The 230,686-nt window shown below is 66.2% G+C and carries 205 protein-coding genes, 3 tRNA genes, 1 other RNA gene and 12 pseudogenes (2 of these 221 cut by a window edge); 123 read left to right on the top strand and 98 right to left on the bottom strand.

All coding sequences use genetic code 11. The features are described from left to right. Both G6N68_RS31920 and G6N68_RS26905 read right to left on the bottom strand, forming a co-directional pair. Window positions 1–2,188 carry the 5' portion of a PE family protein gene (locus G6N68_RS31920; RefSeq protein WP_240355931.1) on the bottom strand. The gene continues 380 nt to the left of window position 1, outside the view, so only the first 2,188 of its 2,568 coding nucleotides appear in the window; the start codon lies at window positions 2,186–2,188; the stop codon falls past the left edge of the window. Between the two features lie 198 nt (window positions 2,189–2,386). Further along, a complete protein-coding gene (locus G6N68_RS26905) occupies window positions 2,387–3,220 on the bottom strand; it encodes a hypothetical protein (protein ID WP_205351528.1) in 834 nt (277 codons plus the stop codon). Window positions 3,221–3,341: 121 nt separating this feature from the next. On the opposite strand from G6N68_RS26905, the gene G6N68_RS26900 reads away from it, so the two are divergent. The 4 genes from G6N68_RS26900 (at window position 3,342) to G6N68_RS26880 (ending at window position 6,566) form a co-directional block, all read left to right on the top strand. Next, complete coding sequence (locus G6N68_RS26900) at window positions 3,342–3,713, top strand: MmcQ/YjbR family DNA-binding protein (RefSeq protein ID WP_163719975.1); 372 nt, start codon at window positions 3,342–3,344, stop codon at window positions 3,711–3,713. Window positions 3,714–3,832: 119 nt separating this feature from the next. Further along, on the top strand, window positions 3,833–4,045 hold the full coding sequence (locus tag G6N68_RS31225) for a hypothetical protein (RefSeq protein ID WP_163719226.1): 213 nt from the start codon (window positions 3,833–3,835) through the stop codon (window positions 4,043–4,045). Window positions 4,046–4,387: 342 nt separating this feature from the next. After that, entirely contained in the window at window positions 4,388–5,092 is a 705-nt protein-coding gene (gene tcrX / locus G6N68_RS26885; RefSeq protein WP_163719974.1) for a two-component system response regulator TcrX, read from the top strand. Beyond that, window positions 5,070–6,566, top strand: a complete 1,497-nt coding sequence (locus tag G6N68_RS26880; protein ID WP_163719224.1) for a sensor histidine kinase — start codon at window positions 5,070–5,072, stop codon at window positions 6,564–6,566. The genes tcrX and G6N68_RS26880 overlap by 23 nt, the downstream gene beginning before the upstream one ends. Window positions 6,567–6,570: 4 nt before the next feature. Here the strand turns inward: G6N68_RS26880 and G6N68_RS26875 are convergent, their stop codons facing one another. Next, window positions 6,571–7,029 (bottom strand): lipoprotein LpqH, encoded by a 459-nt coding sequence (locus G6N68_RS26875; RefSeq protein WP_163719223.1) that lies wholly within the window; start codon window positions 7,027–7,029, stop codon window positions 6,571–6,573. Window positions 7,030–7,191: 162 nt separating this feature from the next. On the opposite strand from G6N68_RS26875, the gene G6N68_RS26870 reads away from it, so the two are divergent. After that, the gene (locus tag G6N68_RS26870; protein WP_163719972.1) at window positions 7,192–9,072 is read left to right on the top strand and encodes an alkyl/aryl-sulfatase; all 1,881 of its coding nucleotides are present in this window, start codon (window positions 7,192–7,194) and stop codon (window positions 9,070–9,072) included. A gap of 227 nt (window positions 9,073–9,299) precedes the next feature. Here G6N68_RS26870 and G6N68_RS26865 read toward each other — a convergent pair whose 3' ends face one another. Genes G6N68_RS26865 through G6N68_RS26845 form a run of 5 tightly spaced genes read right to left on the bottom strand, consistent with a single transcriptional unit; the run spans window position 9,300 to window position 13,979 of the window. Further along, window positions 9,300–10,265 carry an NADPH:quinone oxidoreductase family protein gene (locus G6N68_RS26865; protein ID WP_163719222.1) on the bottom strand — a complete coding sequence of 322 codons (966 nt, stop codon included), beginning with the start codon at window positions 10,263–10,265 and terminating at the stop codon, window positions 9,300–9,302. Beyond that, window positions 10,265–10,876 carry a TetR/AcrR family transcriptional regulator gene (locus tag G6N68_RS26860; protein WP_163719221.1) on the bottom strand — a complete coding sequence of 204 codons (612 nt, stop codon included), beginning with the start codon at window positions 10,874–10,876 and terminating at the stop codon, window positions 10,265–10,267. Before G6N68_RS26860 ends, G6N68_RS26865 begins: the two co-directional genes overlap by 1 nt. A gap of 2 nt (window positions 10,877–10,878) precedes the next feature. Further along, on the bottom strand, window positions 10,879–12,180 hold the full coding sequence (locus tag G6N68_RS26855; protein ID WP_163719220.1) for an acyl-CoA dehydrogenase family protein: 1,302 nt from the start codon (window positions 12,178–12,180) through the stop codon (window positions 10,879–10,881). A gap of 16 nt (window positions 12,181–12,196) precedes the next feature. Further along, entirely contained in the window at window positions 12,197–12,961 is a 765-nt protein-coding gene (locus G6N68_RS26850) for an SDR family NAD(P)-dependent oxidoreductase (protein WP_163719219.1), read from the bottom strand. A 1-nt stretch (window position 12,962) separates the two neighbouring features. Next, a complete protein-coding gene (locus G6N68_RS26845) occupies window positions 12,963–13,979 on the bottom strand; it encodes a phosphotransferase family protein (RefSeq protein WP_163719218.1) in 1,017 nt (338 codons plus the stop codon). 83 nt (window positions 13,980–14,062) lie between these two features. On the opposite strand from G6N68_RS26845, the gene G6N68_RS26840 reads away from it, so the two are divergent. Next, window positions 14,063–14,671: a histidine phosphatase family protein gene (locus G6N68_RS26840; RefSeq protein ID WP_163719217.1), complete on the top strand. Its 609-nt coding sequence runs from the start codon at window positions 14,063–14,065 to the stop codon at window positions 14,669–14,671. A 25-nt stretch (window positions 14,672–14,696) separates the two neighbouring features. Continuing rightward, window positions 14,697–15,749: a phosphotransferase family protein gene (locus G6N68_RS26835; protein ID WP_163719216.1), complete on the top strand. Its 1,053-nt coding sequence runs from the start codon at window positions 14,697–14,699 to the stop codon at window positions 15,747–15,749. Window positions 15,750–15,787: 38 nt separating this feature from the next. Here the strand turns inward: G6N68_RS26835 and G6N68_RS31685 are convergent, their stop codons facing one another. Then, a complete protein-coding gene (locus G6N68_RS31685) occupies window positions 15,788–24,385 on the bottom strand; it encodes a PE family protein (protein WP_163719215.1) in 8,598 nt (2,865 codons plus the stop codon). Between the two features lie 639 nt (window positions 24,386–25,024). Between G6N68_RS31685 and G6N68_RS26825 the strand changes: the two genes are divergently transcribed. Then, a complete protein-coding gene (locus tag G6N68_RS26825) occupies window positions 25,025–31,705 on the top strand; it encodes a PPE family protein (RefSeq protein WP_163719214.1) in 6,681 nt (2,226 codons plus the stop codon). Window positions 31,706–31,738: 33 nt separating this feature from the next. Here the strand turns inward: G6N68_RS26825 and G6N68_RS26820 are convergent, their stop codons facing one another. Continuing rightward, window positions 31,739–32,140, bottom strand: a complete 402-nt coding sequence (locus G6N68_RS26820) for a lipopolysaccharide assembly protein LapA domain-containing protein (protein WP_163719213.1) — start codon at window positions 32,138–32,140, stop codon at window positions 31,739–31,741. Between the two features lie 107 nt (window positions 32,141–32,247). On the opposite strand from G6N68_RS26820, the gene G6N68_RS26815 reads away from it, so the two are divergent. From G6N68_RS26815 to G6N68_RS26795, 5 genes are read left to right on the top strand one after another with little or no spacing between them, the layout of a single operon-like run. Continuing rightward, the gene (locus G6N68_RS26815) at window positions 32,248–33,195 is read left to right on the top strand and encodes an ABC transporter substrate-binding protein (protein ID WP_163719212.1); all 948 of its coding nucleotides are present in this window, start codon (window positions 32,248–32,250) and stop codon (window positions 33,193–33,195) included. A 1-nt stretch (window position 33,196) separates the two neighbouring features. Further along, window positions 33,197–34,330 (top strand): ABC transporter ATP-binding protein, encoded by a 1,134-nt coding sequence (locus tag G6N68_RS26810; protein ID WP_163719970.1) that lies wholly within the window; start codon window positions 33,197–33,199, stop codon window positions 34,328–34,330. Beyond that, window positions 34,318–34,995, top strand: a complete 678-nt coding sequence (locus G6N68_RS26805; protein ID WP_163719211.1) for an ABC transporter permease — start codon at window positions 34,318–34,320, stop codon at window positions 34,993–34,995. The genes G6N68_RS26810 and G6N68_RS26805 overlap by 13 nt, the downstream gene beginning before the upstream one ends. Beyond that, window positions 34,992–35,738 (top strand): ABC transporter permease, encoded by a 747-nt coding sequence (locus tag G6N68_RS26800; protein ID WP_163719210.1) that lies wholly within the window; start codon window positions 34,992–34,994, stop codon window positions 35,736–35,738. Before G6N68_RS26805 ends, G6N68_RS26800 begins: the two co-directional genes overlap by 4 nt. Window positions 35,739–35,787: 49 nt before the next feature. After that, window positions 35,788–36,342, top strand: coding sequence for a putative glycolipid-binding domain-containing protein (locus G6N68_RS26795; RefSeq protein ID WP_276068323.1), 555 nt, complete (start codon window positions 35,788–35,790; stop codon window positions 36,340–36,342). Here G6N68_RS26795 and G6N68_RS26790 read toward each other — a convergent pair. Next, window positions 36,305–37,249 (bottom strand): prephenate dehydrogenase, encoded by a 945-nt coding sequence (locus G6N68_RS26790; RefSeq protein ID WP_240356012.1) that lies wholly within the window; start codon window positions 37,247–37,249, stop codon window positions 36,305–36,307. The two genes, G6N68_RS26795 and G6N68_RS26790, sit on opposite strands and share 38 nt — an antisense overlap. A gap of 119 nt (window positions 37,250–37,368) precedes the next feature. On the opposite strand from G6N68_RS26790, the gene G6N68_RS26785 reads away from it, so the two are divergent. The 3 genes from G6N68_RS26785 (at window position 37,369) to G6N68_RS26775 (ending at window position 38,505) form a co-directional block, all read left to right on the top strand. Beyond that, window positions 37,369–37,890, top strand: a complete 522-nt coding sequence (locus tag G6N68_RS26785; protein ID WP_163719207.1) for a tRNA adenosine deaminase-associated protein — start codon at window positions 37,369–37,371, stop codon at window positions 37,888–37,890. A 37-nt stretch (window positions 37,891–37,927) separates the two neighbouring features. Then, the gene (locus G6N68_RS26780) at window positions 37,928–38,386 is read left to right on the top strand and encodes a nucleoside deaminase (RefSeq protein ID WP_163719968.1); all 459 of its coding nucleotides are present in this window, start codon (window positions 37,928–37,930) and stop codon (window positions 38,384–38,386) included. A 29-nt stretch (window positions 38,387–38,415) separates the two neighbouring features. Continuing rightward, window positions 38,416–38,505 (top strand) — tRNA-Ser (locus G6N68_RS26775). A gap of 86 nt (window positions 38,506–38,591) precedes the next feature. Here the strand turns inward: G6N68_RS26775 and G6N68_RS26770 are convergent. Together G6N68_RS26770 and G6N68_RS26765 are read right to left on the bottom strand one after the other, a co-directional pair. After that, complete coding sequence (locus tag G6N68_RS26770) at window positions 38,592–40,031, bottom strand: ADP-ribosylglycohydrolase family protein (RefSeq protein ID WP_163719206.1); 1,440 nt, start codon at window positions 40,029–40,031, stop codon at window positions 38,592–38,594. 75 nt (window positions 40,032–40,106) lie between these two features. Next, complete coding sequence (locus G6N68_RS26765; RefSeq protein ID WP_163719205.1) at window positions 40,107–41,045, bottom strand: ARPP-1 family domain-containing protein; 939 nt, start codon at window positions 41,043–41,045, stop codon at window positions 40,107–40,109. A 141-nt stretch (window positions 41,046–41,186) separates the two neighbouring features. Between G6N68_RS26765 and G6N68_RS26760 the strand changes: the two genes are divergently transcribed. After that, window positions 41,187–41,954, top strand: coding sequence for an NUDIX hydrolase (locus tag G6N68_RS26760; protein WP_163719204.1), 768 nt, complete (start codon window positions 41,187–41,189; stop codon window positions 41,952–41,954). A 119-nt stretch (window positions 41,955–42,073) separates the two neighbouring features. On the opposite strand, the gene G6N68_RS26755 is transcribed toward G6N68_RS26760, so the two are convergent. After that, on the bottom strand, window positions 42,074–43,567 hold the full coding sequence (locus tag G6N68_RS26755) for a PPE family protein (RefSeq protein WP_240355929.1): 1,494 nt from the start codon (window positions 43,565–43,567) through the stop codon (window positions 42,074–42,076). 204 nt (window positions 43,568–43,771) lie between these two features. On the opposite strand from G6N68_RS26755, the gene G6N68_RS26750 reads away from it, so the two are divergent. Further along, window positions 43,772–45,067, top strand: coding sequence for an HNH endonuclease signature motif containing protein (locus G6N68_RS26750; protein WP_163719202.1), 1,296 nt, complete (start codon window positions 43,772–43,774; stop codon window positions 45,065–45,067). Between the two features lie 786 nt (window positions 45,068–45,853). Further along, a pseudogene (locus G6N68_RS26745) lies at window positions 45,854–47,207 on the top strand (IS256 family transposase). Window positions 47,208–47,305: 98 nt separating this feature from the next. On the opposite strand, the gene G6N68_RS26740 reads toward G6N68_RS26745, so the two are convergent. Beyond that, window positions 47,306–48,460: a phosphotransferase gene (locus G6N68_RS26740; RefSeq protein WP_240355927.1), complete on the bottom strand. Its 1,155-nt coding sequence runs from the start codon at window positions 48,458–48,460 to the stop codon at window positions 47,306–47,308. A gap of 52 nt (window positions 48,461–48,512) precedes the next feature. Here G6N68_RS26740 and G6N68_RS26735 point away from each other — a divergent pair, with 52 nt between their 5' ends. Continuing rightward, window positions 48,513–49,130 (top strand): TetR/AcrR family transcriptional regulator, encoded by a 618-nt coding sequence (locus G6N68_RS26735; RefSeq protein ID WP_163719201.1) that lies wholly within the window; start codon window positions 48,513–48,515, stop codon window positions 49,128–49,130. A 5-nt stretch (window positions 49,131–49,135) separates the two neighbouring features. Here the strand turns inward: G6N68_RS26735 and G6N68_RS26730 are convergent, their stop codons facing one another. From G6N68_RS26730 to G6N68_RS26720, 3 genes are all read right to left on the bottom strand, one after another. Further along, window positions 49,136–50,308, bottom strand: a complete 1,173-nt coding sequence (locus tag G6N68_RS26730) for a cytochrome P450 (RefSeq protein WP_163719963.1) — start codon at window positions 50,306–50,308, stop codon at window positions 49,136–49,138. Between the two features lie 109 nt (window positions 50,309–50,417). Further along, complete coding sequence (locus tag G6N68_RS26725) at window positions 50,418–51,704, bottom strand: FAS1-like dehydratase domain-containing protein (RefSeq protein WP_163719200.1); 1,287 nt, start codon at window positions 51,702–51,704, stop codon at window positions 50,418–50,420. A gap of 9 nt (window positions 51,705–51,713) precedes the next feature. Beyond that, window positions 51,714–53,972, bottom strand: a complete 2,259-nt coding sequence (locus G6N68_RS26720; RefSeq protein WP_163719199.1) for an acyl-CoA dehydrogenase family protein — start codon at window positions 53,970–53,972, stop codon at window positions 51,714–51,716. Between the two features lie 263 nt (window positions 53,973–54,235). Between G6N68_RS26720 and G6N68_RS26715 the strand changes: the two genes are divergently transcribed. Next, a complete protein-coding gene (locus G6N68_RS26715) occupies window positions 54,236–55,087 on the top strand; it encodes a PE-PPE domain-containing protein (protein WP_163719198.1) in 852 nt (283 codons plus the stop codon). A gap of 17 nt (window positions 55,088–55,104) precedes the next feature. Here G6N68_RS26715 and G6N68_RS26710 read toward each other — a convergent pair whose 3' ends face one another. The 3 genes from G6N68_RS26710 to G6N68_RS26700 form a co-directional block, all read right to left on the bottom strand. Further along, window positions 55,105–55,410 carry a hypothetical protein gene (locus G6N68_RS26710; protein WP_240355926.1) on the bottom strand — a complete coding sequence of 102 codons (306 nt, stop codon included), beginning with the start codon at window positions 55,408–55,410 and terminating at the stop codon, window positions 55,105–55,107. Window positions 55,411–55,489: 79 nt separating this feature from the next. After that, the gene (locus G6N68_RS26705; RefSeq protein WP_163719196.1) at window positions 55,490–55,852 is read right to left on the bottom strand and encodes a hypothetical protein; all 363 of its coding nucleotides are present in this window, start codon (window positions 55,850–55,852) and stop codon (window positions 55,490–55,492) included. Between the two features lie 34 nt (window positions 55,853–55,886). Continuing rightward, window positions 55,887–56,354: a YbjQ family protein gene (locus G6N68_RS26700; protein ID WP_163719195.1), complete on the bottom strand. Its 468-nt coding sequence runs from the start codon at window positions 56,352–56,354 to the stop codon at window positions 55,887–55,889. Between the two features lie 161 nt (window positions 56,355–56,515). On the opposite strand from G6N68_RS26700, the gene G6N68_RS26695 reads away from it, so the two are divergent. The 4 genes from G6N68_RS26695 to G6N68_RS26680 are packed head-to-tail and all read left to right on the top strand — an operon-like array spanning window position 56,516 to window position 60,470. Then, the gene (locus G6N68_RS26695; protein WP_163719961.1) at window positions 56,516–57,784 is read left to right on the top strand and encodes a sulfotransferase family protein; all 1,269 of its coding nucleotides are present in this window, start codon (window positions 56,516–56,518) and stop codon (window positions 57,782–57,784) included. Window positions 57,785–57,798: 14 nt separating this feature from the next. Beyond that, window positions 57,799–59,037 carry an MBL fold metallo-hydrolase gene (locus G6N68_RS26690; RefSeq protein ID WP_163719194.1) on the top strand — a complete coding sequence of 413 codons (1,239 nt, stop codon included), beginning with the start codon at window positions 57,799–57,801 and terminating at the stop codon, window positions 59,035–59,037. Next, window positions 59,034–59,513: a VOC family protein gene (locus G6N68_RS26685; RefSeq protein WP_163719193.1), complete on the top strand. Its 480-nt coding sequence runs from the start codon at window positions 59,034–59,036 to the stop codon at window positions 59,511–59,513. Before G6N68_RS26690 ends, G6N68_RS26685 begins: the two co-directional genes overlap by 4 nt. A 6-nt stretch (window positions 59,514–59,519) precedes the next feature. Then, window positions 59,520–60,470 carry an LLM class flavin-dependent oxidoreductase gene (locus G6N68_RS26680; RefSeq protein WP_163719192.1) on the top strand — a complete coding sequence of 317 codons (951 nt, stop codon included), beginning with the start codon at window positions 59,520–59,522 and terminating at the stop codon, window positions 60,468–60,470. Window positions 60,471–60,489: 19 nt separating this feature from the next. On the opposite strand, the gene G6N68_RS26675 is transcribed toward G6N68_RS26680, so the two are convergent. After that, window positions 60,490–60,876: a hypothetical protein gene (locus tag G6N68_RS26675; RefSeq protein ID WP_163719191.1), complete on the bottom strand. Its 387-nt coding sequence runs from the start codon at window positions 60,874–60,876 to the stop codon at window positions 60,490–60,492. A 143-nt stretch (window positions 60,877–61,019) separates the two neighbouring features. On the opposite strand from G6N68_RS26675, the pseudogene G6N68_RS26670 reads away from it, so the two are divergent. Beyond that, window positions 61,020–64,297: pseudogene (locus tag G6N68_RS26670) on the top strand (helix-turn-helix transcriptional regulator). Between the two features lie 44 nt (window positions 64,298–64,341). Next, window positions 64,342–64,746, top strand: coding sequence for a DUF2237 family protein (locus G6N68_RS26665; RefSeq protein ID WP_163719190.1), 405 nt, complete (start codon window positions 64,342–64,344; stop codon window positions 64,744–64,746). On the opposite strand, the gene G6N68_RS26660 is transcribed toward G6N68_RS26665, so the two are convergent. Then, entirely contained in the window at window positions 64,743–66,068 is a 1,326-nt protein-coding gene (locus G6N68_RS26660) for a M1 family metallopeptidase (protein WP_163719189.1), read from the bottom strand. The two genes, G6N68_RS26665 and G6N68_RS26660, sit on opposite strands and share 4 nt — an antisense overlap. After that, window positions 66,065–69,964: a Pls/PosA family non-ribosomal peptide synthetase gene (locus G6N68_RS26655; protein WP_163719188.1), complete on the bottom strand. Its 3,900-nt coding sequence runs from the start codon at window positions 69,962–69,964 to the stop codon at window positions 66,065–66,067. Before G6N68_RS26655 ends, G6N68_RS26660 begins: the two co-directional genes overlap by 4 nt. Before the next feature lie 56 nt (window positions 69,965–70,020). Between G6N68_RS26655 and G6N68_RS26650 the strand changes: the two genes are divergently transcribed. Next, window positions 70,021–71,388, top strand: coding sequence for a flavin monoamine oxidase family protein (locus tag G6N68_RS26650; protein WP_163719187.1), 1,368 nt, complete (start codon window positions 70,021–70,023; stop codon window positions 71,386–71,388). Between the two features lie 9 nt (window positions 71,389–71,397). Then, a complete protein-coding gene (locus G6N68_RS26645; protein WP_163719186.1) occupies window positions 71,398–72,384 on the top strand; it encodes a D-2-hydroxyacid dehydrogenase family protein in 987 nt (328 codons plus the stop codon). A 3-nt stretch (window positions 72,385–72,387) separates the two neighbouring features. Here G6N68_RS26645 and G6N68_RS26640 read toward each other — a convergent pair whose 3' ends face one another. From G6N68_RS26640 to G6N68_RS26630, 3 genes are read right to left on the bottom strand one after another with little or no spacing between them, the layout of a single operon-like run. Further along, window positions 72,388–72,690 (bottom strand): toxin, encoded by a 303-nt coding sequence (locus tag G6N68_RS26640; RefSeq protein WP_163719185.1) that lies wholly within the window; start codon window positions 72,688–72,690, stop codon window positions 72,388–72,390. Next, window positions 72,687–72,914 (bottom strand): ribbon-helix-helix protein, CopG family, encoded by a 228-nt coding sequence (locus G6N68_RS26635; protein ID WP_163719184.1) that lies wholly within the window; start codon window positions 72,912–72,914, stop codon window positions 72,687–72,689. The genes G6N68_RS26640 and G6N68_RS26635 overlap by 4 nt, the downstream gene beginning before the upstream one ends. Window positions 72,915–72,952: 38 nt before the next feature. Next, window positions 72,953–73,555 carry a TetR/AcrR family transcriptional regulator gene (locus tag G6N68_RS26630; protein WP_163719183.1) on the bottom strand — a complete coding sequence of 201 codons (603 nt, stop codon included), beginning with the start codon at window positions 73,553–73,555 and terminating at the stop codon, window positions 72,953–72,955. A 216-nt stretch (window positions 73,556–73,771) separates the two neighbouring features. On the opposite strand from G6N68_RS26630, the pseudogene G6N68_RS26625 reads away from it, so the two are divergent. Next, a pseudogene (locus tag G6N68_RS26625) lies at window positions 73,772–75,500 on the top strand (IS1634 family transposase). Here G6N68_RS26625 and G6N68_RS26620 read toward each other — a convergent pair. Further along, window positions 75,501–76,634, bottom strand: coding sequence for an NAD(P)H-dependent amine dehydrogenase family protein (locus tag G6N68_RS26620; protein WP_163719182.1), 1,134 nt, complete (start codon window positions 76,632–76,634; stop codon window positions 75,501–75,503). A 120-nt stretch (window positions 76,635–76,754) separates the two neighbouring features. Between G6N68_RS26620 and G6N68_RS26615 the strand changes: the two genes are divergently transcribed. Continuing rightward, window positions 76,755–77,210 (top strand): hypothetical protein, encoded by a 456-nt coding sequence (locus tag G6N68_RS26615; RefSeq protein ID WP_240355925.1) that lies wholly within the window; start codon window positions 76,755–76,757, stop codon window positions 77,208–77,210. 233 nt (window positions 77,211–77,443) lie between these two features. Then, on the top strand, window positions 77,444–78,793 hold the full coding sequence (locus tag G6N68_RS26610; protein ID WP_163719958.1) for a WS/DGAT/MGAT family O-acyltransferase: 1,350 nt from the start codon (window positions 77,444–77,446) through the stop codon (window positions 78,791–78,793). Here the strand turns inward: G6N68_RS26610 and G6N68_RS26605 are convergent. After that, entirely contained in the window at window positions 78,745–79,797 is a 1,053-nt protein-coding gene (locus tag G6N68_RS26605; RefSeq protein ID WP_163719181.1) for an AraC family transcriptional regulator, read from the bottom strand. The genes G6N68_RS26610 and G6N68_RS26605 overlap by 49 nt on opposite strands. Before the next feature lie 102 nt (window positions 79,798–79,899). Between G6N68_RS26605 and G6N68_RS26600 the strand changes: the two genes are divergently transcribed. Both G6N68_RS26600 and G6N68_RS26595 read left to right on the top strand, forming a co-directional pair. Then, window positions 79,900–81,276, top strand: a complete 1,377-nt coding sequence (locus G6N68_RS26600) for a WS/DGAT/MGAT family O-acyltransferase (RefSeq protein ID WP_163719180.1) — start codon at window positions 79,900–79,902, stop codon at window positions 81,274–81,276. Window positions 81,277–81,284: 8 nt separating this feature from the next. Further along, the gene (locus tag G6N68_RS26595; RefSeq protein ID WP_163719179.1) at window positions 81,285–81,767 is read left to right on the top strand and encodes an NUDIX hydrolase; all 483 of its coding nucleotides are present in this window, start codon (window positions 81,285–81,287) and stop codon (window positions 81,765–81,767) included. On the opposite strand, the gene G6N68_RS26590 is transcribed toward G6N68_RS26595, so the two are convergent. Then, window positions 81,764–82,813 (bottom strand): DUF2330 domain-containing protein, encoded by a 1,050-nt coding sequence (locus G6N68_RS26590; RefSeq protein WP_240355924.1) that lies wholly within the window; start codon window positions 82,811–82,813, stop codon window positions 81,764–81,766. The genes G6N68_RS26595 and G6N68_RS26590 overlap by 4 nt on opposite strands. Window positions 82,814–82,853: 40 nt before the next feature. On the opposite strand from G6N68_RS26590, the gene G6N68_RS26585 reads away from it, so the two are divergent. Beyond that, a complete protein-coding gene (locus G6N68_RS26585; protein ID WP_163719178.1) occupies window positions 82,854–84,104 on the top strand; it encodes a cytochrome P450 in 1,251 nt (416 codons plus the stop codon). Between the two features lie 4 nt (window positions 84,105–84,108). On the opposite strand, the gene G6N68_RS26580 is transcribed toward G6N68_RS26585, so the two are convergent. Together G6N68_RS26580 and G6N68_RS26575 are read right to left on the bottom strand one after the other, a co-directional pair. Beyond that, window positions 84,109–84,546: a hypothetical protein gene (locus G6N68_RS26580; RefSeq protein ID WP_163719177.1), complete on the bottom strand. Its 438-nt coding sequence runs from the start codon at window positions 84,544–84,546 to the stop codon at window positions 84,109–84,111. A 48-nt stretch (window positions 84,547–84,594) separates the two neighbouring features. Continuing rightward, window positions 84,595–85,674, bottom strand: coding sequence for an ATP-dependent DNA ligase (locus G6N68_RS26575; protein WP_163719176.1), 1,080 nt, complete (start codon window positions 85,672–85,674; stop codon window positions 84,595–84,597). Window positions 85,675–85,711: 37 nt separating this feature from the next. On the opposite strand from G6N68_RS26575, the gene G6N68_RS26570 reads away from it, so the two are divergent. Both G6N68_RS26570 and G6N68_RS26565 read left to right on the top strand, forming a co-directional pair. Beyond that, window positions 85,712–86,767, top strand: a complete 1,056-nt coding sequence (locus G6N68_RS26570; protein ID WP_163719175.1) for a DNA polymerase domain-containing protein — start codon at window positions 85,712–85,714, stop codon at window positions 86,765–86,767. A gap of 180 nt (window positions 86,768–86,947) precedes the next feature. Further along, window positions 86,948–87,208 (top strand): hypothetical protein, encoded by a 261-nt coding sequence (locus G6N68_RS26565; RefSeq protein ID WP_163719174.1) that lies wholly within the window; start codon window positions 86,948–86,950, stop codon window positions 87,206–87,208. A 99-nt stretch (window positions 87,209–87,307) separates the two neighbouring features. Here the strand turns inward: G6N68_RS26565 and G6N68_RS26560 are convergent, their stop codons facing one another. Together G6N68_RS26560 and G6N68_RS26555 are read right to left on the bottom strand one after the other, a co-directional pair. Next, the gene (locus G6N68_RS26560) at window positions 87,308–87,541 is read right to left on the bottom strand and encodes a hypothetical protein (protein ID WP_163719173.1); all 234 of its coding nucleotides are present in this window, start codon (window positions 87,539–87,541) and stop codon (window positions 87,308–87,310) included. Between the two features lie 170 nt (window positions 87,542–87,711). Then, on the bottom strand, window positions 87,712–88,347 hold the full coding sequence (locus tag G6N68_RS26555) for a cutinase family protein (RefSeq protein ID WP_163719172.1): 636 nt from the start codon (window positions 88,345–88,347) through the stop codon (window positions 87,712–87,714). A 192-nt stretch (window positions 88,348–88,539) separates the two neighbouring features. On the opposite strand from G6N68_RS26555, the gene lipL reads away from it, so the two are divergent. Both lipL and G6N68_RS26545 read left to right on the top strand, forming a co-directional pair. Beyond that, complete coding sequence (gene lipL, locus G6N68_RS26550; protein WP_163719171.1) at window positions 88,540–89,811, top strand: esterase/beta-lactamase LipL; 1,272 nt, start codon at window positions 88,540–88,542, stop codon at window positions 89,809–89,811. An 87-nt stretch (window positions 89,812–89,898) separates the two neighbouring features. Continuing rightward, window positions 89,899–91,203: pseudogene (locus G6N68_RS26545) on the top strand (AAA family ATPase); the annotation flags it as partial. 395 nt (window positions 91,204–91,598) lie between these two features. Here the strand turns inward: G6N68_RS26545 and G6N68_RS26540 are convergent. Further along, window positions 91,599–92,825 (bottom strand): annotated as a pseudogene (locus tag G6N68_RS26540) (IS110 family RNA-guided transposase). Window positions 92,826–93,172: 347 nt separating this feature from the next. Beyond that, window positions 93,173–93,784: an NmrA family NAD(P)-binding protein gene (locus tag G6N68_RS26535; RefSeq protein ID WP_163719169.1), complete on the bottom strand. Its 612-nt coding sequence runs from the start codon at window positions 93,782–93,784 to the stop codon at window positions 93,173–93,175. A gap of 97 nt (window positions 93,785–93,881) precedes the next feature. On the opposite strand from G6N68_RS26535, the gene G6N68_RS26530 reads away from it, so the two are divergent. The 4 genes from G6N68_RS26530 (at window position 93,882) to G6N68_RS26515 (ending at window position 96,669) form a co-directional block, all read left to right on the top strand. Further along, complete coding sequence (locus G6N68_RS26530) at window positions 93,882–94,463, top strand: TetR/AcrR family transcriptional regulator (RefSeq protein WP_163719168.1); 582 nt, start codon at window positions 93,882–93,884, stop codon at window positions 94,461–94,463. Window positions 94,464–94,526: 63 nt separating this feature from the next. Continuing rightward, window positions 94,527–94,916 carry a PPOX class F420-dependent oxidoreductase gene (locus G6N68_RS26525; protein ID WP_240355923.1) on the top strand — a complete coding sequence of 130 codons (390 nt, stop codon included), beginning with the start codon at window positions 94,527–94,529 and terminating at the stop codon, window positions 94,914–94,916. Window positions 94,917–94,957: 41 nt separating this feature from the next. Beyond that, window positions 94,958–95,107: a hypothetical protein gene (locus G6N68_RS26520; RefSeq protein WP_163718933.1), complete on the top strand. Its 150-nt coding sequence runs from the start codon at window positions 94,958–94,960 to the stop codon at window positions 95,105–95,107. A gap of 251 nt (window positions 95,108–95,358) precedes the next feature. Beyond that, window positions 95,359–96,669, top strand: coding sequence for an ISL3 family transposase (locus G6N68_RS26515; RefSeq protein WP_163719166.1), 1,311 nt, complete (start codon window positions 95,359–95,361; stop codon window positions 96,667–96,669). 7 nt (window positions 96,670–96,676) lie between these two features. Here G6N68_RS26515 and G6N68_RS26510 read toward each other — a convergent pair whose 3' ends face one another. Then, entirely contained in the window at window positions 96,677–97,294 is a 618-nt protein-coding gene (locus G6N68_RS26510; RefSeq protein ID WP_240355921.1) for a plasmid pRiA4b ORF-3 family protein, read from the bottom strand. 202 nt (window positions 97,295–97,496) lie between these two features. On the opposite strand from G6N68_RS26510, the gene G6N68_RS26505 reads away from it, so the two are divergent. Further along, the gene (locus G6N68_RS26505) at window positions 97,497–98,645 is read left to right on the top strand and encodes a zinc-dependent alcohol dehydrogenase (RefSeq protein ID WP_163719165.1); all 1,149 of its coding nucleotides are present in this window, start codon (window positions 97,497–97,499) and stop codon (window positions 98,643–98,645) included. A gap of 13 nt (window positions 98,646–98,658) precedes the next feature. Beyond that, window positions 98,659–99,246, top strand: a complete 588-nt coding sequence (locus G6N68_RS26500) for a hypothetical protein (protein WP_163719164.1) — start codon at window positions 98,659–98,661, stop codon at window positions 99,244–99,246. On the opposite strand, the pseudogene G6N68_RS26495 reads toward G6N68_RS26500, so the two are convergent. The 6 genes and pseudogenes from G6N68_RS26495 to G6N68_RS26470 form a co-directional block, all read right to left on the bottom strand. After that, window positions 99,243–100,228 (bottom strand): annotated as a pseudogene (locus G6N68_RS26495) (SDR family NAD(P)-dependent oxidoreductase). The gene G6N68_RS26500 and the pseudogene G6N68_RS26495 overlap by 4 nt on opposite strands. Window positions 100,229–100,337: 109 nt before the next feature. Next, window positions 100,338–100,511, bottom strand: coding sequence for a CsbD family protein (locus G6N68_RS26490; RefSeq protein ID WP_163719163.1), 174 nt, complete (start codon window positions 100,509–100,511; stop codon window positions 100,338–100,340). Between the two features lie 257 nt (window positions 100,512–100,768). Further along, window positions 100,769–101,194 carry a hypothetical protein gene (locus tag G6N68_RS26485; RefSeq protein ID WP_240355919.1) on the bottom strand — a complete coding sequence of 142 codons (426 nt, stop codon included), beginning with the start codon at window positions 101,192–101,194 and terminating at the stop codon, window positions 100,769–100,771. 86 nt (window positions 101,195–101,280) lie between these two features. Beyond that, entirely contained in the window at window positions 101,281–102,351 is a 1,071-nt protein-coding gene (locus tag G6N68_RS26480; protein WP_163719162.1) for an NAD(P)H-dependent amine dehydrogenase family protein, read from the bottom strand. Between the two features lie 33 nt (window positions 102,352–102,384). Further along, entirely contained in the window at window positions 102,385–103,536 is a 1,152-nt protein-coding gene (locus G6N68_RS26475) for a hypothetical protein (protein ID WP_163719161.1), read from the bottom strand. Beyond that, window positions 103,533–104,855 carry a hypothetical protein gene (locus G6N68_RS26470; protein WP_163719160.1) on the bottom strand — a complete coding sequence of 441 codons (1,323 nt, stop codon included), beginning with the start codon at window positions 104,853–104,855 and terminating at the stop codon, window positions 103,533–103,535. Before G6N68_RS26470 ends, G6N68_RS26475 begins: the two co-directional genes overlap by 4 nt. Window positions 104,856–104,939: 84 nt before the next feature. Here G6N68_RS26470 and G6N68_RS26465 point away from each other — a divergent pair, with 84 nt between their 5' ends. Further along, the gene (locus G6N68_RS26465; RefSeq protein ID WP_163719159.1) at window positions 104,940–105,386 is read left to right on the top strand and encodes a hypothetical protein; all 447 of its coding nucleotides are present in this window, start codon (window positions 104,940–104,942) and stop codon (window positions 105,384–105,386) included. Between the two features lie 3 nt (window positions 105,387–105,389). On the opposite strand, the gene G6N68_RS26460 is transcribed toward G6N68_RS26465, so the two are convergent. From G6N68_RS26460 to G6N68_RS30365, 3 genes are all read right to left on the bottom strand, one after another. Further along, window positions 105,390–106,751 carry a CHAT domain-containing protein gene (locus tag G6N68_RS26460; RefSeq protein WP_163719158.1) on the bottom strand — a complete coding sequence of 454 codons (1,362 nt, stop codon included), beginning with the start codon at window positions 106,749–106,751 and terminating at the stop codon, window positions 105,390–105,392. Beyond that, on the bottom strand, window positions 106,748–108,478 hold the full coding sequence (locus tag G6N68_RS26455) for a hypothetical protein (RefSeq protein ID WP_240355917.1): 1,731 nt from the start codon (window positions 108,476–108,478) through the stop codon (window positions 106,748–106,750). The genes G6N68_RS26460 and G6N68_RS26455 overlap by 4 nt, the downstream gene beginning before the upstream one ends. 97 nt (window positions 108,479–108,575) lie before the next feature. Continuing rightward, entirely contained in the window at window positions 108,576–109,010 is a 435-nt protein-coding gene (locus tag G6N68_RS30365; RefSeq protein WP_240356011.1) for a lipoprotein LpqH, read from the bottom strand. Between the two features lie 144 nt (window positions 109,011–109,154). Between G6N68_RS30365 and G6N68_RS26445 the strand changes: the two genes are divergently transcribed. After that, the gene (locus tag G6N68_RS26445) at window positions 109,155–109,895 is read left to right on the top strand and encodes an enoyl-CoA hydratase/isomerase family protein (protein WP_205351526.1); all 741 of its coding nucleotides are present in this window, start codon (window positions 109,155–109,157) and stop codon (window positions 109,893–109,895) included. A gap of 2 nt (window positions 109,896–109,897) precedes the next feature. Here the strand turns inward: G6N68_RS26445 and lucA are convergent, their stop codons facing one another. Next, complete coding sequence (lucA, locus tag G6N68_RS26440; RefSeq protein WP_163719156.1) at window positions 109,898–110,779, bottom strand: lipid uptake coordinator LucA; 882 nt, start codon at window positions 110,777–110,779, stop codon at window positions 109,898–109,900. Window positions 110,780–110,884: 105 nt separating this feature from the next. Next, window positions 110,885–110,970, bottom strand: a tRNA-Ser gene (locus G6N68_RS26435). A gap of 57 nt (window positions 110,971–111,027) precedes the next feature. Between G6N68_RS26435 and ffs the strand changes: the two genes are divergently transcribed. The 3 genes from ffs (at window position 111,028) to G6N68_RS26420 (ending at window position 114,389) form a co-directional block, all read left to right on the top strand. Next, window positions 111,028–111,124: signal recognition particle sRNA small type (ffs, locus tag G6N68_RS26430), an RNA gene on the top strand. 49 nt (window positions 111,125–111,173) lie between these two features. Next, the gene (locus tag G6N68_RS26425; RefSeq protein ID WP_163719155.1) at window positions 111,174–112,463 is read left to right on the top strand and encodes an aspartate aminotransferase type Ic; all 1,290 of its coding nucleotides are present in this window, start codon (window positions 111,174–111,176) and stop codon (window positions 112,461–112,463) included. Between the two features lie 117 nt (window positions 112,464–112,580). Next, a complete protein-coding gene (locus G6N68_RS26420; protein ID WP_163719154.1) occupies window positions 112,581–114,389 on the top strand; it encodes a DNA polymerase III subunits gamma/tau in 1,809 nt (602 codons plus the stop codon). Here G6N68_RS26420 and G6N68_RS26415 read toward each other — a convergent pair. Then, the gene (locus tag G6N68_RS26415) at window positions 114,386–115,693 is read right to left on the bottom strand and encodes a class I SAM-dependent methyltransferase (protein ID WP_205351525.1); all 1,308 of its coding nucleotides are present in this window, start codon (window positions 115,691–115,693) and stop codon (window positions 114,386–114,388) included. The two genes, G6N68_RS26420 and G6N68_RS26415, sit on opposite strands and share 4 nt — an antisense overlap. Beyond that, window positions 115,690–117,069 (bottom strand): FAD-binding oxidoreductase, encoded by a 1,380-nt coding sequence (locus G6N68_RS26410; RefSeq protein ID WP_205351524.1) that lies wholly within the window; start codon window positions 117,067–117,069, stop codon window positions 115,690–115,692. Before G6N68_RS26410 ends, G6N68_RS26415 begins: the two co-directional genes overlap by 4 nt. Before the next feature lie 81 nt (window positions 117,070–117,150). Here G6N68_RS26410 and G6N68_RS26405 point away from each other — a divergent pair, with 81 nt between their 5' ends. Beyond that, entirely contained in the window at window positions 117,151–117,597 is a 447-nt protein-coding gene (locus G6N68_RS26405) for an SRPBCC family protein (protein ID WP_163719153.1), read from the top strand. Here G6N68_RS26405 and G6N68_RS26400 read toward each other — a convergent pair. Then, a complete protein-coding gene (locus G6N68_RS26400) occupies window positions 117,594–118,355 on the bottom strand; it encodes an Rv3717 family N-acetylmuramoyl-L-alanine amidase (RefSeq protein ID WP_205351523.1) in 762 nt (253 codons plus the stop codon). The two genes, G6N68_RS26405 and G6N68_RS26400, sit on opposite strands and share 4 nt — an antisense overlap. A gap of 97 nt (window positions 118,356–118,452) precedes the next feature. On the opposite strand from G6N68_RS26400, the gene G6N68_RS26395 reads away from it, so the two are divergent. From G6N68_RS26395 to G6N68_RS26385, 3 genes are all read left to right on the top strand, one after another. Then, entirely contained in the window at window positions 118,453–118,875 is a 423-nt protein-coding gene (locus G6N68_RS26395; RefSeq protein WP_163719152.1) for a YbaB/EbfC family nucleoid-associated protein, read from the top strand. A 23-nt stretch (window positions 118,876–118,898) separates the two neighbouring features. Further along, window positions 118,899–119,510 (top strand): recombination mediator RecR, encoded by a 612-nt coding sequence (gene recR, locus G6N68_RS26390; protein ID WP_163719151.1) that lies wholly within the window; start codon window positions 118,899–118,901, stop codon window positions 119,508–119,510. 482 nt (window positions 119,511–119,992) lie between these two features. Next, a complete protein-coding gene (locus tag G6N68_RS26385) occupies window positions 119,993–120,856 on the top strand; it encodes an endonuclease domain-containing protein (RefSeq protein ID WP_163719150.1) in 864 nt (287 codons plus the stop codon). A 3-nt stretch (window positions 120,857–120,859) separates the two neighbouring features. Here the strand turns inward: G6N68_RS26385 and G6N68_RS26380 are convergent, their stop codons facing one another. Continuing rightward, window positions 120,860–121,555, bottom strand: coding sequence for a type 1 glutamine amidotransferase (locus G6N68_RS26380; protein WP_163719945.1), 696 nt, complete (start codon window positions 121,553–121,555; stop codon window positions 120,860–120,862). Between the two features lie 4 nt (window positions 121,556–121,559). Beyond that, window positions 121,560–122,789, bottom strand: a complete 1,230-nt coding sequence (locus tag G6N68_RS26375) for a Mur ligase family protein (RefSeq protein WP_163719149.1) — start codon at window positions 122,787–122,789, stop codon at window positions 121,560–121,562. Between the two features lie 309 nt (window positions 122,790–123,098). Between G6N68_RS26375 and G6N68_RS26370 the strand changes: the two genes are divergently transcribed. Next, window positions 123,099–124,091 carry a DEDDh family exonuclease gene (locus G6N68_RS26370; protein WP_163719148.1) on the top strand — a complete coding sequence of 331 codons (993 nt, stop codon included), beginning with the start codon at window positions 123,099–123,101 and terminating at the stop codon, window positions 124,089–124,091. A 545-nt stretch (window positions 124,092–124,636) separates the two neighbouring features. Next, window positions 124,637–124,846 carry a hypothetical protein gene (locus G6N68_RS26365; protein WP_163719147.1) on the top strand — a complete coding sequence of 70 codons (210 nt, stop codon included), beginning with the start codon at window positions 124,637–124,639 and terminating at the stop codon, window positions 124,844–124,846. Here G6N68_RS26365 and leuA read toward each other — a convergent pair. After that, window positions 124,843–126,645, bottom strand: coding sequence for a 2-isopropylmalate synthase (gene leuA / locus G6N68_RS26360; protein ID WP_163719146.1), 1,803 nt, complete (start codon window positions 126,643–126,645; stop codon window positions 124,843–124,845). The genes G6N68_RS26365 and leuA overlap by 4 nt on opposite strands. A gap of 239 nt (window positions 126,646–126,884) precedes the next feature. Next, complete coding sequence (locus G6N68_RS26355) at window positions 126,885–127,028, bottom strand: hypothetical protein (RefSeq protein WP_163719145.1); 144 nt, start codon at window positions 127,026–127,028, stop codon at window positions 126,885–126,887. Between the two features lie 115 nt (window positions 127,029–127,143). Between G6N68_RS26355 and G6N68_RS26350 the strand changes: the two genes are divergently transcribed. Next, window positions 127,144–127,395, top strand: coding sequence for a hypothetical protein (locus G6N68_RS26350; RefSeq protein WP_163719144.1), 252 nt, complete (start codon window positions 127,144–127,146; stop codon window positions 127,393–127,395). A gap of 55 nt (window positions 127,396–127,450) precedes the next feature. Here the strand turns inward: G6N68_RS26350 and G6N68_RS26345 are convergent, their stop codons facing one another. Then, a complete protein-coding gene (locus G6N68_RS26345; RefSeq protein ID WP_163719143.1) occupies window positions 127,451–127,891 on the bottom strand; it encodes a TIGR02611 family protein in 441 nt (146 codons plus the stop codon). A gap of 93 nt (window positions 127,892–127,984) precedes the next feature. Between G6N68_RS26345 and G6N68_RS26340 the strand changes: the two genes are divergently transcribed. The 11 genes from G6N68_RS26340 to egtE all read left to right on the top strand — a co-directional run bounded on the left by G6N68_RS26340 (window position 127,985) and on the right by egtE (window position 139,048). Further along, entirely contained in the window at window positions 127,985–129,250 is a 1,266-nt protein-coding gene (locus G6N68_RS26340) for an aspartate kinase (RefSeq protein ID WP_163719942.1), read from the top strand. Continuing rightward, window positions 129,251–130,288 carry an aspartate-semialdehyde dehydrogenase gene (locus G6N68_RS26335; RefSeq protein ID WP_163719142.1) on the top strand — a complete coding sequence of 346 codons (1,038 nt, stop codon included), beginning with the start codon at window positions 129,251–129,253 and terminating at the stop codon, window positions 130,286–130,288. It abuts the gene before it with no gap. A 91-nt stretch (window positions 130,289–130,379) separates the two neighbouring features. Beyond that, on the top strand, window positions 130,380–130,745 hold the full coding sequence (locus G6N68_RS26330) for a hypothetical protein (protein ID WP_163719141.1): 366 nt from the start codon (window positions 130,380–130,382) through the stop codon (window positions 130,743–130,745). 131 nt (window positions 130,746–130,876) lie between these two features. Further along, window positions 130,877–131,296, top strand: coding sequence for a hypothetical protein (locus G6N68_RS26325; protein ID WP_163719140.1), 420 nt, complete (start codon window positions 130,877–130,879; stop codon window positions 131,294–131,296). Window positions 131,297–131,528: 232 nt separating this feature from the next. Continuing rightward, a complete protein-coding gene (locus tag G6N68_RS26320; RefSeq protein WP_163719139.1) occupies window positions 131,529–132,971 on the top strand; it encodes a catalase in 1,443 nt (480 codons plus the stop codon). A 36-nt stretch (window positions 132,972–133,007) separates the two neighbouring features. Then, on the top strand, window positions 133,008–133,436 hold the full coding sequence (locus G6N68_RS26315; RefSeq protein ID WP_163719138.1) for an organic hydroperoxide resistance protein: 429 nt from the start codon (window positions 133,008–133,010) through the stop codon (window positions 133,434–133,436). A 207-nt stretch (window positions 133,437–133,643) separates the two neighbouring features. Further along, window positions 133,644–134,906, top strand: a complete 1,263-nt coding sequence (gene egtA, locus G6N68_RS26310; protein WP_163719137.1) for an ergothioneine biosynthesis glutamate--cysteine ligase EgtA — start codon at window positions 133,644–133,646, stop codon at window positions 134,904–134,906. Continuing rightward, window positions 134,903–136,180 (top strand): ergothioneine biosynthesis protein EgtB, encoded by a 1,278-nt coding sequence (gene egtB, locus G6N68_RS26305; protein ID WP_163719136.1) that lies wholly within the window; start codon window positions 134,903–134,905, stop codon window positions 136,178–136,180. The genes egtA and egtB overlap by 4 nt, the downstream gene beginning before the upstream one ends. Then, on the top strand, window positions 136,180–136,887 hold the full coding sequence (gene egtC / locus G6N68_RS26300) for an ergothioneine biosynthesis protein EgtC (protein ID WP_163719135.1): 708 nt from the start codon (window positions 136,180–136,182) through the stop codon (window positions 136,885–136,887). The genes egtB and egtC overlap by 1 nt, the downstream gene beginning before the upstream one ends. Window positions 136,888–136,898: 11 nt before the next feature. After that, the gene (gene egtD, locus G6N68_RS26295) at window positions 136,899–137,864 is read left to right on the top strand and encodes an L-histidine N(alpha)-methyltransferase (RefSeq protein ID WP_163719134.1); all 966 of its coding nucleotides are present in this window, start codon (window positions 136,899–136,901) and stop codon (window positions 137,862–137,864) included. A 29-nt stretch (window positions 137,865–137,893) separates the two neighbouring features. After that, the gene (gene egtE / locus G6N68_RS26290) at window positions 137,894–139,048 is read left to right on the top strand and encodes an ergothioneine biosynthesis PLP-dependent enzyme EgtE (protein ID WP_163719133.1); all 1,155 of its coding nucleotides are present in this window, start codon (window positions 137,894–137,896) and stop codon (window positions 139,046–139,048) included. Window positions 139,049–140,510: 1,462 nt separating this feature from the next. Here egtE and G6N68_RS31910 read toward each other — a convergent pair. Further along, window positions 140,511–143,135 (bottom strand): annotated as a pseudogene (locus tag G6N68_RS31910) (PE family protein); the annotation flags it as partial. A 696-nt stretch (window positions 143,136–143,831) separates the two neighbouring features. Here G6N68_RS31910 and G6N68_RS31200 point away from each other — a divergent pair. After that, window positions 143,832–144,167 (top strand): hypothetical protein, encoded by a 336-nt coding sequence (locus G6N68_RS31200; protein WP_240355912.1) that lies wholly within the window; start codon window positions 143,832–143,834, stop codon window positions 144,165–144,167. A 265-nt stretch (window positions 144,168–144,432) separates the two neighbouring features. Here G6N68_RS31200 and G6N68_RS26270 read toward each other — a convergent pair whose 3' ends face one another. Together G6N68_RS26270 and G6N68_RS26265 are read right to left on the bottom strand one after the other, a co-directional pair. Beyond that, a complete protein-coding gene (locus tag G6N68_RS26270; protein WP_163719132.1) occupies window positions 144,433–145,131 on the bottom strand; it encodes a class I SAM-dependent methyltransferase in 699 nt (232 codons plus the stop codon). 27 nt (window positions 145,132–145,158) lie between these two features. Beyond that, window positions 145,159–146,628, bottom strand: a complete 1,470-nt coding sequence (locus G6N68_RS26265; RefSeq protein ID WP_163719131.1) for a glutamate-cysteine ligase family protein — start codon at window positions 146,626–146,628, stop codon at window positions 145,159–145,161. Window positions 146,629–146,692: 64 nt separating this feature from the next. Here G6N68_RS26265 and glpK point away from each other — a divergent pair, with 64 nt between their 5' ends. After that, complete coding sequence (gene glpK, locus G6N68_RS26260) at window positions 146,693–148,258, top strand: glycerol kinase GlpK (protein WP_163719130.1); 1,566 nt, start codon at window positions 146,693–146,695, stop codon at window positions 148,256–148,258. Between the two features lie 75 nt (window positions 148,259–148,333). On the opposite strand, the gene G6N68_RS26255 is transcribed toward glpK, so the two are convergent. Then, window positions 148,334–149,044 carry a PadR family transcriptional regulator gene (locus G6N68_RS26255; protein ID WP_163719129.1) on the bottom strand — a complete coding sequence of 237 codons (711 nt, stop codon included), beginning with the start codon at window positions 149,042–149,044 and terminating at the stop codon, window positions 148,334–148,336. A 118-nt stretch (window positions 149,045–149,162) separates the two neighbouring features. On the opposite strand from G6N68_RS26255, the gene G6N68_RS26250 reads away from it, so the two are divergent. Then, window positions 149,163–149,585, top strand: coding sequence for a hypothetical protein (locus G6N68_RS26250; RefSeq protein WP_240355910.1), 423 nt, complete (start codon window positions 149,163–149,165; stop codon window positions 149,583–149,585). A gap of 3 nt (window positions 149,586–149,588) precedes the next feature. On the opposite strand, the gene G6N68_RS26245 is transcribed toward G6N68_RS26250, so the two are convergent. Continuing rightward, window positions 149,589–150,566 (bottom strand): RDD family protein, encoded by a 978-nt coding sequence (locus G6N68_RS26245; RefSeq protein ID WP_163719128.1) that lies wholly within the window; start codon window positions 150,564–150,566, stop codon window positions 149,589–149,591. Window positions 150,567–150,623: 57 nt separating this feature from the next. Between G6N68_RS26245 and G6N68_RS26240 the strand changes: the two genes are divergently transcribed. Then, window positions 150,624–151,616, top strand: a complete 993-nt coding sequence (locus G6N68_RS26240) for a stage II sporulation protein M (protein WP_163719127.1) — start codon at window positions 150,624–150,626, stop codon at window positions 151,614–151,616. Window positions 151,617–151,622: 6 nt separating this feature from the next. On the opposite strand, the gene G6N68_RS26235 is transcribed toward G6N68_RS26240, so the two are convergent. The 5 genes from G6N68_RS26235 to G6N68_RS26215 are packed head-to-tail and all read right to left on the bottom strand — an operon-like array spanning window position 151,623 to window position 157,251. Beyond that, window positions 151,623–152,945, bottom strand: a complete 1,323-nt coding sequence (locus tag G6N68_RS26235; RefSeq protein ID WP_163719126.1) for a DUF58 domain-containing protein — start codon at window positions 152,943–152,945, stop codon at window positions 151,623–151,625. Next, the gene (locus G6N68_RS26230) at window positions 152,945–153,952 is read right to left on the bottom strand and encodes an AAA family ATPase (RefSeq protein ID WP_163719125.1); all 1,008 of its coding nucleotides are present in this window, start codon (window positions 153,950–153,952) and stop codon (window positions 152,945–152,947) included. Before G6N68_RS26230 ends, G6N68_RS26235 begins: the two co-directional genes overlap by 1 nt. Continuing rightward, the gene (locus tag G6N68_RS26225) at window positions 153,949–155,103 is read right to left on the bottom strand and encodes a DUF4350 domain-containing protein (protein WP_276068314.1); all 1,155 of its coding nucleotides are present in this window, start codon (window positions 155,101–155,103) and stop codon (window positions 153,949–153,951) included. Before G6N68_RS26225 ends, G6N68_RS26230 begins: the two co-directional genes overlap by 4 nt. Next, the gene (locus G6N68_RS26220) at window positions 155,085–155,735 is read right to left on the bottom strand and encodes a DUF4129 domain-containing protein (RefSeq protein WP_163719123.1); all 651 of its coding nucleotides are present in this window, start codon (window positions 155,733–155,735) and stop codon (window positions 155,085–155,087) included. The genes G6N68_RS26225 and G6N68_RS26220 overlap by 19 nt, the downstream gene beginning before the upstream one ends. Before the next feature lie 13 nt (window positions 155,736–155,748). After that, window positions 155,749–157,251 (bottom strand): DUF7847 domain-containing protein, encoded by a 1,503-nt coding sequence (locus G6N68_RS26215; protein ID WP_240355908.1) that lies wholly within the window; start codon window positions 157,249–157,251, stop codon window positions 155,749–155,751. 595 nt (window positions 157,252–157,846) lie between these two features. Here G6N68_RS26215 and G6N68_RS31680 point away from each other — a divergent pair. The 9 genes from G6N68_RS31680 to G6N68_RS26175 all read left to right on the top strand — a co-directional run bounded on the left by G6N68_RS31680 (window position 157,847) and on the right by G6N68_RS26175 (window position 164,507). Next, window positions 157,847–158,578: a reverse transcriptase domain-containing protein gene (locus G6N68_RS31680; protein WP_205351522.1), complete on the top strand. Its 732-nt coding sequence runs from the start codon at window positions 157,847–157,849 to the stop codon at window positions 158,576–158,578. After that, window positions 158,575–159,219, top strand: a complete 645-nt coding sequence (locus G6N68_RS31675) for a group II intron maturase-specific domain-containing protein (RefSeq protein WP_205351521.1) — start codon at window positions 158,575–158,577, stop codon at window positions 159,217–159,219. The genes G6N68_RS31680 and G6N68_RS31675 overlap by 4 nt, the downstream gene beginning before the upstream one ends. A gap of 110 nt (window positions 159,220–159,329) precedes the next feature. Next, the gene (locus G6N68_RS26205) at window positions 159,330–159,794 is read left to right on the top strand and encodes a GatB/YqeY domain-containing protein (protein WP_163719122.1); all 465 of its coding nucleotides are present in this window, start codon (window positions 159,330–159,332) and stop codon (window positions 159,792–159,794) included. 50 nt (window positions 159,795–159,844) lie between these two features. Beyond that, window positions 159,845–160,831, top strand: coding sequence for an LLM class F420-dependent oxidoreductase (locus G6N68_RS26200; protein WP_163719121.1), 987 nt, complete (start codon window positions 159,845–159,847; stop codon window positions 160,829–160,831). Window positions 160,832–160,920: 89 nt separating this feature from the next. After that, window positions 160,921–161,820: an SRPBCC family protein gene (locus tag G6N68_RS26195; protein ID WP_240355906.1), complete on the top strand. Its 900-nt coding sequence runs from the start codon at window positions 160,921–160,923 to the stop codon at window positions 161,818–161,820. Next, a complete protein-coding gene (locus tag G6N68_RS26190; RefSeq protein WP_163719119.1) occupies window positions 161,817–162,986 on the top strand; it encodes a zinc-dependent alcohol dehydrogenase in 1,170 nt (389 codons plus the stop codon). The genes G6N68_RS26195 and G6N68_RS26190 overlap by 4 nt, the downstream gene beginning before the upstream one ends. 11 nt (window positions 162,987–162,997) lie before the next feature. Beyond that, window positions 162,998–163,552: a type 1 glutamine amidotransferase domain-containing protein gene (locus G6N68_RS26185; RefSeq protein ID WP_163719118.1), complete on the top strand. Its 555-nt coding sequence runs from the start codon at window positions 162,998–163,000 to the stop codon at window positions 163,550–163,552. A gap of 65 nt (window positions 163,553–163,617) precedes the next feature. Then, window positions 163,618–164,310 carry a HemK2/MTQ2 family protein methyltransferase gene (locus tag G6N68_RS26180; protein WP_163719938.1) on the top strand — a complete coding sequence of 231 codons (693 nt, stop codon included), beginning with the start codon at window positions 163,618–163,620 and terminating at the stop codon, window positions 164,308–164,310. Next, the gene (locus G6N68_RS26175; RefSeq protein ID WP_163719117.1) at window positions 164,307–164,507 is read left to right on the top strand and encodes a CDGSH iron-sulfur domain-containing protein; all 201 of its coding nucleotides are present in this window, start codon (window positions 164,307–164,309) and stop codon (window positions 164,505–164,507) included. Before G6N68_RS26180 ends, G6N68_RS26175 begins: the two co-directional genes overlap by 4 nt. Before the next feature lie 85 nt (window positions 164,508–164,592). Here the strand turns inward: G6N68_RS26175 and G6N68_RS26170 are convergent, their stop codons facing one another. From G6N68_RS26170 to G6N68_RS26145, 6 genes are all read right to left on the bottom strand, one after another. Beyond that, a complete protein-coding gene (locus G6N68_RS26170) occupies window positions 164,593–165,624 on the bottom strand; it encodes an iron-containing redox enzyme family protein (RefSeq protein WP_163719116.1) in 1,032 nt (343 codons plus the stop codon). A gap of 72 nt (window positions 165,625–165,696) precedes the next feature. Further along, window positions 165,697–167,907, bottom strand: coding sequence for a SpoIIE family protein phosphatase (locus tag G6N68_RS26165; RefSeq protein WP_163719115.1), 2,211 nt, complete (start codon window positions 167,905–167,907; stop codon window positions 165,697–165,699). Next, window positions 167,904–168,530: a SpoIIE family protein phosphatase gene (locus tag G6N68_RS26160; protein WP_163719936.1), complete on the bottom strand. Its 627-nt coding sequence runs from the start codon at window positions 168,528–168,530 to the stop codon at window positions 167,904–167,906. Before G6N68_RS26160 ends, G6N68_RS26165 begins: the two co-directional genes overlap by 4 nt. Window positions 168,531–168,532: 2 nt before the next feature. Further along, a complete protein-coding gene (locus tag G6N68_RS26155; RefSeq protein WP_069417977.1) occupies window positions 168,533–168,943 on the bottom strand; it encodes an anti-sigma regulatory factor in 411 nt (136 codons plus the stop codon). Further along, on the bottom strand, window positions 168,933–169,322 hold the full coding sequence (locus tag G6N68_RS26150; protein ID WP_163719114.1) for an STAS domain-containing protein: 390 nt from the start codon (window positions 169,320–169,322) through the stop codon (window positions 168,933–168,935). The genes G6N68_RS26155 and G6N68_RS26150 overlap by 11 nt, the downstream gene beginning before the upstream one ends. A 30-nt stretch (window positions 169,323–169,352) precedes the next feature. Beyond that, complete coding sequence (locus G6N68_RS26145) at window positions 169,353–170,237, bottom strand: STAS domain-containing protein (RefSeq protein WP_163719113.1); 885 nt, start codon at window positions 170,235–170,237, stop codon at window positions 169,353–169,355. Between the two features lie 182 nt (window positions 170,238–170,419). On the opposite strand from G6N68_RS26145, the gene G6N68_RS26140 reads away from it, so the two are divergent. From G6N68_RS26140 to G6N68_RS26105, 8 genes and pseudogenes are all read left to right on the top strand, one after another. Beyond that, complete coding sequence (locus G6N68_RS26140) at window positions 170,420–170,788, top strand: STAS domain-containing protein (protein WP_163719112.1); 369 nt, start codon at window positions 170,420–170,422, stop codon at window positions 170,786–170,788. A 360-nt stretch (window positions 170,789–171,148) separates the two neighbouring features. After that, complete coding sequence (locus G6N68_RS26135; RefSeq protein ID WP_163719111.1) at window positions 171,149–171,547, top strand: heme-binding protein; 399 nt, start codon at window positions 171,149–171,151, stop codon at window positions 171,545–171,547. A gap of 98 nt (window positions 171,548–171,645) precedes the next feature. Next, window positions 171,646–171,972 (top strand): annotated as a pseudogene (locus G6N68_RS26130) (DUF6328 family protein); the annotation flags it as partial. A 75-nt stretch (window positions 171,973–172,047) separates the two neighbouring features. Further along, a pseudogene (locus G6N68_RS26125) lies at window positions 172,048–173,185 on the top strand (IS3 family transposase). Beyond that, entirely contained in the window at window positions 173,152–173,424 is a 273-nt protein-coding gene (locus G6N68_RS26120) for a DUF6328 family protein (protein ID WP_371871732.1), read from the top strand. Before G6N68_RS26125 ends, G6N68_RS26120 begins: the two are co-directional and overlap by 34 nt. An 80-nt stretch (window positions 173,425–173,504) precedes the next feature. Next, window positions 173,505–174,527: a DNA topoisomerase IB gene (locus G6N68_RS26115; protein ID WP_163719109.1), complete on the top strand. Its 1,023-nt coding sequence runs from the start codon at window positions 173,505–173,507 to the stop codon at window positions 174,525–174,527. 149 nt (window positions 174,528–174,676) lie between these two features. Further along, window positions 174,677–176,407: pseudogene (locus tag G6N68_RS26110) on the top strand (IS1634 family transposase). 232 nt (window positions 176,408–176,639) lie between these two features. After that, window positions 176,640–177,233, top strand: coding sequence for a PAS and ANTAR domain-containing protein (locus G6N68_RS26105; protein ID WP_163719108.1), 594 nt, complete (start codon window positions 176,640–176,642; stop codon window positions 177,231–177,233). 3 nt (window positions 177,234–177,236) lie between these two features. Here G6N68_RS26105 and G6N68_RS26100 read toward each other — a convergent pair whose 3' ends face one another. The 3 genes from G6N68_RS26100 to G6N68_RS26090 form a co-directional block, all read right to left on the bottom strand. Further along, window positions 177,237–178,181, bottom strand: a complete 945-nt coding sequence (locus G6N68_RS26100; RefSeq protein ID WP_240355904.1) for a helix-turn-helix transcriptional regulator — start codon at window positions 178,179–178,181, stop codon at window positions 177,237–177,239. 76 nt (window positions 178,182–178,257) lie between these two features. Further along, a complete protein-coding gene (locus tag G6N68_RS26095; RefSeq protein ID WP_240355902.1) occupies window positions 178,258–179,379 on the bottom strand; it encodes a glycosyltransferase in 1,122 nt (373 codons plus the stop codon). 203 nt (window positions 179,380–179,582) lie between these two features. Beyond that, window positions 179,583–180,353 carry an STAS domain-containing protein gene (locus tag G6N68_RS26090; RefSeq protein ID WP_163719107.1) on the bottom strand — a complete coding sequence of 257 codons (771 nt, stop codon included), beginning with the start codon at window positions 180,351–180,353 and terminating at the stop codon, window positions 179,583–179,585. Between the two features lie 394 nt (window positions 180,354–180,747). Here G6N68_RS26090 and G6N68_RS26085 point away from each other — a divergent pair, with 394 nt between their 5' ends. Further along, window positions 180,748–181,023: an SDR family NAD(P)-dependent oxidoreductase gene (locus G6N68_RS26085; RefSeq protein ID WP_163719106.1), complete on the top strand. Its 276-nt coding sequence runs from the start codon at window positions 180,748–180,750 to the stop codon at window positions 181,021–181,023. Between the two features lie 26 nt (window positions 181,024–181,049). Here G6N68_RS26085 and G6N68_RS26080 read toward each other — a convergent pair. Continuing rightward, window positions 181,050–182,182 (bottom strand): annotated as a pseudogene (locus tag G6N68_RS26080) (IS3 family transposase). A gap of 217 nt (window positions 182,183–182,399) precedes the next feature. Here G6N68_RS26080 and G6N68_RS26075 point away from each other — a divergent pair. The 5 genes and pseudogenes from G6N68_RS26075 to G6N68_RS26055 all read left to right on the top strand — a co-directional run bounded on the left by G6N68_RS26075 (window position 182,400) and on the right by G6N68_RS26055 (window position 185,408). Beyond that, a pseudogene (locus G6N68_RS26075) lies at window positions 182,400–183,804 on the top strand (IS256 family transposase). Next, window positions 183,801–184,247 (top strand): SDR family NAD(P)-dependent oxidoreductase, encoded by a 447-nt coding sequence (locus G6N68_RS26070; RefSeq protein WP_163719105.1) that lies wholly within the window; start codon window positions 183,801–183,803, stop codon window positions 184,245–184,247. Before G6N68_RS26075 ends, G6N68_RS26070 begins: the two are co-directional and overlap by 4 nt. 75 nt (window positions 184,248–184,322) lie before the next feature. Further along, window positions 184,323–184,580 carry a DUF7218 family protein gene (locus G6N68_RS26065; protein WP_163719104.1) on the top strand — a complete coding sequence of 86 codons (258 nt, stop codon included), beginning with the start codon at window positions 184,323–184,325 and terminating at the stop codon, window positions 184,578–184,580. A gap of 3 nt (window positions 184,581–184,583) precedes the next feature. Next, window positions 184,584–184,946, top strand: a complete 363-nt coding sequence (locus G6N68_RS26060) for a hypothetical protein (protein WP_163719103.1) — start codon at window positions 184,584–184,586, stop codon at window positions 184,944–184,946. Between the two features lie 183 nt (window positions 184,947–185,129). Next, window positions 185,130–185,408, top strand: coding sequence for a WGxxGxxG family protein (locus tag G6N68_RS26055; RefSeq protein WP_163719102.1), 279 nt, complete (start codon window positions 185,130–185,132; stop codon window positions 185,406–185,408). Window positions 185,409–185,466: 58 nt separating this feature from the next. On the opposite strand, the gene G6N68_RS26050 is transcribed toward G6N68_RS26055, so the two are convergent. Then, window positions 185,467–186,027, bottom strand: a complete 561-nt coding sequence (locus G6N68_RS26050) for a nucleotidyltransferase (protein ID WP_163719101.1) — start codon at window positions 186,025–186,027, stop codon at window positions 185,467–185,469. 102 nt (window positions 186,028–186,129) lie between these two features. Here G6N68_RS26050 and G6N68_RS26045 point away from each other — a divergent pair, with 102 nt between their 5' ends. Genes G6N68_RS26045 through G6N68_RS26035 form a run of 3 tightly spaced genes read left to right on the top strand, consistent with a single transcriptional unit; the run spans window position 186,130 to window position 188,604 of the window. Then, window positions 186,130–186,879 carry a glycosyltransferase family 2 protein gene (locus G6N68_RS26045; protein WP_163719100.1) on the top strand — a complete coding sequence of 250 codons (750 nt, stop codon included), beginning with the start codon at window positions 186,130–186,132 and terminating at the stop codon, window positions 186,877–186,879. Beyond that, window positions 186,876–187,826 carry an acyl-CoA dehydrogenase family protein gene (locus tag G6N68_RS26040; protein ID WP_163719099.1) on the top strand — a complete coding sequence of 317 codons (951 nt, stop codon included), beginning with the start codon at window positions 186,876–186,878 and terminating at the stop codon, window positions 187,824–187,826. Before G6N68_RS26045 ends, G6N68_RS26040 begins: the two co-directional genes overlap by 4 nt. A gap of 16 nt (window positions 187,827–187,842) precedes the next feature. Beyond that, window positions 187,843–188,604, top strand: coding sequence for an endonuclease/exonuclease/phosphatase family protein (locus tag G6N68_RS26035; RefSeq protein ID WP_163719098.1), 762 nt, complete (start codon window positions 187,843–187,845; stop codon window positions 188,602–188,604). A gap of 27 nt (window positions 188,605–188,631) precedes the next feature. On the opposite strand, the gene G6N68_RS26030 is transcribed toward G6N68_RS26035, so the two are convergent. Further along, window positions 188,632–189,171, bottom strand: coding sequence for a cysteine hydrolase family protein (locus G6N68_RS26030; protein WP_163719097.1), 540 nt, complete (start codon window positions 189,169–189,171; stop codon window positions 188,632–188,634). Window positions 189,172–189,379: 208 nt separating this feature from the next. On the opposite strand from G6N68_RS26030, the gene G6N68_RS26025 reads away from it, so the two are divergent. From G6N68_RS26025 to G6N68_RS30350, 4 genes are all read left to right on the top strand, one after another. Next, window positions 189,380–189,640: a hypothetical protein gene (locus G6N68_RS26025; RefSeq protein ID WP_163719096.1), complete on the top strand. Its 261-nt coding sequence runs from the start codon at window positions 189,380–189,382 to the stop codon at window positions 189,638–189,640. A 187-nt stretch (window positions 189,641–189,827) separates the two neighbouring features. Beyond that, window positions 189,828–190,130 carry a DUF4193 family protein gene (locus G6N68_RS26020; protein WP_163719095.1) on the top strand — a complete coding sequence of 101 codons (303 nt, stop codon included), beginning with the start codon at window positions 189,828–189,830 and terminating at the stop codon, window positions 190,128–190,130. Window positions 190,131–190,294: 164 nt separating this feature from the next. Continuing rightward, window positions 190,295–191,632: a cytochrome P450 gene (locus G6N68_RS26015; RefSeq protein WP_163719094.1), complete on the top strand. Its 1,338-nt coding sequence runs from the start codon at window positions 190,295–190,297 to the stop codon at window positions 191,630–191,632. Between the two features lie 214 nt (window positions 191,633–191,846). Next, window positions 191,847–192,002, top strand: a complete 156-nt coding sequence (locus G6N68_RS30350) for a hypothetical protein (RefSeq protein ID WP_205351520.1) — start codon at window positions 191,847–191,849, stop codon at window positions 192,000–192,002. Here the strand turns inward: G6N68_RS30350 and G6N68_RS26010 are convergent. Beyond that, window positions 191,999–194,197: a molybdopterin-containing oxidoreductase family protein gene (locus G6N68_RS26010; protein ID WP_163719093.1), complete on the bottom strand. Its 2,199-nt coding sequence runs from the start codon at window positions 194,195–194,197 to the stop codon at window positions 191,999–192,001. The two genes, G6N68_RS30350 and G6N68_RS26010, sit on opposite strands and share 4 nt — an antisense overlap. A 120-nt stretch (window positions 194,198–194,317) precedes the next feature. Here G6N68_RS26010 and G6N68_RS26005 point away from each other — a divergent pair, with 120 nt between their 5' ends. Further along, window positions 194,318–194,530 carry a hypothetical protein gene (locus tag G6N68_RS26005; RefSeq protein ID WP_163719092.1) on the top strand — a complete coding sequence of 71 codons (213 nt, stop codon included), beginning with the start codon at window positions 194,318–194,320 and terminating at the stop codon, window positions 194,528–194,530. Window positions 194,531–194,560: 30 nt separating this feature from the next. On the opposite strand, the gene G6N68_RS26000 is transcribed toward G6N68_RS26005, so the two are convergent. Next, a complete protein-coding gene (locus G6N68_RS26000; RefSeq protein WP_163719091.1) occupies window positions 194,561–195,319 on the bottom strand; it encodes a hypothetical protein in 759 nt (252 codons plus the stop codon). 189 nt (window positions 195,320–195,508) lie between these two features. Here G6N68_RS26000 and G6N68_RS25995 point away from each other — a divergent pair, with 189 nt between their 5' ends. Beyond that, window positions 195,509–196,111 (top strand): TetR/AcrR family transcriptional regulator, encoded by a 603-nt coding sequence (locus G6N68_RS25995; protein WP_240355900.1) that lies wholly within the window; start codon window positions 195,509–195,511, stop codon window positions 196,109–196,111. A 90-nt stretch (window positions 196,112–196,201) separates the two neighbouring features. Here G6N68_RS25995 and G6N68_RS25990 read toward each other — a convergent pair. The 4 genes from G6N68_RS25990 to ponA2 form a co-directional block, all read right to left on the bottom strand. After that, window positions 196,202–196,278 (bottom strand) — tRNA-Pro (locus G6N68_RS25990). Between the two features lie 61 nt (window positions 196,279–196,339). Further along, window positions 196,340–197,446 carry an L-cysteine desulfhydrase Cds1 gene (gene cds1 / locus G6N68_RS25985; protein ID WP_205351519.1) on the bottom strand — a complete coding sequence of 369 codons (1,107 nt, stop codon included), beginning with the start codon at window positions 197,444–197,446 and terminating at the stop codon, window positions 196,340–196,342. Then, window positions 197,443–198,402 (bottom strand): metallophosphoesterase, encoded by a 960-nt coding sequence (locus G6N68_RS25980; protein WP_163719089.1) that lies wholly within the window; start codon window positions 198,400–198,402, stop codon window positions 197,443–197,445. The genes cds1 and G6N68_RS25980 overlap by 4 nt, the downstream gene beginning before the upstream one ends. Window positions 198,403–198,490: 88 nt before the next feature. Beyond that, entirely contained in the window at window positions 198,491–200,917 is a 2,427-nt protein-coding gene (ponA2, locus tag G6N68_RS25975) for a transglycosylase/D,D-transpeptidase PonA2 (protein ID WP_163719088.1), read from the bottom strand. Between the two features lie 359 nt (window positions 200,918–201,276). On the opposite strand from ponA2, the gene G6N68_RS25970 reads away from it, so the two are divergent. Next, complete coding sequence (locus G6N68_RS25970) at window positions 201,277–201,630, top strand: WhiB family transcriptional regulator (RefSeq protein WP_163719087.1); 354 nt, start codon at window positions 201,277–201,279, stop codon at window positions 201,628–201,630. Window positions 201,631–202,248: 618 nt separating this feature from the next. Here the strand turns inward: G6N68_RS25970 and bagB are convergent. Together bagB and bagA are read right to left on the bottom strand one after the other, a co-directional pair. Then, the gene (gene bagB / locus G6N68_RS25965; RefSeq protein WP_163719086.1) at window positions 202,249–203,409 is read right to left on the bottom strand and encodes an ATPase BagB; all 1,161 of its coding nucleotides are present in this window, start codon (window positions 203,407–203,409) and stop codon (window positions 202,249–202,251) included. Next, entirely contained in the window at window positions 203,406–204,428 is a 1,023-nt protein-coding gene (gene bagA / locus G6N68_RS25960; protein WP_163719085.1) for an ATPase BagA, read from the bottom strand. The genes bagB and bagA overlap by 4 nt, the downstream gene beginning before the upstream one ends. A gap of 87 nt (window positions 204,429–204,515) precedes the next feature. On the opposite strand from bagA, the gene sp36 reads away from it, so the two are divergent. Genes sp36 through G6N68_RS25945 form a run of 3 tightly spaced genes read left to right on the top strand, consistent with a single transcriptional unit; the run spans window position 204,516 to window position 205,941 of the window. Beyond that, window positions 204,516–204,677, top strand: a complete 162-nt coding sequence (sp36, locus tag G6N68_RS25955) for a Sp36 family protein (protein ID WP_163719084.1) — start codon at window positions 204,516–204,518, stop codon at window positions 204,675–204,677. 10 nt (window positions 204,678–204,687) lie between these two features. Continuing rightward, the gene (locus G6N68_RS25950) at window positions 204,688–205,143 is read left to right on the top strand and encodes a RidA family protein (protein ID WP_163719083.1); all 456 of its coding nucleotides are present in this window, start codon (window positions 204,688–204,690) and stop codon (window positions 205,141–205,143) included. A gap of 9 nt (window positions 205,144–205,152) precedes the next feature. After that, the gene (locus G6N68_RS25945) at window positions 205,153–205,941 is read left to right on the top strand and encodes an MBL fold metallo-hydrolase (protein WP_163719082.1); all 789 of its coding nucleotides are present in this window, start codon (window positions 205,153–205,155) and stop codon (window positions 205,939–205,941) included. Window positions 205,942–205,954: 13 nt separating this feature from the next. Here G6N68_RS25945 and G6N68_RS25940 read toward each other — a convergent pair whose 3' ends face one another. From G6N68_RS25940 to G6N68_RS25915, 6 genes are all read right to left on the bottom strand, one after another. Further along, on the bottom strand, window positions 205,955–206,434 hold the full coding sequence (locus G6N68_RS25940) for a GreA/GreB family elongation factor (RefSeq protein ID WP_163719928.1): 480 nt from the start codon (window positions 206,432–206,434) through the stop codon (window positions 205,955–205,957). Then, complete coding sequence (locus G6N68_RS25935; RefSeq protein WP_240355897.1) at window positions 206,434–206,841, bottom strand: GreA/GreB family elongation factor; 408 nt, start codon at window positions 206,839–206,841, stop codon at window positions 206,434–206,436. The genes G6N68_RS25940 and G6N68_RS25935 overlap by 1 nt, the downstream gene beginning before the upstream one ends. Before the next feature lie 253 nt (window positions 206,842–207,094). Further along, window positions 207,095–207,721 (bottom strand): DedA family protein, encoded by a 627-nt coding sequence (locus G6N68_RS25930; RefSeq protein WP_163719080.1) that lies wholly within the window; start codon window positions 207,719–207,721, stop codon window positions 207,095–207,097. 24 nt (window positions 207,722–207,745) lie between these two features. Next, window positions 207,746–208,975, bottom strand: coding sequence for a TerC family protein (locus G6N68_RS25925; RefSeq protein ID WP_163719926.1), 1,230 nt, complete (start codon window positions 208,973–208,975; stop codon window positions 207,746–207,748). A 274-nt stretch (window positions 208,976–209,249) separates the two neighbouring features. After that, window positions 209,250–209,924 carry a cAMP-activated global transcriptional regulator CRP gene (gene crp, locus G6N68_RS25920; protein ID WP_069418008.1) on the bottom strand — a complete coding sequence of 225 codons (675 nt, stop codon included), beginning with the start codon at window positions 209,922–209,924 and terminating at the stop codon, window positions 209,250–209,252. A gap of 104 nt (window positions 209,925–210,028) precedes the next feature. Continuing rightward, window positions 210,029–210,418, bottom strand: coding sequence for a hypothetical protein (locus G6N68_RS25915; protein ID WP_163719079.1), 390 nt, complete (start codon window positions 210,416–210,418; stop codon window positions 210,029–210,031). A 173-nt stretch (window positions 210,419–210,591) separates the two neighbouring features. On the opposite strand from G6N68_RS25915, the gene nth reads away from it, so the two are divergent. From nth to marP, 4 genes are read left to right on the top strand one after another with little or no spacing between them, the layout of a single operon-like run. Then, window positions 210,592–211,272 (top strand): endonuclease III, encoded by a 681-nt coding sequence (nth, locus tag G6N68_RS25910; protein ID WP_163719924.1) that lies wholly within the window; start codon window positions 210,592–210,594, stop codon window positions 211,270–211,272. Further along, a complete protein-coding gene (locus G6N68_RS25905) occupies window positions 211,272–211,907 on the top strand; it encodes a TlpA family protein disulfide reductase (protein WP_163719922.1) in 636 nt (211 codons plus the stop codon). Before nth ends, G6N68_RS25905 begins: the two co-directional genes overlap by 1 nt. Before the next feature lie 19 nt (window positions 211,908–211,926). Continuing rightward, window positions 211,927–212,691: an NUDIX hydrolase gene (locus tag G6N68_RS25900; RefSeq protein ID WP_163719078.1), complete on the top strand. Its 765-nt coding sequence runs from the start codon at window positions 211,927–211,929 to the stop codon at window positions 212,689–212,691. A gap of 5 nt (window positions 212,692–212,696) precedes the next feature. Next, complete coding sequence (marP, locus tag G6N68_RS25895) at window positions 212,697–213,890, top strand: acid resistance serine protease MarP (protein WP_163719920.1); 1,194 nt, start codon at window positions 212,697–212,699, stop codon at window positions 213,888–213,890. Here marP and G6N68_RS25890 read toward each other — a convergent pair. Both G6N68_RS25890 and G6N68_RS25885 read right to left on the bottom strand, forming a co-directional pair. After that, window positions 213,883–214,842 carry an alpha/beta fold hydrolase gene (locus tag G6N68_RS25890; protein WP_163719077.1) on the bottom strand — a complete coding sequence of 320 codons (960 nt, stop codon included), beginning with the start codon at window positions 214,840–214,842 and terminating at the stop codon, window positions 213,883–213,885. The two genes, marP and G6N68_RS25890, sit on opposite strands and share 8 nt — an antisense overlap. Continuing rightward, window positions 214,843–215,373, bottom strand: a complete 531-nt coding sequence (locus G6N68_RS25885) for a phage holin family protein (RefSeq protein WP_163719076.1) — start codon at window positions 215,371–215,373, stop codon at window positions 214,843–214,845. A 228-nt stretch (window positions 215,374–215,601) separates the two neighbouring features. On the opposite strand from G6N68_RS25885, the gene G6N68_RS25880 reads away from it, so the two are divergent. Next, window positions 215,602–216,294 (top strand): S1 family peptidase, encoded by a 693-nt coding sequence (locus G6N68_RS25880; RefSeq protein ID WP_371871731.1) that lies wholly within the window; start codon window positions 215,602–215,604, stop codon window positions 216,292–216,294. Between the two features lie 140 nt (window positions 216,295–216,434). Here G6N68_RS25880 and acs read toward each other — a convergent pair whose 3' ends face one another. The 3 genes from acs to G6N68_RS25865 all read right to left on the bottom strand — a co-directional run bounded on the left by acs (window position 216,435) and on the right by G6N68_RS25865 (window position 219,273). After that, a complete protein-coding gene (gene acs / locus G6N68_RS25875; protein ID WP_163719075.1) occupies window positions 216,435–218,399 on the bottom strand; it encodes an acetate--CoA ligase in 1,965 nt (654 codons plus the stop codon). A gap of 10 nt (window positions 218,400–218,409) precedes the next feature. Continuing rightward, the gene (locus G6N68_RS25870; protein ID WP_263991844.1) at window positions 218,410–218,919 is read right to left on the bottom strand and encodes a DUF4232 domain-containing protein; all 510 of its coding nucleotides are present in this window, start codon (window positions 218,917–218,919) and stop codon (window positions 218,410–218,412) included. Between the two features lie 84 nt (window positions 218,920–219,003). After that, window positions 219,004–219,273 carry a hypothetical protein gene (locus G6N68_RS25865; protein ID WP_163719074.1) on the bottom strand — a complete coding sequence of 90 codons (270 nt, stop codon included), beginning with the start codon at window positions 219,271–219,273 and terminating at the stop codon, window positions 219,004–219,006. 129 nt (window positions 219,274–219,402) lie between these two features. Between G6N68_RS25865 and G6N68_RS25860 the strand changes: the two genes are divergently transcribed. From G6N68_RS25860 to G6N68_RS25840, 5 genes are read left to right on the top strand one after another with little or no spacing between them, the layout of a single operon-like run. Continuing rightward, window positions 219,403–221,055 carry a peptide ABC transporter substrate-binding protein gene (locus G6N68_RS25860; protein WP_163719073.1) on the top strand — a complete coding sequence of 551 codons (1,653 nt, stop codon included), beginning with the start codon at window positions 219,403–219,405 and terminating at the stop codon, window positions 221,053–221,055. Window position 221,056: 1 nt separating this feature from the next. After that, window positions 221,057–221,983 carry an ABC transporter permease gene (locus G6N68_RS25855; RefSeq protein ID WP_163719072.1) on the top strand — a complete coding sequence of 309 codons (927 nt, stop codon included), beginning with the start codon at window positions 221,057–221,059 and terminating at the stop codon, window positions 221,981–221,983. Next, window positions 221,976–222,851, top strand: coding sequence for an ABC transporter permease (locus tag G6N68_RS25850; RefSeq protein ID WP_163719071.1), 876 nt, complete (start codon window positions 221,976–221,978; stop codon window positions 222,849–222,851). The genes G6N68_RS25855 and G6N68_RS25850 overlap by 8 nt, the downstream gene beginning before the upstream one ends. Beyond that, complete coding sequence (locus G6N68_RS25845) at window positions 222,848–224,530, top strand: dipeptide ABC transporter ATP-binding protein (protein WP_163719070.1); 1,683 nt, start codon at window positions 222,848–222,850, stop codon at window positions 224,528–224,530. Before G6N68_RS25850 ends, G6N68_RS25845 begins: the two co-directional genes overlap by 4 nt. A gap of 11 nt (window positions 224,531–224,541) precedes the next feature. After that, a complete protein-coding gene (locus G6N68_RS25840; RefSeq protein ID WP_163719069.1) occupies window positions 224,542–225,309 on the top strand; it encodes an oxidoreductase in 768 nt (255 codons plus the stop codon). A gap of 435 nt (window positions 225,310–225,744) precedes the next feature. On the opposite strand, the gene G6N68_RS25835 is transcribed toward G6N68_RS25840, so the two are convergent. Then, window positions 225,745–226,602 carry an HAD-IB family hydrolase gene (locus G6N68_RS25835; protein WP_163719068.1) on the bottom strand — a complete coding sequence of 286 codons (858 nt, stop codon included), beginning with the start codon at window positions 226,600–226,602 and terminating at the stop codon, window positions 225,745–225,747. Window positions 226,603–227,072: 470 nt separating this feature from the next. Between G6N68_RS25835 and ssd the strand changes: the two genes are divergently transcribed. The 5 genes in view from ssd to G6N68_RS25810 are tightly spaced (at most 36 nt apart) and all read left to right on the top strand, a layout consistent with a single transcriptional unit that may run on beyond the window. Next, a complete protein-coding gene (gene ssd, locus G6N68_RS25830; RefSeq protein WP_240356006.1) occupies window positions 227,073–228,116 on the top strand; it encodes a septum site-determining protein Ssd in 1,044 nt (347 codons plus the stop codon). Then, window positions 228,113–229,279 (top strand): TadA family conjugal transfer-associated ATPase, encoded by a 1,167-nt coding sequence (locus G6N68_RS25825; RefSeq protein ID WP_163719067.1) that lies wholly within the window; start codon window positions 228,113–228,115, stop codon window positions 229,277–229,279. Before ssd ends, G6N68_RS25825 begins: the two co-directional genes overlap by 4 nt. After that, a complete protein-coding gene (locus G6N68_RS25820) occupies window positions 229,276–230,061 on the top strand; it encodes a type II secretion system F family protein (protein ID WP_163719066.1) in 786 nt (261 codons plus the stop codon). The genes G6N68_RS25825 and G6N68_RS25820 overlap by 4 nt, the downstream gene beginning before the upstream one ends. Further along, a complete protein-coding gene (locus G6N68_RS25815) occupies window positions 230,058–230,639 on the top strand; it encodes a type II secretion system F family protein (RefSeq protein WP_205351518.1) in 582 nt (193 codons plus the stop codon). Before G6N68_RS25820 ends, G6N68_RS25815 begins: the two co-directional genes overlap by 4 nt. 36 nt (window positions 230,640–230,675) lie before the next feature. Continuing rightward, on the top strand, window positions 230,676–230,686 hold the 5' portion of the coding sequence (locus G6N68_RS25810) for a DUF4244 domain-containing protein (RefSeq protein WP_276068339.1). The gene runs 190 nt beyond the window's last position; only the first 11 of its 201 coding nucleotides appear in the window; the start codon lies at window positions 230,676–230,678; its stop codon lies off the right edge, out of view.

Genomic DNA, 230,686 nt, shown 5'->3' with positions numbered 1-230,686 from the left:
CGTCGCCCGAGCCCTCGCCTTCCGCAAAGCCGCCGTTGCCACCATTGCCTCCCGCGCCCTGGAAGCCGCTACCACCGCCCCCACCATCGCCCGCTGTCGCAGTCCAGGTGGAAGCACCTAGTCGGACGGCGTCTCCGCCCATGCCGCCGTGGCCGCCGCTGCCGCCGTCCCCGCCGTTGCCGCCCTTGCCGCCAATTGCGTCGCCCGCGCCGTCTCGGTACGCGCTCCCGCCGTTGCCGCCGTTGCCGCCAGCGGTGGTTCCGGTGCCGCCGGCGGCGCCGTCAGCGCCCACCAAGGTGAACGCCGAGCCGAAGTTGAAACTGGTGGCCCCGCCCCCGTTACCGCCGTTGCCGCCACCCCCGGCGGTGCCGTTGCCGCCGACCCCGGCGGTACCGGCAATGACTTGTCCGCTCCCGGCGGTCGCGCTGCCGCCGTTACCGCCGTCCCCGCCGGTCGCGCCGCTGGTACCGGCGGCACCGTTTCCGCCGATCGCGTCGCCGCCGCCGCTGGTCGCGTTGCCGCCGTGACCGCCGTTGCCGCCGCCGGTGGTTCCGGTGCCGCCGGCGGCACCGTTTCTGCCGATCGCGTTCCCCGCGCCGTTGGCTGTCGCGTTGCCGCCGTTGCCGCCGTTGCCGCCGCGTCCGGCGGTGCCGTCACCACCGATCCCGGCAGTACCGCCGACGGCGTGCCCGGAACCCCCGTTGACCGCGCTGCCGCCGCTACCGCCGTCCCCGCCGGTCGCACCGCTGGCACCCGCCCCGCCAGCGCCCCCGATCGCGTCCCCGCTACCTTCGCTGAGTGCATTGCCGCCAGCCCCGCCCTTACCGCCGTTGCCGGAGTTGCCACCGGTGCCAGGCTCGCCACCGTGCCCGCCTTGGCCGCCGGTGGCGGTACCGGCGCCATCGCTGAACCCCTGCCCGCCGGCGCCTCCTGCGCCGCCGTCACCGCCGTTGCCAGCCGAGCCGGCGCTGCCCCCCACCCCGCCGGTACCGGCCGTCCCGCCGGCACCTGCGTTGCCGCCTCGACCTCCGGCGCCGCCGTCGCCACCCGTCAAGTCCATGTTGGAGCCATCAGCACCGCGCCCGCCGTTCCCGCCGGAGCCACCGTGCCCGCCGGTGCCGTTGGTGCCGCCAATACCGCTGCTGCCCCCCGCGCCACCGGCGCCACCCGCGCCACCGGCAAAGCCGTTGGTGCCGTTGCCGTTACCGAGCACGGCGGTGGTGTCGGCGCCGACGGCACCGTCGCCGCCGTTGCCGCCCTGTCCACCGTTGCCCGACGCGCCCGCCAGGCCGCCCCCAGTTCCCGCCGCCCCACCGACTCCGCCCGCCCCGCCGGCCCCGCCGGCGGCACCAGCCCCGCCCGCTGCATTGGGGGCGGAGGCGCCGTTGCCACCGTTGCCGCCTTGACCGCCGTCACCGCCCGTCCCACCATGACCGCCGTGGCCGAAAAACAAGCCCTGGGCGCCGCCGGTGCCACCGCGCCCTCCCGCCCCACCGGCGCCGCCGGCAACACCGGCCGCGCCCGTACCCACGGCAGCCGACGCGCCAGCCCCGCCCGCGCCACCCGCGCCACCGGCCCCGCCCGCTCCGCCCTGACCGAAGAAGAACCCCCCGGCGCCGCCCGCGCCGCCATTACCGCCAGCCATCCCGGGCGCCCCGGCTGCACCGGCCAGTCCGGCGCCGCCGGCCCCGCCGTTGCCGCCGGTGCCGAACAACCCTGCTGACCCTCCCGCGCCCCCGTCTTGTCCCGGCGCACCTGTGGCGCCGTGCCCGCCATTGCCCCACAGCAGACCGCCGTCACCGCCGCGGCCGCCCGGTGTGGTGGCATCGGCGCCGTGACCGATCAACTGGCGCCCAAACAAGATTTGAGTCGGTGCGTTGATCACATCGAGCAGCAATTGATCGATGCTGGCGGTTTCGGCCGTCGCATACGCATTGGCGGCACCGGCCACGCTGCGCATCAACTGGTCGTGAAACGCGGCTGCCTGCGTGCTGATGAGCCGATATTGCTGGCCGTGCGCCCCGAACAGAGCCGCGACTGCCGCTGACACCTCATCGCCGGCCGCCGCGATCAGCTGGGTTGTCGCGGCCTCGGCCGTTTGGTTGGCGGCGTTGACTGCCGCCCCGATTCCGGCCATGTCAACGGCGGCGGCTGCAACCAGTTCCGGTGCTGTGATCACGTAGGACATCCGAATTCCCCTAACCATGTCGCACACGCCAAGCCCTTTGCATGGTCCCGCTCAATCAGCCGGTCGAAGGGCAACGGAGACTTACCACGGCAGGGGTTGCTGGAAACGGTAAGAGAAAACATCCCTGGACGCGAGGGTTATGGCGGCGACAGGCTCAACACGTTCGATCTCTTTGCGACAACAAAGACCAGCGGCCCGTCAGACGCCATCCGGCCGGCTGGACTTCTCCAAGTCCTTCTTTATCGCAGCGATCGCATCGACCGGCGTCAGATTCTGGCCATCGCTGCTCTGGCCGAGTTGCGGCCACCCGGCGCCGTCCGGTCCGCGTAGTTGATCCCAGATCTCGCGGACCTTGGTCAGCAGCTCCCTTTGCTCGTCATCGGTGAGCGCCATCAGCGGTCCTCCGTTCGTGGTGATGCCGCAGGCGGCGGCGAACTGTTCCGGGGTAAGCCCGTCGGACGAATTCATGTCGCACCGCCCGAACGGTGGACAGCCCTGCGGCAGATTCGGGCTGTAGCCCGAGCCGTCGGTGTATTGGTGTGCGACCTGACCGGGCAGGTTCGGGTTGGACCCATAGCCCGCTGCGATGACGCGAAGTCCTTCCGGGCGCACCCGCCACATGGTATGGAAGTCGTAGGCGTTGGCGTAACCGATGATCCGTGCCCGCGAACCCGCGTAATCCGCCAAATTCCAATACAACTGGTTGATCCAACTCGAACCGTCGCCCGGTGGATTGCCGCCTGATTCGACATCGAGCATCAACGCGACCCGCGGGTGCAAGCCGCCGTTGGCGTCGATCATGGACCGCACGGTATTGGCATTGGCCAACCAATTCGGGCGCACGTAGGTGTACACGATTCCGAATGTCAGTCGTCCACTGTCCAATGCCGCACGCATCCACGCGTAATTGCGCGCGAAATTATGATCCCGATAAGTCCCGTCGCAAACGCGGATGGACAGCACCCGGTATGGATACGAATTATCCACTGGCACTTGGTATTCCGAGACATCGGCGAACAATGTGTCGGGCACGGCGCCCATGCTACAGGCGCAGCCGCCCCTGGGTATCGTCCCCAGTGTGGCGAAGCAGGGGCCCAACCGGAACGCCGATCGTCCCGCCCGGGTCGACGATGTGCACCGGATCGCCGCGTCGATGCCGCACGTCAAGCGCTTGGAAGGGCCTAAGGGGAACCCCATCTACCAGGTGGGCGGCAAGTCGTTCGTGTTCTTCCGAACGCCGCAGCCCGACGCCGCCGATCCCTCGACCGGCGAACGCTATCCCGACGTGATCATGCTGTGGGTGGAGTCCGAGGGCGACAAGCTGGCGCTGATCCAGGACGACTCATCGCCGTTTTTCACCACCCCGCACTTTGACGGTCATCTATCGGTGCTGGTGCGGGGCAGCCGGCTGGGCGAGATCGGTCTCGCCGAATTGACCGAGCTGATCCAGGACGCCTGGCTGGCCCGCGCCTCGAAGACGCGCGCCGCAGCGTGGCTGGCTGCGCACCACGTCGAGGGCGCTTGACCCGCGGCGCCTGACCCCGGAAAAGCCGATTAGGAATTTTGGCCTGGCGCGTTTAGACGTGCGTGCAATGGGCAAAACTAGCCGCACGGGAGTCTTTCTCGGACACAACGGAGGTCACGATGCGCGGGCGTGGAATTATTGGCGCAATTGTTCTGGTGTGGTTGTTGATCGGAGTGTTTGCAGCCTGGCAGCGTGGCTACTTCGAGAGTGGTCCGTCCAACTGCAGTACAACGGCATCAATCGCTACCACAGTGATAGCGGGTCCGTTGAATTACGGGCTTAACCCGGCGGTCACTTGCAATCAGCCGAATGTGCCGCAACCCAAGCAATAAAAGTGAACTCCCACCGTAAAAGAAAAGGAAACAAACCATGATTATCGTCGGGGCGCTCTTGCTCATCCTCGGGCTTGTGTTCGGCATTAGCTTGTTGTCCACACTCGGTATCGTTTTGCTTGTGATCGGTGTCGTCATGTGGGCCTTGGGGTCCATGGGACGGCCGGTCGCCGGCAGGCGGAACTGGTACTAACGCCAGACACACCCGAGATGTGGGGCCGCGTGACTAAACCAGTCACGCGGCTTCACAGGTTGCACATAGGTTTGGCATAGCTTTGCCTTAGCGATCTACGGATACTGGAAGCCGTGACCGCTCCCAGAACCTCAGTCGAGCGCGTCGTCATGTGCCGTTCCGACGGCCAACCTATCACCGTGCTGGTTGTCGACGACGAGCCCGTTCTCGCCGAAATGGTGTCGATGGCACTGCGCTACGAAGGGTGGAACATCGCCACTGCGGGCGACGGCGCATCGGCCATCTCGGCGGCCCGGTCCGAGCGTCCCGACGTCGTCGTGCTCGACGTGATGCTGCCCGACATGAGCGGCCTGGACGTGCTGCATAAATTGCGCAAGGAGAATCCGGGCCTGCCCGTCCTGCTGTTGACGGCCAAGGACGCGGTCGAAGATCGCATCGCGGGATTGACTGCCGGCGGCGACGACTACGTCACCAAGCCGTTCAGCATCGAAGAAGTGGTGCTGCGGCTGCGGGCGTTGTTGCGGCGCACCGGGGTGGCGACCGTCGACAGCGGGGCCCAGCTGGTGGTGGGGGACCTGGTGCTCGACGAAGACAGCCACGAGGTGACCCGCGCCGGCGAACCGATCTCTTTGACGTCCACCGAATTCGAGTTGCTGCGGTTCATGATGCGCAACGCCAAGCGAGTGCTGAGCAAGGCTCAGATCCTCGACCGGGTGTGGAGCTACGACTTCGGCGGCCGGTCCAACATTGTCGAGCTTTACATCTCGTACCTGCGCAAGAAGATCGACAACGGTCGCGAACCCATGATCCACACGCTGCGCGGCGCGGGCTATGTCCTCAAGCCGGCCCGCTAAAACCAAGCGCAGCTGGTCGCTTCGTCGCCGCCTTCTCGTCGGGCAGCTCATCGTCGTCACCGCAGTGTGTCTCGGCATCACCGCGGTGACCGAATTGGCGCTCTACCGCCAGCTGCTGGCACATCTGGACGGACATGTCATGGGCACCGGCAGCCGCTCCGCATTGATGTACCCGGAGCGGCCCAACCGTCCGCCGCGGTACGAACCGAGGCCGGGTCCGGGGCCACGCTTTGTCGATGCGCCGGGTCAACCGGCCCTGGTGGTCGGCGCGGTGGTCAGTGACGGGAAGACCGTTGACGCCGGATACCTGACCACCACCGGCGCGCGAGCCGCATTGACCGAGAAGGCCCAGGAACAGTTGGCGGCGGTCGCGGGTAGCCGTTCGCCGGTCACCGTGGATTTGGATGGTATTGGCCGGTACCGCGTCGTTGGCACTCCGAGCCGAAGCGGCGACGACATCATCGTCACGGGACTGCCGATGTCCGGTGTGGACACCGGCATGTTCCGGATGCTGATCATCTTCGTGATCGTGCTGCTGGTGGCGATCACCGGCGCGATCCTGGCCAGTGCCGTGGTCATCCGGCGGGCGTTGGCGCCGTTGCGGCGTGTCACGCAGACTGCGACCAAGGTCGTCGACCTTCCGCTGCACCGCGGCGAGGTCGAGCTGCCGCTGCGCGTGCCCGACGAGAATCCGTCCACCGAGGTGGGCCAACTCGGTTCGGCATTGAACCGCATGCTCGACCACATCGCCGCGGCCCTGTCGACACGGCAGGAGAGCGAGACCCGCGTTCGCCAGTTCGTTGCCGATGCCAGCCATGAGTTGCGCACCCCGCTGGCCGCGATCCGCGGCTACACCGAACTCGCGCAGAAGATGGGCGACGACCGGGAGGCGGTGGCGCATGCCATGAGTCGGGTGGCGTCCGAGACCGCCCGGATCACCCACCTGGTCGAAGATCTGCTGCTGCTGGCGCGTCTGGACTCGGGGCGCCCGCTGGAGCGAGAAGACGTCGACATGTCCCGACTGGCGGTCGACGCCGTGAGCGACGCGCACGTCGCCGGGCCCGATCACGAATGGGAGTTGGACTTGCCGCCGGAACCGGTGACGGTCACCGGGGATGCCGCGCGGTTGCATCAGGTGGTGACGAATCTGCTGGCCAACGCCCGCGTGCACACCGCCGCCGGCACCGTCGTGACGACGCGCCTGTCCACCGAGCCGGAAAACGTCGTACTTCAGGTCATCGACAACGGGCCCGGCATTCCCAAAGAAAAACAATCAGAAGTGTTCGAGCGGTTCGCCCGCGGCGATACTTCACGATCCCGCAAGGGCGGCAGCACGGGCCTGGGCCTGGCGATCGTGTCCGCCGTGGTGAAGGCACACCACGGAACGATCACGCTGAACAGCTCACCCGGTCATACCGAGTTCGCGGTGCGGTTGCCGCGCAATGGCAGCCAACCGTCCGCCGCCAGTTCCTAAGCGGTTACGGGCAGTTCACGTCGATTTCGAAGGGCTTCTTCACCACACCCTCCGTCGGGTTGGACGCGTCCACTCCGACCGCCGTCCCGGTGATCTTGTACTGGCTGCCATTCCTGGTTGCCGAGGCGTCTCCTTCGCCGGTTCCGGCGATGAAGTTCAAGGCGACGCCCTCGACGGTGCCGAGTCCCACTGACTTGACTTCAGGAGGAGTGGTGTCGGTGAGCACCGCGGCAACTCCGGCCTCTCGTGCGCCGATAGAGATGTTGACGTTGCCCGCCGCTGAGGAGCAGGTAACCGCGCCCGAGACGGTCTGCTCTTTTCCGTCGACGAGGACCTTCGTGACGCCGCCGCCGGAACCTACCGAGGTGGCACCGCCGTCGCTCGACTCGTTGCCCGAACAACCGGAAAGACCCGCGGCCAAGATCGCTGCCGCGGCAACCGAAACCGTCAGTCCACGCTTCACCTCTGCTCCTTTGCCCGTTAGAGCGATCCGCGGCTTTGCAGACCGCTTCGGCAGTATGCGACCTGTTCGACCGAAGATCTAGGTACAAAAAGGCCGAATTTTGCTTCGGCAATTCACGTCGTGTCGGAATCATTCCGCCGCGGCGCTTGGAATGGCAAAGTATTGCCGGTGAACCAGAAACCTCCCACTGCGGCCATCGAGTCGGCACATGGCCAGTACGCGCTACCTTTCGATGACACAAGGGATTTCGACGACGCCGATCGTGGATTCATCGCGTCCTTGTCGCCGTGCGTCATCAAGGCGGCCGACGGGCGCGTGGTGTGGGACAACGACGTGTATTCATTCCTGGACGGTCCCGCGCCGACCTCGGTGCATCCCAGCCTGTGGCGGCAATCGACGCTGGCCGCCAAACAAGGTCTCTACGAAGTGGTGCCCGGCATTTACCAGGTTCGCGGCTTCGACCTTTCCAACATCACCTTCATCGAAGGTGACACCGGGATCATCGTGATTGACCCGCTGGTTTCGACTGAGGTAGCCGCCGCGGCGTTGGCCCTCTATCGCGAGCACCGGGGTGCGGACCGGCCCGTCGTCGCGGTGATCTACACCCACAGTCACGTCGACCATTTCGGTGGCGTACTGGGCGTGACCACCCAGGCGGATGTGGATGCCGGCAAGGTGAGCGTGCTGGCGCCGGAAGGCTTTACCGCGCACGCCATCCAGGAGAACGTGTACGCGGGTCCGGCGATGGCGCGACGCGCCACCTACATGTACGGCACGGTGCTCGACCGGGGGCCGCAGGGGCAGGTGGGTTGCGGGCTCGGCCAGACCCCGTCCACCGGCGAGGTGGGGATCATCGTGCCGACCATCGACATCCGGACCACCGGCGAGACGCACACGATCGACGGCGTGGAGATCGAATTCCAGATGGCGCCGGGCACCGAGGCGCCCGCCGAGATGCACTTCTACTTCCCGCGCTTCCGCGCGTTGTGCATGGCCGAGAACGCCACCCACAATCTGCACAACCTGCTGACGCTGCGCGGTGCGTTGGTGCGTGACCCGCATGCGTGGTCGGGCTACCTCACCGAGGCGATCGACACCTTCGCCGACCGTGCCGATGTGGTCTTTGCGTCCCATCACTGGCCGACGTGGGGGCGGGAGCGCATCGTCGAATTCCTGTCGCTGCAGCGCGATCTCTATGCGTACCTGCATGACCAGACACTGCGGTTGCTCAATCAGGGTTACACGGGGGTGGAGATCGCCGAGCAGTTCCAGATGCCCCCGGCGTTGGAACGGGCCTGGCACACCCGGGGTTACTACGGTTCGGTCAGCCACAACGTGAAGGCGGTCTATCAGCGCTACATGGGTTGGTTCGACGGCAACCCGGGTCGGCTGTGGCCGCATCCGCCGGAGGCGCTGGGCCCGCGTTACGTCGAGGCGCTGGGTGGTCTCGACCGGGTCGTCGAGCTCGCGCAAGCGGCCTTCGACTCGGGCGACTTCCGTTGGGCGGCAACCCTTCTCGACCACGCGATGTTCACCGACGCCGAGCATTCCGCCGCCCGGACGTTGTATGCGGACACCTTGGAGCAGCTCGCGTACGGCGCCGAGAACGCGACGTGGCGCAATTTCTTCCTCAGCGGTGCAACCGAACTGCGCGAGGGTAACTTTGGCACGGCGACGCAGGCCACCTCGCCAAGCATGCTTATGCAGCTGACCCCGGATCAGATCTTCGACAGCCTCGCGATCCGGATCAACGGCCCCCGCGCCTGGGACCTCGACATCGCCATCGACATCACGTTCGCCGATCTCGACGCCAACTACCGTTTGGCTTTGCGTAACGGTGTGCTGGTCCACCGGAAGGTGGCCGCGGATGCGGCGACCGCGACGGTTACGGTCAAGCTGGCCAGCAAGTTTCGGCTGCTCGGCGTGGTATTCGGCGACTTGGATTCGCCCGGACTCGAGATCACCGGCGACCAGTCCGCGCTGCAGTCGCTGATTGGTGTGCTCGATGCGCCGGACCCCAACTTCAACATCGTGACGCCGTAGGCTGAGGCTTTGCCGCTGTCGCCGAGGTCGCCGCTGTCGCCGAGTGTGTGGCCTGTGGCCCCGGAATCGCGGAAGTTGGTGCGTAGGGCGCACGTTCGGCGCGCATCGACCGCCGCGGCCTTCGCCCAGCGTGTGGCCTATGGCCCTGGAATCGCGGAAGATGGTGCGCAGGCCACACATTCGACGCGCATCGACCGCGCATCTAACGCGCGGTGACGCGCACACACCTAGACGTCGATGACTACCTTGCCGAGCACTTTGCGCTCGGCTACATAGCGCAGCGCCGCGGGTGTTTCCGCCAGCGGAAAGCGGGCGCCGATGTACGGGCGCACCTTGCCGGCGGTGAACAGGTGCGACAACTCTTCGATGTCACGCGCGTACTCGTCCGGATGCTCGGCCATGAACGTGCGAATCTCCATGCCGCGCACCGTAAGGTCCTTGAGCAGAACAAGATTGAGGGGAATCGCCGGGATGCTGCCGGCCGCATAGCCAAGGGTGACGAACGTCCCGCCGCGTGCCAGACCGCGCAACGCCGGCTCCGCATACTTACCGCCGACCGGGTCGATGACCACCCGGGCGCTGTCTCCGGTGAGCTCCCGAATGCGTGACTTCAGATCCTCGCGGTCGTAGTCGACGGTCGCTTCGGCCCCACGCTGCCGGCACAACTCGAGTTTTTCCGGGCTGGAAGCCGCCGCCAGCACACGCGCGCCAAGGGCCACCGCAAGATCGACGGCCGCCAGACCCACCCCGCCCGCCGCGCCCAGAACGACGACCCAATCCCCGGCCGCCACACCGGCGGTGGAGCGCAGCGCGTGGTAGGCGGTGCGGTAGGTGACGCCGAACGCCGCCCCCGAGGCGAAGTCGGCGTCGTCGGGCAGCGGCGTCGCCACGCTCGACTCGAGCAGCGCCAATTCGGCGAACGCACCGAACGTGGTGCCGAACACCCGCTGGCCCGGCTGGAACGATGCACCCTCGCCCGCGGCGATCACTTCACCGGCGATCTCATTGCCAGGTATGAACGGCGGCGGAATCTTGACCTGGTACTTGCCCGCGATGAAAAGAACGTCGGGAAAATTGACCGCCGCCGCGTGCACCCGGACCAGCACCTGGCCGGGACCGGCCACGGGGTCGTCAACCTCGTCGAGGACCAGGTCCTCTGGCGGCCCGTAGGCACGGCAGACGATCGCATGCATCAATCAACTCCCAACCCGCGTAAGCAGAATCGCACCAGATGCTCGATATCCGCCGGCGCAGGACGGTCGGTCGAGCCCACGTATCGTCGCATGGTTGCCGTCGTGCAGCCGAAGACGGCCTCGACATCGCGATCGACGTCGTCGCTGCCCAACTCCGTGATCGGCTCGACAAGCAGATCCCGCAGCGGCCGCATCATCTCCTGGGAGGCGGTGCCCCCTCCGGTGGCGCCGGTCAGTTGTCCCGCGGCCGCCCGGCTCATGCTCAGCAGGTGCGGGTCGGCAACCTGGGCCAGGGTGCCTTCGATCCAGCGCGCCACCTTGTCCTGTGGCCGGGACTCCTTGGCCATTTGGTGCTCGAGGTACGACACGACGATCGCCACCCCGCGTTCCATGACGGCCAGGATGAGGTCGTCCTTGCCCGCAAAATACCGGTAGAACGCCTTGTTCGACGAGCCCGCTTCGGCGACGATGTCGCTCACCCGCGGCGGCTCGGGCGCCACCCGTTCCATTACCCGTACCGCCGCCGCCAGGATGCGTTCCACCTCCTCGGTGGCGCCGCGGTGACGGTCGTCGAGTGCGCGTTCGACGGCCGCAATGACCCTGCTGTTCATGGCTAATCAGGCAGTGCCGGCACACGATCGACGAGGTCGCCGTACTTCTTGCGGGCGGCCTCGCGACGGACATCGCGCAGTTCGCTTGGCCATTCCGCGTCCTCGGCGTCATAACCCCTGAGCAGCATCTTGGCCAGGTTGACCTTGTGTGCCTCGGTCGGCCCGTCGGCCAGGCCGAGCGCGATGCCGCCGAGCAGCGCATTGACCAGGGGCAGTTGATCGGTGAGCCCGAGCGCACCGTGGACTTGGATGGCGCGCAATGCGATCGACTTGAGCACTTGCGACGCCAGGATCTTGCACGCCGCGATCTCGGTGCGCGCGGCCTGTTCGTGGCCGTTGTCGATCAGCCAGGCGGCGTGCAGCACGGTGAGTCGGAACGGGATCAACTCGGTGTACGAGTCGGCGATGAACTCCTGCACCAACTGCTTGTCGGCCAGCGGACTGCCCTGGGTGAACCGGCTTTTCGCGCGCCGCGACATCATCTCGACGGCCCGCTGCGCGACCCCGATCGACCGCATCGCGTGATGTAGTCGCCCGCCGGCCAGTCGGGTCTGCAGGATCAGGAAGCCCTGGCCCGGCTCGCCGAGCAGCGCGTCCGGACCCACCCGCACGCCGTCGTAGCGCACCAGGGAGTGGCCGGGTTCGTGCGCGTCCGCTCCGACGAGGTGGTAGTCGGCTTCGATGGTCAGTCCCTCGGCACCGGCCGGGACCAGGAACGTCGAGGCGCCGCGATGGACGGGCACGTCGGGATCGGTGATGGCGACCACGATGAAGAACGACGCGACGGAAGCGTTGGACGAGAAGAACTTTCGCCCGGTGATCACCCAGTCGTCACCGTCCCGCACGGCTTGGGTCTTGAAAACCCTTGGGTCGGAACCACCTTGGGGTTCGGTCATCGAGAAACAGGAGAAGATCTCCCCGGACAACAGTCCTGCCAGATAGCGGTCCTTCTGCTCCTGGGTGCCGAACCGGGCCAGGATCTCCGCGTTGCCGGTGTCGGGGGCCTGGGTACCGAAAACGATGGACGCCCACGGGCTACGGCCCAGGATCTCGTTGATCAGCGTCAGCTTGACCGCACCAAAACCCTGCCCGCCCAACTCGGGTCCCAGATGTGGCGCCCACAAACCCTGGTCGCGCACCTGCTGCTTGAGCGGATCGACGATGCGGCGTCGTTCCTCGTTGAGCGGCAGGAATTCGCATCCCGGGAACAGCACTTCCAGTGGCTCCACCTCTTCCCGCACGAATTCGCGGACCCATTCGAGTTTCTTCTCGAACTCCGGTTCGGTGGAAAAGTCCCAAGGCATTTCGTTACTCCTGTCGTTACGGGATTCCGCCGTCGGCCCGCACGATGGAGCCGGTGGTGAAGCTGGACGCGTCGGACGCCAAAAACAACGCGGCGCCGACGATTTCGGCCGGGTTGCCGGCGCGCTGCAGCGAGAGGTGCGCGAACCTGTTGGTGGTGTCCTGCTCGAGGTTCCAGGCTTTGCTGACGTCGGTCAGGAAGGGGCCGGCCATCAAGGTGTTGACCCGGACGGTAGGTCCGAATGCTCGGGCCATCCCCTCGGTCATCGCATTGAGTGCAGCCTTTGCCGACGCATAGGGGACGATGTCGGGACTTGGGCGCAACGACCCCGCCGAACTCACGTTGATGATGGATCCGCGCCCAGCCGCCACCATCCGTTCGCCCACCAGCGCCGAAAGTCGAAACGGGCCCTTGAAGTTGAGATTGAGGATCGCGTCGAACAGTTTCTCGCTGACGTTGCTCAGCTTGTCGTAGAGCGGTTGCATGCCGGCGTTGTTGATCAAAGTGTCGACCTTGCCGAACTTTTCGTAGACCGCGTCGACCAGGCCGTCGAGTTGCTCCCAGCGGCCCACGTGCACCTGGTAGGGCATGGCGGTGCGTCCGGTCTCGGCCTCGATCTCCTTGGCCGTGGCCACGCAGTTGTCCATCTTGCGGCTGGCGATCACCACGTCGGCCCCGCACCGGGCCGCCGCGAACGCCATCTCCCGGCCCAACCCGCGGCTGCCGCCGGTGATCAGCACCACCCGATCGGTGAGGTCGAAAAGCTGGTCGGCATAACCCATTTCAGCGCCCCTTGGTCGATCGAGCGAGTTCGGCGGCAGTGGCGATGAGCTGCAGGATCATCGGCCCGAATGCGTCGGTGATCTTGGGATCCACTTTTCCGGTGCGCACACCGGCTGCGTACGTTTTCTCCAACACGATCCCCAGCTTCCAGTTCGCCAGCACCAGGTAGTAGTCGATGTTCTCGGTGGATAAACCGCTGATGCTCTCGTAGTGCTGCAGCAATTCACTGCGCGTCGGCATACCGCGCATGTCCAGATAGAACCCGTCGGCGCGGGGCTCCTCACCGTCGTAACCCAACAGCGCCCAGGCCAGATCCAGCAGCGGGTCACCGACCGTGGTCATCTCCCAATCGACGATCGCGGCCAGCCGCGCCGGTTCCCCGTGCGCGAACATGACATTGGCGAACTGGTAGTCGCCGTGCATGATGCCCGGCGTGTAGTGGTCGGGACGGTTGCGGCGCAGCCACTCCGACGCCTCGTCCAGACCTGGGAGATCGCGCACCCGGTAGGCGTCGAGGAACTTCAGCCAGCGGTCGACCTGGCGCTCGTGGAATCCGTCCGGACGGCCGAAGCCTTCGAGGCCTTGGGCGCGCCAGTCCACCCGGCCCAACTTGGCCGCGCCGCCGACGAGTTCGAAAGCCAGCCCGCGCCGTGCGGCTAGGTCGGTATCGAACGGGGCCCGCCATCCGCCGTCCATCGGGCTCCATCCGTCGATCGCCCGCATCACGTAGAACGGCATGCCCAGCACCGAGCCGGACTCGTCGGCCGCGATCAGCTCGGCGTGCGGCACATCGGTGCCTGACAATGCCCGCACCAAGCGGATCTCGCGCAGCAACCCGTCGATTCGCGCGGCGTCAGCGCGGGGTCCGGGCATTCGCAGCACCATGCGCTCGTCGCCGCGAGTGATCAGGTAGAGGGTGTTTTGCGATCCGCCACTCAGTTGCTCGAGCACCGGCTGTTCGCCACTGCCCGGGGCCTTTTCGGCGTCCAGCCAACGTCCGAGCGCTACCGCGTCCATTGCGCACACCCCAATCTCCGTACGGAGAATAACATTCTCCCGTCTGGTGCGACGCCGTCCACCGGTCATGCGACGCTTAGCCCATGCAACTTCTTCTGGTCCGCCATGCGCTTCCCTTGCGCAGCGATCACGGCGAAGGTTCCGACCCCCATCTGTCCGATGCCGGACTGGAGCAGATCGCACGGTTACCCGAGGCGCTCGCGCGGTTTCCCATCTCTCGCGTGGTGAGCAGCCCGCAGCGGCGCGCCGTCCAGACCGCCGAACCGGTGGCGGCCGCGCGGGGGTTGACCATCGACATCGACGACCGGTTGGCCGAATACGACCGCAACCTGCCGGCCTACATCCCGGTGGAACAGATCCGTCAGGAGTTCCCCGAGGAGTGGGCAAGGATGGCCCAGGGGCACCTGCCCAGCGCGGTCGACGAGGACGCCTTTCGGGCGCGGGTGCGCGCGGCGATCGACGACCTGGTGGCGTCCGCCGGCGCCGACGAGACGGTTGCCGCGTTCAGCCACGGCGGGGTGATTAACGTGATTCTGCACGAGATTCTCGGTACGGCGCGGCTGTTGTCGTTTCCCATCGACTACGCCTCGGTGACCCGCTTGTTGTTCTCCCGTTCCGGGCAGGCGACGGTGGCGACGGTGAACTCGACCGAACATGTTTGGGATTTGCTGCCAAGGAATCAAAGGTGGTAGCTGTCAACGGTGATAGGAATATGCGGTGACCTCGACTGACCGCCTCGACGGCCTCGATCTGGCCGCACTGGACGGGTACTTGGCTTCCCTCGGCATCGAGCGCGCGGGCGAGCTTCGCGGCGAGCTGATCTCGGGTGGACGCTCCAATCTGACGTTCCGTGTTCATGACGATGCGACGAGTTGGCTGGTGCGCCGTCCGCCGCTGCACGGGCTGACGCCGTCCGCGCACGACATGGCCCGCGAGTACAAAGTCGTTGCCGCGCTACAGGACACGCCCGTCCCGGTGGCGCGCACGATCGCCCTGTGTGACGACGACGCGGTGCTGGGTGCGCCGTTTCAGATCGTCGAGTTCGTCGACGGGCAGGTGGTGCGGCGACGCGGCCAACTCGAGGCGTTCAGCCGCTCCGCCATCCACGGTTGCGTCGATGCGCTGATCCGCGTGCTGGTCGATCTGCACACCATTGATCCAAATGCCGTCGGGCTGAGCGACTTCGGTAAACCCAACGGCTATCTGGAGCGGCAGGTGCGTCGCTGGGGCTCGCAGTGGGACCTGGTGCGGTTGCCCGACGACCATCGCGACAACGACGTCGCGCGACTGCGTTCGGCACTGCAGGAAGCGATTCCGCAGCAGAGCCGGTCGGCAATCGTGCACGGGGACTACCGGATCGACAACACCATCCTGGACAAGGACGACCCGACGCTGGTTCGTGCGGTGGTCGACTGGGAGCTTTCGACGCTGGGCGACCCGCTCAGTGACGCCGCCCTGATGTGCGTGTACCGCGACCCCGCGTTGGACCTGATCGTCAACGCGCAGGCCGCCTGGACCTCGCCCCTGTTGCCGACGCCCGACGAACTCGCGGACCGCTACTCGCTGGTGTCCGGGCACTCGCTGGGCTACTGGGAATTCTACATGGCGCTGGCGTATTTCAAGCTCGCCATCATCGCCGCGGGTATCGAGTTCCGGCACCGCATGGCGGAGCAGGCGGCCGGGAGGGACGCGGAGTACGACATGGCGGCGGAAGTGGTGGCGCCACTGATCTCCCGCGGCCTCGCCGAGATGGCCAAGCCGCGCAGCTAGCCGCTCTCGCTAGCCGCTGTAGGCCCGGGCCGGCCGCTTCAGCCCGGCAGGCCGGCCGTGCCCTTGCCGCCGGTGGCGCCGAGGCTGCCCGTGGCGCCGTCGGGTGCACCGTCGGCTCCGGAACCGCCCTGGCCGCCCTGGCCGCCGCTGCCGCCGCCGCCGGCAGCGCCGCCCGCACCGGCGGTGCCATCGGTACCCGAACCCAGAGCAACGCCGGCCGCCCCGCCGTTGCCGCCGTCGCCGCCGGTACCGCCGGTGCCGCCCTGGCCACCCGTGCCCCCAGCGCCGCCTAGGCCGTTCTGGTTCACCGTCGCGTCGTATCCGACCCCGGCGGCGCCACCGTCGCCGCCGTCGCCGCCCGTAGCGCCGACTCCGCCCTTGCCGCCGGCGCCGCCCATGCCGCCGGCTCCGCCGTCGCCCGAAATCGAACCGCCGGCGCCGCCCGCGCCGCCGGCGCCGCCGCTGCCACCGGTGCCGCCGGTCGCGCCGATCCCACCGGTGCCGCCGTCGCCGCCATTGCCGCCCACCGCCGTGCCGGAGACCGCATGACCGTTCGCCCAGCCGCCGTCGCCGCCGTCGCCACCCTTGCCGCCGATGCCGCCGGTGCCGCCCTTACCACCGTCGCCACCCCTCAGCGGGCTGCCCGTGACTGGACCAAGGCTGTTGGCGGAACCGCCGTTGCCGCCGTTGCCGCCAGCGGCCCCGGCCCCGCCTTGACCGCCGTCGCCGCCGTCGCCGCCGGTGGCCGCACTGTTGCTGTTGTCCACGTGAGCCGCACCGCCGAGGCCGCCGTCACCACCGACCGCGCCGGTGCCGCCCGTGCCGCCGTCGCCGCCGTCACCGCCGAACGCCGGGGCGTTCTCGTTAGTGGTGTTGCCGAGGCCGCCCTGGCCGCCGGTGCCGCCAGGCTGGGAGGGTTGACCGTTGCTGCCGGTGCCGCCGTTGCCGCCAAAACCAGGCATGACGTTGTCGCCACCGTAGGCGCCGGGGGCCGCTGGGGGTTGGGTCTGGTTCGGGCCGGGATTGACACCGGCGGCACCCAAGGAGCCGGCTCCGCCCTTGCCGCCGGCCCCGCCGTTGCCGACGTTGCCGCCGTTCCCGCCTGCGCCCCCGGCCCCGCCGTCGCCGCCGGGTGCGGTGGCGTTGGCGCCGTCTCCACCGTTGCCGCCGTTGCCGCCACTGGTGGGGGTCTTGCCATCCGATCCGCTGATACCGGCTAGGCCGCTCGGTCCGCCGGCCGCCCCGGCCGTACCGGCGGCGCCGCCGACGCCGCGGTCCCCGCCGTTGCCGCCATTGCCGCCGTCACCGGCGGGGTTGACGCCGACCACCAGGCCGTCGCCGCCGTTGCCGCCGTTGCCACCCTTGCCGCCGTCACCGCCGTTGCCAGCGGCGCCGCCGTTGCCGTCAAAGCCCACCTTGCCGAACGTCGAGGCGCCGCCGGCGCCGCCAGCCCCGCCGTTGCCGCCCTTGCCGCCGTTGGCGCCACTGCCGCCGTTGGTGCCGTGCGAGCCATCTCCCGCGCCGAGGCCGCCGTCGATCCCGTCGCCGCCCTTGCCGCCGTCGCCGCCGTCGCCGCCGTCACCTCCGGCCCCGCCGCGCCCACCGTTGCCGCCGTCGCCGGCGAGGGATCCGGCGGCGCCGCCAGCGCCACCGGCGCCGCCGTTGCCGGCGTTCTGGCCGACGGTGCCGTTGCCGCCGGGCAAGACCGCAGTGCCTGCGGTGCCGTCGGTGCCGTCCGGGCCGTCTCCGCCGCGGCCACCGTTGCCGCCGTTGCCGCCGTTGCCGACCAGACCTCCGTCGCCGCCCTTGCCGCCGTTGCCGCCTTGCGACTGGATGGCGAAGACGCCGTTGGCGCCGTTGCCGCCGTTGCCGCCATTGCCACCGGTAATGGGGGTCGCGCCGTCCGCTCCGTTGAGCCCGTTGAGCCCGCCGGGTCCACCAGCCAGGCCGGCGATCCCCGCCGCCCCGCCGATGCCGACGTCGCCGCCCTTGCCGCCGTTGCCGCCGCCGCCTTGGCCGTTCGACGGGGTGTGGGTGATAACGCCGTCGGCGCCGTGGCCGCCGTTGCCCGCTTTGCCGCCGTTACCGCCGCTACCGGCGAAGCCGCCGTTACCCGCGAGGCCCACGGTGCCGTTGGTCGCTGTGCCGCCGGCACCGCCGTTGCCGCCGTTGCCGCCGGCCCCGCCAGCTCCGCCGTGACCGCCCTGGCCGCCGTCCCCGACGTTGATGCCGGTGACCACGCCGTCGGCGCCGTTGACGCCGTCACCGCCCTTGCCGCCGTTGGCGCCATGGCCGCCGGCGCCGCCGGCGCCACCATTGCCGGAAGTGCTACCGCCCGCTCCACCGGCGCCGCCGGTGCCGCCGTGACCTCCGGCCATGCCGGCTCCGCCGTTTTCGCCCGGGTCGACGCCATCCGCGCCGGCCGCGCCCGCGGCGCCGTGGCCGCCGCGACCGCCAGCGCCGCCGTTGCCGACGGCCCCGGCGTTGCCGCCGGCACCGCCGTTGCCGCCACTGCCGCCGGGCGTCGTGGCGTCCGCACCGTCGCCGCCTCTACCGCCGTCGCCACCGATGACAGGAGTGTTGCCGGCCTTGCCGTTGGCGCCGTCCGACCCGCTGGCTCCGCCGGCGAGCCCACCCTTGCCGGCCGCACCGCCGGCGCCGGGGTCGCCGCCGATCCCTCCGGCCCCGCCGCTGCCGGCAACACCGGCGACCACCGCGCCGTTGCCACCGGCGCCACCGTCGCCGGCTACCCCGCCGGCGCCACCGTTGCCTGCCTGACCACCGTTGCCGTCCTTGCCCGCAGCGCCATGTGTTGACGTGCCGCCGGCACCACCCTGACCGCCGTTGCCGGCAGCCCCGCCGGCCCCGCCGTGGCCGCCGGCCTGGCCGGCGGTTCCGTTGCCGTTGCCGTCGGTCACGCCCGCGTTTCCGTTGGCGCCCGCCCCGCCGGCGCCACCGTCGGCGCCCTTGCCGCCCTGGCCGCCGGCTCCGCCGTCGCCGGCCTTCGATCCGCCGGCGCCGCCGGCGCCACCGGCCCCGCCATTGCCGCCGGTCTGGCCGGCTGTACCGCTATCGCCGGGGTTCGTCGCGTCGATGCCGGCCTTTCCGATGAACCCGTTGCCACCGGACCCGCCGGCGCCGCCGTTGCCGACGTTGCCGCCATTGCCGCCGGCCCCGCCGTTACCGCCGCTTGCGCCGAAGCTGTCGCCGCTGGCCCCGTCGCCGCCGATGCCGCCGTCGCCGCCGCTGGTGGGCGTGAAGCCGGCCTTCCCGTCGGCGCCCGCGGCTCCGCTGGGACCACCTGCGAGCCCGCCGGTTCCGGCCGCACCGCCATCGCCCACGTCGCCGCCGTTGCCGCCGGCACCGCCGTTGCCCGCCACGCCGCCGACCACCGCGCCATTGCCACCGGCACCGCCGTCGCCGGCCGCGCCACCGGCGCCGCCGCTACCGGCCTTGCCGCCGTCGCCGTCTTCGCCGACCAGGCCGTGCGCCGAGGCGCCGCCGAGCCCGCCGGCCCCACCATTGCCGCCGGCGCCGCCCGCGCCGCCATTGCCGCCCGCCTGCCCGGCTGTGCCGTTACCGGCGCCGTCGGTGACGCCGGCGTCGCCGTTGGCCCCGGCCCCGCCGGCGCCGCCGTCGCCACCCAGGCCGCCCTTGCCGCCGGCACCGCCATGACCGGCGTCCTTACCGCCGGCGCCGCCCGCGCCGCCCACGCCGCCGTGACCGCCGGCCTGGCCCGCGGTACCGGACGCCCCGGGTGTGGTGGCGTCAATGCCGGCGGTTCCGGCCGCGCCGTTGCCGCCGTTCCCGCCCGCTCCACCGTTGCCGACGGATCCGCCGGCACCACCCAAGCCGCCATCGCCGCCGTTGGTTCCCGCCACGATGGCGTCACCGCCGTTGCCGCCGGCACCGCCGTTGCCGCCGCTGGTGGGCGCTTTGCCGGCCGCGCCGTTAAGACCGTCGTTTGCACCGGTCCCGCCCGCTTGGCCGCCGACTCCTGCCGCTCCGCCCGCACCTGCGTCGCCGCCGGCGCCGCCCCAGCCGCCGTGGAACCCTTGAGTGGGACCTGCCAGTCCGTTGCTCCCGGCTCCGCCGTCGCCGCCGACCCCGCCGGCACCTCCGTTACCCGCGTTGCCACCGTTGGCGTCGGCGCCCACGATGCCGTTCGTCGACGCACCACCGGCTCCGCCGGCGCCACCATTGCCGCCGGCTCCACCGGCCCCGCCGTGGCCGCCTGACCCGCCGTTGGTGCCAATGCCGCCCCCGGTGGTGCTGCCCTGGCCGCCGTTGCCGCCGTCCCCGCCGTCGCCGCCGTCCCCGCCGCGACCGCCGATCCCACCGGCGCCGCCATTGCCGGACTTGGACCCACCGGCTCCACCGGCGCCGCCGGCACCGCCGTGACCGCCGGCCTGACCCGCCTCGCCGTTACCGCCCGAGCCACCGGCGGTAAACGGGGTAACGGTGCCTCCGGCGCCGTCGGCACCCGCAGCGCCCGCCGCACCGTCGCCGCCGGCCCCGCCGGCACCGCCGTTGCCCACCGACCCGCCGTTGCCGCCCGCCCCGCCGGCGCCGCCGCTGACACCGGCGGTGACACCGTGCGCACCATCGCCGCCGTCGCCACCATTGCCGCCACTGTCGGGCGTGAAGCCGACCTTCCCGTTGGCGCCATCGGTTCCGCTGGCCCCGCCGGCGAGGCCGCCGATCCCGGCCGCTCCGCCGTTGCCCGGGTTGCCGCCGTTGCCACCGGCCCCGCCGAAGCCGGCGATTCCGAGGACCTCGGCACCGTTGCCGCCCGCCCCGCCGTCGCCGGGCGCCCCGCCGGCACCGCCGCTACCGGCGTTCCCGCCGTTGCCGTCCGTGCCCACCGTGCCGTGCGTTGAGTCGCCACCGGCGCCACCGGCACCGCCGTGGCCGCCGGCCCCACCATCGCCGCCCTGTCCGCCGGCCTGGCCGACGGTGCCGTTGCCGTTGACATCGGTGACACCTGCGGCGCCGTGCGCACCGGCACCGCCGGCGCCACCGTCGGCGCCCAAACCGCCGGCGCCGCCGGCGCCGCCGTCACCGGCCTTCGATCCGCCTGCTCCGCCTGCTCCGCCGGCCCCGCCGTGCCCGCCGGCCTGGCCGGCCTTGCCGTCTTCGCCGGGGTCGACGCCGCTGGCGCCGACCTTGCCGACCGCGCCGTTACCGCCGTTGCCCCCATTGCCGCCGTTGCCGACCGATCCGCCATTGCCTCCGGCGCCGCCGGCCCCGCCGCTGACACCTGCGGTGACGGCGTGCGCGCCGTGGCCGCCCTGGCCACCGTTGCCGCCGCTGGTAGGCGTGTAGCCGACCACTCCGTTGGCGCCATCGGTTCCGGTGGCCCCACCGGCGAGACCGCCGACCCCGGCCGCGCCGCCGTTGCCCGGGTTGCCACCGTTGCCGCCGAATCCGCCGAAGCCGGCCAGCCCGCCGACCTCGGCACCGTTACCGCCGGCACCGCCGTCGCCCGGAGCGCCACCGGCGCCGCCGTTACCGGCGTTGCCGCCGTTGCCGTCGAGGCCCACCGCGCCGTGGGTCGACGCACCTCCCGTGCCGCCGGCCCCGCCGTGACCCCCGGCTCCGCCGTCGCCGCCGTTGCCGCCCTTCTGGCCGCCGGTGCCGTTGCCGTCGACGTCGGTGATCCCCGCCTCGCCGTGGGCACCGGCCCCGCCCGCGCCGCCGTCGGCTCCCGTGCCGCCGTGCCCGCCGGCCCCGCCGTCACCGGCCTCCGACCCGCCCGCGCCGCCGGCCCCGCCGGCACCACCGGAACCACCGACTTGGCCTATCTTGCCGTCTTCGCCGGGGTCGACACCGCTGGCGCCGGCCGCGCCGGCGGCGCCGTTGCCGCCGTTGCCGCCCGCGCCGCCGTTACCGACCGCACCGCCGTTGCCGCCGGCGCCGCCGGCGCCACCGCTGACGCCGGGGCTGACGCCGCTGGCGCCGTGGCCGCCCTGGCCGCCGTTACCGCCGCTGGTGACGGTGTTGCCGACGGCTCCGTTGGCGCCGTCAATGCCAGTGGGTCCACCCGCGATGCCGCCCATTCCACCGGCGCCACCAGCACCGGGGTCACCGCCCTTACCGCCGGCCCCGCCGTACCCGGCCACCCCATTGACCTCAGCGCCAGTACCGCCGGCCCCGCCGTCGGCGGGAGTTCCGCCGTCGCCACCGGCGCCCCCGCTGCCGCCGTTACCGACCTTGCCCGCGCCGCCGAACTGCCCGCCGGTGCCAGCCGCCCCGCCGTGCCCGCCTGCCCCGCCGATTCCGCCGGCTCCGCCGCTACCACCGGCCTGGCCGGGAGTGCCGTTGCCGTTGACGTCGGTCACCCCGGCTTCGCCGTGCGCACCCGCGCCACCGGCTCCACCGGCCCCGCCCAAGCCGCCGGCCCCACCGGATCCGCCCGTGCCGAACCACGGCGATGCGGCTCCGCCGCGACCGCCGTTGCCGCCGGCGCCGCCGGCCCCGCCTGCCTCGCCGTCGCCGCCGGACACCGTCGCGTCGGCGCCTATCGAGCCGGCCGCGCCGTTGCCGCCGACCCCACCGAAGCCGCCGTTGCCGTAGATGAGTCCGCCGTTGCCGCCGGCCCCGCCGTGACCGCCAGCGTCGCCGGGTTCGACGCCGAACCCGCCCGCGCCGCCGGCGCCGCCGAAGCCGATCACCCCGGCATGGCCGCCTTGACCACCGTTGCCGCCGAACTCACCGTTGCCGCCGGCGCCACCCATGCCCAGGAAGCCCGAGTTGCCACCGGCGCCGCCGTCGGCACCGTTGCCGCCGTTGCCGCCGCTGCCCAAGAAGAACCCGGAGTCGCCACCACGACCGCCGGCCCCGCCGGCCTCTCCCGTGCCGCCCGCGCCGCCGTTGCCGATGAACCACGTGTGGCCGCCGGCGCCGCCGCCGTTGCCGCGGCCGCCCGCGCCGCCGAGGCCGGCGAGCCAGCCGCCGGTACCGCCGTCGCCGCCGGATCCGATGGCGCTGCCGTTGCCGCCCGCTCCGCCGTTGCCGAACAACCCGGCATCGCCACCGGCCCCGCCGCCGACGGCGGCGCTGCCGCCGTTACCGGCGTTTCCGATCACGAAGCCGCCGTTGCCGCCGCGCCCGCCGGGCCCGCCGGTCCCGCCGTCGCCGCCGGCCCCGCCGAAGCCGAACAGCCCGGTGTCGCCGCCGCGACCGCCACCGCCGTCGCCGCTGCCACCCCAGCCACCGATGCCGCCCAGCAGCCCGCCCTTGCCGCCGTTGCCGCCGACGCCGCTGCCCACGCTGTTGCCGCCGTGTCCGCCGTTGCCCACCAAACCGGCGTTGCCGCCGTGACCGCCGCCGTTGCCGGTGCCGCCGAAGCCGGGGCCGCCGTAGATCAGCCCGGCGTTGCCGCCATTGCCGCCAGGACCGCCGAGCCCGCCGTTGCCGCCGTTGCCGCCGAAGCCGATCAGCCAGGCGGTGCCGCCATGGCCGCCGCCGACGGCGCTACTGCCGCCCGCGCCGCCGTTGCCGGCCAGGAACCCTCCGACGCCGCCGTTAGCGCCGGGTCCGGTCGTTCCGCCGTTGCCCCCGGCCCCGCCGTTGCCCAGCAACCAGGCGTTGCCACCGGCGCCGCCGCCGGCGTCGGCACTGCCGCCGTTGCCGGCGAAACCGCCCAAAAATCCTGCGTTGCCGCCCGCACCGCCGGGCCCGCTGGTGCCGCCGTTTCCGCCGAAGCCGCCATTGCCAAACAGGTAACCGCCGTTGGCGCCGGCGCCGCCGCCGAGGTCGCCGCTGCCGCCGCTGCCGCCGCTGCCGATCAGGTATCCGGCGTCGCCGCCGCGGCCGCCGGGCCCGTTACCGCCGTTACCGCCGGCGCCGCCGTCCCCGAACAGCCAGGCCCTGCCGCCGGTCCCGCCGCCGCCGTCACCGCTACCGCCCGCGCCGCCATTGCCAAACAGGAATCCACCGTTGCCGCCGGCATTGCCAACTCCACCGCCCGCGCCGCCCGCGCCCCCGGCTCCGCCGAAGCCGAACAGCCCCGTGCCGGCGCCCAATCCACCTGTAGCGCCCGCTCCACCAGGGCCGCCCGCCCCGCCGTTGCCCAAAATCCAGCCGCCCCGGCCGCCGTTCCCACCGACCTGTCCAGCGGCGCCGGCGCCGCCGGCTCCACCGTTGCCGAACAACCCCGCGTCCCCACCCGCCCCACCAGGAGCGTTGACCGAAGCCCCGCTGCCCCCGGCGCCGCCGTTGCCTAGCAGAAAACCGCCAGGTCCGCCACTCTGACCAGGTGCGCCGTCGGCACCATTGCCGATGAGGGGGCGCCCGAACAGGATCTGGGTTGGCGCGTTGATCAGGTCGAGCAGGGGCTGCAGAGGACCGACGTTGATGGCCTCGGCGGTGGCGTAGGACGCCGCCCCTGCGTTCAGTACCTGCAGGAACCGGACATGGTAGGCGGCGGCCTCAGCGCTGACGGCCTGGTAGCTCTGGGCATGTGCGCCGAAAAGTGCTGCGATGCTTGCGGATACCTCGTCCGCAGCCGCTGCCGCCAAGCTCGTCGTAGGTCCCACCGCGGCCGCATTTGCCGCCGTGAGAGCCGAAGCGAGGCTCGTCAGATCCGAGGCTGCCGACACGAGTGCCTCAGGAGCTGCGATCACAAATGACATGGCTCTACCCCGCTTCTTGTCGTCGACTCGTCGTGTCGGGAGAGACCTAGATGCTATTGAGCACGTGTGGCACACCACAGAAGCGAGACCTAGACGAAATGCAACCGTTATCGAATAGTTATCTCATCCGGACATCATCACGGGTCGCGTCAAATGCGTGGGCTTTTTTGCGGGTTTGATCAATATTTGAACATCGGGAAAAGACCGGGCCGGCTGGTGTAGTCGACGGGCCTGGGCGATGCCGACCAGGCAGTCGCCGCGGCGCAGCTTTAGGCCGTTGACCAGCGACTATGCTGTCCGCACGTCACCACGGCGCCACCATCGGTGCTCAAGCTGGGCTGGACCAACACGCATTTTGTGAACCCCACGGTTTCGTTTCCGGTAGAAACAAAATTGCACAGCTGGACGCGTAACTTTACTGGACATCGAGGGCGGAATCGTCTGCGTGTTAGACACGAATATGGCTTCGCAAATAACGTTTCGATAACGATCACCTAACGATTTGGTAGAAGCCCAAGCTCGTCTCGTCATCTCCGTATCCTGAGTCTTCCGTTGGGCCAGTCTTGTCGACTATTGGTTGGATCTCGGCTCTGCCGACGGTCCGCGGGTTTGATCCGAGTCAACCTGAGAGAGGGTGCGATGAATTTTTCAGTGTTGCCACCCGAGATCAACTCGGCGCGGATCTTTGCGGGTGAGGGGCCTGCGCCAATGTTGGCGGCGGCCGCGGCGTGGGACGGTCTAGCAGCCGAATTAGCTGCGGCCGCAGAGTCATTTGGTTCCGTGACGGCGGGACTCGCGGGCGGCCCATGGCAGGGCCCCGCTTCGTCGGCGATGGCAGCAGCGGCCGCTCCGTACGCGGGTTGGTTGAGCGCCGCGGGGACGCAAGCGGCCGAGGCCGGCGCTCAAGCGCGGGTGCTGGCGGCCGCCTTCGAAGCGACCATGGCGGCGATCGTGCATCCGGCAGCCGTCGCGGCCAACCGGTCCGAGCTGGTATCGCTCGTGCTGTCGAACCTGTTCGGATTCAACGCGCCGGCAATCGCGGCGACCGAGGCCAGCTACGAGGCGATGTGGGCACAGGATGTGGCCGCGATGATCGGCTACCACGTCGAGGCTTCCACCGCCGCCGCCGCGCTGAAACCATTTACGCAACTGCTGCAAAATCCTTCGGCATTGCTAAGTCAGGTGATCAGCGCGAGCCTGAGCAATTCTGTGGCCAGTGGTGTAGCGGCCGCGGCGACGGAAACGAAAACGCTCGCCGTCAACCTGGGATTAGGAAACTTAGGTAGCTTAAATATCGGCAATGGAAACGTCGGTAGCCTCAATGTCGGCAGCGGCAATTTCGGTAGCTTCAACATCCTGGGCTTCGGCAACCTGGGTGACAGCAACTTCGGCTTCGGAAACGTCGGCAACAACAACTTCGGCTTCGGCAACGTCGGCAACAACAACTTCGGTTTCGGCAACATCGGCGCCGGCTTGACGCCGGGCAACTTCAACATCGGCTGGGGCAACACCGGCAACAACAACATCGGGATCGGCAACACCGGCGACAACAACTTCGGCTTCGGCAACACCGGCAATGGCAACCAGGGTTTCGGCCTCACCGGTGACAACAACTTCGGCTTCGGCAGCCTCAACTCCGGCACCGGCAATGTCGGCCTGTTCAACTCCGGCACCGGCAACTGGGGCATCGGCAATTCGGGCACCAACAACACCGGCATCGGCAACACCGGTACCGCAAATACCGGTATCGGCAACTCCGGCATCGCCAACACCGGCTTCGCCAACTACGGCAATTACAACTCGGGCAGCTTCAACGTCGGCAACCTGAACACCGGCGACTTCAACATCGGCAACTCCAACACCGGTTGGACCAATACCGGCGACTCAAACACCGGTATTGGCAACACCGGCGATCTCAACACTGGCGCGTACCTCCAAGGCAACTACAGCACCGGGGTGTTCTGGCAGGCGGACTATCAGAGCCTGGCGCTCAATTACACCTCAGGCATTCCCCCCGTACCGCTGAACATCGGTGGCACCGTCGGCCCAATCGTCGTGTCGCCCATTAACATTTCCCCATTCCCGCTGGGTCTCGACGGCATTGTTGGTCCGATCGTTGTTCAGCCGATCACCATTCCGTCATTCCCGCTGGGCATCGACGGCGCCATCGGCCCGATCGTGATCGCGCCGATCGAGATTCTGCCGTTCCCGCTGGACCTCACCGGCGCCATCGGTCCGATCGTCGTTTCGCCGATCACGATTCCCACCTTCCCGCTGTCGCTGACCGGCATCATTGGTCCGCTGCGCATCCCGCCGATCGAAATCATCCCATTCCCTTTGACGTTGGGCGGCGCCGTCGGCCCGATCGTGATCGCGCCGATCGAGATTCTGCCGTTCCCGCTGGACCTAACCGGCGCCGTCGGACCGATCGTTGTTCCGCCGATCCACATCCCCGCAATCCCGTTGGGCATCAACGGCGATATCGGGCCCATTGGCATTGCGCCGATCGAGATCATCCCGTTCCCGTTGGAATTGGGCGGTACCGTCGGTCCGCTGGTCATCGCACCAATCAGCCTGCTGCCGTTCCCGCTGGAACTGGGTGGCACGATCGGCGGCATTACCATCCCGCCGATCAATATCACCGAATTCCCCTTGGGTATCGGCGGCACCGTAGGCGGATTCACCATTCCGTCCATCCATATCCAGGAAATCCCGCTGAGCATCAATGGCGCCATCGGCCCCTTCACGATTCCGCAGATCGACATTCCGGGATTCACCATTGGGCCCATCAATGCCACCATCGGCGACATCGATGTCCCGGGAATTCATATCAACGGCTTTGACATCACCGCCGGTCCCATCGTGGTGAATCCGATCGGTGTGAACATCAATATTGTTGGCAGCATCGGCCAACTTGGGCTGAGGGGGCAGATTCCCCGATTCGACATCATGTTGGGCGACATACTCTACGTCGTCGACATAGAGCATGGGTACCTCGGCCCAATCAACCTCGGCAATATCGATATTCGCCAAATGGTGCCATTGGAGCTCAGTATCACTGGCTCCACTCAGGCTATCAACATGCCGTTGTTCACCATTGGCGTTCCTAATATCAGCATCGATCCGTTCACCATTGAAGCCTTCAACCTGAGCAACCTTGAAGGCAGCATCGGACCGATTCATATCGATCCGATCAATTTCCCGGTGTTGACCCTGAATCTGACGGGATCTGTTGGTCCCATAGTCACCCCGCCCATCCACATTCCAGTCATCCCACTGAATCTCGGCGGCGCCATCGGCCCGATCATCACCCCGCCCATCAGTATTGCGCCGATAGACCTAGGAATCGGCGGCAGCATCGGGCCGATTGTGACGCCCCCCATCACCATCGGCGGCTTCCCATTGGGAATCAGCGGCACGATCGGGCCGATTGTGACGCCGCCCATCAATATTCTTCCGTTGCCGTTGAGTCTGGGCGGCACGCTTGGCCCGATTGTCACCCCGGAGATCACCATCGGTGCGCTCCCCTTGGGGGTAGGCGCCACGATCGGCCCGATCGTCACTCCGCCCATCACCATTGGCGCGCTTCCCTTAGAGGTCGGCGCAACCATCGGGCCGATCGTGACCCCGCCGATCGATATCATCCCGTTCGGCATTGAGGTCGGCGGCGACATCGGCCCGATCGTCACCCCGACGATCACCCTTAACCCGATCCCATTGGGCCTGCTCGGCAGCATCGGACCGATCAGCACCCCGGAAATCCGTATTGGCCCGTTCCCGTTGTCGCTGAACGGCCTTGTTGGTCCGATATCCACACCGGAGATCACCATCGGCGGCTTCCCGCTGACCCTTGGGGGCCTGGTCGGTCCGATCGTCACCTCGGAGATCGTCATTCCGATATTGCCGTTGGACCTCACCGGCAGTGTCGGCCCGATCGTCATCCCGCTCAACTTCCCGATGGCACCGGGCGTGGGCAACACCACGGTGGCGCCGTCGTCCGGCTTCTTCAACACCGGGGCCGGCGGCGGTTCGGGCTTCGGAAACACCGGTGCAGGCAGTTCGGGCTTCTGGAACGTCTCGGTGGGCGAGGGGCTCTCCGGCTTCAGGAACTTCGGTCAGCTGGTGTCGGGTGCGCTCAACCTCGGCAACACCATCTCCGGCTGGGGCAACATGAGCGCGCTCGGCCCCGCTCTGCCGGCGCTCACCTCGGGCTTCAACAACATCGGCAGCGAACTGTCGGGCTTGCTCTACCTGGGCACCGGATCTGCGGACCCGACGCTGCGGATCAACTTGGGCCTGGGCAACTTGGGTGGCCTCAATATCGGCAACGGCAACGTCGGCGGCGGCAATATCGGCAGCGGAAATCTCGGCAACTTCAACATCCTGGGCTTTGGCAACCTGGGTGACAGCAACTTCGGCTTCGGCAACGTCGGCGACAACAACTTCGGCTTCGGCAACTTCGGCAGCAACAACTTCGGTTTTGGCAATGTCGGCGCCGATTTCACGCCGGGCAACTTCAACATCGGCTGGGGCAACACCGGCAACAACAACATCGGCATCGGCAACACCGGCGACAACAACTTCGGCTTCGGCAACACCGGCAATGGCAACCAGGGATTCGGACTCACCGGCGACAACAACTTCGGATTCGGCAGCCTGAATTCCGGCACCGGCAATGTCGGCCTGTTCAACTCCGGCACCGGTAACTGGGGCATCGGCAACTCGGGCAATTACAACACCGGCATCGGCAACACCGGCACCGCAAATACCGGTATCGGGAACTCTGGTATCGCCAACACCGGCTTCGCCAACTTCGGCAACTACAACTCGGGCAGTTTCAATGTCGGCAACCTGAACACCGGCGACTTCAACATCGGCAACTCCAACACCGGTTGGTCCAACACCGGCGACTCAAACACCGGTATCGCCAACACCGGCGATGTCAACACCGGCGCCTTCATCCAGGGCAACTTCAGCACCGGGATGTTCTGGTCGGGCGATTACCAGACCCTGTCGCTGAATTACACCTCAGGCCTGCCTGCAATCCCGCTGGAATTGGGCGGCGGGTTGGGCCCCATCGTGGTTCCGCCCATCACCGTTGCCGGTATCTCCTTGGACCTCAGCGGCCTCATCGGTCCGATCGTGGTGCCGCCGATCACCATTCCGTCGATCCCGCTGGGGCTCGACGGTGGTATCGGCCCGATCGTGGTGCCGCCGATCGAGATTCTGCCGTTCCCGCTGGACCTCACCGGTGCGGTCGGGCCGATCGTGGTTCCGCCGATCAATATCCCCGCCTTGCCGCTGTCCCTGTTCGGCAGAATCGGTCCGTTGGTCGTCGCCCCCATCGAAATTCTGCCGTTCCAATTGGGTTTGGGCGGCGGTATCGGCCCGATCGTGGTGCCGCCTATCGAAATTCTTCCGTTCCCGTTGGACATCACCGGCGGGATCGGGCCGATTGTGGTGGCGCCGATTCACATTCCCGCATTCCCGCTGGGCATCAACGGCACCGTCGGGCCCATCGGCATCCCGCCGATCGAGATCGTCCCGTTCCCGTTGGCCCTCAACGGAACTGTCGGCCCGCTGGTTATCGCACCAATCAACATCCTGCCGTTCCCGCTGGAACTGGGTGGCACCGTCGGCGGCATCAACATCGCACCGATCAATATCACCGAGTTCCCGTTAGGGGTGGGTGGCACCGTAGGCGGGTTCACCATTGCGCCCATCAAGATTCCCGACTTCCCGCTGACCCTCAGCGCCGCCCTCGCTCCCTTCACGATTCCGTCGATCAACATTCCCGCGTTCACGATCGGCCCCATCGATGCCAGCATCGGCCCCATCGAAATTCCGGCGCTCGAGATCAACGGCTTCGACATCAGCGTGGGTCCCATCAATATCGATCAGATCGGACTCGCCCTCCTGGTGCAAGGTGGCATCGGCCAAATCGGACTGGCCGGGTCAATTCCCCGGTTCCCCTTGAACTTGGGCGTGGTAGAAATTGATTTGGGGCTGTTCAGCATACCCATCATCGATTTTGGTGAGGGCTATGTGGACCCCATCAATCTGAACAATATTTCTATTGTTCAAGAATCGCCGATAAGCCTCACCGTCCTCGGCAATTTATTGCCGGCGGGTATCCAAGAATTCGGCCTCAGCGTCCCGCCTATCAGGACTCAGGCGTTCACCATCCCCGCGTTCGGCCTGAACGACCTGCAGGGCACCATCGGTCCGATTCACACCGAGCCGATCAACGTGCCGCCAATCCCGCTAAACCTGGTGGGCTTCGTCGGCCCGGTCGTCACCCCGCCGATCCACATTCCGGTCATCCCGCTGGATCTCGGCGGCGCCGTCGGCCCGATCATCACCCCGCCCATCAATATTCCGGCGTTCCCGTTGGGCATCGGCGGCACGATCGGCCCGATTGTCACCCCGCCGATCACCATTGGCGCTTTCCCGTTGGGGATCAGCGGAACTATTGGCCCGATCGTCACGTCGCCCATCAGCCTTCTGCCGTTCCCCTTGGCCCTGGGCGGCACTGTCGGGCCGATCGTCACCCCGGAAATCACCATCGGCGCGCTCCCGTTAGGCCTGGGCGGATCTATTGGTCCGATCGTCACCCCGCCCATCAACATCGGCGCGCTCCCCTTGGCGCTCGAGGGCTCCATCGGCCCGATCGTGACCCCGCCAATCGAGATTCTTCCGTTCGGACTGGACCTGAGCGGCGGGATTGGCCCGATCATCACCGAGCCGATCATCATCAACCCGTTCCCGTTGGGTGTCGGAGCCACCATCGGTCCGCTCTCCACCCCAGAAATCGTCATCGGTCCGCTGCCGGTGTCGCTGGGCGGCCTGCTGGGTCCGATCTCCACCCCGGTGATCACCGTCGGCGGGATCCCGCTGACCCTCGGGGGGACGCTCGGTCCGATCGTCACTCCGGAGATCGTCATTCCGATTCTGCCGTTGGACCTCACCGGCAGCCTCGGCCCGATCGTCATCCCGCTCAACTTCCCGATGGCGCCAGGCGTGGGCAACACCACCGTGGCGCCGTCGTCCGGGTTCTTCAACACCGGGGCCGGTGGCGGGTCGGGCTTCGGGAACACCGGCGCGGGCAGTTCGGGCTTCTGGAACGTCTCGGTGGGCGAGGGGCTGTCCGGCTTCAGGAACTTCGGTCAGCTGGTGTCGGGTGCGTTGAACCTCGGCAACACCATCTCCGGTTGGTACAACATGAGCGGGCTGGATCCGATTCTGCCGGCGCTCAACTCGGGCATCGCGAACATCGGCAGCAAGCTGTCCGGCTTCCTCTACATGGGCGTAGGTCCGTAACGGTCCGTGTCGTAGGCGTCAGGACCCTAAAAGTCAGGGCCGGCCGGGGCGGCGGCGCGCATTGCCGCCGGTCTGACGCAGCGCCGTGCCGTAGTTCTTCCTGGCGGCGCGCCGCAACTGAAGAATCCTCGCGGTCCCGACTACCACCGTCAGCAAACCGCCGACGACGGCGGCCAGCAAGATTGCCACACCCAGCGGGAGGCTCCAGTGCAGGCCAAGGAACTGGAATTGCTGTGACGTCGGGTTCTGGGCGACAAAGATCAGCAACAGGATCAGGATGAGGAACCCGGCGGTCAACGCCGCCCACAGCGCACCGGCGCGGGTGAACTTGGCCGACGAGTCCGTGGGTACGGCGGGCGGGGCGGTCCGCGGATCCGCCCGTGGTTCGGGCTCCGGTGCCGGTTGGTCAGGCGGGCCAGGTGTGTTGCTGGTCATAGTGCCATCTTCGTCGCATCCGGTGCGGAATGAAACAAACCACGCGGGAACCCGCCGGATGCCCTATGCGGCGACGTCCGGTTCGGTGTGGCGCTAGTGTCGGCGGCATGAGGATGCTGCGACGCGCGCGTCGCAAGATGCTCGCCGCGACCGTCTTGCTGGGCACTGTGTGCCTACTCGTGGGTTGCGGCAGCGCCGACCCGCTCGGGTCGGTCACCGGCAATCTGAAATCCATCGTGGTTGGTTCGGGTGACTTTCCCGAGTCGCAGATCGTTGCCGAAATCTATGCACATGCGTTGCAGGCCAATGGGTTTGAGGTCGGTCGGCGGATGGGGATCGGCAGCCGGGAAACGTATATCCCGGCGCTCAAGGATCATTCCATCGACCTGGTGCCCGAGTACATCGGCAATTTGCTGCTGTACTTCGAGCCCGGGTCGACGGTGACCATGCTGGACGCGGTCGAATTGGAGCTCTACAAGCGGTTGCCCGGTGACCTGTCGATCCTGACCCCGTCCCCGGCGTCCGACACCGACACCGTCACCGTCACGAGTGCGACGGCGGCGGCGTGGAACCTGAAGACGATCGCCGACCTGGCGGCCCATTCGGACGAGGTGAGGTTCGCGGCGCCGTCAGCCTTCCAGACCCGGCCGTCGGGGTTGCCCGGTCTGCGGCAGAAGTACGGATTGAACATTCGTCCGGAGAATTTCGTGACCATCAACGACGGCGGCGGCGCCGTGACAGTGCGGGCATTGGTGGACGGGACGGTCACTGCGGCGAACATCTTCAGCACTTCCGCCGGGATACCGCAGCACCGGTTGGTGGTGCTCGACGATCCTCAGCACAACTTTCTGGCCGGAAACATTGTCCCGCTGGTGAATTCACAGAAGAAGTCGGACCTGCTCAAAGACGTCCTGGACGCCGTGTCGGCCAAGCTGACCACCGAAGGTCTGGCCGAACTCAATGCCGCCGTGTCGGGAAACTCTGGGGTGGACCCGGACGAGGCGGCACGAAAATGGGCGCGTGACAACGGCTTCGATCACCCGCTGCGGTCCTGAGATGATCCGCTTCGACCAGGTGAGCAAGGTCTATCCCGACGGCAATACCGCCGTCGACGCATTGAGCCTCGAGGTTCCCGCCGGAAGGTTGACGGTGTTCGTCGGTCCCTCCGGGTGCGGCAAAACCACGGCGCTACGAATGATCAACAGGATGGTCGATCCGAGCGCGGGCGTTGTCACCGTAGCCGGCACCGACGTTTCCACCGTCAACCCGGTGCGGCTGCGTCTGGGTATCGGCTACGTCATCCAGAGCGCCGGACTGATGCCGCACCAGCGGGTAATCGACAACGTTGCCACGGTGCCGGTACTCAAAGGGCAATCGCGTCGCGCCGCACGTGCCGCCGCCTATGAGGTGCTTGAACGTGTCGGGCTGAAGCGCGAAGTGGCAAGCCGCTATCCAAAGCAACTCTCCGGGGGAGAACAACAACGTGTCGGGGTGGCCCGCGCGCTCGCCGCCGACCCGCCGATCCTGTTGATGGACGAGCCGTTCTCCGCCGTCGACCCCGTAGTCCGCCACGATCTGCAGAACGAAATCCTGCGTCTGCAAAGCGAATTGCACAAGACCATCGTGTTCGTCACCCACGACATCGACGAGGCGTTCAAGCTCGGCGACGTGGTGGCCGTGTTCGCACGGGGCGGACGCCTGCAGCAGTGTGACACGCCAAGCCAGTTGCTTTCGCGGCCCGCCAATGAATTCGTCTCGAAATTCATCGGTTTGGGTCGCGGCTATCGGTGGCTGCAACTCATTGACGGTGCGGGGCTACCCATGCACGAGCTGGCGCGAATCCCCGCGAGCAGTCTCGGTGGCGAGCGTGATGGCGCGCGGCTGCACCAGGATTGGTCGCTGGTGGTCGACGACGACGGCAAGCCGGTGGGCTGGATTGACGCGGACGGACTGCGCCGGCACCGCGCCGGGGCGGCGTTGTCGGACAGCGTGGCCGTCGTCGGGTCGGTGTTTCGTCCCAACGGAAATCTCAGCCAGGCACTCGATGCGGCGCTGTCGTCGCCGTCCTCGCTGGGTGTCGCCGTGGACACCGACGGTCGCGTGATCGGCGGTATCCGGGCCACCGACGTGCTGACCGCATTTCAAAAAGGCAAGATGGCCGACGGCGAGGCCGAGACATGCACTACCTGATGACGCACCTCGATGCGGCGTGGGTGTTGACCGTGGTCCATCTACGGCTGTCGCTGGTGCCCGTGCTGATCGGGTTGGTTATTGCGATCCCGTTGGGTCTGGCCGTACATCGCGCGCCGACGCTGCGCCGATTGACGACGGCAGCCGCCAGCGTCGTGTTCACCATCCCGTCCCTGGCGCTGTTCGTGGTCTTGCCATTGGTCATCAAGACCCGAATCCTCGACGAGGCCAACGTCATCGTCGCGCTGACGGCCTACACCACGGCGCTGCTGGTGCGGGCGGTACTGGAAGCACTGGACGCGGTGCCCGCACCGGTGCGTGACGCGGCCACCGCCGTCGGCTATTCGAGGCTTGGTCAGATGCTGAAAGTCGAACTGCCGCTGTCGATTCCGGTTCTTATCGCCGGGCTGCGGGTGGTGGTGGTGACGAATATCGCGATGGTTTCGGTGGGTTCGGTGATCGGCATCGGGGGACTGGGCACCTGGTTCACCGCGGGATTTCAGACGAACAAGAGCGACCAGATTGTCGCGGGCATCATCGTGCTGTTCGTACTGGCGATCGTCATCGACGCGTTGATCAACGTGACCGGTTGGCTCATCACGCCGTGGGAGCGTCGCACCCGGTTCCAGCCGTTCAGATCCCCCGTCGTTGGCGGAGCGCGATGAACTTCATCCAGCAGGCGCTGTCGTACCTTTGCACCGCCCACAACTGGACCGGGCCCGTCGGCCTGGCGGCTCGCATCGGCGAGCACCTGCAATACACCGCGGTGGCCGTGGCGGCCTCGGCGGTGATCGCCATTCCTCTCGGTTTGGTCATCGGCCACACCGGTCGCGGCCGCCTGGTGGTGGTCGGGGCGGTCAACGGACTGCGCGCGCTGCCGACGCTGGGTGTGCTGCTGCTGGGCGTGCTGTGGTACGGGCTGGGCCTGGGACCGCCCATCGTGGCGCTGATGCTGCTGGGCATCCCCGCGCTGCTGGCGGGCACGTACGCGGGCGTCGCCAGCGTCGATCCGCTGGTGGTCGATTCCGCCCGTGCGATGGGTATGAGCGAGTCTCGGGTGCTTTTTCGGGTGGAGGTCCCCAACGCGCTGCCGCTGATGCTGGGTGGGCTACGTAACGCGACGCTGCAAATTGTGGCGACCGCGACAGTGGCCGCCTATGCGAGTCTTGGTGGGCTGGGTCGCTACCTGATCGACGGAATCAAGGAGCGCGAATTCCACATCGCGCTGGTCGGAGCGCTGTTGGTGGCTTTGTTGGCCCTCGTTCTCGACGGCCTGCTGGCGCTGGCGGTGTGGGCATCGGTGCCCGGTACGGGCCGGCTACGACGGGTTGTCGGGCGCCCAGATCGCGAAATTGACGTCGGAGTTATTGACAAAGGTGCCGCGGCAGCGAGATACGTCCTACGGTAGATACGTGAACGCAGCCTCTCCTGAACCAACGCCGCGCGTAATCCCGGCGATGTTGACCTGGCGCGCACAGGACTGTACGCGCATGGAGTCCGTGCGAGTCCAGTTGTCCGGCAAGCGGATTAAGGCAAATGGCCGCATCGTGGCAGCCGCCACGGACACCAACCCGGCCTTCGGCGCGTTCTACGAACTGCAGACTGACGAGTCCGGAGCCACAAAGCGATTCGGGCTGACGGTGACGCTGGCCGAGCGCGAGCGCCAACTCGCCATTGCGCGTGACGAAGAGAACATGTGGCTGATCACCGACCACCAGGGGGAGCGGCGTGCGGGTTACAACGGCGCGCTGGACCTCGACGTGGTGTTGAGCCCGTTCTTCAACGCGCTGCCGATCCGACGGCTCGGTCTGCACGAGCACGCGGAGTCGGTGACCCTGCCGATCGTCTACGTGAACGTGCCCTCGATGACCGTCACCGCCGACACCGTCAGCTACGCGACCGAAGGGCGACTGGACGGAATCAAGCTGCGCTCACCCGTGGCCAACACCACTGTCACCGTCGACACTTACGGATTTATCGCCGAGTATCCAGGCTTGGCAGAGCGGATCTGATCACCCCACCGGCCCGACCCGCGGCCGCCAACTGCTCGCGCCATCGCTCGGCGCCGATGGTGACGGTGATGATGTCCGAACGCGGGAAGCTCTCGTAGCGAACGCGCGCCGCGTGACCGGCGTCGACGAGATCGGCCACCGAGCCGTTGCATGCCAGCGACTCGCGGGCCCGGGTCAGCAGGTCGATGACGGTGTCGGTGACGGGGACCAGCTGGCTGGTGTTGCTTTCGCACATAGCGCGCACCAGATCCGGCGCGGTGCCCGCGACCCGGGTGGCGTCGCGGAACGATCCGGCGGCCAACGCGAACGCGAGGGGCACCTCGGCGGCGGTGACGGCGAGCGCCTCGGCGAGCAGGTGCGGCAGGTGGGAGATTGCGGCCGCGGCGGCGTCGTGTTCGTCGGATTTGGCGGGCACCACCACGGCGCCGCAGTCCAGCGCCAGCGTCATCACCATCACCCACACGTCCGGGTCGACGTGGTCGTCCACGCTGATCACCCAGGGGGCACGGTTGAACAACCCGCCATGACCGGCTGCCCAGCCCGAGTGGGCCGTGCCCGTCATCGGGTGGCCGCCGACGAATCGAGCCTGTAGACCGGCGGCGACAACCTCGTCGAGAACGGCGAGCTTGACGCTGGTGACATCGGTCAGCGGGCAGTCGGGCGCCGATTCGCGGATGTGGGCGAGCATGTTCGGCAGGGCCGGCATCGGGACGGCGAGCACGATCAGCGCCTGGGTCTCGGCCGCGCGGGCCAATGTCGCGGTCAGGTCGGTGCTGGCGTCGTAGCCCGCGGACGTGGCGCCCTGTGCCCCCTCGACGGAGCGGTTGTATCCGAAGACCTCGCGTCCCGCCCCGGCCGCGGCCCGCAGGATGGAACCGCCGATCAATCCGAGGCCGAGCACGCACACCGGAGGCCGCGCGACACTATTAGTCACGGACCTAGGTTGGCACAGTTCGGCGGCGCGCGCGTTGCCTCGTCTCGACTCATCTGGTCAGGGGGCCTGGTCAGGGACTACCGTAGGCGCCCATGGGAGCACAACGGGCCTCCGCTCCATCCCCGTCCGGGGATACGCCGGACGGCTTCGGTGTAGCGGTCGTGCGCGAGGAGGGCCAATGGCGCTGTTCGCCCTTGAGTCCCAAGGCGTTGACCAGTTTGAAGGCCGCCGAGACGGAATTGCGCGAGCTGCGCAGCGCAGGCGCCGTCTTCGGGCTTCTCGACGTCGATGACGAGTTTTTCGTGATTGTGCGGCCTGCGCCGGCGGGCACTCGGCTGCTGTTGTCGGACGCGACCGCGGCGCTGGATTACGACATTGCCGCCGAGGTCTTGGACAGCCTGGACGCCGAGATCGATCCCGAAGACCTCGAGGATGCCGACCCGTTTGAGGAAGGTGACCTGGGGTTGTTGTCCGATATCGGACTGTCCGATGCGGTGCTGGGGCTCATCCTCGATGAGACCGACCTGTACGCCGACGAGCAACTGGGCCGCATCGCAAGGGAGATGGGGTTTGCCGAGCAGCTGTCGGCGGTGATCGACCGCCTGGGTCGGTGAGCGCCGTCGGGCCGTTTGTAGTCGCCGTCCGGCCGTGGTGATCCGCGACGAAGATCTGATCCGTGCCGCGCTGGACGTCGCCGCGACGGCGGGACCGCGGGACGTGCCCATCGGAGCCGTCGTCGTCGACGCCGACGGCAACGAGCTCGCCCGGGCCGTGAACGCCCGCGAGGCTCTGGGGGACCCAACCGCGCACGCCGAGATCCTGGCACTGCGGGCCGCAGCTCAGGTGCTCGGCGACGGATGGCGGTTGGAGGGCGCGACGCTGGCGGTCACGGTCGAACCGTGCACCATGTGCGCTGGGGCGCTGGTGCTGGCCAGGGTCGCGCGACTGGTGTTCGGGACCTGGGAGCCCAAGACCGGGGCGGTGGGCTCATTGTGGGACGTCGTGCGCGATCGTCGGCTCAACCACCGTCCCGAGGTTCGGGGCGGAATCCTGGCTCAGGAGTGCGCCGCCCCGCTGGAAGCGTTCTTCGCGCGCCAGCGATTGGGGTGATGGGCGTCCGATTCGGTAAGCTGCCTGGCGGTGGCGTGTCCGAGCGGCCTAAGGAGCACGCCTCGAAAGCGTGTGACGGCTAAAACCGTCCGAGGGTTCAAATCCCTCCGCCACCGCCAAAGCCCTCCAAGTACTTATTTGAAGGGCTTTCTTCTTGGTCTTGGCGTCACCGATGAGGGCGGCCCTGACCTGCCCCGCACTCTGATCAGCCTTCTAAAGCGAGCCGGTTGACTGCATCCTGATTCTCTGGGGATGGGTCGAAGTAGGGCAGCACCGATTTGACCTGCGTCCACGCCTGCTCGGTTGCAGCGCCGCAGTGTCGGATGGCATACAGCGCTCCCACCGCGGCGGTCCGCGAGCGCGCCTCGGCACAGTGAACGAAGACTTCTTTGCCTTCGCCGCGGAGCTCAGCGATGACGTCGGTCGCGTCGGCGAGGGTGAAGTCGAGGTTCAAGTTGTGGCCTGGCTGATCGATCAGCCGAATCTGGATCGACTCAAGACCTTTCGGGACCTCGGCGGTGCCGACGCGGCACAACGAGACCACCGCAGTGACGGAATCGGGCAGTACGTCGAGTGCGTTCTGGGAACCGAGCCATACGCCGGGGTCGGCTGGGTGCTGCACCGGTGCAGTGCGGAGAAAGTGTGCGCTGGGCACTGTCGGCGCCGTCGGGTAACCGTCCGCGGTCGGCCTACCTTGGCGCGCGGCAAGGAAAGCGAGCCCGCTCAAGTCGTGGACGTCATAGTCGGGCCATCCGTGCACCTTGCGCTGCCAGGACAGCGGGATGCCGGAGACGCCGTACAGGGCACCGGCGAGGGAGCCCGCGATAGCGGCCACTGTGTCGGTGTCGCCGCCGCCCCGGATTGCACAAGTGATCGCGCTGCGGAAATCGGTTGCACCTTGGATAGCAGCGGCCGCGGCGCGGAAAGCTACGACCACCCTGCCGTTGTCCTGTCGGAAGTCGCGCGGGTGGGCGCCGGCGGCGGTCGCCTGGTCGATGAGGTCGGACCAGCGGTCGCGGCGGGCGCCGGCCGGGACGAATTCGAGACCGGCCCGGAGGTCGAACTGGCCGGTACGGATCGCGTGCCGGATCGCGAGGCACCACAGCACGACGGCATCGACGTTGTCCAGCTCCCAGTGGGTGAGTTGAGCGATGCGCGCGGCGGCATCGGCGAGATCCGCTTCTTGACCGTCCGCCAGGTACCCGAGGGCGACCGGGCCGGTGCGCATGAGTGAGCCGTTGCCGCCGCTGTAGCCGCGACGTTCGTGGATCTCCCGAGCGGCGGCGCGCCCAGCATCCTCGGTTAGGTCGTCGCCGAGCGCGCCGAGCACCGCGCCTGTCTGGTTGCCGACGTCCTTAGCGTCGTGGTGCCAGCGCTGCCACACGGCGAGGATGCGGCCGAGGGTGGTCGCGTCGTTAAGGGACGCGCCGTTCGCGAGCTCCTCGAGGATCGGCATGGCCATCTGGGTGTCGTCGGTCCATTCGCCGACTTCGTGGCCGAAGACGGAGCGGCCGAAGGTCGGCTCGAAGGTGTCGGGGTGGGCGGAGCCGAACTCGTATTGCGAGCCGAGGGCGTCGGCGACGGCAGAGCCGACAACGGCTCCGATCGCGCGGTCGGTGCGGTGGGACTTCAGGGTGTCGTTCATAGGGGTCTCCTTCTGGTGTTTTCCGGGCTTTGTATTGGACGGCGGGTGGGGCAGCGGGGGAGCTGCGGCGAGGGGTTAGATCGCCGTGAGCAGCGGGTGCTCGTGGTTGTATGCGGCGAGGTGGACGATGCGCCAGAATTCGGCGTCGATTGAGCGGTCCGGTGTCGGTAGCGCGATCCCGCTGAGGTGCGTCGAGCCTTGGGTCGCGGTGAGGCTGACGACAGCAGGGGATTCGCGGTCGACGTTGATGTGCGCCTGCTCGACCTTGAGTGCGAAAGCACGGGCCCGGTGGCCCGAAGTCGCCACCTCAGGCGCGTGTTCCGCGTCAAAAAGGGCAGCCTCAAGGATGCCGTTCCACCGTTTGGTGAGCGCGGCGGCCGTGGCGAGAAGCTCCATGCCGAGCACCCGTCCGCCGATGCCGATGATCACGCCGCGCTGGCCGGCCAGCGGCTTGCTCGGCAGCGGTCGCTCGATCCGCTGGCCACGGGTGCGGCTGACACGGTCGAGGTGATCGGCGAACGATCTGGTCGCGGTAGGTGTGTGGGCCTCGTAGCGGGAGGCGATCCCGTGCCAAACCGCTTGCTGAGGGTTTGCGCCCTGGCGGTAGGCGCGGTCGCGGGCCGTCCGAAGCGTTGCGGAGACGCGGCGGCCGGCGGCCCGGTGGCTACGGCTGCCGCCTTGCTCCCACCGGCCGTGCTCCACGCATAGCGCTCCAATGTTGGTCGTCTCGTTAGGGGCAACGATGGTCGAGTGGGCGACCATCCGTGTCTGCCAGCCGCCTTCGAGCAGGTCGCCTTCGATGAGAACGACCGGTTTTGAGCCGAGATTCACGGCGGTCAGCGAGTTCACCTGCCCACCACCGTGCTGCTCACCGACGTCGAGGTCGTCGAGGTCCCACTCGAGACCAGTGGCGGCACCGCCGTCGGCCCAGACGGGGAACAAGGTCAAGGCGCCGTACTGGGCGCCCCTGCCGACGTGCAGCAGGGGAAGGGCGGGGTTCATGTGCAGGGTCATCGGCGCTCCTATTCCGGTTGCGGTCCGTCCCCGGAGTTCGGGGTACGTCGCCCTCGATCGCCGGTATTAGTCGTTGCGACTATTACCATGTATTGAACCCTGTATTTGTCAATTTGACAAGTACGGCTCTACGATGCCCTCATGGTCAAGCGAGCGCATGACGTTCCAGACGACTACGACCCTTCGCGCTTCCCCCGCTTCGCCGTCACCGTGGACATCGTGATCCTGACCATGCGGGAGCAAAGCCTGCACGTGCTGTTGGTGCAGCGCGGCGTCGAACCGTTTGCCGGTTTTTGGGCGCTGCCGGGTGGATTCAAGCGGCCTGACGAGACGCTCGACGAGGCGGCGCGGCGTGAACTGCGCGAAGAGACCGGGGTGACCGCTCCCGGACATCTGGCGCAGTTCCGTGCCTACGGCGACCCTGGGCGTGACGAGCGCACCAATGTGGTCACGGTGGCGTACCTGGCCGTAATGCCCCGCTTGGACAAGCTGCAGTCCGGCACCGATGCCGCTGCGGCGCAGTTATGGCCAGTCGACGATGCTCGGCGTCTCAAGCTGGCGTTCGACCACAACGACATCCTGTCCGATGCCTTAAGCCGGGCGGCAAACGAACTCGAGCAGACCGACCTGGCGACGAAGTTTGTGGGTGACACCTTCACACTGACGGACCTGCAGAAGGTGTACGAGGGGCTGTGGCACGTCAAGATCGATCCGGCGAATTTCCGTCGCAGTTTGACCACGTCGCCAGCTACGGCGACCTCGGAAAGCTACGTCGAGTCGACCGGGCGAAGAGGCACGGCCGCCGGCGATCGTGGAGGGCGTCCGCCGGAGTTGTTCCGAGTTGGTAGTGCATGGCGGATCCAACCACCGCTGCGGCGCCGGCCCAAGGAGCGCCCGGGCGGGAATTGATTTCTACCTGGCACCCCGACAACGGTCCCCCGGTAGAACTAGCCCGCACAAATGACCGCGATGCTTACTACGCGTGCGTCCGGCACCACCGGGCGAACTGGACTGGTTGAGTGGAGCCATCACTGAGCGTTATCTGCCTCTTCAACACCTACACCGCCTTCGTCCATCGCCCACGTGCCGGGAAGCATCGGCATCACGGGCCCGCCGCCGAACTCATTGCGGCCTACGCTCGCCAGCCCCGCCGCCTGAGCGCCGGCATCGGATGCAACGCCGGCGAATCCCAGCACTCCGGCCCCTCGATCCGGCCCCATCGCGGCGTCGTCTCGGTTCATGTCCTCGTCCGGAGCGCCGTCAAGGCTGACGAACTCATGGCGGTAGCCACGATCCGGCATGGCGGCCTTACGACGCCGGCGTGCTCGCGCTGCTGCGCGCGTCGACGCGGCTGCTGCTGACGGCGTGGCGACCAGATCGGGTTCGGGCGCTCTCTGCTGGGCGCCGACGCGCATCTTCGAGTCGGGACCAATGGCCGGCCCGCCCACCAGATAGGGGTAGGCGCCACCTGCGAAGCCGGTGGCCGGTGGCGGTGGGCCGCTAGGGGTCCCCGCCGTGGTCAGCGTGGCGGTCGGCGCGGACGTCGGAGCGGAAGCCGGGGCCGCTGGGGCTGCTGCGCTCACGGACGAGCTTGCGACGCTTGGCAAGGCTGGCTCGGGCGCCGCGGGGTTCGGCGCAGGTGGGGCGGGAACCGCGCCGGACTCGATTCCGGCCAACCCGCTTAGCCCCGCGGCTCCGCCCGCAAAGCTGGCGTTGGTGAGTGGCAGGAGGAATGGAATGGCCTGCAATTGCGGGAAGGTGCTGATGACTTCGCCCGCATGACTGATCTCGTCGGCAATAAGCAACGGGATATCGGACGCAAGCCGCGCGAGGGACGCCGACGGGTTCTGAGGGAATTCCGCGAGATCCCTTCCCAAGGTATTGGTGACCTGGGTGACCCGGTTCACCCACCAAGTCAGTTGCGTTGGGTCGCCCTCGTCGTTGTCGATGATTCCGCCGTGATCGTGCCCGGGCTCATGCTCATGTTCGTGCTCGGCGTGGAACGGCTGGATCGCAGGCGCCGGTTCCGTATGCGGAGCAGATGCCGCGGCCGCATTGGAGACCGCCTCATAATCGGTCATCGTCGTAGCGGCCTGAATCCACATCCGGACGTAGTCGGCCTCGTTGAGCGCGATGGGAATCGTGTTGATTCCGAAGAAGTTCGTCGCGACCAAGACCGCATGCGTCGCATGGTTGGCCGCAAGCTCGGCCAGGGTTGGCATCGCGGCCAGGGCGATGGCGTATGCCGCCGCGACGGTTTCGTGCCGGGCGGCCACGGCCGCGCTGTCGGCGCTGGCTCGCGACAGCCACGCGAGATAGGGCCCGTGGGCGGTCGTGTACCGCGCGGCAGTCGGGCCCTCCCACGCCCCGGCGTGCACGCCCGCCAGGATTGCGGCGAGTTCATTTGCCGTTGAGGCATATTCGGCACTCAGCCAACTCCACGCCTGCGCCGCCGACAACAAACCAATCGGTCCGGGTCCGCTACTGAGCTCGGCGGAGGGTATCTCCGGTGGAAACGCCATCCAAATCGCCATACCAGGGAACCCCCTCCCCGGGATCCGACAAACCAACGGCATAGCTGTAGTGGTTGTCGCTCCGTGGGCTGGAGAAGTTCCCGCTTAGGTCGAAGTCATCTTGTCTCCTCCAACGTCATTGGAGCTCAACAATTTTCGGTACTTGGTCGCTTAAGGCCCGGTTTTGTCATAGGCGCCTGTTTTGATGGGGGTATGTCTGTGGTGGCGGCTTCTTCGGGTGGGGTGGGGTTGATTCCTAAGGAGCGGTTGGAGGTGTTGTTTGCTGAGTTGGCGGAGTTGAGTGGTCAGCGCAATGCCATTGATGGGCGGATGGTGGAGATCTTCGCTCAGATTGAGGGTGACGAGTTGTGGGGGATGACCGGGGCGCGGTCGTTGCCGGCGGTGGTGGCGTGGAAGACGGGGGTGTCGCCGGGTAATGCGCACACGATGGCTGCGGTGGCGCGGCGGGTGGGGGAGTTTCCTCGGTGTGTGCAGGGGTTGAAAGAGGGGCGGCTGTCGCTGGATCAGGTGGGGGTGATCGCGGCGCGGGCTGGCGATGGCTCGGATGAGCATTATGCGGAGTTGGCTTCGGTGGCCACGGTGACTCAGTTGCGTACGGCGGTGCGGTTGGAGCCGCGCCCCGACCCGTCGCCCGCGCCCGAGTCCAAGTCCGAGTCGGGGTCGGGGCCGGTGGAGCCGGAGTTGCGGGGGTCGGTCAGCAAGAGCGGTGATGGGCAGTACAGCTGGTGGCGGATCAAGTTGCCGGCGGTGCAGGCGGCGACGTTCGATGCGGCGTTGGGTTCGCATCTGGAGGGGTTGATGGCGCAGTGGAAGCGTGAGCGTGAGGCCGTCGGCGGTGGCGGGGGTGGGGAGTTTGCGGTGCCGATGCCGACGATGGTGGAGGCGTTTCTGGCGTTGGTGCAGGCGGGGTGGGATAGCGAGGTGGCGCGGCGTCCGCAGGGGCAGCACACCACGGTGGTGATGCATGTCGATGTCAAGGATCGGGTGGGGTCGTTGCATCTGGGTCCGGTGTTGTCGCGGTCCGAGCGGCAGTTGTTGGGCTGTGATGCCAGCTGTGAGGTGTGGTTCGAGCGTGAGGGTGAGCCGATCGGGGCCGGGCGAACGACGCGGGGGATCAGTCGCCGGTTGCGTCGGGCGTTGGAGTATCGCCATCCGGGGTGTGCGTTTCCCGGGTGTGGGGCCAGCCGGGGTTTGCATGCCCATCACATCGTGCATTGGGAGGATGGCGGGGCCACCGAGTTGGCGAATCTGGTGTTGCTGTGTCCGTTTCATCATCGGTTGCATCACCGCGGGGTGATCACCATCACCGGCCCCGCTGACCAGTTGCGGATCACCGACAGTGACGGGCGGGTGTTGACCGGGGCGTCGTTGGCGCGGCCACCGACGCAGCCACCGCCCGATGTGCCGCCGTGTCCCGGGCCGACCGGTGAACGCGCCGACTGGTGGTGGTACCAGCCGTACGAACCCGAGTCGCCCACCAGCAACTAGACCGGGCTCACGGCTGGGGCGAGTCGGGTCGTGACCCTCGGGCGGCGCTGCATGCCGGCCGTCGGGGTGCTAGCGCTTTCGCGGATCGCTTCATGGTCTGCTTACGGTGCCGATCTGACGCATGTGGCTACCGCCGTGAGTGCAAGAGTCGTGGCTGCGTAGTCCGCGGCATGGCGCCCGGCGATGCACGTGCGACGCAGGCCCGTCTGGCATCGGTGCTAGCGCATACGCCAGCGCTTTCGACGATCGCCTCATGGTCTGCTGACGGTGCCGGTGTGACGCATGTGGCTACCGCCCCTGAGCGCAAGAGTCGTGGCTGCGTAGTCCGCGGCATGGCGCCCGGCGATGCACGTGCGACGCAGGCCCGTCTGACATCGGTGCTAGCGCATACGCCAGCGCTTTCCGCGATCACCTCATGGTCCGCTCACGGTACAGATGTGACGCCTGTGATCACGGTCAACACCGAGGGCGCCGCCCAGCGAAAAGCACCGGGCAACAAGGGGGCCCCACGCGCTAAGTGCCGACGAGACTCGCCCGCGCGGCAGCGCGCCCCTGGCCGGCGTCACCAACGCCGTACCGCTCCGGCAACGCCCAGCCATGGTTAGGGTTGCAGTACAAGCGTTGCAGCAGTTCATAATTCGCCTCGTGCTCGACGAACCTACGATCGGGCGCGAGTTCATCGGCGAACTCACCCGGTCGGTCACGACCTTCTCCACGTTGTCGCTGACCCCGAGGTAGGGGGGTGTCAGATCGTCTGTGTAAGTCCTGACGGAAGGATCTCAGGACATGGCGACGGGCAAGGACGAAGATTTGGCGCTAGGTGAGGTGGAGTCCACGGTGGAGATGGCCGAGGCGCTTCGGGCGTCGGGCGTGGTGGACGATTTGCTGGCTCAGGTCGATTCCGGCGAGGTTGCGTTGACCGGTGAGGGTGGTTTGTTGCCAGGGTTGATCAAGCTCGCCTTGGAGCGTGGGCTGGCTGCTGAGCTGACTGATCATCTGGGTTATGAGAAGGGCGACCCGGCGGGGCGTGCGCTGCCCAATGCCCGCAATGGCACCTCACCGAAGACGGTGCAGACCGAGGCCGCCCCGTCCCGTTGGAGGTGCCGCGCGATCGCGACGGCTCGTTCACTCCACGGCTGGTGCCCAGGGCGCCCGCCGTCTCGGCGGGCTCGATGACATGATCATCTCGCTGTACGCCGGTGGAATGACGTTGCGCGACATTCAATTTCATCTTGCCTCGACGATCGGAACCGATGTTTCGCACGAGACGATCTCCAAGATCGTCGATGAGATCTCCGAGGAGGTCCTGGCCTGGCAGCGTCGGCCGCTGGACCCGATTTACCCGGTGGTCTACCTCGACGCGATCGTGGTCAAGGTCAAAGACGGCGGCCACACCCGCAACAAGGCCGCTCATATCGCCGTAGGCGTCGATATGGCCGGGATCAAGCACGTGCTGGGCATCTGGGTCCAGCAGAACGAAGGAGCGGCGTTTTGGGCCTCAGTGTGTGCCGATCTGGCCAATCGCGGCGTTCGCGACGTGCTGATCGTGTGCTGCGACGGGCTGACCGGCTTTCCCGAGGCGATCGCGGCCACCTGGTCGCAGGCCACCGTGCAGACCTGTGTGGTGCATCTGCTGCGCAACGCGCTGCGGTTCGTGTCCTACAGCGACCGCAAAGCCGTGGCCGCAGCCCTCAAACCGGTCTACACCGCGGCGGATGCTGAGGCTGCCCGTGCCGAACTCGATGCGTTCACCACGTCGGAGTTAGGCAAGAAAAATCCGACGGTGACCAGGGTTTTCGATCGTTCGTGGGAGCAGTTCACCCCCTTCCTGGCGTTTGCGCCCGAGTTGCGCCGGGTCATTTACACGACGAACGCGATCGAATCGCTGAACTACCAGTTGCGCAAGGTCATCAAGACCCGAGGCCAGTTCCCCAACGATGCCGCCGTGGTCAAACTCCTCTGGCTGGCCATCTGCAACATCGAGGACAAACGCGCCGCCGAACGGGCCAAAAAATACGCCCAGAAACGTTGCCGAACAGCGCCCGGACGTCTCGTGGAAGGACAGGTGGTCACCAACTGGAAGAAGGCACTCGAACAACTCTCGCTGGTCTACCCAGACCGCATCGAGCGGTACCTATAACTCGACGACTAACAAGAAAACCAAACAGGCGACTTACACAGAAAACTTGACACGCTCCGAGGTAGGCGGTAGCTCGCCTTGCCAGCCAAGGGCAGCCGCTACCCCAGCGCCCCCATGACCGCCTTGTCCACTTCGAGGTCGAGCACGGTGAGGTTTGCCCGTCGAAATCCTTCGACCACAAACTCCGCGGGCTGCAATCCCGGCCACACCACACACATCCCGACCGAGTCCCACGCATCGAACGCAAAGAACCGATAAGCCTGCCAGGCCGTGTCGAAGTCTGGTGGGTCCTCGACACCGTGCTCGGCCAGCGTCTCCAGATAGAGCCGCAGCAGTGACTCCTCGTGTGCACGACGCAGTTCCGTGGGTATGGAGTGGGTGCAGAAGTAACTGACTTCGCGGATCCCCGGGCCACGGTGGATCACCTGCCAGTCCAGCAGGCCGCCACGTCCGTCCGGCAGGCTGTAGGAGTTTCCGGCATGCGCGTCACCATGCAGCACCGTCTGCGGCCCGCGTTCCCAACGGGCATGCAGCGCTCGGTCGTGCTCGTTGACGAAGGTGGCCATGCGTCGCACCGCCGGATTCAGATCGTGCTCGTCCGACGACAACAGCTTCTTGCGCATCGAGCGGAACTGCCAGAGCAGCAGCTTGAAACCGGGCCGCCGACTTTCCGGCGCGATCCACGACAGGTCGGCCGCCAACCGCGGACTCTCCCAGAACGCCGCGTGCAACTTCCCCAAGGCGCGCATCATGCCCTGCGCATACGCCAGATCGACCTCATCCGGTTTGGCGAGGAATCGTGCGCCGGAGGCGACGAGATCTTCCAGCACCAACAGATGACGGGCACCGTGCCCGGCATGGCTGGCATACACCGCCGGCGCGACGTCGTCGCCGAGCTCGGGCCGCAGCTGTTGATAGAAGCGCACCTCGTTGATCGCCATATCGAGCGCGGCAACCATGGTGCGGTTCTTGGCCGACAGCGGCGTGGATTTGACGAACAAGCTCGAAGGAAGTCCCGCGGCAATACCCGCGTCGTTCCATTCGATCCCCAGGCGGCGACGGTCGGTCGTTCCGGTGGTCCCGTCCAGCGGCACCAGCGCCTCGGCCACCGCTCCGGGCGCCCGGCCCGCGAACTGCTGTGACAGCCACCGCGCATCGACCCCGTCGGCCGAATGTGGTTTGGGCGCAGGCAACCACGGCGATATCGCCAGTGCGGTTTCCACAATCGCGCGGGTGGTGCTGCCGGGCTTCATCGTCCTCCTCGCGGACCGTAACCGCGTGAGACGGATGATACTGTAATCGCCAATGAGTCCCACGCCGAAGGCTGGCAACCTCCTGGCCGGCGCGCTCTCCGCCCGGCCGGTGGAACGCGACGCGTCGGACACCGCGATCCTGGAAGCGACGCTGCGCTGCCTGGCGCGATATGGCATGGAACGCATGACCGTTGAGGACGTCGCCCGCACCGCCGGGGTGGGCCGCGCGACGGTCTTCCGCCGCTTCGAATCGAAGGACGATCTGATCAGGCAGGCACTGGCGCGCGAGCTGCAGCGCCTGGTCGCCGAGTTCGGGGAGAAGGGCGGCGCGATCGACGATCCGCTCGAGCGCCTCGTCGAGTTGTCGGTTCACACGGTCTGGGTCATCCGCACCCACCCTGTCGCCCGTCGACTCGCCGAGGAAGACGACGCGCTGCCGCTACACCGCGACCCCCGCCTCACGCAGTTCCAACTCGACGGACTGAGGCGCTACCTTGACCAGACGGCCGCCGAAATCGGTGTCAGCACCGACACCGAATCGATCGCGGAGCTTCTCCTGCGCTTCTTCGGAAGTGTCTGGCTGGCACCGGAACTCGGCGCGTCACTCGATGACGAGGCCAAGGTGCGACGCATGATCACAACGTTGCTGGCCCCCCTGACGCGCCCCTGACGCCTTCAACGGCCCCAACTCAATTCGAGCGAGTCGAGGCCGAACACCTGACCCGCATGCTCGACGGGTTGGTTGACCACCCGATAGTCGGGGATGCGCCGGTGCCACTCCTCGAGCATGACGGTCATCTCCTGGCGGGCCAGGTGCGAGCCGAGGCAACGGTGAGGGCCGGCCCCAAACGAAATATGCCGGGTGACACCGCGGTCCAGATCGACGTGACGGGCATCGGGAAAGATCGTCTCGTCACGCCCCGCGGCCGCCAACGGAAACGACGCCATATCACCGGCCTTCACCGGGCAGCCGTGAAAGTCCATGTCGCGCGTGGCTTTACGGGCCGTCTGGACGATCGGGTACGCACGCAACAACTCCTCGACCGCAAGCGGAATGATCGAGGGTTCGGCTGCCAGGCGCGCCCGGTCATCAGGGTGGCTCGCCAGATGCAACATGGCGTAGGCCAATTGGCTTGCGACGGTGTCCAGTCCGGCCATAAACAGAAGTAGCAGGCAGTTCAGCAGATCTCCGTCGGCGACCGGTTCCCCGTCGATGGTCCAGCCGATCGCGGCGCTGACAATGTCGTCGGCGTCGGGGTGCGGGTTCGCGCGGCGTTCCCCAATCAGCGTTTGGAAGTAAGCGACGACCTGCTGCATGCCTTCCAATCGGACGGCCATCACCTCGTCGCCAACGCCGGTTTGGTGCAGCATCTTGTCTTCCCACTCCAGGAACTCGTCGAGGCGCTCGACGGGCATCCCCATGATGTTGAGGAAGATGTGCGAGGGAAACACCCGCGCCACCTGTTTGACAAAGTCGCAGGAGCCCTGCGGGGCGATCTTCTCGACCAACTCCGCGGCCAATCGGCGATGCTCGTCACGCAAGGACTTCACCCGGCCGGGGGAGAAGTACTCGGCCAGCACGTGCCGCCACTTGGCGTGTTCGGGCGGGTCGATCATCACCGGAATCCATTTGTACGGCGGGTTCGGGTCCGTCGGCACGATCACGCTGCTCGACCACAACTCCGGATGCTGCAATCCCTCCAAGATCGCGCTGTAGTCGGTGAACATCCAATAGCCGTTGCCCTCTTCATTACGGAACACCGGGCGCAGTCGGTCCTGCCGGTCGTCGATGCTCTGGAACCCGATCAGTGCCGGGCCGCCCAGTGCGGTCAGTTCGAACTTGTCCACCGGGCACTGGCCCGCGCCCACCTGGGTTTCACCGCTCACGTTCCTGTCCTTCCTTCCAGATGCTCGACCAGGCCCTACGGCCGTGGATGCCGCCGCGAATTCGCTAGCTTTACTCGCCGTGCAGGCGGCGCAGCTCCTCGCCCACCTTGCCGCGTCTGGCCGAGGCGACCCGCGCGCCCCGGCCCCGCAACTCAGGGTCGGGAACCGGCAGCACGACAGCTCCGGTCTGCTTGGAGGGCAACAACACCTTCGCGGTGCCCTTGGTGGTCGCTTCGTCGCGCTGGTTCGTGGCCGCCACGTCCACCGAGACCACGTCCTGCGGGCCATCCTTGGCTGTGACGGTTCCGGTGCATAGGTGTATGTCACCGTGGTAGTTGAAACCCCTTGTCTGGACTTCCATCTCGGCAAGCCAGCCGTCATCGCCGATCCAGTTGGTCAGCAGATGGCTGATCCACGCCGCACGCATCTGCCCGTAGTCGTAGGGTGCCGGTATGCCTAACGCCTTGGCCCGCTCGGGATCCCAGTGCAGGCGCTGCACCACGTCGGGCACTCCGTACTCGTCGGGCACGAAGAACGCCGGCATCCTCTGGCGCATCTTGTGGGCGTACTTCAGCGGTCCGACGCTGTATCCGCCCCAGCCCCAACCCATGTGCATGCAGATGATGTCCACGACGGTCAGTGGGCCCTTCATCACCGGCGGTAGCTGGTCACCGACCTTGACGTCCTCCCACCACTGCGGGTCGGCGCCGCGACGCACCTCGGCTTCGTAGGCGGCCTCTACCTCCGCCAGTGCTTCCTGGGTCCAGGTCTGACGCTGGATGTGGGAGTACTTGCCGGCCTTTTTCGAACCATGCCGCTCGGCGTTGATGTAGGACTCGTCCCGGGTGGCGATCGGATTGCCGTCGATGTCGACATAAAGACTGCGGAAGGTCTCTTTGACCGAACGGCCGCCCGCGAAGGAAGAGCTCTCCTTCACCTCCACGTCCAGGGTGTAATGCTCGACCAAGACCGGTCGGCCCGGGTAAACGGGTTTGTACCAGGTCCATTTCACGCCCGAGTAGTACTTGCCCGTGCCCCGAAACAGCCCCTTGAACAGCTTCTTTCGTTCCGGGTCAGTGAATTTCGGCGTCTGGTCGAGTCCGGTGGAGATCAAGAACGTCGGCGGCGCGATCTGATCGTGCCAGCGCGTCGTGGCGCCGTACGCCGGGTTGTGGAACAGGGGATTGTCGTCCCCGCAGCCAAAGGCGAAGTGGCTGATGACATCCTGGGACGGCACCCTGTTCCACAACTCACCGGACTTGTAGACCGGAATGCCGATTTGATCGCGGGCCCGTTCGATGTCCTCGTCGGTGATGCGGCCCTCGACGGCAGCGGTGTTGTCCTCCGTGGTGGTCATCAAATCTCCTTAGCGTCGCCGGTTGTTCAAGATTCTCCGCACGGCCCGTTCACGCAATGCGTCAGCCCGACCGACCAGGGCCGCGTTGGCCTGGGCGCGGCGCAGCAGCAGATGCGCCGGATGCTCCCAGGTGAAGCCCAGGCCGCCGTGGATCTGAATGGCGCCCTCGGCCGCCAGCACCGCGGCGTCTAACGCGGCCGCGGCCGCCAGGTCCACCAGGTGTTCGGCATCAGCCTGGCAGGCGGAGGCGGCCAGGACCTGGCTGCGGGCGCCTTCCAGCGCGACGGCTATGTCCGCGCAGCGGTGCGATATCGCCTGGAAACTGCCGATCCGGCGGCCGAATTGCTCGCGCTCACCTGCCCAACGCACAGCCATCTCGAGCGCACGCGATCCCACCCCGACCGAGTCGGCGGCGACGGCGAGCACCGCCGCCCGATGCGCGGTCGCTACCCCGTCCCGCACCCGATCGCCGGTCGCCAGCACGGCGGCCGGAACGTCGGCGAGGTCGACCGAGCCGATCGTCGCGGTCAGGTCGAGCGATTGGTGCGCGGTGACGGTCACACCGGGTCCGCTCGGGTCGACGCTCAACAAAGCCTCGCCGTCGCCGTCGCGGGCCAGCACCAGTAGCACCTCGGCAGCGGGCGCACCCGCCACGATCGGCACGGAGCCGGTTACCCCGCCCCCGTCCCAGCGCGGCAAATCCGTTGTGCGCCAGCCTGAGTCGTCGAGGGGCACGACGAACGCCGCGGGTGCACCGCCGGTGATGCGCAGCGCCGCGTCGGACGCCCCCACCGCGGTCGCCACCGCCAGAGCGCCGAGTGTCGGCACCAGCGGAGCCGCCGTCAGCGCCTTTGCGGCCTCCTCCACCGCGGCATAGAGCAACCGCGGCCGCGCCCCGGCCCCGCCCAGCGACTCGTCGGCCGCCAGACCCGGCAGCCCGAATTCGACGAGCGCAGACCAGGCGCGGCGGTCCCACGAACCGATGGGCCGGCTGCGGTCAAGGAGAGTTCCGACGTCGACGCAGGCGTCCAGTGCCTTGGCCAGCACGCCGCGCAGCTCACGCTCGTCGTCGTCGGGCAGGGCCAGCGGTGTCCCTGGCACCACGGCGGCGTCACGGGTCTTCTCGCCGCGGTGTGACGGCAGGCCCAGGACGGTCTCGGCGATGGTGTTGCGCTGGATCTCGGCGGTTCCAGCGCCGATGGTGGTGGCGCGGCTCATCAGGTACCCGTACGTCCAGCGCCCGCCGTCAGCGGCGATCGCGGCCCGACTACCCAAGACCGCTCGCGGTCCCAACGCCCGCAACGCCAGTGCGTGCAGGTGTTGTTCGAACTCCGACTTCACCAATCGGTTCACCGAGGCGACGCCGCCGGGATCCTCGCCGCGCAGCACCGTCGCGAGCGCGCGTGCGCTGTTCGCGGCGATCGTTTGCACGCCCGACTCCAGCCGGGCGATGTCCTGACGCACCAACGGGTCGGCCGTCAAACCGCTTCTCGCCAGCAGGGCTACGACGCGGTCGACGGTGCGACGGTATTTGAACTCGTCGGCCAGGAAGGCGGTGGCCCGCTCGTGGCCGAGCGAGGTCCGCATGATCTCCCACCCGCGGCCCTCCTCGCCAACGAGGTTTTCCACCGGCACCGCGACGTCGTCCAGAAACACCTCGGCGAAGTGCGCCGCGCCGCTGATGTCGCGGAGCGGGCGTACCGTGATGCCCGCGCTGTCCATCGGGATGAGCAGGTAGCTAATCCCATCTGTGCTGCGACCCGGCGGGCCGGTGCGCACCAGGGCGAACATCCAGTCGGCGCGGTCGGCCATCGTCGTCCACACCTTCTGCCCGGTGACGCGGTAGCAGTCGCCATCATGAATGGCCTTGGTGGACAACGACGCCAGATCACTGCCGGCGCCCGGTTCGGAGAAGCCCTGGCACCAGAACTCGTCCGCCCGCAGCAGCGGTTTCAGAAAGCGGTCTTTCTGCGCCTGGGTGCCGTGGGTAATCAGCGTGGGCGCCACGATGAACGACAGCGGGCACGGGTGCGGCGGCGTGCCCGCGGCCGTCGTCATCCGGTAGTACTCGAGTTGGTCCTCCAGCGACAATGCCAATCCGCCGACCGATCTTGGCCATCCAGGGGCGGCCAGGTCGTTGTCGACCAGCTCGGCATGCCAGCGGCGGGCGGCCTCAATGCGATCGCCAGCGACGTCTCTTGGCCGCCCGGCGAAATCGTCAAGGAGCCGCTGCAGCCGAGGCTTCCAGTCGGTTTCGTTAGCGGACAACGGATTTCACCTTGAGATCGATGATGTCGTCGAAGCCGTCATTGGCTTGGCCTTCCGCTGAAACGACCGTGTGATACTCAAATCGTCTACAGAGTATCAACCGTCTTAATCGCGTGTTGACGCTCCGCCGGCGGGCGAAATGCGACACCGTGTAAAGACACGGCGTCATTATGGTGTCAATTCATAACGCAGGCGGCGGTAATTGACGTCCACGATGGTATGTATGCGAGTGCTAATTTCGCTGTAGTGGCGGGGGGCATGGGATGGCATCGTTAAGCCGCTCTCTGGCTTCGATCGTTTTGTTGCTGACGATTGGTGGCAATTCTGCTGTCGTTACACCAACGGTTGCCCATGCGGCCGACGAAGCGGTTCCCGCGACAGTCTTCACCCTTGACCCGGCATTTCGCCGGTTACCCACGAACTGGTTGCGGGGTGAGTTGTTCTGGCCGCCAAATACCACGGTACGGGTGCCATACACCAACCTTCCGGCGGCGATCAATGTGCACCGGGGCGCCGACACGCTCGATCAATATCTGCATGCCACCGCGGGGCCGAAGATCGTCCTGGGACACAGCGAAGGTGCGCAGGTCATAGACGATTGGCTGCGCAGATTCGGCCCGGGAAGCGATATCGACCCGACGACGGTGACCTTTGTTCTCACCGGCGATCCGGAAAGCAAATACAATGGCTGCATGAGCATCCCTAACAGCGGATGCACCGCCGCTTATGGCGGAAAAGGGTTCCCGGCCGACACCCGATATACGGTCAAGGTCATTTCCCGCCAATACGATTTCTGGGCCGATTGCCCGAACGACCTTTCGAACTCCACCGCTCGAATGAACAGATTTGCCGCCATGTGGGTCGGGGGTGCGGGGCAATACCGGCAAGTGCATGGCGACTACAGCAACATCGGGCTCAACGATCCGTCGAACAAGACATATGTCGAGGGGAATGCGACCTACATATTGGGATCGCCCGCGACCTATTACCTGCCGATGGTCACGCTGAACTTGACGACATCGGACGCGTCAAAGCGAATCGCCGACATGCAGCTTCGCCCCAGCGTCGAGGCCGCGTACAGCCGGCCGATGGAGGCGCCGCCGCCGCCCTACTGACGGGTGGCGCGAAATTGCTACAGCGGCGTCCAGACCGGACCCACCCAAACACCCCACCCGCCGGAGCGGGGATCCCAGACCGGATCGAGCGTCGGTGCCCAGGGCGGTGGCGGTGGGGGTGGTGCCACGTCCAGCGGCGCGTAGGGCGGCGCCCAGGTCGGCGGGACCTGGTACCACTCCGGCATCGGGGGCTGCAGTTTGCACTCGCCGGTGGCGAAATTGAACGACATGTTGAAATCGCAATCGCGGGCTGAACTGACTGCCGGCGTCACCAGCGTCGCCGTCGCCATCGGCGCCAACGCAGCCACCGCGACGACGGCCAAACGATGACTCCACCACCGCATCGCAGGCCTCCCGCCAAGGTCCGTCCCCCGACCTCGGGAATTCAGCTTATGCGCGGGGTCAGCCCATCACCAGTAGTGGCAGCGAGATCGCGCCCGCGCCGCCGGTCACCAACAGGACCCAGCGTCCGTTGAAGGGCAGGATGACCTCGATGCCGAAGATCGCGAATCCAACCTCGGAGGCGACGGCGGCCTCGGGTAGCTCGAACTCGAGGAATTGCGGCTCGTCATCCTCCGACGGCGGCCTGATCTCCACGTTGACTCGCCGGTCCGGATTGTCCGGCTCGGCCTGAGTCAGTGTCACCAGCAGGAATTTGGCCACCCGGTCTTCGTCGACCGTGTATCGGGACAGCACGCCGCCCGACACACTGAGCTTGTTATCCACCGCCGAAGCCGCTTCGGCCAGGAAAGCCCCGACTATCACTCCGCTGAACCTACGCTCACTGGCCTGGGATATCTCAGCTGGCGCCGTACGGTTGCGGCTGCTGCGGTTGCGACTGCTGCGGGTGCGGCTGCTGGGGGTGCTGCTGCGGCTGGTGGGGGTGCTGCTGCGGCTGTGCTGGTCCGCCGTAGCCGAGTTGCGACGCGGTGTAGCGCGCGGCATCGGTGACCGGCACGGCCTGCACCGCGGTGCCGTACGCGCAGATCTCGGTCCACACGTCGCCGAGTTCCGTCGTGTCGAACCGCATTGCGACGATCGCGTTGCCGCCCTTGGTGCGGGCCTCGTTGATCAGCCGTGACATCGCCTCGTTACGGCTTTCGGCCAGGTTCTTGGTCATACCCTGCAACTCTCCGCCGAACATCGACTTCAACCCGGCGCCGAACTGCGCGAAGGCATTTCGCGAGCGAACGGTGAGCCCGAAAACCTCGCCACAGACGCGCTGGATCTCCCAACCGGGAATGTCATTGGTAGTGACGACGAGCACCGGACGACCTTTCTGTGTAGGCAAGTTGTTGGCTGGCTCCCGGTGCAGGGTACCGCCACCGGTAGTCGCTTAACGAAGCGTCCCCGGCTACGGTCAGTGTCATATCCCGGCTACGACGGCGAGGAGGTCGCGTGGGTGCTGCGAGCGAAGCCACGGGGGCAATTCAGCAGGCCGCCGACGACGCTGCAGACCTCGCCTTCGACGACCTGACGTCGCCCCAACTCACCGACGTCCAGCGCCAGGTGCTGGAGTTCACCGAGGCCAAGCGCGTCAACTTCGACCTCGACCAGATGCTCGCGGAGGCCACGGCGCAGGCGGGGGCAACCGACCTCGACGACACGGATGGATTCACCGACCGCCTGCGCGCACACCTGGCCGCGATCGAGGCCGACGAGGGCCTGCGCCAGCTCACCCGTTCATCCCTGCGACAACGAGTGGTTCGCCTGTTGCGCAACCGGTTGTCGTTGACCGAGCTCCTCAAGCGGTACCCCGAAATCGAGTCGATCGAGATAGAGAACCCCTTCATCGTCGTCGGCATGCCGCGTTCGGGAACCACGCACCTGGTCAACCTCATCGCCGCGGACCCGCGCGGACGGGCGTTGCCGTACTGGGAGAGCCAGGAACCGATTCCGGCCCGCGGTGAGGGACCGGACATCAACGGCGTCGACCCCCGGTACACGCGGACCAAGCGGGAGCACGAGGCGCTGATGGCCAGTGCGCCGGTGGTCGCCGCCATGCACGACCGGTTCCCCGAGGCCATCGAAGAGGAGGTGGAACTGCTCGACTTGGACATGGCGTCGTATGTCCTGGAATGGCATGCGCGCGTGCCCGATTGGCGCGACTACTACATGAACCTGGACCAGACCCGGCACTACGCGTACCTGAAGAAAGTGCTGCAGGCGTTGACCTTTCTGCGCGGGCCGCGCACCTGGATCCTGAAGAGTCCGCAACATTGCGAGCAACTGCCGGCGCTGACCGCGACCTTCCCCGATGCGACAGTGGCGTTCACCCACCGCGACCCGGTCGCGGTGATCCAATCGGCGATCACCATGATGGCGTATTCGGATCGGCTGCGCCGCAACAGCATCGATCCGGACTGGCTGCTGGACTACTGGACCGACCGCGTGCACCGGCTACTCAGCGCCTGTGTGCGCGACCGCGAGTTGGTGCCGGCCGAACGCAGCATCGACATCAGCTTCCATCACCTCAACGGCAACGAGATGCCGCTCCTGGAAGAGCTTTACCGACGCGGCGAAGTCGAACTGACACCAAAGGTGCGGCGACGCTTCGAGCGGTACCTGGCGAGCAATCCGCGCGGCAAGCACGGCCGCATCCGCTACGAACTGCAGCGCCATTTCGGCGTGACCGCCGACGAGCTACGTAACCGCTTCGGCTTCTATTTTGACCGTTTCGACGTGCGGCCCGAATAGAGGAGACAACTGCCATGTTCGAACCGGTGTATCGCAGCCGGCCCGGTGCCGACGCCATGCGCCCGGCGTGCGCCGAAGCGGCCGAACAGGTCGCTCCCGGCCTGTGGTGTTCGCCGGGGCTGTCGAACGCCTATCTGCTCACCACCGGCGAGGGCAGGGTGATCGTCAACACCGGCATGGGCTTTGAGGGTCCGGTCCACCGCGCCAATTTCGACGCTGTCGATTCTTCGCCGGTGCGCTACGTCATCTTCACCCAGGGGCATGTGGACCATGTGGGCGGACTGGACAGCGTGCGTGACCCGGATACAACGGTTGTCGCCCAAGCGAACTGGACCTTGTGGCGCGATGACAACGAGCGCCTGCTCCCGTACCGTGCCAACCGCAGCGCGTTCGCGTTCAAAGACACACTCGCCGACGGCATCCGCGCCATTCAGCGGCGCCTCGGCACCTCGCGGCTGCCGGGGCAGAGCGTTCCCACCGTCGACCTCGAATTTGAGGACACGCTCACCCTCGAGGTCGGCGGACGACGGCTGGAGCTGATCGCCGTGCCCGGCGGCGAGACAACCGATTCGCTCGTAGTGTGGCTGCCCGACGAGCGAATATGCTTGTGTGGAAATACCTTTGGCCCATTGTTCGGGCACATCCCCAATCTGGTCACCATCCGAGGCGATCGTTACCGGGATGCGCTGACGGCGATCTCCTCCATCGAACGGGTCCGCGACCTGCAGCCCGAGCTCCTGGTGACCGGTCACTTCGACCCGATCGCCGGGGCCGAACGCATCCACGCCGAGTTGACCCGGCTGCGGGATGCGATTCAGTACGTGCATGACGAGACCGTTGCCGGGATGAATGCGGGCAAGGACATCCACACCCTGATGCGGGAGATCACCCTGCCCGCCGAATACGAAGTGGGCCAAGGCTATGGCAAGGTCGCCTGGGATGTGCGGGCGATCTGGGAGAACTACTCCGGATGGTTTCACCACCGGTCGACGACGGAGCTCTACCCGGTCGGATTCGATGAGGTCCGCGCCGACGTGGTCGAATTGGCCGGTGCCGAGGCGCTGGTCGATCGCGCGCGGGAACACCTGGAAGCAGGCCGTCCGCTACATGCGATTCACCTTGCCGAGCTCGTCCCCGCCGATCATGCCGGCGCCCGCGAGGTGCTTCGGGCCGCCCACGAGAGCCTGCTCGGCGACAGCGTGAACTTCTGGGAAAGCGCGTGGCTCAAGCAACAAATAGCAAGGAGCTCATGACCGTGACATTCGCACTGCAACCAGAAGACCTCTATCACACCGGCATCGTCGTGCCCGACCTCGATGCCGCGATGGAACACTTCAGCACGCTGGCCGGGTACGAGTGGATCACGCCACTGAACTACACGCTGCCCTTCCGCACCGCTACCGGCACCCGTGAACTCACCTCCACCGTCGTCTATTCGCTGCAGAGTCCGCACCTCGAACTCATCCAGGAGGTTCAGGGAACGCCGTGGACGGCGGCTCCCGGCAACGCCGTGCACCACCTGGGCTATTTCACCGACAATCTCACCGCCACGGGCGAACAACTGGAGAACACCGGCTTCACCTTCGAAATGACCGGCCACGTGCCGGGGCAGAAGCTCGCGCTGTTCGCCTACTACGTCGACGCATTCGGCACCCGGATCGAAATCGTCGACCGCGCACTGTTTCCCGACTGGTCCGCGTTCCTGCGGTCCCAGACCCCGGACCGGTAGCCGCACATGCTGATCAGCGTATTGCGGTTCAACTTCGGCTCACCGCAAGGCAATCCACGTACCCAGGGTGAATTGATTCGCGCCGCATTGGAACTGGCGCAATGGGGTGAATCGCGCGGCATCACTTCGATCAGCGTCGACGAGCATCACGTGACCGGACACGGCTGGAGCTGTAATCCGATCATGGCCGCTTCGATGTTCCTGGCGCGCACGTCGAGACTGATCGCGAGCGTGGACTGTGCGCTGGGGCCGCTGTGGAATCCGGTCCGGCTGGCCGAGGACATTGCGCTCGTCGACAACATGAGCCGCGGCCGGCTGCACACCACGATCGGGCTGGGCTATCGGACGGTCGAATACGACGAACTCGGCGTGGATTTCAGCAAGCGCGGCAAGCTGATGGACGCACTGGTGGAACGCATGCTGGCGTATTGGGCCACCATCGGGACCTGGTCGCGGCCGCATCCGCCGCTGTACATCGGGGGTGGCTCGCGCGCCACTGCGCGCCGGGCGGCGCGGTTCCGGCTACCGCTCAGCCTGGCCGACTACCTGCCCGACGTGGACGCGCTCTACCGCGAGTTGTGCGCCGAGGCGGGCAGCACGCCGTTTGTGCTGATGCCCGGCCCGACCAACCGCGGGATGATCTACCTCCACGAGGATCCGGACCGGGCCTGGGCCGAACTCGGTGACTACATTCTCTGGGAGGCGGTCACCTACGGCGGCTGGTCGTCCGACGAACGTTCCCTGATGCACCTGCCGGGGGTCCAGACCCTCGATGAGGTCAAGGCGTCGGGACGCTACCGGTTCCTGACTCCCGAGCAGCTCATCACCGAAATCCGCGAGGCCGACAACTTCGGACCGATCGTGTTGCACCCACTGGTCGGCGGCATGCCGATCGACGAAGCGTGGAAGTCGGTGCAACTGCTCACCGACACGGTCCTGCCCGCGCTCAACGGCTAGGTGCGGCCGAAAGCGGCGGTTAGAAGCCGAACGTCGTCGGCGGCAGGTCACTCACCAGGATCGGAAGCGAGATCGCGCCGGTGCCCCCGCTCACCACCATCACCCAGCGGCCGTTGTCGGGCAGGCGCAGCTGCAGTTCGAAGAAGGCGAACCCGGGGAACTCGGCGACGGCGCTCTCTGGCACCTCGAAGTCGAGCTTGATCGGGTCGGCGTCCGACGGCGGCCGCATCTCGATTTCTAGTTTGCGTTCGGTGTTGCCCGGCTCCGATTGAGTCAGCACCACCAGCACAAAGCGGGCCAATCGGTCGGGTCCGAGCGCGAATCGGGACAGCACGCCGCCCGACACGTTGAGTTTGTTGTCGACCGCGGCAGCTTGGTCTGCCAGGAAGGCGCCTGTGAGTATCACGCCGCTGAACCTACCCCGACGCTGGTCGTCGGTCGTCGCCGCCCACCGCCTAGGCGCCGCCGAGGCGCATACGCGTAGCGGGTCGAGCGTTATCAGCGATTCCGCCGATGTTGTTCGCTCGGCGCCGCCCCAAGCTGGTTAGCATGAGTGAGACTGACTGGAGCGACGTGGGCGTTAGCGAGCTTCCGGCCGGGTTACCAACCGGCATCGTGACGTTGCTGCTGGCCGACGTCGAAGGCTCGACGCGGCTGTGGGAGACCCAACCCGACGAGATGACCGCCGCCGTCGCACGCCTGGATCAGGTGCTGGCCGAAGTCGTCGCCAACCATGAGGGGGTCCGCCCGGTCGAGCAGGGTGAGGGCGACAGCTTCGTGATCGCCTTCGCCCGCGCCTCCGACGCGATGGCCTGCGCGCTGGACCTGCAGCGGGGACCGTTGGCGCCAATTCGGCTGCGGATCGGAATTCACACGGGCGAGGTTCGGCTCAGAGACCCACGGGATCGGAGCAACTACGTAGGCCCGACGATCAACCGCACCGCGCGATTGCGGGAGCTGGCCCACGGCGGCCAAACCGTGTTGTCGGGCGCGACCGAGTTGATGGTCGTCGATCAACTCTCACATCTACCCCGGCCGGAACGGGTGGTGCAGCTGTGCCATCCCGAACTGCGGAACGAATTCCCGCCGCTGCGTACACCCAAAGCCGCTGTCTCCCAAAATCTTCCGGCGCAACTGACGAGTTTCGTCGGTCGACGGTCGGAAATTGCAAAGCTCCGCGAGGCGCTGGCGAGCAACCGGCTGGTCACCCTCACCGGAGCGGGTGGCGCGGGCAAGACACGCCTGGCGGTCCAGCTGGCCGCGGACTTGGCCGCCCAATACACCGACGGAATCAGTTACGTCGATCTGGCGCCGATCACCCACGCCGTCGTCGTTCCGGTGACCGCGGCCCGCGCGCTGGGCCTGCCCGACCAGCCTGGCCGGACGACCGTCGAGACGCTGCAGCAACACCTTCGCGACCGGCACATGCTGCTGGTGTTCGACAACTGCGAGCATCTGCTCGACGCTTCCGCATCCTTGGCCGCCGCGCTGCTCGGCGCCGCGCCCCGGCTGACCGTGCTCGCCACCAGTCGCGAACCCCTGGGTGTGACGGGCGAAGCGGCCTGGCAGGTGCCGTCGCTCTCGTTGTCCGACGAGGCCATCGAGTTGTTCGCCGATCGCGCCCGGTTGGCGCGGGCCGGGTTCACCGTGACTGACGACAACCTCCGCGACGTGACCGAGATCTGCCGACGCCTGGACGGGATGCCGCTCGCCATCGAACTCGCGGCGGCTCGGGTGCGAACCCTGTCGCTGACCGAGATCGTCGACAGCCTGCACGACCGGTTCCGGCTCCTGACCGGCGGCTCGCGCATCGCCGTGCGCCGTCAGCAGACGCTGCGTGCGTCGGTCGATTGGTCGCACGCGCTGCTCACCGAGACCGAACGCGTGCTGTTCCGCCGACTGGCCGTATTCCTGGGCGGCTTCGACCTCGACGCTGCCCAGGCGGTGGCCGGCGCCGACGGGGTCGAGCGCTACCAGGTGCTCGACCAACTCACCCTGCTCGTCGACAAGTCCCTGGTGGTCGCCGAGAGCGTCGGGGACGCAACACGATATCGACTACTCGAGACCGTGCGCCAATACGCGCTGGAAAAGCTCGGCGAGTCCGGCGAGGCCGACGCCGTCCGGTCGCGCCACTGTGATTACTACACGTCGATGGCGGCCCCGCTAGACGCGCCCGCGCGCACCGACTACCAGCAACGGCTCGAACAAGCCGAAATCGAAATGGACAACCTGCGCAACGCGTTGGGATGGAACCTGGAGACGTCCAATTGCGAGGGCGCGTTGTCGCTCGCGTCGTCCCTGCAACCGCTTTGGCTGACGCGGGGACGCATGCTGGAGGGCCGGGCCTGGTTCGACACCGTAGTCGCCGAACGTGATCTCGACGACCTCGACGTGCCCGCCGCGGTACGCGCCCGCGCCCTCGCCGACACCGCGGTATTAGACATCTTTGCCGGCGGCACCATCGATCCCGCCCAGCGCGCTCTGGCAATCGCCCGCGACCTCGGTGACCCGGCCCTGCTGGCGCGGGCGTTGACCGCGCTTGGGTTCATCGAGGGCGCCATGCGCTACAACGGCGAGTTGGCTGCAAAGTACTACTCAGAGGCAATGGGTTTCGCGCGGAAATTGGACGACCGATGAAGCCTCAGCCAGATCCTCGCGTGGCAGACCAACACGGCGGTCAGCGTGGGCGACCCGACGTCGGCCCGCGCGGCCGGGGAAGAAGGCCGCGATCTCGCGGACGCTATCGGTGACCGGCCGAACTCGCGGTGGTGCCGGTCGTTCCTGGCCTGGGCGCAGCTAATGCAGGCCGATGTGGCCGGCGCGATCGCGGCATTCCAGGGCGTGAGCGCCGAATGCGAGGAAGAACACGATGAGTTTCTCCTCCCGCTCAACCTGATGGGCCTGAGTGCTGCACTCACATACCAGGGTGATGTCGATGCGGCGCGCGCCGTGGGCGACAGAGCACTCGAGACCGCGTCGCGCATGGATGTCTACTTCCAGGCGATGGGTCAAGTGGCCTCGGCGGTGGCGGCGCTGGCCGCGGGCGACGTCAACACCGCCCACGAGGCCAGCGAGCGGGCCTGGCACTACATCAATTTGGCCCAGCCTCAGATGGCCGTCGCGCAACGCGCCTTCTGTTCCGTCGAGGTGGCGCTGGCAGAAGGCGACCTCGGGGTCGGGCGCGACGGTGGGCCGACGAAGCTATCGCGGTGGCGACGGGATGGCACCTGGCAGCGGCACTATTGGCCCGAGCCCGCGTCGCCGTCGCAGAGGGAGACCGAGAGGAAGCGCAACGTTACGCCCATGATGCGCTGGCCTGCGCCGTGAACTCGGGGGTTCGCCAACCGCTCCCCGGCATCCTCGAGTGCCTTGCCGACCTGGCCAAAGATGTCGACGGTCAACAGGCCGCCCGGCTGTTCGGCGCGGCCGAGGCGTTCCGAAAGCGCACCGGCTTGGTGCGGTTCAAGGTCCATCAGGCCGACTACGAATCTTCGGTTGCGGCACTCCGCGATGCCATGGACGCCTCGGAGTTCGACGCGGCCTGGGCGGAGGGGGCGGCCCTGTCCACCGAGGCCGCGATCGCCTACGCGCAGCGCGGCCGCGGCGAGCGCAAGCGGCCCGCCAGCGGCTGGGCCGCCTTGACACCCGCCGAACTCGAGGTCGTGGCGCTGATCCGCGATGGCCTGCCCAACAAGGACATCGCCGCGCGGCTCTTCGTCTCGCCCCGGACGGTGCAGGCCCATCTCACGCACATCTACACCAAGCTCGGGCTCACCTCGCGCGTCCAGCTCGCGCAGGAGGCGGCCCGGCGCGCGTCTGCGCAGTAATAGTCCTTCGCGAAAATCGCCACCGGAAGCGCAATACTTGGGTTATGCCTGAACGCCAGCCAGACCGCAACGTGCTGGGCGGCCCCTTGGAACCGTGCGGCACCGAACCAATGACAGGTTTCTACCGCGACGGTTGTTGCTCCACCGGGCCCGAAGACGTGGGCTGGCATACGATCTGCGCCGTCGTGACCGCCGAGTTTTTGGAGCACCAGCGTTCCATCGGCAACGACCTTTCCACGCCGGTGCCCGAGTACCGGTTCCCCGGCCTCTTACCCGGTGACCGGTGGTGCGTCACCGCGGTGAATTGGCTGCGGGCACACCACGACGGTTGTGCGGCGCCGGTGGTGTTGGCGTCGACTCACCAGCGCACCCTCGAGGTGGTGCCGCTCGAGACGCTGCAGGAACATGCCGTCGACGTGCCCGACGACCTGGCCAATCTGGACCTCTAACGCGGCAATTCCGTCGAGTACAGCCAGGCATTCCACAGCGACCGCAGCGATTCGTCGCAGTAGTTGGCGGCCAGCCCGGTGAAGTCCTCGGTCGCCGCGGTGCCGTGACGGAACTTGGCGGTCCAATCCTTGAGCAGCGCAAAGAATTTCTGGTCGCCCAACTGACCGCGCAGCGCGTGCAGGGTCAACGCACCACGCTTGTACACGCGGTCGTCAAACATGTGGCGCGGCCCGGGATCGCTCAACAGTAGATCTTGCGGCTTGTCCCGCAGCTGCGCGTGATAGTGGTCGGCCCACTCGCCGGCGCTGCGGCCGCCGCTGTGTTCCGACCACAACCACTCCGCGTAGCACGCGAACCCTTCGTGCAGCCAGATGTCACGCCAGCGTCGCGCGGTCACCGAGTTGCCGAACCACTGGTGGGCCAGCTCGTGCGCGATCAGCCTTTCGCTGTGCCGGCTGCCATCGCAGTGGTTGGCGCCGAAGATCGAAATCCCTTGCGCCTCAAGCGGTATTTCGAGGTCATCGTCGGTGACCACCACCGTATAGCCGTTCGCCAACGGGTACGGTCCGAACAGCTCGATGAACAACTCCATCATCTGTGGCTGTCGGGCGAAGTCATGGTCGAAGTCGTCCAACAATCGCTCGGGCAGCGCGGCTTGGATCGGCACTGGAGTCTTGGGCAGTCGCACCATCTCGTAGACGCCGATCTGCAGGGTGATCAGATAGGTCGAGGTCGGCTCGGGTTGCTCGTAGGTCCACACGGTCTGCGACGCTCGCGTCCGCCGCGACACCAGCTTGCCGTTGGCGACCACGCGGTAGCGGCTTTCGGTGCTGATCCGGATGCGGTAGGCGGCCTTGGCGCTGGGATGGTCATCGCAGGGAAACCACGACGCCGCGCCGTTGGGTTGGCCGGCAACCAGCGCTCCATCGGTGAGTTCCTCGAAACCCACATCGCCCCACAGTGTTCGGAGCGGCTTCGGATTTCCGCTGTAGCGCACGACAACCACCAGCGCCGCACCGCTGGCCAGCTTCGAGGCCAGCGTGATGCGCAATTTGCCGTCCCGGCAGGCGAATCGGGCGGCGCGCTTGTCGTTCACCGTCACCTTCGACACGTTGAGCGCGCTGGAGCTGTCGAGGGTGAATTCCTGCAGTTCGGTGAGTGTCACTGCGGTGATCGTCACCGACCCCGCCAGCCGATTGATCGAGACCTTGTACTCCAGGTCCAACTCATAGCGCGACACCCGGTAACCCAAGTTGCCGTTCTGCGGCAGATACGGGTCGATCGCCCCGTTCTGCCCGGACTTCTTCGCCGAGGACTTCACGCGGCCGGGCTCTCGACGGGGTCGGCGGTGTTCTTGCGCCCCGACTTCTTGCGGCGCAAATCCCACGGGCGGATCGGATTGCCCTGCCAGCGGGTCGATCCCGGTACCACGTCGCCGCGCACCACGAGCGACGCCGGCCCGACGGTCGCTCCCGCGCCCAACCGGGCCGCGGGCAGCGCGACGCAGTGCGGGCCCAGCGTGGCCCCCGGTTCGAGGACGACGCTGTCCATCCGCATGATCCGGTCGTGGAAGAGATGGGTCTGCACCACGCAGCCGCGGTTGACCGTGCTACCGGAACCCAGGCTGACCAGATCCGCCTCTGGTAGCCAATAGGTTTCACACCAGGTGCCGCGACCGATCTTGGCGCCCAGGGCGCGCAGCCACAGGTTAAGCACCGGCGTGCCGCTGGCGGCGCGCGCGAACCATGGCGCGGCAACGGTTTCCACGAACGTGTCGGCAAGCTCATTGCGCCACACGAATGACGACCAAAGCGGGAACTCGCTGGCGTTGATCCGACCCACGACAAGCCATTTCACGGCGGCAGTGGCCGCGCCGGCGATCACACCGGCGGCCAGTAGCACCAGGCCGCCGCACAGTGCCGTCCACCAAAAGCCGAACCGCAACGCCAGCAGCTGAAGGGTGCCCAGCACCGCCAGGCCGATCAGCGCGGTCACCACGACCGGCAGCAGTCGGCAGATCTCGACCGCCGCGCGCATCACCTTCAACCGCGTCGGTGGCTCGTAGGTGGTTGCGACGTCGGCCTCGGCGGGGCGCCGGCGCAGCCGCATCGGGGGACTGCCCAGCCAGGACGAGCCGCGCTTGGCCTTCGGCGGCGTTGCGGACAGCACGGCCACCAACCCGTCGTCGGGCACCCGTCGGCCCGGCTGGGTGATGCCGGAATTGCCGAGGAAGGCGCGTCGGCCGACGGTCGTCTCGGCCGCGTAGATCCACCCGCCGCCGAGTTCGTAGGAGGCGACCATGGTGTCGTCGGCGAGGAACGCCCCGTCCTCGATCACGGAGAACTTCGGGGTCAGCAGCACCGTGGAGATCTCGGTACCGCGGCCGACCCGGGCGCCCAGGATGCGCAGCCAAACCGGCGTCGCCAGGCTGGCATACAGCGGGAACAGGTAGATGCGGGCGGCGTCCATCAGCCGTTCGGTGGTCCACAGCTGCCAGCCGGCGCGGCTGCGCACCGGGTGGTAGCCCTGGCGCAGCCCGATCGACAACACCCGCACCCCGACCACGGTCACCAGCGCGTAGACAGCCAGCGCGGCCAGCGTCGCCACCGGCGTCCACAGCAGCGCGGGCAGCACCGCCTCCGCCAGACTGCGGGTGCGGTGCACGGCGAACCCGATCACCGTGAGGCCGGTCGCGACCGCCAGCAGGGGAAGGCCGGCGAGTACCAGCGAGGTCAGGCCGTACATGGCCACCCAGTGCGACCTGGGCGCCGGTCGTTCGTCGGGCCAGGGATGGTTGACCCGACCGGACTTCGCCGCCGGCGAACCCTTCCAGTACTGGCCGTTCTTGATCTTGTCGACGACTCCCGAACCCGGCGCCACGTCGGCGTTCTTACCTACGACGGCGCCGGGCAGCAGCGTGGTCCGGGCGCCGATCGTCGCGTCGTTGCCGATGGTGATCGTGCCGAGATGGAATACGTCCCCGTCAATCCAATGGCCACACAGGTCGACTTCGGGTTCGATGGCGCTGCGTTGCCCGACCTTGAGCAGACCCGTCACCGGCGGCATCGAGTGCAGGTCGACGCCCTTGCCGATCTCGGCGCCCAGCGCCCGCGCGTAGTAGGCCAGCCACGGTGCCCCGGCCAGGTTCTCGGCGCCGCTGGCCTGCGCCAGCCGCTCGGCGAACCACACCCGCAGATGGACCGAGCCGCCCCGCGGGTAGCTGCCGGGCTTGACGTTCCACAGCAGGACGCGGGCGAACAGCACCGCGATGCCCATCCGGCCCAACGGCGTCACGAACATGAGGAACGCCACCGCGACGACCCGCCAGTTCACCGCGACCGTCCAGGGCAGCACATGTAGAGCACGGGCAATGTTGTTCCCCAACGCCAGCCAGGTAACCCACTGCAGCGCGGCCAGCGTCGCCAACGGCAGGGCCGCGCCGAGCTGGATCAGCTGGGCCAGTCGGGGGGTGGGTCGCACCACGCGTTCGGTGACCTGCGGTGGCGGGTCGAGTTCGTCGAGAAACCCGGCGAGCGAACCGAGTCGCGGGTGGTCGTACAGGTCCGCGACGGTGATCTGCTGGTACTGCTGCCGCAGTGCGGCGACCAGTTGCGCGGCGGCCAGTGAGCCGCCCCCGAGCGCGAAAAAGTCGGCCTCGGCATCGGCCACCGTCACGCCGAGAAGTTCGCGCCACAGTTCCGCCAGGCGGCCCGCGGTGCCGGCCAGCTGGGGGACGTCCTCGGTGTCGGTGCTGCCAGGTGGTGGCCACGGCAACGCGTCCCGATCGACCTTGCCGGAGGTGCGGGTGGGCAGTTCGTCGATGCGTACCAGCCGCGGCACCAGCGCGGCGGGCAGATGTTCGGCGAGCCGGCTGCGAGCGGCCGCGATGTCGAACAGCGGGTCGGTGCTGACCACGTAGCCGACCAGCACCGACGTGCCCGTGCCGGTTTGGCGGACTGCCGCGGCTCCGCCGCTGACCCCGGGCAGGTTCACCAGCGCAGCGTCGACCTCGCCGAGTTCGATGCGGCGACCGCCGACCTTCACCTGGTCGTCGGCGCGCCCGCAGAAGTACAGGCCGTCCTCTTCGAGGCGTACCAAGTCACCGCTGCGGTAGGCGCGCGCCCACCCCAGGGTCGGCATCGGCGCGTACTTCTCGGCGTCCTTGTCCGGGTCGAGGTAGCGGGCCAGACCCACCCCGCCGATCACCAGCTCGCCGACCTCGCCGTAGCCGACAGGTTCGCCGTCCTTGTCGACGACGGCCAGATCCCACCCGGCCAGGGGCAGTCCGATGCTGATGGGGCCGACGCCGTCGAGCTTGGTCGCGCAGGCGACCACGGTCGCCTCGGTGGGCCCGTAGGTGTTCCACACCTCACGCCCGTCCACCACCAGCCGCTCGGCCAGCTCTGGTGGGCAGGCTTCGCCGCCAAAGATCAACAGCCGCACCGCTTCCAGAGCTTCCGCGGGCCACAGCGCGGCCAACGACGGCACCGTGGACACCACGGTCACGTCCCGGGTGACCAGCCACGGCCCCAGGTCCATGCCGCTGCGCACCAGTGACCGCGGCGCGGGCACCAGACAGGCGCCGTGACGCCAGGCCAGCCACATCTCTTCGCAGGAGGCGTCGAAGGCCACCGACAACCCGGCAAGCACCCGGTCGCCCGGTCCAATGGGGTTGTCCCGCAAAAAGATCTGCGCCTCGGCGTCGACGAACGCGGCGGCACTGCGGTGCGTGACGGCGACCCCTTTGGGCGTGCCGGTGGAACCGGACGTGAAGATGATCCATGCATCGTCCCGTGCCAGCGGGTTGCCGGCGCGCCAGCCCCTCGATGAGCCGAGGGTGCGGTGAATGCCGTTCTCGGTGATGACCGCAACGACTCCGGCCTCGCCGAAAACCAATTCCGCGCGTTCGTCGGGGTCGTCGGCGTCGACGGGCACGTACGCCGCGCCGGTGGCCAAGATGGCCAGGATCGCCACGTACAGCGAATAGCTGCCCGAGGGCATCCGCACCCCGATCCGGTCCCCGCGACCCACACCCCTGGCGGCCAGCCACTCCACGCTGTCCTTCATGTCCTCGAGCAGCTCGCTGTAGGTGAGCTGGACCTCGCCGTCGTCGATCGCGGCCGCATCCGGGTAGCGTGCTGCGGTTTCGTTGATGATGTCGATCAGCGTTCGCGGACTGGGTGCGTCAGCCGACAAGACGTACTGCGCGGGGAGCACGCAATATTCTTACGCGAACCCCGGCGCCGACGTGGCTCTGGTCTACCGTGGGTTCGATGCGGTACGAACTGGATGTCGTCGTCGTAGGCGCCGGGCTCGCCGGTCTTTCCGCGGCCCGCAAGCTGGTCGCCGCCGGGAAGACGGTGCGCGTTCTCGAAGCCCGGGACCGCGTCGGGGGCCGCAATTTCGGCGGGTTCTTGAGCAACGGCGTGCCGGTCGAGCTGGGCGGCCAGTGGGTGGGACCGGGTCAGGACGTGGTGCTCGAGTTGATCGCCGAACTCGGTTTGGAAACCTTCCCCACCTACGACACCGGTGAGGCAATCACCTTCGTCGACGGTGCCGCGCTGCGCTACTCCGACGCGAGCTTCGGCCTCCCGCAGGAAAATGTCGCCGAGATCTATCGGGTCTGGGGCGAACTCGAGACTTTGGCGGCGTCGGTTCCGATCACCTCGCCGTGGCAGGCGCCCGAAGCGGCCGACCTGGACCGGCAGACCTTCGACGGCTGGCTATCCGCAAACACGACCGATTCCGTGGCGCTGCGGTTCTTCCGGCTCATCGTACCGACCCTGTTCTGCGCGGAGACCCCAGAGCTTTCGTTGCTGCACTTTCTCTTCTACATCCGCTCCGGCAACGGCCTGGCGTCGTTGCTCGCCGTCACCGGCGGGGCCCAGGAGCTCCGCGTGGTAGGGGGGACGCACCGCATTTCCGAACGGATGGCCGAGGAGCTTGGTGACCGAGTCCAGCTCGGCGCCGTGGTACGGACCATCGCCGCGACGGGCGACGGCGTCACGGTCAGCTACGAGGACGCCGAGGCCAGCACCTCGGACACGGTGACGGGTCGTCACGTCATCGTCGCGATTCCGCCGACCCTGGCAGGACGGATCCGTTACCTGCCGCCACTCCCGGCCGCGCGTGACGCCCTGACCCAGCAGTTCCCCGCGGGATCGGTGATCAAGATCCATGTGGGCTATCCGAGGCCGTTCTGGCGGGACGACGGTTTGAGTGGCCTAGTGACCAGCCTCGACGACGCATTCAACCTCGTCATGGACAACTCCCCACCGGACGGGTCCTGCGGGGTACTGGTCGGGTTCATCGACGGCGCGCATGCCCGAGCGGCGGCCGAGTTGCCGAAGGAGCAGCGCCACAAGCTCGTCGTTGACACGCTGGTGAAGTACTTCGGGCCCCAGGCCGCAGAGCCCTTCGACATCGTCGAACAGGACTGGAATGCCGAGGAATTCACCCGCGGCTGCTACGGCGGTCGCCTCGCGGCGGGCGCGTTGACTCAGTTCGGCAAGGCACTGGCCGAGCCGGTAGGGCGCATCCATTGGGCCGGGGCCGAGACCGTGCAGGAGTGGAGCGGATACATGGACGGCGCGATCCGCTCCGGCCGGCGTGCCGCCGACGAGATCCTGGCCGCCGGGTAGGTTGGCCGCGTGCGGCGGGTGGCGATCCTCGACGACTATGCCGGTGCGGCTTTACAACTCGCAGACTGGTCACCGGTACAGAGTCGGGCCGAGATCACGTCTTTCGACCGGCACCTGTCCGAGGCGGAGGCCGCCGAGCAGCTGCGGCCGTTCGACGTGGTCTGCACCCTGCGAGAGCGGATGGCATTCACGCGCAGCCTGATCGAGCGGTTGCCGAACCTCAAGCTCATCACCATCGTTGGTCGCAGCCTGCCCAACCTGGACCTGGCAGCGGCCACCGAAAACGGTGTCCTGGTGGCACATTCGGACTTTGCCCACCCGCGATTCCGTTCCGTCCGGGACGCCACACCGGAGTTCGCGTGGGGGCTGCTGATTGCCACGGTGCGCAATTTGGCGGAGGAACACCGCCGCATGCGCGAAGGTGGCTGGCAGACCACCACGGGTATGACGCTGTCCGGCAAGACTCTTGGGCTAGTGGGACTCGGCCGAGTCGGCAAACGCATGGCCGAGTACGCGAAAGCCTTTGGCATGGAGGTCATTGCGTGGAGTCAGAACCTCACGGCGGAAACCGCAGCGTCGGTTGGTGCACGGAGGGTTGAGAAGTCGGCGCTCTTTGCTGAATCCGATGTGGTCTCCATACACGTCGTACTCTCCGAACGCACACGTGGTCTGGTGGGAGAGTCGGAGTTCGCAGCGATGAAGCCAAACGCGTACCTGATCAACACGTCTCGTGGACCGATCGTGGAAGAGGAGGCACTGATCGAGGCGCTGCGGACCGGCTGCATCGCCGGGGCCGGGCTGGATGTCTTTGACGTAGAACCACTTCCGCGCGATCACCCGTTGCGATCGCTACCGAACGTGACGCTGGCGCCGCACTTGGGCTATGTGACCCGCGAGATGCTCAGCGTCTTCTATACCGACACGGTCGAGGCCGTGGTAGCCTGGTTGGACGGCACCCCTGCCCGGATCGCCAATCCCGAAGCGCAGGCTCGATGAGCTCTAAGAGATGAGCGCGGTGACAATCGATGTCGTCTCGCGCAGGGCATTTTCGCCAATGGCACCAATCGGCTCATCGAGTGCTGAGCTCGGTAGCCATTGCACCAACTCTGGTAAGAGAGTGCCTTGCGGCTGGTCGACCGTGACCACCATCGCCATGACGTCGTCCGGAATCGGGCCGGGAACAAACGGGCAGGTGATTAGCCGTCCGGTGTCGGCGGCGAGGTGAATCGAGTTGGACAGGACCGCGACGTAGAGCTGGCGGTCGGTGTCGAGTCGGGGAGCGATGTCGCCAGGGGTGATCACAGACCTGCGGTCCGATTGGCCTGGTGAACATGGGTGGCATACGAGTCGATGTTCAACGCTGGAACGGTCTTCGTGGTGTAGCTATGCAGCGCTAGGCGGAGATGCTCATTGCGCAGCGCCCGCTCGATTAACTCCGATCGGTTCAAGCCGGCCGCCTTGGCGTCTGCATCAGCCGCGGCGAGCACAGATTCCTCCACCGTCACAGAAATCTTACTTTTGGCCATACATCTATCCTACCGCCCGACGACCCTGTACGTGTCCGTCACGCGGTCGGCCTCCTCTTCCAGTGCCGGCTCTTCAACGCTTCCAGCGCCTCGGTGACGTAGCTGTCCAGCGGCTGGACCGCCTTGGACTGCCGCACCCACTGCTGGAACCCGAAATCGGCTGCGGCGAAGCACAGTTGAACCAGCAGCCCGGGCCGGATATCGACGTCGGGGTCGCAGCCCATGCGTTCGGCGATCAACTTCGTCGCCCGCTCCTTGTCGGCGGGCGTGTGCACCGTGAGCTTGCCGAGCAGCTCAGGGGCGACGAGCAGCGCTTCCCGCCATTCCTCGGTATCGGCCTCGTCGAACGAGCGGGTGCGCGTGACGATGGCGTTGATGAGCGCGACGTCCGGCGACTCGTTGGCGGGCCGTTGCTCCAGCAGGTTGACGATCGCCGCACCGCCGTGGCGCACCGGCGCCAGCAACAGTTCTTCCTTGGTCGGCACGTGCCGGAAGAACGTACGCGGCGAAACGCCCGCGGCCACAGCGATTTCCTCGGTCGTCACGCGGTCATAGCCTCGCTCGATGAACAGCCGGAACGCCGCTCGTCTGATGTCGGCCCGGACCTGTGCGCGCTGCCGGTCTCGCAATGACCCCGTCATCGGAAGGACCCGATTCCACCGTCGACGTGGATGGTCATAGCGCTAGGCCGTAGTTCCCCCCGCTGAGTGGGTTCTGAATCCCCGATGTTGTTCGTGAGCAGGTGTTTGGCGTTCATGCGGGCGTACTAATGTAGTCATGTATTATGCATGGCATTGCTCGGCGTGTTAACTTGGCATATCGTAGATATAGCGCGGATAAGTTGATATAAAGTAATCATGTACGTGACTCGGGTTCCCAACCGTGGGTCACCGCCAGCGGTGCTGTTGCGGGAGTCCTACCGCGACAACGGCAAAGTCAAAACACGCACCCTGGCCAACTTGTCACACTGGCCCGAGCGCAAGGTGGAAAAGCTACAGCGTGCCCTCAAAGGCCTGCCGGCCACGCGGGATCTGGCCGAGTCGTTTGAGGTCTCCCGCAGCCTGCCCCATGGGCACGTGGCCGCAGTGCTGGGCACCGCCCGGACCCTGGGCGTCGAAGATCTCATCGACGCGACACCATCGCGGCGGCGCGACCTGGTCACCGCGATGCTGGTAGCCCAGGTCATCGCCCCGGAATCCAAGCTGGCCACCGCACGCGGTTTGCGCACCCAGACCGCCACCAGCTCACTGGGCGAGGTGCTGGGGGTCAGTGGGGCCGATGAGGACGACCTGTACGCGGCGATGGACTGGGCGCTGGCCCGCAAAGATGCCATCGAAACCGCGCTGGCCGCCCGGCATCTGAACGATGGCACCCTAGTGCTCTACGACGTGTCCTCGGCGGCCTTTGAGGGCCGCACCTGCCCCCTGGGCAAGATCGGACACGCCCGTGACGGGGTCAAAGGACGTTTGCAGATCGTCTACGGGCTGCTGGCCACCACCGCCGGGATACCGGTTGCCATCGAAGTGTTCGACGGCAACACCGCTGACCGAAAACGTTGACCGCCCAAATCAATAAGCTGAAAAACCGGTTCGGACTGTCGCGGGTGGCCCTTGTCGGCGATCGCGGCATGATCACCAGCGCGCGCATCACCGAGGAACTACGCCCTGCCGGTCTGGACTGGATCACCGCGCTGCGCGCCCGCAGATCAAGGCCCTTGTGCAAGCCGACGCCCTGCAGCTGAGCTTGTTCGACGAACACGACCTCGCTGAGATCAACTCCCCGGACTATCCCGGCGAACGCCTGGTCTGCTGCCACAACCCGCTCTAGCTCAAAAGCGCACCCAAAACGCCAAGACCTGTTGGCCGCCACCGAAAACAACTCACCGCCATTACCGACGCCACCACCCGAACCCGCCGACCCTTGCGCGGCAAAGACGATATCGCGCTACGGGTAGGCAAGGTGATCAACCACTACAAGATGGCCAAACACTTCCACATCACCATCACCGACAACTCATTCACCTTCACCCGCAACGAAGACGCCATCGCCGCCGAAGCCGCCCTCGACGGCATCTACGTGCTGCGTACCAACCTGCCCAAATCCGCCCTGGGCCGTGACGATGTGGTGTTGCGCTACAAGGGACTCGAAGACGTCGAACGCTTCTTCCGGACCCTCAACAGTGAACTTGACGTGCGACCCATCCGCCACCACCTCGCCGACCGGGTCCGCGCCCACATGTTCCTACGCATGCTGTCCTACTACATCAGCTGGCACATGAAACAAGCCCTGGCCCCCCTGCTGTTTCGCGACCACGACAAACCCGCAGCCGCCGCCAAACGCACCAACCCCGTTGCCCCCGCTCAACGTTCCGATGCCGCCCTAGCCAAAGCCTCCCGCAAACGCACCACCGACGACACCCCGGTGCACAGCTTCACCAGCCTGCTCGCCGACCTAGCCACCATCTGCGCCAGCCACATCCAGCCCGCCGACGACATGCCCACGTTCACCAAATTCACCACCCCCACCGCACTACAACACCACGCCTTCGAACTACTCGGCCTCACCCACCGCCTGGGCTACAAGTAGTCATGCAGACAACACAAAACCCCAGGTCACGGCACACTCATCACCAAACCAGGGGGAACTACGGGCTAGGCGGGCCGCCGGTCGTCCCGCGAAGAGCGGCAGATCCAGGTAGGTCTTGATGCCCGGGTCGGCGGCGCACACGTCGGGGATGGCGTTGACGCAGTGGTTGGCGGTGGCCACGATCCCTGGGTTACGTTGCAGCCCTTCGGCAATCGATTCCGGCTGCAGTCCCTGGAAGGTCAGCTTCACGGTTGGGTCGCCGGTAATCTCCACTTCGAAGCGCTCGCCTTGGCCACCGAAATTCCAGCCTGGATCAAGATTTTCCTCGCCCATCAACCAGTTGACCGCCGCCGTGATGACGGGCTCGCCGTCGACGGTGGCCTGCCAGCGGAATCGCCGCGCCGCCACCGTTCCCGCGGTGATGGGGAAGGGGTCGTAGTCGATGTCGGCGGTGGCCACCGCGATGTCCTGAATGGTCTTGATCGTAGGGTCGATGCGAAATCCCATGTGTTCAGCGATCATTCGCACCGACATCTTGAAACCTGATTCGAGTAAGGCAGCCATCGGCCCCTGCACGGCTTGCTCGGGCGTCCCACCGAAGCCCATGATGTGGCGCACCACGTCGGGAGCGTTGTAGGTACGAATGTCGGAGAATTCCTCGGCGCGCACGTGGGTGACCGCCGACGAGAGCGACGACAGCATGAGCGGAAAGCGCTCCGTGATGCCGCCCGGATGGATTCCCGACCCGTGCAGTGTCACCCCACCTTCGCGCGCGGCGGCGTCGATCGCCTGGACGGCCGGGTTGTTGAAGTCGGGATAGACCCAGCCCAACGGCGTGACCACGTTCTTTCCGGACCGCAAAATCGCCACGACCTCTTGATCATTGGGGACCAGCGGGCTGTACATGACGCAGTCGGCGTCGAGGGCCAGCAACCCGTCGATGTCGCTGGTGGCGATCACCCCGAGTGCGTCGGTGCCGACGATGTCGCCGACGTCCAATCCGCTCTTTTGCGCGCTGTGCACCCAGCAGCCGACCAGTTCAAGCTGCGGGTGGTTGAGCACGCATTCGATGGCGGCCTTGCCGACACCACCGGTCGCCCATTGAATGACACGAAGCGTGGCCGGACCACTCATCGCCAGACCTCCCTTTACAAGCCCCATCCCCGAGTGGCACGTTATGACTTATTGACAGTGACTGTCAACGAACCGGAACAACCCGGAAAAACCCACTAGGGGGCGGGTGTGCGGTGAATAATGAGCAAAGCTCACCGCGGACACTGGGAGGGCGGCATGCGTCGGGCGTTCATCGCGGCACTGGCATTTCCCTTGGCGGCCGGCTGGGTCGCGATGCCCCACGCCGCTGCGGACGATCCGGTGTGCACCACCACCCGGTGCTCGTTCCTGGCGCCGTCCCACAACCTGGGCTGCGAGTTGAGCTACCACCGCGGCAATGGCATCGCCGACGAAACCTATTGCCAGACCGACTCGCCCGCCCAGTCGGTGCGCATGGGCCCTGACGGAACGTTCAAGACCTGTGCCGGTGTTTCCTGCATCGGCAATGCGAGCGAAGACACCCCAACGCTCGAATACGGCTCAACGGCCTCAGTCGGACCTTTCAGCTGCCGATCGGAGACCAGCGGCGTCACCTGTACGGTCACCACCGGCCGCGGGTTCACCATCTCCAGCTCCGGAATTACCGCCGTCGGGTAACGCGCCACGGCGACCAAGCTGTCCTCAACTGTCAAAAAAGTGTCCTCTGCTGTCAAGACACAGGGGTATCGTCGGGTGCATCGTAGGTGCGCAGGCTCCTGCTCCGACCGCGGGCACCGACGGCCCCAAACGGACGCAAACGGAGTGTCGCACCGACCCGAAGATTTGCGCGAGGGCCCAGTCGACGACGACCACCTGCGCTTCGCAATACAGGAGTACATGCCATGGAACTGATGTCACCGGTCGACTCGCTATTTCTGGCGGCTGAGTCTCGTGAGCACCCCTTGCACGTCGGCTCGCTGCAACTGTTCACCCCGCCGTCCGGGGCGGGACGCGGATTCGTACGCGAGATTCATCAGGCGATGTTGAAGTCCACCGAGCTGGCACCGCTATTCCGTAAGCGCCCCATGGGAGTTCACGGCGCCTTCAGCAACTTCAGCTGGACACTCGACCACGACGTCGACCTCGACTACCACGTGCGCCGCTCCGCCCTACCGACCCCTGGGCGGGTACGTGAACTGCTGGAGTTGACGTCCCGGCTGCATTCCAACCTGCTCGACCGGCACCGCCCACTGTGGGAGACCCACCTCATCGAGGGCCTCAAAGATGGCCGCTTCGCGATCTATTCGAAGATCCATCACGCGTTGGTCGACGGGGTGTCGGGACTGTCGTTGATGCGTCAGTCGATGAGCACCGATCCCGACGCCGACGAATTCCGTGCCGCCTGGGCACCGGCGCCGCAGCGTGCGTCGCGTGACCGCAACCGAAGCAACCCGTTGCAACAACTCGGGGGGATCCTGGGATCCGTTGCGGGACTGGCTCCGTCGACGGCCCGGCTGGCGCGCGCGGCGCTACTGGAACAGCAGCTGACGCTGCCGTTCGGCGCGCCGCGCACCATGCTGAACGTCTCGGTCGGGGGAGCCCGCCGCTGCGCGGCGCAGTCCTGGGAACTCGACCGCGTCAAGGCGATCAAGGACGTGGCCGGGGTGAGCCTCAACGATGTGGTGCTGGCCATGTGTGCGGGTGCGCTGCGCGCATACCTGGAAGAAAACGAAGCCCTGCCGGATGCCCCGTTGGTGGCCATGGTTCCGGTCAATCTGCGCAACGACGGGGATGCCGTCGGCGGCAACAGGATTGGTGCGGTGCTGTGCAATCTGGCAACCGACCGCTACGACCCGGCCGATCGGCTCGAATCCATCCACGCGTCGATGTACAACAACAAGAAGGTGATGTCGCAGCTGCCCCGGGCCCAGGCGATGGCGCTGTCGCTGACGATGCTCAGCCCGGCTGCGCTCAACACCTTGCCCGGATTGGCCACGGCGACCCCGCCGCCGTTCAACGTGTGCATCTCCAATGTGCCCGGCTCGCGTGCGCCGCTCTACCTCAAGGGTGCCCGGATGGTGGGCAACTACCCGATGTCATTGGCGCTCAACGGACAAGCGCTCAACATCACCCTCACCAGCACCGTCGACAGTCTCGACTTCGGGCTGGTTGGTTGCCGGCGCAGCATCCCGCATCTGCAGCGCCTGCTCAGTCACCTGGACACGTCGCTGAAGGAACTGGAGCGGGCGGTCGGCCTCTGACCCGTAGCCCCGCGGGTCATGGCGCGGTAGGACGCCGGGCCCACGCCGAACCATCTCTTGCTGGACCGGGTCAAAACGCTCTGCTCGGCGTAGCCGAGTTCGCGGGCCAGGTGTGACAGGCTGATTCTGGTGGTCCGCAGGTAGCGATCGGCGGCATCCTTGCGGACCTCGTCGACCAGAGCCGCGAACGTGGTGTGTTCGTGAGCAAGTCTGCGCTGCAACGTTTTCGGATGCAGATGAAACTGCTCGGCGACCACGTCGAGGGTCGCCGCGCCGGTGGGCAACAGCTGCCGAACGATGGCTCGCGCCGATTCCACGATTCCGGCGCCCAGCGGGGTGATGCTGCTGAGGTAGTCCACGACCGCACGGTGGGCGAGGTCGTCACGGTTGAGCGTGCGGGCGAGGTCAGCCGTCCGCACCGTGAATCCGCTCGTGCGCTGGGCGAAGTGCGGTGTGCAGCCGAAGTACCGGGTGTAATCCGACGGCGACGTGAGAGGGTCGTGCGGCAGGTGCACCGAGATGGGCGCATACGTGGTCCCCATGAGCAGGTGGATCACCCTGAGTGAGACGCCGAGCGCCAGTTCCAGCGTCTGGGGGCTGGTGGCGGCCCGGTCGAGCAGGAACTCGATCGCGATGAAGGACTGGGCCGGGTCGGGCAGGGGGGTGATCCGAATCGAGATCGCCGGACTGTAGGCCGCCATGAAGGTGTTGAATATCGCCATCGCATCGGCGACCGTCGCAGCAGTTCGCGCCGCCACCCCGACCGGGCCCAGGATCTCGATCCCTTGCCGCTCGGCCAACCGGCGGCCGAAATCCGGTGTGTCGGTTACCTGCGCGGCCGACTCGACCGCTCGTATCGCGGCGTGGAGAGGTATGAACGCGTCGTAGTTGCCGACGTCCTGTTCGCGGACGCCCGCCGCGCGCAGTAAGGCGGACGGGTCACCGCCCAGCTCGGTGACCAGGCCCGGGTAACTCCAGATCCCCGTTCCCCGCACCACGGACATGTTCCGACCCTACGGCGAACAGACAAAATGCTCTTGCTTCAGGGCAATGTCAGGGCTATTTGTGTCTTCTCGCCGTCGGCGGGGTCCGGTAGGAATAGCTGCATGGAACTGATGATGCCCACCGACTCGATGTTTCTGTTCACCGAATCGCGGGAGCATCCCATGCACGTGGGCGGCTTGTCGCTGTTCGAGCCGCCGGAAGGGGCCGGCCGAGAGTTCGTCCGCGACTTCTACGAAGCGCTAGTTGCGAACGACGAATTCCAGCCCACCTTCCGCAAGCACCCCGCCACGATCGGGGGTGGAATCGCGCGGGTCGCTTGGGCCTACGACGACGAAGTCGACATGGACTACCACGTCCGTCGTTCGGCGCTACCCGCGCCGGGACGCGTGCGCGATCTGCTCGAACTGACCTCGAGGCTGCACACCAGCCTGCTCGACCGGCACCGGCCGCTGTGGGAACTGCACGTGGTGGAGGGGCTGGCCGACGGGCGATTCGCCCTGTACACCAAGATGCACCACGCCTTGATCGACGGTGTGTCGGCGGTGAAGCTGATGCAACGCACGATGTCGACCGACCCGAACGACACCCAGGTCAAAGCGATGTGGAACCTGCCACGCCCGCCGAAGTCGGCGTCCGACGGCTCAGGCGGCCCAAGTGCGTCGAGCGCGTTGAGCGCGCTGACGGGAACCGTCAAAGGACTCGCCGGGATCGCCCCGTCGACCTTGAAGCTGGCCCGTGCCGCCCTGCTCGAGCAGCAACTGACGCTGCCCTTCGCAGCGCCGCACACCATGTTGAACCGCAAGGTCGGGGGTGCTCGTCGATGTGCCGCCCAGTCCTGGTCGCTGGATCGGATCAAGGCCGTCAAGCAGGCGGCGGGCGTGTCGGTCAACGACGCGGTGTTGGCAATGTGCGCCGGTGCGCTGCGCTACTACCTCATCGAGCAAGACGCGTTGCCGAATGCGCCGCTGGTGGCGATGGTGCCGGTGAGTCTGCGTTCGGAAGCGGACGCCGACCGCGGCGGCAACAAGGTGGGCAGCATCCTGTGCAACCTGGCCACGAACCTCGAGGACCCGGCGAAGCGGATCGAGGTCATCGGCGAGTCCATGCGTCGCAACAAGAAGGTGCTCGCGGAACTGCCGCAATATCAGGTCCTGGCTTTGTCGGCGCTCAACATGGCGCCGCTGACGCTGGCAGGCGTGCCGGGCTTCCTCTCCGCGGTGCCGCCGCCATTCAACATCGTCATCTCCAACGTGCCCGGGGTGAGCGAGCCGCTGTATTACGGCGGTGCCCGGCTCGACGGCAGCTACCCGCTGTCCAACATCCCGGAGGGGCAGGCGTTGAACATCACGCTGGTCAACAACGCGGGCAACCTGGACTTCGGGCTGGTCGGATGCCGGCGCAGCGTGCCACACCTGCAGCGGCTGCTCGGGCATCTTGAGACCTCGCTGAAGGATCTGGAACAGGCCGTCGGGGTCTGACGACCAGCGTGCCCAAACTCAGCGCGGGTGTGCTGCTGTTCCGGGAGCGTGACGGCGTCGTCGAGGTCCTCGTTGCGCATCCGGGTGGTCCCTTCTGGGCCCGAAAGGACGACGGCGCCTGGTCAATTCCGAAGGGCGAGTACGACGAGGGCGAGGATCCCTGGTTGGCCGCCCAGCGGGAGTTCGCCGAGGAGCTAGGCATGCCGGTACCCGACGGACCGCGCATCGACCTGGCGTCGGCGAAACAACCCGGCGGCAAAGTGGTCACCGCCTACGCGGTGCACAGCGACCTGGACATCACCGCGGCGCGCAGCAACACCTTCGAACTGGAATGGCCTAGAGGCTCGGGCAAGATGCGCGAGTTTCCCGAGGTCGACCGGGTCGGCTGGTTCCCGGTGGCGCGGGCCCGCACCAAACTGCTCAAAGGCCAGCGCGTCTTTCTCGACCGATTGATGGCGCATCCGACGGTGGCAGAGTTGAGCGAAGGCTAGCCGGCGCGCCGGGTCCGCCGACGAACCAGGACGAAGCCCACCAGGCCGACGACTACCAGGACCACCAGCACCACGGCAACGAGCAGCTCGAGCGGGATGGTCGCGTCGTCATAGACGATCTGGACCTGTCGGTACGATTCGTCGTTCGGTGCGTTCCCGAACGTGAAATCCGAAGAGATCCGGGATGTTTCGTCGATGTCGACCTGGATCTTGGTGAGGTACCCGCCGTGGCTGGCGGTCAATTCGCGCAGCAAGGGGTCCCGAACGTCGCCGGCGATGTTGCCGGCGAACTGAACTTGGGTGGTCTGGTGCGTGGCGTCGTCGTCGGTGCGCTGTTGTCGGTGATCGGACAGGGTGAAGATCGTGACGCGTTGCGGCCCTTGCGCAGCGACCGACAGCCGCATCGGATAGACGAGCCGCGGCGACCGGAACGTCAGTCGCACCGGATCCAGGCCGCCGACGATGTGGGTTGTGCTCGTCAGCCGCATGGCCACGAACGCCCAGCCGTCCCGCACATAGGGGTCGAGCGCGCTCGACACAGCCGGTCGGATGGCATATCCGTTGTCGGACAACCACTTTTGTAGGCCGGCCAGGTCGCCGCCGGCCAGGGTGGTGGCCTCCAGCGGGCCCAGGTGCACCTGCGAAAGCACCTGTGGCCCTGGGGCGGCGACGGCAGCGTCGGTATCGGTGGCGGACGACGAACCGGGCCCGATGCGCCACCTGCGTTGGTGCTCGATCTTGGGAGCGGTGAGTCGGGACAACTCGGTGAAGGCGGCCTTGTCCGTCGTCGTCACCACCGCCGGCGTGGGCGTCGGCACCACCAGTGCGAGGTTGTCGGTGGAGGAATCCAACCCGAGCCGCATCACGATGTTCTCGGTCGTTCCGTCCCAATGCAGGAGTGCGACTTCGCTGTTCATCCGCGCGTCCGCGCCGCTCGGTGGGATCGCGGCGCCACATGCGCAGGCTTGGCTCGGCGGAGCCAGCACCATGCCGCCGAGCAGAACAACGACGATGACTCCTAACCGGACCACGGCCGCGCGCAGCATGCCGCCGATGCTACGCGTGATGCGCAGGCACAATGTGTAGATGCCGAGGCCTTTGCAGACGAGCGAGCGGACCAGCGAGCAAACCGAAACCCAGGCGCTGCTACTGGAATTGCTCGACCCTGCCCACCGGGCCGACCCATACGCGGTCTTTGCGAAGTTTCGTGACCACGGGCCGCTGCCGCTGCCAGGAGCCAACCTCACCTTTTTCTCCTCGTACGGGGATTGCGACGAGATTTTGCGGCACCCGTCGTCGAGCAGCGACCGGCTCAACTCGACGGCGGTGCAGCGGCAGATCGCGGAGGGCGCGACGGTACGACCGCTGGGCCCGCCCGGATTCTTGTTCCTCGATCCCCCTGACCACACCCGGTTACGTCGCTTGGTGAGCAAGGCATTCGTCCCGAAGGTGGTCAACGCGTTGCAGCCCGATATCAGCGCGTTGGTGGACGACATGCTGACCCGGTTCGCCGCGGCCGGCAAATTCGACGTCATCGACGACTTCGCGTATCCGCTTCCCGTCGCGGTCATTTGCCGGCTGCTCGGTGTGCCCTTGGAGGACGAGCCGCAGTTCAGTCGGGCATCGGCAATGCTGGCGCAATCACTGGACCCGTTGATGTCCAGCCCCGAAAGCGAAGAGCTATGGCAGGAGCAGTTGCAGGCGGGCCTGTGGTTACGCGATTACTTGCGCGGACTGATCGAGCTGCGCCGGTCCCATCCCGGCGATGATTTGATGTCCGGCCTGGTCGCCGTCGAAGAGGCCGGAGACCAGCTGACCACCGAGGAGATCGTCTCCACCTGCAACCTGCTGCTGATAGCCGGACACGAGACCACGGTGAACCTGATCGCCAACGCCGTCTTGGCGATGCTGCGCGACCGCACGCAGTGGACGGCGCTGGCCAGTGATGCCCAGCGCGTCTCGGCGGTCATCGAGGAGACCCTGCGGTACGACCCGCCCGTGCAGTTGGTCGGTCGAATCGCCGCCGCGGACATGACGATCGGCGACTACGACGTCGCCAAGGGCGACACCATGGTGCTGCTGCTCGGCGCGGCCCAACGCGATCCCGCCGAGTTCGACCGACCGGATGCCTTCGATCCGGACCGAGGCACGTCGCGGCACTTGGGGTTTGGCCGCGGACTGCACTACTGCCTGGGCGCGCCGCTAGCCAGACTCGAGGCCAGCGTGGCCTTGTCGAAGCTAACGGCGCGTTTCCCAGACGCGCGGATGGTGGGCGAGCCGCAGTACAAGCCGAACGTCACGCTGCGCGGACTATCGGCGTTGACGGTCGCGGTCTGATCGCTTACGCGAACGGATCCGTGCCCGAGCCGTTCACGACCCGGCCGCCGCCCAGCCTGATGGCCAGCGGGATGGGCGTGCCAATCTCCTTGGTGGCTTCGGCGTCGTAATAGGCGCCGATGGTGTACTCGCCTTCGCTCTCGATCGTGAACGAGAGGTCGTAGGTGAAGCAACGGTATTTGGACGGCTTCGTGTCGTCGTCCGGCCATTCCCACGCCGATCGGATCGCCCCGCGTCGTTCGCCGCGCGGGTCTTTGGCCACGACGAACAGCTCCGGGTCGTAATCCCCGCCGGCCGGCGCGTGCACAACGAGGACGACCGGAACCGTTAGCCACATGGGGATTTGGTCGACTTCGAAGCTGGTCGTGGGAATGCGCGCGGCATTGACCGCGCCGTTTTCGATCGTGGCGGAGCCCGCCACCAGGAGTGCTGCTACATGCATCCCGACAGCTTAAAGGTGCGTCCGGCCAACGCAAGCAGCAATCCCGTTTTAATTTGACGCGCCGGGTCCGAGGCCGGGAACAATGTCGTCGAGTTTGAAGGTCAGGGGCTGCTCGAGTTGTTCGTAGGTACATGAACGCGGGTCGCGATCCGGGCGCCACCGATTGAATTGGGCGGTGTGCCGGAAACGAACTCCCTCCATGTGGTCATAGCGGACTTCGACTACTCGCTCGGGTCGCAGCGGCACGAATGACAGGTCCTTGCCGGCATTCCAGCGGGAGAACTCGTTCTTGCGCGGGGTGCGTTCGCCGGCTTCATGGGCGGCCCAGTTCCACGGGTGGTTGTCGAAGTCGGTGACCAGCGGCTGCAGTTCGGTGAACAGCCGTCGTCGCTCGGCCATCGGAAACGCGCCGATCACTCCGACCGACGCGAGCTGTCCGTCCTCCTGGTAGAGCCCGAGCAGCAGCGAGCCGATCGCGTCGCCGCCGGACTTGTGCACCCGATACCCGGCGACGACGCAGTCGGCGGTCCGCTCGTGCTTGATCTTGAACATCACCCGCTTGTCCGGCTGGTAGGTGACGGTCAGCGGCTTGGCGACGACGCCGTCGAGGCCGGCGCCTTCGAACTCCTCGAACCAACGTTGCGCGGTGTCCAGGTCGGTGGTCGCGGGCGTGACGTGGATGGACGGGCCCGAGCCCGCGAGGGCGTCGACGAGGGCGGCACGCCGCTCGCTGAACGGGCGCTTGGTGTAGTCGTCGTCGCCCAGGGCCAGCAGATCGAACGCGATGAAAGACGCCGGGGTGTGCTCGGCGAGCATCCGCACCCGAGAATCGGCCGGATGAATGCGCTGCTGCAGCGCCTCGAAATCCAGGCCGTGATCGGTCGCGATGACGATCTCGCCGTCGACGACGCAGCGCTGCGGCAGCTCGGCCTTGACCGCGGCCACCAGCTCGGGAAAGTAGCGGGTCATGGGCCGTTCGTTTCGGCTGCCCAGCTCGACACTGTCGCCGTCCCGGAAGCAAATGGACCGGAACCCGTCCCACTTGGGCTCATACGACGCGTCCGGCGGGATCGTCTTGACCGACTTCGCCAGCATCGGCGACACGGGGGGCATAACAGGTAAGTCCATCAATTCATTCTTGCGTGCGGCATGCTGGAGGCCAGACATGGCTGCTAAAGCAGAAGAAATCGACGTCGACGGCATCGCGGTCCGGGTGACCAACCGCGACAAGGTGTACTTCCCCAGGCTCGGGGCCAAGGGCACCAAGGGCCGGATGATCGATTACTACCTGTCGGTGGCCGGCGGTCCGATGTTGGCCACATTGCGCGACCGGCCAACGCATCTGCAGCGCTTTCCCGACGGCATTGACGGCGAGGAGATCTACCAGAAGCGGGTGCCGCGAAAACACCCCGACTATTTGGAGACGTGTGTCGTGACGTTCCCGTCGGGACGGACGGCCGACGCGTTGAAGGTGACCCACCCGGCGGCGATCATTTGGGCGGCCCAGATGGGCTCCGTCACCTTGCATCCCTGGCCGGTGCGCTGCCCCGACACCGAGCATCCCGACGAATTGCGGATCGACCTGGATCCGCAACCAGGCACCGGATTCGCCGAGGCGCGCAGCGTGGCGCTCGATGTATTGCGGCCGTTGCTCGACGAACTCGGACTCGTCGGCTACGTCAAGACCTCCGGGGGTCGCGGCATACACGTCTTCCTGCGCATCGCGACCGACTGGGACTTCATCGAGGTACGGCGGGCGGGCATCGCGCTGGCCCGCGAGATCGAGCGGCGCGCGCCGGAGAAGGTAACCACCTCGTGGTGGAAAGAAGAGCGTGGAAAGCGCATCTTCATCGACTTCAACCAGAACGCACGGGACCGCACGATGGCGTCGGCGTATTCGGTACGCCGCACCCCGATCGCAACGGTGTCCATGCCGCTGGCATGGGACGAGTTGCCCGACGCCGACCCGGACGACTTCACCATGGCGACCGTGCCGGACTTGGTGAAGGGCCGCGACGACCCGTGGGCCGGGATCGACGAGAACGCCCAGTCGCTCGAGCCGCTATTGGAAATGGTCAAGGCCGACGAAGAGCGTGGGCTGGGCGATATGCCGTATCCGCCGAACTATCCGAAAATGCCGGGCGAACCGCCCCGGGTTCAGCCCAGTAAGAAAGTTGCCGCGCACTGGGATGAAAAGGGAAACCCGGTGGGCAAAGCTTGAGTCCTTGTTAGCGCACGGACGTGAGAGCCGCGGTCTATTGGGGGAGTTCGGTCACAACCATCGCAGCCGGGCAGGATGACCGTGGAGAAATTGAATTTCAGTCTCGATCGGTGGACCGCCACGTGGTTTCATGGGCACACCTGCACCGGTTGACCAAAAACGGAGTCGACCGGTATAGCGGTGCAGTTTGACTACGGTGTCAACGACTATCGGACGGTCAACTATCCAGCCGCTTCAGTGGCAACGGCAACGCCGGCGACGTTGGATAACGAATGGCACGACATCGATCTGCAGATCGACGACAATGGCAGGACTTCCCTCAGTGTTGATGGCAACCCCGCGGCTAATTCGCAAGGCAATCCTGCGTGCGGGCGTTCTTTCATACGAGTCTGGGCCGGCGCAGCGGAATTTTCCAACTTTCGCTTGATGCCTCCCCGTTGAGGTGCTCGCGGTGTTGATCTAGCCCAAGCGATGAGTATCGCCGGGTCGGCGTTGTCGTCGCCGGCTGGATGAGATCAGAAGCACGGGGCGCCAAGGAAGTCACGAGGAACTTTGTCGACGTCTGCCCGCCGCGTACCGCTCATCGATCCGCAGAGGCGGGATATTCGTAGGAGACGGCACGCGGGCGATCAGGTGATCAGGATTGGTGGTGTGCGTAAGGCTCTTGCGGTATTCGAAGCGGCCACTGCGTTGCCACGTCCACGCCCATCCTTTGGCAGTGGCAGGCGGGAAGCCCAACTCCTTGGCCAATTCCTCCGGCGATACCTCAGTCATGACCCCACCTCCGGCCGTCGCTTGGGTCGTAGATTTTTCAACCGACAAGGAACCTCACAAAATTCCTTGATCGTGCGGGCCATCTGGTAAGCCGCCACTGCGTCGTTTGGCGCAGCGGAATGAATCACTAGCAGCGCGAGCCAGGGGACGGCGTGCCGCGCAGTCGGCGGCTATAGCCGGTCGGCGGCGAAACTGGCGGCCTGATTGGTCATCCCGGTTTGGACGTAGGCGACGTGCGCCGCTCCATCCCTGCCCTCGGAACAGATCGGGTCGTCGGGCACGCAGAGGTTGATCGTCTTCGGTTGGTACAGCGGGCTGATGTTTGGCAGCCGCCCGCCGCCCAATCGGCGCGCGAATGCGCTCTGCGGATTACCGAAAACAGCGACCGCGGCGACGTGGTCGACCACGCCCGCGAGGTCGTTGGTGGCCACGTCGATGACGCCCGCGCCCTGCGAATAGCCGCCCAACACCATCTTCGTCTGGGGGCAACTCGCCGCCATGGACTGCACGTGAGCCCGCGCATCGCCGGCTCCGGCCATCGAACTGCTGGCGAACGCGTCGGTGGCGGGGTAGTTGACGGCGTAGACCCCTACCGATCGATCGCCGGCTTGAGAGCGGAGCGAATCGATGAATGCTTGGCCCACCCCGCCGACCCCGGGAGGTTCATTGGTGCCGCGGGCAAACGTCACCTCCACATCGGGGCAGGCGTCGGCGGATGCGTCCGGAGCCGCGATGAGCTCGCCGACCGGCAACCAGATGGTCGCCACTGCCGCGGCCAGGACGCTTGCGAGGCGAGGAGCGCGCATCTTCCGATGCTGGCACAGCGGGCTACGGGCCAGCTGTGCATCCCGTGGGCTCATGGCTGGGCGCTGGGATTCACGCTCACCGGCCGATCACCGGTTCATCCGCCGTTTGGCTGCCAAACTCCTAGGAGAATGAGCTTCAACGAAGCTGGTAATATCATTCTCAGAAGCAGTAATTAGCCATGGGGGGCTGTGATGACGAAAGTTGCCGTTTTAGAAAGCGGCAGCGGGCTGCCCTCGGGTGTGCACGGCGCTGCCGATCCCAAGTTCGAGTGCCTGGTGCGAACGTTTGCCAGCCTCTTTCCCAGCCCGCGCTTCGGCGGCGGCGCTCTGTCTGTCTACGTCGACGGGGAACCGGCCGTCGACGTCTGGACCGGCTGGGCGGACCGCCAGGGCGAGACGCCGTGGGCCGAGGACACCGGCGCCATGGTGTTCTCGTGCAGCAAAGGGGTCGCCGCGACGGTCCTGCACCGGCTCGCCGACCGCGGCGAGCTGTCCTACGACGCGCCGGTCGCAGACTACTGGCCGGAGTTCGGGGCCAACGACAAGGCTGACATCACCGTGCGCGACCTGCTGCGGCACCGCGCCGGCCTGTCCCACATGAAGGGTGTCAGCAAGGAGGAGCTGCTGGACCACCGCTTGATGGAGGAGCGGATGGCCGCCGCGCCGGCAGACCGCCATTTCGGGCGCGCCGCCTATCACGCCTTCACCTATGGCTGGTTGGTATCCGGTCTGGCCCGCGCGATCACCGGGAAGGGCATGCGCGAGCTGTTCCGCACCGAACTGGCGCAACCGCTCAACACCGACGGCCTGCATCTCGGACGCCCGTCGGCCGACGCGCCCACCAACGCCGCGCAGATCATGTTTCCGCAGAGCACGCGCGCCAATCCGTTGATCGACCACCTGGCACCCAGACTTGCCGAGCTGCCGGTGGCCGGGGGATTGGGTGCCATGTACGTGCCGGGGATCACCTCATTGATCCAGGGGGACACGCCGTTCCTGGACAGTGAGATCCCGTCGGTCAACGCGGTGGTGACGGCGCGGGCAGTGGCCAAGATGTACGGGGCCTTGGCCAACGAGGGCCGGGTCGGCGACACCCAGTTGGTATCCGCGCCGCTGGCGCGCGACCTGCTGGGCAAGACCAGCCTGCGCCCGGACCTGAATCTCATCGTCCCGATGTCGTTCCATCTCGGCTACCACGGATCACCGGTTCCCGGCCTGCTGCGGGGATTCGGCCATGCCGGACTCGGTGGCACCATCGGCTGGGCCGACCCCGTGACCAAGAGTTCCTTTGCCTTTGTGCACAATCGGCTCGTCACGCCGATTCTGGTGGACCAAATCCTTTTTGTGCCACTGATTCTGCCGTTGCGACGCGCGGTCGGAGCCGCCCACGAGCGAGGGTTCCGCCCGGTGCCCGAGTTCGGCGCGCCCTACCCGGTAGATCGAACCGCGAGCGCGGGACGTTAGGTCCACCGCTGAGCCCGTCGGCCGCCTTATTCTGAAGAGCCGAACAGCTTCGAGCTCAGGGATTGGGTTGACGGTAAGAAGAAGCGAATGACTGCCGTTGCGGCATGTCGTTCGTGCGGCACCGAACCGGTGGCGAACGCGCGGTTCTGCCACGGCTGTGGTTCGCCCGTCGCCCGGGTCGACACCCGCGCGGAGTACAAGCAGGTGACGGTGCTGTTCGCCGACGTGGTGCGGTCGATGGACATCGCGGCGGCCGTCGGCGCGGAGCGTTTGCGCGAGATCATGACGGAACTGGTCACCCGAGCATCGGCCGTCGTGCAGCAATACGGCGGCACCGTGGACAAGTTCACCGGCGACGGCATCATGGCCCTGTTCGGTGCGCCGACGGCCCTCGAAGACCACGCGCTGCGGGCGTGTTTGGCCGCGCTCGACATCCAGGAGGAGGCCAAGCGACTGGCGGCCGAAGTCGGTGCGACGGACGGCGTCGACCTAAGGCTTCGCGTCGGGCTCAACTCCGGAGAAGTAATTGCCGGCGAAATCGGTTCCAGCGCTTTGGGATACACGGCCGTGGGTGAGCAGGTGGGGATGGCGCAGCGGATGGAGTCCGTCGCGCCGGTGGGCGGGGTGATGCTCAGCGACTCCACCGCGCGCTTGGTAGAAGGTTCCGCGGCGCTGGGTGAGCCGCAACGCGTGTACATCAAAGGCGCCGAGGATCCGGTGTCGGCACGCGAGCTGCTGAGTTTGACGGCCCCACGCCAACGATCCGAAGTTTCGCGGTCGACACTGGTGGGTCGCGAATGGGAAGTGGCCGCGTTGACGGCCATGTTGAACCGCGCCATCAGCGGCCATGGATCCGTGGTCGAGTTGACCGGGGCCGCCGGGATCGGCAAGTCGCGACTCGTCAGCGAGGTGGTGCGGCTGGCCGAGAGTCGCGGTGTCCTAGTGGTTAACACATATTGCGAATCGCACGCCACCCAGATCCCGTTCCGGGTGATGGTGCGGCTGCTGCGGGCCGTCGGCGAGGCGGGCGGTACTGACAGCGAGGCGACGCGGCGTCGGGCGCAAGAGCGTCTCCCCGACGCCGATCCACAGGACCTGCTGCTGCTGTTCGACCTGCTCGGCATCGCCGATCCCAACGTCGAACTGCCCAAGATCGACCCGGATGCGCGGCGGCGGCGGCTTACCGCGTTGATCAACACCTCCCAGCTAGCGCGCCCGTACCCGGTACTTTTCGTTGTCGAGGACGTGCATTGGATCGATACGGCCAGCGAGTCGATGTTCACCGACTTTCTGACGGTGATTCCACAAACACCCTCACTGGCCCTCATCACCTACCGTCCCGACTATCGCGGTGCGTTGCAGGGCATCCACGGCGCACAGACCATTGCGCTGTCCCGGTGTGGGCCGCATCAATGCCGTAGCCGAGAGCAAGCCGTCGAGTCGGCGAACCGGGGCAGGTTCTGTTGGACGAAGTCGGCGAACGTGGTCGGTGCGTGATCGAGCACCGTGGTCAGCGCGGCCGGGTCGGGCTCGACCATTGCCCTGGCTCGCGCCGACACCAACGCACCGACGGTCGAGATATGTTGTGCCATAGCCTGATTAATAGGCGATGCGGGTTCGGCCTCGGCGGCCAGTTCCAGCTCGCGCCGCCACGTCGCCGCAGGGATGTGGACGTACCGCACCTGGCGTCCGGTCGCAGCCGAGATAATGCCCGCGACGTCGGCATGCGTGATCGTCTCAGCCGGTGGTATGTAGCTGATCTGAGAGACATCTCACGAAGTTAGAAGTCAAGCCGCGAGTGTGAGAGGGGGTGGAAACGCCTGATGTTCGTTGTACCGTTGGCCAGTTTGCAGGCAGTGGTGGAGTTGGCCGAGGAACTTGTTGAACAGGTGTCGTTGGGCTTGGCGGTTCCAGTCTCCTGCGGCGCGGCGGGCATCGAAGTGGCGACGGGCACCCGGGGAACCGCGCAACGATGCCAACGCCCAGATCGAGCCGACCGCGGCCAGGCGCCGGTTTTTGATATGCCGATGTGTCACAACGGTTTTCTTTCCGCTGGCGCGGGTGATAGGGGCCGATCCAGCGAAGGCTTTCAACCCGCGGGCATCAGCGAAGCGGGCGCGGTCGTCGCCGATCTCGGCGAGCACCCGGGCGCCAGTCAGATTCCCCAGGCCAGGAAGCTGGTGATGATCGCGGCGTCCGGGTGCTGTTCAAAATGGGCGATCGCCGCCTCGGCCAGGTCATCGCCGGCCGCGCTCGCGGCCTCGAACTGGCGCAGCAGCGCGGCCAGCTGGATGCCCATCGCGTTTTCCACCATGGGTGGTTGGTGCAGGTAGGTGTCGGTGAACACGCTGCGCAGCCGCTCGACGTCACGGTCGAGGTCACGGCGGCGGCGGCTTTGACCAGCAACCGGCGCAGCCCGCCGGGTCAGTTTGCAGCCTGCGTGGGGGTTGGCGCGGCCGCCAGGATGGTGCGCGCGTCGGCGCGGGCCAGCCCTCCGCTGGGCAGGTCTGCGAAGGCCGCCAGCGCGGCCGGGTAGAAGTCTTTGAGCAGATCGCGGATCTGGTTGCCGATCTGCTGACGTGCCCACACGGCGTCCTGCTGGGCGCGCGCCAGTACCCGGATAGCCTGGGTCAGCTCGGTGTCGAGGGGCAGCCGGCGGTGGGCGTCGGGGTCGGTGCGGATGATGTTGGCCAACAGCACTGCGTCGGTGGCATCGGATTTGGCGCCCGAGGTGCATACCGCGCCCGATACCGCGAGGCCGCCAACGGATTGATCGGATATATCGCCCGGCCGGTTTCGCGCAACGCGCCTACCCACAGCCCGCGGTCGGTTTCGATCCCCACCGGGATCGGATGCTCGGCGCTGTCGCCGACCTCGGCCAACAGGGTCAACAACTGTGCAAAGCCGGCCGCGTCGTTATCGACCCTCCCGCGGGCCACCACGCGACCGTCGGCGTCTACCACGGCGACATCGTGATGCGATGTGGCCCAGTCGATTCCGCAAAAAAGTTCCAAATTACCGCTCCTTCGATCACTCAACCGGTCACGAGCCTTGATGGGGTCACGCGGCGCCCTAATCGCAGGACTCGAAGGTCCGTCATCTCACTAGCCGTCCGTGACTCCAGCACACCACAGGGCCTCGTTCTTTCGAAGAGCTCGAAGCTCGGGATCGTTAGCCGGGAGGTCGACCCTGTGGCGGGCTCGAGCAACGGCATCCCACCACCGAAAGCCATGATCTGCCGTCAGGCGCGCCGCTCTCTCATAAGGCGTCATACGCCGGGAGCTCCCAGGCATCACCCAACGGCAGACCACACAGGAATCGCCCTGGCCTACACGACCAGTAACCAACCCCTACTAAACGATTAGGAGGTCGGTCTCGGCTCCAACAGATGTGTCGCAGCGATTTTGGCCGCATCGTCGCCGTTGATCCACGGTGCCGGGGCGTCGCCGAAGCTATTGGTAATTAGCCCGGCTCCTCGGATTGTGTTCTCGTGCAACAGAAGAACGTTCTCGTGGAAGAGGGCGGCAAACCGCAGCACGGTCGGGTTCAGGCCCGCCCAGACGAACACCTCCTCGGCGACGGACTGAGCCTGACCGAGCCGGCTCGGACTGTCGGGCGATGACACCACCATGGACATCACCACGAGATGCGCGGTCGGAGCGTGCTCGGCCAAGGTAGATGCCAGGTTGGCCGCAGCTGAAATTATGCCCGCGGCAATCGGATAGGTGAAATACACCGCGCCCACCCCCTCGACCGCCGGCACGAGTGAAGCACGGTCATGCAGATCGGCAACCACCGTCGCGGCCCCACGACGCCGCAGCGACTCCGCGCGGTCGTCCTCGGCCCGGACCAACGCACGCACCGTGCGCCCCGCACGCATCAGTCGGTCCACCACCGTCGCGCCGGTCCCACCGTGGCGGCCGGTGGCACCGATCACCAGGATCGGTGCGGTTGCTGAGTGGGGTGCAGCCATGCCAGTCTCCTCGCCATGTAAACCGAGCGGTGTACTAATGGCCGATACGTTATAGCTGGATTCGGCGTTTGTAAACCGGACGGTGTACTATAATCGGATGACCGAGGTGGCGCGTCGGCCCGGCGGACGCGGGGCGCGGGAACGCATCGAGCGCGCCGCGGGCCAACTCTTCTACCGCAACGGGATCCACGCGACCGGTGTCGAACTCGTCGCACAACAAGCCAACGTCTCCAAACGTACGCTTTACCAACACTTTCCGAGCAAGAACGAGCTGGTGGCGAGTTACCTGCGCACGTTCGAGGCTGCCGGCGGCACGCCCGCGGAGAGGCGCTTGGACGACATCGAGCTTTCTGCGCGCGAGCGCCTACTCGCGATCTTCGAAGCGCCGCGTGCGAGTGTGGTGCGGGGTTGTCCCTTTCACAACGCGGCAGTCGAATCCGCCGGCTCGCTGTCCGACGTCGACGCCATAGTGCGAGTCCATAAGCAGGAATTCGTCCGCCGCCTCGTCACCGTTGCACAAGAGGCCGGGGCCGCCGATCCGTACCTGCTGGGCCAGCAGTTGGGCGTGCTGTTCGAGGGTGCGACCGCGCTTGCGACGTCGTTGAATGACGGCGCGCCCTTCGTCCATGCGCGCTCAGCAGCCGCCGCGCTGATCGATGCCGCGCTGGCAGCGGACTAGCCGATTTCGTTTCGCGGGGAGCGCCACGGTTACTGGGCAGCAATTATGGGAATTGTGAACAGCGTGCCCGCAACTTTTCAGTCCGTCATCACGTCCAAGTACCTGCTCCTGACAACGTTCACCAAGGACGGCCGGCCGAAGCCGACACCAATCTGGGGTGTCCCAGACGGTGACGGCCGCTTGCTGGTCATTACCGACGACGGGTCGTGGAAGGTCAAGCGGATTCGCAACACCCCGCGGGTGACCATCGCCAAGAGCGCGGCCCTCGGCAAACCCAAGAGCGACCCGGTTGAGGGGATCGCGCGGGTACTGCCCAAGTCGGAAACGCGCCGCGTCTACAACGCCGTGCTCAAGCGGTACTGGTACCACGCCTGGTGGTTTTATGCGCACTCGATCGTTCGGGGCGGCATCGACAAGGTGCACGTCGGCCTCGAGATCGTGCCCGCCGCCTAGCTGAGTCCCCGCGCGCTCGCTCGCGCTGTCACCATGGAGTGGTGACCACTGTGATTGTGGTGACGGTGCTGGTGCTAGTGGGCGTCGGCATCGTGACCAACGAGCTTCTTCGGCTGCGGAGGTATCTGAAGAACTCGCCATCGGGTGAATCGGGTGAACCGACCGCCCAGCCTCCCGACGAAGCTCGGTAACCGACTCGTACCTCTGCGCTGTCGTTTGGCGTCTCCGATTCGGGGTAACGCTAGGACAAGTCTGGGTCGCAGGTGTGGCAGGCGCGTTGGCCGAGCTGCCTGTTGGTGGGGGCCTTGTAGAAGGCCTTTAGGAGGCAAAGTGGCTCTTCGCAGATGAGGGTGTAGGGGTTGTCGGCGCGTCGTTGCCGGGATAGGGGTCGAGGTCTCTCGAAGATGGAGGTTCTCACGCCACCCATCCGAAAGACCTCGACGTGCCCAACGCTACCGGTGGGGCGGGCTTCGCCTGCGCTGACCTCACGACTTTCTGCCGCCTCGATGAGCTCGGGTTGGAGGTGACCGGCCAGCACCTCGCTGATGATCGCGCGGTGCTGGCGTGCAGGCTCGTCGAAGAGGATCGGTGGTGCCGGCGCTGCGGCGAGGAAGGCAGTCCGCGTGACAGCATCACCCGTCGGCTTGCCCACGAGCCGTTCGGGTGGCGGCCGACCACGCTGCTGGTGACGGTCCGCCGCTACCGGTGCGCCGGATGCGCTCATGTGTGGCGCCAAGACACCAGCAAGGCCGCCGAACCACGCGCCAAGCTGTCCCGGCGAGCGCTGCGGTGGGCACTGGAAGCCCTTGTCTGCCAGCACCTGACGGTGGCCCGGCTCGCCGAAGCCCTGGCGGTGTCGTGGAACACCGCCAACAACGCCGTGCTCGCCGAAGGCCATCGCGACCCGACCCGCTTCGACGGCGTGGCGGTGATCGGCGTCGATGAGCATGTCTGGCGCCACACCCGCCGCGGCGACAAGTACGTCACCGTCATCATCGACCTCACCCCAGTACGGGATGGGACTGGTCCGGCCCGGCTGCTCGATATGATCGAGGGGCGCTCCAAGAAGTCGTTCGCCGACTGGCTGGCCCAGCGGCCACAGGACTGGCGTGATGGCGTGGACGTCGTTGCCATGGATGGCTTCTCCGGGTTCAAGACCGCCACCGCTGAAGAGCTACCTGAGGCAGCCACGGTGATGGATCCCTTCCATGTGGTGCGCCTGGCCGGTAACGCCCTCGACGAATGCCGGCGTCGCGTGCAGTTGGACACCTGTGGGCACCGCGGCCGCAAGACCGACCCGCTGTATGCCTGCCGACGCACCCTGCACACCGGTGCCGATCTGCTCACCGACCGCCAGAAAGCCCGACTGGCGGCGTTGTTCGCCGTCGACACCCACGCCGAGGTCGAAGCCACCTGGCAGATGTATCAGCGCACCGTAGCCGCCTACCGAGAGCCCGATCGTAAGAAAGGCCGCACCATGATGGCAGCGCTGATCACCACGCTGAGCACCGGCGTTCCCAGGCCTCTGCAGGAACTGATCACCCTCGGGCGCACCCTGACCAAGCGCGCCGCCGACGTGCTGGCCTACTTCGACCGGCCCGGCACCAGCAACGGCCCAACCGAAGCCATCAACGGTCGCCTCGAACACCTGCGCGGCTCCGCCCTGGGCTTTCGCAACCTGTCCCACTACATCGCCCGATCCCTGCTCGAGACCGGCGGATTCAGACCCCAGCTCCTTGGACCTCGGCAGTGAAGAGTCCTCAACGCGTATTCAACACGGCCAGAGCGTCATTGGTCTCGGCCACCGAGAAACGATCGGGGTGCCAGTCTCGGGGCAGCCAGTCCCGCATCTCCTGCGCACCCAGCCCCATCGGCGTTGCCCGCGGGTCGTACCCGCCACGAACCCACGCAGCCAATTCCTCATAGCCGCCCAGCCCACCACAATCCTCCGGCGGGCAGGCCATCCTGCCCGTCAGGCACACAGGAGCCGAAGGTGGATCATCGAGAACGTCTTCGACCACCAGCACGTGCTCCCATCCATCGCCGAAGTCGTAGTCATAGAACAACCGCTCACCCTTATCGGAGACCACCTGATCGAGCCGCACGCTGTCCTCGACGACACCGTCGTCGCCTTCGCTGAGATCAAACCCAGTGACGAAGTAGGCACGCCTACGCCGGTCCCCCCCGACACCGAACTTATGCAGATGACCGTCCTGCCAACCCATCGCCGCCTGCAGCACGACATGCAGCTCATCGAGCATGAGATCGCCCGGCAGGACCAGACGACGCCAAATCGGCGGCTTGGCGTACATCAGGTCCACCCGGACCCGGAAACCCCACACGCTCCGGCACAGCCCGCACCTCGGGCGTTGGCTCATCGAACACTCCCGCGAACACATCCCGGCCAGCACCGGCAATCAGCTTCTGCAGCATCGACAGGTCCACAATGCCCCCCGGCACCCCGCTCTTCCTCTTAAGCTTCCGCTTCTTCTCCGGCACGCCCCCAGTCAACCAGACACCCCAATCACCGGCCGAAAACAGTTGACCGTCCTACACCCTCAACTGCGAAGAGCCGGCAAAGTGCGCGCAATGGTTTACCGCGGACCGTACAAGGTGCGGGTCGAGCAGAAGGAAATACCGCCGATCGAGCATCCCAACGATGCGATAGTGCGGGTGACGATGGCGGCCATCTGTGGGTCGGATTTGCATCTGTACCACGGCATGATGCCGGACACCCGAGTGGGAATGACATTCGGTCATGAGTTCATCGGGGTGGTCGAGCAGGTCGGTCCGTCGGTGCGGAATCTGTCCCCCGGCGACCGAGTTATGGTGCCGTTCAACATTTTTTGCGGATCCTGCTACTTCTGCGTGCGCGGGCTGTACTCCAACTGCCACAACGTCAACCCGAATGCGACCGCCGTCGGCGGCATCTACGGCTATTCGCATACCTGCGGTGGCTACGACGGGGGGCAGGCCGAGTTCGTCCGGGTGCCGTTCGCCGATGTCGGTCCCGCGAAGATTCCGGACTGGATGGACGAGGAGGACGCGCTGCTGTGTACCGACGCGTTGGCCACCGGCTATTTCGGTGCGCAGCTGGGCGACATCGCTGAAGGCGACACCGTCGTGGTATTCGGCGCCGGACCCGTCGGACTGTTCGCCGCACGGTCCGCCTGGCTGATGGGCGCCGGTCGGGTGATCGTGATCGACCACTTGGAGTACCGGTTGGAGAAGGCCCGAGATTTCGCCTTCGCCGAGACCATCAACTTCGCCGAGTGTGACGACATCGTCGTGCGGATGAAGAAGGAAACCGATTACCTCGGTGCGGATGTCGCGATCGACGCGGTCGGCGCCGAGGCCGACGGCAACTTCATCCAGCATGTGACCGCAGCCAAGTTCAAGCTGCAGGGTGGCTCACCAGTGGCTATCAATTGGGCCATCGATTCGGTGCGCAAAGGCGGAACGGTATCCATCGTCGGCGCCTACGGGCCGTTGTTCAGCGCGGTGAAGTTCGGCGATGCGCTGAACAAGGGACTCACGCTGCGGATGAACCAGTGCCCGGTGAAGCGCCAATGGCCACGCCTCTTCTCGCACATCAAAGACGGTTACCTCAACCCGAAAGACATTGTCACGCACCGCATCCCGTTGGAACACATCGGCGAGGCGTATCACATCTTCTCCGCCAAGCTGGATAACTGCATCAAACCGGTCATCCTGCCCGCCGCAAGCTGAGAGTAGGAACACCATGGCTTACACACCAAATCTGCCGTTGACCCGCGACTGCGACGGTTTGCGCGCTCGGATACCGGGCTGGGGAGTCGACCTCGACCCCAAGGACCGGCCGTCCTACCCCAAACTTCAGCACAACGAGCCACCCACCACAGGTGCACATTGGGAGTTTCCGGAGCGCCAGCCGTCGCACTGGCCCCGGGAGCGGTCCATCGAGCATCAATTCCTCACCCCGGTGTTCGGCACATCCTGCCCGCCCAAAGGGATTTCGGGTGTCCTACGTAAGTTCGCATATCGGAAGTACAGCGAGGCGCGAGCGGCGCACTGGCTGTTACTCGTCGCCGCTGACCGGGTCGACGCGCTGGAAAGCCATCTGGCCTCATTTCTCACCGCGCGGCCGGACAACCCGCTGACCGACACCGGAATCAAAGGCGAATTCACCCACCACGGCTACTCTTCGCGCGTCGGAACCAACCGGGCCGACCTCTCGCACACGTGGATGGATCCCATCATCGTTGGAGCGCCGTGGATTATCCCCGCCGTGGTCGCGGCATTGGCGGGCCGGGCCCTATTACGCCGGACGGAGAGCGACGCGAGCGCCTAGCCGCCGTCCGCGCGAATCGCGGCCACCGTGTCGGCGATGGTGGTGCGCGCATCGCGATAGGTGATGCCCAGTTCCCGCTCGCTCGGCGAATCGTCCGACTCGGGCATCTGCGTGTAGTACTGCATGCCCGCGCCGGTGAACGGATTGTCGAACGGCAGATACGGACTTACGTAGTCCATCAACGTCCCAGCCGCGCGCAGTGCCGTGTCGGGCACCGGCGCCGCGACCATGGGGGTGTCGGCGGCTTCGCCTAGCATCTTGGCGAGTTCGGTCACCGGAACCCGGTGCCCGCCGACCATGTAGCGTCGCGGTCCGCGTCCGGGTTCCAGCAGCGCTGCGTGCACGGCGGCGACGTCACGCGCGTCGATGACCAACCAGGCCGCGCCCCGACCGGGGATCACGTGCATCTGCAGGGCCGCCTTGACACCCTCGCCGGCCTCGCCGAATTGGTCGCCAACAGGCGGCCCCAGCACCATGCCCGGGTAGGTGATGTTGACCGGCGCCCGGCGTCCTGCAGGCCGCGGGCGTAGATCTCGACCTGGGCCTTGGACGTTCCGTAACCGTCCGTCCCGCCGACCACCGGCAGGTCGGCGGTCAGCGTCTTCAGCCCAGGATGGAATAGCGCCGTAAAGCTCGACACATGGATGATCGGATCGAGTCCGAGCTGGACCGCCTGCCCTAGTACATTGCCCGCACCCTGCATGTTGGTGCTCAGCATCTCTGGGGTTTGGCGGGGATCCGTCGCGACCAGGGCGGCGCTGTGCACCACCGCGTCGCATCCGGTCAGCGCTTCGCGCACCGTGTCCCGGTCCTTGATGTCTCCTTGGACGTAGTCCGACACATCGACGCCGAGCTTGCCGACGGACGTTTCCAGCTTCGCTGGTGTACGGACCAGGAATCGGACCGAGTGGCCGGCGTCGGCAATGGCCTTAGCGGTCCAGCCTCCTACGAATCCTGTCCCGCCGGTCACTAGAACGCGCATGCTTGCGATTCTGCGTTACAGACCGTCGGCGACGAAAGCGGCGGTCCGGTGCCCGCCCCGGTGCCCGCCGCCGCAAAGATCGTCGTCAGCCGCCGCCAAGCCATGACGGCTACTTCTTGAACGCGTCTTTGACCTTTTCGCCAGCATCTTTGAGGCTGGCTTTCGTCTGGTCGCCGCGGCCCTCATCCCGGACGCCCGGGTCGTTGGTGGCCTTGCCGAGGGCCTCTTTCGCCTTGCCGCTGACGTCTTCGATCTTGTTCTTCACCTTGTCTTGGGCGCTCATGAGCGGCTGATTACCCGGTCGCGGACCCGTGAAACCGCGGTGGTTGCATGACGCGGCTGGCCATCGCGGAGACCCGGTGATGGACCGATCAGTCCGCTAGCGAGATTTACACCCGATTTACGCTTCTTCGTTTCATTATAGAAACATATAGGTTATGCTAGGTCCTGCTAAGCGCCCAGCCGGCACGTAGCCGCGCCCCGGCGCTGCGGTGGAGGGGGTCGCAGCGCCGGCGGCTCGGGCAAACGCTGCGAGAGTTCTCACGAAGAACTGCTGCCATCCCGCTTGTCGGTGCGCTCCAATGCCGCCAACCGCAGCACGGCGTCTGCCAATGGGTTGTCCGGCTCCCCGCGGGCTTCGATGTACCGCCGGACCCCCTCGTTGCCCAATACGGCGGTTCCGGCCTGGTCCATGTACTGGCGCATCTCTTCGACGTCGAGCAGGATCAGTTCATCTTCGCCGCGCCAGCCGAACGCAATCTGCAGTACGCGGGCGGACAAGCCGAAGTGCTCGCCAATCGCCAGGAGTTCCGCGTAGTTGGGGAAGTCATCGGCGTCTTTGCGACGCGAGTAGGTCGCCTTAGCCAAATTCAGCGCGGAACCGATTTCGCTGTCTGGAACGTCGCGGTTCAACAGCCACTCAAGTACGCGGCCGAGATCTTTCCCGGCACGATTTAGCCTCGGCACAATTCGACATTAATTACCGTCTCGAAACGCGTCAAATGAGGCGCGCCAACGGATTTTCATTCCACTGTTGGAACGATGCCAGTACGCTAAGGGGTGTTGCCGGCGGTGTGCAGAACGCCGCGGGGGAGGGTCAGCGGAAGGTCGTTGTACGTCGCGATGCCGGGCGCAGCGGCGACGACGGCCGGTATCGCGTTGATCGTGGGCATTGCCGTCATGATGTGGCCCAGCACCATGAAGTCGGCGATCGACTGGGCCTGGAAGTACGGCGGCGGCAGGAAGCCGACCTTGGTTGTGACGGATGGCTGGCCGTCGATCTGGATGACCCAACCGTCTTGGTCGATTTTCCAGTCCGGTTCGAGCGTCTGCCCCTTGCGCCACCGGACGTTGAGGTCGATGACGGTGTTGCCGTCGACGACTCCCTGCCAGCTGATGTAGATGCCGGCGACGCATCCCGCGGGAATCGTCCACGACTCCATCACGAGGTCGGCTGTGGTCTGCGCGAATTCGGCGACGCAGCGAACCTCGTCGAGTTCGACGCCGAGCGCATCGGCGACCAGCCGAACCGCCTCGCCGAAGACTGCCGTCCCCTTGGCGGCCATCGCCTGCAAGTCGGGATTGGCGATGGGCTGGCCGAAGCCGACGGGTTTCTCCGTTTCCGGGGAGTCGTAGAAGGTGGTGTCCGCGGCTTCGTTAACGGTGACCTTGTCGACCCGGTTGCACACCATCGCCGACACGATGGCCAACAGCTCCGCAAACCCAGGGCTGATACCGGAGCCGAAGATCGTCGAGTTGCCCTCTCGGCAGGCTGCCAGAATGCGGTCGCGGCCGTCACCCAGGTTGTGCCCGGTGATGAAGGCGGCGGTCGTCACCACGTTGACCCCCGCCGACAAGATGCGGACCAGCTCGTCAACGTTGATCCACATCGGGTTGTAGACGACGCAGTCCGGTTTGAGCGCCAGCAGCGCGTCCACGTCGTGGGTGGCGGCCACGCCCAGCGGGGCCAGGCCGCAGAGTTCGCCGGCGTCGCGGCCTGCCTTTTCCGGTGACCACGCATAGCAACCCACCAACTCGAGCGTGGGGTTAGCGGCGATCGCCTCCAGTGAGCTCTTGCCGACGTTTCCCGTGGTCCATTGAACGACCCGATAGGTGTTTGGCACTCGCTCAGCATAGGGAAGGAGCGCCGGGCACCTCTAGTAGGCGGACTCGGCGGCCAGGATCTCGGCGAGAAATGCGTCCTGCGGCGGATGATCCAGTCGTGCGCGTACCCAGCGCCGGACGCGGTCCCGAGTCTCGCGCGACTCCTCGATATCGGCCCCGATGACCACCGACGTGTTCGGCCAATCATGGTTCCAAGCGGCCGATTCCGTCATCGGCTGCTGTGCGGCATCGACGATGGACAGCCTGGCGCGGCCGTCGGAGGAGAGGGCGCCGTCTCCGCTGACCGTTCCGGACCGCACGCGCACCGGGACGCCGGTGGCGGGTTCCGGTCCGATGACGTCCGCGTGGACAACGGCGACGACTTCCGGGCCGGCCGTTTCGACGCTCCAATCGACGGTGTCCTCGGCGGCGTCGAAAATCCCGGGCGGCACGGCGGCCCAGTGCACGGATGCGACGCCCCGTGAGATCGACCCCGCACCCCGTCGGCCGGTGTCAGATCCGGCCGCCAGCGCATAGTCATCGCGGTGTCCGATCGGGGCCGTGAGTTGCCTTATTGCGCTCGAATCCTCAAGAAATAGCGCAAGTTCCGGCCATTCGCCGTTGTCGACGCCCGTCTCCTCGGCCAACTCCGCCGCGGCGCGCACCAGTTCTTCGATGCGGGGATCGCCGGTGCGGAGGTGCATGAGCAAGGCGTTGGCGTGCGGCGCGAGCAGCTCGCCGACGTCGGAATCCAGGGTGTCGTCGGTGAAGAAGCCCTGCGCATCGGCCGTCAGCAACGCGACCTCGGCATCGAGCAGGGCGCGATCCAGGCCGGCGATGCCGTCCCGCAGACTGGCCGGCCACCAGCGGCGCAACCAATGACCGATGGCCAGCCGGCGCAGCGGTCCGAGCGATCCTGGCACGATGTCGACGCCCGAGACGTCGATGCTGTCACCGTTCGCTTCGCTTGCGGCCGTTACCAGCGCCGCATGTCCGGACTCTCCGAGCACGCGCCACAGCCAGTCGGCACGGGACAGATCGGTGAAGGCGATCTGAACCGGATCGGTTGACTCGTCCTCGGTGTCGTCGAGCGGAAACGTCAGCACCGCCCCGCTGATTTCGAGCACCGCCACCAGTGGCGATGCCTCGACCAGCTGCGCACCGTTCGGTGTGCTCCACAGCCCCGATTCGGCGACCAATCTCATCCCGCCACCTGCAATTCCAGCATCGACTTGATCCGTTGCCGGTGGTCGAGGCTCACCGACCGGGCAACACCCTCGAGCAGCGAACGCACATCGTCGACGTCCTCACACGGCTCCTGCCACACGTCACGTCCGTGCAGCCTCGCCCACAGCCGGCTGAGGTACGGCTGCGCATAGGAGGCCAGGTCGTCGACCACCTGGCGCTGCCGCGGGTGGATCGGCCCGCCGTCGGCGAGATATCGACGAGCGTGCAGGACGTAGGCCTCCTTACGTAGCCGGGCCTGGATCTGTGCGGCGAGTGCGTACCGGCTGGTGACGGTTGGGTCCAGGGGTGCGAGCTCGCCCGCGACTTCGATGCCGGCGACCATCGTGGCTTGCTTGTCCTCGCTGAGCAGTCCCCAGGGTGCGCTGGCCCGGTCCACCTCTTCGGCGCACAGCATCGGAATGTCAGGTAGCGCGTCGCGATCCAGGGCGCGGCGCAAAGTGGAGCGCACCCGGTCGACCACCGTGCGATCCAGCGGACGATCGCTGTCGGAACCGTCGCTGATAGCTGGCGGTCGTTGCGGCGCAACGGAACTCAAGCCCAATTCGACGATCGACCACGGCAGCTCGGCGCCCTCGACGCGTGCGAGCGCGCCCAGGTTGTAGGGCGTCGGGTCGTCGATCATGGCCGACCAGACACGCTGGCGCGCCGCGGCCGCGTTGTGCCCGGAGGCCTGCCCCAGCACAGTGCTCAGCTCGGCCAGAAACGCCTCGACGGTGGTGTGTTCGTCGGCCCGAACGTCTCGCCAACTGCGCTCGAGTTGGGCGGCCAACGAGGCGACGACCTCGCGTTTAGCGACGTACTCGTTGAGCACCTCGATCGCGGTGCGGTCCCGGCCCTGGTGGATAGCCTGCAGTGCTTCGGCCGCCGACTCGCGATCTTGCGGTGCGGGCGCGCCTTTCGTCACGGCCAGCTCGAAACAGACCGGAAAATACAGTTCCTGGGCGTTTCCACTGCGAATCCGTTGCCTGCGACGCTCGAGCTTGAGGACCTCGAACCATGCTGCCGCGAAACGTAATTGAGGACCGTTCTCGACGATCAGGTCGTACATTGCGGCGGCGGTATCGGCGCTGACCACTGGGGCCGAGTACTGGGGGTTTGCGCGCAATCGCAACACAAGAGGATCGATGATGCGTTTGACGGTCCTGCTCAACGGACCGCCGTCGTCGCTGCTGAGCACCTCCACGCCGGGACCGATTGCGCGCCACGCCCGGTCGATCACCGCACGCCGGGGCTGGCCCACCGTGACGGCAGGCGCTACCTGCGAATCGGCGCTCATATCCACAGGATAGGGGCAACGGTGAAACTGGAGGTAACCAGAAAGTTGGGTTCGGTAGCCGCGTGCGGACGCGAATCTTGTCGCATGAACAGGAACAAGCTACTCGCGATCGGCGCGGAAATCGGCATGATCGCAGCGACGATTCTGTACCTGACGTTGCACCAAGTGTGGACGGCGCTGCTCAGCGTGGCCCTCGGTGCGGCCGTGGTGGTGTTGGTCGCCCGGTTTATGGATTCGGCTCGGCGCGCATCGCGGAGCGACGAAGTCGCCGTTGGCGTGGGCACCGTCCGCAAGGTGGACACCGATGTAGCCGAGGCCGTCACCGGCGAGCGTCACATCTGGATCGAAGTGTCCAGCGTTGCCGGCGACAACTTCGTCGGCCGCCTGGTGCAGGACGAATCGGACCCAGAGGTGGCCACCCTGCGTCCCGGTCTTGTGGTGTTGGTAGCGTTCGATCCCGCTGAGCGCCAGGAGCTTTCGTTGCCTGACGACGTACTGGCGGTCCGGGCATCCAGTCTGGTCCTTGCGTGACGCCTAGCGTGCGGCGTCGACGGCGAACGTAACCAATGCTCCCCAATACAGCGGGCTGGCGGTGACGGTTCCGTCCCGCCAGCTCCGCAGTTGTTCACGTTGCCAACGATTTACCGCACATCCGGCTTCGACTTCTTCGTGTGCTTGATCGACCGCGGCGACCACGTCCGACATCGGATCGGTCAGATCGTTACCGGCGACGGCAAACTGCCGAAACGCCGCGGAGGTAGGCAGCGACCACAAGGTGGCGGTCACCAGTTGGGCACCACCCAGGATCATCGCTGCGACCAGGCCGGTCGCCTCGTCGAATTGATAATCACCGCCCGAGGCGCAGGCCAGCAACGCAACCCGCGGCGGCATCGGCAATCGCAGCGCCATGAGATCCGACGCCGTCAACGGGCGGTGGTTGCCAATGGCGTCCGCATCGCCGGGCATTTGCGCCGTGCACGCGAGATGCAGGGACGCTCGGTCGGCCTGGCCCCCTTCGCCATCCGCCGAGCTTGCGTGGCCGACGTACAGCAGTCGACTTGGGTTCTGAGCCAACAACTCCGACAGCCACCTTCGGTCGGCGTCAGAACGGCGGAACAGTTCGACCGATGTGGGGACGCTTGGCAGCACCGCCCGTCGCTGCATCACCTCGGCGAAGTGCCGTGACACCCGCGTGTGTTCGGATGGCCTGCCCAGCACGGATCCCAGCGCCGAGTCGGGTCGTTGCCCTGGCACCCGTGGATCTAGCACCAGGACCGGCGGTTTGTCCCGCCTGCTGTTCCAGCCGACCGGGTTGCGTGGCGCGTGGACGATGTTCTGCGGCACGGCCATCAGCACATCGACCAACTCCATCAGCCGGTAGCCGTCGGTGTGTTCCTTGATGTCGGCGAGCTGCCAAGGAATCCGGGCGGCAGTCCGTCCGCTGGCGGTGATGGCGTCGTGGCGTGCCCGCACCAATTCCTCTTTGCTGGGGCCCGATTTGGGCACCGCCAACAGTCCCCAGGGCACCCGGGCGAGGCGGGCGCTGGGCGAAACGAACAGGACGGGACGCGGGGAGGCGGTGCACTCGGCGAGCAACTGCCAGCCGTGCTGTCCGATCAGCAGCACACCGAGGATGTAGGCGACCGTCAGTTCGGTGTCCGGTGTTGCGAACGGGCCCGTCGACAGCGCCCGCTCGATGGCGTCGCGCCGGCTCTCAGAACCATGCGGTTCGGGCAACGCCCCGGTCAGTTCTTCCAGCGCCGCCAACAGAATTGGCTCCTCCACCACCCAGGTGACGGTGCGCGTGGGCTGGCCCACCACGCGCAGGCTCGCGTAGGTGGCGATGCCGACGTCGGCGTAGCGCAGGACCAGGGTAGGCCGGTCCGAGTCGCTCATGGCCAAGTCGACCAGGTCGGTTCGGGGGCCGTGACGTCGCGACCGTATCTCTGCAGCGCCAGTGCGCGATAGTGACTCAGGATCGGTTCGCTGCCCGGTTGCATCTGCAGTGGCGGCAACGGGCCCAGTCGCGTGAGGGAACCGCCGTTGCGTGCTGACGGACCGGCGGCAGCCAGCGCCTCATCGGGATCGATGAGAACCGGCGCGGTGGCGGTCGATGCCCACTCACCCACTTCCTGTCGAGCCGGCTCGACATCGAAAGTTCCTCGTGCGCTGTGATATTCGACCAATTCGCTGATCAGCTGGGTGTTCTCCCATTCCCATGCGACGGCGAATGCGCCGGCCAGGATCGGCGCCGAAACATTGGCTGCCCAACGGGATCTCGCCTCTGCATCGGCGATTGAGTAGCGAACTGAGTCGACCGCCAGCGCGGCTGGAATCTTGAGCTCAGCGGCCTGTTCGAGCTTGGCCATCGCGCGCCGATATTCCGGCGTGTCGACCTCCCCATGCAGGACTCCGAGCGATTGCGCGTGCCGCGCTTCGGTTTCCTGCAGCGTCTCGTCGGGGTTGCCCGAACCGTCGAAACCCAGCTCCGCCAGCGCGTTGGCGCGCCACACCGTGCCCAGGTGATTGTCCAGCTGCGCGTACTGCAGCCAGCTGCTGCGCGGTGACGAATCGAGCATTTCCCGTGCCTGCGCAATCAGTTCAACAGCCTGCGCGAATTTACCCCAGAAAATTGCTATCCAGCTGCGCTGCAACAAGATACGGTGCAGGTGCAACGGCTTGCCCAACTCGCGCCAGTGCTTCTCGGCCTGTTCCCAGCACTGGTCGGCTGCCGCGAGGGCGCCGGCACCGAGTCGGACCAGGCCGAGGTAGAGCCAGCAGCGGGACACGTCGTGTGCGCGGGAATAACGGGCGATCACCGGGTAGGCCTCCGAGACCAGGTTTTCGGTCCCGACATGGTCGCCGATCGCCCAACACGCCGCCGCGCGTTCCAATTTCGTTCGGGCGTCTGCCAATTCCCATTCGTTGGCTTGTGCGCGCGCCCCGGCGCGACGTAGCCACGGCTCGGCCTCCGTCAGGCGTCCGGTCTCGACGCAGAATCGGCCGTACGCAGTGGCGCCGACGACACGTATATAGTCGGTGCATTTCGGGTCGTCGAAGGCGCGGATCACCGGTTGCCACAACGGAATCGACCGCACATGCAGGTCATCGTCGCAAAGTCCGGTGGCGCAGAGGATCTGAGCGTAGGTGATCAAGTGCTCGTGCTCGTCGACGAGGTCGGGGAATGCTTCGCCAGGCTCGTGCAACGTCACCAGCGCGGACAGGGAAGCCTCAGCGGCCTCGTGTTCACCCTGGGCAGCGGCCAGGCCGGTCTGCAGAAACTGCGCACGGCGCGAATATCGGCAGACCATATGCGAAATCTCGCCGTCAGACACGTGTACCTGGGCGGCCGCCTCCGGCATGGTGCCGGCGAGTATGCCGCGGTAGCTGGCCAAGCAGTCGCGAATGCGTTGAATGCACTCTCGCACACCGTCGTTCGCGCCGCGGGCCAGGTAGATCTCGCCCAGTTGCGCAAAGACCTCCAAGAGGAAGTCGTCGCGGTCGGCTTGCTCGATCCGCGGTATCAGGGAGACCAGCAAGTCCCGTGCCCCGCCTTCGTCGGCAGCGAACGCCAACTGCCGGGCTCGCTCCAGTTCAGCGGGGATCGACGGGGGGATCGCCACGACTGAATCATATGTCCGCGCGGCGCGTCGACGGGGTGCCGGCGCTCCAGTCAGAAATGGCGGGCGTGCTGCGCCCGCCACCCCGAACACCCGTGGGTCAACCGCAGGTCACCTTGATGTTGAAGTCCTTGGTGATCATTCCGGCCATCGGGTTCTTCAGGTCAGCGCCCTGCGCCTTACCGGTGATGGTGTAGGTCTTGCCCTCTACCGAGACGGTGGCCTCGCCGACGTTCTGGCCCATGCTGTTCGCGACGGACAGGGCGTTGCCGTCGACGACCATGGCCAGGGAGTCGACGGTCGGCGGGTTCCCGTCGGTCATGACCACGGCCAGTGCCTGCTGGCCGTTGTTGGTCCCGCTGCCGATGTTGATCTTGCCGCCCTGCTTGACGCAGGTGACCGATGCGGGGTCCACGCCGGCCAGGGGCGCGCCGCCCACCTCAACCTTGGTGCTCTTCTCCTTGCCGTCACCGCCGCCGGCCGAAGACGGGCTGGCTGCGTTACCGCCGCCGCCGCTCGAGCAGCCCACCAACATCGATGCACAGCCAAGGGTTCCGATCGCGACCGCGATAGCTCGCTTCACTGGACTTCCTTCCGTCAGGCGGCGCCCCTTTGGCGTCGTCATGAGAAAAAGTACAGCCTGATCGCGGCGCTACCGATCCCAAATTATCGTTGCGTCGTGATTGATATCCGCCGCGAGCAAACGGTGACGGTCGTGACCCTGTCCGCAGGGCGGGTGAACGCCTTAGACGTCGAAGTTCTCGACGAGTTGACCGATGTCATCCGCCAACAGGCGTCGTCGGGTGCCGGCGCATTGGTCATCACCGGTGCGGGCCGAGTTTTCAGCGCCGGTGTCGAACTCGACCGCGTGGTGCAAGGCGGGTCCGAATACACCGACCGGCTGGTCCCTGCGCTGTCCAACGCGTTTGAGGCGGTGTTCGGCTATCCGGGGCCGACGGTGGCCGCGATCAACGGCGCAGCCATCGCCGGCGGGTGTGTGCTGGCGTGCGCCTGCGACCGCAGGCTGATCACTCCCGATGCCCAGATCGGCGCCGCGGAGGTGCGGGTCGGAGTGCCGTTCCCCGTCGCCGCCTTGGAGGTGATGCGCTACGCGTGCGGCGTCAGCGCCGACGAGGTGTTGCTGGGCGGTCGCAACTACCGCGGAGCCGAGGCGGTGGCACGCGGCCTCGCCCACACCGTCGTCGCCGACGGCCTCATCGGGGCGGCCATTGCCGAGGCGGCCGATCTCGGCGGTATCCCGGCCGAGGCCTACCGGCACACCAAGGCCCAGTTGCGCGGGCCTACGTTGGCGCGCATCCAAGATTCCGAGGAAATCGACCGCGAAGTTCGCGAGCTGTGGGGTGCCGAGGAGACTCAGCGCGGCATAGCCGCGTATCTAGAGCGTCTTCGACGCCGCTGAGGCTATTCCTCGACGGCAACGCCGCCACGGGTGCGTCGACGACGGTGTGACGTCTTGCCGCTCGGCCGGCGGTTACGCAAGGCGCGGGTCTCGTCGGCGGGCTTTGGCTTGCGGATCTCTTTGGTCGAGACTTCCTCGGTCACCGATTCCGGTTCCGGCTCGGACTCAGGTTCGAGCTCGGGCTCGGGCTCGGGCGCGGGTGCTTCGACGGTCTGGGCGGCGGCTTCCGTTTCTTCCGGAACCTCGGCCTCTACGGTCTCGGCCGTCGCGGCTTCGACCTTTTCAGCTGCTTCGGTTTCGCCAGCCTCTTCGGCCTCTTCGGTTTCGTCGGCCTCTTCGGCCTCGTCGGTGTCATCGAGGTCGTCGAACTCGTCGGCCTCGTCAGCGTCCTTCTTTTTCTTCTTGCGGTCGCGGCCTCGCTGCTTGGGTTCCTTCACCTTGCGCGGCTTGGGCGGAGGCGGCGGCAGCTCTGCGATGAACGACAGGTAGAAGGCGAAGAACGCCAGGACCGCGATGGCGGCCGCAGCGCCGTAAATCGCGAACAACCACCGCCCAGCGCTGTCCAGCTTGAACCAGATTTCGCTGATCGCGGTGCCCACGATGAGCACCCCAGCCAGGACATGGCCGATGATCGACCAGGTCCTCAGCGAGAGCGCCAGTTGCGGGACACCGAGCTCGGGCTTGCGGGTGCGCAGCAAGGTGAAAACCACCGGCAATGCGGCCAGGCCGATCAACAGACCCGTCACGATCCGCAGGATCGTCCCCACCGTTTCGGACGTGTCGCCAACCAGCTCCGACCGGCGGGGCAGGACGAAAAAGAAGAAGAGGGCGCCGGCGCCGATCGAAAACGACGCGTGCCACAACGTGGCGAGCCTGCGCCCCATACCCCTCCTCAGGCCGGTGAGTCCGAGCCAGTCTAACGGTGACCGCAACCGTCACCGCGCTTACGCGGCCAGCCGGGCGCGCCCGTGTACACGGGCGACTAGTTGCGGAGGATGCGGGATTTGAACCCGCGAGGGCTGTTAACCCAACCCGCGTTCCAGGCGAGCGCCATAGGCCACTAGGCGAATCCTCCGTGGCCATGGTAGCGGCTACTTGCCCGCCGACGCTTCCAACCCGGGTATTACACTCTCGTTGGACCCCGCGCGGCGTTTATCCTGTGAACTCCCCCAGGGCCGGAAGGCAGCAAGGGTCAATGGGCTCTGTCGGGTGCGCGGGGTCCCCTTAGTCGGGGACCGCAGAGCCAGTATTCAAAGCGTCGGACCGAAAGGCCGTGTGGTGGCGTTCGATTCCCTGAGTCCTGAAGAGCTGACCAAGCTGCATGCCCGTCATCAGCAGGATTATGCGGACCTGCAGGCAAAAAAGCTGTCCCTGGATCTCACCCGCGGCAAACCCGCTGCGGAACAACTTGACCTGTCCAACCAGCTGTTGAGCCTGCCCGGCGACGACTATCGCGACCCAGAAGGCGTCGACACCCGCAACTACGGCGGCCTGCACGGCCTGCCGGCACTGCGCGCCATCTTCGGGGAGCTGCTCGGCATCCCGGTGCCGAACCTGATCGCGGGAAACAACTCCAGCCTGGAGTTGATGCACGATCTGGTGGCCTTCTCGATGATCTATGGCGGCGTGGATTCACCGCGGCCCTGGAAGGACGAACCCACCGTCAAATTCCTGTGCCCGGTGCCCGGATACGACCGCCACTTCGCCATCACCGAATCGATGGGCATCGAGATGATCCCGGTCCCCATGCTGCAGGACGGCCCGGACGTGGACCTGATCGAAGAGCTGGTCGCCGTCGACCCGGCGGTCAAGGGGATGTGGAACGTACCCGTGTTCGGCAACCCCACCGGGATCACCTATTCCTGGGAAACCGTCCGTCGGCTCGTGCAGATGCGCACAGCGGCGCCCGACTTCCGTCTGTTCTGGGACAACGCGTATGCGGTGCACACGCTCACCCACGACTTCATCCGCCAGGTCGACGTCCTGGGCCTGGCCGCCAAGGCGAACAACCCCAACCGGCCCTACGTCTTCGCGTCCACGTCGAAGATCACCTTCGCCGGTGCCGGAGTGAGCTTCTTCGGGGGGTCGCTGGGGAACATCGCGTGGTATCTGCAGCACGCCGGAAAGAAGTCCATCGGCCCGGACAAGGTCAATCAGCTTCGTCACCTGCGCTTCTTCGGCGACGCCGACGGCGTGCGGCTGCACATGCAGCGCCACCAGCAGATCCTGGCGCCCAAGTTCGCGTTGACGCTCGAAATCCTGGACAGGCGGCTGAGTGACTCCAAGATCGCGTCGTGGACCGAACCCAAGGGTGGCTACTTCATCAGCCTCGACGTGTTGCCGGGCACGGCGCGCCGCACCGTCGCGCTTGCCAAGGACGCCGGTATCGCGGTCACCGAGGCGGGCGCATCGTTCCCGTACCGCAAGGACCCCGACGACAAGAACATCCGGATCGCGCCGACATTCCCGTCCTTGCCGGACCTGAGCGACGCCGTCGACGGATTGGCGACGTGCGCGCTGCTGGCGGCCACCGAGTCGGTGCTCGAGCTGTCACCGAGCGCGCGTTGAGGGCAATCCTCGGAATTGACTCTGCGCTGGTGGCGGACAAGGGCGAGTGTGGTGCGCCCTCAGCGCAGACTCAACGCCAGCGGGGTAGGCGTCACCCCTCGTCGGTAGCCTGCTGACGTGGCTCTGTACCGCAAGTATCGACCGGCGACCTTCGCCGAGGTGGTGGGGCAGGAGCACGTCACCGAACCGCTGTCCATCGCCCTGGAAGCCGGCCGGATCAACCACGCGTACTTGTTCTCCGGGCCGCGCGGCTGCGGCAAGACGTCGTCAGCGCGGATTCTGGCGCGATCGCTGAACTGTGCGCAGGGGCCCACCGCCACGCCGTGCGGCGTCTGCGACTCCTGCGTGGCGCTGGCGCCGAATGCGCCCGGCAGCATCGACGTGGTCGAGCTCGACGCCGCCAGCCACGGCGGTGTGGACGACACCCGCGAGCTGCGTGACCGCGCGTTCTACGCGCCCGCGCAGTCGAGGTACCGGGTGTTCATCGTCGACGAGGCGCACATGGTGACCACCGCCGGGTTCAACGCGCTGTTGAAGATCGTGGAGGAACCCCCGGAGCACCTGATCTTCATCTTCGCCACCACCGAGCCCGAGAAGGTGCTGCCGACCATTCGGTCGCGCACGCACCACTACCCGTTCCGGCTGTTGGCGCCGCGCACCATGCGGACCCTGATCGGTCGCATCTGCGAGCAGGAGGGCGTCGTCGTCGACGATGCGGTGTTCCCGCTGGTCATCAGGGCCGGTGGCGGGTCGCCCCGCGACACCCTCTCGGTGCTGGACCAGTTGGTGGCCGGCGCTGAGGGTTCGCACGTCACCTACCAGCGGGCGTTGGGTCTGCTCGGAGCCACCGACGTCGCGCTGATCGACGACGCGGTCGATGCGCTCGGCGCGGGGGATGCGGCGGCGTTGTTCGGAGCGGTCGAGTCGGTGATCGACGCCGGGCACGACCCTCGTCGCTTCGCTACCGACCTGTTGGAGCGTTTCCGCGACCTCATCCTGTTGCAAGCGGTTCCCGACGCGGCATCCCGCGGCGTGGTCGACGCGCCGGAGGACGTGCTGGACAAGATGCGTGAGCAGGCGGCGCGCATCGGGCCGGCGACTCTGACGCGATACGCGGAGGTGGTCCAGGCCGGCCTGGGGGAGATGCGCGGCGCGACCGCCCCCCGGTTGCTGCTGGAAGTGGTGTGTGCGCGGCTGCTGTTGCCATCGGCCAGCGACGCCGAATCCGCGTTGCTGCAACGTGTCGAGCGGATCGAGAAGCGGCTGGAAATGTCGATTCCCGCTGCAGCTCCGAACGCGGCTCCGGCCGCAGCTGCGAGCGCGGTGGCCGAACCGCCACCGGCGCCGCGCCGCGCACCGGCACGCGAAAGCACGCCGCCACCTGTAGCTCGCCGGGAGCCCCCCGCCGCGCCCACACCGGCGCCACCACCGGCACCGGCGCCGCCACCGCCACCAGAACCAGCCGCCGCGCCGGGCGAACTCAGCGCGGCCGCGGTGCGGACGATGTGGCCAACCGTGCGCGAAAAGGTCCGCCAGCGCAGCCGCACCACCGAGGTGATGCTGGCCGGCGCCACCGTCCGGGCCCTCGAAGGCAACACCTTGGTGCTGGCCCACGAGTCGGCGCCGCTGGCCAAGCGACTCTGCGAACAGCGCAACGCCGACGTCATCGCCGAGGCGCTCAAGGACGCGCTCGGCGTCAACTGGCGGGTTCGGTGCGAAACCGGCACCGGCGAGACCGTCGGCAACTCACCTCCTCCCAAGGTCGACAGGCCCGCCCCGGAAGTGGATGCGGCTCAGCGCGACGAGGAAGAAAGCATGCTGGCCGAAGCGGGACGCATAGACCCGTCGGCGCCGCGCCGCGACCCCGAAGAGGTCGCCCTGGAATTACTGCAGAACGAACTGGGCGCTCGTCGCATAGAGGGCTAGGGCGTCCACCAGGGCCGCAGCGGCAACGCGTCCTCACCCCAGGTGTCGACGTTGGCGGCCAGCACGTGATGCAGCTGAATGTTGTTGCGTTCGAAAGCTACTCGCGAGGCCGCCATGTACAAGCCCCACACCTTGGCCACCGGTAACCCCACCTCGACGACCGCTTCCTCCCAGTGCTCCACGAGATTGCGGCCCCAGTCGCGCAGTGTCATCGCGTAGTGGTGCCGGAGGTTCTCCTCGTGCAACACCTCGAAGCCGACTTCTTGGATCTCGGTGATGATGCGACCCGAGCCGGTCAGCTCCCCGTCGGGAAAGACATAGCGGTCGGTGAAACCACCCCCGAACGGCGTCGATGTGTTGTTATGCCGGGTGATGCAGTGGTTGAGCAGCAGTCCCCCGGTGCGCAATTTGGACTTGAGGAACGCGAAATAGCGCGGGTAGTTCTTGACGCCGATGTGTTCGGTGAGCCCGATCGAGGAAACCGCGTCGAAGTTCGTCTCGGGCACGTCGCGGTAGTCACAGTGCCGCACCTCGGCCAGGTCCGCGAGCCCTTCGTCTTCGATCGCCTGCTGAGCCCACTTGGCCTGCTCGGCCGACAAGGTGGCGCCGATGGCGCGCACACCACGTCGGGCGGCGTAGCGCACCATGCCGCCCCAGCCGCATCCGACGTCGAGCAATCGGTCGCCCGGCTGTAGCCGCAGTTTCTCGAAGACCAGCCGGTACTTGTTTTCTTGGGCTTCTTCCAGCGTCGCATCGGGGGTCGGGTAGACCGCGCAGGTGTAGGTCATCGACGGGCCGAGGACCCACGCGTAGAAGTTGTTGGAGACGTCGTAGTGGTGGTGGATAACTTCGGCGTCGCGGGTTTTGCTGTGCCGCAAGCCCTCGGCGACCCGACGCCACCGTGGCGGCGTTTCCAGAGGTGGCGGCGGGACCGGCAACAGGTTCTCCACGCCGATCGACCGCACCACGTTCGCCAGCACCCGCAACGACGGCCTCTTGAACTGGACCCGGTCGGTCAACGCCATCAGCAGGTCGTAGAGATCTCCGGGATGTACCCCGTGCGTCTGCAAGTCGCCGGACACGTAGGCCCGCGCGATGCCGAGTTCGCCGGGGGCAGTCGCCAGGTAGGTGGCCCCGCGCGGGGACTTGAGTTCGAGTCCTAACGGGGCGTCTTCTTTGCCGGCGACGCTGCCGTCGTAGGCAGTGAATTTCAGTGGTTGTTCCCCCGAGGCGGTGAAGATCTTCAGGACCTCCGCCATGCTCAGCCGGGGGCCTAACGGGTTGGTGGGCGCAGTGATCGTCATCGTCGTTGCACCGCCTTTTCGTACAGAGTTAACAGACGGGAATCGGGGTCATAGGTCTTCTTCACAGTGTTGTAGGACTCCCCGCCGTACAGCGCGTCAAACTCCTCGCGCGAATAGTAAGAGTCCGAATACAGCGACTTGTGCCCGTCGAGTTCGCTCACCTTGTTCTCGATCTTGCGGTTGGTCTCACCCTCGGTGGCACCCGCCGGCACCGACGACCAGAACCCGATGTTGACATACGTGTGGTCCGGTCGGATCGGGTACAGCGGCCAGCCTTGGTGATCGCGCAGTCGCAACGGGCACAACCAGATTGGTGTGATGGGCACGGTTGCGAGGAACCAGTCGAGGAACTCGACCACTCGTTCGACCGGCAACTCGACGTCTTGCACAACTCGCTCGCGCGGCGGACGACCGTTGCGCTTTTCGATCCGGTCGGAGATTCCGAACCGTTGATCCAGCGCTACCAACTTCCAGTAGAAGCTGCTGCGCCGGTAGCGCCGCGGCCACCACCGCCGCACCCGTGGGTTCTGAGCGCCGAACGCGCGTGAGCACCAGAACCAGTCGGTGTCCCAACGCCAGAAGTAGTCGTGCATCGTCAACCGGTCGTCCTTGATTCCGGTTTCGTGCCGGATCGACTGGTAGTAAACATCGTTGCCGGTGTAGTCGCTGACCGGCCCAGGGGTGATGGTCCGAATGCCCAGGCAGAGGTAGCTCTCGTCGGCGCTGAACACCACTCCGTCGAGGTAATCCACCGGGACGCCGTCGTATCCACCGGTGTCGACGATCCGTTCCAGCTGCGTGATGAGTGCGTCCACCGAGTGGAATCGGACATGCCGCAGCGTCACAAACGGCTTAATTGGCTCCAACGAGATTTTTACTCGTGTCGAATATCCAAGCGTGCCATATGAATTGGGAAACGCGCGGTACAAGTCGGAGTGCTCGTCGGCGGAAACGGTGAGCAATTCTCCTGCGCCGGTGAGGATGTCCATCTCCAACACCGATTCATGCGGCAGGCCGTTGCGAAACGATGCCGACTCAATGCCCAGGCCGCTGACGGCGCCGCCGACGGTGATGGTCTTCAATTGCGGAACCACCAGTGGCGCAAGGTCGTAGCGCAACGTCTCGGCCACCAGGCGCTCGTAGGTGCACATGCCGGCGACGTCGGCGGTGCGGGCGTCGGGGTCTACGCCGAGGACGTCGGTCAACCCTGACGTATCAAGGCCGCGCGCACCACTTTTGGCGCGGGCGCGGAACAAGTTCGATGTGGGCTTGGCGAGTCGTACCGGCGCAGTCGGTGGGATGGATCGATAACTTGCGCGCAAACGCTCTACACCTGCAGTGTGAGCTGACTGTGCGGATCCAGGGACAGCCACCACAGATATCCTAGTCTTCGATATCCGACCGTGCAGTGCGGACTTTACTGCCAGACACGGAGCGATCAGAAGGAGTTGCGCCTGATGGGACAGGTGAGCGCAGCCAGCACGATCTTGATCAACGCTGAGCCCGCGGCCGTGCTTGAAGCAGTGGCCGACTACGAGACCGTCCGCCCCAAGATCCTTTCGTCGCACTACAGCGACTACCAGGTCCTCGAGGGCGGTCACGGGCAGGGCACGGTGGCGAAATGGCGACTGCAGGCCACCGAGTCGCGGGTGCGCGACATCCAGGCCAGCGTGGACGTGGCCGGTCACACGGTGATCGAGAAGGACGCGAACTCGTCCTTGGTGACGAACTGGACGGTCGCTCCTGCGGGACCGGGTTCCAGCGTCACCGTCAAGACGTCCTGGAACGGGGCGGGCGGCATCAAGGGATTCTTCGAGAAGACGTTCGCGCCGTTGGGGCTGAAGAAGATCCAGGGCGAAGTGCTGGCCAACTTGAAGAAAGAGCTGGAAAGCTCCTCGAGCTAGCGCGTCTGGGCCTGGGTGGCCAGGAAACCCGCGACGCCCTTGACGAGCGCTTCGGCGTACTTCTGGCGGCCCTCGGCCGACTCCATCAACGCCGAGTCGACCGGGTTCTTCATGTTCCCCAACTCGACCAGGACCGACGGATACTGCGCCAGGTTGAGCCCGGCCAGGTCCGAACGCCCGTACAGGCCGCCTTGGCCGATGTAGTTGGCCGGCGGGAGGCCCGATGCCTGCAACTGATCGCGCATCACCCGGGCGAACTGCACCGACGGCCCGGACTGCGCCGCGTTGAGCGGCGGGGATGAGTAGTTGACGTGGAATCCCCGGCCGGTCGCGGGGCCGCCGTCGGCGTGCAGGCTGACGATCGCGTTGGGCCGCAGTGAATTGGCCATGTTGGCGCGCTCGTCCACGCAGGGTCCCAGCGCGTTGTCGTTACCGCGTGACATGGCGGTCCGCACGCCGAGCGCGTTGAGTGACGCGCGCAGGCGCAACGCGGTGTCCCAAGTGAAGGTGTGTTCCGGGTAGCCGCTGTTGGTTGACGTCCCGCTGGCCTGGCAGTCTTTGGTGCCGCCGCGGCCGGTGGGCACCTGGCGGCTGATGGATGCGTCGTTGGCGCCGTTGTGGCCGGGGTCGATGAATACGACCATGCCGGCGATGGTGGAAGGGGCTGCGGTTGCTGCTGGGATGTTGGGCGTCCCGGCCGCGATAAGCGCCCCGGCCGCCATTGCTACCCCGACACGAAGGCCAACTCGTAGGTCCACGGCGCCAAGGTAGCGCGCCGCCGTCTACGCTTGAGGTTTCAAATCGCCGACAACCGCAGGCGAAACCAACTCGAGACCAAGATGCGAGGGGACTGTCATGCAACCCGGAGGCGATATGTCGCAACTGCTCGCACAGGCGCAGCAGATGCAACAAAAGCTACTGGAAGCTCAGCACCAGTTGGCGAACTCGGAAGTGCACGGTTCGGCCGGCGGTGGCCTGGTCCAGGTCAAGGTGAAGGGCAGCGGCGAGGTAGTCGCGGTGACGATCGACCCCAAGGTCGTTGACCCCAGCGACATCGAGACGTTGCAGGACTTGATCGTTGGCGCGATGCGTGATGCCTCGCAGCAGGTCACCAGGATGGCGCAGGAGCGTCTGGGTGCGTTGGCCGGGGCGATGCGTCCGCCGGCGCCCCCCGGAGCGCAACCCGGGCAACCGGGTGTGCCGCCGGGTGGTCCAGGTGCCCCGCCGGTCCCGCCCGGGCCTAGGCCGGGCGGTCCTGGCCCCGGCCTGGGAGTCTGACCAGCCCTAACACTTGCGCCAGCATGTTTGAAGGACCCGTTCAGGACCTGATCGACGAGCTCGGCAAGCTGCCGGGCATCGGCCCCAAGAGCGCGCAGCGCATCGCGTTCTACCTTCTGTCCGTGGAACCACCGGACATCGACCGGCTGATGGCTGTGCTCGGCAAGGTTCGCGACGGGGTGCGGTTTTGCGCGGTGTGCGGCAACGTCTCCGACGACGAGCGATGCAGGATTTGTTCCGACGCGCGTCGAGACGCGTCGGTGGTGTGCGTCGTCGAAGAACCCAAGGACATTCAGGCCGTCGAGCGCACCCGCGAATTCCGCGGTCGCTACCACGTGTTGGGCGGGGCGCTAGACCCGTTGTCTGGAATCGGGCCGGAGCAATTGCGCATCCGTGAGCTGCTGACTCGGATCGGCCAGCGCGTCGACGATGTCGACATCACCGAGGTGATCATCGCTACCGACCCCAATACCGAGGGTGAGGCGACAGCGACCTATCTGGTGCGGATGCTGCGCGACATCCCCGGGTTGACCGTGACCCGGATCGCGTCTGGGCTTCCCATGGGTGGCGATCTGGAATTCGCCGACGAACTGACGCTCGGGCGTGCGTTGGCGGGCCGCCGCGTGCTCGTCTGATTTGGCGGCGTTCGGTTCGGGTCTGGTGTAGTCGGGTCTGGTCGCTGCTCGACGCTCGGCGCTCGGCGCTCGGCGCTCGGCGCGAGCCTGTAATCCTGCAGGTCTGCACTCGAACTTTTCCTGCGAATCTTCAGGGTCGCGGTGTGGGTGGGGTTGTGGCGTCGGGCGTGGTGGCCGTCAGGCGTGAGCCTGTAATCCTGCAGGTCTGCACTCGGGTTTTTCCTGCGAATCTTCAGGGTCGCGGTGTGGGTGGGGTTGTGGCGTGGGGTGTGGTGGCCGTCAGGCGTGAGCCTGTAATCCTGCAGGTCTGCACTCGGGTTTTTCCTGCGAATCTTCAGGGTCGCGGTGTGGGTGGGGTTGTGGCGTGTGGTGTGGTGGTCGTCGGGCGTGAGCCTGTAATCCTGCAGGTCTGCACTCGAACTTTTCCTGCAAATCTTCAGGCTCGGAAAACTTGTCGGCCCCCAGTGCCAGCATCTGCAACCATGGCGCTGGTTTGCGGCAAGGAACAGGTATTCATCGGCAAGGATGCAGTGACCAACGGCGACCTCACCAGGTATGAGCTGCAACGTTGGTACCGGCCGTTCTTTCCTGGCATCTACACGCCGAAGGAACACACGCTGACGCTGCGGGACCGGACCGTCGGGGCCTGGTTATGGTCGGGCCGCAAAGCTGTGATCGCAGGCGCTGCGGCCTCGGCGTTGCACGGCGCTCAGTGGGTAGACCACGACACCCCTATCGAGCTGATCTGGACGAATACCCGTCCCCCACAAGGAATTGCGGCCCGCGACGCGACGCTCTGCGAAGACGAAATCACCCGCAGGGTCGGTCTTCCGGTCACCACCGTGGCGCGTACGGCATACGACCTCGGGCGGCAGTTGCCGCGTGGGGAAGCGGTGGCACGCCTGGACGCACTGATGTACGCGACGTCGTTCTCCATCGAAGACGTGCTGCCCCTGGCCAAGCGCTACACAGGCGCGCGGGGTACACAACGGCTGCTCAACATATTGCCGCTGGTCGACGGTGGCGCCGCGTCGCCGAAGGAAACATGGCTAAGGCTGCTGCTCATCGACGCGGGGTTCCCAACTCCGGAGACGCAGATTCCGGTGAGTGAAAACTTGTGGGCCGTCGGCGTCGTTGACATGGGTTGGGAGCGGTACAAAATCGGCGTTGAGTACGACGGCGATCAGCACCGCACCGACCGGCGCCGATACGTGGGTGACCTAAAGCGGCTACGAAAGTTGGAAAGGCTGGGCTGGATCATCATCCGGGTGATCAACGAAGACAAGCCCGACGAGATCGTGGCCCTCGTGCGGGAAGCGCTGCTGTCACGCGGCTGGCGGCCCTGACCCTTAGCGCGCCCCGAACCGTTCCCGACGCAACAACTCCACCTCGGGCAGTTCCAGCGGCGGCAGCGAACCCACCACCTTGCCGAGCAGCAGGTCGGCCAACTCCGGATTGCGCGCTAGGCACGGCCCGTGCATGTAGGTCGCGACGACGCTGCCCTGAACGGCACCGTCGATACCGTCGCCCGCCCGGTTGCCGGCGCCCTTGACGACCGCACTCAACGGAGCAGCGTCCGGCCCCAACACCGTTCCGCCCCGGTGATTCTCGAACCCGGTGAGGCGCTGACTCAACCCGGACAACAAGGGCTTGGCCACCAGCTCGCCGATCGTCCGGGAGTTCTGCGGCGACGTCGTGACGTCGAGCATGCCGACCCCGTCGACGCGTTCCCCGGACGACGTCTCGTACCAATGCCCAAGCACCTGGATGGCCGCACAGATCGCCAGCACGGGTGCCCCCCGCTCGGCCGCGCGCTGCAGGCCTGGGTACCGCTGCAAGTGTCGGGTCGCCAACCGCTGTGCGTAGTCCTCAGCGCCGCCCAGCGTGTACAGGTCGAGCGAGTCGGGGACCGGATCGTTCAGCGTTACCTCGACGATTTCGGCGGCGATGCCCCGCAGCCGCAGACGCTGCCGCAGCACCACGGCGTTTCCGCCGTCGCCGTAGGTTCCCATGACGTCGGGCAGCACGAGCCCGATCCGCACCACCGAGTCAGCCACGGCGCGCCAATGCTCGTTGCAACTGCAGGAAAGCCGTGTAGTTGGCGACGACCTCCACGCGGCCGGGTGGGCAGGACGCGATGGCCGCCAGGGTGTCGTGCACCAGGGTGTGTTCGACTCCCGCGTACCCCAGGCGAACCGCGAGGTCCGTGCCGCGTTCACCGGCCGCGACCACCGCGGTTTCTTCGAAGTGCTCGAAGCGCACGTCCCACAGCCAGGACAGATCCTCGCCGTCGGGCACCTGCCCGTTGACCGCGATGACCACCCCCGCCGCGTGCTTGTCCACCATCGACAGCGCTTCCTGCCAACCTGCCGGATTCTTGGCCAGCAGGATGCGCGCTTCGTGGGCGCCGAGTCGGACTGTCCGGTAGCGACCGGCCACCTCGTCCACGTTCGACACCGCAGCCACGGCAGACGACGGATCCACACCCAAGGCCACGGCGGCCGCCACGGCCTGCGCTGCATTCCCGCGGTTCACTGCGCCAGGCAACGCCAACTTCATCGGCAGCGCGACCCCACCCGGCCCGTAGATGGTGTCGTCATCGAACCACCAGTCCGGGCTGGGTCGCTTGAAATCCGCACCGGTGGAGTACCAGTGTCCTTGCTCGCGGACGATAACTTCGCCGCTGCGGGGACAGCTGACCGAGTCGTTCGCCCATGAACCGCCGGCGGCCACCCACACCACGTGCGGGCTGTCGTAGGCCGCCGACGTCATCAGCACATCGTCACAGTTGGCAACGACGGTCGCCTTCGGGTGCCGGGCCAGGCCAGACCGCAGTGTTCGTTCGATCACGTTGATTTCGCCGACACGGTCGAGCTGGTCGCGGGACAGATTCAGCAGCACGATGACGGCCGGGGAAACGGCGTCGGCGACATGCGGCACGTGCATCTCGTCGACTTCCAGGGCCGCCAGCTCGGCGTCGCGGTTCGCAGCCAGCGCGGCGACCAGACCTGCGTCCATGTTGGCGCCCTCGGCGTTGGTGGCGACGGCACCGAGCGTTCCTAGCGCGGCCGCTGTCATCCGGGTCGTCGTCGACTTGCCGTTGGTACCGGTGACGATGACCGTGCGCCGGCCCTCACCGAGCTGACGGAGCACCGAGGGGTCCAGGGTCATTGCGACCAGGCCGCCGATCATCGCTCCGGCTCCGCGACCGGTCACCCGCGATGCCCAGCGCGCACCGGAACCGGCGGCGAGGGCTAGGCGAGCACGGGCGGTAACCACCCGGGCAGTTTAAGGGCGATCGCAAGCGCGGCGCTCGGCGCCGGGCGCAGCGGGTCGCCCTGTGGCCGGGTGCGATCGCAAGCGCGGCGCTCGGCGCCGGGCGCAGCGGGTCGCCCTGTGGCCGGGTGCGATCGCAAGCGCGGCGCTCGGCGCCGGGCGCAGCGGGTCGCCCTGTGGCCGGGTGCGATCGCAAGCGCGGCCCTCGCCGCGCCGGGCGCAGGGGGATTGCAGGTAATCGCCGCGCAGCAAAATGGCCGACACGATGCGCGGTGAGGATGGCATGTCGGTCTGACGTGCCATCCTCATGCCATGAACCGGATTTCCTGGGGTCGTCCGGCGCGCGAGCCGGACGCAGGTTGGGCCGTTATCGACGTCGAGACCTCGGGCTTCCGGCCGGGTCAAGCCCGGATCATCAGCCTCGCTGTCCTCGGCCTGGACGCTGCGGGCCGGGTGGAGCAATCCGTGGTCAGCCTGCTCAACCCCGGAGTCGACCCCGGGCCGACACACGTGCATGGCCTGACGGCGGCGATGCTCGAGGACCAGCCGCAATTCGCCGACATTGTGGGCGACGTCACGAAGGTGCTGCGCGGCCGCACCTTGGTGGCGCACAACGTCGCGTTCGACTATGCGTTTCTGGCTGCCGAGGCAGAGATGGCCGACGCCGAACTCCCGGTGGACTCGGTCATGTGCACGGTCGAGTTGGCCCGGCGACTGGATTTGGGCCTCGACAATTTGCGGTTGGAGACCCTGGCCGCGCACTGGGGCGTCGCCCAGGAACGCCCGCACGACGCGTTTGACGACGCGCGCGTGCTCAGCGGGATCCTGGCACCCGCATTGGAGCGGGCCCGTGACCGCGACGTCTGGCTGCCGATCCATCCCGTCACCCGACGTCGCTGGCCGAACGGCAGGGTGACCCACGACGAGCTGCGACCGCTGAAGGCACTGGCGTCCCGCATGCCCTGCCCGTACCTCAACCCCGGCCGCTACGTCGCCGGCAGGCCGCTGGTCCAAGGCATGCGCGTGGCACTGGCTGCCGAGGTGAGACGCACTCACGAGGAACTCGTCGAACGGATATTGCACGCCGGCCTGGCCTACGCCGACGACGTTGACCGCGACACCTCGCTGGTGGTCTGCAACGACATCGCGCCGGAACAGGGCAAGGGATACCGCGCTTTACAACTGGGCGTACCGGTGGTTTCCGACACCCAATTCATTGACCGTGTCGGCTCGGTCGTCGGCGGCCGAACCATGGAGCATTTCGTGGACACCACCCTCGTCGACGAGCAATTCGCCCTCTTCTGAAGACCCCACGTCGAACACTTGCGCACCCGCCCTGCCCTGCCGCGGCCGTAAAGTCCGCCCGACCAGATGGAAGAACTGAGCCGATTGCTCAACGGCTACCTGTTCAGCAAGCTCGGCCTGGTCGACCGACTGATCAGCGCGTACTTCGCCGTCTAGCGGTTTGGCAGCGCCTAGCAATCTGGCCGAGGTTTTGTAGTCACGCCACCGCAGGTGGGCGGATACGTTGAACCGATGCGGAGGGGACGTGCGGCAACCGCGGCGGTGACGTTATTGGGAACCGCGCTGACGCTGACCGCGTGCGGGGGCGACGCGAACGGCGCGACCAGCGACGTCGTGCACGTGCCCGCGAACCTGTGCGCACTGCTCAGTGCCGATGACGTCAGCCAGGCCGTAGGCAAGCCGTATCCGGCCCCAACGCGAACGCACAACGGGCTTGGCCAACAGGACTGTGAATCGGTCCCGGCGGAAGGCAACACCGTCAGCTTCACCCTGTTCTGGGGAAACTGCGTCGACGGCAGGCAACCCAACATGGATTGCCGCAACTGGTGTCCGGCACCTTCGCCAGGATCAAGCAGGAAGCAGCCAGTACCAGTCCGGTCGAGCAGGTCCCCAACCTCGGCGAACAGGCGTACTGCACGCCGGGGCCGGATGCGGCGGTGACGGTGCTCAAGCGCTGGTATTACCTGACGGCTGTGACCGACACGTGTGCGCAGGCCCAGCGCCTGGCCAGCGCGCTGCTGACCAAGCTGGGCTAGCGCACGGCGCGGTTGACCGCCGACACCACCGCCCGCAGCGATGCGGTCGTGATCGACGGCGCGATGCCCACACCCCAGACGGTCTTGCCCCCGACCGAAGCCTCCACGTAGGCGGCGGCCTGCGCGTCGTCGCCGGCACTCATTGCGTGCTCGGAGTAATCCAGCACGGCGACGTCGAACCCGACGGTGCCCAGGGCGTGGACGAACGCGGCCAGCGGCCCGTTGCCTTCGCCCTTGATCTCGGTCTCGACACCGTCGATCTTGACGGCCGCGGTGATGCTGGTGGTGCCGGTGTCTTCCTCGGCGGCATCGACGTGCTGTCGGATGCGCTCCAGCGGCCGGATCGGCGCCAGATACTCCTCGGAGAACGCCTCCCACATCTCCTTCGGCGAGACCTCGCCGCCCTCGCCATCGGCCAGTTTCTGGATCACCTGCGAGAACTCGATCTGCAGCCGGCGCGGCAGGGCCAAACCATGGTCGGTCTTCATGATGTAGGCCACCCCGCCCTTGCCGGACTGGGAGTTGACCCGGATCACCGCCTCGTAGGTGCGCCCGACGTCCTTGGGGTCGATGGGCAGGTAAGGCACCTGCCAGAGCATGTCGTCGACGTCGGTGTCGGCGGCATCGGCGTCGAACTTCATCGCGTCCAGGCCCTTGTTGATGGCGTCCTGGTGACTGCCGGAAAACGCGGTGTAGACCAGGTCACCGCCGTAGGGGTGCCGCTCGTGCACCGGCAGTTGGTTGCAGTACTCGACCGTGCGCCGGATCTCGTCGATGTTGGAGAAGTCGATCTGCGGGTCCACGCCGCGCGAGAACAGGTTCAGCCCCAACGTCACCAGGCAGACGTTTCCGGTGCGCTCGCCGTTGCCGAACAGGCAGCCCTCGATCCGGTCGGCGCCGGCCTGGTAGCCCAATTCGGCTGCGGCAACGGCAGTTCCGCGGTCGTTGTGGGGGTGCAGACTCAGGATGACCGACTCCCGGTTGGCCAGGTTGCGGCTCATCCACTCGATCGAGTCGGCGTAGACGTTGGGCGTGGTCATCTCCACCGTGGCGGGCAGGTTGAAGATGATCGGGTTGTCCGGCGTCGGCTGGATGATCTCGCCGACGGCGTTGCACACGTCCCGGGCGTATTCCAGCTCGGTACCGGTGTAGGACTCCGGCGAATACTCGAACCGCCACTGCGTGCCCGGGTATTTGGCGGCTTCCTCGACGCACTTGCGCGCGCCGTCGGTCGCGATCGCCAGCACCGCATCCCGGTCGGCCCGGAAGACCACGCGGCGCTGCAGGATCGACGTCGAGTTGTAGAAGTGCACGATCACCTTGTTGGCGCCTTCACACGCCAGGAAGGTCCGCTCGATCAGCTCGGGTCGGCACTGCGTCAGCACCTGGATGGTGACGTCGTCGGGAATGGCGCCGTCGGTGATGATCTCGCGGACGAAGTCGAAATCGGTCTGGCTGGCCGAGGGAAATCCGACCTCGATCTCCTTGTAGCCCATGCGCACCAGCAGGTCGAACATGCGGCGCTTGCGGGCCGGGCTCATCGGGTCGATCAGCGCCTGGTTGCCGTCGCGCAGGTCTACCGCGCACCACAGGGGCGCGCGCTCGATGACGCGGTCCGGCCAGGTGCGGTCGGGCAGGCGGATGGGTTCGACTTCCTCGGCGAACGGCCGATACCTGCTGACCGGCATCGACGTGTTGCGCTGGGGGTTCCACACGGGCTGACCTGGTGCAGTTGGGCCGTCCGGTTTGACGATGGTGCGGGCTGAACGATAGACGTCGGGTGAATCAGAATTGGTCACGGTAGTTGCTCCGGTGAATTTTGGGGGACCTCAGACCGGCGCATTGCGAACCCCCGCGACGGGAAGCCGGTCTGGATCAGACCCCGTCGCGGCGTCCGAGGAGGAGCACCCGATGCACGTCCTGAATGCTACCGTGCGCGGCCCAGTAGCCAAAACCGCCGCCTCGTGCTAGATAAGTCGGCCGAGATCAGACGTGCCTACCGATAGCCTTTGCCGATGAGGTCGTTCATCAGTGCAAGTCACGCCGCGACTTGCTGGGTCGCCAGGGTGGCTGCGATTACCGCCTGCGGCGGCGCTGCTGTTCTCGGTGCCACGGCCGATTGCGCCGCGGCGCCCTCGGGCCAGCTGATGGGAACGTTGCCGGCCGGCTTCTCATCAGGCAATTGTCAAGAGATAGACCCGGTGGAGGGGTCACTCGAGCGGGTGGTGTGCGGCCAGAGCAGCGACCCGAGCGGACCCTCGCACGCAGTGTTTTTGCTCTATGCCACTCCCAATGACGTGACCAGAAATTTCGCGCACGGCGCGGGCGTAGCCGGTTACTCGGTGGCGTCGTCCTGCCCGGGTGATCAAGCTTCACCCGGGACGTGGGGCGATAGCTACCGCGATCAGACGGCGGGTCTGGTCGAGTGTGGGACTTCTGCCGCGGGCAAACCTGCCGTGATCTGGACCGACGATGACATACGCAGACTCGGCATCGTCGAGGGCAACGACATCGACACCCTTTATCGGTGGTGGCGAGGCAACGCTTGACGGTCTGATTTCGGGGACGATCTGGGCGACACCACCCGAAGACGGGTCACCCGGGTCACCCGGCCCCAAAGCCCAGTGGGCTCTGCGCCCATGTCAGATCCCAGCCGGCGGTCTCGGCCATCCACCCAGGCACGCCCATCACCCACAACGTCGCCACGGTGACCGCCGCCGTCAACAGCGTGCCCATGAATTGCACCGCCCCGTGCTGTCGGCGGAACCACCGCATCACCGCGTTGTACCGACCGCGCACGTATTTGAGCAGCCGCCGGAAGACAGTGAACTCGGTAGCCAGGACCGCTAGGCCCAGGAACACGATCGCCCACCCTGGACCCGGATACGGGATTGCGATGATCCCGACGCACAACAACGCCAGTCCGACAATGCCGACCAAGATGCGGTAGGTCACATCGAGCGCGGGCCAGGTGCGCAGCCGATCGCGCGCGCCAGCCAGGCGGCGGCGAAGGCCACCACGCGGTTTGTCGGCATTTCCGGCCATGTCTCCGGTATTCCCGCAATGACGTGGAAATCAATCAAGATGCGCCGACCCGTATCCTGTTGTGGACTTATAGCCGGGGAAGAAAGGGAGATGGTGGCGCTCGTCGTCCAGAAATATGGCGGATCGTCGGTGGCTGACGCCGACCGGATTCGTCGCGTCGCCGAGCGCATCGTCGAAACCAAGAAGCAGGGCAACGACGTGGTGGTGGTGGTCTCGGCCATGGGCGACACCACCGACGAGTTGCTGGACTTGGCGCAGCAGGTATGCCCTGTCCCGCCGCCCCGGGAACTCGACATGCTGCTCACCGCCGGCGAACGCATCTCCAACGCGCTGGTGGCCATGGCCATCGAATCGCTGGGCGCGCACGCCCGGTCGTTTACCGGTTCCCAAGCCGGCGTGATCACCACCGGCACGCACGGCAACGCGAAAATCATCGATGTCACGCCGGGACGGGTGCAAGCCGCCCTCGACGAAGGCCGAATAGTGCTGGTGGCTGGCTTTCAGGGCGTCAGCCAGGACACCCGCGACGTCACCACGCTGGGCCGCGGTGGCTCGGACACCACAGCGGTCGCGCTGGCCGCGGCGCTGAAAGCCGACGTCTGCGAGATCTACACCGACGTCGACGGCATCTTCAGCGCCGACCCGCGGATCGTGCGTAACGCCCGCAAGCTCGAGACGGTGACCTTCGAGGAAATGCTCGAGTTGGCGGCCTGCGGCGCCAAGGTGCTGATGTTGCGTTGTGTGGAATACGCCCGCCGTTACAACCTGCCGGTGCACGTCCGCTCGTCGTACTCCGACAAGGTCGGCACCGTCGTAACCGGATCGATCAAGGACATATCCATGGAAAGCCCCCTTCTGACCGGTGTCGCGCATGACCGCAGCGAGGCCAAGGTGACCATCGTCGGTATCCCGGACATCCCGGGGTACGCGGCCCGGGTGTTCCGAGCCGTCGCCGAAGCCGATGTGAACATCGACATGGTCCTGCAGAACGTCTCCAAGGTCGAGGACGGCAAGACCGACATCACCTTCACCTGCTCCCGCGACAGCGGGCCCACCGCGGTGGCCAAGCTGGACTCGCTCAAAGAGGAGATCGGCTTCACCCAGTTGCTCTACGACGACCACATCGGCAAGGTGTCGCTGATCGGGGCCGGCATGCGCAGCCACCCCGGTGTGACGGCGACGTTCTGTGAGGCGCTGGCCGCTGTCGGCGTGAACATCGAGCTGATCTCCACCTCCGAGATCCGCATTTCGGTTTTGTGCCGCGACACCGAACTAGATAAGGCCGTCGTTGCGTTACACGAGGCATTCGGCCTCGGCGGCGAGGAAGAGGCCACGGTGTATGCGGGAACGGGACGATAGATGGGCCTTTCGATAGGTGTAGTCGGCGCCACCGGCCAGGTGGGCCAAGTGATGCGTACGCTGCTCGAAGAACGCGACTTCCCGGCCGACTCGGTGCGGTTCTTTGCCTCCGCCCGTTCGCAGGGCCGTAAGTTGCCCTTCCGGGGCCAGGAGATCGAGGTCGAGGACGCCGAGACGGCCGACCCGGCCGGGTTGGACATTGCGTTGTTCTCCGCCGGGGCGACCATGTCTCGGGTGCAGGCGCCGCGGTTCGCCGCTGCCGGCGCCACGGTGATCGACAACTCGTCGGCCTGGCGCAAGGACCCCGAAGTCCCGCTGGTGGTCTCCGAGGTGAACTTCGAGCGGGACGCCGGTCAGCGGCCCAAGGGCATCATCGCGAACCCGAACTGCACCACCATGGCCGCGATGCCGGTGCTCAAGGTGCTGCACGACGAGGCCGGGTTGGTGCGCTTCGTGGCATCGTCCTATCAAGCGGTCTCCGGCAGCGGTGTGGCCGGCGTAGCGGAGTTGGCCGAGCAGACCCGCGCGGTCATCGACGGCGCCGAGCAGTTGGTGCACGACGGCCGCGCAGTGGATTTCCCGGCGCCGAAGAAGTATGTCGCGCCGATCGCGTTCAACGTGGTCCCGTTGGCGGGTTCGTTGGTTGACGACGGCTCCGGCGAGACCGACGAGGACCAGAAGCTGCGTTTCGAGAGCCGCAAGATCCTGGGCATCCCCGACCTGTTGGTCAGCGGCACCTGCGTGCGGGTGCCGGTGTTCACTGGTCACTCGTTGTCGATCAACGCCGAGTTCGCTCGGCCGATCACCCCGGAGCAGGCCCGTGACATTCTTGCCGGCGCTCCCGGGGTAAAGGTGGTCGACGTGCCCACGCCGCTGGACGCGGCCGGTGTCGACGAATCACTGGTCGGCCGAATCCGGCAGGACCCGGGCGCCCCGGACGGGCGTGGGCTGGCGCTGTTCATCGCGGGGGACAACCTGCGCAAGGGGGCGGCGCTCAACACCATCCAGATCGCAGAGTTGCTAGCCGCCCAACTGTGACGCGCGAAACGCGCTGTTCCAGCACTAAACGGTCCGTTCACAGCTGCTACATAAGTAGCGCATAGTTGACTTGCCCGGTTTCCGGAGCATCATGCGTTTTATGAGTGAAACTAACGAAATCCCAACAGCGTCGACGGCCACTGCGGTTGCCCCGCCGCCTGTCGCAACGGTGCAGCAAACTCCCAGGGTCTTCAAAGCAGCAGCCTGGGTGGCGATCGTCGCCGGCACCGTGTTCATCGTCGCGGTCATTTTCTTCTCCGGATTCCGGCTGGGGTTAGCCGCGGGTCACGGCGGAGGCCATCACTTCAAGCACCACCGGCACCACGGGATGATGCACCAGCAGGGAGTCCCCAACAGCCCGCCCGCGTCCGTCGCTCCGGGCGGTCCGGCTGGACCGGGTCAGGTCCCGACGTCGGTCGCGCCATCATTGGCGCCCGCCACGACACCGGGTCGATAAGCCAGCGTTTTCGGCAGGGTTGCCAATTGCCCGGCGCTCACTCGAGCGCCGGGCCTCAAACGCGTTAATTCATGACAACTTTGTGTCCTTGACTCTTTACGGCTGTTGCGGCACTGCGCGATATTCAAGACATGACTGAAACGCCCGAGCCCGCAGCCAAGGCAGGCCCCGTCACAACCGCCGCACCGCCACCAGGGCGGGTGGTGGAAAAGCCGCCGAGGCTCTACCGCGTCGCGGCGTGGGTGGTGATCATCGCCGGCATCACATTCATCGCGTGGACCCTGTTCTTTGCGGGTGCCATGGTGTTCGGTGCGGGGAAGTGTCATCACCACCGTCATCACCATCACGGCCAAATGGGTCCGGGCGGCGGTCCGGGCGGCCCGGGTCCGGGGTGGCAGTTCAGATTCCCCGGTGGGCCGCCGCCCCCTGGTGTGGGCCCCGGTTTCCCGGGTGGCCCGCCGCCGGGTGCCGGCGGTCCGGGTACTCCGACGGGTCCCGCTCAGCCGCCGACGTCTGCGCCCACCGTGCCGAGCCCTCCGCCGGGACGCTAGCCGCATACACCCGCTTCTGTAGTTGCCTTAACCAGGCGCATACTGGGCTATGTGACCGTAGTGTCGCGCACCAGCCCTTCCGGCCCTCTGAAGAGGGCGTCGGGCTACGCGGCAGCTTTCTTCAAAAGCGTTGCTATGCAACGCGATTCGGCTGTGACGTGATGTCGGGGTCAAAATGCGTTGCGGCTCTACAGTTTCCGTTGTACCAGCCCAGTAGCGAGGAGATCGCAAAATGACGGAGCGATACACCACCAACGATGCCGGCAATCCCGCCCCGAGTGACGATCAATCGCTGACCATCGGCCCCAATGGTCCGATTCTGCTGCAAGACCATTACCTGATCGAGCAGATGGCGCAGTTCAACCGCGAGCGGATTCCGGAGCGCCAGCCACACGCCAAGGGTGGCGGCGCGTTCGGGCACTTCGAGGTGATCAACGACGTCAGCAAATACACGCGCGCCGCGGTGTTCCAGCCGGGCACCAAGACCGACACGCTGATCCGGTTTTCCACCGTTGCCGGGGAGCGAGGCAGCCCGGACACCTGGCGCGATCCGCGCGGCTTCGCGCTGAAGTTCTACACCAGCGAAGGCAACTTCGACATGGTGGGGAACAACACCCCGGTCTTCTTCATTCGCGACCCGCTGAAGTTCCAGCATTTCATCCGCTCGCAAAAGCGAATGGCGGCAAACAATTTGCGCGACCACAACATGCAGTGGGATTTCTGGACTCTTTCACCGGAGTCGGCGCATCAGGTCACCTGGCTGATGGGGGATCGGGGCATCCCCAAGACGTGGCGGCACATGAACGGCTACAGCAGCCATACCTACAGCTGGATCAACGCCAACGGCGAAATCTTTTGGGTGAAATACCACTTCATCACCGATCAGGGCATCGATTACCTGACGCAGGAGGATGCCGACCGGCTGGCCGGTGAGGACGGCGACTATCACCAGCGGGACCTGTACGAGTCCATCGAGGGCGGCAACTTCCCCAGCTGGACGCTCAAGATGCAGATCATGCCGTTCGAGGAGGCCAAGTCCTACCGGTTCAACCCGTTCGACCTGACCAAGGTATGGCCGCACGGTGACTACCCGCTGATCGACGTCGGCAAGTTGACACTCGACCGCAACGTCACCGACTACCACACCGAGATAGAGCAGGCCGCCTTTGAACCCAACAACATCGTGCCGGGCACCGGACTGAGCCCGGACAAGATGTTGCTGGCCCGCGGGTTCTCCTACTCCGATGCCCACCGGGCCCGGCTGGGAACGAATTACAAGCAAATTCCGGTCAATACGCCGCAGGTGGAGGTCAACAGCTACTCCAAAGATGGAGCGATGCGGATCAAGAACGTGTCCGATCCGGTCTATGCACCCAACTCATACGGCGGACCGCACGCCGACCCGGCCCGCGCGGCGGAGGTGCGTTGGTTCGCCGACGGGCAGATGGTTCGTTCGGCGTATACCTTGCACGCCGAGGATGACGACTGGGGTCAGGCCGGCACTCTGGTCCGTGACGTTATGGACGACGATGCCCGAGACCGGTTGGTACACAACATCGTTGGGCACGCATCCAAGGGTGTCAAAGAGCCCGTGTTGTCGCGGGTGTTCGAGTACTGGCGAAACGTTGACCCCGAGTTGGGCAAGAAGGTCGAGGAAGGCGTCCGCGGCGGCTGAAGACTCGACGTTCGATGCCTGGCATGATCGAAGAGCATGAGCATCGAAGTCGTTTACACCACCGAATCCACGGCGACCGGCGGCGGGCGTGACGGCCACGTCAAGTCCGACGACGGTCGAATCGACATGGAGACCCGTCCGCCAAAGGCGATGGGCGGCAACGGTGAGGGCACCAACCCCGAGCAGTTGTTCTCCGCGGGCTACGCGGCCTGTTTCCTCGGTGCGCTGCGGTTGGTTGCGGGCAAGGCCAAGGTGAAGCTCGACGACGCCACCAGTGTCACCGTGCAGGTCGGTTTCGGGAAGGACTCCGAGGGCGGGTTCGGGCTCACCGGCAAGATCGTCGGCTATCTACCCGGCCTGGAGCAGAGTCAGGCCGAGGACCTGGTGAAGCAGGCGCACGGTGTGTGTCCGTATTCGAAGGCGACCAGGGGCAACATCGACGTGGAAGTCTCGGCCAAGGTCTGAGCCTCAAGTGAGGTTCGCCGTCACGGCGCTGAAGTCCGCAGACCGAACGATGCAGAACGCGCTCGGTCAGTAGCGACAAGCGGTTATTGCGGATCCGGTTAGCCCGCGCGACCAAACGGGAATATGTCGGCGTGGTCTGGAAGATGAAGTATTGACGGCTATCGTTCCCAGTAGCTGCGCAAGCTCCGGGCCCGGAGGGATCGTGATATGACGTTCGCCGCCAGCAGCACCGCGGTCGATACAGAGATCCGCAGCTCGGCAGCGGCAGCGGAATACATTGCCGAAGGGTGCTTGGCCGACGGTCCGGTGGGCTGCGTCGGTTTGGAAGTCGAGGGGCACTGTTTCGATCCGGCCGATCCGCTGCGCAGACCCAGCTGGGACGACATCGGCGACGTGCTGAAGTGGGTGAATCCACTGCCGGGCGGAAGCGCGATCAGCGTGGAACCCGGCGGTGCCGTAGAGCTGTCGGGTCCGCCGATGGTGGGTGCGCTGCCGGCCATCGACGCCATGGCCCGCGATCAGGCGGTGCTGCGCTCGGCCTTCGCCGAAGCGGGGTTGGGCTTGGTTTTCCTGGGCGCGGACCCGTTGCGCCCGCCCAAGCGAATCAATCCCGGAGCGCGGTATCGGGCGATGGAGCAGTTCTTCGCGTCCAGTCGCAGTGGGGAAGCAGGCGCGGCAATGATGACGTCGACCGCGTCGATCCAGGTCAATCTGGACGCTGGGCCGCAGGCCGACTGGGCGACACGGGTACGACTGGCCCATGCGCTGGGGCCGACGATGATCGCGATCGCCGCCAACTCGCCCATGCTCAACGGCGACTTCTCCGGCTGGCAATCCAGCCGACAGCGGGTGTGGGGCCAGATGGATTCCGCGCGCTGCGGCCCGATTCTGGGTGCCAGCGGCGACGATCCCGGCACCGACTGGGCGCGCTACGCGCTCAAGGCGCCGGTGATGTTGGTGCATCAACCGGACGCTGTGGCCGTCACTGATTACGTGCCTTTCACCGACTGGGTAGACGGTCGGGTGCTGCTCGGCGGCCGCCGGCCCACGGTGGCAGACCTTGAGTACCACCTGACCACGCTCTTTCCGCCGGTTCGCCCCCGCCAGTGGCTGGAAATCCGCTACCTCGACAGCCTGCCGGATCGCTACTGGCCGGCTGTGGTGGCCACGATGGTGACCCTGCTCGACGATCCTGTGGCAGCCGACCTGGCCGCGGAGGCCGTCGAACCGGTGGCCACCGCCTGGGACACCGCCGCGCGCGTGGGCCTCGGTGAGCGGCGCCTGCGCCGGGCGGCCAAGCGATGTATCAGCATCGCCGCCGATCGGGTTCCGCCGGCGCTCGGCGATGCGATGCAACCGTTGATCCGGAATGTTGAGCGGGGTCGCTGCCCGGCGGACGACTTCGCCGACGTGGTTTTCGAGCACGGCATCGCCCAGACGGTCACGCAACTGGCGCAGGGCGGGCCGTGACTTCCCGGGAACAGCTTGCCGACGAATTGGCTCGGGCGCGAACGCGCACCTTGCGGTTGGTGGATTTCGACGACGCGGAGCTCTACCGCCAGTACGACCCACTGATGAGCCCACTGGTGTGGGATCTGGCGCACATCGGCCAGCAGGAAGAACTGTGGCTGTTGCGCGGCGGTGACCTGAACAAGCCGGGCATGCTGCCGCCGGCGGTGGAGGGTCTCTACGACGCGTTCGTGCATTCCCGCGCAAGTCGGGTCGACCTGCCGCTGCTGGCCCCGGACCGCGCGCGGTCGTACTGCCGGGACGTGCGCTCCGCCGCGTTGGACGCCCTCGATGCGCTGCCCGCCGACGCCGAAGACTTCGTGTTCGGCCTGGTCATCAGCCACGAACATCAGCACAACGAAACCATGCTGCAGGCGTTGAACCTACGTGACGGCCCGCCACTACTGCGGGAGACGGCGCCGCTGCCCCCCGGCCGGCCGGAACTGTCCGGAACGTCGGTGCTGGTGCCCGGCGGCCCTTTTGTGCTGGGTGTGGATGCCGCAACGGAGCCCTACTCGCTGGACAATGAGCGCCCCGGCCACCTTGTCGACGTGCCGGCCTTCCGCATCGGCCGTGTCCCCGTCACCAACGGCGAATGGCGACACTTCATCGACGACGGCGGATATGCGCAACCGCGCTGGTGGTCAAGCCGCGGCTGGGAGCACAACCAAGCCGCCGGCCTCACCGCGCCGCAATTCTGGAACCCGGACGGACGCACGCGCACCCGGTTCGGCCACGTGGAAGACATTCCCGCCGACGAACCCGTTCAGCACGTCACCTACTTCGAAGCGGAGGCCTACGCCGCTTGGGCCGGAGCTCGTCTGCCCACCGAAATCGAATGGGAAAAAGCCTGCGCATGGGATCCGGCGACCCAGGGCCGGCGCCGATACCCGTGGGGAGCGGCCGAACCCTCAGACGTTCACGCCAACCTGGGCGGTGCAGCGCTGCGCCCGGCTCCGGTCGGCGCCTACCCGCAAGGCGCGTCGGCGTACGAGGTCGAGCAGATGCTGGGCGACGTGTGGGAATGGACCAGTTCGCCGCTGCGGCCCTGGCCGGGGTTCGCGCCGATGATCTACCGGCGGTACTCCCAGCCGTTCTTCGACGGCGACTACCGGGTATTGCGCGGTGGATCGTGGGCCGTGGCGCCGAACATCCTGCGGCCCAGCTTCCGCAACTGGGATCACCCGTATCGTCGGCAGATTTTTTCCGGCGTCCGCCTGGCCTGGGACGTCTGATGTGCCGTCATCTCGGTTGGCTCGGTGCGCCCGTGGCGGTTTCCACACTGGTGCTGGATCCGCCGCACAGCCTTCGGGTCCAGTCCTACGCGCCGCGCCGGCAAAAACATGGCCTGATGAATGCCGACGGTTGGGGGGTCGGCTTTTTCGGCCGCGCTTCCGGGGACTTTTCGGACGAGGGGGTGCCCCGGCGATGGCGCAGTCCGGCGCCACTGTGGGGGGACGCGTCGTTCGCATCGGTTGCACCGGCGTTACGCAGCCACTGTGTTGTCGCGGCGGTGCGCTCGGCGACGGTTGGCATGCCGATAGAAGCCAGTGCGACGGCGCCGTTCACCGACGGTCAATGGCTGCTATCGCACAACGGTGTCGTGGACCGGGCATTACTGCCGGTGCCTCGGTTGGCCGAATCCGTCTGCGACAGCGCTATTTTGGCGGCCACCATCTTCGAGCGCGGGATGGACGCACTGGGTGACACCATCGTAGAAATCGGTGATGCGGACCCGCTCGCCCGGCTGAACATATTGGCGGCCAACGGCTCTCGGCTTGTCGCCACCACTTGGGGAGACACCCTGTCGATCCTGCGGCGCGACGACGGTGTCGTGCTGGCCAGCGAGCCCTATGACGACGACCCGCGGTGGGAAGACGTACCGGACCGCCACGTGGTGGATGTCGCCGCGGGCGGAGTCACGTTTATCCCGTTGGTGTAGAAAGGATTTCGATGACGCTGTCGCTGTCCAATTACTTGGCTGAGGACTCGGCGTATCACGCTTTGCGCCGCGATGTGCTGGAAGGACTGCAACAGACGCCGAAATCCTTGCCGCCCAAGTGGTTCTACGACGCGGTGGGCAGCGAGCTGTTCGACCAGATCACCCGGCTGCCGGAGTATTATCCGACCCGCGCCGAGGCTGAGATCCTGCGCGCTCGGTCCGTCGAGATCGCGGCGGCCAGCGAGGCCGACACCTTGGTGGAACTGGGCAGCGGAACATCGGAGAAGACCCGACAACTGCTGGACGCGCTGCGCGCATGTGGGTCGCTGCGCAAGTTTGTGCCCTTCGACGTCGACGCCAACGTCTTGTCGGAGAGCGCGGCCGCCATTCAGCGCGAGTATTCCGGTGTCGAAATCCAGGCTGTCTGTGGGGATTTCGAGGAGCACCTGACCGAGATTCCCGGCGGCGGTCGGCGCCTGTTCGTGTTCTTGGGGTCGACGATCGGCAACCTGACGCCCGTGCCGCGTGCGAAGTTTCTCGCGACCCTGGCCAGCGTCATGCGGACGGGAGACAGCCTGTTGCTGGGCACCGATCTGGTCAAGGATGCCGCCCGGTTGGTGCGCGCTTACGACGATGCTGCCGGGGTGACGGCCCGGTTCAATCGCAACGTTCTTACCGTCGTCAATCGGGAACTCGATGCGGACTTCGCCGTCAACGCTTACCGGCACGTCGCCCGGTGGAACGTGGTGGAGGAACGCATCGAGATGTGGCTGCGCGCCGACACTTCACAGCGCGTGCACGTGGGTGCGCTCAATCTGACCGCGGACTTCGAGGCGGGCGAGGAGATGCTGACCGAGGTTTCGTGCAAGTTCCGGCCCGACGCCGTCGGAGCGGAACTGGCCGAGGCCGGATTGCGTCGCAGTCAATGGTGGACGGACGACGCCGGTGACTTCGGCCTGTCGCTGGCTGTGAAGTGAGCGCGCCGGCGACGATGCAGAGCGAAGCGATGAGGAGGAGCGGCGCCAATGAGCCCCTCCGGCTCGCCGACCGATGGCGGGCGGCCCGCCCGCCGGCTGCCGGGCTGCATTTGGACAGCGCGGCCTGTTCCCGCCAGAGTTTTGCGGTGCTCGACGCCACGGCCAAGCACGCGTTGCACGAGGCCGAGGTTGGTGGATACGTCGCGGCGGAGGCTGCCCAGCCCGCGCTCGACGCGGGGCGGGCGGCGGCCGCCACGCTGACCGGGATCCCGGATGCCGAGGTGGTCTTTACCACCGGCTCGCTGCACGCGCTGGACCTGCTGCTGGGCAGTTGGCCGACCGGTGCGAGGAAGGTGGCCTGTCTCCCCGGCGAATACGGGCCCAACCTGGCCCTGATGGCCGCCCACGGGTTCACCGTGCGCACGCTTCCGACCCTGGAAGACGGCAGGCTGGCACTTGACGATGCCGCGTATGAGCTGAACGAGGACCCGCCCGATCTGGTCCATTTGACCCCGGTGGCCAGCCACCGCGGCGTCGTGCAACCGCTGCCGATGGTGGCGAAGCTTTGCGGCGAGCTGGGGCTGCCGCTGGTCGTCGACGCGGCGCAGGCGTTGGGACAGGTGGACTGCGCGGTGGGGGCCGACGTCATGTATTCGTCGTCGCGCAAGTGGATGGCCGGGCCGCGGGGCGTCGGCTTCCTGGCGGTGCGCCCCGACCTGATGGGGCGGCTTCGTCCGCGGCTGGCGGCGCCGGCGTGGGCCGGGTCGGCGACGGTGGCTCAGCAACTCGAGTTCGGGGAGGCCAATATCGCTGCGCGGGTGGGCTTTTCGGTGGCGCTGGGTGAGTACCTGGGCTACGGTCCGGAGTCGGTGCGCGCCCGGCTCGCGGAGCTGGGCGGGATCAGCCGGACCGTGCTGGCCGATGTGCCCGGCTGGTCGGTGGTCGAAGAGGTGGAGGAGCCGAGCGCGATCACCACACTGGTGCCGGTCGGCGGCGCTGACCCGCAAGCGGTGCGGGCCTGGCTGCTCGCGGAGCGCCAAATCGTCACCACGTATGCCGGACCGCAGCGCGCGCCGCTGGAGCTCGACGCCCCGGTGTTGCGGATCTCGCCGCACGTGGACAGCACGGCCGAGGACCTGGGAATCTTCGCCGAGGCGCTGGCCGCCGCGACCGCGGCGGGGTAGCTAGGTCGTCGGGCCGGGGACTGACCATCATTGGGCCGTAGGAACGTCGTCAGCCGGGGCTGCCGGGGTTGCCGTCGGCGCCGACGTTGGCCCCGACGCCTTCGGCGCCCTCGTTGCCCGCATTGCCACCGCCCAGCCCCGTGCCCCCGGTCCCGCCAGGACCTGCGCCGAGGGAGTTCAGGGGGCTGCCACCGATTCCGCCCGCTCCGCCGCCGCCAGGGGTTCCCAGCGCCGACGCGCCGCCGTTGCCGCCGTTGCCGCCGTTGCCGCCGTTGCGGTTGCTCGCGCCGTTGCCGCCGGCACCGCCCGGGTTGCCGTCCCCGCCGTTGCCGCCGTTCCCGACGCCGGCCTGGGCGAACCCGCCGTCGCCCCCGCTGGCACCGTCGCCGCCGGCTCCGCCGCTGCCGGATCCGTTTGCGGCGCCCCCCGCCCCGCCGTCACCCCCGACACCGCCCTCACCGGCGGGCCCGGCGTCGCCGCCGGTACCGCCGGGCTGAGTCGGAGTGCCGGCGCCACCGGTCCCGCCCTCACTCGCGGAGCCACCCTGTCCGCCGTTGCCGCCGTTACTACCGGCACCGCCGTTGCCGGATTCGTGGGCGGCGCCACCGTTCCCGCCGTCGCCGCCCGTGCCACCGGTGCCGGCGGCACCGCCGTCGCCGCCGTCGCCGCCGGGTTGTGTGGCGGTACCGGCTCCGCCGGCTCCGCCTTTGCCGCCCGTCCCGCCGATGCTGCCGCCCGCGCCCTCGCCGCCGTTGCCGCCGTTGCCGGAACCTAGTGCCGTGCCGCCGGTCCCGCCGTCGCCGCCGACAAAGGCCACCCCGCCGTCGCCGCCGGCCCCGCCCGTGCCGCCGCCTAGACCGCCGTCGCCGCCGGCCCCGCCGGTCCCGCCGGAGCTAAACAGGTGCGGCCCGCCGTTGCCTCCGTTACCGCCGTCGCCGGAGACCGAGCCACCATCGCCGCCCGTGCCACCGGCGCCCCCGATTCCGCCGCCGCCGCCCGCGCCGCCCGCTCCTCCGTTGCCGCCCGTGCCACTGCCGGGGGCTGCGCCCCCCGCGCCGCCGATCCCGCCCGAGCCGCCCATGATAGAGACGACGCCGCCGCCCTTGCCGCCATTGCCGCCGTCGCCGGAGATCGTGCCGCCGCTGCCGCCGTTGCCGCCGACTCCGCCGGCCCCTCTTGATCCGCCGCCGCCGCCGACGCCACCGTCGCCGCCATCGCCGGAGATTGAGCCACCATTGCCGCCCGACCCGGCAGTTACGGCACTACCGGCCACACCGCTGTTGCCGCCGTTGCCGCCGTTGCCGCCGGTGCCGCTGATGCCGCCGTTGCCGCCGTGGCCGCCGGCTCCGCCGTCGCCGGCGTTGCCGGCGGTCGCGCTGGCGCCTCCGTCGCCGCCGTTGCCCTGCTGCCCGGCGTTACCGCCGGCCCCGCCGAAGCCCGCGAGGCTGCCCGGTCCGCCGGCGCCGCCGGCCCCTCCCGTCCCGCCGCTGCCGGCCTGGCCGCCTGCCCCGCCCTGTCCGCCGGCGCCGCTGGCGGCGGCGCCCCCGCTGGTCCCACCGTTACCGCCGTCACCGGAGATCGAGCCACCATTGCCACCGGCACCGCCCCATCCGCTGCCCCCGCCGGCCCCCCCGCCGCCACCAGGCCCGCCAGTTCCACCCGTACCGCCAGGGCTACTGGCGGCCCCGCCGTTGCCGCCGCTGCCGCCGGCTCCCGAGGCCCCAATGGCGCCGCCGTCGCCGCCGTTGCCGCCGTTGCCGAACTGTCCGGCGTCGCCACCGGCCCCGCCGTTGCCACCGGGCCAACCGGCCTCGCCCAAGCCGGCATCCCCGCCATTGCCGCCGGCCCCGCCATTTCCGCCGTCGGGACCGCCGGCCCCGCCGTCGCCGCCCTTGCCGCCGCCACCGATGACCCCGCCGTTGCCGCCGTTGCCGCCGTTGCCGAACTGCCCGCCGTCGCCGCCGGCCCCGCCGTTACCGCCGATCCCGCCGCCCGCCGTCGCCTCCGATCCCGCCGGTCCCGCCGGGCGTGGTAGCGGCCGCGCCATTGCCGCCGGCGCCGCCGGTGCCGCCACTACCGCCGGCCCCGCCGATGCCGCCAGCACCGTGCTGCCCGCCGGCGCCACCCTTACCGCCGTCACCGCCGGCCCCACCAGCCGTGCCCGCCGTGCCGGGGTCGCCCGAGCCGGCGCCATTGCTGCCGGCGCCGCCATTGGCGCCGTTGCCGCCGGCGCCGCCCGCGCCGCCGTTGCCGTAGGTGCCGCCGGCGCCGCCGTCCCCGCCCTTGCCGCCGTCGGCGCCGGCGACCACACCGGTGCTGGCGTCGTAGCCGGCCCCGCCGGCGCCGCCGTCACCGCCGGTGGTCACCGCCAAGCCATCGGCGCCGTCGAGACCGGGCAGGGCGTCGCCGCCGCCGGCGCCGCCAGTGCCGCCGCTGCCGGCGGTGCCGGGGTTACCACCTTGTCCGCCGTTGCCGCCGTCGGGGGTGCCGATGTCGCCAGCCGCGCCCACGCCGCCTGTCCCGGCCGCACCGGCATTGCCGCCGGTGCCGCCGGCCCCGCCGTTGCGGTCAAGTCCCACGTTGCCGCCGGGGCCCGCAGCCCCGCCTGCCCGCCGTTGCCGCCGGTACCGCCCTCGGCGCCGTTGCCGCCGTTACCACCGGTTCCTCCGGCACCGTCGAGGATCATTAGTGCGCCCGCGGCGCCGGTGCCGCCGCTGCCACCGTTACCGCCGTTGCCGCCGACGCCGGATATCCCGCCGTTACCGCCGTCGCCGGCCTTCGAACCGCCGCTACCGCCGTTGCCGCCGTTGCCGCCGCCACCGCCGGCGGTCCCATTTGTGCCGTTGCCGTCGTTGCCGGTGATGCCGTCGGCGCCGTGGGCGCCGTTACCGCCGGCGCCGCCGGCCCCACCGTTGCCGTACCTGCCGCCCGCTCCGCCGTTGCCCCCGTTGCCGCCGCTGGCGCCGGCGACCACACCGGTGCTGGCGTCGTAGCCGGCCCCGCCGACGCCGCCGTCACCGCCCGTGGTGACCGCGGCGCCCTCCGCACCCGCCGCGCCGCCGGTTGCCCCGGCGCCGCCGTTGCCACCTAGACCCGGACTGCCCGGGTCACCGCCGTGGCCACCGGCACCGCCGTTCGGGTTGTCGACGGTGCCGGCTGCGCCCGCGCCGCCGGTACCGGCCGTGCCGGCGCTGCCGCCGGTGCCGCCGTTGCCGCCGTTGCCGTTGGCGCCGGCCTGGCCGAACAGGACCGAACCCTTGCCGCCGGCCCCGCCCGCGCCGCCCATGCCACCCATGCCGCCCACGCCGCCATTGCCGCCATCACCGCCGGCGCCGTTGGTCATGCTGCCGGCCACGCCGGGTGCGCCGTTGACGCCCGTCCCGCCCGTCCCGCCGACCCCGCCGGCGCCACCCAGCCCGCCAGCACCGCCATTGCCAAACAGCAGACCGCCGCTACCACCCGCTCCACCGGTGCCGCCGGTGCCACCGGTTCCGCCCAGGCCGCCGTTCGGTAGCGCGAGGGAGCCCGCAGTGCCCAGGCTGCCGGTCGTGCCGACGCCGCCAGCGCCCCCCGCGCCGCCGTTGCCGAAGAGCCCGGCGTCACCACCGCGGCCGCCGGCCTGCCCGGGCGCCCCGGACCCACCGTTGCCGCCGTTTCCCCACAAGATCCCACCGGCTCCGCCGTTCGCCCCGGTCTCCGGCGCTCCGTGGGTGCCATCGCCGATCAGCGGCCGACCTAGCAAGAGATTGGTCGGCGCATTGATCACCGCCAGGATGTCGTCCACGACAGTCTGCAGTGGCGAGGCGTTGGCGGCCTCGGCCGCGGCATAGGAATTGCCCGCCGCCATCAACGCGTTCACGAACTGGGAATGGAACATCGACGCCTGGGCGCTCAGCGCTTGATAGTCGCGAGCGTGAAGGCCGAACACCGCCGCGATCTGGGTCGACACCTCATCGGCGGCCGCGGCCGCGATGTCGCTTGTCGATGCGGCCGCCACCGCATTGGCCGCGCCGATCCGTGCTCCCAGACTTGCCAGATCGGAAGCCGCTGACTCGACCAGCTCGGGCAGAGTGCTTACAAACGACATCCTGCACCTCCATCCGAATCGGCACGACCCGGCCAGGCCGCAGTACAGGAGCCTATCGCTGTTCGGTCAAACTCATTGGAAGGCGGCTTGACTCACGAAAAGTGCCCGCGAAACACCCTCGGGTGCCTCACACAAGAATGCCCGTGGTGACCGCTAGGGGTATGAAGTATTCCTACGACGCACTCAAGGTGTTGCAACGGGTTTGGGCCGCCTCGGGTGGGCAGTGCGGGAAGTATCTGGCTGCTTCGATGCGGCTGCAGTCGACGGCCTGCAGCGTCACAACGAGCTGGTATTTGGTCGTGACCGCTATAGCCCGGCCGTGCGCGTACCGAGCTGTTGGAGATGAGCGCGCCGATTGATCGCTATCTGGCGCCGGCGAAGGCTAGGGGCCAGAAAGTGTATCGATGACGAAACCTTGACCGCTGCTGCGGAATTCAGTCAAGATCCGTAAGGCGGGCGATGAGGTCGAGGACGAACCGGCTGCTTCGACGGCGATGCGCTCGCGCATTGCGGCCCGACGCTGAAAGGCGAGTTCGCGCGCACCCTCAACCTCACCGATGTACATATCGGCTGGGCCTTCACCCGCACCGTGCGTAACAACGCCCACGCCCACATCCTGGCCGGCTGAAAGCCGGGTTGCGTGAGATACCTTATGCGATAACCGGTTTGGACTTCGGCAACGGCACTGGTTCCTGAATGAGGCCGTCATTAAGTTGGCTGCGGAAATGGATCTTCTTCACCCGGTCGCGGCCCTACAATAAGAACGACCAGGCCACCGTCGAATCCAAGACCAACCACCTGGTGCGCAAATACGCGTTCTACTACCGCCACGACACTGGCGAAGAACGAGCCGTGCTCAACCGGCTCTGGCCGCTGGTCAACGACCGGCTCAACTACCTGACCCCGAGAATCAACCCATCGGATACACCAGCGGCGACGGCCGGCGCCGGCGCCGGTATGACACACCGCAGACCCCATTCGACCGGCTCCTGGCCGCCGACATTGTTTCACCAGCACAACAGGCCGAACTGACCGTGTACCGCGACAGCCTCAACCCCGCCAAAATCGGCCGCGAGATCGCCCATCTGCAGAACCGGCTTCTCCTGCTAGCCAAGGAAAAGACAGAGCAACTCTACCTGGCCCGCCCTACCCGACATCGGCAAAGGCATCCGAACCAAAGCCGGCTGATCCACCCCGTTTCGCGGGCATCTTTACATGAGGCATGGACCAGATTTCGCGGGCATGTTGATTTGAGGCATTACGGAAGGTCGCACAAGTCTCGCGCCGATCACCGCGGTCAAGTAGTGGATGCGACTCGTCCGGCTTTATGCGCCGACAGCAGGTAGGCGGGCAGCTTCATGCGGCCTTTTTCGTCGCGTTCGTGTGGCGGAAATTCGGATTCCATATTGGGGATCTGTTGCGGCACGTTGGCGTGGATGAAAGCGGGACGGATCTCGTCGATCTCCCAGTACTGGCCAACCGCCGCACGCAATTCGTCCTCGTCTACTTCATTGGGCTTGATTTCCGCTTCGGCCAGGAAGGCGCCCTTGGCGAACACCAACACGTAGTAGTTGGCGCCCGGAGCGGCCGCACGATGTACCGAACGCAGGTAGCCGTCGCGTCCCTCGACCGGAAGCGAATGGAACAGGGTGCTGTCAATCACGGTCGCGAAGCGGCCGTCGTGTCCGGCGAACTCGGTGATGTCGGCCTGCTCAAAGCTGGCCGTGGTCAAACCCCGTTCCGCAGCGGCCTTCGTGGCCGCGGCCACGGCCGTGGGGCTGATATCGACGCCCAGCACGGTGTAGCCCTGGGCCGCCAGGGCCAACGACAACTCGGCGAGACCACATCCGGCATCGAGAACATCGCTGCGGACTTTCCCGGCCGAGATCAACGCCGACAATTCAGGTTGCGGCTCGCCGATATCCCACGGCGGCGGACCCACGAATTGGCCTTGCTCCTTATAGACACTGTCCCAGTCCATTACGTCGGAAGTCACGTATCCCAACCTACGCGCGCGTTCGGCCTAGTCCCAGGTGTGCACGGGTTCGTTGGCGTGCATGTGTTCGCAGTAGCGGCGCAACATCTCGGTCAGTGCCGCGGGCCGGTCCATCCCGCCGTTTTGCAAGGCGTGCACGGTCGACACCTGCCAGCTCGCTCCGTTGCGGCCGGCGCGGGCCCGGCCTTCGATGACGCCCAGGAACCGGTCGCGAACCTCGGCGTCGACGCCCCAACGTCGTAGACCCTCATGCGCCATCGGCAGCAGGGTTTTCAACACCAGTTCAGGGGCCGACACTTCGCCCACACCGGGCCAGTGCAGCCGCGCATCGATGCCGTGCCTGGCCGCGGCCAGGAAATTGGCATGTGCCGCAGGGAAACTCATCTGCGTCCACAGCGGCTGGTCCGCCTCCGACAGGCTGCGCAGCGTGCCGTAATAGAAAGCCGAATTCGCCAACATGTCGATCACGGTCGGACCGGCCGGCAACACCCGATTCTCCAGCCGCAGATGCGGCTGTCCGTCGACGACGTCGTAAACCGGCCGGTTCCACCGGTACACGGTGCCGTTGTGCAAGCGCAGTTCGGACAGGTGCGGGGTGCGGCCGGCCGCGAGCTCAGCCAGCGGATCCTCGTCGGACACCTCCGGCAGCAGCGACGGAAAGTAACGGACGTTCTCCTTGAACAAGTCCAGCACCGAGGTGATCCAGCGTTCGCCGAACCACACCCGCGGGCGCACGCCCTGCGTCTTCAATTCTTCTGGACGGGTATCGGTGGACTGCGCAAAGAGTTCGATGCGCGTTTCCGCCCATAGTTCGTGGCCGAAGAAATACGGCGAGTTCGCGCCCAGCGCCAACTGCGCGCCGGCCAGCACCTGGGCGGCGTTCCAGTTGGCGGCGAAGTTCTCTGCGCCGACTTGCAGATGCAATTGAATGCTGGTGCAAGCGGATTCGGGCGCGATGGATGCCGCTTGCCAGTTCAGTGGCTCGGGTCCGGAAATGTTGATCGGGATGTCCTCACCGCGCGCGGTGAAGATGGAATCGTTGAGGGCGGTGTACCGCGTCGACTCACTCATCCAGCCGTCGGAAAGGTGTTCGGGCATCAGCGTGGGCAGGATGCCGATCATGACGATGTGTGCGCCGCCGGAGTTGGCTTTGGTCTCGGCGACATTCAGGCTGGCCCGCACGTCCTCCTCGAGGTCCAGTGCGGTGTGTCCGGCCAGCGGCCGGGGCGGCACATTGAATTCGATGTTGTAAGCGCCTAATTCGTTCTGGTAAGCCGGATCCGCGATGGCGTCCAGTACGACGCGGTTCGACATGGCGGGTTGGTAATCCCCGTCAACCAGGTTGCATTCGATTTCCATGCCGGTCAGCGGCCGGTCGCATTCGAAACGGGACTGCGCCAGCATCGTCTCGAAGACGTCTAGACACAACCGCACTTTGCGCCGGTATTCCCGCCGATGTGCGCGGTTATACGTGGTGCGCTTGACCTCTTCGCCCACAAAGCTGATGGAACAGGTTTACCGTCGTCTACGCAAGTGTGAGCGCGGTAAACCATCATGGACGATGATTTGCCGTGTCCGATCTCACTATCGAGGAGAGCAGTTGGCCGAGTCCGGAGAGTTCGTGGCCGCTATCGATCAGGGCACCACTAGCACCCGCTGCATGATCTTCGATCACGAGGGCGCCGAGGTGGCTCGGCACCAACTCGAGCACGATCAGATCCTGCCCCGCGCCGGCTGGGTCGAGCACAACCCCGTCGAAATCTGGGAACGCACCTCCTCGGTGCTGACCACGGTGCTGAACACCACCAATCTTTCGACGAAAGATATTGCGGCGCTGGGTATTACGAATCAACGCGAGACGACGTTGGTGTGGAACCGTAAGACCGGGCGGCCCTATTACAACGCAATCGTTTGGCAGGACACCCGCACCGATCGGATCGCCTCGGCCTTGGACCGCGACGGGCGCGGCGATGTGATCCGCCGCAGGGCTGGACTGCCCCCGGCCACATACTTCTCGGGCGGAAAACTCCAGTGGATCTTGGAAAATGTCGACGGGGTGCGTGCGGACGCAGAAAGCGGTGACGCACTGTTCGGCACCGCCGATACCTGGGTGCTGTGGAACCTGACCGGTGGTCCGCGCGGCGGTCTTCACGTAACGGATGTGACGAACGCCAGCCGGACCATGCTCATGGACCTCGAGACCCTGGACTGGGACGACGAGCTGCTGTCGTTCTTCGACATTCCGCGCGCGATGCTGCCCGCGATCGAGCCGTCCTCGGCGCGCGAATCGTACGGAGCGACCGCGGACTCCGGGCCCTTCGGCGGCGAGGTGCCGATCACCGGAGTCCTGGGCGACCAGCACGCCGCGATGGTCGGTCAGGTGTGCCTGGACGCGGGGGAGGCGAAAAACACCTACGGCACTGGCAATTTCCTGCTGCTGAACACCGGCGAGAACATCGTGCGCTCCGACAACGGCTTGCTGACCACCGTCTGCTATCAATTCGAGGGCGCCAAACCCGTGTATGCCCTTGAGGGCTCGATCGCGGTGACCGGCTCGGCGGTGCAGTGGCTACGTGACCAGTTGGGCATCATCAGCGGCGCCGCCCAGAGTGAATCGTTGGCCCGTCAGGTCGCCGACAACGGCGGCGTGTACTTCGTGCCCGCGTTCTCCGGGTTGTTCGCTCCCTATTGGCGATCCGACGCGCGCGGCGCGATCGTGGGTCTGTCGCGGTTCAACACCAACGCCCATCTCGCCCGCGCCACGCTGGAGGCCATTTGCTACCAGAGCCGCGACGTGGTGGACGCCATGAAGGCGGACTCCGGGGTGAGTCTCGAGGTGCTCAAAGTCGACGGCGGCATCACCGCCAACGACCTATGCATGCAGATCCAGGCCGATGTGCTGGGGGTGGACGTGGTGCGCCCGGTGGTCGCCGAGACCACGGCATTGGGCGCCGCGTACGCGGCGGGGCTGGCAGTCGACTTCTGGGCCGACCCGTCCGATCTGCGCGCCAACTGGAAAGAGGACAAGCGGTGGACACCGTCCTGGGACGACGACCAGCGCGCCTCGGGATACGCCGGTTGGCGCAAGGCCGTGCAGCGCACCCTCGACTGGGTGGATGTTTCCTAACCTCCGCGAGCGCGCGCAGTTGTACGCCGACACGCCGTTGCGGCGGTACATTTGCGCGCGCTCGCGCCAGGGAGCTCAGGCCTCGCCGAGAATGCCGTAGATCTCGCGGCGGGCGTTGTTGAGCACGTCGACGATGCGTTGCTGCTGCTCGGGGGAGGCGGCATGGGCCGACTGTGCGACGGCGCCGAAGAGTTGGCGCCCCGCGGTTGCGAGGTTGACGTGGCCAGGGTCCACGCCTTCGGCGATCGCCTGCCACGGCGGGGTCTCGACCTTTTCCGCAGCAGCTCGACCGTCATCGGTCAGCTGGAACAGCTTCTTGCTGCCGTCGGCTTCGGTGGCGGTGACCAGGCCTTCGTCGTCCAGGAGCTGCAGCGTCGGGTAGACCGAACCGGGACTCGGCTTCCATAGGCCGTTGCTGCGTTCGGCGATCTGCTGAATCATCTCGTAGCCGTGCATGGGCCGTTCGGTCAGCAGGACGAGAATGGCGGCCCTTACGTCGCCCCGGCGGCCCCGACCGGGGCCGCCGCGGCGCCAGCCGCCGCGCGGGGTGAAGCCGAAGCCCGGGCCGAAACCTGGCCCGAAACCCGGTCCGAAGCCCGGGCCGGGGCCTCCGGGATCGAACCCGAAGGGCCCGCCACCAGCATGGTCGCGGAGATTCTCGACAAGCTCGCGTCTCGCCTGCCGCTTGGCTGCGTGCAAAGCGCGGCGTGGCATGAAACCCGGGCCGAACCCGAAACCCGGTTGGGGGCCAAAAGGCCCGCTGGGAGGGGTGAAGTGGTTGTTCATGTCGTTGTTCCTTAGGTCGTGAAAGATCGGCGCTCGGGGGGTCGCACCGGTATATCAAGTACGTATCACGATATATCGCGAACTAACGTAGTGCAAAGGCGCGTTATGCGGGGCATGCTTGTTTGCATTCATTCCGAGCCGGGTAGCACCTGAGGTGATGAAGGGTAAAAACCACCAGGCGACCTTCGAAGCCGATTCGGAATCCGATCCGACGCACAGCCAGGGAACGGGCGGTCGCAAGACCGCTTCCTGGGTGAACTGGGTTCTGGCGATCCTGACGGTTCCGGGCGCGGCGATTGTGATGCTCTTTGCGCTCGGCGCGGTCATGAGCACCGATGCCTGCACCGACCGCACCTGTGCCAATCTGGGCAACGCGATCGACTTCGGCGTGTTGTTCTACGGTGCGCCGCTGGTGGCCTTCTGCGTCATCGTCATCTCGCTCTTCACGGCCAAGCGCCGGTTCGGCTTTGCCGTTCCGTTGTTCGGGTGGGCGCTGTTGATTGCCGACGTCGCCGCCTTGGCTCTTATCGTCGCGCGGTAGGACTCAGCTGGGCGGGGCAAATCCCTCTTGACTTGGAGCCGGTTGCGGCGCCTCGGTCGGTGGTTGCGCCGTTGGTTCGGCTGCCGACGGATATGGCTGCGGACCCGCGGGCGACCACGGCGTGGCTTGCTGCGGCGCCGGCTGAGGCCACGGTTGCTGGGGCCACTGCGGCTGGCCCTGTGGCGGTACTTGCTGAGGCCACGGCGCAGGCGTTGTCGTGGGTATCGGGGGCGGCGGCACCACTGGACGCAGCCGTGCCAATTCACGCCGGTGTCGCTCGGCCAGAACGGCCGCGAGGATGTACTGCGGGGGAACGCCAGGTGGTGGTGGCGGGGCGATGTGGGACACCACGTCAGCGGCGATGCGGTAGGCCATCTGGTCGCGCAGTCGGGGATCGAGTTGGTTTGCCCGGGCGAGAAATTGACGCGCGACCTCGGCCTGAGCGGCCGTGAGTCCCGACAGCTGCAGCGAGGACGCCCACGAGGCCAGGGCCGGCGGCATCATCGGGGGAGGCGCCAGCCGCGGAGCCCGTTCGCTGACGACGATGGTGCCGGCGAAGATGTCGCCGATCCGCTTGGCTTTCGGCGACAACAGGCTGCAGATCACCGCGGGACTACCCAGCAGCATCCAGATCTCGATCACCGACGCCAGTGCGCGAAACACCGCCTGCCGGAAGCGTTCCGGGCCGCCGTCGTCGGAGACCACCCGCAGGCCCATCACCATCTTGCCCAGCGAACGGCCGCGCGTCGCCATTTCCATGGCCACCGGATAGCCGACCATGGCCAGCACCGTGAAGATGATCAGGAAGGCGATCGTCAGCGCCTCGTCGAACTGTCTGATCGAGGCCGCCCACAGGATCAGTCCCAGGAAGTAGGCGGTGAAGATCACGGTGAGGTCGATGATTGCGCTGATTGCGCGCACCGGGAGCTGTGCGATCTGGACATCGAGCACCACAGCGTCCCCGGTTACCACCTCCGACATACCAGAGAACCTACAGGCTTTGGGGCGCCTACCTGGGCGCTTGGGTAGGCTGCCGACGTGGACGTCGACGCGTTCCTGCTGACTCACCGGCACACGTGGGATCGGCTCGACCATCTGATCAAGAGGCGTCGTTCGCTGACGGGAGCCGAGGTCGACGAGCTTGTCGAGCTCTACCAGCGGGTGTCCACGCACCTGTCGATGCTGCGGTCGGTGTCGACGGACGCGTTGGTGATCGGACGGCTCTCCAGCCTGGTTGCCCGCGCCCGCTCGGCGGTCACCGGCGCCCATGCTCCGTTGTCCAGTACCTTCATCCGGTTCTGGACGGTCTCGTTTCCGGTGGTCGCCTACCGTGCCTGGCGGTGGTGGCTGGCGACGGCGGTGGCGTTTTTCGCGGTCGCCGTGGCGATGGGGTTTTGGGTGGCTGGTAGCCCCGAGGTGCAGTCGCTCATCGGAACGCCGGCCGACATCGACGAGTTGGTCAATCACGACGTCGAGTCGTATTACAGCGAGCATCCAGCGGCGGCGTTCGCCCTGCAGGTGTGGGTGAACAACTCCTGGTTGGCGGCGAAATGCATTGCCTTGTCCGTACTGCTGGGGCTGCCAATTCCGTTCGTGCTGTATCAAAATGCGGCCAATGTGGGCGTGATCGGCGGGCTGATGTTCCACGCGGGCAAGGGCGGCTTGTTGCTGGGACTGCTCATTCCGCACGGATTGCTGGAACTGACTGCGGTGTTCCTAGCCGCCGCGGTGGGGATGCGGTTGGGTTGGTCGGTGATATCGCCGGGTGACCGGCCGCGGGGCCAGGTCCTCGCCGAGCACGGTCGTGGCGTGGTGTCGGTCGCCGTGGGACTGATTGTCGTGTTGTTGGTCTCCGGGCTGATCGAAGCGCTGGTGACCCCCGCGCCGTTTCCGACGTTTGTCCGCATAGCCATCGGCATCCTCGCCGAGGCGGCGTTCCTCTGGTACATCGTGCATTTCGGGCGTAAGGCCATAAAGGCCGGGGAGACCGGCGATATCGACGACGCGCCCGACGTCGTCCCGACCCGCTGAGCCGGACTAGAGCCGGCCGGTCGCTTTCATCGCCAGGTATCGGTCGGCAAGGCCGGGCGCGATTTCGGTGGGCGGGGCGTCGACGACCTCCACCCCGCCGCGGCGCAGGCGCGAGGCGATCGCGCGCCGGTCGTTGCGGGCTCGCTCGGCCGCGGCCGCGTCATAGACCGCAGCCGCGTCGGAACGCCCGACGGCCAGTTCGTCCACGCGTGGGTCGGCGACCGCAGCCAGCAACACGTGGTGTTTGGCCGACAACTGCGGCAACACCGGCAGCAAGCCCTCGTCGAGGGCCGTCGCGTTGAGGTCGGTCAGCAGCACCACCAACGAGCGCCGACGGGTGCGGCGCAGGATGGTGGCAATCATTGCCCGCCAGTCGGATTCGACGAGCGCCGGTTGCAATGGAGCCATCGCTTCGACCAGTTGCGCGAGAAGTTCGGTGCGTGACGCGCCGAACACGGCGGCTCGGCTTACCCGGTCGTGGGCGAGGAAGTCGACATGGTCACCAGCGCGCGATGCCAGCGCGGCCAGCAGGAGCGCGGCGTCCATGAACCAGTCCAGTCGCGGCCATCCCGCGGGATCGGCCGAGGTCGGGTCGACACCCACGCGCCCCGCTCCCATCCGGCCGGTGTCGAGCACGATCACGACCCTCCGGTCACGTTCAGGGCGCCAGGTGCGGACCATCACATCGGAGCGCCGAGCCGTCGCCCGCCAGTCGATCGACCGGACGTCGTCGCCGACGACGTACTCGCGCAGGGAATCGAATTCGGTGCCCTGTCCGCGGATGAGCGTGGGCAGCAGCCCGTCTATTTCCCGCAGCTTGGCCAACCGGGACGGCAGGTGCTTGCGGGACAAGAACGGTGGCAGCACCCGAACCTGCCCCGGCACCTGCTGCGATTTCTGCCGTCCGGCCAACCCCAACGGGCCCACCGAACGGGCGGTGACGGCCGCGGCGCGCTGGTCGCCGCGGCGGACCGGCGCCAAGTCGGTGCGGACCTGTTCGCGCTGACCGGCCGCGATGCTGAGCCGATGAACCCGCGGCTGGGCGCGCGCACTAGGCGGCCACGCGTCGCGCACCTGGCCGCGGAATCGGCGCCGGCCGTCGTTGTGAACTACCAGGTCGGAATGCGCGGGCTGACCCAACCTGGCCGAACTGTCCGGTGAGCGGGTGAAACGCAGCTTGCGCGGGCTGGCCGCCAGCACCACGTCGACGACGACCAGTGCCACCAAGACGGCCAGCAGCAGACCAAAAGCCTTCGCAGGCCAGGGGGATAGCGCGATCGGCAGGACGCAGATCAGCGCCAGTAGTCCGGTCCGTCCGGTGAGAACCACTAGCGGGGCACCGGGACCGAGGCCAGGATTCCGTCCAGGACGCCGTCAGGGGTGGCGCCTTCGAGCTCGGCTTCCGGGCGCAGCATGATCCGGTGTCGCAGCGTCGGCCGGGCCATGGCCTTGACGTCGTCGGGAGTGACGTAGTTGCGCCCGGACAGCCACGCCCACGACCGAGCGGTACCCAGCAGCGCCGTCGCACCACGGGGTGAGACACCCAGTTGCAGCGAGGGCGAGGAGCGGGTGGCGCCGACGATGTCGACGATGTAGCCCAGCACCTCGTCGGCGACCAGTACCTGGGCCACCGCCTCACGGGCGGCGACCAGGTCGGATGGGCCGGCCACGGGTTTGATCGCGGACAGGTCGCGGGGGTCGAAGCCGTGAGCGTGCCGGCTGAGGATGGCGATCTCGGCGTCGCGCGCGGGCAGCGTCACGTTGAGTTTGAGCAGGAAGCGGTCGAGCTGCGCCTCGGGCAACTGGTAGGTGCCCTCGTACTCGATCGGGTTCTGCGTCGCGGCGACGATGAACGGGTCGGGGAGGGGCTTGGCCTTGCCTTCGACGGTGACCTGGCGCTCCTCCATCGCTTCGAGCAACGCGGCCTGGGTCTTGGGTGGGGTGCGGTTGATTTCATCCGCCAGCAGGAGGTTGGTGAACACCGGTCCGGGCCGGAACTCGAACTCCGCGGTGTGGGTGTCGTAGACCAGCGAGCCGGTGACGTCGCCGGGCATCAGGTCGGGAGTGAACTGCACCCGCTTGAACTCCAGCTGCAAGGCGGCGGCCAACGCCCTGATCATCAGCGTCTTGGCCACTCCCGGAACACCTTCCAAGAGCACGTGGCCCCGGCACAGCAGCGCGATCACCAGGCCACTGATCACGCCGTCCTGTCCGACGACGGCCTTGGCGATCTCGGCGCGCAGGCCCAGCAGCGCCTCCCGGGCCGACTCTGCGGCGGGGGACTGGGTGGGCGGGGCTTGCGGGCTGGGCGAGGACCCATAACCGGAATGCGTCACGAGTGGGTGACCTGCCTTTCGATGTCGTCGAGCGCACGGGCGAGGTGAAGTAGATCCTGATCGGTCGTTGGCGGGGGTCCAAACAAGTGATACCGAATGAATTCCGGGTCGGCGCCGGTGCGTCGAGCAACTGTCAGGACCACCGCTGCCGGGTCGGAGGTAGAGCCCGAGCCAAGCCGGGGCACCAGGCGCTGCAGCGTCGCGGTTCGTAGGGCTTCGGCGGCGCGGTCGCGGGCGCGGCGGGAGCGGTATAGCCGGCCGCGGCCCTCGACGGTCTCCGATGCGCGGACGACGACGGGAAGTTCCTCGGCCACCAGCGGGCCCATCCGGCGGCCCTTCCAGAGCGCCACCAGAAGGACGACCAGCCATAACTGCCAGACCATCCAGGTCACGTTCTCCGGGATCAGATCGGAAATCGACGAGGGAGCGGCGTTTTCGCCCTCGACGCGGCTGGGTGCGAACCAGATGAGGCGCTGGCGCGCCCCCGCGAGGTTCATGGCGAGCGCCGCATTGCCCTCCGGCAGCAGGCCCCCGTTCGTCATGAAGTCGTTGGTACCGACCACCGTGACCGAGCGTCCCTCGTCGTCGTAAAAGCGGACCAATATTCCGCCGTAGCAACTGATTACCTGCAGGCCGCCCTTGGGTTGATAGGCGTCGCTCGGGCCGAAGCGAACCGTGCCGGCCCGGTTCGCTTCGCGCAGCGGGCAATCGGGCTGACTGCTGAATTCCTTGGCGGCCCCGGAGCGCAACCGAGGGGTCAGCACCGCCCGGGTGCGTGATGTGGGCTCGACCAGTAGCCGGTCACCGGGGGTACGCGCTAGCCGCTCCAGCAGCGAGTTGTCCCTCAGGTATTGTGTCTGCGCCATCAGCAGCAGCGAGTCGGCGCGTGCCGCGCGCTCGACGTCGGCGACGGTATTGGCGACGACGACCTCGACGCCGCGCTCGCGCAACAGCGTCACCAGTGCATGGGCGCCCGAAGCACCGGTGGCCTCGGGGTCCATGGTGCCGCCGGGCCGTGGCGCCGTCAGGTAGGTGGTTACCGCCGCGACGATGGCAATGACGGTCAGTAGCAGCAGAACTGACCGCCACGGCCGCCGCTTGGTTGCCGCTTCGGAGTCGGTACGTGCGGAGGTCACCGGACCTGCGCCCAGGAATCGAATGCGGCCGGTGGTTCCACTGCCGACGAGGCGGTGGAACGCGACCGCAGGTGGTCATCGAGGTCGGCGATCAACTGGTATGCGGCCTGGGTTCCGGGCCGTTCACCGTAGGTGACGTCGTTGAACGCCGTTGCCGCCTGGGACAATTCGCCTCTCAAATGTGGTAAGGCCTCGCCGGCGTCGATGGCCAGCTCGTTGGCGGTGCGGCCCGGTGCCGGGTTGAGCACGCCGGTCTCTTCCAATTGCCGAGCCACCGCGCGCAGCCGGTGCCGGATGGCAGCAGCCCAATTGCCTTCGGCGGCATAGCCTTCCGCTGTGGCGCGATGCTGGGCGGCCGTTAGCTCGCCGACGTCGAAGAGCCGCGCATCGCCGCCCCGGTTGGTTTGCAGGGTGCGGCGTGCGGTTTGTACGGCGACGGCTATGCCGATCGCCAGGATGATGATCAACACGGTCGCGGTGAAGTATCCGCCGGGTATCTCGGAACTCTTCTCCAGCAGTTTGTAGAGCAGTTCGGCGATCCAGTCGTTGATCCGGTTCGGCAGCGAGTCCTTCGGGTAGATCGGTTTGTTCAGCTCGCGCTGCGCGGCGTCGTGCGCGGCATCGCGATCGATATCGATGGCAGGCATTGTCCGTCAGTCCTCAGACCGGCCTGGTGAGCCAGAGGTTGTCGGTGGACTCCACGGCGGCGGGCCCGCTCAGCGCGCCGCTCTGCAGCACCAGGTCGAACGCCTCGGAGCGCATTCTGCGGTCGGTGTAGAGCAGCACGACAACCCCCGCGGTGAACGGCGCGGTGATGATCTGGCTGATCGCTCCGCCGATGGACGCCAGCGTGGTACCGATGAGCATCATCGTCGGCCCGTGCTCCCCGGTTACACCAACCATGATCTCCCCGACGATGCTGAACGGCGCCGACACGGCGCCACCGACCACGCCAACCGCAATGGCCGCCAACAGTCGGATGCCGAGCACGCGCCAGAAACCGTTCTTCACCAGCGCGAAGGATCTGGTGATCGCCTCGAAGACGGTCAGCCGCTCCAGCACGATCGCCACCGGCGCGAACAGCAGCTCGGTGTAGAGATAGATCAGCAGCAGGACCACGATGAGCAGCAGCGGGAAGCCGAGCAGCACCGCCACGGCCCCATTGGCCACGGCTGCGACGCCCACGAGGATCACGATGACCAGGCCGACGATCACCACGACGCCCAGCCCTTCGAGCATCGACAGGCCTATCAACGCCAGCAGGCGACCGCGGACTTTGGCCCACACCTCGCCGATGGTGATGGGCGACCCGAACACGGCACGTCCCACGGTGAAGGTCAGCATGCCGCTGAGCAGCACACCGCCCAGCCAGGAGACCACCAGGCCGGCGCCGATGGACAGGAACCAGGTGCCGACCGCCGCCGCCGTCAGTTCGTCCGGAGGCTCGGTGGAGAAATTGCCGTACGCGGCCAACGGCGCGAGCGTGGTGACCAGCGTGATGATCTGCATGACGACCACCACGATGGCGGTCATTCCCAGGGTCGCCTTGGGGTTGGCGCGGATGTAGCCGACCGCGCCATTGAAGATGTCGCTGAGGGTCAGCGGTCGCAGCGGGATGATCCCGGGTTTGACGGCTTGCGGCACGACGGGCGGGCCGTACGGATAACCGGGGGGCGCGCCGTATCCGGGGAGTGTGCCGTAGCCGGGTGGCGGCGCGCTGTAGCCGGGGGGTGTGGCGTAGCCGGGTGGCGCAGTGCCGTAGCCGGGTGGCGGCGCGCCGTAACCGGGTGCCGCGCCGTAGCCAGGCGGTTGCGGGCCGTAGCCAGGCGGTTGCGGGCCGTAGCCAGGCCGAGGCGTGCCATAGCCAGGCGGTGTTCCCCCGTAGGAGGGCGGCGCCCCATACCCGGCTGGTGCCCCGTACGCGGGTGGTGAACCGTACGCGGGTGGTGGACCGTACGCGGGTGGCGGCCCGTACGCAGGTGGCGGTCCGGCCGTGGGCCCGGGGCCATCCGTAAACCCGGGACTCTCCGGGAATCGGCTGCCGTCCGTCGGCGCGGGACCGTCCCCCGATGCTCCATATGTGGGCTCGGCGCCACCGGTTGGCTCGCGGCCCGAATCATCGGGTGACGGCTCGACCGGATCGTCGGGCGGCGGCGTGCTCACGTTGGGTAGCTGCCGTCGTCGTAGGTCATGGGCTCCATCCTGTCGGCGGTCTGGTCATTTCACAATCTAGGACGCGTAGCGTCTCTGTCATGTTGCGTCCTGCAAGCTGGACTGAACTAGCGGGTGAGAGTCCCGTCCCGGTAGGTACCGGAGCGCCGGGTAGCAGGCCCCGGTTCGTCGTTGAGAAGCGGCGGGCTAAGCGGGGTGTCAAAAGCCTCTTTGGAGGGAGCAAGTGTGCGGGCCGTAGTGCCATTAGGCGCGAGTCCTGCAGCCTCGTCAAGATGTACAACGTAGGAGCCGAGCCGCTCATGTCACGGCGAAGGCCATGTCCGTCGAGCCCTGGTCCGGGGTCAGCTTGGCGGGTCCTTCCGGGGTACGGGGAGCGGCACGTGCACATAGTTCAGTCGGGAACAGGAGAGGCCCGTCTGCCCAGCCTGCGTCGGGCAAAGACCAAAGGTATAAGCCGATGGTGAAATCCTTTGGAGGGCAGCGGGAGTCCGAGGGGGTCGTAGTACCGCTGATCGGCGTGAGAGACACGCCGGGAGGGAAGGGCCCCTGCTTTGATCACGCGCGCGAAGCGGGTAAGCATCAGGGCATGACCGAGGTGACTCGGTCCAACTACCCCGGCAGGCCTTCGCTTGCCGTAGCCGACGACGAACCGTTGGTGGTGTCGCCGGTGAAAGTGCAACAACTGCAACGGGTGCTATGGGCTGCGGCCAAGCAGTCTGAGGGTCGGCGTTTCCACGCCCTGTATGACCGTATCTACAGGGGTGACGTCCTGTGGGAGGCGTGGGAGCGGGTGCGTAAGAACAAGGGGGCGGCCGGGGTGGATCGGATCACCGTGGCCGCGGTGGAGGACTACGGCGTGGACCGCATGTTGCGCGAGTTGCGTCGTGACCTTCGCGAGGGTGTGTATCTTCCCGCGCCAGCCAGGCGTGTGGAGATTCCGAAACCACGAGGTGGTAAGCGGCCGTTGGGGATTCCTACGGTGCGAGACCGGGTGGCTCAGGCGGCGGCCAAGATCGTGTTGGAACCGATTTTCGAGGCGGACTTTTTGCCGTGCTCGTATGGGTTTCGGCCGAGGCGGTCGGCGGTGATGGCTAAGGAACGCTTGCGGACCGGGTTCATCGAGGGCCAGGTGTTTGTGGTCGAGTTCGATATCGCTAATTTCTTCGGCGAGATCGACCACGAGCGTCTACTTGCCGAGGTGGGTAGGCGGGTCTCGGATCGGCGGGTGCTCAAACTGCTGCGTTTGTGGCTGCAAGCAGGGGTGTTGGTCGAGGGGGTGGCCCAGCGGACGGTCGCGGGCACCCGCAGGGCGGGGTGATCTCGCCGTTGTTGGCCAATATCTATCTGCATGTGCTCGACACTGAACTCGCTGCCCGTGGGGTGGGTGAGTTGGTGCGTTACGCCGATGATGGTGTGGTGTTGTGCCGCACGGCGGCGCAAGCTGAGCACGCTTTGGCGGCGGTGGGAGAAGTCCTGGCGTCGTTGGGGTTGCGGCTGCATCCGGAGAAGACGAAGGTGGTTGACCTGCGGGCAGGACGTGAGGGCCTGGATTTTCTGGGTTGTCATTTCCGGGCGCGTATGTCGGGACGGCTGTGGGAGCAAAAGCGAGTGATCCGCTACTACTTGCACCGTTGGCCCAGCCAAGCGGCGATGGCCCGGTTGCGGGCCAAGGTGCGCGATCGCACCGGTCGTACCCGGGTCGGTCTCGATATCCGTGATGTGATCGCGGAGTTGACGCCGATTCTTCGCGGCTGGGGAAACTACTTTCGTACCGGTAATGCCGCTGAGAAGTTCCGCCAGATCGACCGGTACGTCTGGTGGCGGCTGTTCCGCTTGATGGTCAAGAAGCGGGGCCGCAATCTGCGTGCTGGACAAGCAGATCAGTGGACCGAGAAGTGGTTTAACGGGCACGGCCTGCACCGGCTTGGTGGCACCATCCGCTACCCAAAGGCTGCGTAACCATGTCTAGAAGATCATCGGTAAGCCGTGTGCGGGAAAATCGCACGCACGGATTGAAAGGGGGATGGGGAAACGGATCCACACTGTGGACACCGCGCCCCTGACTACCAATGGCAGAACTCAAGTCCCGGCTGCGGTCCGACCTGACCGAGTCGATGCGGGCGCAGGACAAGCTGCGAACCGCCACCTTGCGCATGCTGCTGGCCGCTATCCAGACCGAGGAAGTCTCGGGCAAGCAGGCAAGAGAACTCACCGACGAGGAAGTGCTCAAGGTGCTGGCCAGGGAATCCCGGAAGCGCGGTGAGGCGGCCGAGATCTACACCCAAAACGGCCGTGGCGAGCTCGCCGCCAACGAGCACGCCGAGGCGCGAATCATCGACGAATATCTGCCGACGCAACTCAACGACGCCGAGGTGGCCGACGTGGTCGACACCGCGATCGCCCAGGTGGCGGAGCAGATCGGTGAGCGGCCCAGCATGAAGCAGATGGGTCTGGTGATGAAGGCCGCTACCGCGATAGCCGAAGGAAAGGCAGACGGGGCGCGCCTGTCGGCGGCGGTCAAAGAGCGGCTCTAGCGGCAGTCTCGCCGCCGTTTGCGGCAGGGTGGCCGGGGTACCCGGGAGTTATGACGCGGTTCGGCTACACCCTGATGACAGAGCAAAGTGACCCGAAAAGCCTTGTGCGCGACGCGGTATCGGCCGAAGAACACGGCTTTGACTTTGAGGTGTGCAGCGACCATTTCTCGCCGTGGCTGACGTCACAGGGACACGCACCAAACGCCTGGGCGGTCATGGGCGCTGTCGCCCACGCGACACAGCAAGTCGATCTCTACACCTACGTGACCTGTCCGACCATGCGCTATCACCCGGCGATCGTTGCCCAGCAGGCGGCGACCGTGCAGATCCTGGCCGACGGTCGGTTCACGCTGGGACTGGGGAGCGGCGAAAACCTCAATGAACACGTGGTCGGCAAAGGCTGGCCAATGGTCGAGCGACGCCACGACATGCTGCGTGAGGCCATCAAGATCATCCGCGAGCTTTTCGGTGGGCGCCTGGTGAACTTCACCGGCGAGTACTTTCAGGTTGATTCCGCGCGCCTCTGGGACGTCCCAGATGTGCCCGTCGGCCTCGCGGTTGCCATGAGCGGCAAGAAGTCCATCGACAAGTTGGGCAAACTCGCCGACCATCTGGTTGCGGTGGAACCCGACGGTGGATTGGTGGATGCCTGGCACTCGGTACGCCAGGCGGCCGGAATGGCCGGGGGCGGGCGGGTGATCGGACAGATACCGATTTGCTGGGATCCCGACCGCGATACGGCCGTCGAGCGTGCTCGCGATCAGTTTCGCTGGTTTGGGGGCGGCTGGGGCGTCAACGCCGACTTGCCGACGCCGGCGGGTTTCGCCGCGGCTACCCAGTTCGTTCGTCCCGAGGACGTCGCCGAAAACATTCCGTGCGGCCCGGACCTCGATGCGATCGTCGAGGCCGTCAAGCCTTACTGGGAAACCGGGTTCACCGACATCGCATTGCTGCAGATTGGCGGCGAATCGCAGGAGCTGTTCGTCAAGGAAGCCGCCGAGCCATTGCTCAAAGCGCTGCGCGAGGCCGCCGGCTGAACGTTTGGCTCACCGTCGCAGGGGTATGCGGTTGGACCATGAGTGGACCCGGCACGAATTCAACATCAGCATTGGTCAAGGGGCTCGGTGTGGCCAGCTTGGGGCTGGGTCTCAGCGAAGTGCTGGCCCCCGGAAAGGTCGCCGCGCTCGCCGGCATCGACGACAGCCAACGAACACGCACGGTGACCCGAGCACTCGGCATACGTGAGTGCGGCCACGGCGCGGCGTTGTTGCTTGGCTCGCCGAAACTGGTGTGGACGAGGGTGGCCGGCGACGCGCTGGATATCGCGTTACTGGTAACCGGCCTCCGGCGGAGCAACGGCGACGCTGCCGGGCGCCGCAGGCGGGGTGCCCTGACCGCCGTCGCTTTGACTGCCATTGGCGGAGCAGACCTCTACGCCGCCCTGCGCGCCTCGGGCGGCAACGGCCAGTCGGACACCGGTCGGCATGCAAATGCCCCGCGGCATCAGACGTTGCGCGCCGCCATCACCGTGCGGCGGCCTTTGGAGGAGGTCTATCGCTTTTGGCGCGAGCTGGAGAACCTGCCTAGCTTCATGTACCACCTTGAGTCGGTGACCACCAGCTCCGACGGCCGCTCGCATTGGACCGCGAAAGCGCCCGTGGGACAGCCCATTCGGTGGGACGCACAGCTCACCGAAGACATGCCGAACAAACGCATTGCCTGGCAGTCACTGCCCGGCTCCGGCATTCAGAACGGGGGCTGTGTCGACTTCGCGCCGGATAGCGCCGGTGACGGCACCGAAGTTCGTGTTGCGATCGGGTACCACCTCCCCGGCGGCGCAGTGGCCAAGGCGGGGGCCACGCTGCTGGGCGAGTCGCCCGACCAGCAAGTCAACGATGACCTGCGCCGCTTCAAACAGATCCTGGAGACGGGTCAGGTCATGCGTTCGGACGGGTCACCCGAGGGCACCGCAGCGTTCCGGCAGATGCATCAGCAGGCGGCGCAACCTGAAGGGGCGAGTCGATGAAGGCCACGGTTTACGCGGGACGCAACAGCGTCGAAGTGCAGACGGTTCCGGACCCGACCATCCTCAACGATCGCGATGCCATCGTGCGCATCACCTCGACGGCGATCTGCGGCTCGGACCTACACCTCTACGACGGCTACATCCCGACCGTCCAGCGTGGCGATGTGCTGGGCCATGAGTTCATGGGCGAGGTCGTCGAAGTCGGCAAGGGAGTTACTAATTTGAGGGCAGGCGACCGAGTGGTGGTGCCGTTTCCCATCGCCTGCGGCGCGTGCTCGGCCTGTGAGCGCGATCTTTATTCATTGTGTGAGAACTCGAATCCGAATGCAGGCATCGCCGAAAAGTTGATGGGCCATTCTCCTGCAGGGCTGTTCGGGTATTCCCACATGCTGGGCGGCTTTGCCGGCGGGCAAGCGGAATACGCGCGCGTGCCTTTCGCCGACGTGGGGCCGCTGAAGGTTGACGACGATCTGACCGACGACCAGGTGCTTTTCCTGTCTGACATCTTGCCCACCGGTTACATGGGTGCCGAGATGTGCGACATCAAGTCCGGCGACATCGTCGCGGTCTGGGGCGCCGGGCCGGTGGGGCTGTTCGCGATGGTGAGTGCGCTGTTGTTGGGCGCAGCCAAAGTCGTTGCCATCGACCAAGTTCCATATCGATTGGAGCTTGCCAAGAAGCTGGGTGCGACCCCACTCAACTTCGCCGAAACATCGGTGCTCGAGGAACTGCAAGACATGACGGCCGGACGCGGTCCCGATCATTGCATCGACGCGGTCGGAATGGAGGCACGCAACTCCACCACTGCGGTGGATGCCTATGATCGGGTAAAGCAAGCCATGCGGTTGGAAACCGAACGCCCACATGCTCTTAGGGAAGCTGCGATGAGTTGCCGCAACGGCGGCACGATCTCGATCGTCGGGGTGTATGGCGGCTTGATGGACAAGTTTCCGATCGGCGCAGTGATGAACCGCTCGCTCACCATCAAGACGGGCCAGTGCCATGTGCACCGGTATATGCGCCCCCTGCTCGAACTGATCCGCAAAGGCGAGATCGACCCCACCATGATCATCAGCCATCACCTGGAACTGGACCAGGCGCCGCACGGCTACGAGATCTTCAAGCACAAACAGGACAACTGCACCAAGGTCATCCTCAAACCGTAAAGGAGCACGCTATGTCAGACGAGTTGCAGGGCAAGAAGATTGCCATACTGGCTGCGGATGGCGTCGAGAAGGTCGAGCTGGAGCAACCGCGCAAGGTGCTTCAGGAAGCAGGTGCTCGAGTCGAGGTGCTCTCGTTGCAAACGGGTGAAATTCAAGCACGCAACCACGATCTGGAACCGGCCGGGACCTTCACCGTCGACCGCGCCGTGTCGGACGCCGCGGTTGACGAATTCGACGGTCTGGTGCTGCCCGGCGGCACGGTCAACCCGGACAAGCTCCGCAAGGACGAAACCGCCGTCTCCTTCGTTCGCGGATTCGTCGAATCCGGAAAGCCTGTCGCGGCGATCTGTCATGGTCCCTGGACGTTGGTAGAGGCCGACGTCATTCGAGGACGCACGTTGACGTCGTATCCGAGCATCCGCACCGACCTGAAAAATGCGGGCGCTAACGTGGTCGACGAGGAGGTTGTCGTCGACGGCAACATCATTACCAGTCGGTCGCCAAAGGACCTAGAGGCCTTCTGCACGAGGATAGTCAAGGAATTGGTCCAGAGTTCAGCGAGTTGAGTGTCCAGCTATGAGTGGTCGCACTTTTGGTTTTAACGCACTATTTTGCGGGCATTAATGAGGCCATGACAATCACGTGCCCCGGTCCGGGCGACACACTGATCGCTGAACCCGTTTATCGGCCACAGCACGACTCGCGCCTGCTAGTCAGCGCGATGCGAAAGTCGGGCTTGATCCCAAAACGCAGGGTATTGGACCTGTGTACTGGAAGCGGCTTTATTGCAATCTCCGCCGCTGAAATGGGGTGCGCCAGCGTCACCGCGTTCGACATCTGCCCGCACGCCGTGCGCAACTCACGCGGCAATGCGGCCGGTGCCGGGGTAAAAGTGGACGTCCGGCAGGGATCGTGGGTCAAGGCGCTCGATTGCGGTCCGTTCGACGTAGTGGTGTCCAACCCGCCGTACGTCCCGACCCCGCCCGACGCCGACGACGAAATCATCGACGCTGCCGCCGGACCCTCTTGGGCCTGGAATGCCGGGCCGGACGGTCGACTGGTTCTCGATCCGTTGTGCGAGTCTGCTCCGAAGCTGTTGTCCGACGACGGATCTCTGCTGCTGGTGCAGTCGGCGCTCGCCGGTGTGGAAGAGTCACTGGACGCTTTGCGTGCGTCGGGATTGGAAGCGAAAGTCGTTGCTTCTCAATTGATACCTTTCGGCCCGGTACTATCGGCCCGTGCGGCCTGGCTCGAGGAAACCGGCCAGGTGCCTCGTGGCTGCCGGGAAGAGGAGATCGTCGTGATACGGGCGGACAAATCGTGAGTACGACCAGGGTGCAGGTGATCCCCAATGGCCCGGTCCTGGTTTCCGGGCCCGTCAGCGTCGAGACCCCCGGAGGCCGCGTCGTCGAGTCCGACCGGTTCATGGTGGCGATCTGTACCTGTCGGCGCAGCAAGGAATATCCGTTGTGCGATACCAGCCACCGCAGGTGCCGGGTGCCGAAAAAGGCCGCTGGCTAGACCTGTCTTAGTAGACGAATATCCCCCGAAAGTCGTTATCTTTCGGGGGATTTCGCGCTTCCCAGCGCCCTAGCGCCCTAGCGGACTAGCCGAACAACGGCGGCCGCAGGGAAGATCGGCCGGCCTGCCATGCCTCAAGCATGCAGTCCGCCAAACGGTTTTCGACGAGGGCGTGGGCGCGCATCCCGAACACGATGTCGCTTTCGATTTGTGGCTCGCGGGCAACGAGATCGCCCACCACGTCGTGGCGCACCACTTGCTCATGTACCGCATCTGCTTCCACGTGCTCGCTGTAGAACCTGACGCAAGCCTCTGGGGCCTCCATCCGGCGTAACGCGGCGACCAAGCGTGCCGAACCCGGCGGCGAGGTGATCTCGGTGGCCGCGAAGTGTCCGATGGTCGCGCCGCGCAACCGGCGGTGCAACCCGAAGAGCGACATGATGTTGACGACGGCCAATGACTCGGCCGTAGCAACGTTGAGGTAGGCGAGGTACGTGGAATCCAGTCCGGCCGCGTCCAACAGGTCGGCGAAGAGTTGTTGGTGCAGTCGCGAGCCGTGTCCCGCGCCGAATTCGTCGAACTCGATTGCGACGAACGACGCCTTCGCCCGGCCCGTCAGGCGTGGAATGGCCCAGGCATGCGGATCGCCCTCTTTGAGGTGGTACAGCGACCGGTGCACGAAATACTCACACATCTGCTGCCAGGTGCCGCTGTCGCGCAGGTAATACGAGGGTCCGGTACCGTCTGGCGGCTCGACCGAGATCGCCTCCATTTCGGCCGCCGCGGTGTGGTGGGGTTCGATAGGTCCGACGTCGCGTCGCACGCTCGCCAAGAACGCTCGCTCCAACTCGGCTCGCAGGTGGAGCAGCGCGGGGTTCCACTCCCACATCGGATCCACTCCGGCGAAGCCGCGGTAGTGCAGCTCGTAGCACATGTACAACGCCAACTGCAGGTCCAGTCCATACGGATCGACGTCGCCTACTGATGCGCTGATACGAGCGAACTGGTCGCGGGGCGCAGGACCGGTCAGGGCACGGCGAACGGCGATCGACAGGGGGCCGTAGCCAGCCGGCAGGTTTGGCTCAGCCGCAACGCTGCGTTCGTCTTTGCTAGGCATGATCGATGCGAAAGTCACGCTCGTGGATACCCCTCATGCGTCGGGTCAAACTGGCTGGCCTTATGCGACGGGTCACCGCCGAAAGCTGAACTCCAGAGTAGTTCCGCGCGGAGTGGTTTGGATGTTCATTGATTCGCTGATCGCCTTCATCAACACCAGTCCCCGCCCACTATTGCCAGGATTGGGGGCCGGTGGCTTCCAGGAACCGGTGTCGATGACGCGAGCACGGATCTCGTCGTCGGCGAATTCGGCCTCCAACCGCATGCTCCCGACGTCGTGTCCCTGGTAGGCGTGTTCGACGCAGTTGGTGCAGGCCTCACTGAGCACCAGCACGATGTCGTTAATCTTTTCATCGCTCACGTCGCCCGCCATCAGCCAGGATGTCAGCCGATGCCGGATGCCGGCCAATTCTTGTGCGCTGGCGGGTGTTTCGACAAGCAGCGGCGCGATTTGGTGGCGGTAGACCACCATCGCGACATCATCGTCGTAGCCGCTTTGCGGAGCCAGTTGCGCCAGCACGACATCGGCGACCGCGTTGATGGGTAGCGTGACCGTGTCGGCCAGGACAGTGGCGACCCGCGCGAGGCCGTCATCGATCGATTCGTGTTTCCGCTCCACCAGGCCGTCGGTGAAGAACATCAGCGTCGACCCCGGCAACAGCACCCGCGAGGCTTGGGGGCGGGTTTCATTTCGGCGTACCGCCAGCGGCACCGACCCGGCGTCGGTCAAAAACGTTGGCTCCGAGACGGAATCGGACTGCGGCCCAACGAGCACGGCCGGCATGTGCCCGGCGTTGCTGTACTCCAGGATTCCGCTTTGCGTATCCAGGATCGCCAGGAACACCGTCGTGCAATAAGCATCCGGGATCAGCGCCGCGGCCGCATCCAGCTGCTCCAGTAGCAGCCCCGGACGGGCCCCGGTGAGCAACAGGGCGCGTGCCGAGCTGCGCAACTGGCCCATGATCGCAGCGGCCGGCAGCCCGCGGCCCACGCAGTCGCCGACGACGATGCCGATGCGGTGGTCGTCGATCGGCAGTACGTCATACCAGTCGCCGCCGATCTCAAGTGGCGGGACGGCCGGTTCATATCGGACGGCGAACCCTGCCGGCGGCTCGACCGGCGGCAGCATGGCACGTTGCAGGGTCAGCGATGTTTCACGGGCGCTTTCGAACTGTCGAACGTGCTGGATGGCCAGGCTCAGATGCCCGATGAGGACCGTGACCAAGAGCCTGTCCTCGGCTATCACATAGCGAGGTACCCGCAGCTCCAACCACAATGCGACGTCCGCGGCCCCGGACAACACCGCGACCAGTCCCCGGGCCTTACCGGGTGCGTCGGGCCATTCGACCGTCCTGGCGGTCAGCGGTAATTGTTGGCGCGCATCCTGAAATATCTGCCGTAGCAACGGATCTAACTGACGCCAAGGGGTTTCGGACGGGCTACCGGCTACCTGGACGGTCGGCTCGCCGTCGCCGGGGGGCCACATGACCGCCACAACCCGGTGGACGTCGACCGCGGTTCGGCATTCTTCGAGGGTGATCGCCAATACCTCGGCCACACTCTTGGCCACACCAACGGCGGTGGCCAATCGCAGCACCGCGCTCTCGCGAGCGGCAAACGCCCGCTCCGCGGTGATGTCACGAACGGTGCCGACGTAGACGTCGTGATCCGTGGCCGGCCCGCGCACCGCATTGATGCTGGTCGCCACCCATACGAGGTGGCCGTCGCGGTGCCGGACCGGTGTCTCGTACTGCGCGCTGCCCTGGGATCGAACCAGATCTTGTTGCTGGGCAGCGGTCTTCTTGTCGACCAGCCACGGGTGGGGCCACGTGTATGGCAGGCCATCGGGGGCAAAGCCGAGGATTTCGGTGAAGGCGTGGTTGATCTCGATGACGGCCCCGTCATGGTCGGCGACGAAGAAGCCTTCCTGCAGCGAGTTCACCAAGGCGGTGCGGAATCGGTCGCGGTCGGCCAGACCCTCGGCACGGGCGCGCTGTTCTTCGTATCGCTTTGTGCCGTCGAGGAATCCGCGAGTAGCGATGTCGAGGGTGGCCAACGTTTGCAAGAGGAATTCCAGGGAGTTTCCGGGGCGGATTTCGGAGTCCGCCTCCAGCTCGGCGAGGAACCGGAAGTGGTTCTCGATGATGTCGAGAATGCTGATCTGCTCCTGCAGCGCCCGTCGGCCCAGCTCGTGGCCCACGGCCAGGCTGTCCTCGTCGCGCGTGTCCAGGTAAGCGCGCAACGCGGCGACATACTGCGTCTGGAAATCGTCGGCGTCGGTCATATCGTGCGGCCTCTATGACGGGCGGCGAGCACCATCGCATCGTCGGCGTCTTTGCTGTGTTTTACCAATATCTGCTCGGCGATGGTGGTGGCGGAGGCGGCGAAGTCGACGTGGTCCAGGTGATCGTCGCTGATCCCGTCAGAGGCGATGACGAGCAGGTCACCGGGACGAATGGGGACGCATTTTGCCGGTGTGATATCCGGATTCCGGAAGCCGACGATGCCGCCGGTCAGGCGCACGCTGGAACGGATGTCCACGCCGCTGACCGACTTTGCCACCAGGTTGGCCGTGACGTTTCCGATCCCGGTCCAGGTCAGCGCGCCGGCCGCGAAGTCGATTCGTGCCAGCGTCATCGCCGCCCCCCTCGTGCCGCCCAACACCCGGTGGCAGAGCTGCATCAATACTTCGAGCCGCTCCCCGCGGGCGTTCTTCAGTGCCTCCACCGCTGATGTTGCCGCACTCGCGGCGGCCGGACCATGACCGAGCCCGTCCAGAACGCCGAACAGAGCGGCATCGTCGTCGATCGAGACGGCCAGTGACTGGTCACCACAGTCGTGCTCGCCGGGTCGTGGGCGACCTGCGGTCGCCCATTCGACGGGCCCGAAGCGACCATTGTCACGCATGGTCATACACGGGTCGGGACCCATTTCCACATCTCGACGACCGTCCCGCTGCCCAACTTGGACTCCACGATCAGCCGGTCCATCAAGCGCCGGGCGCCCGGCAGCCCCATGCCGAGGCCACGCCCGGTCGAATAGCCGTCTTCCATGGCCCGCTCGATATCGGCGATGCCGGGACCTTCGTCCTCGGCGCGTACCACCAGGGCCTTACGTCCCTCCCGCTCGGCGACAGCGACTCGAACCGCGCCGCGCCCGGCATAGCTGGTGATGTTGCGGGCGATCTCGGAGATCGCGGTGGCGATCATTGTCACGTCGGTCAACGTGAACCCGAGTTCTAGAGCAAGCTGATGGCCGGCTTTGCGTGCGGCAACGATGTCATCGGGGTTGTTGATCGCAACCACGTTGTCATCCGCCACCGTCGCGCCCGATCATTGATTTCCCGAGGCCGCGTTTCTTTTCCAGCAGCGCGATGCCTTCTTCCAGGTCCAGCGCCGTACTCATATCGTCGAAGGCGAGTCCGAGTTGCACCATCGCGAAAGCCACTTCGGGCTGCAGACCCACGATGACGGTGTCGGCGCCGCGCAGCCGGGTCATGTGGGCGATGGTGCGCAGGGACCGAGCAGCGAACGAGTCCATCACGTCGATTGCCGTGAGGTCGACGACGATCCCTTGCGCACGAGATTGGCTGACCCGCTCCATCAGGTCTTCGCGCAGCTTCTCGGTGTCCGAGTCGGTCAGTGCGGCCTGGACGGTGGCGATCAGGACCGCGCCCTGTTTCAGAATTGGTACTGGCATGGCTGCTCTTGGATGTTGTGCCTGCTGCGATCAGTCGCTGGTCCGGGTGACTTCGTAACCCAGCAGCCGTTCAGCCTCTTCGATGCCGCCCTGCAGGTCGCCGACGGCGTTCATCTTCGACAAATCCAGTCCGATGGTCACCAGGGTGAGTGCGATCTCGGACGACAGGCCGGTGATGATCACGCTGGCGCCCATCAACCCCGACGCGTCGACGGTCTGCACGAGGTGGTTGGCCACGGTCGAGTCGATGGTCGGCACACCGGTGATGTCGATGACGACGACCTTTGCGCGGTTGGCGCGAATGGCCCGTAGCAGCTGTTCGGTGACCTGGCGGGCGCGCTGGCTGTCGAGCACGCCGATGATCGGCAGAATCAGCAGCTGCTCCCGCACCTGCAGCACTGGGGTGGACAGCTCGCGAATGGCTTCCTGCTGTTGACGAATGATGCGTTCGCGTTCCTGGACGAAGCTGACGCCCACCGTGTTGGCGATGCGGTTGGCCGCCGGTTCATAGGCATCCAGAACGCGATTCAGCATCTCGAAGTCGGTTTGGTACTTCTCGAACAGCGACCGCGCCAGCACGTCGCGCAGCAGCAGCACGATGCCAAGTACCTCGTCGGTCTCCACGCCTCGCGGGATGATGCGTTCCGATAGGTCACGCGCATAGTCCTGCAGCGCCTCGACACTTCCCGTCTCGAGCACCTCGACATAGTTGTCGTACACGGCGGTCGCCTCGGAGAAGATTTCCTCGGGCGTCATCGCGGTCAGCAGTTCGGCCTCGGTGATCCTGCGCGCCCATTCCTCACGCAAACCAGTTCGGTTGCGTCTCAAGTGCTGGACCAGCTGGGGCAGCAAACCTTCACTGACCGTCTGCGCGGTCGCAGTGGTGCTGTTGGAATCCGAGGGCAAATCTGACATGTGACCTCCCAAGGCCTCCCAGTGCGCGACGCATTTCGCAGGAACGCACTTCCTATGGGGAGACTAGCCTGAACATCACAGTGTTACGTGTTGAGGTGTTCTTCTTCTCGCAGTTAGCACCGCGGGTTAGGCTTGCAACACGCTTGGTCACACGTCAGGCTCGAAGTGGAGGGGATCGCGCATTGTCAGCTCCTGATTCGATCACCGCCACGGTCGCGGACCACGATGGGGTCGCTGTGCTCAGCGTCGGCGGCGAGATCGACTTGGTCACCGCCCCGGCCCTCGAAGAAGCCATCGGCGCAGTGGTAGCGGAGAATCCGCAGGCGCTGGTGATCGACCTTTCCGCGGTGGAGTTTCTCGGCTCGGTGGGCCTGAAGATTCTGGCGGCCACGTTCGAGAAGCTTGGCGACACCGCCGAATTCGGTGTGGTGGCTCGCGGTCCGGCTACCAGGAGACCGATTCACCTGACCGGTCTGGACAAGACCTTCCCGCTGTACCCCACGCTCGATGATGCCCTCAGCGGTGTTCGGGACGGCAAGCTGAACCGCTAGCCGCGTGGCTCAAGGTGCACGCTTGGACGGCACTGGGATAACGGTTGCGTCACGAATCAAGATCACGTTCTCTTAAGGATTTGGACGACTTTCTAAGAATTCTCATTATCCGCCCGCTTATTTGGCGATCGCTTAACAAAAATTGCCACATCCGTTGCATGCGTCACGCCGTCGAACCCTGATTACCGGATGCTGCTGTTCGTTGAGCGCGAACAACACCGGGGTGCCGCTTTAGTCTCCGCTACTTTGGATTTCGGGGCCTCGGGCGGTCCCTTGCCCGACTGTGGTGATTCATTTGCCTCTCTATGCGGGCGGCGATCACCACGCGAAATCAAAATTCGCACATTCGAAGGAACCACTATGAAATTCAGCAGTATCGTCGCGCGCCGGCGAGTTGCCGGTGTGAGCGCCGGTTGTCTGCTCGGGGGAATGGCAATGGGTGTTATCAGTGCGCCGATGGCGGCGGCTGCGCCCGACTGTAGTCCCGAAGCTGTGAACGGCACGGTGTCGTCTGTGCGCGGCGCTGCAGAGCAGTACCTTTCCACCCACCCGGGCGCCAACCAGGTGGTTACGTCCGCCTACGGCCAGCCGCGTGGGGAGGCGGCTGCCAACATTCGCAGTTACTTCACCGCGCATCCCAACGAGTACTACGACCTGCGCGGAATCCTGTCGCCGATCGGAGAGACCGAGCGTCAGTGCAGTGTGTCGGTGTTGCCGCCGCACTTGGAGTCGGCCTACCACGAATTCATGGCCGGCTGATTCGTTCGGACTGGTTTTCCGACGAATCACCGGAACGGCTCGCCACGATCTTGTGGCGGGCCGTTTCCCTTTGCGCGTGCCGGTGCCATGATCACGACATGGATGTGGATCATCCAGAAAATGATCAGCCGTGGGATCAACGCGCGCGCGGCGAAACCGAGGCCGAACGGCTCGACCGCAACTGGAATAGCCTCCTGCAGGAACTGAGGGTGGTGCAGACCGGTGTGCAGTTGCTCACCGGCTTTTTGTTGACGCTGCCGTTCCAGGAGCGTTTCAACGTGTTGAGCGACGAAATGCGGGTGGTCTACCTGGCAACGGTGGGTTGTTCGATTGCCGCGACGGTACTTCTGATCGCCCCGGTGGGCATGCACCGCTTGCTGTTTCGTCGCCACCGTCTTGTCGTGCTGGTATCCGCTGCGCTGAGGTGAGCCCGTCGTAGTGGTCCAGTCGTTGTGGGACTCTGATGCCCGAGTGTTCGGGCAGGAAGAATCGACGACGACATGGCAACGAACAAGCGCCGGCGGCACACGCCGGATCAGATCATCCGCAAGCTCGCCGAGGGCAACAAGCTCCTTGGAACCGGGCAGCAACTCAGCGAAGTGTGTCGCCACCTCGAGATCACCGAGTCGACCTGGCATCGCTGGGTCGCCCAGTACGGCGGGATGAAGGCCAGCGACGCCAAACGCCTCAAGGAACTTGAGGCCGAGAACGCCAGGCTCAAGAAGCTGGTCGCCAACCAGGCCCTTGACATCGACATGCTCAAGGAGATCTCGTCGGGAAACTTCTGACCCCGAACCGCAAGCGCAGCGCCGCGGCGATGCTGCGCGAGCGGTTCGGGGTCTCCGAACGGCGGGCGTGCGCGGTGGTCGGCATCCACCGTTCCACCATGCGTCTACAACCACCACCGATCAGCGATGAGGAGGCCCAATTGCGGGCCTGGCTACGCGCGTTCTCCACCCAGCGGCCCCGCTGGATGGCGCCGTGCTGCGATCGCGGCACGGCGAGCTGGCTGGAAGGTCAACAACAAGCGCATCCGCCGCCTGTGGCGCGAGGAAGGCCTGCGGGTTCCGCAGCGCCGCAGGAAGAAACGCTTGACCGGCATCGGTGCGCAGGTCGGGGCGATGTGCCCGATCCGCCCGAATGCGATCTGGGCGATGGACTTTCAGTTCGACACCACCGCCGACGGACGAACGTTGAAGATGCTCAACGTAATCGATGAGTTCACCCGCGAAGCCCTGGCGATCGAAGTCGACCGGGCCATCAACGCCGACGGCGTGGTCGACGTCCTTGACCGTCTGGCCCTGATGCATGGGGCACCGGCCTACGTGCGGTTCGACAACGGACCCGAGTTCATCGCCCATGCTGTCAACGACTGGTGCCGCTTCAACGGCACCGGCTCGCTATTCATCGATCCCGGATCCCCCCTGGCAGAACGCCTGGATCGAGTCATTCAACGGCCGACTGCGCGACGAGCTACTCAACTCCTGGCGCTTCGACTCCCTGCAAGAAGCCCAAATCATCATCGAAGATTGGAGAATCGACTACAACGCCAACCGGCCTCACTCCGCCCACAATGGGCTCACCCCAGCCGAGTTCGCCCTACAGTGGACCACGACCCACCAACCGCAAGCCGCATAGCGACTGGACCATCAAACGGGTCCCCCTCAGCGCACCGGTGCGCGTACGTTGGGCTGCTGCTGCTCGGTCTGGCATTGACCGGGGTGGCGATCATCATTTTCGAGGCGGTCGCCGGCACCGCGGCGGCTCTTATCGCCGGGGGCTGCGTCTTGGCGTTATTCGCCGTGGCCTGGGTCGTGCTGCCGTTCGCGTTGCGTACCCGCAATCTGCACTTGCCAGGCCGGCAGTCGGGCGAATAGCCGGATCAACAAAACACGCGGGTGTGAACCATTCGCCGCGCGGGTAATTCCCGTGTGATTGATGGGATTTAAGGAGCGATATGCGACTGCGTCGCAGCGTGCTGGACAAGCCGGGGATTAAACGCAAGCGCCGAGGCAAAGGCTTTGCGTATTACGCGCCCAACGGTCGGCTGCTTTCCGACCGGAAGGATGCCGAAACCCTGCAGCGGATCAAGGAGTTGGTCATTCCGCCGGCATGGAAAAACGTGTGGATCGCGCCGTACCGCAACGGCCACATCCAGGCCGTCGGAACCGATGCCGCCGGGCGACGACAGTACCTGTATCACCAAGCGTGGCAGCAGGAGCGAGCCGAGGAGAAGTTTGACCGCGTGCTCGAACTGTCGAAACAGTTGCCCGCGTGGCGGGAGCATATTGCGCGGGATCTCGGCGGCCGGGGCCTGACGCGGGATCGCGTGCTGGCACTGGCGCTGCACCTGCTCGACCAGGGGTATTTCCGCGCCGGCGGCGAGGAGTACGCCGAGGTGCACGAGTCCTACGGGCTGTCCACCTTGCTGTGTGAGCACGTGACGGTGCGGCGCAGCGTGGTCGAGTTCGACTTCCCGGCGAAGAGCGGAGTGCGGCGCACGTGGGAGATCGAGGACCCGCAAGTGGTGCGAGCAGTGGGTGCGCTCGTCCGGCGCACCGACTGCACCGAACGACTCTTGGTGTGCCGCACTGCAAATGGGTGGACCGACATTCGATCCGATGACCTGAACGCGCGATTCAAGGAGTTGGTGGGCGATGACTACAGCGTCAAGGACCTGCGTACCTGGCACGGCACCGTGCTGGCGGCGGCGGCATTTGCCGACGCCGACCCGGCGGTGTCGCAGCGGGTGGCCAAACGAGTGGAATCGGCAGTAATGAAGGAAGTCGCCGAGGAACTGGGCAACACGCCGGCGGTGGCACGCGGCTCCTATGTGGATCCGCGGGTGGTGACGGGTTATCGGCAGGGCATGACGATTGCGAACGCGGCGCGCCGCGCGGAGCGGGCCCGCGAACCGGCCGCCGGGCAGGAGATCCTGGAGAAAGCGACGCGGACGCTAATCCGTAGTTCCCCCCGCTGAGTGGGTTCTGAATCCCCGATGTTGTTCGTGAGCAGGTGTTTGGCGTTCATGCGGGCGTACTAATGTAGTCATGTATTATCATGGCATTGCTCGGCGTGTTAACTTGGCATATCGTAGATATAGCGCGGATAAGTTGATATAAAGTAATCATGTACGTGACTCGGGTTCCCAACCGTGGGTCACCGCCAGCGGTGCTGTTGCGGGAGTCCTACCGCGACAACGGCAAAGTCAAAACACGCACCCTGGCCAACTTGTCACACTGGCCCGAGCGCAAGGTGGAAAAGCTACAGCGTGCCCTCAAAGGCCTGCCGGCCACGCGGGATCTGGCCGAGTCGTTTGAGGTCTCCCGCAGCCTGCCCCATGGGCACGTGGCCGCAGTGCTGGGCACCGCCCGGACCCTGGGCGTCGAAGATCTCATCGACGCGACACCATCGCGGCGGCGCGACCTGGTCACCGCGATGCTGGTAGCCCAGGTCATCGCCCCGGAATCCAAGCTGGCCACCGCACGCGGTTTGCGCACCCAGACCGCCACCAGCTCACTGGGCGAGGTGCTGGGGGTCAGTGGGGCCGATGAGGACGACCTGTACGCGGCGATGGACTGGGCGCTGGCCCGCAAAGATGCCATCGAAACCGCGCTGGCCGCCCGGCATCTGAACGATGGCACCCTAGTGCTCTACGACGTGTCCTCGGCGGCCTTTGAGGGCCGCACCTGCCCCCTGGGCAAGATCGGACACGCCCGTGACGGGGTCAAAGGACGTTTGCAGATCGTCTACGGGCTGCTGGCCACCACCGCCGGGATACCGGTTGCCATCGAAGTGTTCGACGGCAACACCGCTGACCCGAAAACGTTGACCGCCCAAATCAATAAGCTGAAAACCGGTTCGGACTGTCGCGGGTGGCCCTTGTCGGCGATCGCGGCATGATCACCAGCGCGCGCATCACCGAGGAACTACGCCCTGCCGGTCTGGACTGGATCACCGCGCTGCGCGCCCCGCAGATCAAGGCCCTTGTGCAAGCCGACGCCCTGCAGCTGAGCTTGTTCGACGAACACGACCTCGCTGAGATCAACTCCCCGGACTATCCCGGCGAACGCCTGGTCTGCTGCCACAACCCCGCTCTAGCTCAAAAGCGCACCCAAAAACGCCAAGACCTGTTGGCCGCCACCGAAAAACAACTCACCGCCATTACCGACGCCACCACCCGAACCCGCCGACCCTTGCGCGGCAAAGACGATATCGCGCTACGGGTAGGCAAGGTGATCAACCACTACAAGATGGCCAAACACTTCCACATCACCATCACCGACAACTCATTCACCTTCACCCGCAACGAAGACGCCATCGCCGCCGAAGCCGCCCTCGACGGCATCTACGTGCTGCGTACCAACCTGCCCAAATCCGCCCTGGGCCGTGACGATGTGGTGTTGCGCTACAAGGGACTCGAAGACGTCGAACGCTTCTTCCGGACCCTCAACAGTGAACTTGACGTGCGACCCATCCGCCACCACCTCGCCGACCGGGTCCGCGCCCACATGTTCCTACGCATGCTGTCCTACTACATCAGCTGGCACATGAAACAAGCCCTGGCCCCCCTGCTGTTTCGCGACCACGACAAACCCGCAGCCGCCGCCAAACGCACCAACCCGTTGCCCCGCTCAACGTTCCGATGCCGCCCTAGCCAAAGCCTCCCGCAAACGCACCACCGACGACACCCCGGTGCACAGCTTCACCAGCCTGCTCGCCGACCTAGCCACCATCTGCGCCAGCCACATCCAGCCCGCCGACGACATGCCCACGTTCACCAAATTCACCACCCCCACCGCACTACAACACCACGCCTTCGAACTACTCGGCCTCACCCACCGCCTGGGCTACAAGTAGTCATGCAGACAACACAAAACCCCAGGTCACGGCACACTCATCACCAAACCAGGGGGAACTACGGGCTAATCCGCCGAGTAGCCAAGAGCGACAGCTCATCTGGCGCACAGCAATTGGCGAAGACGGCGTAGGTGAGTTAGCCATGCCTTCGCTCGAGCGCGACCGTTGTCCAGATTCCGAATCGGTTAATGGACACGACACGGTTTCGGGGACAGGCGAATACATTGTGCGTGTGCCTGCCGACTCGATGCGGAAAAAGCACCGCTGGTCGCCGGCGGGTCGATTCCGCTACCTATCTCGCATAGACCGCTGGGAATGGTCTGACGAAGTCGCCAAGATGCACGGCTATCAACCGGGCTCTGTCACGCCGACCACCGCGCTGCTGCTTTCCCACAAGCATCCCGACGACATGCCAAGCGTGCTCGACCTGATCAAGGAGGTCCGCCGCCACGGCACCGCGTTCAGTAGCCGGCACCGCATCATCGACACGTCCGGTTGCGTGCACGTGGTCGTCATGGTGGGGGACAGGATTGTCGACAAAGACGGCGTCCCCGCAGGCATTGCGGGCTTCTACGTTGACGAGACTCAGCAATACCAAGCCGACGTGCAGGCGCGAACAACCGAGGCGGTGCAGGAGATCACCGCTCGTAAGGCTGTCATCAACCAAGCCCTAGGCATCATGATGGGGCGGTACGGGGTAGGCGCCGACATCGCCTTTCAGCTGTTGACGCGGATCTCACAGGACTCGAACACCAAGCTGCGGGTGGTAGCCGAGCGCCTGGTCGCTGAGACCAGCGGGGGCACCCCGCCGCCGGACTTCGAATGACCCCTACTCGGTGAGAGTGGTGTGCGGACTCTGGCCGTAGGTTTGGCGATACAAAACCGCGAACCGGCCGGTGTGGGCAAAGCCCCAGCGCTGCGCGATTTCGGTGACGGTGGTGGAGGCTTGGTCGCCACGGACCAGGTCGTGGTGCGCCCGCTGCAGGCGCACTCGGCGCAGGTACTCCGTGGGCGTGGTCTCGAGTTGTTGCCGGAACAAGTACTGCACCGCGCGGGGCGTCAGGTTCACCGCCGCGGCGATGTCGTTGACGCCGATGCCGTGACCCGCATGCCGCTGGATGAACGCCATCGCTTCCTTGAAGGCTGGCGGAACTGGCCCCTTGCCATTGTGTTCTTGCGGGACGTTGGTCAGATTCGACGGGAATGTGTCGAGAAGCGCGGCGGTCAACAGCTGGGCCGCGGCCGCGACGACCAGTGGACGGTTTGCCGTGTCGGCGGCGGAGTATGCGTTGCTCACGTAGTCCAAAGCATCGTTCAAGGTGTGCACGGAGGCGCCCGAGCGCGGCTGCGGGCTGAGGAATTGGATCTGCTGGGGCAGCGGCGTGTTGTTCTGCGCGGCCACTTTGCGCAGCAACTTCACCGAGGCGCTCACCACCTGGAAGCGGGCGTTTCGCACCTCCAGCAGGCCCGGCATGTTCGACGCGACCAGCACCACGTCGGTGACTGGCTTTTCGCCGACCACCAATGAGCCCCCGCGAGGCCGGATCGCAACGATGGCGTCGTCGGTTTCCACCTCGCAAGTCATCCGACCCTCGATACGCACGTCGTCGACGGTGAGCAGCCCCGCTTCGCAGCGACGATGCGTGACCGCGTCGCCTTTCGCCAGCCCGCTGATCTGCCAACTCGGCGTGTATGCGTTGGCGAAGAATCGCTGCGCGGTGTCGGGATCGATGGTGTGAAACTGGCGGTGGCGAATTGCCGGAAGGCCACGCATTTCGGCCAGGCCGAGGCCGGGTTGTCCGCCCTCGTGTACAGCTCCATTTACTTCACTAGCGCGTTTTGCGCTGGTCCTAGCGGACGGTGACACAGTGCTCACCCCTTGCTCTCGTCGTGCCCGGCGACTGCGCCGCAATCGCCTGCTGGTAGATGTTCGTTGCGTCAAGCGCAATGCGGTCCCACGTAAACCGCGACGTTGCGCGGGAGCGCCCGGAAGCTCCCATGCTCTGACGCTGAAAGCGTTCCGCAAGAATTGTTTTGAGGGCTGAAACCAACTCGCCGGGCTGGTCCGGCGCCACTAATAAGCCAGTTACACCGTGAATTACGGTATCGGTGAGGGCCCCGGTATCCACCGCGACAACAACTACTGCGCTGGCCATGGCCTGCAGCGCGGCCGTGGCGCGCGGTGAGTGTCGTGGCGGGCAAACGACCACGTCGGCGGATCTCACCAGGGTCGGCAAGTCGTCGCCGGTCACGTTGCCGGCGAAGTGAATTCGATGGCCGACGGCCAAATCAGCGGCCAGCTTCTGCAAAGCGGCCCGCTCCCGATCGAAGCGTTGATCGGTAGGACCGGTTTCCACGATCACCAATTCTGCGTCAGAAAGTCTAGGCATCAACCGAATTACGCGATCAAATCCGTTGCAGGGGTCGGGGTTTGGCGCCAAACAGAGAATACGATGGAGGTCAACCGGGGGAAGCTCCGGGCCTACGGGGGCGAAGCGTTCGACATCCACGCCGGTCGACAAGATAGATAACTTTGCCCGACTGCGGCGCATTTTCGCTAACCCGTCTACGTCGTCACCGCTACCGCCCGTGACCCATGTCGCATTGCGCGCCAACACCGGCTCTAGCCGTGCGCGTTCGGTGTCCTCTACCGACGTCGGTGACGCGCTGACTCCGTAGAAGCTCTGAACCGTCGGCAGACCCGGGCGCCTGGCCGCAAGTTGAGCGGCAAGCCCGCCCAACCAGCCGTGTGCATTAACGACGTCGGGCGGCTTGGACGACCAGCGCTGCGCAAGTTCGTCCGCCCATTCGCCGACGTAGGGCAACAGTTCTCGAGGTTCGCCGCGTTCACGGGGACCAACAGGCGTTGAGACAGTTCGATGGCCGGCTGCAGCGGCGCTCTTCCGGTTGTGATCGCCTCGTCGCTCGTAGGCAGTGACATCGTGTCCGAGCGAGGCCAAGGCGGCGCTCAACTGCTGTCCATCGTTGCCATGGACATCGCCGCAATCCGCGGCAATGTCGTCGCCACTAACTATCGCGATCTTCAGGGTTACTCCTGACGCAAGTCGAATACCTGGGAAAATTTATGGTTACCCCTGTTCTTTTCTGGATAAACGCGCACCGGGCGGTGCGTTTTGTGGACATCGTTGAGGTTCGTGCAGCGGCGGTTCCTACGTCAGGTTGCGTGTGCATTTTCGAGACTCACCAGCGCCCAGACGGTCTTGCCCGTCGGCGTGGGTATGCTGCGCCACACGCGGGACAGGGACGAAACGATCGCCAGACCCGAGAGCAGGTCGACCCCGCGGCCGGGATGTTCGCGCCGGATCGCCGGTTGGCGGCTGTGATCCTCGACTGCGACGGTCACGTTGTCTCGGTGATGTTCGAGAATGAAAACCGGTTCGCTCACGGTGTGGGCGAGCGCGTTCTGGATGAAGACCGTCGCCACCGTCTGGGCGGCCGGAATGAGTTCGCGCCGGTCCCACGCGATGAGCCAGTCGGAAACTAGCTCGCGCGCCATCCGAAGCGCGCTCTGTGTTGCCGGAAGTTCAGCGCATGTCCGGTGCCGGCCGGTGAGCGAAAGGCCTTCGACCGCCTTAAGTGCCGACGCACACGTCGGGTGTACTGGAACAAATCGGGTGACACCACGGCTGGCGATTGCGCGTCGAGTCCGCGGGTCCCCACATGCGAGCAGAATCGGCACATCAGGCCAGACGCTGACGTGCCAACGCGCGCTGGTGAACACCGACCACGCGGCATTGGTCGGCACCGCAAGTGAGTTGACGTCAATGATTACCGCGCGGGGTTCGTCCAAAGCGACCTTGATGACGACGTCGCGCAGTTTCACGTACGTCGAATTGTCCAGTACGCCTTGGGTCGTCAAGATCGTCGCGTCCTGTTGGCGACGGATGTCAACCAGAATTGCGGGGGTGGGCGTGAGCTCAGCCATCGCTGCCTGGTGAAACATTGGCGGCAAATCGGACGCTGGGCGCGAAAAGAGCGGTCGTGGATTCCTCGGCCGCCACGATGTAGCGACACGAGAGCATGCCGGAACCGACGCTGTCACCAGGTCGACGCACTAGTTCTGGGTTTCTCCTCGTGCAAGGGCGCGATCAGGCGTCGACGCCACCGGCCCGCCCATCAACCGGTTGCATGTAAATCCCGGATACCCGGTCCCAACGTATGCAACCGCATCGGTGAATTTGTCCGGTAGCGGGTGCGCCATCCAATATGCGAAGACTTTGCTGATTCGCCGCAGCCATCGGTTTTCAGGGCCCCCGCGGCGGGTAGGTCTGCGCCGCGGGTCGCCGTCGGGCGGCGATCCGGGAAGTAAGGAGCGACCATTGGCTGGGATTAACGGTGTAGCTGTATCCACCGGCGCGAGTTGCGGCGTGGGTTTCGCTTTGGCCAAGCAATTCACAAAGCGTGGCTACGACTTGATCGTTGCCGATAGCGACGAGGAAATCGATACTGCGGCTGCCGCACTCAGCGTTCTCGGTACCGAGGTAGAGCCGGTGAATGCCGACATGCATTGTGTGGACGACGCTTATCTGCTGTACCGGCGTGCAATAGCGGTGGGCAAGCCGGTGGTAGCGGCCGCGCTGAGCATGCCACCGTGAGGGGGACCCGTTTGATGGTCCAGTCGCTATGCGGCTTGCGGTTGGTGGGTCGTGGTCCACTGTAGGGCGAACTCGGCTGGGGTGAGCCCATTGTGGGCGGAGTGAGGCCGGTTGGCGTTGTAGTCGATTCTCCAATCTTCGATGATGATTTGGGCTTCTTGCAGGGAGTCGAAGCGCCAGGAGTTGAGTAGCTCGTCGCGCAGTCGGCCGTTGAATGACTCGATCCAGGCGTTCTGCCAGGGGGATCCGGGATCGATGAATAGCGAGCCGGTGCCGTTGAAGCGGCACCAGTCGTTGACAGCATGGGCGATGAACTCGGGTCCGTTGTCGAACCGCACGTAGGCCGGTGCCCCATGCATCAGGGCCAGACGGTCAAGGACGTCGACCACGCCGTCGGCGTTGATGGCCCGGTCGACTTCGATCGCCAGGGCTTCGCGGGTGAACTCATCGATTACGTTGAGCATCTTCAACGTTCGTCCGTCGGCGGTGGTGTCGAACTGAAAGTCCATCGCCCAGATCGCATTCGGGCGGATCGGGCACATCGCCCCGACCTGCGCACCGATGCCGGTCAAGCGTTTCTTCCTGCGGCGCTGCGGAACCCGCAGGCCTTCCTCGCGCCACAGGCGGCGGATGCGCTTGTTGTTGACCTTCCAGCCAGCTCGCCGTGCCGCGATCGCAGCACGGCGCCATCCAGCGGGGCCGCTGGGTGGAGAACGCGCGTAGCCAGGCCCGCAATTGGGCCTCCTCATCGCTGATCGGTGGTGGTTGTAGACGCATGGTGGAACGGTGGATGCCGACCACCGCGCACGCCCGTTCGGAGACCCCGAACCGCTCGCGCAGCATCGCCGCGGCGCTGCGCTTGCGGTTCGGGGTCAGAAGTTTCCGACGAGATCTCCTTGAGCATGTCGATGTCAAGGGCCTGGTTGGCGACCAGCTTCTTGAGCCTGGCGTTCTCGGCCTCAAGTTCCTTGAGGCGTTTGGCGTCGCTGGCCTTCATCCCGCCGTACTGGGCGACCCAGCGATGCCAGGTCGACTCGGTGATCTCGAGGTGGCGACACACTTCGCTGAGTTGCTGCCCGGTTCCAAGGAGCTTGTTGCCCTCGGCGAGCTTGCGGATGATCTGATCCGGCGTGTGCCGCCGGCGCTTGTTCGTTGCCATGTCGTCGTCGATTCTTCCTGCCCGAACACTCGGGCATCAGAGTCCCACAACGACTGGACCACTACGACGGGCTCACCTCAACCGCCCGACGGCCACCTGGATGGCAGCCTCGACAGCGCGCTAGAGGAGGTTGACGACAACGTCCGGGCGACAATGCTGCTCGCTCGTCGGGGGTGTCAGATCGTCTGTGTAAGTCCTGACGGAAGGATCTCAGGACATGGCGACGGGCAAGGACGAAGATTTGGCGCTAGGTGAGGTGGAGTCCACGGTGGAGATGGCCGAGGCGCTTCGGGCGTCGGGCGTGGTGGACGATTTGCTGGCTCAGGTCGATTCCGGCGAGGTTGCGTTGACCGGTGAGGGTGGTTTGTTGCCAGGGTTGATCAAGCTCGCCTTGGAGCGTGGGCTGGCTGCTGAGCTGACTGATCATCTGGGTTATGAGAAGGGCGACCCGGCGGGGCGTGCGCTGCCCAATGCCCGCAATGGCACCTCACCGAAGACGGTGCAGACCGAGGCCGCCCCGTCCCGTTGGAGGTGCCGCGCGATCGCGACGGCTCGTTCACTCCACGGCTGGTGCCCAAGGGCGCCCGCCGTCTCGGCGGCTCGATGACATGATCATCTCGCTGTACGCCGGTGGAATGACGTTGCGCGACATTCAATTTCATCTTGCCTCGACGATCGGAACCGATGTTTCGCACGAGACGATCTCCAAGATCGTCGATGAGATCTCCGAGGAGGTCCTGGCCTGGCAGCGTCGGCCGCTGGACCCGATTTACCCGGTGGTCTACCTCGACGCGATCGTGGTCAAGGTCAAAGACGGCGGCCACACCCGCAACAAGGCCGCTCATATCGCCGTAGGCGTCGATATGGCCGGGATCAAGCACGTGCTGGGCATCTGGGTCCAGCAGAACGAAGGAGCGGCGTTTTGGGCCTCAGTGTGTGCCGATCTGGCCAATCGCGGCGTTCGCGACGTGCTGATCGTGTGCTGCGACGGGCTGACCGGCTTTCCCGAGGCGATCGCGGCCACCTGGTCGCAGGCCGCCGTGCAGACCTGTGTGGTGCATCTGCTGCGCAACGCGCTGCGGTTCGTGTCCTACAGCGACCGCAAAGCCGTGGCCGCAGCCCTCAAACCGGTCTACACCGCGGCGGATGCTGAGGCTGCCCGTGCCGAACTCGATGCGTTCACCACGTCGGAGTTAGGCAAGAAAAATCCGACGGTGACCAGGGTTTTCGATCGTTCGTGGGAGCAGTTCACCCCCTTCCTGGCGTTTGCGCCCGAGTTGCGCCGGGTCATTTACACGACGAACGCGATCGAATCGCTGAACTACCAGTTGCGCAAGGTCATCAAGACCCGAGGCCAGTTCCCCAACGATGCCGCCGTGGTCAAACTCCTCTGGCTGGCCATCTGCAACATCGAGGACAAACGCGCCGCCGAACGGGCCAAAAAATACGCCCAGAAACGTTGCCGAACAGCGCCCGGACGTCTCGTGGAAGGACAGGTGGTCACCAACTGGAAGAAGGCACTCGAACAACTCTCGCTGGTCTACCCAGACCGCATCGAGCGGTACCTATTAACTCGACGACTAACAAGAAAACCAAACAGGCGACTTACACAGAAAACTTGACACGCTCCGCTCGTCTGCTGGCCGATGAGATGGTGCTGCACGGCAGCGGCAGTATCGTGTTGACCGCCTCTCCTCCGAAGGGAATGTCTAGCCTTGATGCCGCGGTCTATTCGGCCGGCTCGGCGTTCTTGCACACGTACGCCCAGACTTTGCAGCAGGATCTGCGCGGGACTGGGGTAAAGGTGGCCGCGCTGGTACCGCAGCCTGCAGAGCAGGACAGCGCCGGTGTGGTCGATCTATTGCTGGCGGCGATCGGCCGGGTGCCCACCAGTCATCCTTCCAGCATTGCGCGACAGGCCTTGCAGGCACTCGAAAGCGCCGAAAAGCACAACATGGCAACGAGGGTGGCGGGCGCGGTGACGTCGCTCGCCTGCCGAATCCTGACCGACCGCGTGAGAGGGCCGGTCGGCCAGATCATTTCGCCGACCGGCGAAGCCGTGTGACGCCCGCTCTGCAGTTTGAGCGCGGTGCGACGGGGCACCCTCCTCGCATCGCGGCACGTACAGGAGGTAGTGATCATGCCGAACTCGTCAATCAAGAACGAGAAGCTATATGAAGACCTTCGCAAGAAGGGTGATTCGAAAGAGAAGGCGGCTCGCATATCCAACGCTGCCGCAGGCCAAGGAAAGTCGAAGGTCAGCCGCAAGGGCGGCAGGAGCGGGTCCTACAACGACTGGACGGTTCCTGAACTGAAGAAGCGGGCGAAAGAGCTTGGAATGTCAGGATATTCGAGCCTGACGAAGGACAAGTTGGTCGCGAAGCTCCGCAATCACTGAGCGATGACGGTCACCGCGTTCCAAGATCTGCCGCTGGCCGACCGCGATCGCAAGTGGGATGGCACGGCGGCGGAGAAGCGGGTGCGGCAGTGGGCTTCTGCCACTGACGAACCCAACGCGAAGTATCGGGACGCCCACGTGTGGTACGACAGCGGCAAGAAAGACAACTTCACCGCTTACAAATTGCTGATCGCCGACGTGATCGACGGCGAACTTCGAGCGGTGCCCCGAGCGGTGCTGGCGGCCGGAGCGATCATGCAAGGATCGCGCGGCGGCATCGATTTGCCAAAGTCGGATATCGACCAGGTGAAGAGTCACTTGGCCAAGTACTACACCAAGATGGATGACACTCCGCCTTGGAAATAGTCCGAGAACAGAATTGCTGGTTCGAATAGCGTTTCTGCGCCACGTATGTGGGTATTGCTAGGGCGCAACGGTAAAACCGCGACAACAAGTATGTCGCGGAAGGCGTTGCGGTACTGAGGACTAGAGCACACTGGTTCTCTATAAGCGGCTCCCTTGCGGGCCGCCGAAACAAATGGAGGAAAAATGCGAAAGTCCGTTGCGGTCATGGCTGCCACAGGTGCGCTCGTGTTCGGCGGTGCCGGCGTTGCGAATGCCGCGCCCGACGCCACGATGCCGGCATCAACGACGACCACACTGGCTGTCGAAGACAACGACAACAACGACAACACCGGACTGTGGGGACTTGCTGGTCTCCTCGGTTTGCTGGGGCTCGCTGGCCTGAAGCGGCGTAACGACGCCGGCGCCAACGTGCGACCGGGCGCCGGAACAGTGACGAACAACCCACGTGGTGGCGCCGTCTAGACGCTCCCTATGGGCATGCCCCGTCCGAGTGGGGCGGGCGGGGCATGCCCACCGGTCGCTAGTCCTTGAGGCCCAGCCGGCCGGCTAGCAGTAGGAATGCGGCGGCGAAGTGATTGTCGGCGGTTTCGGACTCGATACGGTCCCAGTCGAGTTGTTCGCGGACCGCTCGGGCGCCGGGAAGCAACTTCGTAAAGTCGCAATGATGCTCGGTGAGTGCGCGCAGCTTCTGGATGAACACCATCGTCGGCGGCAGCACCGGCATCGAAATCGCCAACACCACCCGCTCTTCGGCGCGATCCAAGAGTGTCGGGCCTACCGTCACTCCATTTACGCGGTACAACACGTCGACCAGCATCTCGCCCGCATGTGCCTTGAATAGCCAGTCTTCGGGAGGGTGCTCGATGCGGAACCCGGCCTTCTCGAGCGTCGCGGCCGCCCCCGGAGCGTCTGACTCGGCAACGACGATGTCGACGTCATGGGTGGGTTCCGGCGCACCGTACGCCCACAGCGCGTAGCTGCCCGCCAGCGCGAAGCGCGGCCCGTGCTCCTTCAGCGCCGAGGCGGCGGAGCGGAGCGCGTCGCGCAAATGCGTACAGTCGGCATCAGGCGTCTCAATCATCGTCGACTAGGCATACCCTGCGCATGTAGCTGCCAACCTGCTAACGCGCTGCCCGCATAAGGCATTCGTTTAATTGACGCTGAAACGGGAAATTATGGGTGCATGTTTTCCGCAGCGTCGCGCGTCTATGGCCAAGCGGCTGTAGTGATCCCCGCCCACCACGAAAAGGCCGATCTCCCTGCCTGTTTGCGTGCGGTGCTGACCGCCTGCCTGTGTGTGCCGACTCCGGTCACGGTGGTTGTAGTTCTGGACGCGACCGACGACGGCAGCACCCAGTTGGCCGGACAATACGGGCCCGACGTTCATTTCGTCCGCGTGGAAGCCCGTAACGTCGGTGCCGCTCGCGCCGCGGGCTTCCGCTACGTACGTTCGCTGCCGATATTCGGGGGCGCCGACTGCTGGTATGCGACGACCGATGCCGACAGCCGGGTGGACCCGGATTGGCTGGTACGACAGCTGCAGACCGACGCCGACATGTATCTGGGTCTGGTGCGCGTCACCGATTGGAAACGCCACCGACCGGAGGTCGTCGACCGCTTCGAGCAGGACTACGAGGCGCGTATCGGCGAGGACCAAGACACAGACCAAGACCACGACCACGTGCACGGCGCGAACATGGGATTCAGTTCCACGGCGTACTGGCGATTGGGTGGTTTCCGGTCGCTGCCTTCGGGTGAAGACGTCGACCTGGTCGCGCGGTTTGAGGCGGCCGGTTACTGCGTCGAACGCGACACCAGGTCATCGGTCACTACCTCGGCGCGGGTCGACGCGCCAGCCCCTGATGGTTTCGCCGACCACTTGAGGCAACTGGACAGCGTCGGCGCCGCGGGGCCGGTGGAGGACTGCGCATGACGGCAGGCGTGGTACAGCACTGGCTTGATTCCGGGCGACTGGAACTGCCATTGCCGGCCTCGGGTCTGACCTCCGAACGCTGGCAGCGATTGGTCCAACTGGCGCAGGAAGACATTTCGGCGGCTCGCATTGCCGAATCCCACGTAGACGCCGTCGCCATCCTCAACGAGTTGGGCGGCAAGCCACCGGATGCCAGTCAGCTGTGGGGGGTGTGGGCCGCCGAAGCTCCGGACACCGTGCTGACCGCATCCCAGGTCGTAGGCGACGCGTACACCCTCAACGGCGTCAAGGTGTGGTGCTCTGGCGCCGGGTTCTGCACCCACGCGCTTGTCACCGCGAACATCGACGACAAGCGCGGCGAACGAGGGCTGTTTGCGGTCACCGTTACCGATCCTGGTATCCGACCCTTGCCGAGCACCTGGTGGAACCCGGGGATGGCTGGCAGCGACACCAGGTCGGTGCAGTTCACCAATGCACACGCCGTCCTGGTCGGCGAACCCGGTGACTACTTGAATCGACCGGGCTTTTGGCACGGCGCCATCGGAGTGGCGGCCTGTTGGCTCGGCGGTGCCAAACGGGTCGCTGACCCGCTCTATCGTTGCGCGACCAGCGAGTCGGCCGACGCGTATGCGCTGGCGCACCTGGGTGCGGTGGACGCGGCGCTTGCGGCTGGCGAGGCGACGCTGGCCGTCGCGGCAAGCAAGATCGACGAGGATCCGTTCGACCGGACCGACACCGCGCAACTCCTGGCCCGCCGTGTCCGCGCCGTGGTGGAGCATGCGGTGGACGAAGCCATTACCCGCACCGGCCGCGCCCTGGGACCGGGACCGCTGACCGAGGACGGGCGGCACGCGCAGCGGGTAGCCGACCTCACCATCTACATTCGCCAAAGCCATGCCGAGCGCGATCTGGCCGAACTAGGCCGACTGGTTGGCGAGCGCGGCTAAGGGCTGTAGCAGAGCTGTGCGGGTCGCCACCTTCAACATCTTGCATGGCCGCACCGTGGGTGACGGAGTGGATGTGCAACGGCTGCGAGATTGCGTCGAGGCGCTCGATCCCGACGTGCTGGGCTTGCAAGAGGTCGATGTGGAGCAGCCCCGATCGGGGAAGGCGGACCTCACTGCGGCGGCGGCCGAAGCCATGGGAGCGGTGGAGCACCGCTTTGTTGCCGCGATCTCGGGTACCCCCGGCGCCACCTGGATGGCCGCGACCGGTCGTGAGCAGCCGGGTACCGCGGCCTATGGGATCGCGCTGCTGTCGCGGTATCCGGCGTCGAGTTGGCAGGTCGTACGACTGCCCCGCATCCCCATGCGATTTCCGATGTACCTTCCTGGGCCCGACAAGGTGATGATGGTCGACGAGGAGCCCCGAGCGGCCGTCATCGGGCGATTTGAAACCCCGTTGGGGCCGCTCACCGTGGCCAATACCCACCTGTCCTTCGTGCCCGGCTGGAACCGTCGGCAACTGCGCAGCTTGGTTCGGGACGTGCGCGGCCTGCCCGGCCCCAGGCTGTTGATCGGCGATTTCAACCTGACCCCAGTAGCGGCGCAGCGCTGGTCGGGCATGCGCCCGCTGGCTACTGCGGCTACCTTCCCGGCGCCGGCGCCGGACCGCCAACTCGATCACATACTGACCGATGATCGGGAGTTGCGCGCCGGAAAAGCTGCCGCAGACTTGATGCCGATTTCTGATCATCGACCGCTGGTGGTCGAGTTGCACCGTTAAGGCGGCGGGTGCGGCATTGATGCGGCCTTAGTCCAGACAGCGGGCCGCGGGCAGCAACTGGCCACCCATGTTGCGCTCCATCATCTTGAGGGCGGCCGCCCCCAGGTCCTCATCGATGTGCGCGACGGCGTCGGGTGGAACGATCACGTCGTAGTGCCGGAGGTACCCGTCCAGCGCGCTGTAGAGGATGCACTGCTCGGTGACTTGGCCGGTCAGCACGATGCGCTTGGTCTTCAACCGGTCCAGCAGATAGTCCAGCGCGGTGGAATAGAACACGCTGTGGCGGACCTTGGTGAGAATCCGGCAATCGGGTGGCGGCTTCAGCGGCTTGACCAAGTCGGGGCGCTCGCCGTTCAACGCCGCGGTGAAGATGGCGTTGTGGTCGGCGGTGAAGTCGCCGTGGTTGTCATTGACGTAGATCAGGTCGACGTCGTCTCGGCGGTGGGCGTCCCGAATCAGCTCGACCACTGGGTCGATGATCTTTTCGACGTTGGGTGTCAGGTGTTCGGCATCTTCATGGCTGTAGTCATTGAACATGTCGATGACCAGTAAGGCGGTGTCACTCACAGCGCAGTAATACCCACTCCTCAGCTTCTAATTAGCCTTCGTCCTTAATGTCACCCACACCACGATGCGACGTTTGCGCCTGATAGCTATCGGGTAGGCCTCGTCTGACTGGCTGTTCGGGGCCACAGCAACTTAATAATCAAAGCAATAGTATCTATAGGCTATAGTGGCCTGCGGCCATAATTTGTCTGGCCCATTGGGAGTTGAGATGAGCTACACCGCAACTAGTTGCGAGCGGAGCGCGCTGTTCACGGGCGCCGACGACAATGGGGTGCGCCTGCCCGGTTTGATTGCCGCCGTGACCTGGGCTGTAGGCCTCGTCGCGGGCATGATTTCGCTGGCTACCGGACACGGCGCCGTGGCGATTGTGATCCTTACCCTGGCCGTCATGTCGCCCTGGGTGGGCCTGGCATGGGTGTCACGAAGCCGACCCACGAGCGGGCCGTTCGAGCCTGCGGATCTTTCGTAGCGACGCCGCGAAGTGCAACTCGCCGCCCGCTCACCTTTGCGCCTAGCAAAGTGAGCCTGACCTGCGGTGCTTCGTCGATTTGCAGACCAAAAATTTTTGTGCAGACGCGTGTGGTCGGAGATCGAAAAGGGTACTGACTGAGCCACGGGTGATGAGCGACCCGGTGACTCAGCAGGAAGGATCGGCCATGTCCACTACAGCAGATTACGACGCACGCCGCGTGACCGAGATCGACGCGGGGGACCGGTCGCCCCTCGGCGAGATCGTGCCGTCGCTGCCGAAGATGTCCACGGTGGTCGTCGACGACGACCCTAACGACGTCCCGTTCTTCGAACTTCCTGGCGCCGACCTGTCCGGCGAAGAGCTGACCGTGGCGGTGGTTCCGAAACGAGCCGACGAGTTCATGTGCTCGTGCTGCTTCCTGGTGCAGCACCGCAGCCGGCTGCGCAGTACCAGCGGTGGGCGCCAAATCTGCGCCGACTGTGTCTGAACTCGAGACGTTCTAACCCGCCACGCCGGCGCGGGACGTGTGCCCGCGAGACCATCGGCCGCGTGCGACCGGATCGGGATTCCTGCTGACCGAATGGCGCACATAATTTACTACTGCTGGTAGTAGGCTCTAGCCGTGATCTTGCCGGGTCACGGGAGGGCTGCATGGGAGGACTCAGCCAGCTGACAAATCCGCCAGGCCTGCCCGCGCCCCGTCGTTTTCATGCCGCGTACGCGGCGGCGTACGCGGTTGCCTACCTGGTCGGCGGCGAGCGTCGGATGATGCGGTTGATCCGCCGCTACGGGCCGATCATGACGATGCCGATCCTCAGCCTGGGCGACGTGGCAATCGTGTCCGACCCGGCGCTGGCCAAAGAGGTTTTTGCAGCCCCGCCCGACATCCTGCTCGGGGGAGCGGGCGTGGGACCCGCCGCGGCGATCTACGGCTCGGGGTCGATGTTCGTCCAGGAGGAGCCGGAGCATCTGCGGCGGCGGAAGCTGCTGACACCACCGCTGCACGGCGGCGCCTTGCGCGGTTATGTGCCGATCATCGAGGAGTCCACCCGCGCCGCACTGCGCGACTGGCCCACCGACCGCCCCTTCGCGATGCTGGGTGCGGCGCGGTCGTTGATGCTGGACGTCATTGTCAAGGTCATTTTCGGAGTCGACGATCCCGACGAAGTGCGACGGTTGGGCCGGCCCTTCGAGCGACTGCTGAACCTCGGTGTGTCCGAACAACTGACGGTTCGATATGCGTTGCGACACCTAGGCACGCTGCGTGTGTGGCCGTCGCGCTCGCAGGCTTGGCGCGACATCGACGACGGCGTCATGCCGCTGATTGCCCAACGGCGAGCCGATGCCCGCCTCGCCGAGCAAAGCGACGTTCTGGCCTTGCTCATCCGCGCTCGCGGCGAGAACGGAGAGACGTTGTCAGACACCGAGATTCGCGATGACCTGATCACTCTGATGCTGGCCGGCCACGAGACCACGGCGACCACCCTGGCGTGGGCGTTCGACCTCTTGCTGCACCATCCCGAGGCGCTGCGGCGGGTGCGAGAGGAAGCCGTCGGCGGCGGGGAAGCCTTTACGACTGCGGTGATCAACGAGACGCTGCGGGTGCGTCCGCCCGCTCCCTTCACCGCCCGCGTTGCGGCCCGGCCATACGTGCTCGGTGGCTACCGCATCGAAGCCGGCACCCGCATCGTCGTTCATATCATCGCGATCAATCGCAGCGCCGACACCTACGATCATCCGCACGAGTTCCGTCCGGAGCGATTCCTCGACGCGCCACCCCAGACGTTCGCATGGGTTCCGTTCGGTGGCGGAGTCAAACGCTGCCTGGGGGCCGCCTTTTCGATGCGGGAGCTGATCACCGTGTTGCATGTGCTGCTGCGTGAGGGCGAATTCACGGCGGTCAATGGCGAGACCGAACGGATCGTGCGGCGGTCCATCATGCTCGCCCCCCGGCACGGCACTCTCGTGCGATACCGTCCCGCTCGGTAACAGCGCGGTGCAGATCAAGACGCGCGATGACGGTCGGAATTTGGCAATTGCTATCCAGATTTCCAACCAGGCGATTTCCGCCGTTGGACCGTCGACTTCGCCGGACTGGCCTATGGCACGTATTTAAAGAGCCGGGTTGCGATTGGGCGTTGGCGTAGCCGGGTACCCCTGCTGAGCCAGTCAATTGGACACCGTTCAGCAAAAGGGAGTCGTCATGATCATCTTGGGAATCATCCTGTTTATTGTCGGCTTGGTCGCCAAGCTCGCCATCCTCCAGACGATAGGCGGCATCCTGGTCGTCATCGGCGTGGTCTTGTGGATTCTCGGCGCGGTTGGTCGCCCCGTCGGTGGCCGAAAAGTCTGGTTCTAGCTGACCGGAACTACCGGCTCGCGGATGGGGTCCACTCGGACCGGAACCCCGGTGAGCCACGCCATTCCGGACAGTTCCACATCCTCCGGCGCGCTCGACGTCAACTGATTGACGTTCGAGCCGCCGGCCCGGTTGGCCAGGCTCCATGTTCCGGTGCCCTTGTGGCCCCATCCGTGCGGTACTGCTATCACCCCGGGCAACAGGTCTTTCGTCGTTGAGACGGCGATCTGGATCTGACCGTACGGTGACGAGAGTTGCACCAGGCTGCCGTCTGTCAGCGACAGGGCCGCCGCATCGTCGACATGTATCAGCGCGCGATGTGCCCGCTCCCCGCGCATGAGCAACGGCGCGTTGTGCATCCATGAATTTTCCGAACGGGTTTCCCGCATGCCGATCATTCGCAAGGGATAGCCTTCGGGATCCTTGCGGGCCAGCAACCTGTCGACCTCGCCGGCGATCTCGGGATGAATCAGCCTGACCCGTCGGGACAGATAAGCAACAGCGGTACGCAACACGCCCGTTCGGATGTGCGGCGCAACCACCACGCCGTGTGGGTGACGTTCGGTGAGTCGCCGCAGCGTCAAGCCGTTGCGGCGGACGCCGAACAGGTCTCCGCCCTGGGACATCCGGATGAGGGCGTCAATCATGAGGCGCGGAGATAGTGCCACCCCGACGAGGCTCAACGCTTTGCGCGCCATAGCCAGCGCGCCGAATGTCGGCACTTGGCGCGCCAATCTCTTGGTCAGGTCGTCGACGATGTCCCATTCGGATCGTGCTTCTCCACGGGGTGCGACGACGGCCTCGGTGGCCTGCCGGAATGGGGTGGCCTGGAACTGCTGGAATGTGAACGGGAAGTCCTCACGCTCATACATCGTCGTGGTCGGCAGGATGTAGTCGCAGCGGGATGTGGTTTCGGTGACGTAGAAGTCGAGAGCCACCGAAAGTTCCAGTTGTTCGAAGGCCGCCTCGAGTTCGTCGCCGTTGGGCACCGACAGGACGGGATTGCCCGCCGACACGAACATGGCTTTGATCTGCCGGTCGCCCGGTGTGGTGATCTCCTTGGCCATGAAGGCGGCGGGTTCGGACATGATGGCATTGGCTGTGCCTCCGACGCGCGAACGGTTTCGCCTGGTGTCGCGCCGCAACCCCGCGCCCATGAAGGTGTTCACCCATCGCGAGCCCACCGTCTCCATCGACCCGAACACCGAGCCTCCGGGGGTGTCCAGGTTCCCCGCGGCCAGGTTGACGCAATCGATCAGGTACGCCGTGAGGGTGCCGCTGCGGCCGACGCAGGTGCCCAGCCGTCCGTAGACGGCAGCCCGCTCGGTGCGCACCAGGTCGTGAGCGAGCGAGCGGACGGTCTCCGGCTCGATGCCGGTGTGCGGCGCCGTCATCTCCGGTGTGAAGCGCTTGCAGAGTGCCTGCAACCACTCGATCCCGTCGGCCTGTTGGCGCGCTCGGGGCAGGTCGACAAGATCGTCGGCGAACATCACCTGCAGTAGGGACAGCAGTAGGTAGGAGTCGGTGTCGGGGACGATGCCCAGCCATTCGAAAGCCGTGGCGGTCTCGGTGCGACGCGGATCGATGACGACGACGCGCCCACCGCGTTTGACGATGTCGTGCATGCGGTCTTTGATGCGCGGCGCCGTCAGGAAACTGCCGTGCGAGACAACAGGATTGGCGCCCATGACCACGAAGAGGTCGGTCCGCATCAGGTCGGGAATCGGCGTCGAGGTCGGTACCCCGTAGAGCATTTGGCTCGCGATCAGCCTGCTGTTGGTGTCCTGAGACGAGGCGGTGAAGTAGTGGCTGTGGCGTCCCACGCCCTTGATGAATGTCAGTGCCGCGAACGTGTGGGCGTAGCTGAATGCCGCCGGGTTGCCCATGTACCAGCCCACCGCACCCGAGCCATGGGCCTTCAGGATCCGGGTGAGCCGAGCGGCGATATCGGACAGTGCCTCGTCCCAGGTCACCGGTTCGAACCCGGTCGGCGTGCGGCGCAGCGGCGTGGTGACGCGATCCGGGTCGTTTTGGACTTCGGTGAAGGCGATGCCCTTTTGGCAGGCGAAGCCGGCCGAGAGCGGATGCTCCTTGTCTGGGCGAAGGCTGACGAGTTTTCCGTCCTCGACGGTCGCGATCATGCCGCACAGCGGTTCGCAGATCCGGCAGAACGTCGTCTTTTGCTCGGGTGCCATCGCTATCACGTTACGGTAAGGCCGACGGTTGAGGTACACACCGACAGTCGCGATGGTTGCTCTGCCATCGCCAAAAATCGCCACGCCGCAAGGGTGGTCTGCGCCCGCTATCGTTGTGACATGCCGGAATCAGCGCGCGATCGCGCGGGCGCGGGTGATCGCGCGGCTGAACTGAACGAGCAGATCGCTGAAGGTCATGAATGGGCCGAGAAGGCGAAGCCCGGTCGTGGCGGCGAGCAACACAACGACGCGGCCGTCGAACACCGGCGCACGGCGGGAGAAGGTCGCTCGAAAGCCGAAGCCGCCAGGGGGGAAGAGGGCGGATCGGATTAGTGCCGGGGTGGCCGGATCGGTCTCCCGACCTCAGAACTTCACCGCGAGGTCCTGGCGCGCCAGCCTGCCGACGCCCCAGAAGTACGTGACAAAGGGCATGGTGCACCACAGCAGATTCAGCACGACGAACTTGATCCACATTTCCACGGGGCTGGTCATGCTCTGCAGGTTGTTGGCGATCTCTACCCCGAAGTAGACCGCTGGCAGCGTCACCTCCACGATCATGCCGCCCATGATGAAGGAGAGTTGCGTGCTCGTGAACCGCTTGCCATTGCGAAAGAACTGGACCATCGCGTACGCCTCGAACAACCCGACGAAGAGGGCGATCCATTCAAGGACGACGACGAGCGGGTCGCCGTTGAGGTAGCGGGCGTCGCCGCCGAGCAGGATGGGCGCCCACATGTAGGTCCAGAGCGCGCCACGCTGGACGCCGGCCTTGATCTCGTCGAAGAACAAAAGCCACGGTAATTCCCAGATGAACCGCGGGATCAGGGCGATGAAGACCCAGACGATCACCATCGCGCTGAGTCGCTCGGCTTTGGTGCGGTCACGTTGACCGGGAAGCGGTAACCACGGCAGCGCGAGTGCGGTCAAGAAACAGCCCACGACGAGAACAACGAGCGTGGTGGTCGCGACCGTGTGGGATACCCCGGCATGAAACTCGAGGTACCAGAACACAACCTGGATGAGGAAGAAGAACGCCAGGACCCCGAACAGGGATTTTTGCAGTGACGAGAGGCCGGGCTTGGCCGATGCCGCCTGTTTGTCGGCGTTGATCGTCTCAGTCATGGGTACGGCCTGTAATAGGGGTGAGTGACTGCACGCCCCAAAGCATGGCAGGTGCCATGTTTTTCAGCAAGGCTGGCAATGCGGTTTCTCGCAGGTGAGCGGCAACGACGCTGACAGACAGGAAACTCGCGAGCGGTGTCTTAAGCTCGTTTTGATGAATAAATGCGGTGCGCAGAGCGGATTACCGCGGTGACTGCCGGCAGACGCACCAGTCCGCGTCGGCCGGCCGCGGGCCGACAGCAGCGGGGGGACCGGACCCGAGAACTGCTGATAGACGAGACCGTTCGCTGCATCCGTGAGGAAGGCTACTCCGCGGCCAGTGCGCGACACATCATCGAGCGCGCGGGCGTGAGTTGGGGTGTCATTCAGCATCACTTCGGGGATCGGGATGGTCTGCTGACCGCGGTGATAGAAGATGCGGTTGACCGTCTCGTCGAATCGCTCGAGGTGTTGGCCGATCCTGATCGGCCGATCGGTACCGAGGAATTGGTGCGCGCGACGTGGGAAGCATTCGCCAATCCGAAGGCGATGGCGGGGTTAGAGATTCTCATCGCCACCAAGGAATTGCGCGGCGCGCTTGGCGGAGAGCACATGGAGCGGCTTGGCGCGGCCCTGGCGGCATTGATCGCTCGGTTGAACACCGGGACCAGCCGTGAGCATGCCGTCGCGTTGGGCATGCTGCTCTGGACAACGCCAGTGGCAATGATGCTCGCGGAAATGTTCGCCACGCCTCCGCTCACCGTCAACGATGCTCAGCAGGCAGTGGCCAAACTGATCGACGAATACCGCTGAGCGACTGGTTTCGGTGACCGGCCCCTTCGGGGCGTCCCCAACCGGCCGCGCAGCGCCGACCGTATCGCTGCTGGCCGGACCCTAATTGTCTGGTCGGGGTGGCGGGATTCGAACCCACGGCCTCTTCGTCCCGAACGAAGCGCGCTACCAAGCTGCGCCACACCCCGATTAAGCCACGACAGCCTATCGCACGGGTGCACCACTGTCCCAAACCGCAGGTAGGACCGGTTATGTCCAGCGGCAGTCGCGCTCGAATTCCACGAGCGCCGCAGCGGGACCGCTGGGATCCAGCCCCTGCGCGGCGACCCACTCGTCGTTGAAATAGGTGTCGGCGTACCGGTCGCCACTGTCGGCCAGCAGGGTGACCACCGATCCGCTGCGGCCCTGCTCGACCATCTCGGCCAGCAGGCCAAAGGCTCCCCAGACGTTGGTGCCTGTTGACGGCCCTACCCGTCGTCCCAGGACCGTGCTGACGTGGCGGGCGGCAGCGATCGAGGCGGCGTCGGGAACCGCCACCATGCGGTCAACCACCTCGGGCAGAAACGATGGTTCAACCCGCGGGCGGCCGATGCCTTCGATTCGCGATGAGGCGCCGGTGACGAGGTCGTAGCGCTTTTCGGCGTATGCGGGGTAGAACGCGGAATTCTCCGGGTCGACCACGCACAGCCGCGTGGCGTGGCGCCGGTACCGGATGTATCGGCCGATGGTGGCACTCGTTCCGCCCGTGCCGGCTCCCACCACGATCCATTCCGGGATGGGGTGTCGCTCTTCGCCCATCTGCGCATAGATGGATTCCGCGATGTTGTTGTTGCCGCGCCAGTCGGTGGCGCGTTCGGCATTGGTGAACTGGTCGAGGTAGTAGCCGTTGGTCTCGTCGGCCACGCGCTTGGCCTCGGCATAGACCTGACTCGACTTCTCGACGAAATGGCAATGGCCGCCTTGCGCTTCGATCAATGCCACCTTGGCGGCGCTGGTCGAGGCGGGTACCACCGCGACGAACGGCAGGCCCAGCAGAGATGCGAAGTACGCCTCGGATATCGCCGTCGAACCCGACGACGCCTCGACCACCGTGGTGCCCTCGTCGATCCACCCGTTGCACAGCGCATAGAGGAACAGCGACCGTGCCAGCCGGTGTTTGAGGCTGCCGGTGATGTGCGTCGACTCGTCTTTGAGGTACAACTCGACGTTCACGTCGGCGGCCCAGGCCGACGGCAGGGGATAGCGCAGCAGGTGGGTGTCCGCGCTGCGACGGGCGTCGGCTTCGATCAGCCGGATAGCGTTGTCCGTCCAGTCCCGGGACCGATTGCGAACCGCGATACGAGTCCGGTCGCTCAACGCACCAGCGACGCGGTCGGCTGGCGGCCCAGGTCGCTGGTGGAGTCCCGGCCGCCCATGGGAGTGGCGATCAGGGTCAGCAAGGTTGCCTCGGGACGGCAGCAGAAGCGCACCGGAGCGAATGGCGACGTGCCCAGTCCGGCCGACACATACAGCCGCATGTTTTCGCCCCACTGAGACGGTCCCTTGGCCCGGGAGCGGTCCAGGCCGCAGTTGGTCACGATCGCGCCGTAGAACGGCAGGCAGAGTTGCCCGCCGTGGGTGTGGCCGGCCATCACCAACTGATAGCCGTCGGCGGCGAAGCGGTCCAGCACCCGCGGTTCCGGCGAATGGGTCAGGCCGAGGCGAAGGTTCGCGGCCGGGCTGGCCGGGCCGGCGATCGTGTCGTACCTGTCCCGGTCGATGTGGGGGTCGTCGACGCCCGCGGCGGCGATGTGCAGTCCGGCCACCTCGAACTCGCGGCGGGTATGGGTCAGGTCCAACCAGCCGCGCTCGGTGAACGCCGCCCGCAGGTCCTGCCACGGCAACGGTTCGCCGCGGACGCGGTGATCCGGGTTGGTCAGGTAATTCGCCGGATTCTTCAGCCGAGGGCCGAAGTAGTCGTTGCTGCCGAAGACGAACACGCCCGGCCTGTGCAGCAGGTCGCCCAGCGCCTGGACCACCGCCGGCACCGCCTTGGGGTGGGCCAGGTTGTCCCCGGTGTTGACCACCAGATCGGGCTCCCAGCTGGCCAACTCGCGCACCCAGGCCTGCTTGCGGCGCTGGTTGGGCAGCATGTGCAGATCGCTGATATGCAGCACCCGCAGCGGAGTCGAACCCGGACTCAAGACCGGGATGGTTACCTCGCGCAGGACGAACGCATTGCGCTCGACGAGCGAGGCGTAGCCGATGCCGGCGACGGCCGAGCCGACCGCAATGGCGCCGGTGCGTAACAGGGCAGGCAAGACAGCAACCATGCAGGCAGCCTACTGCCGGTAGGCGGCTGAAGTCGTGTCGCTTACCTCACTGAGCCCGTTTCGCAGCCCTTTTGGGCCCGGATACGGGTTACGGCGGAGGCGGCGCCGGGGGTGGTGGCGGCGCCAGTAGCGGGATGGTGATCGGGGGCAGGCCAGGTATCTCGACGACCTGCGACCCGATGACCTCCGGCGCACCCTCCGGCGGCGGAGGTGGTGGTGGCGGGATGCCGTTGCTGATCTGAATCGTGATGATCGAACCCGGGATCGTCTGCCCGCTGGGCGACGTTCCGACGACCTCGCCGTACTTGGCCGAGCTGTTGACGGCGTTGGTCTGGTCGGCAACCTGGAAGCCGGCGTCCTTCAGGCGCTGACGCGCTTGATCGACGTCCAGACCGACCACGCTGGGCACCCGTGACCCCGGCGAACCGTCGACGTAGCGCGGATCGGTCGGAGGTAGGTGTATGTCGCCGAACATGGTGGCTATCGGCTTCATCGCGGTGAACCAGGTACGCGCCGGTTCGTTGCCGCCGTACAGGTCGCCCGAGCCGCAGTGGCGCAGCGGCCCGGAGCACAGATCAGTTGGCGACGGGGAGTCGTCGTAGATGTAGTTCGCGGCCGCGTAGCGGTTGGTGAAGCCGACGAAACCCGACGACCGGTGCGCCTCGGTGGTACCCGTCTTGCCGGACATCGGCAGGTCCCAACCCGCCGCACCGGCCGACCCGGCGGCCGTGCCGCTGCCCGTTGAGTCCTTGCTCATGGCATTGGCCAGGGTGTTGGCCAGACCCTCGGGGACCACCTGTTCACAGGTTTCGGTCGTGACGGAGACTTCGTTGCCGTTGCGGTCGATCAGCTTGTCGATCGGGCTCGGTGGGCACCACATGCCCCCGGACGCCAAGGTCGCGGCGACGTTGGACAGTTCCAGCGCATTGACCTCGATGGGGCCCAGGGTGAACGAGCCGATGTTCTGCCGCTTGACGAAGTCGGCCAGGCTTTCGTTGCTGTCGGGGTTGTAGTCGCGGGCGGTGCCCGGGTTGGCGTAGGACCTGAGCCCCAGCTTGATGGCCATGTCCACCGCGCGGGAGACCCCGACCTGCGAGATCAGCTTGGCGAACGCGGTGTTGGGCGAGGTGGCCAGTGCGTCGGTGACATTCATCGAACCGCGGTAGTTACCCGCGTTGACCACGCACCAGGTGTCCTTCGGGCATCCCCTGGCGCCGCCGCTACCCAGGCCCTTGGCCTGGAATCGGGGCGGCACATCAAGGTTTGCGTTGATGCCCATGCCCATCTCCATGGCCGCAGCCGTCGTGAAGATCTTGAAGATGGAGCCGGCGCCGTCACCAACCAGGGAGAACGGCTGCGGTCGCATGGTTTCCCCGGCCTCGGTGTCGAGGCCGTATTTGCGGTTGCTGGCCATCGCCAGCACCTTGTGTGAGTCCTTGCCCGGCTGGATCACGCTCATGACGCTGGAAATGCCGGCGAGGGTCGGGCTGGCGAACTTGTCGATGGCTGCCTTGACCGGAACCTGGACGTCCGGGTCGAGCGTGGTGCGGATCAGGTAGCCGCCCCGGGCCACCTGCTCCTTACTGATGCCCGCGCGCGAGAGGTATTCCTGGACGTAGTCACAGAAGAAGGCGCGGTCACCGGCCGCGATGCAGCCTCGCGGAAGCTCGTTGGGCTGCGGCAGGATGCCCAGCGGCTGGGCCTTGGCGGCGCGCAGCGCGTCGGCTTCTTGCGGCAGGTTCTCGATCATGGTGTCGAGCACCAGGTTGCGCCGGGCCAGCGCGCCTTCGGGGTTGGTGTAGGGGTTGAGTGCGCTGGTCGACTGCACCATGCCCGCCAGCAGCGCCGCCTGCTGCCAGTTCAGGTCGCTCGCATTGATGCCGAAGTAGGTCTGCGCGGCGTCCTGCACGCCGAACGAACCGTTCCCGAACGAGACCAGGTTGAGGTAGCGCGTCAGGATCTCGGGCTTGGTGAAGGTCTTGTCCAGGGTCAGCGCCATCCGGATCTCACGCAGCTTGCGGGCCGGGGTGGTTTCGACGGCGGCGCGCTTCTCGGCGTCGGTCTGGGCCGTGACCAGCAGCTGGTAGTTCTTCACATACTGCTGCTCGATAGTCGAACCGCCGCGGGTGTCCAGGTCGCCGGACGCGTACCCCGCCAGGCCGGTCAGGGTGCCTTTCCAGTCCACACCGTTGTGATCGGCGAACCGTTTGTCCTCGATCGAGACGATCGCCAGCTTCATCGTGTTGGCGATCTTGTCGGTGGGCACCTCGAAGCGGCGCTGAGAGTAAAGCCAGGCGATGACGTTGCCCTTGGCGTCGACCATCGTCGATACCGCCGGGACCTGTCCTTCGAGGAGTTGGGCCGAGCCATTGGCGACGACTTCGGACGCCCGGTTGGACATCAAGCCGATTCCGCCGGCGAAGGGGAACATGAGCGCCGCGGCGACGATGGCCGCGAGCAGACAGCACCCCGCCAACTTGGCGAGGGTGAGTGCGACCGGGGGGCGCTCGGACATGCGTACTACAGTAGCGACCCTTTGTCACGGCTCCGCGCCGTCCGGCGGAAAAAAATTCTTTAGCACGTGTTGATCTAGCGTGCTACCCGCCTGACGGGGTAATTTGCTCCTGCGTCACAGGTCAGAGCCACAATTCGCACGGACGCGCCGTGTTTGCACCGGCGGAGGGTCTTAAGCCTGGACGAGCGTACAAGAAAATTCGTTATCGGACTGTTGCGCAATTGCCAGCTGGCACCTAACTTAGATACGCAGTGAGATTCAGGTAACACCGGTGTGCGCATTGTGGCCTAGATCGCCACATCGGCTGGTACCCGAGGAGGGCGGCCACGGGGCTGTGGCCGGGAGGAAGGGATCAGCTCGTGTCAGGAGATCGTCCGGCTAGCCGACGGACACACCTCACGTCGGTAGGCAGCATCCCGGTACGCAAGAGTGACGCCGACGAGCGACTCGGATGGGTTTCGCAAGCGCTGTGCCGCGCGGCCGACCCCGACGAACTCTTTGTCCGCGGCGCCGCCCAACGCAAGGCTGCCGTGATCTGCCGGCACTGCCCGGTTATGCAGGAATGCGCAGCGGATGCCCTGGACAACAAGGTCGAGTTCGGTGTGTGGGGTGGTATGACCGAGCGCCAGCGCAGGGCCCTGCTGAAGCAGCACCCCGACGTCGTCTCCTGGTCGGAATTCTTCGACAAGCGCAAGCGTCGCGGGATCAGTTAGCGATCGTTTGATGGGACTGTAAGGCCGGCCTTCGGGTCGGCCTTCGTCATTACTTTACTGTTACAACCAAGGCTTGGGGTTGGGTCCCGATGGGCTGCCGCATCCTAATTGCCTTGTGCGCAATAGGAATTGGTTACCGCCAGCGCTGGGGAGGCTGTCGTTTTCATGGGGTTCTTGCTGGGCGGAGCGCGCGCTGGGTGACGGACGGGGTTACCGCTTCCTTATCGGCATCGCCACACCTGTCCCACTGGTCACCGCTCCGGAGCACATGCGCGTCTGCCCGGCTTGTAGCGACAGCAATTTCGGCACGCGGACGGCGGCCCGGTGGGATGACGCCGGCCCGGCGGGCATGTAGCGACGCAGTCCCGATCACATCCGCCCCATGAGTGACTCCGCCGGGAGGGACCCTTCGCGCCCGGCTCTTAGCGACAACTTTTCGCCCACCCGAGTTTGTCGCTACAAGCCGGGCACGACGGGTGCCGCCTGGAACGGAGGCGCAAGTGGCTGGAGTGATTCGTCGGCGTGGTGGCTGCCGACCGGCCGCGTCGGACCGCGTGTTACTCAGCCCCTCGCTGCGCGAGCCGCCTCGTCACCGACTCTTGCCGATGGGCCGGTTCCTCAGCCCCTCGCTGCGCGAGCCGCCTCGTCACCAACCGAACAGATCTGGTCGCCGAGGGCGCGCAAAGCTTCCAGATCCGAGACGTCGAACGGCAGCGACGGCACGCCGATGACAGGCACATGGGGGTTGGCGCCGGTGAACCGAGACAGCAACCGGATCTCCCGCTTCGCCGTCTGCCCGCGCTCGGTGTGAATCCGCAGCACGGCTTCGGTCAGCGCGGCCTCGTCCGAGTCGGGATGCTCGGCCTGGAGCATTTCGGTGGCGTCGATCGCCCGTTCGATCGGCAGAGAGCACAACATCGGGTGGGTGCGGTTTAACACGAGCCCGGCCAACGGCATCGATTCCTGCGTCAGCCGGTCGACGAAAAAGGCTGCTTCCCGCAACGCGTCGGGCTCGGCGGCCGACACCACCACGAACTGGGTGCCGCGACGCTTCAACAACGCGTAGGTGCGGTCGGCCTTCTCGCGGAACCCGCCGAAGGTGGCGTCCAGCGACTGCACGAAAGCCGCTGCATCGCCGAGCATTTGAGAACCGAGGATGGTTGACATCGCTCGCATGGCCAAACCCATTGCGCCCGTTACCAGTCGGCCGATGCCCCGGCCGGGGGCCAATAGCAACCGCCACAGGCGACTGTCCATGAAGCTGCCGAGCCGCTTCGGAGCGTCCAAGAAGTCCAGCGCATTGCGCGACGGTGGCGTGTCCACCACCACCAAGTCCCACCGGTCCTGGGCCAGAAGTTGACCCAGCTTCTCCATGGCCATGTACTCTTGCGTGCCGGCCAGCGATGTGGCGACGGTCTGATAGAACTGGTTGTCCAGAATCGATTGCGCCCGATCGGGTCCCGAGTACTGGACGACCATCTCGTCGAAGGTGCGTCGCATGTCCAGCATCATCGCGTGCAGCTCGCCTGGGACCTCTGGCGCCAACGGAACCCGCTGCGGCGTATTGCCAAGATCGTTGACGCCCAACGCCTGTGCGAGACGCTTGGCCGGGTCGATCGTCAAAACGACTACGGTGCGGCCATATTCGGCAGCGCGCATGGCCATCGCCGCCGCTGTGGTGGTCTTACCGACACCGCCGGCACCGCAGCACACCACCACCCGGTTGGAGGTGTCGGCCAAAATCGAGGCCATGTCAAGAGTTTTCGGTGTGACGGTCATCGAACCCCCTGGTGTGCCAACACTTCCGAAAGCTCGTAGAGACTGCCGAGGTCGACCCCGTCGGAGATCGTCGGCAATTCCAACCGAGGCACGTGCAAAGCGTCGAGTTGTTGTGCGGTCTCGGCGCGGGCGCTGATCCGCGTCGCATGCTGGATGGCCTCGGTCAGCAGCCCGGCGAAATCGTCGTCAGAAAGCGTGATCCCGGCCATGGCCAAACCTGACCGCACCGCGTCGGCGTCAATGTCACCCTCGGCCGCCTTCGCCAGCGCGTCCGGATCGAGGTAGGCCTCGATATTGCGGTTGACGATCACGCTCCCGATGGGCAGGTTCATCTCGGACAACTCCTCGATGGCCTCTAGTGTCTCCTGCACCGGCAATGCCTCGAGCAGCGTCACGAGGTGGATGGCGGTCTGGTCGGAGTGCAGTAACTTGACCACGCCCTCGGCCTGCGAATGCACCGGCCCGCCCTTGGCCAAATCGGACAGGGCCTTGGTGACGTCGAGAAACCGTGTTATCCGACCGGTCGGCGGCGCGTCCACGACGATCGCGTCATAAACCGGCAGCTTGTTCTTGTCGACCCGGATTACGGTCTCCTTGATTTTGCCGGTGAGCAGTACGTCGCGCAGACCGGGCGCGATCGTGGTCGCGAACTCGACAGCGCCGACGCGCCGCATCGCCCGACCCGCGATGCCCAGGTTGTAGAACATGTCGAGGTACTCCAGGAACGCCGCTTCGAGTTCTATCGCCAGCGCGTTGACCTGCCCGCCGCGTTCAGCGGTCGCGATCTTGACCTCCTCGTATGGCAGCGGAGGAACATCGAAAAGCTGCGCAATCCCTTGCCGCCCTTCGACTTCAATGAGTAAGACCTTGCGTCCACCCGCTGCCAGCGTCAACGCCAGCGCGGCCGCAATTGTTGACTTCCCGGTTCCGCCTTTGCCGGTCACGAAATGCAAACGAGCTTTCGACAGTCGCGACGGCCAGCCGACGGAACTACCGCCGCTAGATGTGTTTGCCACCATCGCATGCTAAGCCACCCGCTCCTGATGCCGCCGGGCTGGCCAGAGCTGGCCGCATAGCTCTGAACGCGAGACCGATAAGCTCGCGTAATGACCCAACCGACGACATGGGAATACGCCACCGTCCCGCTGCTGACGCACGCCACAAAACAGATCCTCGACCAATGGGGTGAAGACGGTTGGGAACTGGTGGCGGTGCTGCCCGGTCCCACCGGTGAACAGCACGTCGCGTACCTGAAGCGTCCGAAATAGGGGCCAGCTGGTGAGCGCAACAGCCCGCCTCAAAGAACTCGGTCTGTCGCTTCCGGAGTTGGCGGCTCCGTTGGCCGCCTACGTACCGGCAGTGCGCACGGGCAATCTCGTCTTCACCTCCGGCCAGGTGCCGATCGAGGGCGGCAAGCTGGCCGGCACAGGCAAGGTCGGTGCCGATGTCGCCCCGGAGGAAGGCAAAGCGTTGGCGCGGATCTGTGCGCTCAACGCGCTGGCCGCGGTGGACGCGTTGGTAGGCCTCGACTCGGTGACCCGGGTGGTCAAAGTTGTCGGGTTCGTCGCGTCGGCACCGGGTTTCAACGGTCAGCCGGGCATCATCAACGGGGCTTCGGACCTGCTTGCCGAGGTCTTCGGAGACAACGGCGCGCACGCACGTTCGGCGGTCGGCGTAGCCGAGTTGCCGCTCGACGCCCCGGTGGAGGTCGAGCTGATCGTCGAGGTCGGCTGACAACCTGCCATGTCCGAGACCTCGCCGCTGACGCATCCCGCCTACGGTGAGTTGCGGCCGGTTACCGAAACCGCCTCGGTGCTGTTGGCTGACAACCCCGGTGTGATGACGCTGGAAGGCACCAACACCTGGGTGCTGCGCGGCCCGCGCAGTGACGAGTTGGTCATCGTTGACCCCGGTCCGGACGACGACGAACACATCGCGCGCGTTGCGGCGCTGGGGCGCATCGCACTCGTGCTGATCAGCCATCGGCATTCCGACCACACCGACGGGATCGACAAGCTCGTCGAGTTGACCGGAGCAACGGTGCGGTCGGCGGGCAGCGGATTCCTGCGTGGCCTGGGCGGCGAACTGATCGACGGCGAGGTGATCGACGCGGCCGGGCTGAAAATCAAGGTGATGGCCACCCCTGGCCACACAGCCGACTCCTTGTCCTTTCTGCTCGACGACGCGGTACTGACCGCCGACACGGTCCTGGGCCGGGGAACCACCGTGATGGACAAGGAAGACGGCAGCCTGACCGACTACATGGAGTCGCTGCACCGGCTGCGCGGTCTCGGCAAGCGGACGGTGTTGCCCGGCCACGGCCCGGACCTACCCGCGTTGGACGCCGTCACAACCGGCTACCTGGCCCACCGGCACGAGCGGCTGGAACAGGTCCGCTCGGCGTTGCGCGAACTCGGCGAGGACGCCACCACCCGGCAAATCGTCGAACACGTCTACGTCGATGTCGACGAGAAGCTCTGGGACGCCGCCGAGTGGTCCGTGCAGGTGCAGCTCAACTATCTCCGGGCGTGACGCTGCCACCGACTTAGGTCAAGGCGGCCTGGTGTAGCCCGTAGGGAACGCACTTGAGGATCGTCACGCCGAGCGCCCCGCCATTGGGGAGTGTGTAGGTGCGTCGTTCACCGGGGCGAGCGCCAAGGATGGCGGCTCCCAGCGGCGACTTGACGGAGTAGACCTCAAGGTCGCCGTGTTCGGCACCCCGCACGCCGAGAAGAAACGTTTCGGTGTCCCCGTCGTGCCCGTTGCCGTTGTCGTCGTAGCGGACCGTCACCACCATCCCGGCCTCGGCGATGCCGTCGTCGGGAGGATCCTCACCGATGACGGCATTGGTCAACATGTCGTGAATCTGCTGGATCCTCGCGTGCCGTGCTTGGCGCACGAGGACGCTGTTGTCGTCGGCATCCGGCTGCGGTGCGACGGCGTTCAACTCACGCAACGTGGCGAGTTCTTGCTGCAGATTCTGGTAAGCCTGCTGCGAAAGCCACACAGTTTGCGCGTCGTTCATCATGGTCGACGCTCCTTTCGCGATGACGGATTCTTCGGACTGCCTGACATGCCCAGGTGCGCCTGTCGGCGGAGCCGGTTGCGGCCCCCGGATCGGAATCTCGACCGGGGCCGTCTGGCTGGAGTACGTGCGTCGGCCAGGGCGTCCAGCAGCGTCACCGGGACGGCGGGGCCGTCGGGCGTCACGACCCTGCGTTGTTCTCCGGCGCGCGCACCGACGATGGCCCGACCGAGGGGCGATCGCAGCGGATAGAGCTTCTTGTCCGTGTCGCAAGCGCCGTAGCCGCCGAGCTTGAACGTCTCTGTGCGGCCGGTTTCGTCGTAACGCACGGTGAGGACCATGCCGGGTTCGGCGACGCCGGGGCTTGGATCCTGTTCAGTCCCTGGCTGTTGTCGAACGCTAGTCATTTCGACCATTCCTTCTCATGCTTAGAGGGGGACACCCATGGCCCTGCGACCGGCCAGTTTCGGCCGCGACGCGCAGGGCGGATGTCAACGCCCGCCGTTGGTGGCGGGCGATTTCGGGGTCGACTCCATGGTCGCCCGACTCGGGGCGCCAGGGTTTGCCCCAATCCGACAACGGGGTGAGGTGGTGTTTGTCGCGCTGCGACATTCCCGCCGCCACTTTGGTGGTTCCGCGCGGCCGGTGTCGGGTGCGGAGTTACAGACTGGCGTGGCTTTCGGCAGGGATTCGCTCGGCTTTGCGTCGCCGCAGCACCCAGCGAACCAGTTCGATGCCGCCGCCAAGTGTCAGCGCGACAGCGAACGAGAAGGCGAAGGCCACGAGAGGTCTGCCCTCGAAGGCGTGCCCGCCGACGAAGCCGATCCCTGTGTTCAGCGCCGCCCACAGGATGGAACCGATCGCATCGAAAACGATGAAGGTGCGATAGGGAAAGTCCAGCATGCCGCAGGAGACGGTGGTCGCCGTGCGACCCCCGGGCACGAACCGGGCCACCATAACCAAGGGGCCGCCGCGGCGGTCCAATTCGCGCTGCGCCCACTCCAGCCTGGCTTTGCGCCTTTTCCCGCGGGCAAACCATCGATAGACCCGCTCATCCGCCGAATTGCCGATCGCATAAGCGAGGTTGTCACCGAGAAAACCGCCGATGGCCGCCATCACGATTACCAGGCCCAGCACCATCGACCCCTCGGCGGACAAGATTCCCGCCGTCAGCAGTACCGTTTCGCTGGGTAGAACGGGAACGACGGCATCAAAGCCGCAAATCGCGAGAACCAGCGGATATTCCCACCACGAGCGGCCGAGCGTGTCGAGCAGTGAATCAAACACCGCGCACCGCCTTCAACACGCCGGTCATGCCGTCAAACCCTTGACGGTGTGTGGTTCGGCCTCGCCGCGCTCCACCGCTTCGTTGTGCTTGGCGGCAGCGCGCTCGAGTAGATCGTTCAATGCCTGCTCGTCGCGCACGAGGTTCTGGTACTTGGGTTCGAGCGACATGATCTGGTCGCGCTCTTTGATCAACTTCTTGAAGATGCGTTCGCGTTCTTCCGGATCGTGGGTGTATTCGGAGTCCAGGTAAGCGGTGGCGTGCCGACGTGCGTTGGCGATCGCCATCTTCGCCTTGCCCTTCGGACTGAGCAACGAGGCCGCCACTGTGACACCCAGCAAACCGATGATCACGACCAGTGAGATCGATGTGCTGATCTCGATGACCGGCACCGGTTCGCCGTCATTGATGAACGGCACGTTGTTCTCGTGCAGCGCGTGCAGGATCAGCTTGACGCCGATGAAGCCGAGGATTGCCGCCAGCCCGTAGGAGAGGTAGACGAGTCGGTCCAGCAGGCCGTCGAGGAGGAAATAGAGCTGCCTAAGACCGAGCAGCGAGAACGCGGTGGCGGTGAAGACGATGAACACGTTCTGCGTAAGCCCGAAGATGGCCGGGATTGAGTCGAGCGCGAAAAGGACGTCGGTGCCGCCGAGTGCCACCATCACCAGCAGCATCGGTGTCATTGCCCGCTTACCGTCGATCTTGGTGAACAACTTGTCGCCGTCGTAGTGCTCGCTGGTGCGAATGACCTTCTTGGCTACGCGGACCGGGAAATTGTTGGCTTTGCGGGATTCGTCGTCGTCATCCGGCTTCAGGACGTGGCCGGCGGTGATCAACAGGATCAGCCCAAACAGGTAGAAAACCCACGCGAATGCGTTGATCAGCGCGGCGCCGAGAAATATGAAACCGCTGCGAGCGATCAACGCGAAGGTGATCCCGAACAGCAAAACCTTCTGCTGGTCCTCGCGCGGCACCCGGAAGCTGCTCATGATCACCAGGAACACAAAGAGGTTGTCGACGGACAATGCCTTTTCGGTGATGTAGCCGGCGAAGTACTCCGACCCCGCATCGCCACCCCCGAACAGCAGCACGGCGACCCCGAAGAGCAAAGCGACGGCGACATAGCCGGCCGACCAGACCGCCGCTTCCCGCAGGGTCGGGACGTGTGCCTTGCGGACGTGGAAGAAGAAGTCGAAGGCCAGCAGAGCCACGATGCCGGCAATGGTCAGGGCCCACACCCAGTCGGGGACGATCATCGCCTGCCGCACCGCTCTTTCATCGATCTAACTTCTTGACCTCTCCGTACCCGTTCTGCAGCAACAGTAGGCCGGGCGTTACCAACAACACGCCGGGAAGTTTGGCGAAATCGTTTTGGTCAAACAACGACCAGGAATCAACCAGAGAACGAGCTAACGATGTCTACCCATCGGTCCTGCTGGCTTCTCTAGCCGCACCGACGTAGCCGACCACCGACCGGGTGACTTGCCTGGAGACGCCGCGTCATCGCGGCGTCCCGCGCTACGCGCGCGCTTACCTCGCTCGGCGGGCCAGCCGCTCGGAGTCCGAGATCAGCACACTCTTGCCCTCCAGGCGGATCCAGCCGCGGTGGGCAAAATCGGCGAGCGCTTTGTTCACCGTCTCGCGGGAAGCGCCCACCAACTGCGCGATCTCCTCTTGAGTCAGGTCGTGCGTCACCCGCATCGCGCCACCCTCCTGGGTGCCGAAACGCTGGGCGAGCTGCAGTAGCTGCTTGGCCACCCGACCGGGCACGTCGGTGAAGATCAAGTCGGCCAGGTTGTTGTTGGTGCGCCGCAACCGGCGGGCCAGCACCCGCAGCAGTTGCTCGGCGATCTCCGGGCGATCGGCGATCCATGCCCGCAGCGCGTCGCGGTCCATCGACACCGCTCGCACCTCGGTGATCGTGGTGGCGCTGGACGTCCGGGGACCTGGGTCGAAGATCGACAGCTCGCCGAACATGTCGGACGGACCCATGATGGTCAGCAGGTTCTCTCGGCCATCCGGTGACCGGCGCCCAATCTTCACCTTTCCCGAAACGATGATGTAGAGCCGGTCGCCCGGCTCACCCTCGGCGAAAACGGTATGTCCGCGGGGGAAGTCGACCGGCTGCAGTTGCTTGGTCAAAGCGGCTACTGCGCCGGGCTCTACCCCTTGGAAGATCCCCGCCCTTGCCAGGATGTCGTCCACGTGTGCCTCTTCTTGCCTCTTCGGGTTCCAACGAATACGGGCAGGTCAACCTGTGACGGCCGACACGACTCTAAACGTAGGCCAATCGGATCGACCTGCCAACGCTATACGCGATTGACGTGTCGAGTCGCCGTAAGTTGCGGATTGGCTCGGGAGGCTCTGTGAACCCTCGTCGGCAGGCCGGCCTCGGCGGCACGCATGAGATCGTGCGCGGACAGCGAACCGGCGTGATGCTTGCCCATCGACGTGGATTGGCCTTCGGTGAGTTCCAAAGCCTGGCGACGGTGCAGATAGTCCAGCGCCTCAGGCATGCCCTCCCGGGCCAACGTGTGCACGTCCACGGCATCGGCAACCTGTAGGAATTCGGCGACGTCTGTAGCGCTGACGGTGTCGTGGGCCAGCGCCTTCTCCAGCCGCCCGAGCCCGAGCGTCGCCAGCATCAGTAGGCCTGGAATGCAGGCCACCAGCAACCACAACACAGATCGAGTAAACATGGCCAAGGTCTCAGACAGATTACGAAATCAGTACTCTGTCGTAGGTGACAGCGGCAAAGTCGTCTGGGCGCTCGAAAGCAGAACCGGTCAAGCCCGCCCCCGGCCCCGCCACCAACCAAGCCAAGCGATTCGCCAACGAGACCCGGACGGGGTTGGTACGACGCGCGCGTCGGATGAATCGCACCCTGGCGAAGGCCTTCCCACACGTCTACTGCGAGCTCGACTTCACTAATCCGCTCGAGCTTGCGGTGGCGACCATCCTTTCGGCGCAAAGCACCGACAAGCGAGTGAATCTGACGACTCCCGCGTTGTTCAAGAAATACACAACGGCGCTGGACTACGCGCAGGCCGACCGCGCCGAGTTGGAGGCTTTGATCCGCCCGACGGGCTTCTACCGCAACAAGGCCAACGCGCTCATCGGATTGGGCCAAGCCCTGGTCGAGCGATTTGACGGCGAGGTGCCTGCCACCATGGAGGAGCTGGTAACGCTGCCCGGCGTGGGTCGCAAGACCGCCAACGTCATCCTGGGAAATGCCTTCAACATTCCCGGCATCACGGTCGATACACACTTCGGCAGGCTGGTGCGGCGCTGGCGCTGGACGGCCGAAGAGGACCCGGTCAAGGTCGAACACGCCGTCGGCGAACTCATTGAGCGAAGAGAATGGACGCTGCTGAGCCATCGCGTGATCTTTCACGGGCGACGCGTGTGTCACGCCCGCAAACCCGCATGCGGTGTGTGCGTGCTTGCTAAAGACTGTCCTTCCTACGGGCTCGGGCCCACCGACCCGTTGCTGGCGGCGCCACTGGTGCAGGGTCCGGAAACCGAGCATCTGCTGGCCATGGCCGGGTTGTGATATCGCGACTTTCCGGGACGACCCGCTGGACCATCGCGATCCTGGTGGTGGTGGCGGCCCTGATAGCCGCGTTGGCCACTCAACTCAACGATTCAGCACCCGGCGTCACCCAGTCGCCCGGACGGCGCGAACACCGCGACGCCGACACGCCGGAGGCGTTGGCCGGTCCCCGGCAGCGCGCGGATCTGCCGCCTTGCCCGGCCGCGGGTGATGGGCCCGCCGTGGCGGCTTTGCACGAAGTGGTTGTTCAGTGTGCGGGCGACGGCGCCCCCGTCGACGTCTCCCGTGCATTCGCAGGACGACGCGTGATCATCAACTTGTGGGCATATTGGTGTGCGCCATGCGCTGCGGAATTGCCCGCAATGGCCGAATATCAACGACGAGTCGGGTCCGAAGTGTTGGTGGTGACGGTGCATCAAGATGAGAACGAGACGGCCGCGTTGCTGCGCCTGGCCGATCTCGGCGTTAGGCTGCCCACCTTCCAGGATGGCCGACGCCTGGTGGCCAGCGCCTTGCGCGTACCAAACGTGATGCCAGCGACGGTGGTTTTGCGTCCGGACGGTAGCGTGGCCCAGACCCTTCCGCGTGCTTTCGGCAGTGCCGACGAGATCGCGGCCGCGGTCGGAAGCACGTGAGCACCGAGGGAGGGAGCCGGTGGGTTTAGCGGTTTCCCTGAAGCCTGACGTCGGCCCGGCGTGGCTGCGCCCGCTCGTTGACAACGTCGATCAGATGCCCGAAGCGTTCCGGCGACGGCTGCCCGCTGACGTGCTGGCCATGGTGACCGCCGCTCGCGCCACCGCCAAGTTGCGGCGCGACGACCGGGAAGCCGCCGTTTTGGTGTTGTTCTCGGGTCCGCCGGACGCCCCCGCCGACGGCGGTGTCCCCGACGATGCCGATCTGTTGTTGACGGTGCGGGCATCGACGCTGCGTCACCACGCCGGCCAGGCCGCCTTCCCCGGCGGCGCCTCCGATCCCGAGGACGACGGGCCCGTCGCCACCGCGCTGCGGGAAGCGCACGAGGAAACAGGCATCGATGTCTCTCGCCTTTACCCTCTGGCCACGATGGAACGCACCTTCATCGCGCCGTCCAGATTCCACGTCGTACCGGTACTGGCCTATTCGCCGGATCCGGGACCGGTGACCGTCATGAACGAGGCCGAGACGGCGATCGTGGCGCGTGTCCCGGTCCGAGCGTTCATCAATCCGGCCAACCGCTTGACGGTCTACCGCAGCGCCCTCGGCCGGCGTTGGGCCGGACCGGCGTTTCTGCTGAACCAAATGTTGGTCTGGGGCTTCACTGGCCAGGTGATCTCTGCGGTGCTCGACGTCGCGGGTTGGGCGCAACCCTGGGACACCGAGAACATCCGTGAGTTGGACGAGGCGATGGCGCTGGTGGGCGGCCAGGGCGGGGTGCGATGAACTCGATGACACCGTCGCAGTGGCTGGACATCGCCGTGCTGGCGGTCGCCTTCATCGCGGCGATCTCAGGCTGGCGGTCCGGTGCCTTGGGTTCGCTGCTGTCGTTCGCCGGGGTACTGCTGGGCGCGGTCGCGGGGGTCCTGCTGGCCCCGCACATCGTCAGCCACATCGCCGCACCGCGCGCAAAACTGTTCGCCGCCTTATTCCTGATCCTGGCGCTGGTGGTGGTCGGCGAAGTGGCCGGCGTGGTGCTGGGACGGGCGGTTCGCGGGGCGATCCGCAACCGGCCGGTACGCACGATCGACTCGGTGATCGGAGTCGCCGTGCAGCTGATGGTGGTGTTGACCGCCGCCTGGCTGCTGGCGACACCGCTCACCCAGTCGAAGGACCAGCCCGAGTTGGCCGCCGCGGTCCGGGGGTCGAGGGTGCTCGCCCAGGTCAACGAGGTCGCGCCACCCTGGTTGAAGACCGTGCCCAAGCGACTCTCGGCACTGCTGGACACCTCCGGGCTGCCCGCGGTGTTGGAGCCCTTCAGCCGCACCCCGGTGATTCCCGTCGCCTCACCCGATCCGGCATTGCGCGACAGCCCGGTGGTGGCCGCTGTCGCGCCCAGTGTCGTCAAGGTGCGCAGCCTCGCGCCCAGCTGCCAGAAGGTGCTGGAAGGCAGCGGCTTCGTCATCGCGCCCAATCGGATCATGACCAACGCGCACGTCGTCGCCGGATCCGACACCGTGCAGGTCTACGTCAGCGGCAAGCGTCTTGATGCCACGGTGGTTTCTTACGACCCGAGGGTCGACATCGCGATCCTCGCTGTCCCGGAACTGGAAGCGCCGCCGCTGATCTTCGCCGAGACCGAGGCGAAGTCGGGCGCCAGCGTCGTGGTACTGGGCTACCCGGGCGGCGGCAACTTCACGGCGACGCCGGCCAGAATTCGCGAGGCCATCAAGCTCAGCGGGCCCGACATCTACCGGAACCCGCAGCCCGTCACCCGCGACGTTTACACCATCCGAGCCACCGTGGAGCAAGGCGATTCGGGCGGACCGCTGATCAATCTCAACGGTGAGGTCCTAGGCGTGGTCTTCGGCGCCGCCGTGGACGACGCAGACACCGGGTTCGTACTCACGGCCAGTGAGGTGGCCGCACAGCGCGCGAAGATGGACGCCACCCAGAAGGTCGATACCGGCACCTGCGTCAGCTGAGCGGGTGGATCTGCTTGAAGAACCGCATCAGGTGGCGGTTGACCTCTTGCGGCGACTCTTCGTGGCCGAAATGTCCAGCGTTGGCGATCGATACATAGCGTCCGTGCGGCGCGTATCGCTGGGTGTGCTCGACCGTGCCGGCCAGCACGTAGGGGTCGGCGTCGCCGCGCAGGTGCAGCAAGGGCACGCCGAGCTGGTGAATCATCGATCGCATGAATCGCCGGCCTTCACCGCGCAGTTGGCTGCGCACCGCCCAGCGCTGATACTCCAGCGCACAGTGGGCGGCGCCGGGTATTTGGATCGCCCGCCGCAGATAGCCGATCGATTGCGAGAAGTCTTCGGAGGCGACCCACTTGGCCGAGCTGCGGCTACGAATGAGCCGCTCGATCTCCTCCCCGTCGCGCCTGGTCAACAACCGTTCCGGCCACAGCGGCATTTGGTAGCGCAACAAGGTGGGCAGCAGCGCGCGGCTCTGATCCCGGCGAGTGAGCGTGGAACGGCGGAGTGCCGCCGGGTGCGGTGAGCTGACCAGCGCGATCGCACGCACCAGCCGAGAATGCAGTAACGCCGTAGTCCAGCACGCCAACCCGCCGTCGGCGTGGCCGACGAGTGTGGCCGAAGAGTGCCCGAGCGCGCGGATCAATCCGGCGGTGTCACCGGCCAGCGTCCAGCCGTCGTAACCGCGAGGCGGCTTGTCGCTGCCGCCGTAGCCGCGCAGATCGACCGCAACCACTCGGGCCCCCGACAAACCGCGCAGCTGATGGCGCCACGACCACCAGAACGAGCCGAAACCGTGCAACAGGATGACCAACGGCCGTGCCGTGGCCGGGGTCGGCGTCGGGGTCGGGTCGGCAAGCGCTTCGACGACGTGGAACCGAATACCGTTGGCGTGCACGTCCAAGTGCCGCCATGGCCCGTCGATGCGAGTGATCGACGGATCTGGTGGCGGCATTTACCAACCCGACGGGTCGGTGGACTTGTTGGTCGTGCGCGAGCTGTCGGAGGTGTCCGACGCGATTGCCTTGGGCTTGTCATGACCGCCCGGGGTGAAGGCCTCGCGCGCCTCTTTGACCGATTCAATGGTCTGCTGCGGGCCGCGGATGCGGCGCACCTTCAGGTAGCCGAACAGTGCCAGCACGGCGGTCACCACGACCATGATCAAGAACACGATCAGGAATGCCACCCAGCGCCAGAGCCAGCTGTCCAGCAATTCGGCGAGGAAAAAGAAGAAAAAGAACGTGGAGTAGAACAGCACCACCAGCGCCGAGACGAAGAAGATGCTGCCGGTCAGGCCCTTCTTGACGTCGCGCGTGATTTCTGCGCGGGCGAGTTCGACCTCGGCTCGTACCAGGGTCGACATCTGAGTTGTCGCGTCCTTTATCAGGTCACCGATCGACGGGTCGGCGGACCTGGCGTGTGGGTCGGCCAACGGGATCGTGGTCAGTGTGCTGGGCACACTGTTGGTGCGATCGGCTTTGCTCACAGACGGTCCTCTCGATTTCACTGCGCGGCGGTTCGCAGGCGTCGCGGTTTATGTTGCCATGCGCGACGACGCCGTTCGAGGCCAGTCGAGAGCCGGGGAATGGGCCAAATCGGCCCCAAAATTGACGCTAGGGGCTATTTGGCAGCTGACAGCCGTCGCGAGGGCATCATTTAGACTGGCGCTTTCTTTCCTCTTCGCCGATTCCGACTAATTGACGGGAGTAATGCTGTGCAGATCGCGCACCGCGGCTTGGTCGTGGCGATCGTGGCCATGCTTACCGCATTTGTGGTCGTGCCCGCGAGTACCGCGGCCGCCGACGACAAGATTCCGCTAGGGGGCGGTGCGGGCATTGTCGTCAACGGAACCACCATGTGCACTCTGACCGCGATCGGGCACGACAAGTTCGGCGATCTCGTCGGCTTCTCGTCGGCGCACTGCGGCGGGCCGGGGGCTCCGGTCGCCGCCGAGGGACCGCAGAGCGACGTCGTCATCGGGACCATGGTCGCCGGCAACGACATCCTGGACTACGCGGTGATCAAGTTCGATCCGGCGAAGGTGACGCCGGTCAACAACTTCAACGGCTTCGCGATCAACGGCATCGGCCCGGAACCGTCGTTTGGGCAGGTGGCCTGCAAGCAGGGGCGCTCCACTGGCAACTCATGCGGTGTCACCTGGGGACCGGGCCAGGACCCGGGCACCATCGTGATGCAGGTCTGCGGTGGACCGGGCGACTCCGGTGCCCCCGTCACCGTCGACAACCTGTTGGTCGGGATGATCCACGGCGCGTTCAGTGAAAACCTGCCCAGCTGCGTCACGAAGTACATCCCGCTGCACACCCCGGCGGTGGTGATGTCGATCAACGCGGATCTGGCCGACATCAACGCCAAGAATCGGCCGGGTTCGGAGTTCGTCCCGATCTAGGGCTGGTCTGCGCGCTACCCGGGCGTCGGCTGCCACGCTGGCGTGACGCTCGGCGGCGGCCGCCACGCTGGCGTGACGTTCGACGGTTAAGCTTCGGCCATCTCGGCGGCGGCGGTCGACGGGTGGTTGGGCTGGCGAAGCTACTTGCTTTCCCGAATCGCGTCGAAAACGTTGGGGTCCAACAGCGTCGACGTGTCACCCAGCTCGCGGTTCTCGGCGATATCGCGCAACAGCCTGCGCATGATCTTGCCGCTACGAGTCTTCGGCAACTCGGGCACGATGTGCACCTCACGCGGCTTGGCGATCGGTGAGATCTCCTTCGCCACGTGGGTGCGCAACTCGTCGACGGTTTTGTCGTCGGGTTCGTAGTCGCTGCGCACCACGACGAACGCGCAGATGTTCTGTCCGGTGGTCTCGTCGGTGACCCCGACCACGGCTGCCTCGGCCACCCCGGAGTGCCCGACCAGAGCCGACTCCACCTCGGCGGTGGAGATTCTGTGTCCGGACACGTTCATCACGTCGTCAATGCGGCCCAGCACCCAGATCGCGCCGTCGGGGTCGTAGCGGGCGCCGTCGCCGGCGAAGTAGTAACCCTGCTCGGCGTACCGGGACCAATACGTCTTGCGGTAGCGCTCCGGGTCGCCCCAGATGCCGCGCAGCATCGCGGGCCACGGCTCGTCCAGGACGAGGTAGCCGGTGACGTGTTCCTCGCCCTCTTTGTCCGGGGGCAGTGGGTCGCCGTGGTCGTCGACAATCTTGGCGCTGATCCCAGGCACTGCAGCCATCGCCGAGCCTGGTTTGGCCGCACTCACTCCGGGCAGCGGGGAAATCATCGCCGCGCCCGTCTCCGTCTGCCACCAGGTGTCGATGACCGGAACCCGGCCCGCGCCGATGACTTCGCGGTACCAGCGCCACGCCTCCGGGTTGATGATTTCGCCGACCGAGCCCAGCAGCCGAATGCTGGACAGGTCGTGGGCGTCGGGGATCTCGCGGCCCCACTTCATGAACGTGCGGATCAATGTCGGCGCGGTGTAATAGATTGTGACGCCGTATCTTTCGATGATCTGAAAGTGCCGGTGCTCGTCCGGAGTGTTGGGTGTGCCCTCGTAGATGACTTCGGTGACACCGTTGGACAGTGGCCCGTAGACGCCGTAGGTGTGACCGGTGACCCAACCGATGTCGGCGGTGCACCAGAAAACGTCACTTTCCGGCTTGACGTCGAAGAGGGCGTGGTGGGTGTACGCGCACTGGGTCAGATACCCGCCACTTGTGTGCACGATGCCCTTGGGCTTGCCGGTGGTGCCAGATGTGTACAGCAGGAACAGCGGCTGCTCCGAGTCGAACGCCTCGGGGGTGTGCTCGGGTGAGGCCGATCCGACGACGTCGTGCCACCACAAGTCGCGGCCGTCCGTCCACGGCACGTCAAGTCCGGTGCGGCGCACCACCAAAACGTGCTCGATGGGGCTGTCCTCGACGGCCACGGCCTCGTCGGCGGCTTCCTTGAGCGGGGCGGGCTTGCCGCGCCGATATTGGCCGTCGCTGGTGATCAACAACTTGGCCCCGGCGTCGGCGATCCGCGTCTGCAAGGCATGTGCGGTGAAGCCGCAGAACACCACGCTGTGCATGAGTCCCAGCCGCGCGCAGGCCAGCATCGCGATCACGGTTTCGGGCAGGAACGGCAGGTAGATGGCGACGCGGTCGCCGGCGACGAGCCCGAGGTCGGTCAATGCGTTGGCCGCCTTGCACACTTCTCGCTGCAGATCTGCGTAGGTCAGCGCGTGGCGGTGGCCCTCCGGTTCGCCTTCCCAATAGATGGCAACCCGATCGCCGTTGCCGGCCTCGACGTGGCGGTCCACGCAGTTGTACGCGACGTTGAGCTTGCCCCCGACGAACCACTTCGCGAACGGCGCGTCAGACCAATCCAGAACCTCGGTGAAGGGTGTCGCCCAGCTCAGCCGTTCGGCCTGCTTCGCCCAAAACGCCAGCCGGTCCTCTTCGGCCTCGCGGTACAGCTCTTCGCGGGCATTGGCTTGGTTGGCGAACTCCTCGGGCGGTGGGTAGGACGCGGGGAGTTCAGTGGCATCGGCAGCCGTGGTGTCGGTCACTCCTGAGAGGCTAGCGCGACGGCAACCGACCGGTACCCGCAGCCGTCTCGCTGACGGGATGGACCTGCAGCTGGCAGGCCTCGATGGAAACCGGGAGGGTGACCGTCGTCGTGCTGTTGGGCGGAGCTACCAGCAGCTCGGTATAGGTGGGGCACGGCTTGCCCGTGCCGTCGGTCGCCATGCCCTCGACGACAGCGCGCGCCTGTTGCGACGGCATCAACGTGACCGCAGGCGGGGTCTCGGTCCCGGCCGGCAGGCCGCCCATGTATCCGCGCAGGGTGGGCTCGGCCTGAACCAGCGGACCGCCGGCGCCCGTGTGCACCTGCGGGTAGCCGGTGAGGGTGCATGCGTCGGCGTCCGCGATCAGGGTGAAGGTCAGCGTGACGCCGCGATGTCCGGCGGCGGCCTCGGCTGGGTCTGCGCTCATCGCGAGCTTTTCGGCCGGGCAGGGCGGGGCAAAGTTGACGTCGTCTGCGCGTGCGACCCAGGCGGTTGCACCGGACGCGGCGCAGCCTGCCACGGCTGCAACAGCGGTGACCTGCCTCATTAGGGGTCGGGACACAACGGTGATTATCCGCTACCCGCGGCAAATTGCCTAGATTGTCTAGGCGGCAGTGATCAGACGTGCAGCAATCACCAACACCCCGACCGCGATCAGCGCGGCGCCGACGCCGATGAACTTGTTGCCCGATGGTCGGTCTTCTAGCGGCGTCGGGTCTTCCTTGCGGCGGATTTCTGGTTGCGGACGGCTGTGCGCGCGCTGCTTCAGGCCCACAACCAGCAGGATCCAGCCAACTGTGGGAACGCCGAGCGCCGCCACCAGAAATGCCGCTTGGAAAACACCGCTAGGCGCGGCGAGATAGGTGGCGGTCATTGAGGGGATTCTAGGGGGTCGCCCTCGAACTCGCCGAGCAAGGCTGCGACGAGCGATGGCCCCTGGCAGGCCCCGTTCCGATGCGTGTCCGCCGACGCACCACCTGGGCCGGGGCCTAGGGTCGCTGTCATGCGGCGGATGCGGGCTGTACGGGCCGCCTTGAGCACTGTCGTGGTTGCAGTGCTGGCGGTCGCACCGGTGGCCGCCTGTGGTGGCGGCGTGCTGAGCCCCGACGTGGTGTTGGTCAACGGCGGGGAGCCACCCAACCCGCTGGTACCGACCGGCACCAACGACAGCCTGGGTGGCCGCATCCTCGACCGGTTGTTCGCCGGCCTGATGTCCTATGACGCCGATGGCAACCCGTTACCGGAGGTCGCCCAGTCAATCGAGACCACCGACAACGTCAACTACCGGATCTTGTTGAAGCCGGGTTGGAAGTTCACCGACGGCTCACCTGTCACGGCCCACTCCTTTGTCAACGCCTGGAATTATGGGGCGCTGAGCACCAACGCCCAACTGCAGCAGGACTTCTTCCGCCCTATCGAGGGTTTCGACGAAGTGGCCGGCGCCCCCGGGGACGGCAAACCGACTACTGATGGCAAACCGACTACCACGATGTCCGGCCTGCGCGTGGTCAACGATCTCGAGTTCACCGTGCGGCTCAAGGCGCCGACCATCGACTTCGCCTTGCGATTAGGGCACAGCGCCTTCTACCCGATGCCCGATGCGGCATTCCGGGACATGGCGGCTTTTGGTCACAACCCAATTGGCAACGGTCCCTACAAGCTTGCCAGCAGTCCGGACGGGCCCGCGTGGGAACACAACGTCAAGATCGACCTGGTGCCCAACCCCGACTATCACGGCAACCGAAAGCCCCGCAACAAGGGCCTGCGATTCGAGTTCTACGCCAATCTCGAGACCGCCTACTCCGACCTGCTGTCCGGCAATCTCGATGTGCTGGACACGATTCCGTCCAGCGCGCTGACTGTCTATCAGCGCGATCTGGGAGACAACTTCACCAGCAAACCCGTTGCGGTGACCCAATCCTTGGACACTCCGCTGCGCCTACCCCATTTCGGCGGCGAAGAAGGCAGATTGCGCCGGCTGGCACTGGCGGCGGCCATCAACCGTGCGCAGATATGCCAGCAGATCTTCAACGGGACCCGCAGCCCCGCACGTGATTTCACCGCCCCCTCATTACCGGGGTTCGACCCGAACATCCCGGGTAGCGACGCGCTGGACTTCAACCCCGAACGGGCCCGCCAACTTTGGGCGCAGGCCAATGGGATCTCGCCGTGGACGGGCCGATACGCCATCGCCTACAACGCCGACAGCGGCCATCAGGAGTGGGTCGACGCGGTGGCCAACAGCATCAAGAACGTACTGGGCATCGACGTGACCGGAGCGCCGCACCCTACCTTCGCCGGTTACCGCACCCAGATCACCAACCGCACAATCACCACCGCTTTCCGGGCGGGCTGGATAGGTGACTACCCGTCGATGATCGAGTTCCTTGCTCCGTTGTATGCCACCGGCGCCGGATCCAACGACGTCGGATACTCCAGCCGGGAGTTCGATGCGGCGCTGGCGGCCGCCGAAGCCGCTCCCACCCTGAGCGGGGCCGCGACCCTGGCGAACGCCGCCCAGCGAATACTGTTCCACGACATGCCCGTTGTGCCGCTGTGGTATTACAACGCCGTCGTCGGGTGGTCGTCCGAAGTGAGCAACGTCAACGTCACCTGGAATGGTCTGCCCGACTACGAGAACATCGTGAAGGCGTGAGATGGGCTGGTACATAGCGCGTCGTGTCGCGGTGATGGTGCCGGTGTTCTTCGGCGCCACACTGCTGATCTACGGCATGGTCTTCCTGCTGCCCGGGGACCCGGTGGCCGCGATCGCGGGGGACCGGCCGTTGACCCCGGCCGTGGCAGCGCAATTGCGTGCCCAATACCATCTCGACGATCCGTTCCTGGTGCAGTATTTCCGCTACCTGGGCGGCCTCCTGCATGGGGACCTGGGCCGGGCGTACTCCGGTTTGCCGGTCAGTGCCGTTCTGGCGCATGCCTTTCCCGTCACGCTCTGGCTGGCCCTCATCGCGCTGGTGGTAGAGGCCTTGTTGGGCATCGGTTTCGGCGTGATGGCCGGCCTCCGCCAGGGCGGGATTTTTGACGCCACAGTGTTGATCGCCGGGCTCATCACCATCGCGATACCGATCTTCGTGCTTGGTTTCCTGGCGCAGTACGTGTTCGGCGTGCGACTGGGAATCGCACCTGTGACGGTCGGTTCGCGGGCGTCGTTCGATCGTCTGTTGTTGCCCGGAATCGTCTTGGGGGCGGTGTCCTTTGCCTATGTGGTGCGCCTGACCCGGTCCGCGGTGGCCGCCAACGCGCATGCCGATTACGTCCGCACCGCCACGGCCAAGGGATTATCCCGGCCGCGGGTGGTCGTCGTGCACATTCTGCGCAACTCACTCATTCCGGTGGTGACGTTCCTCGGTGCCGACGTCGGCGCGCTGATGGGCGGCGCGATCGTGACCGAGGGCATCTTCAACATCCACGGTGTCGGGGGAGTGCTGTATCAGGCGGTCACCAGGCAAGAGGCGCCGACGGTGGTGTCGATCGTGACGGTCCTGGTGGTGATCTATCTGGTGACCAATCTGCTGGTCGATCTGCTGTACGCGGCCCTGGACCCGAGGATCCGCTATGGCTGACCAGCACGGCTTTCGGGGCGGCTTTTGGCGCGAGATCTGGCGCAAGGTGCGCCGGCGGCCGAAGTTCATCGTGGCCGCCGCGCTGATCCTGCTCGTTGTGGTGGTGGCGGCGTTCCCGGCGTTGTTCACCAGCGCCGATCCGACCTATGCCGATCCCAGCCAGAGCATGCTGCCGCCGTCGGGGGCGCACTGGTTCGGCACCGATCTGCAAGGCCACGACATCTATGCGCGCACCGTGTACGGTGCGCGAGCCTCGGTCGCCGTCGGACTGGGGGCCACCTTCATCGCGTTCGTCGTCGGCGGCGCCCTGGGGGCGCTGGCCGGGTTCTACGGTGGCTGGATCGACGCCGTCGTTTCCCGTGTTACCGACGTGTTCTTCGGATTGCCGTTGTTACTGGCCGCGATTGTGCTCATGCAGGTGCTGCGTCACCGCACGGTGTGGACCGTGATCGTCATCCTGGCCCTGTTCGGCTGGCCGCAGGTGGCCAGAATCGCTCGAAGCTCCGTCCTGGAAGTCCGTGGCAGTGACTACATTGTCGCGGCTAAGGCACTGGGACTCAGCAAATTCCAGATCCTGCTCCGGCATGCACTGCCGAATGCGATCGGTCCGGTGATCGCGGTGGCCACCATCGCCCTGGGCATCTTCATCGTCACCGAGGCGACGTTGTCCTACCTGGGGGTGGGGTTGCCGACGTCGGTGGTGTCCTGGGGCGGTGACATCAACGTCGCGCAGATGCGGCTGCGGGCGGGGTCGCCGATACTCTTCTATCCCGCTGGGGCTCTGGCGATTACGGTGCTTGCGTTCATGATGATGGGCGATGCGCTCCGCGACGCTCTGGACCCGTCGTCGCGGGCGTGGCGAGCATGAGCGGTCCCGAGTCCACGTTGTTGTCGGTGGAAGGACTGGAAGTCCGATTCGGCGCCGACGAGCCCGCTGTGCGTGGCGTCGACTTCAGCGTGGGACGCGGTGAGACCGTGGCCGTGGTAGGCGAATCCGGGTCTGGGAAGTCCACCGCCGCTGCCGCGATCCTGGGGCTGCTGGCTCCGGGTGGCCGAATAACGGCCGGCCGCATCGTGTTCGACGGACGCGAGATAGCAGTGGCCGGGCGCAAGGTTGACCAGCGACTGCTGCGCTCGATCAGGGGCCGCGAGATCGGCTATGTGCCACAAGACCCGATGACCAACCTCAACCCGGTGTGGAAGGTCGGCTTCCAGATCCGGGAAGCGTTGCGGGCCAACACCGATGGTCGAGACCAACACCAACGCGCGGTGCAACTGCTCGCCGAGGCAGGCATGCCCGACCCCACACGACAGGCCCGGCAATATCCGCACCAACTGTCCGGCGGCATGTGCCAGCGGGCCTTGATCGCCATCGGGCTGGCCGGGAGGCCACGGTTGTTGATCGCCGACGAGCCCACGTCGGCGCTGGATGTCACGGTCCAGCGCCAGGTCCTCGATCACCTGCAGCGGCTCACCGACGAGCTGGGTACGGCCTTACTGCTGATCACCCACGACCTGGCATTGGCGGCCGAGCGGGCCGAATCGGTGGTCGTCATTCGCCGCGGGACGGTGGTGGAATCCGGCCCGGCGCAGGCGATTCTGCGCCAACCGCAACACGAATACACCCAGCGGCTGGTGGCCGCAGCCCCGTCTCTGACCGCGCGGGATACCCGTTCGGCCCAGATCCGCTCGCAGGTCGTGGCACAGGCTGTCGAACACGCCGCCGAACACGCCGGCGGAATCGGTAACCAGGACGTTCTCGTGGTGGAAAACCTGACCAAGATCTACCGCGAGTCGCGCGGCGCGCCCTGGCGGCGCACGGAGTTTCGTGCCGTCGACGACGTGTCCTTCCGCTTGAAACGGGCAAGCACGCTGGCCATCGTCGGGGAATCGGGATCGGGGAAATCGACCCTGGCGCGCATGGTGCTGGGCCTGCTGCAGCCGACCTCGGGATCGGTGCTCCTTGACGGCGTGCACAACGTCAACACCTTGGATCGAGCCGCAGCGTTTGCGTTCCGTCGCCGCGTGCAGCCGGTGTTCCAGAACCCGTACAGCAGCCTCGACCCCATGTACTCCGTCTTCCGGGCCATCGAGGAACCGCTGCGCATCCACCGCGTCGGTGACCGCAAGCAACGGCAGCAGGCGGTACGCGAACTGGCCGACCAAGTGGCGCTGCCGCCGTCGGTCCTGGGTCGGCTGCCACGCGAGCTGTCGGGGGGTCAGCGCCAACGGGTCGCGATCGCCCGGGCGTTGGCGTTGCGGCCCGAGGTGCTGGTGTGCGACGAGGCGGTCTCGGCTCTCGACGTGCTGGTGCAGGCACAGATCCTGAAACTGTTGGCGGACCTGCAGGCCAGCCTGGGGCTGACGTACCTGTTCATCAGTCACGATCTGGCCGTGATCAGGCAGATCTCCGACGACGTGCTGGTGATGCGCGGCGGTCGGGTGGTGGAACATGCGCCCACCGAGGAGGTCTTCACCCGACCAAATCATGAGTACACGCGGCAGTTGCTCGAGGCCATTCCCGGCGCCCGCGCCGCGTCCGGCTAGGTTGGCACCCTGTGACGGCTGATCCGCTCGCTGCTCTGATGGACCTGCCCGGTGTCGCGGAAGCCAGCGACCGGGCACGCGAGGCGTTGGGACGGGCACACCGCCACCGGGCCAACCTGCGGGGCTGGCCGGTGACCGCGGCCGAGGCATCGCTCCGGGCGGCACGGGCCTCCTCGGTGCTCGACGGTGGTCCGGTGCGATTGGAGGACCTGGCCGACGCCGGTGCCGTCAGTGACCCTGTGTTCGCCGGCGCGCTGCGCGTGGCGCAGGCGCTGGAAGGCGGGGTGGGCACGCTGATCGGCGTGTGGCAGAACGCGCCGCTGCAAGCGCTGGCGCGGCTGCACATGCTCGCGGCCGCCGATCAGGTCGATCCCGACCAGTTGGGACGCCCCCGGGTCGATGCTGAGATCGGGCCGCGGCTGGAGCTGCTCGCCGATGTGGTCACCCGTCCCACTCGGGCGTCGGCTCCGGTGGTTGCCGCCGTCGCGCACGGAGAACTGTTGACGCTGAAGCCGTTTGGCAGTGCTGACGGCGTGGTGGCGCGCGCGGTGTCGCGGTTGGTGACGATTGCTACGGGGTTGGATCCGCACGGACTCGGGGTCCCCGAGGTTCGGTGGATGCGCCAACCAGTGGACTACCGCAATGCTGCGCGAGGGTTCGCCGAGGGCACGTCCAGCGGTGTGGGGGCGTGGTTGGTGTTGTGTTGCCGGGCCCTGCAGGCGGGCGCGCAAGAAGCGCTGGCGATCGCCGATTCGGTAGCTGGCGATTCGCGAAAATAGTTGGGCCAAAACGTAAAGCGGGCGGCGACCGAAGGATTTCGAATCGCCGCCCGCCAACACGGTTCCCGGTTACCAAGCGTGCACCTATGGGCTGCGTGGGTTGGCCTCGGCGCTTTTACGAACCTTCCGGCTGCAACCCCACCCAAAGGGCCGTCGACGCCTTCCGATATTCGCAATTACGCAGGCCCGCAACACTTCTGCCATTATCGCGGCTATGACTCCGCGTGGGTGCCGAGAACCGTGCTGGGTGCTCGGGTCGGGAGAACGATCCTTCTCTTCCGGATCGGCCTTGGCCTTACCGAGCTGCCGTGGTTCCTTTGTACTACTAGACCACTAGCACAGCAAGGGCTAGCTACGTGAAACTTATGAAACACCTTGATATTGCGCGGGTAACCGTTTGCTGGCGAGGCACTTGGGAAAGTTGGGACGCGAGTGCTAGAACGCGAAGCGGCGCAGCAGCGCGTACGTCACCGCGCCGGCGGCCAGGGCGCTGACGCCGACGGCGGCGGTGGTGGCGATCGCGGCACCCGACGGCGCCGGGATGCGATCCCGCAGCGACACCGGACGCGAGAAGGACAAGATCGACCACCCGCGTTCGATAGCCTCCTTGCGCAACGCCCGGTCGGGGTTGACCACCGACGGGTGGCCGACGGCTTCGAGCATGGGCAGATCGGTGATCGAGTCGGAGTACGCGTAGCAGTGTTCGAGCGGATAGCCCTCACGGGCGGCCAGCTCGCGGATCGCCTGAACCTTTCCTTCGCCGTAGCAGTAGAACTCGATCTCGCCGGTGTACTTGCCGTCTTCGACGACCATTCGGGTCGCCATCGCGTGGGTCGCCCCGAGCGCTCGGGCAATTGGTGCGACGATCTCCTCGCCGGATGCCGACACCACGACGACGTCGCGGCCGCACAGCTTGTGGCCGGCGATGAGGTCGGCGGCCTCGGCGAAAACGAGTGGAGTCACGATGTCGTGCAGTGTCTCGTTGACGATCGATTTGACCTGTTCCACGTCCCAGCCGATGCACATGTTGGCCAGGTGGGCGCGCATCCGATCCATCTGGTCATGGTCGGCGCCGGACAGCAGAAATAGGAACTGCGCATAGCTGGACTTCAGCACCGCGCGGCGGTTGAGCAGACCTTGGGCGAAGAAAGGTTTGCTGAACGCCAACGTGCTGGACTTGGCGATGATGGTTTTGTCCAAGTCGAAGAAGGCGGCAGTGCGGGCGTGCGGGACGGCTGATTCGGGCGTCTGCGGCGAGGGTTGCTGCTGCGCGTCCGAGTCGGAGACGGTCACCGATCCAGCATAGGTCGACTAACGGTCACCGCCGTCTCTTTAGCCCCAAAACGAAGTGTCGAACTACGGCGTTGTGGTTCTGTCAAGAGCGTTTACACGGCTCAGGCCGTATTTTTAATTATCGCCAGTACTTGCGTTAATCCCGTCTGGCATGTGTATAGTAAGCATTACTCGGCCTCGAGCCGAGAGTGTATCAGCCCGACCCCCCGGGGCTGATGCACGACGACCCTCGCCTCCTCCCCCCCTGGCGGGGGTCGTCCCTTTTGTGGGGTAAAAACCCTCAGTCACAGGCCGTTTCTAGGGCCTGGTCGTCGCTGCCAACTAGTTGCGGAGATCGACCCGGTCTTGGGCATTGTGCACAGTTGCGTCTCTCTCCACAGATCTGGCTTTGGCACTTTCGTCCCATAGCGCGGACCGCGCACGGTAGATGCGTGACGACCGCTTCTCATACCGCTGGCCTGCTGGCTCAGCTGACCGATGCGCAATTGCGTGACGAGTTGGACCGGGTGGCGGCAGCCGTCGGCCTCCGGGTTGTGCACGTTGGTGGCCGCACCGCGGTGAGCCGCAAAGCGTGGTCAGCGGCCGCGGCAGTAGTGCTCGACGAAGCGGCCGCAGCGCGATGCGCGCAGACCGCGCTGCCGCGGCGGCGCCACATCACCGTCTTGACCAGTGGTGACGTCGCGACGGCGACGTGGACCGCCGCGATCTCCGTTGGTGCCCAGCAGGTGCTGAAAATGCCCGAGCAAGAACGCGAATTGGTGCGCGAGCTGGCCGAAGCGGCCGAATCGACACGTGGTGACCAGCTCCGTGGCCCGGTCGCGGCGGTGATCGGGGGTTGCGGTGGCGCGGGGGCATCGTCGCTTGCGGTCGCGATGGCCCAAACCGCCGCCGAGGCGCTGCTGGTGGATCTGGATCCATGGGGCGGTGGCCTGGACTTGCTGATCGGCGGGGAAGCTGCGCCCGGTGTGCGTTGGCCCGATCTGTCGCTACAGGGCGGACGTTTGACGTGGTCAGCGGTGCGCGACGCCTTGCCCCGGCAGCAGAGCATCAGCTGGCTGTCGGGCACCCGCCAAGGCCGCGAACTGGAGGCCGGTCCGGTCGAAGCTGTGCTCGATGCGGGCCGACGCGGGGGCGTCACCGTGGTATGCGATCTGGCTCGGCGATTGACCGACGCGACTCTCACCGCGCTGGACTCCGCGGACCTGGTCGTGCTGGTTACTCCGTGCACTGTGCGAGCGTGCGCGGCCACCGCGGCGGTTGCGCCGGTGCTCGCCGCGATCAATCCGAATCTCGGATTAGTGGTGCGGGGCCCGTCGCCTGGGGGTTTGCGTGCCGCGGAGGTCGCCGATATCGCTGGCGTTCCGCTGCTGGCATCGATGCGTGTCCAACCGAGGCTCGCGGCACAACTCGAACACGGTGGCCTGCGACCGCGGCCACGATCCGCGCTGGCCGGCGCGGCCCGTCGGGTCCTCGAGGTGTTGTCCCATTCACGCCAAAACGGCAGGGCCGCATGAGCGGCTCATTGATCGAACGCGTCCGCGAGCGGTTGGCGGCCGAATCCATGCCGTTGAAGCCCAACGTCGTGGCAGCGGCGATTCGGGCGGAATCCGGCGGCATGCTCGGCGACACCGAAGTGCTGGCCAACCTTCGGGTGCTGCAGACCGAACTGACTGGCGCCGGCATCCTCGAACCCCTGTTATGCGCCGAAGGCACCACCGACGTGTTGGTAACCGCACCCGACGCGGTGTGGTTTGACAATGGGAAAGGATTGCGACGCAGCGATATTCGCTTCGCCGACGAGGGGGCGGTGCGCCGCTTGGCGCAGCGGCTCGCCTTGGCGGCGGGACGTCGCCTAGACGACGCACAACCGTGGGTGGACGGGCAGTTGGTCGGAGTCGGACCGGGAAATTTCGCGGTGCGACTGCACGCCGTGTTGCCACCCGTCGCTGCCGAAGGGACCTGCCTGTCGCTGCGGGTGTTGCGCCCGGCGACTCAGGATCTTGCTGCCCTGATCGCTGCGGACGCGATCGCTCCGCAGGCCGCCGAACTCATCGACGGCATCATCGCCGCGCGCCTGGCGTTCCTGGTGTGCGGTGGCACCGGAGCCGGCAAGACAACCTTGCTGGCCGCGATGTTGGGTGCGGTATCGCACACCGAGCGGATCGTGTGTGTCGAAGACGCCGTCGAGTTGTCACCACAACATCCCCATGTGGTCAGGCTTGTCGCACGGAACCCGAACGTCGAAGGCATCGGGGAGGTGACCGTGCGTCAGCTCGTCCGCCAGGCGCTGCGGATGCGGCCCGATCGCGTTGTGGTGGGCGAGGTCCGGGGAGCCGAGGTGGTGGACCTGTTGGCTGCGCTGAACACCGGCCACGAGGGTGGCGCCGGCACGCTCCATGCCAACAGCCCGGCCGAGGTGCCGGCCCGGCTGGAGGCATTGGGCGCGCTTGGCGGCCTCGACCGCGCGGCCCTGCACAGCCAACTCGCCGCCGCGATCCAGGTCTTGTTGCACGTCACGCGCGACCAGGCGGGGCGTCGCAGGTTAAGCGAGATAGCGGTGTTGCGCCAAACCGACAGCGGTCGGGTCGTCGCGGTCACCGCGTGGCACGTGACGCGGGGGATGACTGATCAGGCAGCCGAACTGCTGGACTTGATGCGCGCCAGGACGCCGACATGACCGGCCTGCCGACGGCCGCGGTGCTGCTGTCGCTGGCATTGCTCGTCTCGCCCTCCTCGCCGCGCCGCCGTTTGCCTGCGCCGCCCGACCAACGGGTCTTTCCCGCGCGGGCGATCTACGGCCTCGTGGCGGGTGTCTTCGTCGTCGCTGCGATCTTGCTGCCTGTCACCACCGTCCTGGCCGCCGCCGTGCTGGGGACAACCGTGGGCGTGCGGTGCCGCCACCGGAGTCGCGCCCGCCGACGGGGGCAGGAGGGCCAGGCACTGGAAGCCGCGCTCGACGTGTTGGTCGGTGAGTTGCGTGTGGGAGCGCATCCGGTGAACGCCTTCGACGTGGCGGCGAAGGAGTCCGCTGGCCCGGTGGGCGATTGTTTGCGGTCGGTCGCGGCACGAGCGCTCTTGGGGGCCGAAGTTGTGAGCGGGTTTCGCACGGTCGCCACCTCGTCGGCCTTGCCCGCATACTGGGAGCGGCTCGCGGTGTGTTGGCAGTTGGCCAGCGACCACGGACTGGCGATCGCGGCCCTGATGCGAGCCGCGCAACGCGATATTGCCGAACGGCAACGGTTTTCGGACAGGGTGGTTTCGGGGTTGGCGGGCGCTCGTGCCACCGCCGCCATCTTGGCCGGCCTGCCGGTGCTTGGGGTGCTGCTCGGGCAGTTGCTGGGTGCCCGCCCCATGGGTTTCCTGCTGGGCGCGGGCGGCTGGGTGCTTGTGGTGGGACTGGTGCTGGCTTGCAGCGGTTTGCTGTGGGCGGATCGGATCACCGATCGGGTGGCGACGTGATCGCTCCCGCGTTGCTGCTCGCCGCGGCCCTGTTGGTGGACGCTGGTCCGACGGCGCTACGGGTTCGCGCCGGCGTGCCACTGCCCGGACGCCGGACACTCGCGCGGTCGCCGGTGGGTTCGGACCCGTTGGGCGTCGCCTCCAGCCTGGACGTGCTTGCGGTGTGCTTGACCGCCGGCATGGCGGTCTCGGCCGCTGCGCGCGCGACCGCTGCATCCGCTCCGGCTTCGCTGGCTCAGGTTCTTCGACGGGCCGCCGATTTGCTGGCATTAGGCGCCGACCCATCCGTTGCCTGGTCAACACCACCGGGAATTCCCGTGGACGCGTCCGTCGAGGCACTGCTGCGACTGGCCCGGCGCTCGGCGTCCTCGGGTGCCGCCCTCGCGGAGGGCGTCGCCGAACTGGCGGCACAGTCCCGCCATGACGCCGCCCATGTCGCCACCGCGGCCGCCGAGCGCGCTGGCGTGTTGATTGCGGGTCCGCTCGGGTTGTGCTTCCTACCGGCGTTTGTCTGCCTGGGCATCGTTCCCGTGGTCGTCGGTCTCGCCGGCCACGTCTTGCAATCGGGATTGCTATGAGGCACACATGGGGCCTCCCAAGGAGAGGGGATACCGATGCGCAGAAT

Origin of the sequence: Mycobacterium bourgelatii, assembly GCF_010723575.1 — a bacterium.
Classification (GTDB): Bacteria; Actinomycetota; Actinomycetes; order Mycobacteriales; family Mycobacteriaceae; genus Mycobacterium; species Mycobacterium bourgelatii.
Note: the sequence above shows the minus strand (reverse complement) of the source record. Positions and strands in the feature narration are given on the sequence as shown.

Bases quoted from the DNA above. Each gene is read 5' to 3' on its own strand.
- G6N68_RS26040 (WP_163719099.1), top strand. From the start codon at position 186,876: ATGACGGCAGGCGTGGTACAGCACTGGCTTGATTCCGGGCGACTGGAA.
- G6N68_RS31225 (WP_163719226.1), top strand. From the start codon at position 3,833: ATGCGCGGGCGTGGAATTATTGGCGCAATTGTTCTGGTGTGGTTGTTG.
- G6N68_RS26815 (WP_163719212.1), top strand. From the start codon at position 32,248: ATGAGGATGCTGCGACGCGCGCGTCGCAAGATGCTCGCCGCGACCGTC.
- G6N68_RS30365 (WP_240356011.1), bottom strand. From the start codon at position 109,010: ATGTTGGTGGGCTGCTCGAGCGGCGGCGGCGGTAACGCAGCCAGCCCG.
- glpK (WP_163719130.1), top strand. From the start codon at position 146,693: ATGATTTGCCGTGTCCGATCTCACTATCGAGGAGAGCAGTTGGCCGAG.
- G6N68_RS26010 (WP_163719093.1), bottom strand. From the start codon at position 194,197: ATGGCACCCGAGCAAAAGACGACGTTCTGCCGGATCTGCGAACCGCTG.
- G6N68_RS25940 (WP_163719928.1), bottom strand. From the start codon at position 206,434: ATGAACGACGCGCAAACTGTGTGGCTTTCGCAGCAGGCTTACCAGAAT.
- G6N68_RS26220 (WP_163719123.1), bottom strand. From the start codon at position 155,735: ATGCCTGCCATCGATATCGATCGCGATGCCGCGCACGACGCCGCGCAG.
- G6N68_RS26015 (WP_163719094.1), top strand. From the start codon at position 190,295: ATGGGAGGACTCAGCCAGCTGACAAATCCGCCAGGCCTGCCCGCGCCC.
- G6N68_RS26025 (WP_163719096.1), top strand. From the start codon at position 189,380: ATGAGCTACACCGCAACTAGTTGCGAGCGGAGCGCGCTGTTCACGGGC.
- G6N68_RS25850 (WP_163719071.1), top strand. From the start codon at position 221,976: ATGGCTGACCAGCACGGCTTTCGGGGCGGCTTTTGGCGCGAGATCTGG.
- G6N68_RS26770 (WP_163719206.1), bottom strand. From the start codon at position 40,031: ATGAACGACACCCTGAAGTCCCACCGCACCGACCGCGCGATCGGAGCC.
- G6N68_RS26325 (WP_163719140.1), top strand. From the start codon at position 130,877: ATGACTGAAACGCCCGAGCCCGCAGCCAAGGCAGGCCCCGTCACAACC.
- G6N68_RS26135 (WP_163719111.1), top strand. From the start codon at position 171,149: ATGAAATTCAGCAGTATCGTCGCGCGCCGGCGAGTTGCCGGTGTGAGC.
- G6N68_RS25915 (WP_163719079.1), bottom strand. From the start codon at position 210,418: ATGTTTACTCGATCTGTGTTGTGGTTGCTGGTGGCCTGCATTCCAGGC.
- G6N68_RS26055 (WP_163719102.1), top strand. From the start codon at position 185,130: ATGCGAAAGTCCGTTGCGGTCATGGCTGCCACAGGTGCGCTCGTGTTC.
- G6N68_RS31685 (WP_163719215.1), bottom strand. From the start codon at position 24,385: ATGTCATTTGTGATCGCAGCTCCTGAGGCACTCGTGTCGGCAGCCTCG.
- G6N68_RS26475 (WP_163719161.1), bottom strand. From the start codon at position 103,536: ATGAGATTGGTCGCCGAATCGGGGCTGTGGAGCACACCGAACGGTGCG.
- G6N68_RS26755 (WP_240355929.1), bottom strand. From the start codon at position 43,567: ATGGCGTTTCCACCGGAGATACCCTCCGCCGAGCTCAGTAGCGGACCC.
- G6N68_RS26715 (WP_163719198.1), top strand. From the start codon at position 54,236: ATGGCATCGTTAAGCCGCTCTCTGGCTTCGATCGTTTTGTTGCTGACG.
- G6N68_RS26165 (WP_163719115.1), bottom strand. From the start codon at position 167,907: ATGACCGACGCCGACGATTTCCAGACGCAGTATGTCGCCGCGTTGCGC.
- recR (WP_163719151.1), top strand. From the start codon at position 118,899: ATGTTTGAAGGACCCGTTCAGGACCTGATCGACGAGCTCGGCAAGCTG.
- G6N68_RS26005 (WP_163719092.1), top strand. From the start codon at position 194,318: ATGCCGGAATCAGCGCGCGATCGCGCGGGCGCGGGTGATCGCGCGGCT.
- G6N68_RS26820 (WP_163719213.1), bottom strand. From the start codon at position 32,140: ATGACCAGCAACACACCTGGCCCGCCTGACCAACCGGCACCGGAGCCC.
- G6N68_RS26855 (WP_163719220.1), bottom strand. From the start codon at position 12,180: ATGCCTTGGGACTTTTCCACCGAACCGGAGTTCGAGAAGAAACTCGAA.
- G6N68_RS26065 (WP_163719104.1), top strand. From the start codon at position 184,323: ATGCCGAACTCGTCAATCAAGAACGAGAAGCTATATGAAGACCTTCGC.
- G6N68_RS26000 (WP_163719091.1), bottom strand. From the start codon at position 195,319: ATGACTGAGACGATCAACGCCGACAAACAGGCGGCATCGGCCAAGCCC.
- egtC (WP_163719135.1), top strand. From the start codon at position 136,180: ATGTGCCGTCATCTCGGTTGGCTCGGTGCGCCCGTGGCGGTTTCCACA.
- G6N68_RS26170 (WP_163719116.1), bottom strand. From the start codon at position 165,624: ATGCCTAGCAAAGACGAACGCAGCGTTGCGGCTGAGCCAAACCTGCCG.
- G6N68_RS26865 (WP_163719222.1), bottom strand. From the start codon at position 10,265: ATGCATGCGATCGTCTGCCGTGCCTACGGGCCGCCAGAGGACCTGGTC.
- G6N68_RS26205 (WP_163719122.1), top strand. From the start codon at position 159,330: ATGGCAGAACTCAAGTCCCGGCTGCGGTCCGACCTGACCGAGTCGATG.
- G6N68_RS26415 (WP_205351525.1), bottom strand. From the start codon at position 115,693: ATGACGATCACTGCGCCCACCAACCCGTTAGGCCCCCGGCTGAGCATG.
- G6N68_RS25925 (WP_163719926.1), bottom strand. From the start codon at position 208,975: ATGATCGTCCCCGACTGGGTGTGGGCCCTGACCATTGCCGGCATCGTG.
- G6N68_RS26760 (WP_163719204.1), top strand. From the start codon at position 41,187: ATGGTCAAGCGAGCGCATGACGTTCCAGACGACTACGACCCTTCGCGC.
- G6N68_RS26530 (WP_163719168.1), top strand. From the start codon at position 93,882: ATGACCGAGGTGGCGCGTCGGCCCGGCGGACGCGGGGCGCGGGAACGC.
- G6N68_RS26045 (WP_163719100.1), top strand. From the start codon at position 186,130: ATGTTTTCCGCAGCGTCGCGCGTCTATGGCCAAGCGGCTGTAGTGATC.
- G6N68_RS26795 (WP_276068323.1), top strand. From the start codon at position 35,788: ATGTTGACCTGGCGCGCACAGGACTGTACGCGCATGGAGTCCGTGCGA.
- G6N68_RS26735 (WP_163719201.1), top strand. From the start codon at position 48,513: ATGAGTCCCACGCCGAAGGCTGGCAACCTCCTGGCCGGCGCGCTCTCC.
- G6N68_RS26145 (WP_163719113.1), bottom strand. From the start codon at position 170,237: ATGTCAGATTTGCCCTCGGATTCCAACAGCACCACTGCGACCGCGCAG.
- G6N68_RS26685 (WP_163719193.1), top strand. From the start codon at position 59,034: ATGACCGTGACATTCGCACTGCAACCAGAAGACCTCTATCACACCGGC.
- G6N68_RS26395 (WP_163719152.1), top strand. From the start codon at position 118,453: ATGCAACCCGGAGGCGATATGTCGCAACTGCTCGCACAGGCGCAGCAG.
- G6N68_RS26560 (WP_163719173.1), bottom strand. From the start codon at position 87,541: ATGACTGAGGTATCGCCGGAGGAATTGGCCAAGGAGTTGGGCTTCCCG.
- G6N68_RS26405 (WP_163719153.1), top strand. From the start codon at position 117,151: ATGGGACAGGTGAGCGCAGCCAGCACGATCTTGATCAACGCTGAGCCC.
- G6N68_RS26665 (WP_163719190.1), top strand. From the start codon at position 64,342: ATGCCTGAACGCCAGCCAGACCGCAACGTGCTGGGCGGCCCCTTGGAA.
- G6N68_RS26345 (WP_163719143.1), bottom strand. From the start codon at position 127,891: ATGGCCGGAAATGCCGACAAACCGCGTGGTGGCCTTCGCCGCCGCCTG.
- G6N68_RS31200 (WP_240355912.1), top strand. From the start codon at position 143,832: ATGAGGCCGTCATTAAGTTGGCTGCGGAAATGGATCTTCTTCACCCGG.
- G6N68_RS26100 (WP_240355904.1), bottom strand. From the start codon at position 178,181: ATGCGTGGCCTTCCGGCAATTCGCCACCGCCAGTTTCACACCATCGAT.
- G6N68_RS26825 (WP_163719214.1), top strand. From the start codon at position 25,025: ATGAATTTTTCAGTGTTGCCACCCGAGATCAACTCGGCGCGGATCTTT.
- G6N68_RS25845 (WP_163719070.1), top strand. From the start codon at position 222,848: ATGAGCGGTCCCGAGTCCACGTTGTTGTCGGTGGAAGGACTGGAAGTC.
- G6N68_RS25820 (WP_163719066.1), top strand. From the start codon at position 229,276: ATGACCGGCCTGCCGACGGCCGCGGTGCTGCTGTCGCTGGCATTGCTC.
- G6N68_RS26335 (WP_163719142.1), top strand. From the start codon at position 129,251: ATGGGCCTTTCGATAGGTGTAGTCGGCGCCACCGGCCAGGTGGGCCAA.
- G6N68_RS26320 (WP_163719139.1), top strand. From the start codon at position 131,529: ATGACGGAGCGATACACCACCAACGATGCCGGCAATCCCGCCCCGAGT.
- egtE (WP_163719133.1), top strand. From the start codon at position 137,894: ATGAGGAGGAGCGGCGCCAATGAGCCCCTCCGGCTCGCCGACCGATGG.
- G6N68_RS26575 (WP_163719176.1), bottom strand. From the start codon at position 85,674: ATGGACTTACCTGTTATGCCCCCCGTGTCGCCGATGCTGGCGAAGTCG.
- G6N68_RS26615 (WP_240355925.1), top strand. From the start codon at position 76,755: ATGAGCAAAGCTCACCGCGGACACTGGGAGGGCGGCATGCGTCGGGCG.
- G6N68_RS25980 (WP_163719089.1), bottom strand. From the start codon at position 198,402: ATGGTTGCTGTCTTGCCTGCCCTGTTACGCACCGGCGCCATTGCGGTC.
- G6N68_RS26535 (WP_163719169.1), bottom strand. From the start codon at position 93,784: ATGGCTGCACCCCACTCAGCAACCGCACCGATCCTGGTGATCGGTGCC.
- G6N68_RS26850 (WP_163719219.1), bottom strand. From the start codon at position 12,961: ATGGGTTATGCCGACCAGCTTTTCGACCTCACCGATCGGGTGGTGCTG.
- nth (WP_163719924.1), top strand. From the start codon at position 210,592: ATGAATCGCACCCTGGCGAAGGCCTTCCCACACGTCTACTGCGAGCTC.
- egtD (WP_163719134.1), top strand. From the start codon at position 136,899: ATGACGCTGTCGCTGTCCAATTACTTGGCTGAGGACTCGGCGTATCAC.
- G6N68_RS25855 (WP_163719072.1), top strand. From the start codon at position 221,057: ATGGGCTGGTACATAGCGCGTCGTGTCGCGGTGATGGTGCCGGTGTTC.
- G6N68_RS26690 (WP_163719194.1), top strand. From the start codon at position 57,799: ATGTTCGAACCGGTGTATCGCAGCCGGCCCGGTGCCGACGCCATGCGC.
- G6N68_RS26620 (WP_163719182.1), bottom strand. From the start codon at position 76,634: ATGAGTGGTCCGGCCACGCTTCGTGTCATTCAATGGGCGACCGGTGGT.
- G6N68_RS26810 (WP_163719970.1), top strand. From the start codon at position 33,197: ATGATCCGCTTCGACCAGGTGAGCAAGGTCTATCCCGACGGCAATACC.
- G6N68_RS25865 (WP_163719074.1), bottom strand. From the start codon at position 219,273: ATGACCGCCACCTATCTCGCCGCGCCTAGCGGTGTTTTCCAAGCGGCA.
- G6N68_RS26805 (WP_163719211.1), top strand. From the start codon at position 34,318: ATGCACTACCTGATGACGCACCTCGATGCGGCGTGGGTGTTGACCGTG.
- tcrX (WP_163719974.1), top strand. From the start codon at position 4,388: ATGTGCCGTTCCGACGGCCAACCTATCACCGTGCTGGTTGTCGACGAC.
- G6N68_RS26090 (WP_163719107.1), bottom strand. From the start codon at position 180,353: ATGGCTGAGCTCACGCCCACCCCCGCAATTCTGGTTGACATCCGTCGC.
- G6N68_RS26580 (WP_163719177.1), bottom strand. From the start codon at position 84,546: ATGCATGTAGCAGCACTCCTGGTGGCGGGCTCCGCCACGATCGAAAAC.
- G6N68_RS26180 (WP_163719938.1), top strand. From the start codon at position 163,618: ATGACAATCACGTGCCCCGGTCCGGGCGACACACTGATCGCTGAACCC.
- sp36 (WP_163719084.1), top strand. From the start codon at position 204,516: ATGACCCAACCGACGACATGGGAATACGCCACCGTCCCGCTGCTGACG.
- G6N68_RS26900 (WP_163719975.1), top strand. From the start codon at position 3,342: ATGCCGCACGTCAAGCGCTTGGAAGGGCCTAAGGGGAACCCCATCTAC.
- G6N68_RS26330 (WP_163719141.1), top strand. From the start codon at position 130,380: ATGCGTTTTATGAGTGAAACTAACGAAATCCCAACAGCGTCGACGGCC.
- lucA (WP_163719156.1), bottom strand. From the start codon at position 110,779: ATGGGGCGCAGGCTCGCCACGTTGTGGCACGCGTCGTTTTCGATCGGC.
- G6N68_RS26490 (WP_163719163.1), bottom strand. From the start codon at position 100,511: ATGAGCGCCCAAGACAAGGTGAAGAACAAGATCGAAGACGTCAGCGGC.
- bagB (WP_163719086.1), bottom strand. From the start codon at position 203,409: ATGACCGTCACACCGAAAACTCTTGACATGGCCTCGATTTTGGCCGAC.
- G6N68_RS31680 (WP_205351522.1), top strand. From the start codon at position 157,847: ATGACCGAGGTGACTCGGTCCAACTACCCCGGCAGGCCTTCGCTTGCC.
- lipL (WP_163719171.1), top strand. From the start codon at position 88,540: ATGACGAAAGTTGCCGTTTTAGAAAGCGGCAGCGGGCTGCCCTCGGGT.
- G6N68_RS26845 (WP_163719218.1), bottom strand. From the start codon at position 13,979: ATGGACGCGGTAGCGCTCGGACGTTGGCTGGACGCCGAAAAGGCCCCG.
- G6N68_RS26370 (WP_163719148.1), top strand. From the start codon at position 123,099: ATGAACCGGATTTCCTGGGGTCGTCCGGCGCGCGAGCCGGACGCAGGT.
- G6N68_RS26470 (WP_163719160.1), bottom strand. From the start codon at position 104,855: ATGAGCGCCGATTCGCAGGTAGCGCCTGCCGTCACGGTGGGCCAGCCC.
- G6N68_RS26630 (WP_163719183.1), bottom strand. From the start codon at position 73,555: ATGACGGGGTCATTGCGAGACCGGCAGCGCGCACAGGTCCGGGCCGAC.
- G6N68_RS25890 (WP_163719077.1), bottom strand. From the start codon at position 214,842: ATGCCGCCACCAGATCCGTCGATCACTCGCATCGACGGGCCATGGCGG.
- G6N68_RS26385 (WP_163719150.1), top strand. From the start codon at position 119,993: ATGGCGCTGGTTTGCGGCAAGGAACAGGTATTCATCGGCAAGGATGCA.
- G6N68_RS26160 (WP_163719936.1), bottom strand. From the start codon at position 168,530: ATGCGTGACAATGGTCGCTTCGGGCCCGTCGAATGGGCGACCGCAGGT.
- G6N68_RS30350 (WP_205351520.1), top strand. From the start codon at position 191,847: ATGATCATCTTGGGAATCATCCTGTTTATTGTCGGCTTGGTCGCCAAG.
- G6N68_RS26765 (WP_163719205.1), bottom strand. From the start codon at position 41,045: ATGACCCTGCACATGAACCCCGCCCTTCCCCTGCTGCACGTCGGCAGG.
- G6N68_RS26465 (WP_163719159.1), top strand. From the start codon at position 104,940: ATGAACAGGAACAAGCTACTCGCGATCGGCGCGGAAATCGGCATGATC.
- G6N68_RS26650 (WP_163719187.1), top strand. From the start codon at position 70,021: ATGCGGTACGAACTGGATGTCGTCGTCGTAGGCGCCGGGCTCGCCGGT.
- G6N68_RS26050 (WP_163719101.1), bottom strand. From the start codon at position 186,027: ATGATTGAGACGCCTGATGCCGACTGTACGCATTTGCGCGACGCGCTC.
- G6N68_RS25860 (WP_163719073.1), top strand. From the start codon at position 219,403: ATGCGGCGGATGCGGGCTGTACGGGCCGCCTTGAGCACTGTCGTGGTT.
- egtA (WP_163719137.1), top strand. From the start codon at position 133,644: ATGACGTTCGCCGCCAGCAGCACCGCGGTCGATACAGAGATCCGCAGC.
- G6N68_RS26880 (WP_163719224.1), top strand. From the start codon at position 5,070: ATGTCCTCAAGCCGGCCCGCTAAAACCAAGCGCAGCTGGTCGCTTCGT.
- G6N68_RS26020 (WP_163719095.1), top strand. From the start codon at position 189,828: ATGTCCACTACAGCAGATTACGACGCACGCCGCGTGACCGAGATCGAC.
- G6N68_RS26750 (WP_163719202.1), top strand. From the start codon at position 43,772: ATGTCTGTGGTGGCGGCTTCTTCGGGTGGGGTGGGGTTGATTCCTAAG.
- G6N68_RS26245 (WP_163719128.1), bottom strand. From the start codon at position 150,566: ATGTCGGAGGTGGTAACCGGGGACGCTGTGGTGCTCGATGTCCAGATC.
- G6N68_RS25935 (WP_240355897.1), bottom strand. From the start codon at position 206,841: ATGACTAGCGTTCGACAACAGCCAGGGACTGAACAGGATCCAAGCCCC.
- G6N68_RS26185 (WP_163719118.1), top strand. From the start codon at position 162,998: ATGTCAGACGAGTTGCAGGGCAAGAAGATTGCCATACTGGCTGCGGAT.
- G6N68_RS26150 (WP_163719114.1), bottom strand. From the start codon at position 169,322: ATGCCAGTACCAATTCTGAAACAGGGCGCGGTCCTGATCGCCACCGTC.
- G6N68_RS26590 (WP_240355924.1), bottom strand. From the start codon at position 82,813: ATGCTGCGCGCGGCCGTGGTCCGGTTAGGAGTCATCGTCGTTGTTCTG.
- G6N68_RS26555 (WP_163719172.1), bottom strand. From the start codon at position 88,347: ATGCGCGCTCCTCGCCTCGCAAGCGTCCTGGCCGCGGCAGTGGCGACC.
- G6N68_RS26060 (WP_163719103.1), top strand. From the start codon at position 184,584: ATGACGGTCACCGCGTTCCAAGATCTGCCGCTGGCCGACCGCGATCGC.
- G6N68_RS26500 (WP_163719164.1), top strand. From the start codon at position 98,659: ATGGCTTACACACCAAATCTGCCGTTGACCCGCGACTGCGACGGTTTG.
- G6N68_RS26460 (WP_163719158.1), bottom strand. From the start codon at position 106,751: ATGAGCGACTCGGACCGGCCTACCCTGGTCCTGCGCTACGCCGACGTC.
- G6N68_RS26610 (WP_163719958.1), top strand. From the start codon at position 77,444: ATGTCACCGGTCGACTCGCTATTTCTGGCGGCTGAGTCTCGTGAGCAC.
- G6N68_RS26840 (WP_163719217.1), top strand. From the start codon at position 14,063: ATGCAACTTCTTCTGGTCCGCCATGCGCTTCCCTTGCGCAGCGATCAC.
- marP (WP_163719920.1), top strand. From the start codon at position 212,697: ATGACACCGTCGCAGTGGCTGGACATCGCCGTGCTGGCGGTCGCCTTC.
- G6N68_RS26255 (WP_163719129.1), bottom strand. From the start codon at position 149,044: ATGAACAACCACTTCACCCCTCCCAGCGGGCCTTTTGGCCCCCAACCG.
- G6N68_RS26585 (WP_163719178.1), top strand. From the start codon at position 82,854: ATGCCGAGGCCTTTGCAGACGAGCGAGCGGACCAGCGAGCAAACCGAA.
- G6N68_RS26860 (WP_163719221.1), bottom strand. From the start codon at position 10,876: ATGAACAGCAGGGTCATTGCGGCCGTCGAACGCGCACTCGACGACCGT.
- G6N68_RS26115 (WP_163719109.1), top strand. From the start codon at position 173,505: ATGCGACTGCGTCGCAGCGTGCTGGACAAGCCGGGGATTAAACGCAAG.
- G6N68_RS26725 (WP_163719200.1), bottom strand. From the start codon at position 51,704: ATGACCACCACGGAGGACAACACCGCTGCCGTCGAGGGCCGCATCACC.
- G6N68_RS26605 (WP_163719181.1), bottom strand. From the start codon at position 79,797: ATGTCCGTGGTGCGGGGAACGGGGATCTGGAGTTACCCGGGCCTGGTC.
- G6N68_RS25825 (WP_163719067.1), top strand. From the start codon at position 228,113: ATGAGCGGCTCATTGATCGAACGCGTCCGCGAGCGGTTGGCGGCCGAA.
- G6N68_RS26570 (WP_163719175.1), top strand. From the start codon at position 85,712: ATGGCTGCTAAAGCAGAAGAAATCGACGTCGACGGCATCGCGGTCCGG.
- G6N68_RS26635 (WP_163719184.1), bottom strand. From the start codon at position 72,914: ATGGCCAAAAGTAAGATTTCTGTGACGGTGGAGGAATCTGTGCTCGCC.
- G6N68_RS26785 (WP_163719207.1), top strand. From the start codon at position 37,369: ATGGGAGCACAACGGGCCTCCGCTCCATCCCCGTCCGGGGATACGCCG.
- G6N68_RS26200 (WP_163719121.1), top strand. From the start codon at position 159,845: ATGACGCGGTTCGGCTACACCCTGATGACAGAGCAAAGTGACCCGAAA.
- bagA (WP_163719085.1), bottom strand. From the start codon at position 204,428: ATGGTGGCAAACACATCTAGCGGCGGTAGTTCCGTCGGCTGGCCGTCG.
- G6N68_RS26740 (WP_240355927.1), bottom strand. From the start codon at position 48,460: ATGAAGCCCGGCAGCACCACCCGCGCGATTGTGGAAACCGCACTGGCG.
- G6N68_RS25945 (WP_163719082.1), top strand. From the start codon at position 205,153: ATGTCCGAGACCTCGCCGCTGACGCATCCCGCCTACGGTGAGTTGCGG.
- G6N68_RS26800 (WP_163719210.1), top strand. From the start codon at position 34,992: ATGAACTTCATCCAGCAGGCGCTGTCGTACCTTTGCACCGCCCACAAC.
- G6N68_RS26190 (WP_163719119.1), top strand. From the start codon at position 161,817: ATGAAGGCCACGGTTTACGCGGGACGCAACAGCGTCGAAGTGCAGACG.
- ponA2 (WP_163719088.1), bottom strand. From the start codon at position 200,917: ATGTCCGAGCGCCCCCCGGTCGCACTCACCCTCGCCAAGTTGGCGGGG.
- G6N68_RS26680 (WP_163719192.1), top strand. From the start codon at position 59,520: ATGCTGATCAGCGTATTGCGGTTCAACTTCGGCTCACCGCAAGGCAAT.
- G6N68_RS26315 (WP_163719138.1), top strand. From the start codon at position 133,008: ATGAGCATCGAAGTCGTTTACACCACCGAATCCACGGCGACCGGCGGC.
- G6N68_RS26510 (WP_240355921.1), bottom strand. From the start codon at position 97,294: ATGAGCCAACGCCCGAGGTGCGGGCTGTGCCGGAGCGTGTGGGGTTTC.
- G6N68_RS26600 (WP_163719180.1), top strand. From the start codon at position 79,900: ATGGAACTGATGATGCCCACCGACTCGATGTTTCTGTTCACCGAATCG.